Genomic DNA, 230686 nt, shown 5'->3' on the forward strand with positions numbered 1-230686 from the left:
TCCACCGCCGACACAAAGCCGATGCCGATGCCCTTGGCGATGGCATGCACGATGGCCTCGCGGCTGTTGAGTTGCATCACGCAGTTGAGGTCCACACCCAGGCGCTTGCAGCTTTCTTCCACCAACTGCCGGGTGCGTGAGCTGCGTTCGCGCATGACCCAGCGCTCCTGGCTGATCTGTGCGACGTGCACCTCTTTCTGCGCCGCCCAGGGATGGTCGTCGCGCACCACTGCGATGATCGGGTAGCGCCGGTACAGCTGCGTGTCGAAGCGTTGGTCAAATTCCGAGAGGGCCAGGATTGCCACGTCGATATCAAAATTGAACAGGCGGTCGAGGGTTTCCTTCTCCGGGGAAAACGAGGTTTCCAGCTCGATGTCCGGGTGGCGTTGCATCAACTCGTACGTCAGGTTCATGGCGATTGGCGGCGACACCGCGCCCAGGCGCAACATCCCGGTCTTGCGCTGCTTGAAGCTGTGCAGCAATTGCATGGCCTCATCCTCCTGGCCGAACAGGCCCTGGGTGATTCCGTAGAGCGCGTGGCCGGCCGCGCTCATCTCGATAAAGCGCCCACGGCGGTGGAACAACTCCACCGAGAACTGCTTTTCCAGGGCGTTCACCTGTTCGCTGACCGTTGGCTGGCCGACGCTCAAGTACTCGGCGGCGAGGGTGAAACTGCCGGTCTTCGCCACCGCATGAAACGAACGCAGCCACTTGTGGTACTGGTACATAACGGGTCCTGTTCCAGAGGGCGTCAACGGCGGATAAACAGGGCCACCACCGCGCTGCACAGGCAGGCCGAGGTGACGACGATGAAGATCAGCGACGTATTGCCGGTACTGTCGAGCATACTGCCGATCAGCGGTTCCGCCAGGCCAGCGAACAGATAAGACGAGAAGTTCATCACACCGGTTGCGGTGCCTGCGCGCTTGGCGCCTACCAAGTCCGGGCACAGAGCCCAGAAGCTGGATGCCGGGCCGTAGACAAAGAACCCGCACAGAAACAGCGCCACCAGGCCGATTGCACTATGGGGCGGCAGGCTCCACATCCACAGGCTGGTGGCGGCGCCGAGGAACATATAGAGCATGATCGCCAGGTAGCGCTTGGAGCCGAACAGCTTGTCGGACACCCAGCCATTGCTCAGGGCGCCGACGGCCATGCCGACTGGCAGGGCGACGGTGATCCACTTGGGATCGATCATGCTGTCGCCGCTTTTCCAGTTGGCGCCTAGAAAATGCACCGGTACCCACACGATCAAGCCGTAGCGCGCAGCGTTCTGGAAGCCCAGGGACACGGCGGCGATGATCAGGCGCGCGTTTTTCAGCACGGCTTTGTAGCGCTGTGCCGAGGTTTCTTCGGTGTCCTGGGCCACTTCATGGCCCTTGTCCTCGGCGTTGGCCACGCCGGTATCGGCCAGGGGCTCGAAGCCAAGATCCTGTGGGCGTTCACGGGCCACCAGGTAAAACAGGATGCCCCCGGCCAGCATCAGCAGGACTGGCAGGCGGAAGATCCAGCGCCATTCCAGGTGCAGCACCTCCAGCACCACGATGGAGGTCACATAGGACAGCACCGAGGCACAACCGGCGGCGAACACATAGAAGCCATAGACCCGGCCGCGCTCGCTGGCGCTCCACCAATTGGAGATCAAGCGGCTGCCCGGGGCCCAGCCCAGTGCCTGGAAGTACCCGTTGATGCCCCACGGCAGGATCAATCCGGCAAAGCCACTGGCAAAACTGGTGACCCAGTTGGCGCCACAGGACAGCACCGCGCCCAGGGTCATGATGCGCCGGCCGCCGAATTTGTCGGCCAGGTTGCCGTTGATCGCCTGGCCAATGGCATAGGCCCAGAGCATGGCGGCCGAGATCCAGCCCAGCACCTCCTTGGTCAGGCCGAACTCGGCCTGTATCCCCGGGATGGCGAAGCCGAAGGTCTGGCGCCCGGTGTAGAAAAACAGGTAACAGAACATCGCCGCCAGCAGCATGCGCCACTGGGCAACACGGAACGACGCCGAGCGAACGGCAGGGACAGGCAGGGTGTGTGCACGATTCATGATGTTTTCCTTATTGTTATTCGCCCCCGAAACCGCAGCGACGGGGTGGCACGCTTTACAGGTGCAAGAGGAAAGACTGAATTGCGTTGGGCTCAGGCGGCCCTGGAACCGATAAAGTTCTTGCCGCGTGCCCCTTGCAGGGCGAAGCGGATCATCGCGTCGGCCTCGGTGGGCGTGACGCCGTAGTCGGCGAACTCGGTTTTTACGTCCAGGCTGTGCAGGAAGTTGCGCAACTGGGTCTGGGCTTTATCCAGGTCATTGCCGAACACCCGGCGCAGCGTGTGATCGCGCGCCGCGTCATGCCCCCACGCAAACCCCAACACCAGCGGCAAGGTAAAGGAGCAGGCGATGCCATGGGGCAGGCCGTGGTGCAGGGTCATTTCGTAGGAAATGGAGTGGGCCAGGGCGGTCTTGGTATTGGAAAACGCCAGGCCTGCCTTGAGTGCCGCCAAGGCCATGCGTGAGCGCAACTCTGGGTTGCCAAGGTCGCGCCGCAGTTGCGGCAGGCACTCCAGGATGTCCTCGATGGCGGACACCGCAAAAGTGTCGGAAACCGGGTTGGCGTTGATATTCCAGATCGACTCCAGTGCGTGGGATAAAGCATCGAGCCCTGTAGATACGGTGACCCCGGCTGGCACCGTGAGCATCAACTGTGGATCAACAATCGCTACCTTTGGCCAGGTGCAGTCCAGGTGCAGGGAGTACTTCTTGTGGCTGGCCGAATCCCAGATCGTCGCCCAGGGCGTCACCTCGCTGCCGGTACCCGCGGTGGTCGGCGCCGCGATCAACGTCTTGCAATGGGCCGGTACAAACGGTTGGCCGGTCGCCAACAACGCCAGCAACTCATCGAACTGCCCGGACGCGGTGCCGACGATCAATGCCTTGGCCGTATCAATTGCACTGCCACCACCGACGGCCAGCACCACATCACAACTTCCGGCCTGCTGCCAGAAACGCTCATAGGTGCCACGCAGTTGAGCGACATCGGGGTTGGGCTGCACATCCTCGACCACATACACCAGACGCTCGCCCAGCAGTGCCTGGATCCTATCCACCAAGCCCAGCGCACGGGCTTCCGGAAAGGTGACGAGCGTGACGGTCTGCTGCGCGGTGATACTGGCCAGGTCTTGCAGGCAACCCCAGCCGAAGCGAGTGTCTACCGGGTTGTGGAATCGGGCGGTCATGGCGTTTTCCTGGTTTTTGTTGTTGGAAGTGGCGCCAATAGTCGGGGAGGGTGGGGGATAGCTCAAATCGATAGATTGGGGGGATGGATTGGTTGGGCCGATAGTGGGCCTGAATGGACAAGTGCGGGGTCGGTGACTGAACTGATTTGACGGTTGGATGCTTCCAGCGCTCACTGCGCCTCGGCGCCGAAAGCTCCAACCCCTTGCATCAAGCGTCTACGGGCCAGGTGCCTCGGCGCACCATCTCCCTGACACGATCAGCGCCATTGGCCCTGACCAGCAATTCCATGCGGGCTTTTTCGATAGCTTCGGCGCTCCATTGATCGGTCGCCATGGTGGCTTTTTCATGGGACCAGCCGTTGTCGTAATGGCGCACGACAAATTGCCGCTGGTACTCCCACATCGGCGTCCCGGGGATCGGGGTGACGATAAACGGGTTGGCATAGGCCATGCCGGCGCCCATCAGGTTGACGGCGTAATCGATGGTCCGGTCGATCAACTCCAGGCTTTCTACAAAAGGCTTTTGCCCAGGCCCCGCGGGAGGGTTGACGAACCCCAGCATGAACCCGCCGGTGACTTGAATCCCGTGTTCGGTGAAAATTTCTATGAGTTCGAACGTTGATTGTTGAATGGCATTGAGTCGGGACTTGTTGGAGTTGAGCAGGGCGTCCTCGTTAGCGCTCTCCACCGCAAGGTAGATGTTGTAGCAGCCATTTTCGGCAATCGAGCGAATGAATTCCCTTGCCGTCAGTCCTCCTTTGACCGCTTCGATCACATTGCGATATTGGGGGCTCTTGCGCTCCTTTTCGTCCATCTGGGCGATAAAACGCTCACCCAGGTGCAGCAGGATCAGGTTGAAGAGGCTCAACCCGCCTTCCTCAACCCAGGGCAAGTCATGTTTTTTCAGCAGCCGACCGACCTCCATGGCATACAGCGGGTCGTGCATCAGGTGATCGTCCTCGATCAACACCTCGGTCACGCCTTGCTTGACCAAGTCGGCCAAGTGCAGGTCAAACCAGTCGAGGCCCAGGGCGCGCCAAGGGCCATTGATTTTCGGGATGTAGCAGAAGTTACAGTTCACGTTGCAGCCAATCGTGGAGAATATCTGCGCCCAGGCACCGTACTTGCGCACCCGTGCTCCGGAGGAGTGGTAGGGCTGCAGGTAATGGTTCATGTCCAGGAAGCTGAAATCCGGCAAGGGCATCAGGCCAAGCCGCTCGTCGAGGTCCTGGCGCTTGGGGACGATGCTCAGATAGCTGGACTTGTGGCTAGGGCGAACCAGTTGCCCACGGCTGTCGCGGTAGGCCACGCCAGGCACGGCATTGATGTCGGTGCCCTCGTGGGTCAAGGCATCGAGCAGCAGTGTGAAGGCGCGGTCGGCTTCGTTGATCAGTGCAAAGTCGAAGGCCGAATCCAGCAGCGCGTTTTTCCAATCGCCACTGGAATGAGCACCGCCGGTTACCAGGACCAGGTTGGGGTCGATATTCCTTACCAGTTCAGCCAGTGCACGGGCATTGCCCCATTGCACGGTGTAGTTGCATTGGATGCCGACAATATCGGGCTGCGCGGTTTCGATGATCTTGCGCATCTGCGCATCGGTCAGGCCGTAGCGGATCAGGTGGCCCTGGTCGACCTTGACCAGGCTGGACTCCTGGGACCAGCCGGCAAAGGGCGCATCGACAATCTGCACCTCATAACCCGCACGCCGGGCGACGGTGGCGATGCGCAACAGACCGATGGGGGTACCGGCACGTTTCATGACTTCAAATGTATCAATGCCGATGCGGGCGAATGCGCTGTCGTCCAGCGTGGGCTCGATCAGGCGCGTGTAAGGGGGAACAAACAACAATACGCGAGGGGCTTCGCCATTGGCACGCCGGCGGGTGCCGGTGCGGCTGCTCAGTAACGATGGCTGTCCCAGGTGACTGAGCAAGGGCCGTGTGGGCGCAACCGAAAAACCGGGGCCGCAGCTCTCGATCCTCACGGTATCTTGCGAAGCGATCAAATCCATTTGTCTATCTCCTGGGGGGCTCGATATCAGCGTGAGGTTTTGCGTGAGCGTGAAGTGGCAATGACGGCCCCTGCGATGATTAACGCGGCAGGGAGCAGCAGGATCGGCTTGGCGTCGCTTTGCCCTACGGCAATCAGCAGCAGTGTGGAGAACAGCGGCGCCAGGTAAGACAAGGCGCCAAGCATCGCCAGGTTGCCGTGCTTGGTTGCGTGATCCCATGCGAAAAAGGCCAGGCCTACCGGGCCGAGCCCCAGCGCGACGATTGCCGCCCATTGGCCCGCGCCAGGCTGCACTGTGGTTTCGAAGGCCAGGTGGCACAGCAATCCGGCGATTGCGACCAACCCGCAAATGCCGCCGATGATGCTGCTGGGGACATTGCTGAAGCGCCGGTTCACCACCGAGTAAATCGACCAGACCCAGGCACAGGCAAAGGCAGCGGCGTAACCGACAATCGGCATCGCCAGGCTTTCACCCTGGGCGCGCTGTTGCATGATGAAGGCCGTCCCTGCCAGACCGAGCAATGCCCCCAGCAGTTGGCGCTTGCGCAGCGACTCACCAGTGGAAAACCCCGACAGCAGGACGATCAGCAGCGGCCACAGGTACGCAATAAGGCTGGCTTCAGCCGCCGGCGCGGCCTTCAGGGCGAAAAAATACAGAGAGTGATAGACAAAGATGCCGGCGAAGCCCGTTGCCCACACGTACCAGGGCTGGCGCCAACTGCTGAACCCCTCAGCGCCGCGCATACCCAGCATCAACAGACTTGCCACGAATGCGACGGCGAAACTCGATGCCAGCAACTGAAAAGCCGGGATTCCTGCGGTCAATGTGGTCAACAGTGCCAGGCACGCCCACAAAAACACTGCAATGACCCCAATCAGGGTGGCACCTGCGGCGCCCTTGGCAAGGGTGAAGGATGCGTTGGAAGTGCTCATGCGGCCCCGTCTTTAGATGATCCTAATGCCGGGACAATAAAAAAGTTTCGAGGGGCGCGTATTGATCGGGCCTGCCAAAAAAATGTTCAGGCCTGCTGTTTTCAATGATCGCGTGTTTGTTTACGCACAGCCGCCGGGGTGAGGTTGCGGGCTTTCTTCAGGGCATGGCTCAACGCACTCTGATCGGCATAACCGGCGCGGTGCGCAATATCAATGATCGACAGCGAGGTCTGGCGCAACAGATCGACGGCCAGGTTCAGGCGCAAGGTCGCGATGTGGGTGAACGGGGTTCGTTTCAGGTGTTGTCCGAACAGTACATACAAGCGCCGCTCGCTGGTGCCCGCGTATCGGGCAATGTCATGCACTGTCAGGGGCATACTCAGGTGCTGCTCGATGTAGGCCAGCGCCCTGGCGAGAATGAGTTGCCCGGGGTCGTTCGGCGGGGCGTCGGGTTGCAGCAATGAGCCCAAGAGCAAATGGCTCCATGACTGGGCCATTTCTGGTGAGTTGACCAGCCATGTTCCGTTGTTGTTTGCGTAGTCGAGTAAATGCCGGATCTGGGGGCGGACCGCGAAAAAGCGTTTGTCATGGAGCGGATCCAGGAGCTGCGCGGTGCTTGGCTGCTGTTGTTCGGCAGGCGGCATCAACACGTCCAGTACCAGGAAACTGTTACGGGTATTGGCCAGGAACGTATGCCGGGCGCCGGCGGCAATCACCACGCCCTGGCTCGCATCGACTTTGCCACCCCATCCGTCGACCTCAATCTCCATCGACCCGGATTGGGGGAGGACTATTTGATGAAAATCGTGCTCGTGCAGCTCGATCTGCCCGGAATAAGAGCGCAGCGCCAGAGAGAACGATTGGGGGGGAGTGGCGCTCATCCGTGACGCTCCTTGGGCTGAAGCACTTATCCTACGTCAGCCATCGGGCTGGGAGCCAGAGCAATGAAACAGTTGGCAACCGCTGGGAGTATTGCCAGCCGATCATCCCAACAGATGTTTAGAGATCAGCCTGGAGATTTCGACAATCGAGGTCTTGCCGGTGAACTCGAACTTCACTTTGCCCAGCGATGAGAAGTAGATCTCCAGTTCCGAATCCAGGTCGAACGTACCGGAGGTTTCCACCGAGTACGCGACGATGTTTTTGTAGGGCAGTGAGGTGAAGTCTTTCTTGCTGCCGGTGATGCCTTGTACGTTCACGGCGATGATGCGTTTGGTGGTGAACACCACGCCGTCGCGCATGGCTTTATAGGCATCGACTACTTGTTCGTCATCGAGCAACAGCGAAGCAACGCGTTCGGCATACTCGTTGTTTTGCTTGAGTTTGAAGAAGCCTTTGTTGTTGAAGTCGATCATTGGAAGGTCCTTGGGGGGCTGGGAGGGTGCTACAGGATTGCCTTGAGGTAGTCCTTGAGTGCTTCGAGTGGGGGATTGAGTTCCTCTAGTGTCGAGGCTTGCTGGACGTCAGTCATAAGCTTTTGCAGCTCGCGGCCCAACACCCTGTTGGCTCCGCCCAAGGTCGCCAGGGCCTGCTTGGTGCATTCATCTACCTTGTGTTGGATGGTTGGCAGGTCGCCACTGCGCACCAACAACCCAAACACCTCCCGCTCGTAACCATCCATGACCAGATCGTCGCGCAGGATCGGGCTGCCATCTTCGGTCTCATGCACCAGTTTGAGGGCGAATAGAGCAACGGCTTCGAGCGTCAATTCCATGGTCCTGGGTCCTCTCCTATGGAGTGCGGCGGGGGTGGTCATTTTTCTGCAGGCGAAAAAAAGACCTTGAGTTTCAAGGCCTTTCTTTAAAGCATTAATGGCTTGATTTGTATAGATTAAATTGGATGTGGCGGTAGGTGGGTGGCGCGTTATTGCAGGGGTACATATATGTCGGTCTGCCATTGATCCTGCGGGGTCTCGGGATAAACGCTCAGATAATCGAAGAACAGGGGGTGGTCGCGCAGTTCCTCGCCGCTGGTGGGTAGCCAGTCGCGATAGATCGGGTAGATGGTCTCGCCGATGTGGTCCGTCGAGCCCACGTGGCGTACGACAACGCAACGCCCTCCTGGGATAACGCGCTCGGTTACGCCGAACTCATTTGCGGCCACGGCCTCGTCAATTTCACCGCAGAGTGCAAACCGGAATGCTTCGGGCGGGGTTGTATCGGGGTTGCCGAAAGGAATGCCAAAGCTGCGACTTGATTGCACGGGCGACTGTCCGCTGTGCATGCGCCACTCGGAAAACTTGCGCACACTCTCGCTAACGAGCCCGGGAGCACCACAGTGTTCGAGTGCTGCCACTCTGACGGGGTGAAACTCTACGATTCGTACGTGCATGATGATGTTCCTTGAGAAGTGAGGGATGGTGAACACCGAACTCCAGACCTGCCAACTGGGCTGCTTCCTGAACGCACTCGGTGCCATACCGAACGCTCGCCGAAATGCCCGGGAAAAAGCCTCGGGGCTTTCGAAACCTGCGCCGAAGGCTGCTTCCAGTACCGAGTAGCCCCCGGTGGAGGCCAGGCAATGCGCCGCGCGTCGTAGCCGCATCAACTGCACATAGCGCGAAACAGGTACGCCGACGAAGGCGGTGAATTGCCGATGGAAGTGAAACGCCGAAAAGTTCGCCACTTGGCTCAACGCCTTCACGGACAGGTCACCTTCGAGATTGGCTTCTATATAGGTGAGGACTGCATTGAAGCGTTGTGTGTAGGCGGCGTTGCTCGACAAGTCAGACACTGGGTGGAGGCTCCTGGGAGTTCGATAGGCCACAGAGTCAGGCATGCCGGCACGCCCGCGCCTAGCCGCGCTTGCTGAGGTAGTGATTGGGCTGTCTTGGATGTTTCATAATGGCAGCCCGGGTGCTTTGGAAAGAATTTTCAGGCGGGGGTTGACCGCGCATTTTAATCCTGTATTATTCGCCTCCCGCTGACGAGAGATCGGAAGCGCAAGTGGTTGAAGTTGTTGAGGAAATCCTCGAAAACTTCTGAAAATAACCACTTGACAGCAAATGAGGCTGCTGTAGAATGCGCGCCTCGGTTGAGGCGAAAGATCTTAACCAACCGCTCTTTAACAACTGAATCAAGCAATTCGTGTGGGTGCTTGTGGGGTCAGACTGATAGTCAACAAGATTATCAGCATCACAAGTTACTCCGCGAGAAATCAAAGATGTAACCAACGATTGCTGAGCCAAGTTTAGGGTTTCTTAAAAACCCAAAGATGTTTGAACTGAAGAGTTTGATCATGGCTCAGATTGAACGCTGGCGGCAGGCCTAACACATGCAAGTCGAGCGGTAGAGAGAAGCTTGCTTCTCTTGAGAGCGGCGGACGGGTGAGTAATGCCTAGGAATCTGCCTGGTAGTGGGGGATAACGTTCGGAAACGGACGCTAATACCGCATACGTCCTACGGGAGAAAGCAGGGGACCTTCGGGCCTTGCGCTATCAGATGAGCCTAGGTCGGATTAGCTAGTTGGTGGGGTAATGGCTCACCAAGGCGACGATCCGTAACTGGTCTGAGAGGATGATCAGTCACACTGGAACTGAGACACGGTCCAGACTCCTACGGGAGGCAGCAGTGGGGAATATTGGACAATGGGCGAAAGCCTGATCCAGCCATGCCGCGTGTGTGAAGAAGGTCTTCGGATTGTAAAGCACTTTAAGTTGGGAGGAAGGGCAGTAAATTAATACTTTGCTGTTTTGACGTTACCGACAGAATAAGCACCGGCTAACTCTGTGCCAGCAGCCGCGGTAATACAGAGGGTGCAAGCGTTAATCGGAATTACTGGGCGTAAAGCGCGCGTAGGTGGTTAGTTAAGTTGGATGTGAAATCCCCGGGCTCAACCTGGGAACTGCATTCAAAACTGACTGACTAGAGTATGGTAGAGGGTGGTGGAATTTCCTGTGTAGCGGTGAAATGCGTAGATATAGGAAGGAACACCAGTGGCGAAGGCGACCACCTGGACTGATACTGACACTGAGGTGCGAAAGCGTGGGGAGCAAACAGGATTAGATACCCTGGTAGTCCACGCCGTAAACGATGTCAACTAGCCGTTGGGAGCCTTGAGCTCTTAGTGGCGCAGCTAACGCATTAAGTTGACCGCCTGGGGAGTACGGCCGCAAGGTTAAAACTCAAATGAATTGACGGGGGCCCGCACAAGCGGTGGAGCATGTGGTTTAATTCGAAGCAACGCGAAGAACCTTACCAGGCCTTGACATCCAATGAACTTTCTAGAGATAGATTGGTGCCTTCGGGAACATTGAGACAGGTGCTGCATGGCTGTCGTCAGCTCGTGTCGTGAGATGTTGGGTTAAGTCCCGTAACGAGCGCAACCCTTGTCCTTAGTTACCAGCACGTTATGGTGGGCACTCTAAGGAGACTGCCGGTGACAAACCGGAGGAAGGTGGGGATGACGTCAAGTCATCATGGCCCTTACGGCCTGGGCTACACACGTGCTACAATGGTCGGTACAGAGGGTTGCCAAGCCGCGAGGTGGAGCTAATCCCACAAAACCGATCGTAGTCCGGATCGCAGTCTGCAACTCGACTGCGTGAAGTCGGAATCGCTAGTAATCGCGAATCAGAATGTCGCGGTGAATACGTTCCCGGGCCTTGTACACACCGCCCGTCACACCATGGGAGTGGGTTGCACCAGAAGTAGCTAGTCTAACCTTCGGGAGGACGGTTACCACGGTGTGATTCATGACTGGGGTGAAGTCGTAACAAGGTAGCCGTAGGGGAACCTGCGGCTGGATCACCTCCTTAATCGACGACATCAGCTGCTCCATAAGTTCCCACACGAATTGCTTGATTCATTGAAGAAGACGATAGAAGCAGCTTTAAGCTCCAAGCTGATAGCTCTTAGCTAATCAGTTGCGCTCGAAATTGGGTCTGTAGCTCAGTTGGTTAGAGCGCACCCCTGATAAGGGTGAGGTCGGCAGTTCGAATCTGCCCAGACCCACCAATTTTGTTATGGGGCCATAGCTCAGCTGGGAGAGCGCCTGCCTTGCACGCAGGAGGTCAGCGGTTCGATCCCGCTTGGCTCCACCATTAACTGCTTCTGCTGTTAGAGTTTAGAAATGAATATTCCGGTGTGAATATTGATTTCTAGTCTTTGATTAGATCGTTCTTTAAAAATTTGGGTATGTGATAGAAAGATAGACTGAACGTTACTTTCACTGGTAACGGATCAGGCTAAGGTAAAATTTGTGAGTTCTCTTAGTTGAGAAATTCGAATTTTCGGCGAATGTCGTCTTCACAGTATAACCAGATTGCTTGGGGTTATATGGTCAAGTGAAGAAGCGCATACGGTGGATGCCTTGGCAGTCAGAGGCGATGAAAGACGTGGTAGCCTGCGAAAAGCTTCGGGGAGTCGGCAAACAGACTTTGATCCGGAGATGTCTGAATGGGGGAACCCAGCCATCATAAGATGGTTATCTTACGCTGAATACATAGGCGTAAGAGGCGAACCAGGGGAACTGAAACATCTAAGTACCCTGAGGAAAAGAAATCAACCGAGATTCCCTTAGTAGTGGCGAGCGAACGGGGACTAGCCCTTAAGTGGCTTTGAGATTAGCGGAACGCTCTGGAAAGTGCGGCCATAGTGGGTGATAGCCCTGTACGCGAAAATCTCTTAGTCATGAAATCGAGTAGGACGGAGCACGAGAAACTTTGTCTGAATATGGGGGGACCATCCTCCAAGGCTAAATACTACTGACTGACCGATAGTGAACTAGTACCGTGAGGGAAAGGCGAAAAGAACCCCGGAGAGGGGAGTGAAATAGATCCTGAAACCGTATGCGTACAAGCAGTGGGAGCCCACTTTGTTGGGTGACTGCGTACCTTTTGTATAATGGGTCAGCGACTTATTTTCAGTGGCGAGCTTAACCGAATAGGGGAGGCGTAGCGAAAGCGAGTCTTAATAGGGCGTCTAGTCGCTGGGAATAGACCCGAAACCGGGCGATCTATCCATGGGCAGGTTGAAGGTTGGGTAACACTAACTGGAGGACCGAACCGACTACCGTTGAAAAGTTAGCGGATGACCTGTGGATCGGAGTGAAAGGCTAATCAAGCTCGGAGATAGCTGGTTCTCCTCGAAAGCTATTTAGGTAGCGCCTCATGTATCACTGTAGGGGGTAGAGCACTGTTTCGGCTAGGGGGTCATCCCGACTTACCAAACCGATGCAAACTCCGAATACCTACAAGTGCCGAGCATGGGAGACACACGGCGGGTGCTAACGTCCGTCGTGAAAAGGGAAACAACCCAGACCGTCAGCTAAGGTCCCAAAGTTATGGTTAAGTGGGAAACGATGTGGGAAGGCTTAGACAGCTAGGAGGTTGGCTTAGAAGCAGCCACCCTTTAAAGAAAGCGTAATAGCTCACTAGTCGAGTCGGCCTGCGCGGAAGATGTAACGGGGCTCAAACCATACACCGAAGCTACGGGTATCACCCTCGGGTGATGCGGTAGAGGAGCGTTCTGTAAGCCTGTGAAGGTGAGTTGAGAAGCTTGCTGGAGGTATCAGAAGTGCGAATGCTGACATGAGTAACGACAATGGGTGTGAAAAACACCCACGCCGAAAGACCAAGGTTTCCTGCGCAACGTTAATCGACGCAGGGTTAGTCGGTCCCTAAGGCGAGGCTGAAAAGCGTAGTCGATGGAAAACAGGTTAATATTCCTGTACTTCTGGTTATTGCGATGGAGGGACGGAGAAGGCTAGGCCAGCTTGGCGTTGGTTGTCCAAGTTTAAGGTGGTAGGCTGGAATCTTAGGTAAATCCGGGATTCTAAGGCCGAGAGCTGATGACGAGTTACCCTTTGGGTGACGAAGTGGTTGATGCCATGCTTCCAAGAAAAGCTTCTAAGCTTCAGGTAACCAGGAACCGTACCCCAAACCGACACAGGTGGTTGGGTAGAGAATACCAAGGCGCTTGAGAGAACTCGGGTGAAGGAACTAGGCAAAATGGCACCGTAACTTCGGGAGAAGGTGCGCCGGTGAGGGTGAAGGACTTGCTCCGTAAGCTCATGCCGGTCGAAGATACCAGGCCGCTGCGACTGTTTATTAAAAACACAGCACTCTGCAAACACGAAAGTGGACGTATAGGGTGTGACGCCTGCCCGGTGCCGGAAGGTTAATTGATGGGGTTAGCTAACGCGAAGCTCTTGATCGAAGCCCCGGTAAACGGCGGCCGTAACTATAACGGTCCTAAGGTAGCGAAATTCCTTGTCGGGTAAGTTCCGACCTGCACGAATGGCGTAACGATGGCGGCGCTGTCTCCACCCGAGACTCAGTGAAATTGAAATCGCTGTGAAGATGCAGTGTATCCGCGGCTAGACGGAAAGACCCCGTGAACCTTTACTATAGCTTTGCACTGGACTTTGAATTTGCTTGTGTAGGATAGGTGGGAGGCTTTGAAGCGTGGACGCCAGTCTGCGTGGAGCCAACCTTGAAATACCACCCTGGCAACTTTGAGGTTCTAACTCAGGTCCGTTATCCGGATCGAGGACAGTGTATGGTGGGTAGTTTGACTGGGGCGGTCTCCTCCTAAAGAGTAACGGAGGAGTACGAAGGTGCGCTCAGACCGGTCGGAAATCGGTCGTAGAGTATAAAGGCAAAAGCGCGCTTGACTGCGAGACAGACACGTCGAGCAGGTACGAAAGTAGGTCTTAGTGATCCGGTGGTTCTGTATGGAAGGGCCATCGCTCAACGGATAAAAGGTACTCCGGGGATAACAGGCTGATACCGCCCAAGAGTTCATATCGACGGCGGTGTTTGGCACCTCGATGTCGGCTCATCACATCCTGGGGCTGAAGCCGGTCCCAAGGGTATGGCTGTTCGCCATTTAAAGTGGTACGCGAGCTGGGTTTAGAACGTCGTGAGACAGTTCGGTCCCTATCTGCCGTGGACGTTTGAGATTTGAGAGGGGCTGCTCCTAGTACGAGAGGACCGGAGTGGACGAACCTCTGGTGTTCCGGTTGTCACGCCAGTGGCATTGCCGGGTAGCTATGTTCGGAATAGATAACCGCTGAAAGCATCTAAGCGGGAAACTAGCCTCAAGATGAGATCTCACTGGAACCTTGAGTTCCCTGAAGGGCCGTCGAAGACTACGACGTTGATAGGTTGGGTGTGTAAGCGCTGTGAGGCGTTGAGCTAACCAATACTAATTGCCCGTGAGGCTTGACCATATAACACCCAAGCAATTTGCGTCGAAAGGCCAGATTGCGGTGTGTGAAGACGAAACGAACCGAAAGTTCGAATCTCACAAAACACCACTTCTATTACATACCCAATTTGCTGAAGCGAGGCCAACTGGCCACGACTCAGTACCCGAATTTCTTGACGACCATAGAGCATTGGAACCACCTGATCCCATCCCGAACTCAGTAGTGAAACGATGCATCGCCGATGGTAGTGTGGGGTTTCCCCATGTGAGAGTAGGTCATCGTCAAGATTAAATTCCGAAACCCCAATTGCGAAAGCAGTTGGGGTTTTGTTTTGGGCGGTCGAAAAGGCACTGCGGCAAGTTTCCAGCAGCAAGATTCGATACCACCAACTTGTCTCGTATTGCCGCACTCGGGCAAAGGCGCCGGCAACAGCTTGGGAATTAACGTTACATCTGTACGCAAGAGTCTCGCCTGAAGTCAGTACAAGTCTGCCCCATCTGCTGTGCACTCTAGTGAAGCTCAGAACCGCCACTGTGTTCCAACTCAGTGCCGACGCGCCCTCTGTATATTCTGAAAAGCCCCAGCTCCCGCGCCACTGTAAAGATGGCACGCTTATTTCATAGCGATACCCACGAGCAAGCCTGGCCATGCCACTAAGTCTTGCCGACAGACATCGCACGCCTTGAGCGCCAGGTAATGAAGCCTGATTGACCAGTCCGCTGGTCGATCAGGTTTTTTTTTGGGGAAAATAGATGCGTCGTACCATTGAGGTTGGGCTTTTGCTCTCCACCGAGGGCACCTACAAAAGTGTTGGGCGCAATGCGTTGGCCGGGGCAACCCACGCGCTCGCGCAAATCAATGGCAACCCTGGCTATGACTTTATCCTGCAGGCCACCCACCGCGATCCACGAGGCGTTCTGCACCGGTACAGCGAAGGGGCCGTTGAGTTGATGCAGTCCGGAGTACGGCACATCTTCGGCACCACTACCTCCGCCAGTCGTAAGGAGATCATTCCGGACCTGGAGCAGAACGCCGGTCTGTTGTGGTACGCCTGCCCGTATGAGGGGTTCGAGAGCAGCGAACATGTGCTGTATCTCGGCGGTTGCCCGAACCAGACGTTGATCCCCTTGTTGCGCTACGCCCTGCAGACGTTTGGCAAGCGCGCCGTGCTGCTGGGGTCGAACTACAGCTGGGGTTGGGAAAGTAATCGGGTCGCCCGTGAAGTGCTCGAAGTGGCCGGCGTCCAAGTGTTGCTGGAGCGCTACATCCATCTGGACGCAACGCCTTTCAGTGAGTTGATCCAGACGTTGCTGGTAGAACGGCCGGCGTTCATTCTCAACAACTTGATCGGGAAATCCTCCTACGCCTTTTTGCGGCAGTTGGATGCCGCGTGCAACTCCGTCGGCTGGAGCCTGCCGGTGTTGAGCTGCAACCTGACCGAGGCCGAATTGAGTGACGTCGGCGACCTGCGCAGCCTGCGTGTGCTGTCATGCGGTCCGTTCTTTGAAGAAGTCGCCCCTGCGTTCAGTCAGCAGCAGCACATGCTGCATGGGGTGCACCCGATTTCGCACTTCTACACCGGGATGTACGTAGCCCTGCACCTGTTTGCCCGGGCGCTGGACCAGTGTGGCAGCGATGACCCCGAGGGTATTTGCCGCTACGTGTACGACCACCCGCAGGACAGCGTGTTCGGCACCCTGGCCATCGCCGAGCGCAACAACCACAGCAGCCAGCCTTGCCATATTGCTGAGCTGCGCGCGGGCCGCTTCGTCGTCCTGCACAGTGAGGCACGGCCACTGCCGGCCGACCCTTACCTGACCGCCACCGACCTGAGTGAATTTCAACGTCTGCGCGCAGTTGCACCCGCACCCCGCCTGAGGATCGTCAAATGAGCCTGTTCAAACGCCCAGACTTTGAAGCGGGCCGGTTGCTGTTGATCGACTGCGAGCCGCGTAGCCTGGCTAACCTGCACAAGAGCTTGCAGCGGCTGGGCATTACCGCGCAGGAGTTGTTTGAGGACGCGGATGATTCGCTCGATGGTTGTTTTGCTGCCATCGTCGAGTTGGAACCCTTTGCCAGCCCCACCACCCTGCAACGCCTGAGCGCTGCCGGCGTGCCCATTGTGGCGCTGACCTCCCACGAAACCCTGTCGCACATCCAGCGCGCCATTGAGTTGGGGGCGACCGCGTTGCTGAACAAGCCGATCACCCAAGGTTCGGTCTACACCACGTTGATGATGGCGATCGGTCTGCGTGAACGACTTGATAGCGACAGCCGCACCATTGAAGCGCTGCAACAGCGACTCCTGGCACGGCCGCTGCTGGCCCAGGCGTTGGCGCGGTTGATGGTCGAGCAGCAGATCGATGAGCGCGAGGCCTATGAGCGCCTGCGCAGCCTGTCCATGCACTTGAACCGTAGCCTGGATGACTTGTGTGCTGAGATGGCGGCAGATCGCCTGCAACCGAGCAGGGGCCAGCTATGAAGGTGTTGCGTGCCTTGGTTCGCCGTCCGGCGGTGGCGTTGTCGCTGTTGTACATCGTGATTGTCGTGTTACTGGCGTTGTTTGCGCCGTGGATGAGCCCATACGATCCGTCCGAGCAATTTGTCGAAGGCCTGTCGTTGGAAGGCGCGCCGCTGCCCCCCGATACGCCATACCTGCTGGGCACCGATCTACTCGGCCGTGATCTGCTGTCGCGGCTTATCTATGGCGCACGGACGTCGTTGTTCATCGGCTTGCTCGCCAATGGCCTGGCGGTGCTGATCGGCACGCTGGTGGGGCTGAGCGCGGGCTTCCTGCGTGGCTGGGTCGGCAGCACGCTGATGCGCTTCACTGACTTGATGATGGCGTTCCCGGCCTTGCTGCTGGCGATTGCGCTGTCGGCGATTTTCCAGCCCAGCGTGTGGATCGTTGCGTTGGTGATCGCCATGGTCAACTGGGTACAGATCGCCCGGGTGATCTACTCCGAAACCATCGCCCTGAGCGCCCGTGACTTCGTGGCCGTAGAGCGAACCCTGGGAGCCAGTTCGCTGCGCATTCTGTTCTCTCACCTGCTGCCTCATCTGCTACCGACCATCCTCGTCTGGGCCACCCTGGGCATCTCCACCACAGTGCTGCTGGAGGCCACCTTGTCGTACCTGGGCGTGGGAGTCCAACCGCCAACGCCGAGCTGGGGCAACATCATTTTCGAGAGCCAGACCTATTTCACCTCGGCGCCGTGGCTGGTGTTTTTCCCCGGCATTGCGATTGTCCTGCTGTCGCTGGCATTCAACCTGGTGGGCGATGCCCTGCGCGACGAACTCGATCCTACCCTGCAAGGGAGAAGCTGAATGTTGGCCTTTATCAGTCGTCGCATCGGCTACTCGCTGTTGATCCTGCTTGGCGTGACCTTCATCACGTACCTGCTGCTGTTCATGCTGCCTGCTGACCCGGCACGCCAGATTGCCGGGCGTAGCGCCACGCCCGAAGTGGTGGCCGGGATCCGCATGCAGCTAGGGCTCGACCTGCCGTTCTATCAGCAGTACGCCAATTACCTGGGCAACCTGGTGCAGGGCGACCTCGGGCGCTCCTACATCCAGCGCAGCCCGGTGACGGAGTTGATCGGCGCGCGCTTGCGTCCGTCCCTGGAGTTGATGGCCGCGGGCATCGGTTTCGAGTTGCTGATTGGTATCAGCCTGGGCGTGATCGCCGCATTGCGCCGCGACAGTTGGGCCGACAAAGCCTTGATGGCCCTTTCGTTCATCGGCGTATCGGCCCCGCAGTTCATCGCGGCGATGCTGTTCCTGTACTTCTTCGCCGTGCAGTTGGACTGGTTCCCCATGGGCGGTTATGGCGGCTTCGAACACCTGCTGTTGCCGGCCCTGACCCTGGGCATTCTCGGTAGCGGCTGGTACTCGCGCATGGTGCGCTCCTCAATGATCGAGGTGCTGCACCAAGACTTCATCCGCACCGCCCGGGCCAAGGGCTTGAGCCGCGTACGCGTGGTGCTGCGGCATGTACTGCCCAACGCCATCGTGCCGGTGATTCCGATGATCGGCATCGACATCGGGATCTTCATGGGCGGGCTGGTGGTGGTCGAGTCAGTCTTCGGCTGGCCGGGAATTGGTCAGTTGACATGGCAGGCGATCCAGCAGGTCGACATCCCGGTGATTGTCGGGGTGACCACGGTTTCAGCGGTGGCAATCGTTTTGGGCAACCTGGTCGCCGACCTGGTGATCCCTTGGGTCGACCCGCGTATCGACATCAAAAAACACTAGGAACATCACCATAGGTAAGGGGCTGAAGCATGAATCGCAAAGCATTATCCTTGGCCATCGCGGCTGCGTTGTTTGCCGGCAATCTGTTGGCCGATGACTTTGATCCAAACGCCAAAGACGGTGGCGCCGCGGTGATTACCTATCAAAACGACGTGGCCACCCTCGACCCGGCCATCGGTTATGACTGGCAGAACTGGTCGATGATCAAAAGCCTGTTCGACGGTCTGATGGACTACAAGCCAGGTACCACGGAACTGACCAAGAACCTGGCTTCGGACTACAGCATCTCCGAGGATGGCACCGTCTATACCTTCACCTTGAAGAAAGGCGTGAAGTTCCACAATGGTCGCGAACTCAAGGCCAGCGACGTGAAGTACTCCCTGGAGCGTACCGTCAACCCGAAAACCCAGAGCCCGGGTGCGGGTTTCTTCAGTTCGATCGTCGGCTATGAAGACATGGCGGCCAGCAAGGCCGAACAGTTGGCGGGCATTGAGGTCGTCGACGATTACACCGTCAAGATCACGCTCAAGTCGGCAAATGCGACGTTCCTGCAGGTGATGGCGATCAACTTCTCCTTTGTCGTACCCAAGGAGGAGGTCGAGAAGTGGGGCGCCGACTTCGGCAAACACCCGGTGGGCACCGGTGCCTACAGCCTGGCGGAGTGGAAGCTGGGGCAGCAGATTCTGTTCAAGAAGAACCCGGACTATTTCAAGGCGGGCCTGCCGCACCTCGACACGATCGCCTTTGAGGTCGGCCAGGATCCGATGGTCGCGTTGTTGCGTTTGCAAAAGGGCGAGGTCGACATCGCGGGCGACGGTGTGCCGCCGGCCAAGTTCCTCGAGTTCAAGAACGACCCCAAGTTCAAGAGCCTGGTGGTCACCGGTGATCAATTGCAAACCGGCTACCTGACCCTGAAAACCACACTGCCGCCCTTCGACAACCTCAAGGTGCGCCAGGCGGTGAACATGGCGATCAGCAAGGATCGCATCGTGCGCATCATCAACGGCCGTGCGGTCCCGGCCAACCAGCCGCTGCCGCCCGCGATGCCGGGCTACGACAAGGACTACAAAGGCTACGCCTACGATGTCGAAGGCGCGAAGAAGCTCTTGGCCGAAGCCGGTTTCGACAAGGGTTTCGACACCGAGATGTACGTGATGAACACCGACCCGCAGCCGCGTATCGCCCAGGCTATCCAGCAGGACCTGGCGAAGGTCGGGGTGCGTGTGAAGATCAAGTCCCTGGCGCAGGCCAACGTGATTGCGGCAGGCGGTTCCAAGGATCAGGCGCCGATGGTGTGGTCCGGCGGCATGGCCTGGATTGCCGACTTCCCGGACCCCTCGAACTTCTACGGGCCGATCCTGGGCTGTGACAGTGCGGTGGACGGTGGCTGGAACTGGGCGCTGTATTGCAACAAGAACCTGGACGCGCTGGCCGCCAAGGCCGACAGCATGGCCAAGCCGGAGCAACAGGCCGAGCGGACGGCGCTGTGGAAGAAGATCTTCATCGATGTGATGGCCGATGCGCCGTGGGTCCCGATCTTCAACGAACAACGCTTCACCGTGCGCTCCTCGCGCATGGGCGGCAGCGACGCACTGTATGTCGATCCGGTGCACATCCCGGTCAACTACAACTACATCTACCTGAAATAAAGCGCAGCCGGCCTGCCACCACGCCTTCCGGGCGTGGTCTTTACGCGGAGTTTTCTCCCTATGTGCCAGAACTGCCTGGTTAAGACCATTCACAGCGTCAACAGCCATTTCGGCTGGGACAACAGCATCGAACCGACCGCCCGGGTGGCGCCAGGTGCCATGCTGGAGTTCTGCTGCCGCGATTCGTCCAACGGCTTCTTCACGCCGCAATCGACGGTAGACGATGTCGGCAAGGTGCCGTTCGATACGATCAACCCTGTCACCGGGCCGATTTTTGTCGAGGGTGCCGAGCCTGGCGACGTGCTGAAAATCACCCTCGACAGCTTCAAGCCGAGCGGCTTCGGCTGGACAGCCAACATCCCGGGGTTTGGCCTGCTTGCGGACCAGTTCACGGACCCCGCCCTGGTGCTGTGGCACTACGACAAACTGGCCCTGAGCCCGGCGGCCTTCAGTGATTTCGCCAAAGTGCCGCTCAAGCCCTTTGCCGGCACCATCGGCCTTGCGCCGGCGTTGGCGGGCTTGCACTCGGTGGTGCCACCGCGCCGGGTCGGCGGCAACCTGGACATCCGCGACCTGTCGGCCGGTACCACGCTGTACCTGCCGGTGGAGGTCAGCGGCGCCTTGTTGTCGATTGGCGATACCCACGCGGCGCAAGGCGATGGTGAGGTGTGCGGCACCGCGATCGAGAGCGCAATGGATGTGGTGGTGAAGCTGGACCTGATCAAGAATACCCCCCTGGCAACGCCGCGCTTCAGCACCCCAGGCCCCGTGACCCGTCACCTGGACGGTGCGGGCTACGAAGCCTTCACCGGCATTGGCCCGGACTTGATGCAAGCCGCACGTCAGGCCGTCAGCAACACCATCGACTGGCTGTGCCGTGAGCACCACATGCCCGCGGAGCAGGCGTACATGTTGTGTTCGGTATGTGGCGATTTGCGTATCAGCGAGATCGTCGACCTGCCCAACTGGGTCGTGTCGTTCTACTTCCCGAAAATCGTATTTGCCTGATGGCTGTTCATCGCCAACGACTTGGCGTTTGTCGCTTCACGCGTGAGGAGCTTTGATGAGTAACGGGACCTCCCAGCCGATTTTGTCGGTGCAGCAGTTGTCCATCGATGTCGGCATGGGGGCCAGCTCCCGGCGCGTGGTCGATCACCTGAGCTTCGACCTGTTCGCCGGCCAGACACTGTGTATCGCCGGGGAGTCCGGCAGTGGTAAATCGCTGTCGTCGCTGGCGATCATGGGGCTGTTGCCCAAGGCGGTCCGGGTGGCCGAAGGCGCGATCAGCTTTGAAGGGCGCGACTTGATCGGCGCGCCCGAGCGCGAGTTGCAACGACTGCGCGGCAAACAGATCGGCATGATCTTCCAGGAGCCGATGACGTCGCTCAACCCGCTGATGACTGTCGGCCAGCAATTGCAGGAGACGCTACGCCGGCACGAACCCCTGGGGCGTCAGGCGCTGCGCCAGCGCGCCCGGGAGATGCTTGAATCGGTGCGCATGCCGCAGGTGGAAAAACGCCTGCAGCAGTATCCCCATGAGCTTTCCGGTGGCATGCGCCAGCGTGTGATGATCGCGATGGCCATGCTCTGTCGGCCCAAAGTGCTGATCGCCGATGAGCCGACCACCGCGCTGGACGTGACCATCCAGGCGCAGATCCTGGAACTGATGCGCGAACTGCAACAGGTCTACGGCACCAGCTTGCTGATGATCACGCACGACATGGGGGTGGTCGCTGAAATGGCCGACCAGGTGGTGGTGATGAACCATGGTCGCACCGAAGAACAAGCGCCCGTGCGCCAGCTATTCACCCAGCCTCAGGCCGACTACACCCGTAAATTGCTCGCGGCGGTGCCCGTGCTGGGCACGGCGGGCCAGCCGGGCGACGTCAGCCAGCAACCGGTGGTCTTGCAGGTGCGCGACTTGTCCGTGCGCTTTCCTGTGCGCATGGGCTGGTTCGAAGAAGACAAACAGGTGCACGCGGTAGAAGGGCTCAACTTTGAACTGCGCCAAGGCGAAACCCTGGGGCTGGTGGGGGAGAGTGGCTGTGGTAAATCCACCACCGGTAAGGCCCTGATGAATATGCTGGCCTATCAAGGCAGCGTGCAGTTGTTCGGCAAAGAGTTGAACGGCTTGCACGGCGCCGAACTGCAGGCCGTGCGCCGCGATATCCAAATGGTCTTCCAGGACCCCTACGCGGCCCTGAACCCACGCAAAAACATCCTGGAGCTGGTAGGCGAGCCGCTGCTGATCCATGACCAATTGCCACTGGCGCAACGACAGGAGCGTGTCGCCGAACTGTTACGCCAGGTCGATATGCCGGCTGACGCCATGTACCGCTACCCGCACCAGTTCTCGGGCGGGCAACGCCAGCGTATCTGCATTGCCCGCGCATTGGCGCTCAACCCCAAAGTCATCATCGCCGATGAATCCGTCTCCGCCCTCGACGTATCAGTGCAGGCCCAAGTGCTTGAGTTGTTGGAACACCTGCGCAAACAGCATCGACTCAGCTACCTGTTCATTTCCCACGACATGGCCGTGGTCGAGCGCATCTGCCATCGTGTCGCGGTGATGTATGGCGGCCAGATAGTCGAGATCGGCCGCCGTGATCACGTGCTGCACAACCCCCAGCATCCCTACACCAAACGCCTGCTCAGCGCGGTGCCGATGCCTGATGTCGACCAGAAGCGTGATTTCAAGGCGTTGCTGCAAGAGTTCGAGCAACCCAGTCCGATCAAGGGCAAGGGGTTTGAAGCGCCGCTGCAGAAGTTTCACGATGTGGGCGGGGGGCATTGGGTGGCGGTGGGGTAAGGCCTTGCCCCAGTCCATAGCGGGGTTGTACTCGGGCCTCCTGAATACGTCCAAAGACGTGGGCTGGCTGGCGAGACCCGCGCAGCGAGATCCTGAGTAGACTTTGCCCATTTGCAGCGAACAACCGATATGCACTTAGCATCCGTCTCACTCTGCGGGACTTCATCTCAGTTTAAAGAACAACATCTGACGGCTCGCAAACGTCGTTAAGATAACGATATAATGAGATACATTCTCATCAATCCCGTTTGATTCCCATGTCGAAGACGTCGCCCAATGAAGAGCTGATGACCGCGCTGACCCTTCACTACGATGCGCTGGTGGAGTACATCCGGCTTCGTTTCAACGGCAAACACTTTGCTCGTGATCTTGTTCATGACGTTTGTATCCAGATTCTCGAAAAACCGCCCAAGGAAAAAGTCGCACTGCCTTTGGCATTTCTGCGCAAGGTGAGCTTCAACCGCGCCGTTGATCGTATCCGCGCCGAGCGCACTCGTAGCCTATATGTTCAAACACACATGTCGCCCGAAGAAGGGATGGACAGTTGGGACGGTGCGCGGGCGGTAGAATTCGAACAACACGTGCGTGCCCTCTTGGCAATCATTGAGGCGCTGCCGGCGCGCCAGCGCCAGGTATTTTTGCTGCATCGTATCCATGGCATGCCGCAACGTGAAATTGCCGACGAGTTGGATATTTCCCTGAACATGGTCACCCAGCATTTTGGCCGCGCAATGGCAGCCATCATTCTGCGCTGGGAACCTGCACGTCGGCTGATGCAACGACAGGGGCAGGCGTAACCATGAGTCACCCGGACGCATTCGACAAAAAACGTCGTCCTGACGCGGCCGATCCGTTGCAGCCATTTGCCGAGGCATTACGTGAACGCGCTCCGTCCAGGGAGGCCCTGCTGGCTGAAGGCAAGGCAATGACTGAGAGTCGCCGCAAACGCAGAAATGCGGCTCGTGCAGGCACGTTAGTGCTGGCCCTGGGCAGCGCTATCTGGTTGCTTGATCCCGCGTGGAAACACGAGGATATCCATGTTGCGATAGGCCAGCGGGAACAGCTTCAACTGGTTGACGGCAGTCGCGTCGAGTTGAATTCCGGCAGTCACTTGATCATTGAAAAGCGCCTCCGCAGCCGCCAATTGGAACTGATTCACGGCGAAGCACTGTTCAGTGTCGTGCATGCCGATACGCCTTTTATCGTGCGCAGCCAAGGCGTAAGAGTTCGTGATATAGGCACTGTATTTGACGTGCGCAGTGACGTGCGCGGCGTGGACGTGGGGGTCATTGAGGGCGCTGTTGAAGTCAGCAGCAATCGCACTGCAGTTGTGAGACTAAACGCCGGCCAGCAGCTGCGGGCGTCATCCGCGCAACTGGGCGAGGTGAGGCCGGTCGACGTCGCTGCCCTCACGGCCTGGCGTCAGGACAAGTTGCGCTTCGACGGCACGCCCTTGCGCGAGGTGATCGCGGACCTTCAGCATTACCGGCAAAAACCGTTACGGTTGGCCGATGCGCAGGTCGGCGAACTGCGCCTCTCCGGTGAGTTTGACAGTGGCTCGGTCGAGGCGCTGATCGGCCTGCTGCCGTCGATCTTGCCAGTGAGCATCGTACGTGCCGCGGACGGCACCGTTAGCTTCAGTAAAATTCGCTGATTAACAATCACTCATTAATTAAATGAGAATTATATTCAGGTCAGACCTCAACATCTGACGTCGTCCATACGCCAACCCTATGAAGAACGCTTTCATCGACTGTTCGAATGGGGAAAACATGGGTAAGAACACGTCATCGCTTCGCCTGAGCCTGCTCGCGAGCGGCCTGCTATTGGCAAGCACCGTCCACGCAAAAAGCGCTGTCTATTCGCTGGATATCCCGGCCCAGGCGTTGGATAAAACACTGAATGCTTTGGCGGCACAGACCGGTAGTCGAATCCTGTTCGCAACCGATGTTGCCGAAGGACGCCAGGCAGTGGCGCTGCACGCGCAGCTCAGCGTCGAACAGGCGTTGGAGCGTATCGTCGGCAACACTGGCTTGGTGGCGCAGAAAACCGCCGATGGGAGTTATCTGATTGCCGCTCCCAATAAGAGCGACGCCCTGGAGTTGGGCGCTACCACCATTCAGGCTGCCGGGTTGGGCATAAATACTGAAGACTCTCCCTCCTACACGACGGGCGCTGTGAGTATCGGCAAAAGCGAGCGTCCCCTCAAGGATATTCCACAGAGCATTTCGGTACTCACGGCCCAGCGAATCAAGGACCAGAATATCCAGACGCTGGATGACGTCTACAACAACCTGCCCGGGGTGATCACATACGGCTACATGGTGGGCGATAACCAGCCTTATGCGCGCGGCTTTCAGATCGATAACTACCAGATCAACGGCATACCGCTGCCAAACGGCAACAGCATTACCTCGCAGAACTGGGCTGACCTGGTCCCTTATGAGCGGGTTGAATTGCTCAAGGGCTCAGCTGGCTTGTTTCAGGGGGCAGGTTCGCCCGGTGGCGCCATCAACCTGGTACGCAAGCGGGCCTCATCAGACTTCCACATCAGCACCACCACGTCCGCAGGGCGCTGGGACAACTATCGCCAGCAAATCGACGTTCAAGGTCCGCTTAACGAAGACAAAAGCGTTCGGGGTCGCTTGGTAACCTCCTACGGCGACCGTGGCTATTTTTATGACAACGCCAAGACCGAGCGGTCTTCTACTTATGGCGTCCTGGAGTTCGACCTGTCGCCACAAACCCTGATAAGCGCCGGTTTTTCCTATCAGAACGTGAACAATCGTGGGGTTATGGACTTCGGTCTTCCGGCCTACAAGACCGGCGCGAATATCGACTGGAAACGCTCGACCAACTTGAGTTCGCCATCGGACTACAACGATGTGGAAACTACTCAGGTGTTCCTCGAAGCCAAGCACCAGATCAACGATGATTGGCGGATGAGCCTGACCACCAACTACACCAAGCTGAATCTGGACACTATCTACAGCAACACCGGCGGCCTGATTGATCCGCTGACCCATGGCGGTGGCTACAACTGGGCGGAAAGCCGTTCGGAAAACAACTATCAGTACAACACCGACGCTTATCTCAATGGCCACTTCGAACTGCTCGAACGGCGTCACGAAGTCATCCTCGGTGCCAACGTCACTCACGCCAAGCGCGATTCCGGGCGTTATGAGACACAGGAGTACGAGGAAACGAAAAGCATCCCGAGCATCATCGATTTCATCCCCCCTCGATACGATCGCCTGGCCCGCTACCGTACCGTCAAGTCGACGCTCGACCAGCAAGGTGTCTACGGGTCTTTGCGGATGAACGTGCTTGAGCCGCTGGATGTGATTGTCGGTGCCCGCGTCAGTTGGTGGGACTACAGCCAAGACCAGATTGCCGAGCCGAGCGGGGTATCCAAACTCTCGGGGCAGAAAACCAATGCCAAGGTCGTGCCCTTTTATGGACTGGTGTATGCGCTGACACAGAACTGGTCGGCTTATGGCAGCTACTCCGAGATATTCTCCCCGCAAACCGACTTCATGACCTACGCTGGCGACACTTTGTCTCCACGTTCTGGAGAAACCTACGAATTGGGGCTTAAAGGCGAGCTTTACGGCGGAGCACTGAACACCTCGTTCGCGATCTACCAGACAAACTTCAATGGCCGGGCGCAGATCGACAAATCCTATGCATCTCCGTGCAACAGCCCATTCACCACGCTTTGTCACATCGCTGGAGGGAAAGTCCGTTCAGAGGGGTTTGAAGCCGAGGTCAACGGCAGGGTCATGACGGGCTTGCAACTCAGTGCCAGCTATACCTACACACGTAGTCGTTATCTGGAAAACCCGGACGATGTCAGCCTCGAAGGTCGCAGCTTCCTGACTCAGATGCCCGCCCATGCGGCGCGTGTGTGGGCCAACTACACGCTACCTGACGAATTCGCCAAGTGGCAGGTGGGAGCCGGAGCACGTATTCAGAGTGGTACCTACATGCTGGGCAGTGGTATGAAACACGAAGGTTCAGGTTATGCCCTCTACAACGCGCGCATAGCGTACGACATCACCAAAAGCGTGAGCCTTTCGATGAACGTAGAAAACATTTTTGACCGCGTCTATTACGCTCAGACCGGGCCGGTAGAGTCGCAAAACTACTATGGTGCCCCGCGAAACATGACCTTTACGCTGCGCACCAATTTCTGAAGTACCGTCTCAAGACCATCAATCTTGAACCCGTGAAGCTGTTATTTCACGGGCTCGCTGTCTCTTGCTCGAAATACCAATCGAGCAGCACCGGCCACTGCTTCGATTTCGAACAACATGCCATCCAGCGCCAGGCGCGGCACAGGTGCCAAGGTAAAGGCCAGTGTCGGCGAGCGTCGTATTCGCGAGAGGGCGGTGCTTGACATCTGCGCGCTTCATCCTTGTGTCCCAAGGTTCGGTATTTTTCTCACGATACAAGCAGGGATACAGGGATCCAGAGGTAGATACCCAGGCACAAAAAAACCGGCTCAAGTGGCCGGTTTCTCTGTTGCTGAAAGCCTGGTAGAGACTTTCAGGTATTGCTATATGGTGCCCCGAGGGAGACTCGAACTCCCACTCCTTTCGAAAACGGATTTTGAATCCGCCGCGTCTACCAATTCCGCCATCAGGGCTCAATGGCGGCGAAGTATAGAGAGGTGATTACCGTTGGTCAATCACGTTTCATGGTCTATTTTCACTATTTCCGCTAGACTTCCCGGCCCTGCTAGACGAACCCCATCATGCGCGTTGCTGACTTTACTTTTGAACTCCCGGATTCGCTGATTGCTCGCCACCCTTTGGCCGAGCGTCGCGCCAGTCGACTGTTGACCCTGGACGGGGTCAGCGGTGCCCTTGCACACCGTCAATTCACTGATTTGCTTGAGCATTTGCGCCCAGGCGACTTGATGGTCTTCAACAATACCCGGGTGATTCCGGCGCGGCTGTTTGGCCAGAAAGCTTCCGGCGGCAAGCTGGAAATTCTGGTGGAGCGGGTGCTGGACAGCCATCGTGTGCTGGCCCATGTGCGCTCCAGCAAGTCGCCCAAACCAGGGTCGAGCATCCTGATTGAAGGCGGTGGCGAAGCCCAGATGGTGGCGCGCCATGACGCGTTGTTCGAACTCAAGTTTGCCGAGGAAGTATTGCCGCTGCTGGAGCGTGTCGGCCATATGCCGTTGCCTCCTTATATAGACCGCCCCGACGAAGATTCGGACCGCGAGCGCTATCAGACGGTGTACTCCCAGCGCCTGGGCGCGGTCGCTGCGCCGACTGCCGGGTTGCATTTCGACCAGCCGCTGCTGGATGCGATTGCCGCCAAGGGCGTCGAGACTGCCTATGTGACCCTGCACGTGGGGGCCGGGACGTTTCAGCCGGTGCGTGTGGATAACATCGAAGATCACCATATGCACAGCGAATGGCTGGAAGTCAGCCAGGACGTCGTGGACGCGGTCAACGCGTGCAAGGCGCGCGGTGGGCGAGTGGTCGCAGTGGGCACCACCAGCGTGCGTTCCCTGGAGAGTGCGGCGCGCGATGGCGTGCTCAAGCCGTTCAGTGGTGACACCGATATCTTTATCTACCCAGGCCGGCCATTCCATGTGGTCGATTGCCTGGTCACCAACTTCCATTTGCCCGAATCCACGCTATTGATGCTGGTCTCGGCATTTGCCGGTTACCCCGAGACCATGGCCGCCTACCAGGCCGCCATCGATAACGGGTACCGTTTTTTCAGCTACGGTGATGCGATGTTTATCACCCGTAATCCGGCGCCGCGCGGCCCAGAGGAACAACTATGAGTCGTATGTCGTTTGAATTGTTGGCCACCGACGGCAAGGCCCGTCGCGGTCGCCTGACCTTCCCCCGTGGCACCGTGGAGACCCCGGCGTTCATGCCGGTCGGCACCTACGGCACCGTCAAGGGCATGCTGCCGCGTGACATCGTTGCCACCGGCGCCGAGATCATCCTCGGCAACACCTTCCACCTGTGGCTGCGCCCGGGCACGGAAGTGATCAAGAAGCATGGCGACCTGCACGATTTCATGAAGTGGCAAGGCCCGATCCTCACCGACTCCGGTGGCTTCCAGGTGTTCAGCCTGGGCGCCATGCGCAAGATCAAGGAGGAGGGCGTGACCTTCGCCTCGCCGGTGGACGGTTCCAAGGTGTTCATGGGCCCGGAAGAGTCGATGCAGGTCCAGCGCGACCTGGGCTCCGACATCGTGATGATTTTTGACGAGTGCACGCCGTACCCGGCCGATGAAGACGTGGCGCGCATCTCCATGGAGCTGTCGTTGCGTTGGGCCCAGCGTTCGAAGAATGCCCACGGCGACAACACTGCTGCGCTGTTCGGCATCGTCCAGGGCGGCATGCACGAAAGCCTGCGCAAGCGCTCGCTTGAAGGCCTGGACAAAATCGGTTTCGATGGCCTGGCCATTGGTGGCCTGTCGGTGGGCGAGCCCAAGCACGAGATGATCAAGGTGCTGGACTACCTTCCAGGCCTGATGCCTTCTGACAAACCTCGTTACCTTATGGGCGTTGGCAAACCAGAAGATCTCGTAGAGGGTGTGCGCCGCGGTGTGGACATGTTCGATTGCGTGATGCCAACCCGTAATGCCCGCAATGGGCATCTGTTCATTGATACAGGCGTGCTGAAGATCCGTAACGCGTTCCATCGCCATGATGATTCGCCGCTGGATCCCACCTGTGATTGCTACACCTGCCAGAACTTCTCCCGTGCTTATCTGCACCATCTGGACAAATGCGGGGAAATGCTGGGTAGCATGTTGAATACCATCCACAATTTGCGTCACTACCAAGTCCTGATGGCTGGTTTGCGCGAGGCTATTCAACAGGGTACATTGGCCGCCTTTGTCGATGCCTTCTATGCCAAGCGCGGGCTTCCCGTGCCGCCCTTGGACTGAGTTTCCCGACCCTAAGATTCACTATTTGCAACTGGAGTGCTAAATGAGCTTTTTTATCTCTAACGCTATGGCTGACGCCGCTGCACCGGCCGCTGCCGGTCCTATGGGCGGTGGTTTCGAGTGGATTTTCCTGGTCGGCTTCCTGGTCATCTTCTACCTGATGATCTGGCGTCCACAGGCCAAGCGCGCCAAAGAGCAGAAAAACCTGCTGGGCAGCTTGCAAAAAGGTGACGAAGTGGTGACCACCGGCGGTATCGCTGGCAAGATCACCAAGGTTTCCGACGCTTTCGTAGTCCTGGAAGTCTCCGACACCGTTGAAATGAAGTTCCAGAAAGGCGCCATCGCCGCCACGCTGCCTAAAGGCACGCTCAAAGCGATCTGAGTAACAACTTTTACCAATCGACGGGGCGCGCAAGGCGCCCCGCGTCATAAGCGGGCGGCGTGATGCTGAACAAATACCCTCTGTGGAAATACGTACTGATCCTGGCGGTGCTGGCGATCGGTTTTATTTATTCCGCTCCCAATCTCTATCCTGATGACCCTGCGATCCAGATCACTGGCGCCAGCACTTCGCTGCAGGTCAATCAGGCTGATCTGGACCGCGCGAGCAAAGCGCTCACTGACGCGGGAATCCAGGTCAAGGCGGCAACATTGGCAGCTGATGCGAAGGGCGGCTTGTTGCGCCTGACCAAGCAGGAAGACCAATTGCCGGCCAAGGATGTCGTGCGCAAGGTGATGGGTGATGACTACGTAGTCGCGCTTAACCTGGCACAGACCACGCCAAAATGGCTGCGGAGCATCGGCGCACACCCGATGAAACTGGGCCTGGACTTGTCCGGTGGTGTGCACTTCCTGTTGGAAGTGGACATGGACAAAGCCCTCGACGCACGCATGAAAGTCTACGAAGGCGATGTGAAGAGCCTGCTGCGCAAAGAGCGCCTGCGTTATCGCAGCCTGCCGCAACTCAACGGTGCCATCCAGCTGGGCTTTGCTGACGAGGCTATCCGTGAACAGGCGCGCGCCCTGATTCGCAAGAGCTTCAACGATTTCGACATTGTGCCCGCCGACCTCAATGGTCAGCCGGTGCTGCGTCTGGCGATGACCCCGGCCAAGCTGGCGGAAATCCGTGAATACTCCATCAAGCAGAACTTGACCACGGTCCGTAACCGCGTCAACGAGCTGGGTGTGGCCGAGCCTCTGGTTCAGCGCCAGGGTGCCAACCGCATCGTGGTCGAACTGCCGGGTGTGCAGGATACTGCTGAAGCCAAGCGGATCCTGGGCAAGACTGCCAACCTTGAATTCCGCCTGGCCGCCGAGCCGGGTGCTTCCAAGGCCACCTCCGAGACTTTCGAGTTCCGTGAAGGCAACCGTCCTCCAGCGCAGATCGAGCGTAGCCTGATCATCACGGGCGACCAGGTGACAGACGCCAAGGCCGGTTTCGGTGAGCATGGCACGCCTGAAGTGAACATCCGCCTGGATGGTCATGGTGGCGAACTGATGAGCCGCGCAACCCGCAGCAACGTCGGTCGCAGCATGGCGGTGATCTTCATTGAGCAGCGTCCGGTAACCACTTACGTCAAGCAAATGGTCAATGGCGTCGAAAAAGACGTCGCGGTGCAGACCTTCAAGGAAGAGAAGAAGATCATCAGCCTGGCGACTATCCAGTCGCCGCTGGGTGCTCAGTTCCGCATCACTGGCCTGAACGGCCAAGGCGAATCGTCCGAGTTGGCCCTGCTGCTGCGTGCTGGCGGCCTGGCTGCGCCGATGTACTTCGCTGAAGAACGCACCATCGGTCCAAGCCTGGGTGCCGACAACATCACCAAGGGTGTCGATGCGTCGTTGTGGGGCATGTTGTTCGTGTCCCTGTTCATCATCGCCATCTATCGCTTCTTTGGCGTCATCGCCACCGTCGCGCTGGCGGGCAACATGGTCATGCTGCTGGCCTTGATGTCGCTGCTGGGGGCTACACTGACCCTGCCGGGTATCGCCGGTATCGTACTCACCATGGGTATGGCGGTGGACGCCAACGTGCTGATCTTCTCGCGGATTCGTGAAGAGATCGCGGCGGGCATGAGCGTGCAACGGGCAATCAACGAAGGTTTCGGCCGGGCATTCACGGCAATTCTCGACTCCAACCTGACCACTTTGCTGGTTGGCGGGATTCTCTTTGCCATGGGCACCGGTCCGGTCAAGGGCTTTGCGGTGACCATGTCCCTCGGTATCTTTACCTCGATGTTCACGGCCATCATGGTGACCCGCGCAATGGTCAACCTGATCTTTGGCGGGCGTGACTTCAAGAAGTTGTGGATTTAAGGGGCTGCCATGTTACGTACAATCAACTTCATGGGCGTTCGCAACGTTGCGTTCGGCGTCACTGTGCTCCTTACCGTCCTGGCGTTGTTCAGCTGGTTCCATAAGGGCCTGAACTACGGTCTGGACTTCACCGGCGGTACGCTCATCGAGCTGACCTACGAGAAGCCGGCCGACGTAACCAAGGTGCGCATCCAGCTGAACGAGGCCGGTTATCACGAGGCCATCGTGCAGAGCTTTGGCGCAACCACCGACCTGCTGGTGCGTATGCCTGGCGAAGATCCGCAACTGGGGCACCAGGTGGCGGAGGCCTTGCTCAAGGTCGGCGGCGACAACCCGGCGTCGGTCAAGCGCGTCGAGTTCGTCGGCCCCCAGGTGGGTGAAGAGCTGCGCGACCAGGGCGGCCTCGGCATGCTGATGGCGCTGGCCGGCATCATGATCTACCTGGCCTTCCGCTTTCAGTGGAAGTTCGGGGTTGGTGCCATTGTCTCGCTGATCCACGACGTGATCGTGACCGTGGGTATCCTGGCGTACTTCCAGATCACCTTCGACCTGACAGTATTGGCGGCGGTGCTGGCGATCATTGGTTACTCCCTCAACGACACCATCGTGGTATTCGACCGGGTTCGCGAGAACTTCCGGGTACTGCGCAAGGCGACGTTGATCGAGAACATCAACATCTCCACCACCCAGACCCTGTTGCGCACCATGGCGACGTCGATCTCCACCTTGCTGGCGATTGCCGCATTGATGATCTTCGGTGGCGACAACCTGTGGGGCTTCTCCCTGGCGCTGTTTATCGGCGTACTGGCGGGCACCTACTCGTCGATCTACATCGCCAACGTGGTGCTGATCTGGCTGAACCTCAACAGCGAAGACCTGATTCCTCCTGTTGCGACAGACAAGGAGGTCGACGACCGCCCTTGATGGGTGTTTGTTGATCTGCTGTTACAAAGAAGGCGTGAGTATTGAACTCGCGCCTTTTTTTTTGCTCCAAGGCTGGGTATAGCGCGGACGTTTCAGTCCGCTTGTGATGGTCAGGAGGTTCACGTGAACAAGTCGTTACTGGTTGGTGCGGTATTGGGTGCTGTCGGTGTGACTGCCGGGGGTGCTGTTGCCACCTACAGCCTGGTAAAAAGCGGCCCTGAGTATGCGCAAGTGCTGGCGGTGCAGCCGGTCAAGACCCAGATCAAAACCCCTCGTGAAGTCTGCAAGGACGTCACCGTGACCCGGCAACGTCCGGTGCAGGATCAGCATCAAATCGCCGGTACCGTGGTTGGCGCCCTGGCCGGCGGCCTGCTAGGTAACCAGATTGGCGGCGGTACTGGCAAGAAGATCGCCACCGTAGCCGGCGCAGTGGGCGGCGGTTATGCCGGTAACAAGGTTCAGGAAGGCATGCAGAACCGTGATACCTACACCACCACCCAGACGCGCTGTAACACCGTCAACGACATTAGTGACAAGGTTGTCGGGTATGACGTGCGTTACAACCTGGATGGCAAGGAAGGATCGGTGCGTATGGAGCGTGATCCTGGTAGCCAGATCCCTGTGGATAAAGAGGGTCGCCTGATCCTCGGCCAGAATCAGCAGTAATACCAAGTCTGGCGAAGTTCAAAATGTGGGAGCGGGCTTGCTCGCGAAAGCGGTGGGTCTGTACCGATAAGCTAGCTGGCAGAGCGCTATCGCAGGCAAGCCAGCTCCCACATTGTGCAGTGCCCAAATCGGTAGGAGCTGGTTCCGGCCAAATCCCAGGCATAAAAAAAGCACCCCTCGAGGTGCTTTTTTGTGCTCGCTCGCTTAACGCTTCAGCGAAGCCGGCAGGTGCGGCTGGATCGCCGTCAGTACTGCCTTGAAGCATTTGGTGTTGCCTGCAACCACGTGACCCTTCTCCAGGAAGTCGTGGCCGCCGGTGAAGTCGCTCACCAGGCCGCCGGCTTCTTGAATCAGCAGGGCGCCTGCAGCCATGTCCCACTCGGACAGGCCCGACTCCCAGAACGCATCAAAACGACCAGCGGCCACATAGGCCAGGTCCAGGCTGGCTGCACCGGCGCGGCGGATGCCGGCGGTCTGGCCAACCAGGGCGCGGAACATGCCCAGGTAGTTTTCCAGGTTGTCCATCTGGTCATCACGGAACGGGAAGCCGGTGCCCAGCAGGGCGCCGTCCAGGCTGGTGCGACCGCTGACGCGCAGGCGGCGACCGTTCAGCTGGGCGCCACGGCCACGGCTGGCGGTGAATTCTTCCTGGCGAACCGGGTCAAGTACGACGGCGTGTTCCAGGCGGCCACGGTATTTGCAGGCAATGCTCACGGCAAAGTGCGGGATGCCGCGCAGGAAGTTGGTGGTGCCATCCAGTGGATCGATGATCCACAGGTAGTCTTCGCCTTCGCCGCTGCCTTTGTGCAGGCCGGTTTCTTCGCCGAGGATGCCGTGGGTAGGGTAGGCCTTGCGCAGGGCGTCGATGATTTTCTGTTCGGCGGCGCGATCCACCTCGGATACATAATCCTTGGCGTCTTTTTCGTCGACCTTGATGGTATCCAGGCGCTCGATGGAGCGGAAGATCAATTCACTGGCGCTGCGGGCGGCGCGCAGCGCGATATTCAGCATGGGCTGCATGGATGTGTCACCTAAGGTTGTTAAAGAAAGCCGAGCATTCTAGCAGAAACTTTCTTCAGGTGAAGGACGACGTTCGCTTTCATGGCATAACCTTAGGCTGTTCTGTAAGATTTGCTCCCCTTTCCCGTGTCCGAGAGCGCCTCCCTTGCTGCAAAACATTCGTGTCGTCCTCGTCAATACCAGTCACCCCGGCAATATCGGCGGGGTGGCGCGGGCTATGAAGAACATGGGGCTGACGCGCCTGGTGCTGGTGGAGCCGCGTGTGTTCCCACACCATGAGGCCGACGCTCGCGCCTCCGGCGCCAATGACATCCTGGAAAAAGCCCAGGTCGTCGCCAGCCTGGAAGATGCTCTGGTCGGTTGTAATCTGGTGCTCGGCACCAGCGCCCGCGACCGCCGCATTCCCTGGCCGCTGCTCGATCCTCGCGAATGCGGGGCCAAAGTGGTCGAAGAGGCGGCCGGCGGCGCCGAAATCGCCTTGGTATTTGGTCGTGAAGACTCCGGCCTGACCAATGACGAGCTGCAGCGATGTCATTTTCACGTGCACATCCCATCGGACCCTGAATTCAGTTCTCTGAACCTCGGGGCTGCTGTGCAAGTGTTGAGTTATGAAGTGCGCATGACCTGGTTGGCGGCACAAGGCCAGCCGAGCAAGATGGAGAAGGATGAGGTTGCATCCACCAAAAGTGGCGAGTTGGCCACCATGGATGAGCTGGAGCGGTTCTATGAGCACCTGGAGCAAACCCTGGTGGCCATCGAGTTCCTCGATCCGGAAAAACCACGGCACTTGATGGCGCGCCTGCGCAGGCTTTACGGACGCAGCTCGGTCAGCCGGGCAGAAATGAATATATTGCGTGGCATCCTCACGGAAACCCAGAAAGCGGCCCGTGGCGAGCTTCTTAAGCGGAAGGATTAAAAATGTTCGAGCGTTTGCGAGAAGATATCCAGAGTGTTTTCCACCGTGACCCGGCGGCGCGCAACGCCTTTGAAGTGCTGACCTGCTATCCCGGGATGCATGCGATCTGGATTCACCGTCTGTCCGGTGCCTTGTGGGGTATGGGCTGGAAGTGGCTGGCGCGGCTGGTGTCGAACTTCGGTCGCTGGCTGACCGGGATCGAGATTCATCCGGGGGCCAAGGTGGGTCGTCGCTTCTTTATCGACCATGGCATGGGCATCGTTATTGGTGAAACCGCCGAGATTGGTGACGATGTGACCCTGTACCAGGGCGTGACTCTGGGCGGCACCACCTGGAACAAGGGCAAGCGTCACCCGACCCTTGAAAATGGCGTGGTGGTCGGGGCGGGGGCCAAGGTCCTGGGGCCGTTTACCGTCGGTGCCGGGGCCAAGGTTGGCTCCAATGCCGTAGTCACCAAGGCGGTGCCGCCAGGCGCCACCGTGGTAGGGATTCCCGGGCGGATCATCGTCAAGCCGGAAGTCGGCGATGAGCAGGAGGCCAAGCGCAAGGCCATGGCCGAGAAAATCGGCTTCGATGCCTACGGCGTCAGCGAAGACATGCCGGACCCGGTGGCGCGCGCCATTGGCCAGTTGCTCGACCATCTGCAGGCGGTAGACGGCAAGTTGGACGGCATGTGCGGCGCGCTGAAGGATCTGGGCAGTCCCTACTGTGCGAAGGATCTGCCTGAGTTGCGCGAAGAAGACTTCGCCGAAATAAAGGACGAAGCCGCCACCAAGGCCGGCTGAGTCCTCGCGATCATCGCAAGCCCCCCCCCTGTGGGAGCGGGCTTGCCCGCGAAGGCGGTGTCTCAGTCGCCTAAACGAATGGCTGACCCACCGCCTGCGCGAACAAGCCAGCTCCCACAATTGATCTGCCGCGTGCCTGGCAATGCAGGTTGTCCGCTGCCGCTGTTCGATCCCACCCCGTCCTGCTACAATTCGCGCGCCCTTTTTACGGGTATTCCTGACTAAAGTACTAGGTCTTATAGTTGACTTAAATACTCGGGAATCGCATACTTGCTCCCATTCTGAAGCACCTTGGTACTTGTCCATGAGACTGACTACAAAAGGCCGTTACGCGGTGACCGCCATGCTTGACCTGGCCCTGCACGCGCAAAACGGGCCGGTGTCCCTGGCCGATATCTCCGAGCGCCAAGGCATTTCCCTGTCTTACCTTGAGCAACTGTTCGCCAAGTTGCGCCGCAGTAACCTGGTTTCCAGTGTGCGCGGCCCGGGCGGCGGTTATCAGTTGTCCCGCGACATGCAGGGCATCCAGGTTGCCCAGGTGATCGACGCGGTGAATGAATCCGTCGATGCCACCAAGTGCCAGGGCCTGGGTGATTGCCATGCCGGCGACACCTGCCTGACGCACCACTTGTGGTGTGACCTGAGCCTGCAGATCCATGAGTTTTTGAGTGGTATCAGCTTGGCTGATCTTGTGACTCGCCGTGAGGTGCAGGAAGTAGCCCAGCGTCAGGACCAGCGCCGATGCAACACCAAGGCGCCGCGCCTGGACAAGATTGAAGCGTCCGCCGTCGAGTGACAGCCGCAGAGCTAACGGCACGCCAGCCAGCCTGATTTAGGAGAAAGTCCATGAAATTGCCGATTTACCTTGATTACTCAGCGACCACCCCGGTTGATCCGCGTGTCGCGCAAAAGATGAGCGAGTGCCTGCTGGTTGACGGAAACTTCGGCAACCCGGCCTCTCGCTCCCACGTTTTTGGCTGGAAGGCCGAGGAAGCGGTGGAGAACGCTCGTCGCCAGGTCGCAGACCTGGTCAATGCCGACCCGCGTGAAATCGTCTGGACTTCCGGTGCCACCGAGTCCGACAACCTGGCAATCAAGGGCGCCGCGCATTTCTATGCGACCAAGGGCAAGCACCTGATCACCACCAAGATCGAGCACAAGGCCGTCCTCGACACCATGCGCCAACTGGAGCGTGAAGGTTTCGAGGTTACCTACCTTGAGCCGACCACTGACGGTATCGTCACCCCGGCCATGATCGAAGCCGCGATGCGTGAAGACACCATTCTGGTTTCCGTGATCCACGTAAACAACGAAATCGGCACCATCAACGACATCGCCGCCATTGGCGAGCTGACCCGCTCCAAGGGCGTGTTGCTGCATGTCGATGCTGCCCAGTCCACCGGCAAGGTCGACATCGACCTGTCCAAGCTGAAAGTCGACCTGATGTCGTTCTCGGCCCACAAGACCTACGGCCCCAAAGGCATTGGCGCGCTGTACGTGAGCCGCAAGCCACGTGTGCGCATCGAAGCCACCATGCACGGCGGCGGTCACGAGCGCGGCATGCGTTCGGGCACCCTGGCGACCCACCAGATCGTTGGCATGGGCGAAGCCTTCCGCGTAGCCAAGGAAGACATGGCTGCCGAGAACGTGCGCATCAAGGCCCTCAGCGATCGCTTCTACAAGCAGGTCGAGAACCTTGAAGAGCTGTACATCAACGGCAGCATGACCGCCCGCGTACCGCACAACCTGAATTTGAGCTTCAACTACGTTGAAGGCGAGTCGCTGATCATGGCGCTCAAGGACCTGGCGGTTTCGTCTGGTTCGGCCTGCACCTCGGCCTCCCTTGAGCCGTCCTATGTCCTGCGCGCCCTGGGCCGCAACGACGAGTTGGCGCACAGTTCCATCCGCTTTACGTTCGGCCGTTTCACCACCGAAGAAGAAGTTGACTACGCGGCGCAGAAAGTCTGCGAAGCGGTCACTAAGCTGCGCACCCTGTCGCCGCTGTGGGACATGTTCAAAGACGGTGTCGATATTTCCAAGATCGAGTGGGCGGCACACTAAATATAGAAGCCGCCACCCAAGCTCTGTAGGAACGTGGCGGAAAACGCAGGCGTTTCTACAGGGTTCCAGAGCGGCCCTGATGAGTGAGGATTGAGTACCATGGCTTACAGCGAAAAGGTCATCGACCACTACGAAAACCCGCGCAACGTCGGCAAGATGGACGCGGAAGATCCTGATGTCGGCACCGGCATGGTCGGCGCTCCGGCGTGCGGCGACGTCATGCGCCTGCAGATCAAGGTCAACGAGCAGGGCATCATCGAAGATGCCAAGTTCAAGACCTACGGCTGCGGTTCGGCCATCGCCTCCAGCTCCCTGGCGACCGAGTGGATGAAAGGCAAGACTCTGGATGAAGCAGAGACCATCAAGAACACTCAGCTGGCCGAAGAACTGGCCCTGCCGCCAGTGAAAATTCACTGCTCGGTACTCGCCGAAGACGCCATCAAGGCGGCCGTTCGCGACTACAAGCAGAAGAAAGGCTTGATCTAAGCATTTGGCGACGAGTAAGGAGTCAACGATGGCTATCAGCATGACAGAAGCGGCTGCGCGGCACGTGCGACGCTCCCTGGATGGGCGCGGTAAAGGTGAGGGGATTCGTCTGGGTGTGCGCACCACGGGCTGTTCCGGCCTTGCCTATGTGCTGGAGTTCGTCGACGAGGTGGTTGCGGAAGACCAGGTGTTCGAAAGTCACGGCGAGAAAGTGATCATCGACCCTAAAAGCCTGACCTACCTGGACGGCACCGAGCTCGATTTCGTCAAGGAAGGGTTGAACGAAGGCTTCAAGTTCAACAACCCCAACGTGCGCGGTGAATGTGGCTGCGGCGAAAGCTTCAACATCTGAGGCTATTTGTGGGTACTCCTTGTCATTTCGCTTTATTCGAGCTGCAGCCGAGTTTTCGCCTGGACCTCGAACAGCTTGCCACGCGCTACCGTGAATTGGCGCGTGGGGTGCATCCGGACCGCTTTGCCGACGCTTCCGAGCGTGAGCAACGCCTGGCGCTGGAGCAGTCAGCCAGCCTCAACGAAGCCTATCAGACGCTCAAAAGCCCTCCCAAGCGCGCGCGTTACCTGCTCGCCATGGGCGGTCGCGAGTTGCCGCTGGAAGTTACGGTCCATGACCCTGATTTCCTGATGCAGCAGATGCAATGGCGCGAGGAGCTCGAAGACTTGCAGGACGAGGCCGATCTGGCTGGCGTCGCGGTCTTCAAGCGCCGTCTGAAAGTGGCCCAGGATGAGCTCAACGAAAGCTTCGCAGCTTGTTGGGATGATGCAGCGCAGCGTGAACAGGCCGAACGCCTGATGCGGCGCATGCAGTTCCTCGACAAGCTCACTTACGAAGTGCGCCAGTTAGAAGAGCGCCTCGACGATTAACCCAGTGCTGCACAGATTGCACGCCTGATAGACAGATAAGACCTGATTACCATGGCTCTACTGCAGATCGCCGAACCCGGCCAAAGTCCTCAACCGCACCAGCGTCGCCTGGCGGTTGGCATCGACTTGGGTACTACCAATTCACTGGTCGCCGCACTGCGCAGCGGTCTCTCCGAGCCGCTGCCCGATGCTGATGGTCAGGTGATCCTGCCGTCCGCCGTGCGCTATCACGCTGACCGCACCGAAGTGGGCGAGTCGGCCAGGCTCGCGGCCTCTACCGATCCGTTGAACACGGTGTTGTCGGTCAAGCGCTTGATGGGTCGTGGGTTGTCCGACGTCAAGCAATTGGGCGATCAACTGCCGTACCGCTTTGTCGGCGGTGAATCCCATATGCCGTTTATCGACACCATCCAAGGCCCGAAAAGCCCGGTGGAAGTGTCGGCCGATATCCTCAAGGTCCTGCGCCAGCGCGCCGAAACCACCTTGGGCGGCGAGCTGGTAGGGGCGGTGATCACCGTTCCGGCATATTTCGATGATGCCCAGCGCCAAGCCACCAAGGATGCGGCGAAACTGGCCGGCCTCAACGTCTTGCGCCTGCTCAACGAGCCAACCGCTGCTGCCGTGGCCTATGGCCTGGACCAGCATGCCGAAGGCCTGGTCGCGATTTACGACCTGGGTGGCGGTACTTTTGATATTTCCATCCTGCGCCTGACTGGCGGTGTTTTCGAAGTCCTGGCTACCGGTGGCGACAGTGCCCTGGGGGGTGACGACTTCGACCACGCCATCGCCGGTTGGATCATCACCAGCGCCGGCTTGTCCGCCGACCTCGATCCGGGCGCCCAGCGCAATCTGCTGCAAACGGCCTGCGCGGCCAAAGAAGCCCTGACTGACGCTGCATCTGTTGAGGTTTCCTACGGCTCATGGTCGGCTCAACTGACCCGTGAAGCCTTCGATGCGCTGATCGAGCCGATGGTTGCCCGTAGTCTGAAAGCCTGCCGTCGCGCCGTGCGTGACTCCGGTATCGAGCTGGAAGAAGTTGGCGCAGTGGTCATGGTTGGCGGTTCGACCCGTGTGCCACGGGTTCGCGAAGCCGTGGCCGAAGCCTTTGGTCGTCAGCCGCTGACCGAAATCGATCCGGATCAAGTGGTGGCCATTGGTGCTGCGATCCAGGCCGATACCTTGGCTGGCAACAAGCGAGAGGGTGGCGAACTGCTTCTGCTCGACGTAATTCCGTTGTCCCTGGGCCTGGAAACCATGGGTGGCTTGATGGAGAAGGTGATTCCACGCAACACCACCATTCCTGTCGCCCGCGCCCAGGACTTCACCACGTATAAAGATGGCCAGACGGCCATGATGATTCATGTGCTGCAAGGCGAGCGTGAGCTGATCAGCGACTGCCGCTCCCTGGCACGCTTTGAATTGCGCGGCATCCCGGCGATGGTCGCGGGTGCAGCGAAGATTCGCGTGACCTTCCAGGTCGACGCCGATGGCCTGCTCAGTGTGGCCGCGCGTGAGTTGGGCTCGGGCGTTGAAGCCAGTATCCAGGTCAAGCCGTCCTACGGCCTGACCGACGGCGAAATCGCCAAGATGCTCAAGGATTCGTTCCAGTATGCCGGTGATGACAAGGTCGCCCGTGTACTGCGTGAACAGCAAGTCGATGCCCAGCGCCTTCTCGAGGCTGTGCAGGGCGCCCTTGAGGCCGACGGCGAGCGCCTTCTGGATGCTGAAGAACGCCTGGTCATCGACCTGCAGATGCAGGAACTGGCCGAATTGATGAAAGGCACCGATGGTTATGCCATCGAACAACAGACCAAGCGCCTTTCACAAGTAACCGATGCCTTTGCCGCCCGTCGTATGAACCAGACGGTGAAAGCCGCCCTGGCGGGACGCAACCTGAATGAAATTGAGGAATAACTGATGCCGCAGGTCATTTTTCTGCCACACGCCGAGCATTGCCCGGACGGTATGGTCGTGGAGGCTGAGACCGGCAAGTCCCTTCTCGAAGTCGCCCATGACAACCACATCGAGATTGAGAGTGCCTGTGGTGGCGTCAATGCCTGCACCACCTGTCACTGCATTATCCGCGAAGGTTTCAATAGCCTCGAAGAGGCCGATGAGCTGGAAGAGGACTATCTTGATAGGGCATGGGGCCTGGAACCGACTTCGCGCCTGAGCTGTCAGGCAAAGGTGGGGACTGAAGACCTCACCGTCGAAATTCCGAAGTATTCCCTCAACCATGCGGCCGAAGCGCCGCACTGACTGGTAGTGCTGTCATGAATTATGGCTGGAATGATGTACAGCGCATTGCTGAAGAGTTGGCTGAAACCAAGCCGGATATTGATCCGCTGAAGGTCAACTTTGTCGACCTGCAGCGCTGGATCATGGAGCTTCCTGATTTCGACAACACCTCCGGTCGCTGCGGCGAGAAGGTGTTGGAAGCAGTTCAGGCGCTCTGGATAGAAGAAATAGACTGATCATCCCCGCAGGTTAGGCAATACCCAAGAACCCGCGTATAATTCGCGGGTTTAATTTTTCGCAAATTACCGTTTCTGGAGTTACACCATGGCTGTTCAACGTACTTTCTCCATCATCAAGCCTGACGCTGTTGCAAAAAACGTCATCGGCGAGATCACCACTCGTTTCGAAAAAGCCGGCCTGAAGGTTGTAGCTTCGAAACTCAAGCAACTGTCCAAGGCTGAAGCTGAAGGCTTCTACGCTGAGCACAGCGCTCGTGGTTTCTTCGGCGACCTGGTTGCCTTCATGATCTCCGGTCCTGTTGTTGTACAGGTTCTGGAAGGCGAAAACGCTATCGCTCTGAACCGTGAGCTGATGGGCGCTACCAACCCTAAAGAAGCTGCTGCCGGCACCATCCGTGCTGACTTCGCTGACTCCATCGACGCCAACGCTGTACACGGTTCGGACTCCGAAGCCGCTGCTGCTCGCGAAATTTCGTACTTCTTCGCAGCTACTGAAGTAACCACTCGCTAAGCATTGGCTTAAGAGTGAAGGTGAATCCATGACTACATCGACTGTAAAAACCAACCTGCTGGGGCTGACTCAACAGGAAATGGAAAAATTCTTCGACTCAATCGGGGAGAAGCGTTTCCGTGCCGGTCAGGTAATGAAGTGGATTCACCACTTTGGCGTCGACGATTTCGACGCCATGACGAACGTCAGCAAGGCCCTGCGCGACAAGCTCAAGGCTATTGCCGAGGTCCGTGGTCCCGAGGTTGTCAGCGAGGACATCTCCAGCGACGGCACCCGTAAGTGGGTGGTGCGCGTGGCGTCCGGCAGTTGCGTCGAGACCGTCTACATTCCCCAGGGCAAGCGCGGCACTTTGTGCGTTTCGTCCCAGGCAGGCTGTGCCCTGGACTGCAGTTTCTGCTCCACCGGCAAGCAAGGCTTCAATAGCAACCTCACCGCCGCCGAAGTCATCGGCCAGGTGTGGATTGCCAACAAATCCTTTGGCAGCGTCCCGGCAACCGTCGACCGTGCCATCACCAACGTGGTGATGATGGGCATGGGTGAGCCGCTGCTGAACTTCGACAACGTGATTGCGGCCATGCATTTGATGATGGACGACCTGGGCTACGGCATCTCCAAGCGCCGTGTGACCCTGTCGACCTCCGGCGTGGTCCCGATGATCGATGAGCTGGCCAAGCACATCGACGTCTCCCTGGCGTTGTCGCTGCACGCACCCAATGACGCATTGCGTAACCAATTGGTGCCGATCAACAAGAAGTATCCGCTTAAGATGCTGCTCGAGTCTTGCCAGCGTTATATGGCGACCTTGGGTGAGAAGCGCGTGCTGACCATTGAGTACACCATGCTCAAGGACATCAACGACAAGGTCGAACACGCGGTCGAGATGATCGAGTTGCTCAAGAACACCCCGTGCAAGATCAACCTGATCCCGTTCAACCCGTTTCCCCATTCTGGCTACGAGCGGCCGAGCAACAACGCCATCCGCCGTTTCCAGGATCAACTGCACCAGGCAGGCTACAACGTGACTGTGCGCACCACCCGTGGTGAAGACATCGACGCCGCCTGTGGCCAATTGGTCGGACAGGTGCTGGACCGCACCCGTCGCAGCGAGCGTTATATCGCCGTGCGTGAACTGAACGCCGCCGACGATTTGCCGCAAATTGCTGTGAATCGAATCTGAGAGAGGATCTCTATGCCCTTGCGCCTTGCGCTGCTTTTGCTTGTTGCCAGCCTCTCGGTTGGCTGTGTTTCATCGGGCTCTGACAGCCCGTTGCAAACCGGCAAGGGCCGTGACGAAGCGCGTGCTGCCTATGTGCAGTTGGGGCTGGGTTACCTGCGCCAGGGGTTGAGCGAGCAGGCCAAGGTGCCGCTGCAAAAGGCCCTGGCCCTCGACAACCAGGATGCCGACGCCAATGCGGCGCTGGCCCTGGTATTCCAGGCCCAGGCCGAGCCCGAGTTGGCCGACCAGTATTACCAGAAGGCTCTGGCGGTTCGCCCCCATGATCCGCGCCTGCTCAATAACTACGGCAGCTTCCTGTTCCAGCAGGAACGTTATGAACAAGCATCCGGTTATTTCCAGCAGGCAGCCACTGATACCCTATATCCTGAACGTTCGCGGGTTTTCGAGAACCTTGGGGTGACGTCTGTGCGCCTTGGCCAGCGGGAAAACGCCCGCCAGCAGCTGGAAAAAGCCCTGCACCTGAACCAACGCCAGCCACGGGCCTTGCTTGAAATGGCCCAGTTGTCGTTTGAAGACAGGCATTATGTGCCGGCACGTGACTATTACGAGCGTTTTAGCCTGCTCAGTGGGCAAAATGCACGTAGTCTATTGCTCGGTGTGCGCCTGGCCACGGTTCATGAAGAACGCGACAAGGCCGCACGTTTTGGCCAGCAACTAGAACGACTCTATCCCGGTACGCCGGAATATCAGCAATACCTGTCGGAGCAATGATGAAAGCCGCGCACCCGGAAGTTGTAGCCGCTAATCGCGTTAACCCAGGCGAGACCTTGCGTCAGGCCCGCGAAAGCAATGGTTGGTCACTGGAAGAAGTGGCCCTCAAGCTCAATTTGACCACCACTTCCCTGGGCAACCTGGAAAACGGCGCGTTCGACAAACTGCCCGGGCATACCTTCGCCCGCGGTTATATCCGTGCCTACGCCAAGCTGTTGGGCACCGACCAGGCCATCCTGGTCCAGCAATTCGACCAGTTCACCGGTACCGACTCCCAGGGCAGCAACGTGCACGGTCTCGGTCGTATTGAAGAGCCGGTGCGCGTTTCCCACACTATTTTGCGAATTGTCAGCCTGTTGCTGCTGATTGCAGTGATCGGTGGTGGCTTTATCTGGTGGCAGGATCAGACCTCGCTGCGCAGCAAGGACCTGGTCAGCAACGCCCTGGAGCATGTCGAAGTCGAAAGCGCCGACGGCACCACCCAGATCCACCCCCTGGACGAGCCGGAAGACCAGGCTGTGGCCCAGGGCGAGGCCGCAGCTGGAACCAACCTTGACCTGCAAGCGGCTCAACCGCCCGTCGATGCCGGCACTGAATCGGCTCCGGCCGCCGTTGCGCCGGCTCCATCCGTGCCGGCAACCCCGGCCCCGGCCACTGCGGCCCAGGCGCCCGCCGCTCCGGCCCCGACCCCGGTCGCGCCAACGGTAGCCGCCCCTGTCGCCCAGGCGCCTGCCAGTGTGGCCGGCGATGGCCGTCTCCAGATTACCTACGTCGCTGACTGCTGGACACAAGTCACCGATGGCAATGGCAAGGTCCTGTTCAGTGCTTTGAAGCGTAAGGGAGATACGCTTGATCAGGTCGGCAAGCCTCCTTTGACGCTGCGTCTGGGCTTTGCCCGTGGTGCGCAAGTGGCCTACAACGGCCAGCCTGTGGACGTGGCGCCGTTCACCAGTGGCGAGACCGCTCGCCTGAAGTTGGGACAATAGTCATGCACGGCGAATCTCCAATCAAACGTCGCGTATCGCGCAAGATCTGGGTTGGCTCCGTGCCGGTGGGTGGCGATGCCCCCATCGCCGTACAGAGCATGACCAACAGCGACACCAATGATGTGGCGGCCACCGTGGCCCAGATCAACCGCCTGGAGGCTGCGGGCGTCGATATCGTGCGGGTTTCCGTGCCGGATATGGACGCCGCCGAAGCTTTCGGCCGCATCAAGCAACTGGTCAAGGTGCCGTTGGTCGCCGATATTCACTTCGACTACAAGATCGCTCTGCGCGTAGCCGAACTGGGCGTCGACTGTCTGCGGATCAACCCGGGCAACATCGGCCGCGAAGACCGAGTGCGTGCCGTGGTCGACGCTGCCCGCGATCGCGGGATCCCGATCCGTATCGGCGTCAACGCCGGTTCCCTGGAAAAAGACCTGCAAAAGAAATATGGCGAGCCTACTCCGGCAGCGCTGGTCGAGTCCGCACTGCGCCATGTCGAGCACCTTGAACGCCTGAATTTCCAGGACTTCAAGGTCAGCGTAAAGGCTTCCGACGTGTTCATGGCCGTAGAAGCCTACCGCCTGTTGGCCAAGGAAATCGTGCAGCCGTTGCACCTGGGCATCACTGAAGCCGGCGGTTTGCGTTCAGGCACAGTGAAATCTGCAGTAGGTCTCGGTATGCTGCTGGCCGACGGGATTGGCGATACCATTCGCATCTCCCTGGCGGCGGACCCGGTAGAGGAAGTGAAAGTCGGCTACGACATTCTCAAATCCCTGCATCTACGCTCCCGTGGCATCAATTTTATTGCCTGCCCGAGCTGCTCGCGGCAGAACTTCGACGTGGTGAAAACCATGAACGAGTTGGAAGTACGCCTGGAAGACCTGCTGGTGCCGCTGGATGTCGCGGTCATCGGTTGTGTGGTCAACGGGCCAGGTGAGGCCAAAGAGGCACATGTGGGCCTGACCGGCGGTACCCCGAACCTGATTTACATCGACGGCAAGCCGTCGCAGAAATTGACGAATGACAATCTGGTGGATCAGCTCGAAAAGCTGATCCGCGACAAAGCGGCCGAGAAGGTCGCCGCAGACGCAGCGCTGATCGCTCGCGGCTGATTGAACGAATTTAAGGATTTGATGTGAGCAAGTCTCTGCAAGCCATCCGTGGCATGAACGACATCCTGCCCGAACAGACGCCCCTGTGGCGCTATTTCGAGAGCACGGTCGCGCGCCTGCTGGATAACTACGGTTACAAGCAGATCCGCATGCCAATCGTCGAGTTCACCGAGCTGTTCAAACGCTCCATCGGTGAAGTGACCGACATCGTCGAAAAAGAGATGTACACCTTCGAAGACCGCAACGGCGACTCCCTGACCCTGCGTCCGGAAGGTACCGCTGCGTGCGTGCGCGCCGTGCTCGAACATGGCATCACCGGTGGTGGGCAGACTCAGAAGCTGTGGTACATCGGCCCGATGTTCCGGCACGAACGCCCGCAAAAAGGCCGTTATCGCCAGTTTCACCAGATCGGTTGCGAAGTCTTCAACCTCGATGGCCCGGATATCGATGCCGAGCTGATCGTGCTGACCTGGCGTCTGTGGGGCCAGTTGAGCATTCGCGACGCGGTCAAGCTCGAACTCAACAGCCTGGGCACCAGCGAATCCCGTGGCCGCTACCGCGAAGCCCTGGTCGAGTACCTGTCGGCCCACCTGGACAAGCTCGATGAAGACAGCCAGCGTCGCCTGAAGACCAACCCGTTGCGCGTCCTCGATACCAAGAACGCCGACACCCAGGCCGTGCTGGTCGACGCGCCGAAAATGGCCGACTACCTGGACGATGAATCCCGCACGCATTTCGAGGGCCTCAAGGCTCGCCTGGATGCGGCCGGTATTCCCTACGTGATCAACCCCAAGTTGGTGCGCGGCCTCGATTACTACAGCAAGACCGTGTTCGAGTGGGTCACCGACAAGCTCGGCGCCCAGGGCACCGTGTGTGCCGGTGGTCGCTACGACGGCCTGGTCGAGCAGATGGGCGGCAAGCCGACCACGGGCGTGGGCTTTGCCATGGGCATCGAGCGGCTGATCCTGCTGCTGGAAACCCTGGAGCAGATCCCCGAAGAAATTTCCCGTCAGGTGGACGTGTACCTGTGCGCCTTTGGCGAGGCGGCCGAACTGGCTGGCCTGGCCTTGAGCGAACAGTTGCGCGACCAACTGCCGAGCCTGCGCCTGCAGGTCAATGCCGGCGCTGGCAGCTTCAAGAGCCAATTCAAGAAAGCCGACAAGAGTGGCGCGTTGTACGCGCTGATCCTGGGCGACGATGAACTGGCCCAGCAAGTAGTAAGTGTCAAACCCCTGCGTGGCCAGGGCGAACAACAAAGCATTGCCTTTGATGCGCTTGCCGCGCACTTGGCCACCTGCATCGTGCAGGGTTGAAGCTGTCAAACAGCCGAATTTAGCGATTAAGGAGTATTGGGGTGTCGAGTACTGAAGATGATCAGCTGGCCGAGTTCAAAGACTGGTGGCAGCGTAACGGCAAACCCCTGGTAACTGGCGGCCTGTTGGCGCTGGTGGTGGTGTTCGGTTGGCAGGCGTTCCAGAAGTATCAGAGCAATCAGTCGCAAGGCGCCTCGATGCTCTATCAGCAACTGCTGGAAACCACGCTGACCCCTACTGGCAAGCCTGATCCTGCCCAAGTGGCGGACCTGGCCGGCAAGCTGAAAAACGAATTTGGCGGTAGCACCTACGCCCAATACGGCAGCCTGTTCGTCGCGAAAGTCGCGGTCGATACCGGCAAGCTGGATGACGCAGCCTCCGAACTCAAAGCCATCGCCGACAAGCCGAGCAACCCGACCCTGGGTGAAATCGCACGTCAGCGCCTGGCCCAGGTCCTGGCTGCACAGAACAAGGCCGACGAAGCACTGAAACTGCTCGACGGCGATGCTGACAAGGCATTTGTAGCCACTCGCGAAGAGCTCAAGGGGGACCTGCTGGTCCAATTGGGTCGTACCGACGAAGCCAATGCTGCGTACCAAAAAGCCAAGGCTGCGCTGTCTGATGAAGCAGCGGTCGGTGGCTTACAAATCAAGCTGGACGACTTGGCCAAAGGGGATGCGTGACGTGATCCGTTGGAAACATGCAGCATTGCTGGCTCTGGCCGTTTTGGCCGCGGGTTGCAGCAGCAACAGCAAAAAAGAACTGCCTCCGGCCGAGCTGACCAGCTTCAAGGAAGAAGTGGTCCTGCAAAAGCAGTGGAGCCGCTCCATCGGTGACGGCCAGGGTGATACCTACAACATGTTGGTACCGGCAATCGACGGTGACAACATTGTGGCCGCTGACGTGAATGGTGTCGTGATCTCCATGGACCGCATGAACGGCGACGTCAAGTGGAAGAAAGATCTCGAACTGCCGGTTTCCGGCGCCGTTGGCGTGGGTTACGGCATGGTGATGATCGGCACGCTGAAAGGCGAAGTCGTTGCCCTGGATTCGAGCACCGGTGAAGAGAAATGGCGCGCTCGCGTGACCAGTGAAGTGCTCGCACCGCCTGCCACCAATGGCGATATCGTCGTGGTGCAAACCCAGGATGACCGTGTCATCGGCCTTGACGCCAACACCGGTGAGCAGCGCTGGCTGTACGACAGCACCCCTGCGGTGCTGACATTGCGCGGTACCAGTGGTCCGGTTGTGACCAATAACCTGGCGCTGGCAGGTCTTTCGACCGGTAAAGTGGTCGCCCTGGATACCCAGAACGGCGTGCCGGCCTGGGAATCGCGGGTCGCCATTCCGCAAGGTCGCTCCGAGTTGGACCGTGTCGTGGACATCGACGGTGGCTTGCTGCTGTCGGGTGAAACCCTGTACGTCGCCACTTACCAGGGCCGCGTTGCGGCGCTGGACCTGCAAAGCGGCCGTGTTCTCTGGCAGCGTGATGCCTCCAGCTACGCCGGTGTCGCCCAAGGGTTTGGCAGCGTCTACGTGAGCCTGGCATCCGGTACCGTTGAAAGCGTCGACGAGCGTTCCACCACAGCCCTGTGGAGCAACGACTCGCTGGCTCGCCGTCAACTGTCGGCGCCGGAAGTGTTCTCCAGCTATGTAGCGGTAGGCGACCTGGAAGGTTACCTGCACCTGCTGAGCCAGGTGGACGGGCGCTTTGTCGGCCGTGAACGTATCGACAGCGACGGCCTGCGTGCGCGTCCGCTGGTGGTAGGCAACATGCTTTATGTGTTTGGTAACAGCGGCAAGCTGGAAGCCCTGACCATCAAGTAAGAACTATGCTTGGGGTAACCCCCAGGCGGCCCTACTTCAATACCTGTTGCTGTAGGAGCGAGCTTGCTCGCGAAGGACGTCAACGATAACGCGGGTTTTCTGGATAAACGCGTCGTCCTCGGGTTTTTCGCGAGCAAGCTCGCTCCTACAGTAGCGGGGGCAGAGCAGGGCATGTGGCATTTCAAATGCCGCCCCGAGCACCAGCCGCTGCCTTGCAGCGGCTTTTGTATTTTCTGAAATAACGCAGTGGAGAGCCGCATGGTTCCCGTAATCGCCCTGGTGGGCCGACCTAACGTCGGCAAGTCCACCTTGTTCAACCGCCTGACCAGGACTCGCGACGCCATCGTCGGCGACTTGTCCGGTCTGACCCGTGATCGCCAATACGGTGAGGCAAAGTGGCAAGGGCGCTCCTACATTATTGTCGACACCGGTGGTATCTCCGGTGACGAGCATGGCATGGACGAAAAGATGGCCGAGCAGTCGCTGCTGGCCATTGAAGAAGCCGATGTCGTGTTGTTCCTGGTGGATGCCCGTGCGGGCTACACCGCTGCCGACCAGATGATCGGCGAGCACCTGCGCAAGCGCAACAAGCGTTCCTATCTGATCGCCAACAAGATCGACAACATCGATCCTGAGGCGGCCCGCGCCGAATTCAGCCCGATGGGCCTGGGTGACGCGATCCCGGTCGCCGGTGCCCATGGTCGCGGCATCACCCAGATGCTGGAAATCGCCCTGCGCGACTTCCCCAAGGATGACGCCGACGAAGTTGAAGGCGAAGAAGAGCTCGTTGCCGAAGGTGAGGAAGCCAAGCGCATTCCTGGCCCAAGCGAAAAAGACGGCATCAAGATCGCCATCATTGGCCGTCCGAACGTCGGCAAGTCGACCCTGGTCAACCGCATGCTCGGTGAAGACCGGGTAATCGTCTATGACCAGCCCGGCACCACCCGTGACAGCATCTACATCCCGTTCGAGCGCAACGACGAGAAGTACACGCTGATCGACACCGCCGGTGTGCGCAAGCGCGGCAAGATCCACGAGGAAGTCGAAAAGTTCTCGGTGGTGAAAACCCTGCAGGCGATCAAAGACGCCAACGTGGTGATCTTCGTCATGGACGCCCGCGAAGGCGTGGTCGACCACGACCTCAACCTGCTGGGCTTTGCCCTGGAGGCCGGTCGGGCATTGGTGATCGCGATCAACAAATGGGACGGCATGACCCCGAGCGAGCGTGACTTCGTCAAGGTCGAGCTGCAACGCCGGTTGTTCTTCGTCGACTTCGCCGACATCCACTTTATCTCGGCGCTGCACGGCACCGGCGTGGGCAACCTCTACGCCTCGGTACAGAACTCGTTCAAGTCTGCGGTCACCCGCTGGCCGACCAACCGCCTGACCCAGATACTTGAGGATGCAGTTGGCGAGCACGCGCCGCCGATGGTCAACAACCGCCGGATCAAGCTGCGTTACGCCCACTTGGGTGGTGCCAACCCGCCGATTATCGTGATCCACGGTAACCAGATCGAGAAGGTGCCTAAGTCCTACGTGCGCTACCTGGAAAACACCTACCGTCGTGTCTTGAAGCTGGTCGGTACGCCGATCCGCATCGAGTTCAAAGGTGGCGAGAACCCGTACGAAGGCAACAAGAACAGCCTGACTGACCGCCAAGTGAACAAGAAACGTCGCTTGATGAGCCACAACAAGAAGGCTGACAAAAAGCGTAAAGACCGCCGCTGACTGTGGGGCTGGCTTGTGTGTGCGGGCTTGCCCGCGATAGCGATAGATCAGACACCAACTTGCTGACTGACCCACCGCTACCCAGGCAAGCCAGTACCTATACCAGTTAGGCGTTACCCAAAAAGGGCTCTGAACGAGCCCTTTTTTGTGCCCCACGATTGACCCCTCGGCGCTTGCAGCTTACAACTTGTAACTCACCGTCAGGGGCCCACCGAATGATCACCAGCAAGCTGCCAAACGTCGGCACCACCATCTTCACCACCATGTCGCAACTCGCTGCGCAAACCGGCGCGCTGAACCTGTCCCAGGGCTTCCCCGATTTCAACGGCCCCCAGGCCTTGCTCGACGCGGTGGGCAAACATGTTGCCAACGGTCATAACCAATACGCGCCAATGACCGGTCTACCGGCCCTGCGCCAGCAAGTGGCGGCCAAGGTCGCCCGCAGCTACGGCGTGCAGGTTGATCCCGACAGCGAGGTGACCATCACCCCCGGCGCCACCCAGGCGATCTTCTGTGCGATCCAGGCGGTGATCCGCAGCGGTGATGAAGTCATCGTCTTCGCCCCGTGCTACGACAGCTACGAGCCCTCTGTGGAGTTGGCCGGCGGTCGTTGTGTGCATGTGCCATTGGGGCTGGCGGACTTCAGCCTGGATTTCGAGCAGATCAAGGCCGCGCTATCACCGCGCACGCGCATGATCATCCTCAACACCCCGCACAACCCCAGCGGTGCCCTGATCAGCCGTGCCGAGCTGGACCAGTTGGCCGAGCTGATCCGTGACCGCGATATCTATCTGGTCAGCGATGAGGTCTACGAACACCTGGTATTCGATGGCGTGCCCCACGTCAGCGTCCTGGCCCACGAGGAGCTGTATCAGCGTGCGTTCGTGGTCAGCTCTTTTGGCAAGACCTACCACGTCACCGGCTGGAAAACCGGTTACGTGGTTGCGCCTGCGGCCTTGAGCGCCGAACTGCGCAAGGTGCATCAATACGTCAGCTTCTGCGGCGTGACGCCGTTGCAGTTCGCCCTGGCCGACTTTATGGCCGAGCACCCTGAACACGTCGAGGAGCTACCGGCTTTTTACCAGGCCAAGCGTGACCTGTTCTGCGATCTGCTGGCCCCCTCGCGTTTCAGTTTCACGCGGGTGGCCGGTACTTACTTTCAACTGGTGGATTACTCACAGATTCGCCCGGACCTGGATGACGTGGCCATGTCGCTGTGGATGACCCGCGAACATGGCGTGGCGACGATTCCGGTCTCGGTGTTCTACCAGACCCCACCCCAAGGCCAGCGCCTGGTGCGCCTGTGCTTTGCCAAACGCGAGGAGACGCTGCGCCAAGCAGCCGAGAAACTATGCGTGATCTGAGTGCGTTACCCGATCTGAACATCGCCCTGGTTCAGACCACCCTGGCCTGGCATGACCGCCAGGCCAACCTGGAGCATTTCGAGTTGCTGCTGGAGCAAGCCAGGGGCGCCGACTTGATCGTGCTGCCGGAAATGTTCACCACCGGTTTTTCCATGGAGTCCGAAGCCCTGGCCGAAGCCGAAAACGGCCCGACCCATGAGTGGCTCAAGGTCCAGGCGCAGCAGTACAACTCGGTCATTACCGGCAGCGTGATTATCCAGGCCGCCGATGGCAGTCACCGCAACCGCCTGTTATGGGCGCGACCCGATGGCGAGGTGTTGCACTACGACAAGCGGCACCTGTTTCGCATGGCGGGTGAGCACAATCACTACACCCCGGGCGAGCGCCAGGTGCAGTTCGAGCTCAAGGGCTGGCGGATTCGCCCGCTGATCTGCTACGACCTGCGCTTCCCGGTGTGGAGTCGTGATGCCCAGGATACGGACCTGTTGTTGTACACCGCCAATTGGCCGGGGGCACGGCGCCAGCACTGGAACCGCCTGTTGCCGGCGCGGGCCATCGAGAACTTGTGCTATGTGGCGGCGGTAAACCGGGTGGGGACGGACGGCAAGGGGTTTGCTTACACGGGGGACAGCCAAGTCCTCGACTTCCAGGGCGAAAGCCTGTTGAGCGCAGGGGAGGCGGACGGGGTGTTCCAGGTCTGCCTGGAGGCGGCGCAATTGGCTGAATATCGCCAGAGGTTTCCGGCGAACCTGGATGCCGATAGCTTTCAGTTTGTCTGATAAATCTTTGGTGTCTGGGGGATAGCTATCGCGGGCAAGCCCGCTCCCACAGGGAAATGCATTCCAAATGTGGGAGCGGGCTTGCCCGCGATAGGGCCATCAGCACCACGCCAGCCCCCAAAGTAAAAAGGCCCCTGGATTCGCATCCAGGGGCCTTTGGCTTTTCAGCGGTCAGTTACGCCGCTTTCGCTTCCAGCTGGCTCAACGAGCGGTTCAGCGCGCTGAACACCGCCTTGAAGCTGGCCGTAGTGATGTTTTCATCAATCCCCACGCCATGCACCGGACGCTCGCCGTTCACGCGCAGTTCGATGTAAGCCGCAGCCTTGGCGTTAGTACCTGCGCCGATCGCGTGCTCGTTGTAGTCCATGATCTCGACACCAATCGGCAGGCCGGCCACCAACGCTTCCAGCGCGCCGTTGCCTTTGCCGTGCCAGCGCAGGTTGGTTTCACCCTGGCCCTTGCCGGAGACTTCAACTTCTACCGAGCTGTTGCCGTTTTCTTCCTGCAAGCGGTGGCTGACCAGCGCGTACGGGGTGTTGGCTTGCAGGTATTCACGCTGCAGCAACGCATGGATCTGCGAGGCGGTCATCTCCAGGCCCACGCGGTCGGTTTCGGCCTGGACTACCTGGCTGAACTCGATCTGCATGCGGCGTGGCAAGCTGATGCCGTATTCCTGTTCCAGCAGGTAAGCGATACCGCCCTTGCCCGACTGGCTGTTGACGCGGATCACCGCTTCGTAGCTGCGGCCAATATCGGCCGGGTCGATTGGCAAGTACGGCACTTCCCACAAGGCATCCGGTTTCTGCTGGGCGAAGCCTTTGCGGATTGCATCCTGGTGCGAGCCGGAGAACGCGGTGTGGACCAGATCGCCCACATACGGGTGACGTGGGTGCACCGGGATCTGGTTGCACTCCTCGACCACTTTGCGCACGCCGTCGATATCGGAGAAGTCCAACTCAGGGTTTACGCCCTGGGTGTAGAGGTTCAAGGCGACGGTGACGAGGTCGACGTTACCAGTACGCTCGCCGTTGCCGAACAGGCAACCTTCGACACGGTCGGCACCCGCCATCAGGCCCAGCTCGGTGGCGGCGACGCCAGTGCCACGGTCGTTGTGGGTGTGCAGGCTGATGATCACGCTGTCACGACGGTTGATATGGCGACCGAACCACTCGATCTGGTCGGCATAGATGTTCGGCGTGGCGCATTCCACGGTGGCCGGCAGGTTGAGGATCATCTTGTGCTCGGGCGTCGGGTTCCACACCTCGATCACTGCGTCACATACTTCCTTGGCGAACTCCAGCTCAGTGGCGCTGAAGGTCTCTGGCGAGTACTCGAAAGTCCACTGGGTTTCCGGCTGCTGGGCGGCGTACTTGACGAAGAGCTTGGCGGCGTCGACCGCGATGGCCTTGATCCCGTCCTTGTCCTGATTGAACACGATACGGCGGAAGGACGGCGAGGTGGCGTTGTACAAGTGCACGATGGCTTTCTTGGCGCCGCGCAAGGATTCGAAAGTACGCGCGATCAAGTCTTCACGGCCCTGGGTCAGCACCTGGATGGTGGTGTCCTCGGGGATATGGTTGTCTTCGATCAGGGTGCGTACGAAGTCGAAGTCAGTCTGCGAAGCGGCCGGGAACGAGGCTTCGATCTCTTTCACGCCCACCGAGACCAGGGTTTTCCAGAAACGCAGTTTCTTCACGGCGTCCATCGGTTCGATCAACGACTGGTTGCCGTCGCGCAAGTCGGAACTGCACCAGATCGGCGCGGTGGTGATGGTCTTCGACGGCCAGGTACGATCCGGGATATCAATGGTCGGGAACGCGCGGTATTTCGAAGACGGGTCTTTGAGCATGCTCATCAGAAGAATCCTTGTTGTAGGGCCGAGAAGAGGCGGCCTGCCAGAAAGCGTTTATTAGGGATGCAAACCGGGGACGAGGCAGATCGATTCAGCCTGGCAGTCGTGCGCTGACGAGGCAAAGGCTGCGGTGCTGGCGGAGCTGAATGAGGGTGTGAGAGGTTTTCATAAGCTCAACCCTAACCGGCGAGGTGAAAGATGGCAAGCAGTCGGAAAAAATTGAGAGAAGTTCTGCTATTGCTCTGGTAAACGAGATTTTATGGTGAGTAAAGTCTGGAAGCTTTGTTTTATTTGCGTGAGGGTTTGCAGATGCGCAATCAGTGCAGACTGATTTGGCGCCATCGCGTGCAAGCCTGCGATGACGCCAGTCTGCCCCGCGATCAGATCAAGGCTGGAACGCCCCTATAAAGATCGCCGGGTCCACCCGCGCATCATTCAAGCTGATATTCCAATGCATATGCGGCCCGGTCGCCCGGCCAGTCGAACCGACCTTGCCAACCACCGCCCCGCGCACCAGTTGCTGGCCCACCTGCACATCAATCTTCGACATATGGCAGAACATGCTGATAAAGCCCTGGCCATGGTCGACGAACACCGTGTTGCCGTTAAAGAAGTAGTTCCCCACCAGAATCACCTTGCCATTGGCCGGGGTCTTGATCGGCGTGCCAGCGGGCACCGCGAAGTCCAGGCCCGAGTGCGGGTTGCGTTCTTCACCGTTGAAGAAGCGGCGCACGCCGAACTTGCTGGACAGCGGGCCGTTCACTGGCTTGTCCAGCACCAGGTTGCTCGGCAGGTTCGGGCTGAAGCTGCGGTAAGCCTTGAGCTGCACGGCCAGCTCGCCCTCGATGCGCTTGAGTTGCGCAGGCTCGGGGTTGACCTGGCTTTTGTTCTTCAGGGTGATGCGCTGTTCTGGATACTTCTTGAAACCGACGATAAACGGCAGGTTGCGCCCACCACTGCTAATGCGCTCGTTACCGGGCTTGACCGTCAGCGGGATGCCGACAATCGCCAGCCAGTTGTCCTGTTCCTTGACCACTAGCACCGGTTTGCCCTGATAAGTGGCTTTTGGCGCGACGGCCCCAGGGCCCAGGTCGACCACGGCCACGCCACCGGGCACCGGCTTGTTCAGGGTGCGGGTGATGTAGCTGTCGGCGTGGGCGTTAAAAGCGAGGCACAGCAGCAGCAACAGGCTAAATAGACGAGGCATCAATCAATCCAGTAATGAAAGGGTGACGGGTGTCAGGTGGTTATCTTCCACCCGCACTTGCAGTTGGCCCTCACCGAGACGCGCGGTCAGGCGCTGGCCGGTGTGGGTTTGCGCAGCATTGCGAATGGCCTGGCCGCGCTCGTCCAGCAGGATGCTGTAGCCACGGCCCAGGGTCGCCAGCGGGCTGACCACCTGCAACGTCTGCACCTGGCTTTGCAGTTGCAGGCGGCGCGCCTTGAGACCTTCGCGCATGGCCCGGGGCAGGCGCTCGGCGAGGCTGTCCAGGCGCTGGCGCAGCAGGGCCAGTTGGCGCCCCGGGTGCTGGCCGGCCAGGCGGGTTTCGAGGCGGATCAGGCGTTCGCGACGGGTATTGAGGCTGCGCTCGAACGCCCTGCGCAGGCGCATATCCAGGTCATCCAGGCGCTGGGCCTGCTGGCGCAGACGCTCACCGGGGTGACGCAGGCGCCGGGCCATGCCTTCCAGGCGCAGGCGGTCGTGGGTCAGGCGATTGCGCATCAACATCACCAGGCGCCGGTGCAGGCTTTCGACCTGGCGTACCAGGTTGCTGGCATCCGGCGCCAGCAACTCAGCGGCAGCCGAGGGCGTGGGGGCGCGCACATCGGCCACGAAGTCACTGATGGATACATCGGTTTCATGGCCAACCGCACTGACGATAGGCGTGACACACGCATCGATGGCACGGGCCACGGCTTCTTCGTTGAAACACCAGAGGTCTTCCAGCGAGCCGCCGCCACGGGCGAGGATCAGCGCATCAAAGCCCCGGGCATCCGCCAGCTTGAGGGCGCGGACAATCTGCGCCACGGCCTCGCGGCCCTGCACGGCGGTGGGGATCAGGGTCAGCTGCACGTTTGGTGCACGGCGGGCGAATACACTGATGATGTCGCGAATCACCGCGCCGGTGGGTGAACTGATAATGCCGATGCGGCGCGGATGGGCCGGCAGCGGCACCTTGCGCTCGGCACTGAACAGCCCTTCGGCGCTGAGCTTTTCCTTCAAGGCATCGAAGGCCAGGCGCAGCGCACCATCGCCGGCTGGCTCTACAGTGTCGAGGATCAACTGGTAGTCGCCACGCCCCTCGAACAGCGAGACCTTGCCCCGCACCTTGACCGCCAGGCCATCCTTCAATGCCTGGCGCACGCGCGCGGCGTTGTTGCGAAACAGCGCGCACCGTACCTGCGCGCCGCTGTCCTTGAGGGTGAAATACACATGCCCAGAGGCCGGGCGGGCGAGGTTGGAGATCTCGCCTTCGACCCAGATATTGGTGAACACGTCCTCGAGCAACACCCGAGCGCGGCCGTTGAGTTGGCTGACAGTCAGGACCTCGCGGTCCAGGCCCAGGCGGGCAAACGGGTCTTTCATCATGGCAAGAGATCTTTAGTCATGGGCGGCAGTTTATAGGCATTCGGCCAGTGTTTGACAGAACTGCGCAACCAACGCGCTCGGCGCCTGCGCACAGGCCAGGGCCACTGTGCTGTGGCAATCAGGGTCGGCCAGGGGCAGGAAGTGAATGTTGGCCGGGGCGATATCACGCATCGACTCGGGCAGCAGCGCAATACCAAATCCAGCCTGGATCAACTGCAGTTGGGTGGTCTTGCGCGACATCACCCGCGCGGCCTTGGGGAAAAATCCGGCACGCATGCACAACTCGGCCGACAGGTAACTCAGGCCGCCGCGTTGTGGATGGGGGATCGAAATAAAGGCTTGGTCTTTCAATTGCGCCAGTTCAATGGCCGAGGAATGCCGGGCCAAAGGGTGGGTAGGAGGTACAGCCAGCAGCAGTGGCTCTTTATACAGAGGCACGATGCGCACCCCTTCGCGCTGGCGCAGCACCGGCAGGCGCAGCAGGCCGACCTCCAGCCGACCGTCGGCAATGTCCTCCAACTGCGCTTCTGAGGACAGTTTGACGATATCCATCGACACCCCGGGACACTGCTCCAGCCAGGCGCTGATCCCGCGCAGGACGCGCCCGCTCATCGGCACCGTGCTGGAGTGGCTCAGGCGCAGCGTGCCGAGTTGGCCGTGGCCGACCTGGGTCGCCAATTCACTGGCCTTGTGCAACTCGCCCAGCAGGTTGCGCGCCCGTGGATAAAACGCCTCGCCGGCGGCCGTCAGGCGCGGGAGGCGGGCGGTGCGCTCGAACAGTGGGGTTTGCAGGAGGGTTTCCAACTCCTTGATCTGCCGGCTGAGGGCCGATTGCGCGACAAACAGGCGTTCGGCGGCGGCGCTGAAGCTGCCGCTCTCGGCTATTTCGACGAAGTAACGCAGTTGTCGGGTAGAAATCACCAGTCATGCCTTTTTGAGATAGATGGATGGCTTTGAAGATATTAGTCGCAACACATCAGCTTGGCTAAAGTGAGGGCCATCGCTAACAAGGAATATTTCATGAGCCTGGTTGAATTGATGGCGCAGTGGTCGTTTGGTCCGGTGGATTGGCTGGTGATTGGCCTGGGGATCACCCTGGCCTATATCGTGTTTGGCATCGCCGGCTTCGGCACGGCACTGGTGGCCGGGCCGATCCTGATTATGTTCATGCCGCTGTCGAAGATCATTCCGTTGCTGGTGCTGCTGGATTTCGTCGCGGCCTTTGGCAACCTGCTGCAATCGCGGCGGGATGTGGTCAAGCCGGAGCTATTGCGGTTACTGCCGTGCATGGCCATCGGCTGCACCCTTGGTGTGATCTTCTTGCTTAACCTGCATTCGGACCTGCTCCTGCTGTTGATGGGCCTGTTTATCAGCGCCTATGCCATTTACAGCCTGGCGGTAAAGGCCAAGCCCACAGCTTTGGCTGCCGGATGGTCGGTGCCCATGGGCGTAGTGGGCGGGTTGTTTGGGGCCTTGTTTGGCAGTGGCGGCTTTTTGTATGCGATTTATCTGAACAGCCGCCTGCCCAAGGACGGCGCGCGAGCCACCCAAAGTGCGTTGATCAGCGCGAGCACGGTGGTACGCCTGAGTTTGTTTTTGATCGCCGGGGTGTATGCCCAATTGCCCTTGCTGCTGCTGGCGGTGTGCCTGCTGCCGGCGATGGCCCTGGGGCTGTGGGCGGGGCGCAGGTTGACCCTGCGCATGTCCCGCGAGGCGTTTGTGCGGTTGGTGACGTGGCTGGTGCTGGCCAGTGGCATAGCGTTGATTGGGCGGTATTTGAGTACTTGACCTGTGGGTGGCAGGGATTAAGCTGCCGGGCTCTAGGGCCTTATCGCGGGCAAGCCCGGCTCCCACATTGGTATGCGATCAACTGTGGGAGCCGGGCTTGCCCGCGATGAGGCCAGCAGCCACACCGCAGGACTCCCATGAATTCCCAAAGCATCCTTGTCCCGAAAATCTCCACCTTGCCCGTCCACGAACCCCGCGCCCGGGCCATCGTGCGCTGGCTGGTGCGCAAGAACATCATCAAGGAAGAACTGACCACCTGTGGCCGCACCGGCAACCGCATGGGCTATGCCCTGGCCGACGGCGCCCGCGCCGTGGTGTTGCACCCCGAGGCGTTGCCATTCAACGAGCCGGTCAATGGCCTGGAAATCATCTACAAGCGTTGCATCTATACCCCGGCCAAGGGGTTTCTCGAAGAAGCCGGCTGCCCGCAATGCCTTAAAGAAGTCGGCGAGGCGCTGTTCGAGAGCCTGGAAGACTGGATGCCCGGCCATACCGACAACTTCACCTGCCCGCTGTGTGGGCATGAAGATGACATCAACGGGTTTCTATTCTTGCAGGAGTGCGGCTTTTCCAACCTGGGCTTCATCTTCAACAACTGGGCCGAAGCGGGCTTCAAGCAGAGCTTTATCGACGAATTTGCCGACTGGCTCGACCAGAAAATCAGCTGGGTCAAAGTTGAATTGTAGGCGCGAGCTTGCTCGCGAAAATCGTCAACGATAATGCTGGCTGGCTGGTTTTGCGCGGTGCATTCACGATCTTCGCGAGCAAGCTCGCTCCTACCGAAAGGCGGCGTGTTTTACCCATCTATCAGTATTACCAAGTTTGTCAGAGTTTTACATTGAGCCCGGCAGGGCGCATGTATATAATGGCGCGCTTCCATTTTCCCGCTCGGGAGCCCCCGCGATGCTGCGTATCAGCCAAGAAGCTCTGACATTCGACGACATTCTCCTAGTGCCCGGTTACTCCGAGGTGCTTCCTAACGAAGTCAGTCTCAAGACCCGCCTAACCCGTGGCATCGAGCTGAATATTCCCCTGGTTTCCGCTGCCATGGACACCGTCACCGAAGCCCGTTTGGCAATCGCCATGGCTCAGGAAGGCGGCATCGGCATCATCCACAAGAACATGACCATCGACCAGCAAGCTGCCGAAGTGCGCAAGGTCAAGCGTTATGAAGCCGGTGTGGTGAAAGATCCGATCACCATCGAAGCCGACGCCACCGTACGCGACCTGTTCGACCTGACCCGCCTGCACAACATCTCCGGTGTTCCAGTGCTGCACGATGGCGACCTGGTCGGCATCGTCACCTCCCGTGACGTGCGCTTCGAAAACCGTCTTGAAGTCACCGTCCGTGAAGTGATGACGCCTAAAGAGCGCCTGGTCACTGTCAAGGAAGGCGCCGACAAGAACGATGTGCGTGAACTGCTGCACAAGCACCGCATCGAGCGCGTGCTGATCGTCGACGACAAATTCGCCCTCAAGGGCATGATGACCGTCAACGACATCGAAAAAGCCAAGGCCTACCCGCTTGCCAGCAAGGATGACCAAGGTCGTCTGCGCGTTGGCGCCGCCGTTGGTACCGGTAAAGACACCGGCGACCGCGTTTCGGCCCTGGTCGCTGCCGGTGTTGACGTGGTGGTGGTCGACACTGCCCACGGTCACTCCAAAGGCGTGATCGACCGCGTACGCTGGGTCAAGCAGAACTTCCCTGACGTGCAGGTGATCGGCGGCAACATCGCCACCGGCGCTGCCGCCAAGGCCCTGGCCGAAGCCGGCGCTGACGCAGTCAAGGTCGGTATCGGCCCAGGCTCGATCTGCACCACGCGTATCGTCGCCGGTGTGGGCGTGCCGCAAATCAGCGCCATCGCCAATGTTGCCGCTGCCCTTGAAGGCACTGGCGTACCATTGATCGCCGACGGCGGCATCCGTTTCTCCGGTGACCTGTCCAAGGCCATCGTAGCCGGTGCTTCCTGCGTGATGATGGGCTCGATGTTCGCAGGTACCGAAGAAGCGCCAGGCGAGATCGAACTGTTCCAGGGCCGTTCCTACAAGGCTTACCGCGGCATGGGTTCGCTGGGCGCCATGTCCCAGGCGCAAGGATCTTCCGATCGCTACTTCCAGGACTCCTCGGCAGGCGCCGAGAAGCTCGTCCCGGAAGGCATCGAAGGCCGTGTGCCGTACAAGGGCACCCTGAGCGCCATCATCCATCAACTGATGGGCGGCCTGCGTTCCTCGATGGGCTACACCGGCAGCGCCGACATCGAAGAAATGCGCACCAAGCCAGAGTTCGTACGGATCACCGGCGCCGGCATGGCTGAATCCCATGTCCACGACGTGCAGATCACCAAGGAAGCGCCAAACTACCGCGTAGGTTGAGGCTTCCAGCAAAACGTTAAGTAACCGGGGCTGTTCTTTCAGCCCCGAGTTGTTTCTGATTCATTAGACGAGACTGACTTCATGGCCCTCGACATTCACGCCCACCGTATCCTGATCCTCGACTTCGGTTCCCAGTACACCCAACTGATCGCCCGCCGCGTGCGTGAAATCGGCGTGTACTGCGAGCTGCATCCGTTCGATATGGATGACGAAGCGATCCGCGAATTCGCCCCTAAAGGCGTCATCCTCGCCGGTGGCCCCGAGTCCGTGCACGAAGCTAACAGCCCGCGCTGCCCGCAAGCGGTGTTTGACCTGGGCGTGCCGGTCTTCGGTATCTGCTACGGCATGCAGACCATGGCCGAGCAACTGGGCGGCAAGGTCGAAGGCTCCGAGCTGCGTGAATTCGGTTATGCCCGTGTGGACGTGGTCGGCAAGAGCCGCCTGCTGGACGGCATCGAAGACCACGTCGACGCCGACGGCCTGTTCGGCCTCGACGTCTGGATGAGCCACGGTGACAAGGTCACCAGGATGCCGGAAGACTTCCACATCCTGGCCAGCACCCCGAGCTGCCCGATTGCCGGCATGTTCAGCGACGAGCGTCGTTACTACGGCGTGCAGTTCCACCCGGAAGTGACCCACACCAAGCAAGGCGGGCGCATCCTGTCGCGCTTCATCCTCGACATCTGCGAGTGTGAAGCCCTGTGGACCCCGTCGAAAATCGCTGAAGACGCCATCGCCAACGTGCGCGCCCAGGTCGGTACCGACAACGTGTTGCTGGGCCTGTCCGGCGGCGTTGACTCCTCCGTGGTTGCCGCGCTGCTGCACAAGGCGATTGGCGACCAACTGACCTGCGTCTTCGTCGACAACGGTCTGCTGCGCCTGCACGAAGGTGAACAAGTGATGGCCATGTTTGCCGAGAACATGGGCGTCAAGGTGATCCGCGCCAACGCCGAGGACCAGTTCCTCAACAACCTGGCCGGTGAGTCGGACCCGGAGAAGAAGCGCAAGATCATCGGTCGCACCTTCATCGACGTCTTCGATGCCCAGTCCAACAAACTGGATAACATCAAGTACCTCGCCCAGGGCACCATCTACCCCGACGTGATCGAGTCGGCTGGCGCCAAGAGCGGCAAGGCCCACGTGATCAAGTCCCACCACAACGTGGGTGGCCTGCCTGAGGAAATGAACCTCAAGCTGGTAGAACCGCTGCGCGAACTGTTCAAGGACGAAGTCCGCCGTCTGGGCCTGGAACTGGGCCTGCCGTACGACATGGTCTACCGCCACCCATTCCCGGGCCCGGGCCTGGGCGTGCGCATCCTCGGTGAAGTGAAGAAGGAATACGCCGACCTGCTGCGTCGTGCCGACCACATCTTCATCGAAGAACTGCGCAAGGCCGACTGGTACCACAAGGTCAGCCAGGCCTTCGTGGTGTTCCAGCCAGTGAAGTCGGTTGGTGTTGTAGGCGATGGCCGTCGTTACGCGTGGGTCGTGGCCCTGCGTGCGGTAGAAACCATCGACTTCATGACCGCCCGCTGGGCGCACCTGCCGTACGAACTGCTGGAGACTGTCAGCGGCCGTATCATCAATGAGATCGAAGGTATTTCGCGCGTGACGTATGACGTGTCGAGCAAGCCGCCGGCGACGATTGAGTGGGAATGATTGCGTTGCCGGGATTTGCCGGTACTTGCTAGCGAAAATCCCCTGAAGCCCGCGTGATTGCGGGCTTTTGGCTTTTTGGGGCTGGCAAATAAAGGCAGCTTCGTGCATCGCCAAGCACCGTGCTTATGTGGCATGGTACGGGGCATTGACTGAGCCAAATGCCATGCTTGGTGCTCGATACCATGTCGCCCTAGTAGAGGTGGGCATGGTATCAAATCTCACCATCAGCCCGGTTTCATTGGGTTTTATCGTGGTGCATGAGTACTTTTCTGAGCATGGTATTTTTTCCATGGAATCCGTAACTGCCATGCTGACCGATACCAAGCTGCGTAACCTCAAACCGCAAGAAAATCTCTACAAGGTGAACGACCGCGACGGGCTGTACGTGGCCGTCACTGCTGCCGGTTACATCTCATTTCGTTACAACTACTCAATCAATGGCCGTCAGGAGACCATCACCTTCGGTCGTTATGGCGTGGGTGGCATCACACTTGCGGAAGCCAGAGAGCGCCTGGGCGAGGCTAAAAAGATGGTTTCGGCGGGTAAGTCACCTGCCAAAGAGAAAGCCCGTGCCAAGGCACGCACCAAAGGGGCAGAGACGTTTGATGCGTGGGCTGAGAAATGGCTGCGTGGGTATCAGATGGCTGACTCAACCCGGGACATGCGCCGATCGGTTTACGAGCGCGAGCTAAAGCCGCACTTCGGTAATCAGAAACTGGTGGAAATCAATCATGAGGATCTGCGGACGCTGACAGATGCAATTGTGGTGCGTGGAGCTCCAGCTACGGCCGTGCACTCCCGCGAGATTGTGATGCAGGTGTTCCGATGGGCGATAGAGCGTGGCCAGAAGGTTGAGAATCCGGCTGATCTGGTGCGTCCTGCAAGCATCGCTAAATTCGAGCCACGTGATCGCGCTCTAGGGCCTGACGAAATCGCTTTGATGTATCAGTACCTGGACCGCATCGGCACTGCCTCATCCGTGAGAGTCGCCGCTAAGCTGCTGTTGCTGACCATGGTTCGCAAAAGTGAATTGACCAACGCTACCTGGAACGAAATCAATTTCAGCGAAGCCCTATGGACCATTCCGAAAGAGCGGATGAAGCGCCGCAACCCCCATTTGGTGTTCTTATCTCAGCAGGCTTTGGATTTCTTCATTGCATTGAAGACGTTTGCCGGTGGTTCAGATTACGTCTTCCCCTCCAGGTACGATTCTGATTTGCCGATGAGTACCGCGACGATCAATCAGGTGCTGACGCTGACCTACCGGCTTGCGCAGAAAGAAGGGCAACCGTTGAGCAAGTTCGGACCGCATGATTTGAGACGCACAGCGAGCACGCTGCTGCATGAGGCGGGTTACAACTCAGACTGGATTGAGAAGTGCCTTGCGCACGAGCAGAAGGGTGTAAGGGCCGTCTACAACAAAGCTGAATACCGTGATCAGCGTCGGGCGATGTTGCAGGATTGGGCGGATATGATTGACGAGTGGACGCGCAAAAAAACGCGTTCAGAGAGTTGAGTTCGTTTTTAATAATGGGATAAGCGGGAGCTGATCTATTTTTCTCTATCAAAAAACCACATTCGTGGTTTTTTTTCTGCCCGGAAACTACCCGTTTGTGGGACACATTTTTTTTGAGGTTTCTGACGGGAAAAACTCCTGAAAGAACAATGACATCGCGTTGTCCCTTTTGTCCGGAAATATACGTTTGTCGGACAGTAAGGTACTGATTTTGAAAGGAATAAATCGATAAATATCGCTGGAATGCTCTGGAAATATGGGGCAATAATCGAACCTCGATAAGCGGCAAACGAGGAATTCGTTGTGGAGAAAGAATCGAAGAAATCGAGCAAAGTGCTCATCAGCAAGAAGCAATTGCTGGCAATGATCCCGCTGTGCGAACGCACGATCTATAATTTTGAAAAACAGGGTAAATTCCCACGCCGAATTGCACTTAGCAGTCGGAAGGTCGTTTGGGATCTCGCAGAGGTCGAGACATGGATTGATACGTGCAGGCATTCGGGCCCGGCTCCACGTCCCGGAATGGGGGCCTGAATAGTGGCGATTGACTTGTTGAACATTGCAGCAAATATTGCGGCTTTCCCGCCTGAAGACATAACCTTTACCCATGCAGTGCTTTGCCAAGTTGGCTTGCCCCGCTCCAAGGTAGAAGGACAGGTGTTCATGCGCCAGAGCGGCGCGGCATGGGTCAACATACAGTCTGGCTACCTAGACGAGGGTAACGGTCCGATATTGCAGCCTGTCCCTTATGGCGTGATGCCCCGCCTTGCGCTAGCGTGGGTATCTACCATCGCTGTGCGCAACAAAGAGCGTGAAATCAGGATAGGCGATAGTGCGGCCGAGTTCCTGCGTCTGATGGGGATGGGCGATGACGGGCGCCGTTACTCCACTCTGCGTAAACAGATGCATGCACTAGCAGCGTGCCGCTTGCAACTCGGATTCAAGGGGCGTACCTACAACGGCCAGCCCATCGAGCAATTTGACGCTTGGATAGCGAACCGCAATAGTAAACAGCGGCTCCTATGGCCCGGCAAGATGGTGCTTTCAGAGGGGTATTTCAATTCCCTTATTGATAGCGCCGTACCTCTAGATAACCGAGCTCTAATTGCCCTCAAGGGCTCAGCGCTGGCCTTGGACATATATGCTTGGCTGGCTCACCGGTTGCACCGCATCGAGGGCAGGGGGACAAAGCTATACTGGAAGCCCCTACGCGAGCAGTTTGCGCAGGAATACACTGGAAAGGACCCTGATAAAGACTTTAAGAAGAAATTCGTTCCCGCGTTGCGCAAGGTGTTGGCGGTATACCCGCAAGCCAAGGTCAGTCAAATCAGGGGAGGTTTTCTTCTTGTCGGATCGCCGCCGCCGATCCCTTATAAGGGTGGCCCGCTCAAATGATGCTGCCTCTGGATATTTCCGATAATCGTCTCGCGAAATCGGACCCCCTATAATTCCCCAATTCACGCCCAAAGTTGAATTCCTTTTTTTGCTACGTATTCTGCTAGACGGATAGAAAATTATCCGTCTTGGGTTTCATATGCCTTGGCCTTTGGTGAGTTGCCCACGCGAAATCGGACCCCTTAATGAAGTGTAATCGGACCCCATGTTTTACGTGTAATCGGACCCCTTTATAACGTGAAATTGGCCCCCCCCTAAACCTGTAGGATTATCCTTTAGATAAAATCCTATAAATAGCCTGTAAGGGGGTGGGCACCAAAGGGAGTGTCATATGCAGTGCGCTTAAGAAAAGTGGATGACGAAGAACTGGTACAAATCCTTTGCGTATTGATAGTTTATAAATTTTCGTATGAGAGTGTTCAAGGTCCATGCGTATTGCAAGGGTGTCCGAATAGAAGTGAGTGAGACAAGTCCATGCGTATTACTGATGGCCAAGCCCCAAGCTGTTGACGTCGTCTCGTTCTCGTTGATTCGGAGGTCTGACCGGTTTGGTAATGGTGCTGCTGAGAGCTGTCCCATGTCCGTGCGTATTACTACAGGTGGCGTGGCGGCTCAGCCGAACCTCTCGGCGTAGGTAAGTAGCTGTTTGTTGAGGTCATCGGCGTATGGGGCATAATGCGCTTCGCGATGACAACACGGGCAGAGGGCCACACAGTTATATACTCGGTCTGACTTCTCGGCCCCTAATATGTGATGAACATCTAGGAAGCCGGGGAAGTTCCGGTGTTTGCCACAACCCTTACGTTCGCACGCAAACCCAGCCCTTTCTAATACAGCTCGGCGTACGCGCGGATCGCGGCGGACCTCCGAGCGAAGCACGGATACGTGCTCACCTTCATCCCGGCCCAGAGTCGAGTAGTCCGGAGCAGGGCAATCGTCGTAGGTATCGTCGGCCAGTACGAACTCCACTGTATGGGGAGTGAGCTTGGCTAAATCGATCACGCCGGGCCACTGCCACAGTGCATCGGCCACTTCGTGTCCGTCAGGTGTCCTGTCATCCTGTAACCACAAAGTCGGGCTGGTGCCGTTCTGAGCGTGATTTTTCTTGGCTCGTCCTTTCAGCTCACGGCGTTGCAAGTCATCGCTTACCTCGCGTTGGCGGTTCCAGATTGCATGAAGGCTTTCGATAGGAATCAGCGCTGCAAAGATGATGGCGCTTCCATCGCGCTGCACGAGTAAATTGTGAGTGAGCCCGCGTTTCGTGTCTCGCGATGTGATGTGATCCAGAGTTGCGTCCCATCCACCTTGGCGCAGGTGCGCTGCCAACTGAGCCGCTGCGTATTTTCTCTCGTTGAGATTTCGTCCATCGCGCCGCCAGCATAGCCGGACTCGCATACTCAGTACCTGGTCATCAGGAGTGCGGAGGCTGATGAACTGCTGAGTGGCCACGCCTGATTGAATTCGATTGTCGGCAATGACAACGTAACCTCGTTTATTCAAGAATGGCACTAGTGCATCCCTGGATAGTTTCTCCGCTGCATGGCTTTCTGGCCCCCGGAAAAGGCGATCTCCTTTCGACATTTTGATACCCCTGCTTTTGATCTAAGACGAAGCCATGCCGAGATAATCGGCGATGTATTGCAGTGCGTCGGCTTTGCGCTCAGCCGAGCAGTCAGCGTGCTTGATCAACGTCTCACATAAGTCATAGTCTGCCCTGACTAGAGCGCGTAGCAAGCCTGTGCACAAAAGGACTTCATCATCGTAATCGTCCTGCAACTGCTGATACTGTGCCTTCAGCTCGGTTATACGAACTTCAAGCTGTTCAGAGGCGTTCTCGATATTGGCCATGTCGGGTGGGCTCCTTTCATTACCGCACGTTGGTTGCGAATACATTGAACGATTCAGTGTAGGCCGCTGCCCGTCGGTCTGCGCGAACCATCCAGATGGAGATGGTATGCCGCACTTCACTCGGCCGACACTAGAGCCCCGCGACCTTTGCGTACGATTTTTCCACATTCTTCGGGTTCCCCTTGCAGGTTGGCCTGCGGCCGCTGGACACCAAAAGGGGATCGCCGCAGGCTGGCTTGTCATTTGAGTTTGCTTCAAGCGCCGCGGGAGCCGCCGAACCAGCTTTTCAGGGAAGGTGTAATGCTGGAGAGGCCTAAGGTGTCAAAAGCGCTCTGAGCGCAGCACAGAGGCCTTCCTGATGTGCGACATGCAAACAAAACCCCGCACTCGGGCGGGGTTGTCTGTAGGGCAGGGTAGTGATTAACGATTGTCAGGATTATTCTGCAGCTGTGCTTGCCGCGCGGCTTCGATGGCCGTCAAAACCTGCTGGTTCAAGTTAGCGTTAGTCTTGCTACCCAGCAAAGGCATACGATTCAGAGCCTGTGCCCCGGCAAGCATGCGATATGAAGCGGACATGGCGAGCGGGCTAACGCGAAGCTGCAACGCCGTGTACTGCCGATCCAGCTTATCTAGCTGCGGCCCGTAACCTTTGCTTCGCAGCCACCGGCCGAATGCCCACATGCCGACGGCGAAAGTAAAAGCGAATACTACGAACCCAGCGAACATCAGAAAGCCCATCATGATTATTTCTCCGTTTTTTCGTTGTTGGAGGCCGTACCTGGCACACTCAGCGAGGCTAGGCGACCATTAGTAGGGCTTGCATCTGAGGCTGGACGGATCACGTTGGAATCCCCCTGCTCGGAATCAGCGGCTAAATCTACACCGCTGTTTATCGGGGCCGAATTGACCTCGCTATTTGAAGGTGGGGTTGATTCAGCACCAAGGGACAGGCCATGTGCATTCTCCATGCCCGGTACCGCCATTGAAGCCATCACCCCAAGCACCTTTGCACCTCCATTCGCCGCTTGAGAAAGGGCGTTTCCCGAGCCTTCAGTACCCCTTTTGGGTGTCTCTTGCTGTTTGTCTTTGTCGTCGTCTTGCATTGCCTTTCCAGCCTGCTTGGCGGCCTGCTGTACGCCGCTGTTAGATTGCTGGGCAGGGCTAGGCCTCGCATTAGCCGTACTGCCCCCTACGCTCGATCCCGCTGATGTATAGCCCTTGAGGGCTGCGCCGCCACCAGTGCTAGCACCCACTCCAGAGGATGCGGCATTGCCCGTTGACGCTACTGCACCGGTGCCGGAGTTTGCCGCACCGGCAAAGCTGGAGTTGATAGCGCCAGCCAATCCTCCGCTACCGGCAGCCCCTGCAGCACTTGCACCACTACCAGCAGCGCCAAGCACACCAGCGGCGGCGGGCGCAGCGGCTCCGGCCGTGGCGATGGTGGCGACTGCGGCAGCCGCACCGGCCGCACCGGCCGCAGCCATTCCGCCGAGGGCCGAACCGCCGCCCATAGATGTGCCGCTTATCATCCCGCCAATCAGTTCGGGAATAGTCTTGGTCAGATAGGCGCATAACAGAGCCAAACCTGCCAATGTCATCAGAGATGCTTCGTCATTGGTATAAGCCGCTAACCAGGACTTCGCCGATGTGACAATAATTCCTACGATCAATGTTAAGACGAACAGCTTGGCACCTACGGCAACAACGAAGCGGAGTGGTGCAATTGCAAAATCGCGTGTCCATTGCGAACCACCAAAACCGAAGAAAAGCACGGAGGCATTGATGATGACGTACGACTCTACAAGCGTCACAAACATGAATGCCGCAATAAATGCGAAGCACAGTAAAACCAAGCAACCAACAAGCGCGATAAGGACTGCTTTACCCGGAGAAAAAAGTGATATTCCCTCCACGATGGTGCGTGAGAAGTTGACAGCCACCGCGAACATATCTCCCGGCTGAAGCGCACGGCCCAGACCGCTAGCCGTGCCCGCTGCTTCTCGGAAGCTGTCCACTACGGCTGTCGCCCATGGAACGGAATGCTCAATGACTGCGTAGAAAAAGCCAATGACCATGAAGAAACGGATCAGCTCGCCGACAACTTCGCCTAGGTCAGCTTGTTTCATCACTAAAGGCATGAACGTCCATACCAATTGGATGAGAGCGAGAGACGCCAGCAATTTGAGTGCATACCCTTGTAGCCGTGGTGACCATTCACTTGCGGCTTGATAAAGCATCCGCAAAAGCCCGTTCATTTCATTGCTTTGAGTTACATCTCCTGCCGCCATCACGCTACCGGCCGAAAGCAAGAGTGTCACACTGACAAGTGCTAGAAATGTTGAGCGTTGCATAGTTAGAAATCCTCAGACGGGCCCCAGTTGTTTTTCCGGGCTTCAAACTTTTTATCCGTGTCTGATTGCATCGAACGCTCAGTAGCCACGCAATCGGTGCGGATAGAAACAATGAATCCGGACAGAACAGCACCACTAAGAGCAGAGACGATGCATAACCCAGCGATCAGATTTTTAGATATGAACATAGTTAGAAATCCTCGGAGGGCCCCCAGTTGTTTCTACGGGCCTCGAACTTTTGCTCGGCGGCTTCGCTAGCAGCCTTTCGGTCGCCCTGCTGAGCCATATAGTTACCTTGCATGTTTATTTGCGTAGCCAGTAGATCGCGCAGTTTTTGCAACTGCTGCACGTTCTGAGAGGCTATCTCGTTGCCTGCCTGAATGGCTTGCATCCGGCCCACGGCCGACTGTGAGCGAGCCACCATGTGATCAAGCTGGGTATCCTCAGACTCGAAGGTGCTGGTATTGAGATTGGCAGCTTCAAGGGCCGCTTTTACGCTGTCGCGGTTTTGCTCTGACCACTTCTGATAGCGCTCACGCGCTGGTACTTCCGCCGAGTTTGCAGCTTGATTTAGGTAGGACTGAAAGCCAGGAAAAGCGGTGTTGAACTGCGAGTCCATATTCTGGATCTGGCGGCCTAGGGACATAGAGCGGGTGTAAATGTTGGCCACGTTTTTAAGGTCCGCCGCAATGCTGCCAAACATGGTGCTTGGCAAGCCCGTGCCCTGGGTGACCATATTCTGGTACTGCTGAATCTGCGTCTGTAGCTGCTCGGCAGTGTTCAGCGCCGTGTTGACTGCCTCGGCGTACTCGAACATCTGTTGATAGAACGTCGAGCAGTTTGAGCAGTAGATGGCATATGCATCGGGTGATGCCAAGTAGAGACCCATACCGAGGCTTGTGCTTTTCATTGCTAAAACAAGGGCATTACGTATTCTCGATTTTCGAGCTGAAGAAATCGGCGATTTCAGCAATTCCGTTTTCATGCCGAACACCTCGTTTTGTCATGGTTCGAAGTTTGATTATTGACCGATATGGTGTGGTTTGGAATATGCGGATAAGTATCTATCCGCATAGAAATCAATGGTTTGCGGGCGTTGCCTGAGCGAGATTGACACGCATCAACCTGATTTTGCTGGTACTTTCTTCATGCATGGACCTGCCTGTCTTTCCAGCGTGATGTGTTTTTACGGCCAAAAAAAAGCCCACCGAAGTGGGCTTTTGATGAAATGGCGTAGCGCCTTAGTGGGCTGAGTAATAGGGGTTCTGAGTCCGATAGTGACTGCGCTCCGGTTCAGGGATGTGTAGTGTCTCTAGGTGCCAGTTTTCGAGCGAGGAAGCCAACTCTGCCGCAATGCGTTGGGCTTCTCTAACGGCTTTACTAGGTCGCCCGCTGGCTTGACCGAGGTAGGCTTGCAGTTCGTTGAGTTGGTTGGCCAATGCGCTGATGCGGTGAGCGGTTTTCATGATCAATCCCCCTTTCTGATCCTTTCCACAATATTGTCGAATTCTTCCCGAATCCGATCATCTGTAATTTCAAGATTAACCAATCCTGATTTGATTGCAATTTTCCCAATTCTTTCAGCCGCCTCATTATCCAATTTCGCCAATCTTGCTTTAGCTGTTTCCAGCTCTGAAAGGGCGTCAGAACGGCGTTCTGCGAGAGTTTTTCGAGCCATGGGTTCTCCGTTTTTTTAATGAGGAAAATTAGACAGACTGAAAAGTTCTACCTCATTTTCTCGCCCAAATTAAAGGGGCTAAACAACCTCGCTGTTTCGTGGGGCGTCAGATTAGGTCGTCGCGGTTTCCGCTATTTGGGTTGTGCTCGAATCCTGGGCGTTTTGCGCCGGGTTTTTGGGCCGAGGCTGGGGTAGCCTTGGTTTGTCCTCCTGGGCCTCCTGTAGAGGGAGGGGAGGGGCTTGGTTGGGCGATTTGCTCGCCGCCGTTCCTTTGGTGCCCATCGTCTTTTTCCTCTCGTACATACCTGCCGACATATTTGGTGAACTGCGGGTAGCCAATGCCAAGCTGTTCGGCGTAATCGTCATAGATCGCACGTAGCGGGTGCCCTGCATCTATCAGCTTACGAAAGTCATCAAGCCTGGCCAGGAAGGCAACTCGCCCTGCACCGCGATACACCTTTTTCGGCCCGTTTGTCATTTGGCGTCTCCCGTTTATGTGATCGCGCTAGTGGTCAGCACCTGCTATAGGCAACTCAAGGAAATTTTAGAAAATTAAAGGAAATTTTTATATTGGCAGCGCAATTTAACGCAACTCAGAGAAATTTTGGGAAATTATAGGTCAGAAATAGCCGGATACGGCAGTAAGGCGAACCTAAGGTGGGCAAGTTGCCTAGAATTGCAGAAGATCAGACGGCAAGATGTGTGTTGTGGGCCTACGCTGCTTCGCAGCTACGACCCCCACCAACACCGGCCCTTACTCGCCTGCGGCTCGACGGATCTAGCTCTGCGAGGCCCACAGTCGCTCCCGCAACTAAAAACCTCGGAAAGGAAAAGTATGATCTGTTAAATCAAGAGAGAGCGCAGTTGAACAAGTGCTATTTTGAAAAAAGGTGGTTCTAAAAGAGCAGCGCTAATAGCGCTGCCAGGGTTAACTTTAAACAACGCTGCTCCACCAGTCTCTAAATTTAGGTGGCATTTGCTTGTCGATGAACTCATCTTGTAGTGATTCTAAGTTCATCAAAAAAATCAGGTTTGAAATGCTGATAGGTATATATGGTCTTGCTGAAAGGCGTTCCAAAATACGTATCCTGTCGAACCTGTAAATGCGCTTTATGAGTTCGGGTGTGTCTTCGATGTACTTTATTAGAGGCCCGTCTAGGGTGGATTCTTTTAGTCTCATTCTAAACTTATTATTTAACATAGCAGCTACGTTTCTTTTTTTGTAATGAGTATACGCAAGCTCCTCGAAAAGTTTTAGTAGTGTCCATTCACTAGTTTCAAGAGTGGCGTAAACCCCGTTCAATGCACGATTTTCTTGATTTAGCCCAATCCAATCGTCCTTTCGTTTGTACCGAAGGTCGTGGTCAATTTCGTGCCACCCTTCCGACAATATAGTTCTGAGTTGGACCTCGAAAGTGTTGTCTACTATTTCAGCGTGATCTTCATCTAGAGTATTCGAGAAGTCGAAGTGGTCAGGAAGTCTAAATATCAAGTTGCAGCGGACTGCTTTAAATACTTCGCTATCAGGCTCGTCAACTTGCGAATCAACTTCTACATAGTCAAATTTTTCTTCTAGTGCTTTTCGTGCTACAGCTATATCATCTACAAAGTAGAGTGCGATTCTGATCCCGATAAGATCTTGAATTTTTTTCTCGGCACAGTATTTTCCAGGCTCTTTATCAATTTTTTTCAGAAGCGAATGTTTGGTTTTTTCTCGATAGAAAATCCGGAACATTACTCCAAGCTTTGATATGCATCCTTCAACCTCTTTAATGAGATTAGTAGTTTGACTGCCTTCCATGTCAACGCCCCAGTATTTCCTTGATAGTCATGAAGTTATGAGCTGTCAGGTCCAGACCAACCCAGTTTTTGCGTTTTGCCGACACGATAAGTCCATCTCGACGAAGTTCTTCGAGCGCGTTGGTTATAACTGCGGTCGGATGAGCGCCGCCCCTATAGAATATGAACATCGGACGATGGGCAAATGCCACGGTATCTTTGCCCACTGGCCAGAATTTTTCTAGAATATAAGCTTTAATTTCATTTTCTTCTGCTATCTGATCGAGCGCAGTAGTCGGGGTTAGAGCTATTAAGAAAGATTCGCTAGATGCATCATCCATGTGGGGAGAAATAAACTCGTTGTTGCCAACGCTGTTTGTGGATGTGCAGCTGTAAAACAGGCATGATATAAAAGTGCAGTTTGAGATTCGCGAAAAATCAAAGTTGCAGTCTTTGAAGGTGCACTCATTGAAATAGCAGGAGTTTAGTTCGCCCGTGTCGAAGAATGAACTGGTATCAAAAACGATTTCATTGAACTGTTTGTTGTTATAGGTCCCGCTCACCCGATCGAGTAGGCTTAGCTCAAGCCGCAAACGTTCATCATCTGATGCGTATTCGAGGGATTCGCTGAGACGTCCCCAAGCTGCAAGCCGTTGATCGTAAGTTCGAGATGAGTAAGCGTTAACAGCTGCTTCCAGAAATATACTGTCGGCCAGCCATTCCCCCTCTGTATCCATAAGGTCCATTGCAACGAAATGACCTAAAACAAAGTTGTTAACGAAGCCAATTTTTTCGTCAATACTTGATCGATCTAGTAGCGCGTGGTTAGACAGTTTTTCTAGCATCTCTTCAAATGTTGGACGGTCTTCTGCACTGTAACGAGAACGACTGAGCTCTATTAGGCTGACTTCACATTCAGAGAAGTATTTTACAATGCTTTCTTTCGTGTCCCGAGTGAAGTTGCTCTTGATCATGTGTTGCGCGAGCCGTCTCATAAAGTCTGACTGCTCGGGTACGGTAAGTTCTAGGGTCTGACGTTCAATCTCTCGTCGTAGCAATAGTACAAAATATTTATCTACGATGGCGTTAGGGTTTGATAGAACATCATCAAATTCAGTATCGCTGATGAATCTCAGGAAGGTTAATAAGACCGGGTTTGAGAGATTCTTTATATTGATGCGGGAATTTTCTAACTTTTCATGTCTTTCGTAGCTCAGCCAGCTTCGAATAGAAGGTGACTTTAAGCTGTAGCGAGTAAACGAAAAGCTATCAGCATGACTACTGATCCATTCGTCGAAGTCATCGCCTTGCAAAATGGCAGTTTTTCGAGTTGTTAGAATTACTTTCGCATCAAGCTCTAAGATTTTTCCGATGGTTTCAAGCATTGCCTGAGATTTTTCGAATTGAAATCTTTCATCTTCTCGCTCATTTAGAAGTTCGTCAAAACCATCCAAAATTACAATTATCTTGCCCTTTTTAATTTCGCGAATTACTAGGTCTGGAGAGACTGCCGGGAAGGATCTAGCGACCTCCTTATATAGCACGTGGTTAAATATTTTTGCTTGACGATCACGAGACAGTTCAGCAAACAGAACGATGTGGTCGTCATCCTGTTCGGAGATGATTTTGCCCACCTCATACGCTGTGCAAGTCTTACCAAATCCTGCAGCAGCCTCGATCAATACTAGCCGGGGCCCGTCACCTACTACCTCTGCATAAATATCCTCCAGAATATCTTTATCATCTGCGAAGGAATATGAATTTTTGACAAATGGAGACTTTATATAGCTATATGAGGCGCCGTCGGCGGGAAAAGACTGAATGATATTGTTTATATGGGAGTTGTAGTCTCGACGAAATCCAGCCTTGGTTTTTTTTACAGAGAAAAATCCCGAGAAAAGAGAGTCCTCGGTTTGTTTCAATGATACAAAATAGTCAGCTTTTACCTGGAATCCTAAATCTTTTAATTCTGACTCTAAGTTTTCTGTTGAGGCTTCTTTTATCATACTTAGTATGATTGCGTTGTCGAATACACCTAAAGTTATGGTGAAGACTAATAAATTCGGCTCAGATAAGTCCTTGCGGTACTCAAATCCGTAACTGTTGTATATGTCTGTAATTTCTAACAATTGGCTCATAGTAAACTCCATTTATATTTGGAAGTCTTGCTTCCCCATAGACCCTGACGGATAGGTCTCCTGACCTGCAGCGTAGCTGCCCCTACCTTATGACGAGCACCTTACGTAGAGCATTAGCACACCTGATGACCGCGCTCACTTCTCCTGAAGCTATTCATCCGTGCAGCACCATGGTGCATCAAGATCTATCTTCGCAGATTACGCTATCGATTAATTCTTCACACCCCCGCCATAGTGGTTTTTGGCCACTATCTCCAGGATATCTTTTCTCGCGACCTTTGTAAGCGCGGGATTATTTGCGGTTGACCCAAGTGACCAAGATTACTTTCCATCTGGCAGTCCTCTTGGCCGTAACCAAGAGCTCTTAATGAAAGCGATCTTGACGTATGGTTACTGCCGTGTATTCTGGAACACACTTAGTGTGTTTTATAGTGAGTGGAGAGATGAGCGTGGCCAAATATCCCGAGTTAGCGGTGCTGCTCGTCTCTCTTCGGAAGGCGAAAGGATGGAAGCAGAAAGACTTTGCTACACGCGTGGGCTCTACTCAGCAAACGATAAGTCGTTGGGAGCAAGGGCGATCGCGTCCGAGGGCTAAGGAGCTGTCGAATCTAGCTACCATCCTCGACGCAGATTTGACCACTTTGACGGTTGCGGCTGAGTACGCGACTTCGGAATCTAGCAGCAGCCAGCCTGAAGGCGCACCGACATACGACGTTCCTCTCCCACTGCACTCCCTGCGTCCGGACAGCTTTGAGAATTTCAGCGCTGACTTCTTGGTTCGGTATTACCGTAATCGTGGTGGGGTGGTAAACCGCTTCGGCGGTACTGGCAGCAAACAGCACGGCATTGACATCGAGGTGCGTGGAAAGACCTTCGGGGTACATACATTCCAGTGCAAACGTGTTGAGGAGTTCGGGGAGCAGAAGGTCCACCGCGCGGTGGCTGAGCAAACATATGTTTCAGATCTCAAGATTCTGCTGCTCTCAAATATTGCTAGTCCAAAAGCGCGTGTTGCAATTGCGCAGTACCAGGACTGGCAGATGTGGGATCGGATAGATATATCTGCAAAATTTCGTGAGCTATCAATGGTTGACCGGAAGGATTTGGTCGATATTTATTTCCGCGGCCAGCGTCAAGCTCTCCTAGGGGAGACTGAGTCAGGGCCGTTTCAAAAGCCGGAAGATTTTTTTAAGGGCTTTACTGATCGAAATCGTTTCTTCAACCACGCTTGGTCGCTGGTTGGTAGAGAGGAGGAGCTCGACAAGTTGATCGAATGCGTTAGCGATGACAACTTGCTAGTCACGATGCTTTTGGGCGCACCCGGCAACGGGAAGACTCGAATACTGCGAGAAGTCGTTGAGAGGGTGCGCGAAAATCGAGCCGATCTTGCGATTCTTTTCGTGTCTCCAACGGAGGACGTCAAGGCTCAGCATTTAGCGGAACTGGGCAGGGGTAAGAAGCTGCTGATTATTGATGATGCTCATGATCGCGACGATCTCTCTCAGTTGATGCGGTTTGCGACAGTGACGGAGAATGAAACCAAGCTGCTGATATCTCTGCGATCATATGGGCGGGCGATGGTACGCAGCCAAGCGTCGCTGGTTGCGATGGATAGTCCGCAGGTAGCGACCGTTGAAATGAGGGCGCGAACCAAGCAGGATGCCACTGTGCTTGCCACCCAAGTACTTAATGCCTGCGATGGACCGCTAGAGACGGCGGAGCTTATCGCGGAGTTGACCTACGCTACGCCACTCGTAACGGTATTAGCTGCTCAAATTGTCGCCAAGGAGAACGTGCCACCTGCTTTGATTGGCAACAGCGAAGATTTCCAAGAACACGTACTTTCCAGGCTTGAAGATATTATTGCTGGCAGGATCGTGACGGGACAGGATGTGCCCAAACTTCAAGCTGTTTTACGTATGGTGGCATTGCTGCAACCTGTAGTTTTTGATGACCCAGCTTTCCTCAGAATCCTAAGGGAGGTCGAGGGCCTAGAGCATGAGGATGCGCAGCGCCTTCTTCGTCTTCTAAGTGAGGGAGGTGTCCTCTTCAAGCGTGGTCTTCGGCACCGTTTGGCCCCCGACCTGATGGCTGATTCAATTATCCAGCGCAATTTTATAGGTGTCTGCGGGGCAGTAACTCCAAAAGTTGAGCACGCCTTCAAGCTAGCCGACGCGGAATATCTGAAACATCTCCTCGTCAATCTCGGCCGCCTCGACTGGCGCTTGCGCAATGGGGATACCGAGGGCAGCACATTGCTTTCCAGTATTGTGCGTAAGCTTCAATGGCACGCGGAGTATCACAATCCGCATATCCAAGCCGTCGAGGCGGTAGCTTACTATCAGCCACGTTTGGCATTGAACTTCGCTGAGAGACTTATTGAAGAAGGTCATGGTGACCACGGCGGCGTATGCGGAATGATTCGGAATGCAGTTTTTAACCCAGAGGTTCTGGAGGATGGATGCATGCTGCTGTGGCGAGCGGGACGTGATGATTCTCGTGCGCTGAACTCCCAACCGAATCACGGAATTCGAATTCTCAGAGAACTAGCTGAGTTTGAACCAAATAAGCCTGTCGCCTATGTGAAGCAAGTAGTGGATTTTGCCATCGAACTCCTGAATCGCCCTGTATCTTTGACTGGCTTTCACACGCCGTTCACCATATTGGAGGGCGCTTTAAAGACAGAAATGCAGGAGGTAACCTCGAGCAACCGCAATTTAACTATTACTCGATATCGGCTTGATTTTGAGCTCGCTAAGGCGGTTAGGGCGCGAGTAGTCGATGTGATAGTGAACTCCATCAAGACCGGCTCACCGCGTAAAGCATTCCTTGCGGCGTGTTTACTTGCTGAAGCGCTTCGCGGTCCTATGCATGATGGCGAAGATCATGAGGCATGGGATATCGCTCACGCTGAATTGCTCGAACTAGCGCATCGTGCGCTGGATAATACCGAGGTTCATCCTGTAGCTGTGGTTCAGGCAGGCATATCGGTAAGCTGGCATGCTTTTTATAGCAACAGGTCAGAGTGCCGCTCCAAGGCGCGAGACATAATCAAATTATCGGCTCGTGACCTCCCTACCCGTTTGGTCAGGCTGGTTGGAGACGCCTGGGGGCATCAAACGTGGGATAGTGACGAGTCGTTTGAGCGTAAGGATTACGAGGCTGAAATTCGCAATCTGATTGTGGACCTCGCAACTGAGTTTCCTAAAGGACTGGATTTATACAGATTTTTGAATCATTGGCTCTGCGAGATAGACCGAGTTACCAATGGAGGGTGGGGAAGCCCGCACGTTTTAGTTAGTCGTTTGCTAAAAGACCGGCCAGATGTGTCCACAGTAGTTCTGGCCATGCAGTCAGAGGGCGATTCGCCTTTGAACAATTTTTCAGGGGCTGCGTTAGCAGTTCTCATGGCGGAACAGAATCGCTATACGCTAATGAGTGAAATATTGGAGGCTGACTCTGCGCGCGCGTGGGAGATGGTTTCCGAAGCGTATGCCCTTCAGGCCGAGAATTTCTACGCTGATGCCGATCTGCCAATCCTACGGCGTATTTTTTGTTCGAATGAGCCTTCAGTTTTACGCAACGCTGCAGCAATTGCGCGCCAGGTTGCTCGACGTAACCCTGCACTAGCCGTGGAGCTAATCTGCACCACCAACTTGGTTGCCTGCCCTCCTGCTACGCATGAATTCTTCATGTTACTAGCTCATCGCGGCACCCTTGCTGCAGGTAGCATAAGCTCTGATCAATTCCGGATTTTGCTGGTGGCTCTGGGGCAACTGCCAGAACTGGATGATCACTGGGTAGTAAGATTCCTCAAGCAAGCTGTTGAGACAGTCCCCGCCGACGTAGTGGAGATGCTGAAGGGTAGATTGCAATTAGCAGGCCGTAGTCTGGGGTACAGATCAATGCGCATGGGCCGCAGTGGCTCCGGGCTTGGGTTACTTTCTCATCCAGACGGGCAGAGATTGCTGCAGGAACTTCTGGCATGGGCTGTTGATTGCCAGAACGATGGGAAGTTGGGCATGGATATAGGAACCTGCATTACGGGGCTCTGCGGTAAGTATGGTCCTCAAGTGCTGGGTTCACTGCTGGACGTTTTAAAGGGTGGGGGCCAAGCTCACGTGAACGTTGTAGCGAGCACGTTGCGATGTGCCCATCAGTCGTTTGTGATTGATGAGACTCCGTATATTCGAGAGCTATTGAGTCAGGCTGAACTCGTCAGCGATAAGGCAGTAAAGGACATTTCTTCAGCGTTATGGGCGTCCGCCGTCTCCGGTGGGCGAAGTGGGCTAGCTGGTGAGCCTTTCAAGGAAGATGTGGTATTAAAGGACTATGCAGAGACGATTCTGAAAGGGATGAGCAGAATGGATCCTGCTTATAAGCTTTACAACTGGTTGTTCCAACACTCCAAGGAAAACATTGAGAGGCAGGCAGACGAGAATAGGGCTATGGAGCTAGATGATGAGTAGCATCCTCGGGTATATGGGCATCTACAAAACAGGGGCGATGGTGAAGGACCGTGGTCACGATGAGGCAATGGCAGAGCTTTTCCGGGCTAATCCGGCGTACGCGGCTGAGCTGCTGGCCGAGGTTGTTTGTGATGATGATGCGGAAGAGTTAGCCATCCTAGAGCGGCAGCTATCGGCAGCCGTTGCCACGAGAGAGGCTAATCCCGCTTTTTGAATGTTTTACTTAGCATGGCATTTTTCATGGCTGTTAAATTAAAGTATTCATTAACTGTCTGATTTGTATAGATTTATTTTGATAATTGATAATAGAGTGGGAATGATTGGACGTCCGGGACTGACCGGCACCCAATAGCAAAAAGTACCCAGAAGCCCGCGTAATTGCGGGCTTTTGGCTTTTTGGCTCCCCAGGCTCGCCGATGATGGCGGTCGAGGAGGCGCAACTGCCCTGCTGCGATGCCGTACTGGATTACCGGCGGCCTTCGCACACCGGCGATTCACCGATGCGACCTTCCTTGCACAGGTCAATGTTATCGGTGCGCTTGAAACCTGCGTCTTTCATGCAATAAAACCGCGTGAGCACCTGGTCAATCGGCGTCGTGTCTCCCGTCCCTACCAGGTTGGTATAGCCGCATGCGGTCATAGCGTTTTTGACGCCCTTTTCAGACACCCCGACCTTTTTCCAATTGGTAAATTCTGGCGGCGGCGGTTGAAAGCCTCTGCCCGTGCAGCCAACCAATGTCACGGCGCAAACACTCAGTAACAGGCTCCTCGTGAGCATGGTGTTTTCCCTTATGGTTTGACGTGGATAAAGTGTGAGACACCGTTCGACAACAAACAGCCGGTTGCTCAGCAAAAAAACCTGGCCTCGGCCAGGTTTTTTACTCCGTTGAACGACTCAGCGTGGCAGCCTGCTTTGCAAGCTCAACCCGGTGTTGGTGATCGCGGCGGATAGTTGGTCTAGCGTGGGGAAATGCACCTGGTGCACCAGCGGCCAGGTAGGGCGCTCGATTACGAAGCCGCCGTCGGCCAGTCGGGTGATGGGCGTGATGACGATGCCTAGATCCCGACTACGGTGAAACAGCCTGTACGAACCTTGCGTCTCATCGATCAGGTACATGCCTTTGCGAAACAGCAATTGCCGGTTTTGCAGCTCCGTGCGCTGCACGGGCGGTGCCTCGACCTGTACCCGCAGGTCGGCATGCAGGGTATTGAAGGGGACGCTCATGTGTTCGTCCGGTTCCATCGTGTCGTGATCCACCGGCGTGCCTGGATCTACCCGTATATCGTGGCCTTCCCCTGGGTACACCTCCTCAATACGCACTCCCATCCCGCCCTCCAGCTCACTGATGCCGGCCAGCTCCCTGAACGTGTTGGTGCTGGTCGGCGCGGTCATCACCAGCCATTTGCCGCCACCGTTCAAGGCTTTGTCGGCGTTGATAATCCGGTGGGCCAGGTAGTTGCGCGCCATTTGCGCCGAGCGGTCGACCAGCGGGTCTGTGTATTTGTAGTGCGCGGCGCAGTCGATGGCCTGCAAGCGAATGCCGTTGCTCCTGGCTGCCTTGATCAGTTGCAGTTCGTTGAATTGTCCTGCGGGGTCGGTGCTCATCGCCTCCAGGCTGTCTTGCAGGTCTTGTGACATTGACCCGCTCTGGAAGTAGCGATTGAGGTCGTCCTGGGCAAAGTCGTTGAGCAGACGCCGCATGTACAGGGTCCTGACGCCCTTGCGCGCGAGCAGGGGGATGTTCTCGATGATCAGGCGCGTACTGGTGATGCGGTCCAGGGTTTCGCCGATAACCAGCCCGGGCAGGTCGTGCGGCAGTTGTTCTATCAGTTCGCTGAATGAGGTTTGCGGGGGCACGATGGGAACGCTCGGGCGCGGCGGCAAGCGACTCCAGGAGAGTTCGCGGTAGAAGGCTTTGGCCGAGTCCAGCAGCCTGGTGTGGGTGTGGCCGAAGTAGAAATTGTAGCGATCGAGGTTCAGGAAGCGGCTGTCGATATGGATTTCAAGGATCCCCAGCGCCCATTCCTTCAAGTCGTGGCGGATCGATGGGCGCGCGTCGAACTCGGTGGTTACCCTGCCAATCGCACTCGATGTTCCAGGCTCGGGGGCACTGGCATCGGCCACCGGTTTGACCTTGACCTTGACCTTGACCTTGACCTTGGCCGCCTTGCTGGAGTTGCCGCCTCCGCCCTTCAAGCCGCGGCTGCCAGATACGGGCTCCCACTCATCCAGTGCGTTCAAGCGCACCGGTACCGTTGCGGTGAATCCATGCGGGTTGGCCGGGTCGACAATGACCCAGTAACCCGGGCCATTCAGGTCACTTTCGTAGCGCACGTAGTAGGCCATGTCGTTCATCAGGATGGCGTGTTGAGGCATGCCATTTGAGGTTTTCAGGGTGTAGACCTGAAAGAACTTGCCCGGCGTGGTGTTAGGGGGCGCGCCTTCGAGAATCAGGTTGGCCTCGTAATGGGCCGGCACCATCAGCTTGGGTTCCACTACCTCCAGGACCGTAGCGGGCGGTGGGGCGAGTGGCTCCACCGGTGCTGGGGCAAAACGCTCCGGGGTCTCGACGATTTCCGGCAGTACCCCGTCGGCTTTCAACAGGCTCAGGTTGAACAGGGTGTCGATGGCACTGAAAACCGCTCCTTGTTGGCCTGCGCGGCGCTCGGCCAGGGTTTTGCCATTGATCGCCTGGTCGATATTAAGCCCCAGGTTGGCCGTGCTGGCGCCGAGTACCACCAGGGCCACCGGCCCGCCGACCACAGCCATCGGGCCGAAGACTTTACTGAAGGCGTTCAGGTAGCCGATCCACAGTTTCTTGCGCAGGTCGCCGTTGCTGTGCAGGCAGAAGTCGGCGTCATTTTGCATGCGCGCCTTGCTGGCCTGGGCGAGCCAAGTGAACGCATCGCCGTCGATGGTCGTGTCCGCCTGGTTGATCAGGTGGTGATTCCACTGGCCCCAGGTCACGAACAGCTGATCGATGTTCGCATTGAGCCCCTTGTCCACCCAGTCGGCTGGCAGTGTGCCGGTCAGGGCCTGGGCGGTGCGATAGATCAGGATCGGCGTCAGCAGCATCTGTTTCCAGGTCACCGCATCGGTGTCGTCTTGTTGGATCTGCGCCGAGAGCGGGAAGTGGGTCATGAACTGTGCGCGGTTATCCGGATGATTGGTTTGGCACAACAACCAGAAATGCAGGTCAGCCGGTGTGCTGAAGCAATGAAAGGCTTGGGCTTGGCCGGGCACATAGAGGATTTGCCGACCATCGTGGTCGATGATGCGCAGGATATCGCTGGCAACATGCCCGCCAATGTCCAGCGCCGCCAACCTAAGGCCTGGCATGGCAGGGGCGCTGGCTTGCAGGTTGGATAAGGTCGGGGGCCAGTCCAGGCCGTTGGCGACGGCCTTGATCACGTTCTGGAACTGCACCTCGGTCAACTGGTCGGCCTGCCGGGCTTGCAGGGCGCTGGCGAGGAAATTGACCTTGCACAGGGTCCGGAAGTCGTCTTGATGTGTGTGCCAGAAGCTGTCCGTGCGGGTGCTGTAGCGGTCGCTGAAGTTGATGTCCCAGAAGTCGTTGAGCACGGCTCTGGCAGACAGGCGCACCTCGTTGCGGTGATCAAAAACCCGTGCTTCGGGGCCCACGCTGTAGAAGCCGCCGTCACCGTCGAGCAGGTCCGCGTTGTCCTGATCGTGAAGGCTGAAACGGTGAATCACCAGTTGCGGCAGGGTCATGGACTCCAAGGGTTTCTCGTTGTGGATCCAGCCGGTAAATGCCTGGCCGTCACCAATGCCGCCTTTGAATCGATGCCAGTACACGTGGTCGGGGTCCAGGCCCGCGAGGTCGTGCCTGGCGAGAATCTCGCGGGCTGTGTCGGTTGCCATCGCCTGCATGTTCGGGCACGCGTCGAGCACTATAGGTGCCAGGGCCTTGAGCTGGCGCTGGGCGGCGGGGGATGTATCGATCATCGGCATGTCGTTCTCCTGGGGCTAGAGAGAAAAAGCATGCCGGGGTTGTTGTGGGGGGCAGGGGTAGATAGTTAGCGCCGCGCAATATCCGAAAAGTAAAACTTATCCAATGTATGCCGCGACTCGGTGTACTCGAACTGCCGCCCATCCTGCAAAAACGTCTGGTTACTCACCACAATCACATGGCTCTGGCCGTCGAGGTCCAGGTGCGCCTGGTCGTCCTTGCTGCGGGGCAGGGCTTCGATGGTGCGCTGGGCGTAGCTGATCTGCAGTTGCAGCGTCTGCTCGATAAACGCGTAGATCGACTGTTCGGCAATCGTCTGGTCCAGGCCCGGGATCAGGTCTGCGACGAAGTGGTTGATGTCGAGGATCACCCGTTTGCCGCCGATGCGCCGCACTCGCTTGATGCGCGTGATCAGGGTGCCGGGCTCGGCCTCGATATGCTGCTGCAGGGAGCCTTCCAGGGGCAATTGAGTGAATTCGACCACTTCGGTGCGTACGTCATCGCCCAGGTCGGCGTGGGTTTCGTGGAAGCTGACGATACCGCCCAGTTGGAACTCAATCGGGTTGGGCGACAGCACGAAGGTGCCCTTGCCATGGATCTTTTGCGCGAACCCACGCTCCTGCAATTGCTCGATGGCCCGACGCACGGTGCCACGGCTGGCCTGGTAGGCGTCCATCAATTCGGTTTCAGAGGGAAGGCGCGTGCCGCGTTGCAGGCGTTCGGTGGTGATGCTGGCAAGCAGATCCGTATAGATCTGGTTGTATTTGCTCATGGGGATGGCTCTGTGCCCGACTTGATCATTCAAGGCAGGAACCTTAGAGGCAGAGGTGGAGTTTGTCCATTGGACCCTCGGATATCGCCAATCCCTGTAGGAGCGAGCTCGCTCGCGAAAAACGTCAACGATAACGCGAAAAACCAGACACCCCGCGCTGCCCTCAGGTTCTTCGCGAGCAAGCTCGCTCCTACAAAAGAGGTCATCGGATATTTTTGTAACTCGTACAGACGAGTTGTTGCTTTAACTCGTCTGTACGAGTACTTTTGCCCTCGGCGTGCTGCCAATAACAAAAATCTAAAGTGGAAGAACAAGCATGAGCCACGACTATTCCAACATTGCCCGCGAGATCCTCGAACATCTGGGGGGCAGCGACAACCTTGAGCAAGCGGCCCACTGCGTGACGCGCCTGCGCCTGGCGCTCAAGGACCCAAGCCTGGTCAACGCCAGTGCATTGAACCAGGTCGATCTGGTCAAAGGCTCGTTCTTCACCGGCGGCCTGTTCCAGGTCGTCATCGGCCCTGGCGAAGTAGAAAAGGTCTACGCCGCCCTGCGCGAACAGACCGGCCTTGCCGCCGCCACCATCGCCGATGTGAAGAAGAAGGGCGCCGACAAGACCAACGCCCTGCAGCGCCTGGTTCGTGTGTTCTCCGACGTGTTCATGCCGATCCTGCCGGCGCTGATCATTGCCGGCCTGCTGATGGGCATCAACAACCTGATGGGCGCCAAAGGCATGTTCATCGAGGGCCAGACTTTGCTGGAGGCCTATCCGAACCTGGATGGCCTGTGGAGCCTGATCAACCTGATGGCCAACACCTCGTTCGTGTTCCTGCCGGCGTTGGTGGGCTGGTCGGCGGCCAAGCGCTTTGGCGGCAGTGAAATCCTCGGCATCGTACTCGGCCTGATGCTGGTGCACCCGGACCTGCTCAACGCCTGGAACTACGGCAAGGCAGTGGCCGGGCTCGACGGCCAGAGCCTGCCGTACTTCGATATTTTTGGCTGGTTCCAGATCGAGAAAGTGGGCTATCAGGGCCAGATCCTGCCGATCCTCATGGCCGCCTATGTCATGAGCGTGATTGAGAAGTGGCTGCGGGCGCGCGTGCCCAATGCCATCCAATTGCTCGTGGTGCCGATCACCACCATCGTCGTCACCGGCGTGCTGGCCCTGGCGATCATCGGCCCGGTCACCCGTCACCTCGGCATCCTGATCACCGAAGGCGTCGTCACGTTATTCGACCTGGCGCCGATGGTCGGCGGGGCGATTTTCGGCCTGCTGTATGCGCCGCTCGTGATCACCGGCATGCACCACATGTTCCTCGCCGTGGACCTGCAACTGATCTCGACCCAGGGCGGCACATTTATCTGGCCGATGATCGTCATGTCTAACCTGGCCCAGGGCAGTGCCGCGCTCGGAGTGTTCTATATGAGCCGCAATGCACGGGACAAAAGCATGGCCTCGACCTCGGCGATTTCTGCCTACTTCGGCATCACTGAACCGGCGATGTTCGGGGTGAACCTGCGCTTCAAGTTCCCGTTCTATGCCGCGTTGCTCGGCTCGGCGCTGGGCAGCATTTTCCTCTCGCTGAACAAGGTCCAGGCCTCGGCCATCGGCGTCGGTGGTTTGCCTGGGTTTATCTCGATCATCCCGCAGTACATCCCAAGCTTCGTCATCGGGATGGTCATCGCGATTGTGGTGCCGTTTGTTTTGACCTGTGGGTTGAGCATGAAGATCGTGCGGCCTGGATACCGGGTCGCCTGAACTACCGCCTTCGCGAGCAAGCCCGCTCCCACATTTGAAATGCGTTCCCCCTTGTGGGAGCGGGCTTGCCCGCGATGAGGCCCGCAAGGCCAGCACATAACTCTACTGAAGGAACCCACCATGCAAGACTGGCAACACTCGGTGATCTACCAGATCTACCCAAAAAGCTTCCACAGCCATGCGGGTAACGCCACCGGTGACCTGCTGGGCATCGTGGACAAACTCGATTACCTCCAATGGCTGGGTGTCGATTGCCTGTGGATCACCCCGTTCCTGCGCTCACCCCAGCGCGACAACGGCTACGACATCAGCGACTACTACGCCATCGATCCCAGCTACGGGACCATGGCCGACTGCGACCTGCTGATCGGCGAAGCCGCCAAGCGCGGGATCAAGCTGATGCTCGACATCGTAGTCAACCACACCTCCATCGAGCACGAATGGTTCCAGCAGGCACGCAGCAGCCTCGACAACCCGTACCGCGACTTCTACATCTGGCGCGACCAGCCGAACAACTGGGAGTCCAAGTTCGGCGGCTCGGCCTGGGAATACGAGGCGCAGACCGGCCAGTACTTCCTGCACCTGTTCGACCACACCCAGGCCGACCTCAATTGGGACAACCCCAAGGTGCGCGCCGAAGTCTACAAACTCATGTGCTTCTGGCGTGACAAAGGCGTGGGCGGTTTCCGCCTGGATGTAATCAACCTGATTTCCAAGCCGGCGGACTTTCCCGAAGACAACAGCGATGGCCGGCGCTTCTACACCGATGGTCCGCACGTGCATGAGTACTTGCAGGAAATGCACCGCGAAGTGTTCGAAGGCCACGACCTGATCAACGTTGGCGAGATGTCATCCACCAGCCTTGAGCACTGCATTCGCTACTCGCGCCCGGAGTCGAAAGAGCTGTCGATGACCTTCAACTTTCATCATCTGAAAGTGGATTACCCCAACCTGCAAAAATGGGTGCGCGCCGACTTCGACTTCCTGCAACTCAAGCAGATTCTCTCTGACTGGCAACTGGGCATGCAGGCCGGTGGCGGGTGGAATGCGCTGTTCTGGTGTAACCATGACCAGCCGCGGGTGGTCTCGCGATTTGGTGATGACGGCGAGTACCGCGTGGTCTCGGCCAAGATGCTCGCCACCGCCTTGCACTTTCTGCAGGGCACGCCGTTTGTGTACCAGGGCGAAGAGCTGGGCATGACCAATCCGGGGTTCGACCAGATCGGGCAGTACCGCGATGTCGAGACCCTGAACATCTACCGCCTCAAGCGCGAAGCGGGCGAGTCGCAAGCGTCAAGCATGGCCGCCATCATGCAAAAGTCCCGGGATAACGGGCGTACGCCGATGCAATGGAACGGCCAGGCAAATGCCGGCTTCAGCAGCGGTGAACCGTGGATTGGCATCCCGGCCAATGCGGCGCAGATCAATGTGCAGAGCCAGTTGGATGACCTGGATTCGGTGCTGCATCACTACCGGGCGCTGATCGCCTTGCGTCGCCTTGAGCCGCTGATCCAGCAGGGCGTGTACCGCCAACTGCTGTGCGATCACGCCAAAGTCTGGGCGTATCTGCGTGAAGGCCATGGCGAGCGCCTGCTGGTGCTGAACAACTTCTACGGCCAGCCCTGCGAGATACAACTGCCTGGCCAAGTGATCAGCGCGGCGAGCGCGCAACGGCTGCTGATCAGCAACTACCCCGACTGCCCGGTGCGCACCGACAGCATCACCTTGCGCCCATACGAGTCTTTTGTGCTGCACCTGACCGACTGACATTCCCCTTTTTGTAGGCGCGAGCTTGCTCGCGAAAAACTTCAAAGCGCCGCGTGCATCCGCAATGCCCACGTCACCGTTGACGATTTTCGCGAGCAAGCTCGCTCCTACAGAATCGCGTTACACACAATAAGAAAAAAGGAGCGCTTCATGAAAACAACAATAAAGCTGGGCCTCGCTGCATCCTGTCTGACGTTGCCCCTGGCGGCCCACGCCCTGGAATTCGCCGGCTATCTGCGCAGTGGTGCCGGCACCTCGACCGGCAGCGGCCCGCAGCAGTGTTTCCAACTGCCGGGCGCCCAATCCAAATACCGCCTGGGCAACGAATGCGAACAATACGCCGAGTTGGAGTTACGCCAGGACCTGTTCACTCTCGACGACGGCTCGGTGCTGAGCGTCGATGCCATGGCCTCGCTGTACAACAAGTACGACCGCGAACTGAAGTTCCAGGGCGAAAACAATGGTTCGGCCCGCATGCCGCAGATGTATGCGCAGTGGTCGAACATGCCCAGCCTCAACGGCGGTTCACTGTGGGCCGGCCGGCGCTACTACAAACGAAATGACATCCATATTTCCGACTTCTACTACTGGAACCAGAGCGCCACCGGCGGCGGTATCGAGGACGTGCTGATTGGCGATCTGAAATACAGCTACGCCCTGTCGCGCAAGGACAACCTGTACCAGAAGGAATACGCCACCCGTCACGACTTCAACGTGGCAGGCTTCAAGACCAACCCCGGCGGGGAGCTGGAGTTGGGCCTGAGCTACATCGAACAGGCTGGCGGGCGCGATACCCACAGCGGCTGGGCCCTGACTGCCCAGCATGTGCAGGCGGCCTTCCTCGGCGGCAAGAACAAGTTTGCCCTGCAGTACGGTGAAGGGCCGGGCACGGGCCTTGGCTACACCGGGAATACGGCACTGGAACGCAGCAGCAAAAGCTACCGCGCGGTGGAGTTTTTTGACTGGCAAGTGACCCCGCGTTTCGGTGGCCAGGTCGAGGCGGTGTACCAGAAAGATGTGCGCCCAGGCAGCCAGGACCAGACCTGGATGTCCATTGGTGTGCGCCCGGCGTATGCCATCAGCGAACAGTTCAAGCTGGTCACCGAGCTAGGCCATGACCAAGTGGATGCCAGCGGCGGCACGCGCAAACTCAGCAAGTTCACGTTCGCCCCGACCTGGTCGCCCAAAGGCCCGGATTTCTGGGCGCGGCCGGAAGTGCGCTTGTACTACACCTATGCCACCTGGAACCAGGCGGCCAAGCGTGCGGCCAATGAACTGGCGGCGGGTTCGGCGTTGTCCGACAGCGGCTCCTACGGCAGTGCGCGGCACGGTTCCAACTTCGGTGTGCAGGTCGAATACTGGTGGAAATAAATACGGCCGATGTAGTGACCCCTTATGTGGGAGCTGGCTTGCCAGCGATGGCGGCCCCTCGGTCTTTGGCAGAGACCGAGTCGTCAGCATCGCCGGCAAGCCGGCCCCTACGGGGATTTGCATTCACCCATGATTTTTACAGAACCAAACAGCAGGTGATGTCATGACCACAACTCAACCCCTGGAACTGCTGGCGCCCCTGGCCGGGGTGCTGTTGCCCCTGGACCAGGTGCCGGATCCGGTGTTCTCCAGCCGCCTGATTGGCGACGGCGTGTGTATCGATCCCACCTCGCAGACCCTCTGCGCGCCGCTGGCCGGGGTGATCAGCAATATCCAGGACAGTGGTCATGCGGTCAGCGTCACTGACGACCACGGCGTGCAGGTGTTGATGCATATCGGCCTGGATACCGTGAACCTGGCGGGCAAGGGGTTCACTCGGCTGGTCGAGGAAGGCCAGCGGGTGGTGGCCGGGCAACCGCTGATCGAGTTTGATGCCGACTACATCGCCCTCAATGCCCGCAGTTTGCTGACCCTGATGCTGGTGGTCAGCGGCGAGCCATTTGCGCTGCTGGCGGCGGCTACGGGGCTGGTTGAAGCCGGGCAACCGTTGCTGCGCGTGACGCCTGCAATAGGTGCTGCCAATGACGCGGAGGAAGAGGGCGACGCCCTGTTTTCCAAACCCCTGACGCTGCCCAATGCCAACGGCCTGCATGCCCGTCCGGCGGCCGTGCTGGCCCAGGCCGCAAAGGGGTTCAAGGCGAGCATCTGCCTGCACAAGCAAACCCAGAGCGCCAACGCCAAGTCATTGGTGGCGATCATGGGCCTGCAAACAGTGCGCGGCGATACCCTGCAAGTGAGTGCGGCGGGGGCGGATGCGGCTGCGGCGATCGAGGCGTTGGTCGCGTTGTTGGCCCAAGGGTGCGGCGAAGCGGTGGCCGTGGTGGCCGAGGCCATCGCACCGCTGTCATCGGCAACGGTGTTGCGGGGCGTATGCGCATCGCCAGGCTCGGCGTTTGGCCACGTGGTTCAGGTCACCGAGCCTGAGCTGAACGTGACTGAAAAGAGTACTGGCGAGACCCCAGAACGTGCCGCGCTGACGCGCGCTCTACAGGCTGCAGCCCAAGCACTGCAGGCGCTACAGGACAAGGCCTCGGGGAGCGCCCAGGCGCAGATTTTTGGTGCCCATCAGGAATTGCTCGAAGACCCGACCCTGCTGGAACACGCCCACGGTCTGCTGGCCCAAGGCAAGAGCGCGGCCTTCGCCTGGAACAGCGCCACTCTCGCCACCGCTGCACTGTTCGAGCAGTCCGGCAGCCCACTGCTGGCCGAGCGTGCCGCCGATATGGCGGATGTTGGCCAGCGGGTCCTCAAGCTGATCCTCGGGGTCCAGGACGGCGCCTGGGATTTGCCGGAGCAGGCCATCCTGATTGCCGAGCAATTGACCCCCTCGCAAACCGCCAGCCTCGACCCGGCCAAGGTGTTGGGGTTTATCACCGTGGCCGGAGGGGCCACCAGCCACGTCGCCATACTTGCTCGCGCTCTTGGCTTGCCGGCGATTTGCGGTGTGCCGGTCCAGGTCCTGGCGATACCCGATGGCTCGCCAGTGTTGCTGGACGCCGATAAAGGCGAACTGCACCTCGAGCCGGCCCCGGGGGTGATCGAGACGCTGCGGGCCGCGCGCGAGCAGCAGGTTGTGCGCCATCAACGCGATGTGCAGCAGGCTGCCTTGGCCGCCACCACTCGCGACGGTCATCATATTGAAGTGACGGCCAACGTCGCTTCGCTGCAAGAGGTACAGCAAGCCCTGGCGCTGGGAGCCGAGGGGGTGGGGCTGTTGCGCTCGGAGTTTCTCTATCTGGACCGCAACCGCGCGCCGAGCCCGCAGGAACAGGCCCAGACCTACAGCGCCATTGCCGGTGTGCTGGGCCCCGAGCGCAATCTGGTGGTGCGCACCCTTGATGTGGGCGGTGACAAACCCTTGGCCTATGTGCCGATGGACAGCGAGACCAATCCATTTCTAGGCCTGCGCGGGATTCGCTTGTGCCTGGAACGTCCAGAGTTGTTGCGCGAGCAGTTCCGGGCAATCCTGGCCAGCGCAGGCTTGGCGCGGTTGCACATCATGTTGCCGATGGTCAGCCTGCTGTCGGAGCTGCGCCAGGCCCGCGAGATCCTGGAAGAACAAGCGCTGGCCCTGGGGCTTAGCGAATTGCCGAAACTGGGGATCATGATCGAGGTGCCGTCGGCCGCGTTGATGGCGGATGTGTTCGCGCCCCATGTGGATTTTTTCTCCATTGGTACCAATGACCTGACCCAATACACCCTGGCCATGGACCGCGACCATCCACGCCTGGCCAGCCAGGCCGACAGTTTCCACCCGGCGGTGCTGCGCCTGATCGACACCACGGTCAAGGCCGCCCACGCCCATGGCAAGTGGGTGGGCGTATGTGGCGCGCTGGCGTCCGAGGCGCTGGCGGTGCCGATGCTGATCGGGCTGGGGGTGGACGAACTGTCCGTCAGCGTGCCGCTGATCCCCAGTATTAAGGCCACCGTGCGCGAGCTGGACCTGGCGGATTGCCAGATCATCGCCCGCCAGGTCCTGGGCCTTGAAGAAGCCGGCCAAGTGCGCGAGGCCTTGCGCCTTTACCACACGGCGACTGTAGAAACTTTACCTGTCGTGGAGCATTGAGCATGTTCGAGAAATTACAGCGGGCGTTCTGGAAGGCCCTGACACCGGACCTGGTGGCCGAAACACCGAGCACCGAGCCTGCGGCTGACGCGATGTTGGCGCCGGCGGTGTTGAGTGCGCTGGGTGGGGCGGCGAATCTCAAGACGCAACAGCGGGTGGCGTTGACGCGGATCCGTGTGCAGCTACAAGACCCGACCCAGGTCGATGAAATTGGGCTCAAAGCCGCGGGCGTTACGGCGGTGATGGTATTGGCGGGCGGGGTAGTGCACCTGATCACTGGCCTGAGCTGACCGTACTCGATCAATGTGAGCCAGCCTGCGCGGCAAACGGCCTCCTGTGGCGAGCGGGCTTGCCCCGCGTTGGGCTGCGCAGCAGCCCCAAAACCTGCAATCGGGGTTTTTCAGGCAGAAATTCAGTGGGCCTTATTGGGGCTGCTTCGCAGCCCAGCGCGGGGCAAGCCCGCTCGCCACAGTAAGAGTGGTTTTCACAGTAAGCCGGTGGTCTTCAGGGTGTTGGGGTGTGGTACCAGAGCTTCGGTACATGCCGCTCGCCACAACCTGAGCCACAGCAAGCCCGTGGTCTAGAGTGCTGGGCTGTCTTGCGGGGGCTTGGTTTTGTCCACGCCCGGGACGTGCAGGTTGCCTTCCACCATCTGGTTGCCTTCCAGCTGCGGCTGGGTCACCCAGGTCAGGATGTCGTAGTAACGACGGATGTTGGCCACGAAATGTACTGGCTCGCCGCCACGGGCGTAGCCGTAGCGGGTCTTGCTGTACCACTGCTTCTGCGACAGGCGCGGCAGCATTTTCTTCACGTCCAGCCATTTGTTCGGGTTCAGGCCTTCTTTTTGCGCCAGTTTGCGTGCGTCATCGAGGTGGCCGCCGCCTACGTTGTAGGCCGCCAGCGCAAACCAGGTGCGATCAGGTTCAAGGATCTTGTCGTCCAGTTCGCTCTTGATCATCGCCAGGTACTTGGCCCCGCCCTTGATGCTTTGCCGGGCGTCGAGGCGGTTGGACACGCCCATCGCCTGGGCGGTGTTCTGGGTCAGCATCATCAGGCCGCGCACGCCGGTCTTGGAGGTGACAGCCGGTTGCCACAGCGATTCCTGATAGCCAATGGCTGCCAATAGCCGCCAATCGACCTTTTCTTCCTTGGCCGACGTCTTGAAGAACTTTTCGTACTTGGGCAGGCGCTGCTGCAAATGCTGGGCAAAGGTGTAGGCGCCCACATAGCCCAGCACATCGACATGCCCGTAGTAACGATCCTTGAGGCGCTGCAAGGTGCCGTTCTTCTCGACCTTGTCGAGGTAGCTGTTGACCTCGTTGAGCAGGCTGTTGTCTTCACCTGCAGCCACCGCCCAGCTCTGGTTGCTGGCATCGCCCAGGTCAAAGGCCACCCGTACGTTGGGGAAGTACACCTGGTTCATCGCCACTTCATTGGAGTCGACCAGGGTCAGGTCGATCTGCCCTTCGTCGACCATGCGCAGCAGGTCGACCACTTCAACGGCGTCGGACTCTTCGTATTCAATCGCAGGGTTCTGCTTTTTCAGCTCGGCCAGTTGCTCGGCGTGGGTGCTGCCCTTGAGCACCATGATCTTCTTGCCCACCAGGTCGGCCGCGTTGGTGGGGCGGGACTGGCCGTTGCGGTAGATGATCTGCGGGGTCACTTCCAGGTATGCATGGGAAAAGCGCACCTGTTGCTTGCGCTGTTCGCTGCTGACCAGACCGGCGGCGGCCAAGACCGGGCCGTTGGGCTTGCCCAACTGGCCGAACAGGTCGTCGAGATTGTCGGCCGTCTCGATTTCAAGCTTCACCCCCAGGTCGTCGGCAAAGCGCTTGACCAGTTCGTATTCGAAACCGGTTTCGCCGTTGCGGTCCTGGAAATAGGTGGCCGGGCTGTTTCGGGTAACCACCCGCAATACGCCATCCTCCTTGATTCGCTCGAGCGTGCTGGGCTTATCAACACAGGCGCTGAGCATCAGGAAGAGTCCGGTGGCGAGGAGCCATTTGGCACATCGCGGGCGCAAAGCAGTTGGGGAGAACATCTGCGCAGTATACGCAAACGGCCCACGGCGCCATATCTCGACAGCATGGGCGTTGTCTGCTAGCACCCGCAAAACTGTGCTGCAGCCCGCAGAAACGTGGCCTGGCGCATGATTGTGACGGTGAAAATAACTGCACCAGCAGCCCCGGAAAACCCCTCGATACCGTGCAATCGAGGCCAACTGACGTTCGGCAGCGGCCAGCAGTGCCGTTTCGGGTGCCGTTGGCGCAGGTTTACGCTAGAATGCACGGCCTCAAAGCACACCCCCTTCCCGAGGCTGTCCCGAAGATGTTGATCCTGCGCGGCGCTCCTGCCCTTTCTGCCTTTCGCCACAGCAAACTCCTTGAGCAACTGAGCCAGAAGGTTCCAGCTGTCACTGGCTTGTATGCTGAATTTGCTCACTTCGCCGACGTTAACGGCGTTTTGACCGCCGACGAACAGCAAGTGCTGGCACGCCTTCTGAAGTACGGCCCCAGCGTTCCCGTTCAAGAGCCGACCGGCCGCTTGTTCCTGGTTCTGCCGCGGTTCGGCACCATCTCGCCCTGGTCGAGCAAGGCCAGCGATATCGCCCGCAACTGCGGCCTGGAAAAAATCCAGCGCCTGGAACGCGGGATCGCCTTCTACGTGGCTGGCCAGTTCAGCGATGCCGAAGCCGAGCTGATCGCCAGCAGCCTGCACGACCGCATGACCCAGATCATCGTCAGCCAGCTGGAACAGGCCGCCGGCCTGTTCAGCCACGCCGAGCCCAAGCCGCTTACTGCGATTGACGTGCTCGGCGGTGGCCGCGCCGCCCTCGAGAAGGCCAACACCGAGCTGGGCCTGGCCCTGGCTGAAGACGAAATTGACTACCTGGTCAACGCCTTCAACGGTTTGCAACGCAACCCCCACGACATCGAACTGATGATGTTCGCCCAGGCCAACTCCGAGCACTGCCGGCACAAGATCTTCAACGCCAGTTGGGACATCGACGGCCAGAGCCAGGAAAAAAGCCTGTTCGGCATGATCAAGAACACCTACGTGATGCACAGCGAAGGCGTTCTGTCGGCTTATAAAGACAACGCCTCGGTGATCGTCGGTAGCGTTGCCGGCCGTTTCTTCCCGGACCCTGAAACCCGCCAGTACGGCGCGGTGCAGGAGCCGGTGCATATCCTGATGAAGGTCGAGACCCACAACCACCCGACCGCAATTGCCCCGTTCCCGGGCGCAGCCACCGGCTCGGGTGGCGAGATCCGCGACGAAGGTGCAACCGGCCGTGGCGCCAAGCCCAAGGCCGGCCTGACCGGGTTCACCGTGTCCAACCTGCAGATCCCAGGCTTCGAACAGCCATGGGAAGTGCCGTACGGCAAGCCTGAGCGCATCGTTACTGCGCTGGACATCATGATCGAAGGCCCGCTGGGCGGCGCCGCGTTCAACAACGAATTCGGGCGCCCGGCGCTGACCGGTTACTTCCGTACCTTCGAACAATCCATCACCACCCCCCGTGGCGATGAAGTGCGCGGTTACCACAAGCCGATCATGTTGGCCGGCGGCATGGGCAACATCCGTGAAGACCACGTGCAGAAGGGCGAGATCCTGGTCGGCTCCAAGCTGATCGTGCTTGGCGGCCCGGCGATGCTGATCGGCCTGGGCGGCGGTGCCGCTTCCTCGATGGCCACCGGCACCAGCTCGGCAGACCTGGATTTTGCTTCCGTACAGCGCGAAAACCCCGAGATGGAGCGTCGCTGCCAGGAAGTCATCGATCGTTGCTGGCAGTTGGGTGACAAGAACCCCATCAGCTTTATCCACGACGTCGGCGCCGGTGGTTTGTCCAACGCCTTCCCTGAGCTGGTCAACGATGGCGACCGTGGTGGCCGTTTCGAACTGCGCAACATTCCAAATGACGAGCCGGGCATGGCCCCGCACGAAATCTGGAGCAACGAATCCCAGGAACGTTATGTACTGGCCGTTGGCCCGGCGGACTTCGAACGCTTCCAGGCCATCTGCGAGCGCGAGCGCTGCCCGTTTGCGGTGGTCGGCGAAGCCACTGCCGAGCCGCAACTGACGGTCACCGACAGCCACTTCGGCAACAGCCCGGTAGACATGCCCCTCGAAGTGCTGCTGGGCAAAGCCCCACGCATGCACCGCTCGGCGGTACGTGAAGCCGAGTTGGGCGATGATTTCGACCCAAGCACACTGGAACTGGCCGACAGCATCGAACGCGTGCTGCACCACCCGGCCGTGGCGAGCAAAAGCTTCCTGATCACCATCGGCGACCGCACCATCACCGGCCTGGTTGCCCGTGACCAAATGGTCGGCCCATGGCAGGTTCCAGTGGCTGACGTTGCCGTCACTGCCACCAGCTTCGACGTGTATACCGGTGAAGCCATGGCCATGGGCGAGCGCACGCCGCTGGCCCTGCTGGACGCCCCGGCGTCGGGCCGCATGGCCATTGGTGAAACCCTCACCAACATCGCGGCTTCCCGTATTGGCAAGCTGTCCGACATCAAACTGTCGGCCAACTGGATGTCGGCCGCCGGTCATCCGGGCGAAGATGCGCGCCTGTACGACACCGTAAAAGCGGTCGGCATGGAGCTGTGCCCCGAGTTGGGCATCACCATCCCGGTGGGCAAGGACTCCATGTCCATGGCCACCCGCTGGAACGAAGATGGCAGCGACAAGAGCGTCACTTCGCCGCTGTCGTTGATCGTTACCGGCTTCGCCCCGGTCACCGATATCCGCCAGACCCTGACCCCGCAACTGCGCATGGACAAGGGCACCACCGATCTGATCCTGATCGACCTGGGCCGTGGCCAGAACCGCATGGGCGCCTCGATCCTGGCGCAGACCCACGGCAAACTCGGCAAACACGCGCCGGACGTGGATGATGCGGAAGACCTCAAAGCCTTCTTCGCCGTGATCCAGGGCCTGAATGCCGACGGCCACCTGCTGGCTTACCACGACCGTTCCGACGGCGGCTTGCTGACCAGCGTTGTAGAGATGGCGTTCGCCGGTCACTGCGGCCTGAACATCGTGCTCGACAGCGTTGCCGAGGATGCTGCCGAGATCAACGGCATCCTGTTCAACGAAGAGTTGGGCGCGGTGATCCAGGTGCGCCAGGACGCCACCCCGGATGTACTCGCACAATTCAGCGCCGCTGGCCTGGACGATTGCGTGGCCGTGATCGGCCAGCCGATCAACAACGGTGAGATCAATATCTCGTTCAACGGTGACACCGTGTTCGCCGGCCAGCGCCGCCTGCTGCAACGCCAGTGGGCCGAGACCAGCTACCAGATCCAGCGCCTGCGTGACAACGTCGACTGCGCCGAGCAGGAATTCGAGGTGATCCTGGAAGAAGACAACCCGGGCCTGAGCGCCAAGCTCAGCTTCGACGTCAACCAGGACATTGCCGCGCCTTACATCAAGAAAGGCATTCGCCCTCAAGTTGCCGTACTGCGTGAGCAGGGCGTCAATGGCCAGGTGGAAATGGCGGCGGCGTTCGACCGTGCCGGCTTCAATGCGATCGACGTGCACATGAGCGACATTCTCGCCGGTCGCGTTGACCTCAATGAGTTCAAAGGCCTGGTGGCCTGCGGTGGTTTCTCCTACGGCGACGTGCTGGGTGCCGGTGAAGGCTGGGCCAAGTCGGCCCTGTTCAACAGCCGTGCCCGCGATGCGTTCCAGGGGTTCTTCGAGCGTAACGACAGCTTCACCCTGGGTGTGTGCAACGGTTGCCAGATGATGTCCAACCTCAGCGAACTGATCCCGGGCAGCGAGTTCTGGCCGCACTTTGTGCGCAACCGTTCCGAGCAGTTCGAAGCCCGCGTGGCCATGGTGCAGGTGCAGGAGTCCAACTCGATCTTCCTGCAGGGCATGGCCGGTTCGCGCATGCCGATCGCCATCGCCCACGGTGAAGGCCATGCCGAGTTCGAAAGCGAAGAAGCCCTGTTGGAAGCCGATCTGTCCGGCACCGTGGCCCTGCGTTTTGTCGACAACCACGGCAAGGTCACTGAAAGCTACCCGGCCAACCCGAACGGCTCGCCGCGCGGGATCACCGGCCTTACCAGCCGCGACGGTCGCGTCACCATCATGATGCCGCACCCGGAGCGTGTGTTCCGCGCCGTGCAGAACTCGTGGCGCCCTGAAGAGTGGAACGAAGACGGTGCGTGGATGCGCATGTTCCGTAACGCTCGTGTGTGGGTGAACTAAGGCCATGTACAAGCTCAGCTTCTTTGTGCCCGACAGCCATGTGGAGGCGGTGAAAACCGCCCTCTTCGCCGCAGGTGGCGGGCGCATCGGCAACTACGACAGCTGCGCCTGGCAAGTGCTGGGCCAGGGCCAATTCCGCGCGTTGGATGGCAGCCAGCCGTTTATCGGGCAGGTCGGCCAGGTTGAAGTGGTTGAGGAGTGGAAGGTTGAGCTGGTGGTGGCTGATGAGCTGATCGTGGCGGTTGTGGCTGCGTTGAAGCTCAGCCACCCCTACGAGACACCGGCGTATGAGGTGTGGCAGTTGGCGGATTTCTGATTCGCAGGCTGCATAAACAAGAAACCCGCTGGGCCAGTTTGGTCAGCGGGTTTTTTGTTGCCTGTGATAGCCATCGATACCTACACAATTTTGCCGCAACGCATAAACCCAAGCAGATAGGGCTTCTGTGGCGAGCGGGCTTGCCCCGCGTTGGGCTGCGAAGCAGCCCCAGTAAGCCAAATGCGGTGTATCAGATACACCGTAGCGGCTGGTTTTGGGGCTGCTTCGCAGCCCAGCGCAGGCAAGCCCGCTCGCCACGGGGAAGGTTGTTAGTTATTGGAAGTTGTGTGGATAGCTATGCTGCGATAGCGCCCGTCCAAACAACCCGCCCTCCCTACCGGGAAGGCGGATTTTTGCCCGGCTTATGGCGCGGGCGTGAGTTTTACCTCGGCACGAATGGCGTCGATCAAGGTGGTCTGGTAGACAAAGCGCTGCTCGGTCATGCCCCAGCGATCGATGAAGAACATGCCCTGATCGTCCACCTGGATCGGGGTCGAGACGATTTCCCCGGTTCTGGATTTATGCAGCAGGTTGGTTTCTGCCGTGGACGGGCGTTCGACCAGAAAGTGCCCGGACACTTTCAGCCGCGTGCGGTCCAGCGGTACGAAGGCCGTCGGTTCGCGGATGTCGGCGATGCCGACCTGCAAGGTGAAGTCGCTGCGCAGGGCGGTCCAGCGGGTTTCCAGGTTCGTATCCCAGCGGCCGGGCTGGATGGGGAGTGAGCGGCTGGGCGCTGCGTCGCGGATGTGCAGGCTGGCGGCGCCTTGCAGCTCGGCCAGGCCAGGCACTTGCAGGTGGGTGTTGGTGTGGGCGCTGCCGATGAACGCCACCCATTTGTGCGCGCCGTGTGCCGCCTGGTCGGCGTCGATCACCCGGGAGGCGAAGTAGCTGAACATCTGGTTGCGCGCTTCGGGGTTGGCGCCCTTGACGTAATAACTGGCGGTGCAATCGAGCGCTCGCACGCGCAGCCCGTGTTTGTTGGCTTGCTGGATCACTTCTAAATAGCTGTTGGCGCCGCTGTAGAGCGGCATATGCCCGGCGTTCTGGCGTTTGAGGTAGTCCTTGAGCGCGGGCGACAGGCGTTTTGACTGGCGCAAGGCATCCAACTCCGCTTGGTGCAAGTCGGTGAGTAAATGTTCGACGTACAGCGTGTCGAACTTCAGCGCCTTGAGTTGCTTCATGTGTTTGATCAGGAACGCTTTGCTCGCCTGCGCGCTGTGCGCCTCGCCGATGACCAGCCCCGCCAGTTGGCTTTCACTCACCGCACGCAAAAACGGCTCCGGCAGCGTTTGGCCGTGGAGCCGCGACAATTCCGGGCGGGCCGGCAGGGTGTGCTGGCTGAAATACTGCTGGGCATCCAGGGTCAGACGGTCTCGTGTGCTTTTGAAGGCCGAAAACGCCTTGCGATGCGCGGGCCCCGGCAGGTAACGGGTGTCCAGCCCGCGATATTGGTTGGACTGGGCCAGGATGCTTTCGCGCAGGTCGGCAGCCAGATCGTAGTCGCTGAAATGCGTGACCGTTGCCTCAGCCATCGACGGGCCTGGCGATATTACGGGGCGTTCAGGCGCACGCACGGCCAGGGTGTAATCGGCTGTGGTGTCGCCCGCATCAATGCGCAAACCCACGGCCTGATCAGCGCCGACATCCTCCACGCGTACGGCAATTGCTTTGTGCAGGTCGGCCAGGCCCGGCGCCTGATCGGTTGTGGTCATGCGTGCCGGGTCCATCAGGGCGATCCAGCGTTCATCGGGCACGGCTTCGCTGTCGGCCAGCAGGACTTTGTGCGAGTAGAAGTTGCGCAAGGCGGTGCCGCGCGTGGTGGTGGGCGGGGTGTCGCCGAGGTGGAGGGCGTCATCCAGGTCGTAGCAGGTCGAGGCGTCCAGCGCTTTGATCTTGATGCCTTTGGCTGAAGCCTTGCGCACCAGCGCCAGGTAGGAAAATTCGGCGTTGTCGGCAAACCCGAGGTCCTTGTCCACAAGCATCAGATGCCGCTCGATGTGCTTCCAGGATTGGCCGCTGTTGAGCTTGTCCAGTTTCGGGCGGAATACATCACCGGGCAGGTATTCGATGTACAGACGCTTGAAGCCTTTGTCGAACAGCGCCTCGAGGTTGTCGATCAGCACCTGTTGGCCGACGCCGCTATCGGGGATGGCGCCGATGATCAGGTTCGGTGCGCGGGTAAACGCAGCGTTGTCGGTGAGTGCGGCCAGCGAGTTCTCCAACGCGACGGCCGGCACCTGCGCACGGGGCGCCACGGGTGGCTGCTGGCGGAAGAAGTCCTCGGCATCGCGGGTCAGTTGGCTGACCTGTTGCTGGTACACCTCACGCAGCGGTCGCAGGTCCCGGGCCGCTGCGGCCAAGGTGATGTGGGGGTTTTCGTACACCCAGTCGCCCTGTTGGTGCAGTTGCGCCTTGAGGTTGGGGTTGAGCACGTGCTCCAGCTTGTCTGCGTACTTGGCCGGCATCTCATAACGCTTCAGTGCGTCGGGTGTCTGTGGCAGTTTTTCATACTTCGGCGCGCCGCCGATCACGCCAGTGCGTCGCCAAATGCCCAGGTCATCCGGGGCAGCGAGGCGGGTGGTGGACACCAGTTTGCCGGTGACCGGGTCCAGGCGATAGAGCAGATAGCGCCCGATCGGGTCCGGTGTTTTGTGCGCCCAGAGAAATTCGCCCTGGAACAACACCGATTGCATCCCCGCAGGCTTGAGCGGCGGCGGTTCCAGTGGGCTGATCAGTCTTAGCGCAGGGCTCTGCACGATTCGCCTGGGGGCCTGGCGCACGGCAAACTGTTGCAGGGTGCCGAGGGCCGGGCGCAGATCGGTGAACAAGCCGCCGGCGCTGTTGAGCAGGTAACCGATCAAGTGTTCCAGGGCCTGGGCGTTGTCGCCTTGATGGTAGGCGTGCAGAGCGAGCATGCCGTCCTTGAACGCCAGCGCCAGGCCGACGCTCAGGCTCAGCACCGGGAAGGGTGCGGTGGCGATGGCGGCGACCCATTCCACGCACGTCCAGGCGATGCCGCTGATCATCTGGGTGCGATTGACGGTGGTGGCTTTCACGTCATCCATCGTGCGTTGCAGCTTGAGGTCATACACCTCGCGTCGCAGGTCCTGGATCTGGGTTTGTGCGCGGATCGGGTCATGGCGCGGCGGGCTGACACTGGTTTTATCCAGCCCCTGCGGCAACTGCCGCCGGGCGTCCTCAAGGAAAGTGCGCACCCGCCCCTGGGACTGCACCGCGACGCGCTGCACCAGGTAACCGAGCATGCCGGGGAGTTTTTTCAACAGGTAGTTGAACTGCCGGGCTTCACGCACGCTGATGCCGTCCGGGGCGTTGGGGGTGTAGAGCAGCGTCGGGGCGTCGGCATGGGTGAAGAGGTAGCAGCCGATCACCCATTCGCCGTCGATGCTCAAGCGGTGGATCGCGTGATCGCGGCGGATCGCCGGCGAGGTCTGGTCCATGCTGGCGATGCTGCGCTCCAGCCAAGCGCCGTCGAGCGCGGCGATATGCCCTTGCAGGCGGCATTCAAGGGCGGCGCTGCGCAGTTGCCCTTGGGTCAGGGCCAGGGTGGCGTTGCGCCGCAGCGCGTAGTCCGGGCTGTCGACGTTGAGCAGGCGGGTCTTGATCTCATTGATATACCGCTCGCCGATCCAGACCCCGGTGACCGAGCGCGCGACTTTCTCGGCAGTCAACGTGCTCAGGTCCACGCCGTCGGGGCCTTTGAAGCGAGCCGAGCGGGAGAATTTTTCGTCGAGAAAACCGATGCCGTCGGCGTAGCCATCGCGGTACAGCTGGGTGTAGCTGATTGGCGCAGCCTTGGCGAGCGTGGGTGCGTAGGCCCAGACGCTGTCGGGGTCGACGTCGGGGCGCGGGCGCCCAAGCAGCGTGCCCAGGCGCTGGCGCGCCTGCTCATGCAGGTACGTGCTGAAGCTCGGTACCTGCGCCTCGGACAAGGGGTAATCGTTGTAGGCACGCAGACCGCCTTCGGTGTCGTCCGCCAGCTTCATCAGGGTGCGCCGCGTGGTCAGCGGCGCCGCGCGGAACCAGGCGGGGGTGCTGAACTCATCGTCATCCAGGCGCGTGGCCAACACATGGGTGGCCATTGCCTTGAGGCAATCGGCATGGCTGACGGTGGGGCCGAAGCTGATTTCGCGGTGCTCCTGGGCGTGAAACTTGTAGCTCAGGCCGCTGAGCACCTGTTTCATCTTGGCGCGAAAGCGCAGGGCGACGCGGGTGACCAGGTAATCGGTGAGGGTGCCGGGCGGTGACTTGACGCCATTGTCCAGGGTCCAGCCGAGGATGTGATTCTGGCAGGCAACTTCACTGTCGAACGCCTGGAATTGCTGCGCGCGCGGTGCTTGCGGCGTACACAGCAACACGCGGTCGACGGCGCCGCTGGCGTTGCGCCGGCGCAGCACCCACAGGTCTTGCAACTGAGCCTCGTGCAACGCCAGGGTTGAGGCGCTCAGCAACGGGTCGCTGCCTTGGCGCACGCGCTGGATCAGCTCGACATCGTCAGCGCTGAGATGCCCCTGCAGCAGCGCGGTGCAGGCCAGGGCAATGATTCTGTGATCAAGCATGGCCTCGATGGCCTGGCACAGTTCGGTCTTCGCGTGGAGTTGCTTTTGCAAGGTACTGAAGTCGATACGCGGTTGTAGCGTACCCAGTTGCTCCGCGAGCCAGCCTGGTGTCAGCTCGGCGTAGGCGGCGGGCAGTGGCGCGCCGTCGTAGCTGAGGCTGGTTTTTTTCAGGAAGTCGGAGCCGGTGTTGTCATCGTCGGGATGTGGGCCGCGCAAGGCCAGCTCGACCAGGTCGCGCTCGTGGTTGTATTCGCCGATCGGGTTGAGCAAGCGCCGCGTGGTTACCAGCAGGCGTTGCGGTTCGAGGTCGTGGATATCCAGCTCATCGCTCAGGCGCTCCAGCCATTGGTGACGCGCCAGCGCGTAAGGCGTGGCGAGGGCGCCGAACAGTTGCTCCAGATGTTGCCGGGCCTGGTTGTAATGGTGCAGATGTTCGGCGAGTTGAGCGCATTGGGGGGCGGTGGCGCTGCGGTACCAGTCCGGCGCGCTGTACCGCAGCCAGCGGTCGAGCAGCAGTTGGGCACGCCATTGCAGGCGCGCGCTGACGTCGGGAACGGCAGCTGCGATGGCCTGCTCCAGCGCGTTGATCAGCGCTTGCGCGTCGCTGTGCGGGTTGTCCACCAGGCTGAGGGCGCGGGTGATGTCATCGCTGCGCTTGGCGATCAGTTGGTTGTCGAGGTGTTCGAACAGCGGCCGCTCACTGATCGGGTTCAACCCCAGCGGCCAGATGGCGTGTGGCGTCAACGCGTGGTAGTCGGTGGGCAGCAGGCCCATGAAGTGCGTGCGCTCGGCGGCGGCGTCCAGGCGCTGGAACAGCGCGGTGTCGAGGTCGATGAGGGTGGCAAAAAACTCGATCCCGCGTGAGGGGGTAAACAGCGCCACACGGCCGACCGGTGTGCTCGATTGAAGCTCGCTCACCTGCGGGCTTGAATGTTCGGTCAGCACAAAAGCTGCGGCCAGTTCGACGGTTTGCTCCTGGTATTCAAAGGTCAGTGCATACAGGCCTGGGCGTTGTGTGACGCCAAGCGGTATGCGGTCCAGGATCGCCAACTCCTGCGGGTGCAGCAGGCGGTCGGCGCCCGCGAGTGCGGCTTCGTGAGTCAGGGCTGTGTAGCCGGCCTCAAAGGTCATGAAGGATTTACGTGCCTTGCCGTCGATCTGCTCGCGGCGGTCCATGTCCTGCAGTTGTGTGTTCAGCGTGGTTCTGAGGGTGGCCAGCAGGGTCTGGCCTTCAGCGCTTTGCAGATCACGTTCGGCCAAGTCCTGGTACAGCGCACGGCTCTTGTCGAGGAACTGTTGCCGGTACTGTTTGAGAAGCGTGTTCAAGCGTTCCAGATAAGCCAGGTCTGCCGACTGGGTTTGCGCAGGCAGCAACGGCCCATCGACATCGAGCAGGTGGTGGCCGATCAGGTTGAGTGAGCCTTTGATCTCGTCAAAGCTCAAGGGGGGATTGGAAGTGCTCACAGGCACGGGCTCCATGCTGAGGGTTAGAGCCGTCAGCATGGGCAGGGCCGCCCCGGGCGGGGCGGTAGATAGGTAGGTCAGGCGCCCGCGCGCACCGGGTTGCGTTGTGCCAGGGCCTTGAGGGCGTCGCTCAAGCCCTGGGCCTGGTCGCCGACCAGCAAATGCCACACGCCGTCTTCAAGCCGGCTGACACCCTGGCAGCCGAGGCTGTTGAGTTGCGCCTGCGACAGGCCTTTTTCATCGGCCAGTTGCAGGCGGATACGGGTCATGGCGATGCAGTCCAGTTGCACCACATTGTCCTGCCCGCCCAATGCATCCAGCCATTGCTGTGCCTGCGCCGTGGCGACTGTAGCGGCGCAGGCCGCTGGCGCTGGCATGGCGGCGCCGGCCACCGGCACGTGATTGGATGAGGGCATCGCCAGACGGATTTCATCGGCAATGCTATCGGCCAGCGGCCCGACGACGACCTGCAGGCTGCCGCCGTTGCCGGGACGGACCACCGCCATGGCGCCAAGGGCTTTCAACTCGGCATCCAGCGCCTTGTTGCGGTCCACCATGTCCAGGCGCAAGCGCGTGGTGCAGGCGCCGACGCTCAACAGGTTCGCGGCACCGCCCAATGCGCGCAGGTACGCATGGGCGCGCTGGTTATCCGTCATGACCTCGGCCTGGGCCACCTGGATGTCTTCGCGCCCGGGTGTTTTCAGGTTGAAGCGGCGGATGCAGTAGCTGAACACGCTGTAGTAGATCAGCGCATACGCCAGGCCCACGGGCACCACCAGCCAGCCATTGGTGGATTTGCCCCAGCCCAGGACCATGTCGATGAAACCGCCGGAAAAGGTGAAGCCCAGGTGAATGTCCAGCAGGTTGGTGACGGCCATCGACAGGCCTGTCAGCAGCGCATGCAGCAGATACAGGAACGGCGCGAGGAACATGAACGCAAACTCGATCGGCTCGGTCACCCCGGTGAGGAACGAGGTCAGGGCCATCGACAGGAATATCCCGCCCATGATCTTGCGCCGCTCCGGCAGGGCATTGCGGTACATCGCCAGGCACGCCGCCGGCAGGCCGAACAGCATCACCGGGAACATGCCGGTCATGAACTGGCCGCCGTTGGGGTCGCCGGCAAAGTAGCGGGTCAGGTCGCCCGTCACCACCGCGCCGGTGGCCGGGTCGGTGAAGCTGCCGAACACGAACCAGGCCATATTGTTGAGGATATGGTGCAGGCCGGTGACGATCAGCAGGCGGTTGAATACGCCAAACACAAACGCCCCCAGGCTGCCGCTTTCCATCAGCAAGACGCCGAAGCCGTTGATGGCGTGCTGCACCGGCGGCCAGATCAGGCCGAACACCACGCCCAGGCCCACTGCCGAGAACCCGGTGACAATCGGCACGAAGCGTCGCCCGCCGAAAAAGGCCAGGTACTCCGGCAGCTTGATGTCCTTGAAGCGGTTGTACAGGGCGCCGGCCATCAAGCCGCTGACGATCCCGGCCAGCATGCCCATGTTAATGGTCGAGTCCAGCACCTTGAGGGTCGAGATCATCACCAGGTAACCGATGGCGCCCGCCAGCCCGGCCGTGCCGTTGTTGTCCCGGGCAAAGCCGACGGCGATACCGATGGCGAAAATCAGGGCCAGGTTGGCAAAGATCGCTTGCCCGGCGTCGTGCATCACCGCGATGTTCAGCAGGTCGGTATCACCCAGGCGCAGCAACAGGCCGGCAATCGGCAGGATGGCGATGGGTAGCATCAATGCGCGGCCCAGGCGTTGCAGGCCTTCGATGAACAATTGGTACATGGCGAGTCTCCTTTTTCTTGTTGTTGTCAGCTCAACGGCCAGTGCTGGTGACAGGCTTGGCGTACGGCCCCGGCGCTGCTCAGGTTGAGCAGGCCCTGGCTCAGTTGCCGGCATTGCGTGGCGTCGAGGTGGCGCACACGGTCTTTGATTTCAGCAATCTGCGGCGGGCTCACGGACAGCTCGCGCACGCCCAGGCCCACCAGCACCGGCGTGGCCAGCGGGTCGGAGGCCAGGGCGCCACACACGCCGACCCAACGGCCATGTTTCGCGGCGCCGGCGCAGGTCTGGGCGATCAGGCGCAACAGCGCCGGGTGCAGTGCATCGACCCGGGCAGCCAGGCCGGCATGGTCGCGGTCCATGGCCAGGGTGTACTGGGACAGGTCATTGGTGCCGATCGACAAAAAGTCTGCATGCTCGGCCAGTTGCTCGGCCATCAGCGCGGCGGCCGGCACTTCGATCATCACCCCCAGGTCCGGGCGCTGGGTCAACCCCAGTTCGGCGCACAGGTCGTCGAGGCGCTGGCGAATGTGCAGCAACTCGTCCACTTCACTGACCATTGGCAACAGGATCCGGCAGCGCTGCAGCGGGCTGACCTGCAGCAGGGCACGCAATTGCTGGTCGAGCAGTTCCGGGCGCACCTGGGCCATGCGAATGCCGCGCAGGCCCAACACCGGATTGGCTTCGGCGGGCAGTGGCAGATAGTCGAGCTGTTTGTCGCCGCCCACATCAATGGTGCGAATGATCACTGGTTTGTCGCCCATTGCGTCCAGCACCGCCTGGTAGGCCTGGCGCTGCTCTTGTTCATCGGGCGCGGTGCGGCGCTCGACAAACAGAAATTCGGTGCGCAACAGGCCAACGCCATCGGCGCCGTTTTCGTAGGCTATCTGTGCCTCGCTGCTGGAGGCCACATTGGCCGCCACCTCAACGCTTACGCCATCAAGGGTGCTGGCCGCTGTCTGGGCCTGGGCCTGTTGCTGCTGGCGCTGCAGTTTTTGCGCATCGCGGATCTGGTGCACCTCGGCGTGGCGTGCATCATCGGGCATCAGTTCCAGGCGGCCGTTGGCGGCGTCCAGCACCACACGCTGGCCTTGGGGCACATCGAGCACTTCACTGCCCAGGGCGACCACACAGGGCAAGCCTTTGCCCCGGGCCAGGATCGCCACATGGGAGGTGGCGCCCCCTTCGGCCATGCACAGGCCCGCAGCGTTCTGCTCGCTCAACTGCAGCAGGTCCGAGGGGGTCAATTCATGGGCGGCGACAATGGCGCCGGCCGGCAACTCGAACTGCCAGGCTTCGCCCAGCAGCGCCCGCAGGACCCGTTGCTGCAAGTCCCGCAGGTCGTTGGCGCGCTCGGCGAACAACGGCTTGCCCAACCCCAGCAGCACGGCGCATTGGGCCTGGATTGCATCGCGCCAGGCGTGGGTGGCGGCGCTGCCTTGCTCGATGGCAGCGGTGGCGGCCTCCAGCAGGGCGGGGTCTTCCAGCAGGGCCAGGTGGGCGGCGAAGATCTCCTCTTCGTCCACGTCCTTGCGCCGGCGGGCGTGCTCCAGGGTACGGCGGATTTCCCCGCGCACCTGCTCCAGGGCGGCGTCCAGTTGCTGCAACTGCTCATCGGCGACGTGGGTTCGCGGGTCTGCTGGCAACTCGATGCTGCTCATGCGCCACAAAGGTCCGCAGACCAGGCCGGGCGCGGCGCAGACACCTTGCAACACACCGGCTTCGGTGGGGGCGCGATGTGCAGGGGCGGCGGCCGGGACCGGGGCGGTGTGGGGAACCTCCAGCGACAGCGCCGCGAGCAGGGCTTGCAAGGCGGCTTCGCTGTCTTCGCCCTGGCAACTGACGCGCACTTCGTCCTGCTCGCCAATCCCCAGGCCCAGCAGGCCGATCAGGCTGTCGCACGGCGCAGACTTGCCGGCGAAATGCAGGTGCGACTGGCTGCTGAAACCTTGCGCGGTCTTGCGGACCAGCGCAGCGGGGCGTGCATGCAGGCCCCCCTTGTGGGTGATGCGAATGCTGGCGCTGGCGGCGTTGCCGGTGTGCGCGCCAGGCGCTATGCGGGTGGCCGAGGTGTGGCGCGGGCAGACCTGCATCAGCGGTTGGCCCACGGTCGCCATTTGCATGCTGAACGGTCGCAGCTCGAACTGATCGCTGTTGGTGAGGATGATCAGGCTGATCAGGCTTTTGCACTGGCGGGCGATGCGGTCTAGGTCCAGGCGCACCAGGGCCTGGCCGCTGCTCACCCGGGCGCCTTCCTTGACCAGCAGGGCAAAGCCCTCGCCCTTGAGCTCGACGGTGTCGATGCCCACGTGCAACAGGATCTCTGCACCGTTGTCGGCGCGCAGGGTCAGCGCATGCCCGGTGCGGGCAAGGTGAATCACCACGCCATCGCATGGCGCATACAGGCAATCGTTGAGCGGGTCGATGGCCAGGCCATCGCCCATGGCGCCGCTGGCGAACACCTCGTCTGGCACGTTGCCCAGGGTCCGCACCGGCCCGGTCAGGGGCGCGTTGAGGGTCAGGTCATTGTTATTGTTGGTCATGGGCACGGTACTCATCAGGAAAACGCTGCACATCACTTCAGTGGGTGCGGGTGACTTTGCTCAGGTGGCGCGGCTGGTCGGGGTCCATGCCCCGGGCCTGGGCCAGGCCGGCGGCCATTACGTAAAAGCTCTGGATCGCCAGGATCGGGTCCAGGGCCGGGTGTTCGGCGCGGCTGAGGGTCAGGTCACGCTCGGCGATATCGTCGGGTGCGGCCAGCAGTACGCGGGCGCCGCGTTGGCGCATTTCCGTGGCCAGGGTCAGCAAGCCCGGCTGTTCGGCGCCGCGTGGGGCGAACACCAGCAACGGGTAGTTGGCGTCGATCAAGGCCATCGGCCCGTGGCGCACTTCGGCGCTGCTGAAGGCTTCGGCCTGGATCGCCGAGGTTTCCTTGAGTTTGAGCGCGGCTTCCTGGGCGATGGCAAACCCGGCGCCACGGCCGATAACCATCAGGCGCTGGCAATCGCGCAGGGCGTCGATGGCCAGGCTCCAGTCCTGGGTCGCCGCTTCGCGCAGGCCGGCAGGCAAGGCGTGGCAGGCTTCGAGCAGGCCGTCTTCCTGGTTCCAGTGGCCGACCAACTGGGCACTGGCGCTCAAGGTGGCGATGAAGCTCTTGGTCGCGGCCACACTGCGTTCGGGGCCGGCGCACAGGGGCACATGGAATTCACACGCGGCCTCCAAAGGCGAGTCTTCGGCGTTGACCATCGATACGCTCAACGCCCCGCGCTTGCGCAGCAGGCGCAGGCTGTTGACCAGGTCCGGGCTTTGCCCCGACTGGGAAAACCCGAAGGCGGCCTGACCGCTGACTTTCAGCGGCGCCTGCGCCAGTGTCACCACCGACATCGGCAGCGACGCCACCGGCACGCCCACGTGTTGCATGGTCAGGTAGGCGAAGTAGCTGGCGGCGTGGTCCGAACTGCCACGGGCGACGGTCATCGCCACTTGCGGCGGCTGGCGGCGCAGGCGGCCCGCGACTTCGGCCAGCAGCGGGTCGAGGCATTGCAATTGGGCCGCGACGGCCTCACAGGAGGCCAGGGCCTCTTCAAGCATTTTTGAAGTCAATGGTTTCTCCTTCGACCATTACGTCGGTGAGGTGCAGGGAGCGGTCCAGGCGCACGCAGTCGGCAAAACTGCCGGGTTGCAGGCGGCCGCGTTGTTCCAGGCCCAGATAGTCCGCAGGAAATTGCGACAGGCGCTGTGAGGCTTCGTTGATCGGCAGGCCGATCTTCACCAGGTTGCGCAGCGCCTGATCCATGGTCAGGGTGCTGCCGGCCAGGGTGCCGTCGGCCAGGCGCACGCCGCCCAGGCATTTGGTCACGGTATGGCTGCCCAGCTTGTATTCACCGTCGGGCATGCCGGCGGCGGCTGTGGAGTCGGTGACGCAGTACAGGCAGGGGATCGAGCGCAGGGCCACGCGCATGGCGCCGGGGTGCACGTGCAGCAGGTCCGGGATCAACTCTGCGTATTTGGCATGGGCCAGGGCGGCGCCGACGATGCCCGGCTCGCGGTGATGCAGCGGGCTCATGGCGTTGTACAAGTGGGTGAAGCTGGTCGCGCCGGCGGCCAGGGCGGCGACGCCTTCTTCATAGCTGCCCAGGGTATGGCCGATCTGCATGCGCACCCCGCGTTGGCTGAGCGCGCGGATCAGGCCGTCATGGCCGGCGATTTCCGGGGCAATGGTGATCACCCGGATCGGCGCCAGGCGCAGGTACTCCTCAACCTCGGCCATCAGCGCTGTGTGGGCGAAGTTCGGTTGGGCGCCGAGTTTGCCCGGGTTGATGTAGGGGCCTTCCAGATGCACCCCCAGCACTCGGGCGCTGCCGGCCGGGCGCTGTTCGCAGAACTGGCCGAGTTCGCCGAGCACCCGGGAGATTTCCTCGACCGGCGCAGTCATGGTGGTGGCCAACAACGAGGTGGTGCCGAAACGCACATGGGTGCGAGTGATGGTCTCGAAGGCGCTGCGGCCTTCCATGATGTCCTTGCCGCCGCCGCCGTGCACATGCAGGTCGATAAAACCCGGCAGCAAGTAGGGCAGGTCGTTGTCGGCCGGATCGCAAGGCACGCCTTCGACGGCGCTGACCTTGCCTTCGTGGTGCACCAGGCGGCCGCGAATCCAGCCGTGGGGCGTGAGGATATTGTCTTCGGACATGGCAGTTCTCTAAGGCCGCAACTCGGCGGCAAAGTCATAGCGACGCAGCTCTGCGACAAAGTCGTAGTAGTCGTTGCGGCAGTAGGTGTCGGTGATCTCGATGGGCGTGTTGTCGGCGGTGTAGCCGACCCGGGTCATCAGCAGCATGGCGGTGCCGGGGGCGATGCCCACCAGGGCCGCGAACTCGTCCGAGGCGTTGATTGCCTGGATGTGTTGCAGGGCCCGCACCACCGGTTTGCCGATGCCTTCCAGGTATTCGTAGAGCGAGCTGCCGATGGCCTGGGGGTTGGGAATGATCGAAGCGGGCAGGGCGCTCATCTCGATGGCCATCACGGTGTCGTCCGCTTTGCGCAGGCGCTTGAGCCGCGCCACTTTGTCGGTGGGCGACAGGCCCAGGCGGATCAGTTCTTCATGGGTCGGGGGGGTGATCTCGCGCACCAGCCATTGCGAACTGGGGGCAAACCCCTTGAGCCGCAGCATTTCGCTGAACCCCGAAAGGCGCGACAGCGGTTGTTCCAGGCGCGGCGTAATAAAAGTCCCGGAGCCTTGGCTGCGGCGGATCAGGCCTTGGGCGAACAACACTTCCAGGGCTTTGCGGGCGGTGACCCGGGAAATGCTCAACTGCTCGCTGAGCACGCGCTCCGAGGGCAAGGCCTGCTCGGATTTCCACTGGCCGGCATGGATCGCGGCTTCCAGGTTGCGGGCCAGTTGCAGGTACAGCGGCGTGGATTGTCGGTCGTCAGGACGCAGGGTCTGGATGGGATTCATCTGTAGGGTTTCCGATGCGTTATTGGAGTGTTGTCGCCCGGTAATGGCCGGAAATTAATACCACTTAAATACCATGTCAATGCCGCCAAAAGCGTGCACACGGCTGTTTGCAGGCACCTTAAAGGTGCCTGGTATCAAGTGGTATTAGAGAGGTCTTTATCGCGCGCAGAAAGACGCAGCCCCTGGCAGTGAAATGGTATTCACCGGCAGGGGCTGTGGGGGAGGCAGGTTTTTTTTGAATTATTTTACGAACGGTGCCGGTTACGGGCGGATCTCGATCATCGTGCCGTCCTTGACCAGGTTCCACACTTCGCGCATGTCGACATTGCGCATGCCGATGCAGCCGTCGGTCCAGTCCAGGGTGTGGAACCACTGTTCGGGGTATTCCTCACTGTCTGGCGTGCCGTGGATCATGATCATGCTGCCGGGCTTGACCCCTTCGCGGCGCGCGCGGGCGGCATCGCTGATATTGGGGTAGGAGATGTGCATGGACAGGTTGAAGCGGTCGCTGGTCTTGCGCCAGTCGATCCAGTAGAAGCCTTCCGGGGTGCGGCGGTCGCCTTCGATCAGCTTGTGGCCCTTGGGGTTCTTGCCCAGGGAAATACGGTAGGTCTTGAGCGGCTTGCCGTCGTTGATCAGTTGCAACTGATGGGCGGACTTGAGCACCAGGATCTTCTCGACGGGTTTGCCGCCCAGGGTTTGCAGGGTGGTGGCGCACGACAGGCTGGCGAACGACAGGCAGAGCAGGGCAAGCAACCAACGCATTGAAACGATATCCGTATAAAGGCTTATTGCGCCGGTTGAGTCGCAGGCGGCACCGATTCGCTGCGCACGGGGAACACCTGTTGCCGACGGTCAGCGAAAAAGCATTCTAAGGTACGCCTGACCGTGCGGAAAGCCAGCTCGGACCAAGGGATATCGGCTTCATCGAACAGCCTGACTTCCAGGCTCTCGGGGCCGGCGGCAAAGTCCAGGTCGATCAGTTCGGCGCGGTAGAAAATATGCACCTGGCTGATGTGCGGTACATCGATCAACGTGTAGATGCTCAGGTTGCGCACCCTGGCGCAGGCTTCCTCAAGGGTTTCGCGCATGGCGCCCTGTTCGACGGTCTCGCCGTTTTCCATAAAGCCTGCAGGCAGGGTCCAGAAGCCCAGGCGCGGTTCGATGGCCCGTCGGCACAGCAGCACCTGGTTGCCCCAGACGGGCAGGGTACCGGCGACGATATTGGGATTCTGGTAGTGAATGGTCTGACAGTGGTCACACACATAACGCAGGCGTGCATCGCCTTCGGGAATGCGCTGGATGACCGGTTTACCGCACTGGCTGCAGAAGTTCATGCTTGGGTTCCTGGGGACTGCGCCTATCTTGGCGTGCAGGGCAGTGGCCTGCAAGTTGTCGTTTAGCGACACCGCCGGGGTTTTGGGGTTGGGCGCCCGTACGCTTTGGTGCATGATGCAAGGTAGCCAACAGATCGAGATGACTCATGCTGGACGAGCTACTTCGCCGGGTAAGCAATCACACGCCACGCACGCTGGAAACTGACGGACGTTTCCCCGAGGCCGCCGTGCTGGTGCCGATTACCCGTAGTGACGAACCCGAGCTGATCCTGACCCTGCGTGCCAGCGGGCTGTCGACCCACGGTGGCGAAGTGGCCTTTCCGGGAGGGCGGCGCGACCCGGAAGACCCGGACCTGGTGTTCACTGCCCTGCGCGAGGCCGAAGAAGAAATCGGCCTGCCGCCGGGCCTGGTGGAAGTGATCGGCCCCTTGAGCCCGCTGATCTCCCTGCACGGCATCCGTGTGACCCCGTATGTGGGGGTGATTCCCGATTATGTCGAGTACCTGGCCAACGACGCCGAGATTGCTGCGGTATTCAGCGTGCCCCTGGAGTTTTTCCGCCAGGACCCGCGCGAGCACACCCATCGCATCGATTACCAGGGCCGCAGTTGGTACGTGCCCAGCTATCGGTTCGGTGAATACAAGATCTGGGGCCTGACGGCGATCATGATCGTAGAGTTGATCAACCTGCTCTATGACGATGCCGACATCAGCCTGCATCGACCGCCGAAAAGCTTTATCAATACCTAAGCCATCGTTTGAATGGCAAGCCGTGAGGGAAGACCATGAAATACCGCCTGGGCGATGCCCGCGTCGAGACCCATCCACACAGCTGGGTGGCGCCCAATGCCACGCTGGTGGGCAAGGTCAAGCTGGAAGAGGGGGCCAACGTCTGGTTCAACGCGGTGTTGCGTGGCGATAACGAACTGATCCTGATCGGCAAGAACAGCAACGTGCAGGACGGCAGCGTGATGCACACCGACATGGGCTACCCGCTGACCCTGGGCACTGGTGTGACGGTGGGGCATAACGCCATGCTGCATGGCTGCACCGTCGGCGACTACAGCCTGATCGGCATCAATGCGGTGATCCTCAACGGTGCCAAGATCGGCCGGCACTGCATCATCGGCGCCAACTCGTTGATCGGCGAAGGCAAGGAAATCCCCGATGGCTCGCTGGTGATGGGCTCGCCCGGCAAGGTCGTACGGGAATTGACCGAGCAGCAGAAAAGAATGCTGGAGGCCAGTGCTGCGCACTACGTGCATAACTCGCAGCGCTATGCCCGTGATCTGGTCGAGCAGCCAGAATGAACCCGGTAGAACGCCCCGTTGCCTCGCCCTGCGTGAGTATCTGTGCGCTGGATGATGACGATATCTGCACCGGTTGCCAGCGCAATGTCGACGAAATCACCCGTTGGAGTCGCATGGACAACGCCGAGCGCCGGGTAGTGCTGGGGTTGTGCCATGAACGGGCGAAGGCCAGTGGAATATTGTGGATGATCCCCGGAAAATCCGACGCCTGATATTTTTGAATGGCGAGCGAGCCTGTTGTGGCGAGCGGGCTTGCCCCGCGCTGGGCTGCGCAGCAGCCCCAATAAAACCTCCGCGGACGTTCAGGTAAACCGCAGCGCCTGTCTTTAGGGCTGCTACGCAGCCCAGCGCGGGGCAAGCCCGCTCGCCACATTAGGTCCAGTGGTCACAACAAGTCCGTTGGCCACAAAAATAGCTGATGAGCTGTCGCCGGCTGGCGCGGTGTGTCTGGAGTACCTAGGGCGCTTGGAGAGGGCCTCTGTGGCGAGCGGGCTTGTCGGAACGCCGCATCGCCCGCGCTGGGCTGCGCAGCAGCCCCAATAAAACCTCCGCGGACGTTCAGGTAAACCGCAGCGCCTGTCTTTAGGGCTGCTACGCAGCCCAGCGCGGGGCAAGCCCGCTCGCCACATTAGGTCCAGTGGTCACAACAAGTCCGTTGGCCACAAAAATAGCTGATGAGCTGTCGCCGGCTGGCGCGGTGTGTCTGGAGTACCTAGGGCGCTTGGAGAGGGCCTCTGTGGCGAGCGGGCTTGTCGGAACGCCGCATCGCCCGCGCTGGGCTGCGCAGCAGCCCCAATAAAACCTCCGCGGACGTTCAGGTAAACCGCAGCGCCTGTCTTTAGGGCTGCTACGCAGCCCAGCGCGGGGCAAGCCCGCTCGCCACATTAGGTCCAGTGGTCACAACAAGTCCGTTGGCCACAAAAATAGCTGATGAGCTGTCGCCGGCTGGCGCGGTGTGTCTGGAGTACCTAGGGCGCTTGGAGAGGGCCTCTGTGGCGAGCGGGCTTGCCCCGCGCTGGGCTGCGCAGCAGCCCCAATAAAACCTCCGCGCACGTTCAGGTACACCGCAGCGCCTGTCTTTAGGGCTGCTACGCAGCCCAGCGCGGGGCAAGCCCGCTCGCCACAATAGGTTCAGTGGCCACAACAGGCCCGCTCGCCACAGGGTTTCTTGTGCAGTACCCTGTGGCCCTTGCCCACAGGTCCATCGCCCCATGCTCTTCCTGATCACCTATATCAGCAGCGTTGTGCTGATCAACTTCGCCTTTTCCACTGCCCCGCATCTGGATGTCATCTGGTCCGCCTGGGGTGGCCTGGTGTTTATCCTGCGTGACATGGTGCAAACCCGCTTCGGCCACGGGGCGATCATCGCCATGCTCGCGGCGCTGGTGCTGTCCTATATCACCTCCGATCCGTCTATCGCCTTGGCCAGTGCCACGGCGTTCGCGGTGTCCGAGTGTATCGACTGGCTGGTTTTCAGCATCACCAAGCGCCCGTTGCATGACCGGCTGTGGATCAGTTCGGCGCTGAGTATTCCCCTCGATACCTTTATCTTTTTTGGCCTGATCGGCGCGTTGACGCCCGCTGTGGTCGGCACCGCCCTGGCCTCGAAATTTGCCGGGGTCACCGTGGTGTGGCTGGCCATGGCCTGGCGTTTGCGTCGCCAGCGTGTCGCCAACTGAGGCCAACGCCTGCGGTTCATGTAAAATGCCGGCCTTTCTCCCCCTGATCCGCTCCCCTGAGGACCTGAGATGACCCGAATCGGAACTCCATTGTCGCCAACCGCGACCCGCGTATTGATGTGTGGCTGCGGTGAGCTGGGCAAGGAAGTGGTAATCGAGCTGCAACGCCTGGGCGTTGAAGTGATTGCCGTGGATCGCTACGCCAACGCGCCGGCCATGCAGGTGGCGCATCGCAGCCATGTGATCAACATGCTCGATGGCGCGGCCCTGCGTGCGGTGATCGAAGCGGAAAAACCGCATTTCATCGTCCCGGAAATCGAAGCCATCGCCACCGGCACCCTGGTGGAGCTGGAGGCCGAAGGCTTTACCGTGATCCCCACCGCCCGCGCGGCGCTGTTGACCATGAACCGCGAGGGCATCCGCCGCCTGGCCGCTGAAGAGCTGGACCTGCCGACCTCGCCGTACCACTTTGCCGACACCGTCGAAGACTACCGCAAGGCCGTCGAAGACCTGGGTTTCCCATGTGTGGTCAAGCCGGTGATGAGTTCGTCGGGCAAGGGCCAGAGCCTGTTGCGCAGTGCCGATGATGTGCAGAAAGCCTGGGACTACGCCCAAGAAGGCGGCCGCGCCGGTAAGGGCCGGGTGATCATCGAAGGGTTTATCGATTTCGACTACGAAATCACCCTGCTGACCGTGCGTCACGTGGGCGGCACCACCTTCTGCGCGCCAGTGGGTCACCGCCAGGAGAAGGGCGACTACCAGGAGTCCTGGCAGCCCCAGGCCATGAGCCCGGCGGCCCTGGCTGAATCCGAGCGCGTCGCCAAAGCCGTGACCGAGGCCCTGGGTGGTCGTGGCCTGTTTGGTGTCGAGCTGTTCATCAAGGGCGATCAGGTGTGGTTCAGCGAAGTCTCGCCGCGCCCCCACGACACTGGCCTGGTGACCTTGATCTCCCAGGACTTGTCGCAGTTTGCCCTGCATGCACGGGCGATTCTGGGCTTGCCGATTCCGTTGATCCGTCAGTTCGGGCCTTCGGCATCGTCGGTGATCCTGGTGGAAGGGCAGTCGACCCAAACCGCTTTCGCCAACCTCGGCGCAGCCCTCAGCGAGCCAGATACCGCGCTGCGTCTGTTCGGCAAGCCAGAAGTGAATGGCCAGCGCCGCATGGGCGTGGCGTTGGCGCGGGATGAGTCGATCGAGGCTGCCCGGGCCAAGGCGACCCGTGCCTCGCAGGCAGTGGTTGTAGAGCTCTAAAAGCATCGCGGGCAAGCCCGCTCCCACATTTGGAATACATTCCCAGTGTGGGAGCGGGCTTGCCCGCGATAGCGGTCTATCAGGCGACCTTGTTCAAATCATTATCCCGCGTCTCTTTCAGGCACAGCACCGCAATCAAGCTCAGCAACGCTGCCGCCGACACATACCCGCCGACATAACTCAGCCCACCCATTGCCACTAGCTTGGTCGCAAAGAACGGTGCGGCCGAAGCCCCAACGATCCCGCCCAGGTTATACGCCGCCGAAGCCCCGGTATAACGCACGCGTGTCGGAAACAATTCCGGCAACAATGCCCCCATCGGTGCAAATGTCACGCCCATCAGGAACAGTTCCAGGCACAGGAACAACGCCACCGCCCAGGTCGAGCCATGGGTCAGCAACGGTTCCATGGTGAAGCCCGAGAGAATTGCCAGCACCGCACCGACGATCAGCACCGGCTTGCGCCCGTAACGGTCACTGGCCAGGGCCGCCAGCGGCGTGGCGGCGCCCATGAACAGCACGGCAAAGCACAGCAGGGCGAGGAAGGTTTCGCGGCTGTAGCCCAGGGTGCTCACACCGTAACTCAGGGAAAATGCCGTGGTGATATAGAACAGCGCATAACACACCACCATCGCCGCGGCGCCCAGCAGCACCTGCAGCCAATGCTGGCTGAACAGCTCCACCAACGGCACTTTCACCGGTTTTTCCTTGGCCACGGCGTTGGCGAATACCGGGGTTTCGTGCAGTTTCAGGCGTGCATACAGGCCCACCATCACCAGCGCGGCGCTGAGCAGGAACGGAATGCGCCAGCCCCAGCTGCGGAATTGCTCATCATCCAGGTTCATCGCCAGGATCAGAAACAGCCCATTGGCCGCCAGGAAACCAATGGAAGGCCCCAACTGCGGGAACATGCCGAACCAGGCGCGCTTGCCCTTGGGTGCGTTCTCGGTGGCCAGCAGGGCGGCGCCGCCCCATTCCCCGCCCAGGCCCAGGCCCTGGCCGAAACGCAGCACACACAACAGGATCGGTGCCCAGGCGCCAATGGTGTCGTAGCCCGGCAGCAAGCCGATCAAGGTGGTGCACACGCCCATCAGCAGCAACGAGGCCACCAGCGTCGATTTGCGCCCGATGCGGTCACCGAAATGGCCGAACAGCGCCGAGCCCAATGGCCGGGCGATAAACGCGATACCGAAGGTCAGGAACGCCGCCAGCATCTGCGCGGTGCCGGAACTCTGCGGGAAGAACACCGGGCCGATCACCAGCGCAGCGGCCGTGGCGTAGATATAGAAGTCGTAGAACTCGATGGCCGTGCCGATGATGCTCGCGGTCGCGACGCGGCTGGTCGAGTTGGTCGGGGCGGCGGGAGCGGCCTCGTTATAGGTGGTGCTCATTGAGGTATCCCTGATGGTCATTGCGCCTTTGGCGCGGATTATTATTGGTCTTGCACCCATGGATCAGGGCATTGCGCGGCATCGGCTCGGGATGGGAGCGAGTACCGGTCAGACACGATAAAGCGGTGCCTGGACACGCTCAGTGCGGATAGCACGCGGTCGGGCGGGGCTTGGGTAAGCGGGATCGATTATAGGAAGGCGCGCGCGGATACAACAAGAGGTGCGAACGCAGGAGATCAAATGCGGGCTTGCCCGCGATGCAGGCGCCTCGGTGTATCAGTGATACCGAGGTGATGCTATCGCGGGCAAGCCCGCTCCCACACAAGCCCAGCCGCGGTGAGTCAGGTGGCTATCGGTGCCGAGCCTATATGCCAGATCAGTACCTTGCTCACCCGGTTGTCCTCGGTCTCGAGGATTTCCAGGCGATAGCGGCCGATTTTCAGGCACACCGCGCAATCGGGAATGGTTTCCAGCGCTTCGGTCACCAGGCCGTTGAGGGTCTTGGGGCCGTCGCTGGGCAGGTGCCAGCCCAGGCACTTGTTGAGTTCGCGGATCGACACCGCGCCATCAATCACGTAGCGACCGTCTGGCTGGGGCTGGATCAGCGGGTTATCCAGGCTCTGTTCGCTTTCGAATTCGCCGACGATTTCTTCCAGGATGTCTTCCAGGGTGACGATGCCCAGCACTTCGCCATATTCGTCCACCACCATGCCCAGGCGGCGTTGTTGTTTGTGGAAGTTCAGCAATTGCAGCTGCAGCGGCGTGCTCTCCGGCACGAAGTACGGCTCGTGGCAAGCCGCGAGCAGGGCGTCCTTGGTCAGGCTGGCGTCGGGCAGCAAGTGCTGGATCTGGCGGGTGTTGAGCACCGCCTCGACCTGGTTGATATCGCTGTGGAACACCGGCAGGCGTGTGCGCTGGGAGGTGCGCAGCTGTTCGATGATGTCTTCGATAGGGTCATCGAGGTTGATGCCGTCGACTTCACTGCGCGGCACCAGGATGTCATTGACGGTGATGTTGTCCAGGGCGTGGATGCCGGGCATGCCCGGGGCGCGGTCTTCGCTGTCGTCCGTGGCCTGCTCGTCGGAGCGGTCGGGCTGAGGCTCGTCGCTATTCTTGACGATCCCCGACTTGCGGGCGAAAGGGCGCAGCAGCAGCAGGCTGATGCCATTGAGCACCCAGGCCAGGGGGTAGAGGATCTTCAGCGGGATGCCCAGCAGTGTATTGCCAAACCCCAGCACCGCGTGCGGATAGCGGGTGGCCAGGGTGCGGGGCAGGTAGTCGGCCAGTACCAGCAACAGCCCGCTGGAGATCAGCCAGCCGAGCCAGGGACCGTTTTCGGCCCAGGCTCGGATCGCCAGCAGGGTGCAGAGAATCACCACCACCGCGCGGCACAGGGTGTTGCACAGGATCAGGCTGTTGCGCGGGAAGCTGAGGCGGGCAGCGGCCTTGTCGCCCTGGCGTGTACCAGGGCGCAGGGCCAGCAAATGGTGCTGGGCGGCTTCGATGGCGGTAAACAGCGCCGACCACAACACCAGCAGCGCGACTACCGCGAGCATTGGCTCAAGGGGCAAGTTGTCCATGATCGTTGCCCGTCAGATATGCAGGATGAATTCGCGAACCAGCTTGCTGCCGAAATACGCCAGCATCAGCAGGCAGAAACCGGCCAGGGTCCAGCGGATCGCTTTGTGCCCACGCCAGCCCAGGCGATTGCGGCCCCACAGCAGCACGCTGAACACCACCCAGGCCAGGCACGCCAGCAGGGTCTTGTGGACCAGATGCTGGGCGAACAGGTTCTCGACGAACAGCCAGCCGGAAATCAGCGACAGCGACAGCAGCGTCCAGCCGGCCCAGAGGAAGCCGAACAGCAGGCTTTCCATGGTCTGCAGCGGCGGGAAGTTCTTGATCAGCCCCGAAGGATGCTTGTGCTTGAGCTGGTGGTCCTGCAAAAGCAGCAGCAAAGCCTGGAACACGGCGATGGTGAACATGCCGTAGGCGAGGATCGACAACAGGATATGGGCGAGGATGCCCGGCTCTTCATCGATCACCTGCACGGTGCCGGTGGGGGCGAATTGCGCCAGCAGCACCGTCAGCATCCCCAGGGGGAAGAGCAGCAACAGCAGGTTCTCCACCGGGATCCGCGCGCAGGCCAGCAGCGTCAAGGCGATGACCGCAGCGGCAATCAGGCTGGCGGCGCTGAAAAAGTCCAGGCCCAGGCCCACCGGCGTCATCAGGTGGGTGAACAGGCTGGCGGCGTGGGCCAGCAAGGCGAGCACGCCAAGCCCGGCCAGCAGGCGTTTGTCCGCCCTGGCGCGTTGAGCCAGGCGGGTGCCCTGATAGAGGGTCGCAGCGGCATACAAGAGTGCGGCGGCGAGACTGGGTAGCAAACTGGGTGACAAAGGGAGCATAAATCCTGTTAGGCAAGCCCGAAAGCCGATGAGTTTGGCACACACCTGCGTTCCACGAAAGACCACCGGGCCAGACAGCGGGTGTGCATGGCGGCAGTCTTCGCTATAATCCGCGACCTGCCCACGCCGCAGGCTCGCCGAGCGCTGTTTTTAATAGCGATTTATCACAGCCTGGGCCGCCATTACCTCGGTCTACCAATGCATTTCGATGAATAGGGCCTGAAAGGATCGCGCATGTTTGAAAATCTGACTGACCGTCTCTCGCAGACGCTGCGCCATGTCACCGGCAAGGCCAAGCTGACCGAGGACAATATTAAAGACACCCTGCGCGAAGTGCGCATGGCATTGCTGGAAGCCGACGTTGCCTTGCCTGTGGTCAAGGATTTCGTCAACTCGGTCAAGGAACGTGCGGTCGGCACTGAAGTGTCCCGCAGCCTGACGCCGGGCCAGGCCTTTGTGAAGGTCGTCCAGGCCGAACTCGAAAGCCTGATGGGCGCGGCCAACGAAGACCTGAACCTCAGCGCCGTGCCGCCGGCCGTTGTGCTGATGGCCGGTTTGCAGGGTGCGGGTAAGACCACCACCGCTGCCAAGCTGGCGCGCTTCCTCAAAGAGCGCAAGAAAAAGTCCGTGATGGTGGTCTCGGCCGACGTATACCGTCCGGCCGCGATCAAGCAGCTGGAAATGCTCGCCGGTGAAATCGGCGTGACATTCTTCCCGTCCGACCTGAGCCAGAAGCCGGTCGACATTGCCAACGCGGCTATTAAAGAAGCCAAGCTCAAGTTCATCGACGTGGTGATCGTCGATACCGCCGGTCGCCTGCACATCGATGAAGAGATGATGGGCGAGATCAAGGCGCTGCATGCCGCGATCAACCCGGTAGAAACGCTGTTCGTGGTCGACGCCATGACCGGCCAGGATGCGGCCAACACCGCCAAGGCCTTTGGTGATGCACTGCCGCTGACCGGCGTGATCCTGACCAAGGTCGACGGTGATGCCCGTGGCGGTGCCGCACTGTCGGTGCGCGCAATCACCGGCAAGCCGATCAAGTTCATCGGTATGGGCGAGAAGACCGAAGCGCTCGAGCCGTTCCACCCTGAGCGTATCGCCTCGCGTATCCTCGGCATGGGCGACGTGCTCAGCCTGATCGAGCAGGCCGAACAGACCCTCGACAAGGACAAGGCCGACAAACTGGCCAAGAAGCTGAAGAAGGGCAAGGGCTTCGACCTCGAAGACTTCCGTGATCAGCTGCAACAGATGAAGAACATGGGCGGCCTCGGCGGCCTGATGGACAAACTGCCGAACATCGGCGGTGTGAACCTGGCGCAAATGGGCAATGCCCAGGGTGCGGCAGAGAAGCAGTTCAAGCAGATGGAAGCCATCATCAACTCCATGACCCCGGCCGAGCGCCGCGACCCTGAGCTGATCAGCGGTTCGCGCAAGCGTCGGATCGCCATGGGTTCCGGCACCCAGGTGCAGGACATTGGTCGCTTGATCAAGCAGCACAAGCAGATGCAAAAGATGATGAAGAAATTCTCGGCCAAAGGCGGCATGGCCAAAATGATGCGCGGTATGGGCGGTATGATGCCCGGTCGTGGCATGCCGAAGATGTAAAGAATTCGCGCAAGAGTTCGCTCTTGTGCAGACCCACAGGGACGTGGGATCTCCAGCAAACCCGCCGTTGGCGGGAGCTGACTCGCCGTTTTAACCGACGGCTCTATAGCAAATCTGAATGGCACGCGGTCAGGCGCCGGAAAAAGACATTTGCAAAAGTCCGGATATTCCTTAGAATATGCGGCCTTTCGGGCACCCATGCCCGCTGTGCATTTAGATTTGCAGCACCGACTACAGGAACGATGTTCACATGCTAACAATCCGTCTTGCCCTTGGCGGCTCCAAAAAGCGCCCGTTTTACCACTTGACCGTAACCGACAGCCGCAACCCGCGTGACGGTTCGCACAAGGAACAGGTTGGTTTCTTCAACCCTGTTGCTCGTGGTCAAGAAGTTCGTCTGTCCGTGAACCAAGAGCGCGTAGCCTACTGGCTGAGCGTTGGTGCACAGCCTTCCGAGCGTGTTGCCAAGTTGTTGAAGGACTCGGCTAAGGCCGCAGCCTGAGCAATATGAACGCGACGCCAGCTGTTGCTGATGATTTGATCGTTATCGGCAAGATTTACTCTGTTCATGGCGTTCGCGGCGAAGTGAAGGTGTATTCCTTTACTGATCCGACTGAAAACCTGTTGCAGTACAAGACCTGGACGCTCAAGCGCGAAGGTAGTGTGAAACAGGTCGAGCTGGTCAGTGGACGTGGGAACGACAAGTTCCTGGTCGCAAAGCTCAAGGGTCTCGATGATCGTGAAGAAGCACGTCTTCTGGCCGGTTATGAGATCTGCGTGCCGCGCAACTTGTTCCCTGAATTGACCGACGGCGAGTACTACTGGTACCAGCTGGAAGGTCTGAAGGTTATTGATCAACTCGGGCAATTGCTTGGGAAAATCGATCATCTTCTGGAAACCGGCGCCAATGATGTAATGGTGGTCAAGCCTTGCGCTGGCAGCCTGGATGATCGCGAACGCCTGTTGCCCTATACCGAGCAATGTGTGTTGGCCGTCGACCTGGCAGCGGGCGAAATGAAGGTGGAATGGGATGCGGACTTCTAAGCGTGGCTAATTTGCGCATTGAAGTGATCAGTTTGTTTCCCGAGATGTTTTCCGCCATCAGCGAGTACGGCATCACCAGTCGGGCGGTGAAACAAGGGCTCTTGCAGCTCACTTGTTGGAACCCGCGAGACTACACGACGGATCGACATCACACTGTGGACGATCGCCCATTTGGCGGTGGCCCGGGCATGGTGATGAAGATCAAGCCCCTGGAAGACGCCCTGGTTCAGGCCAAGGCAGCAGCAGGGGAGAAGGCGAAGGTAATTTACCTGTCCCCTCAAGGCCGCCAGCTGAAACAGGCTGCGGTACGCGAACTGGCGAATGAGGAAGCACTGATCCTGATTGCCGGTCGCTATGAAGGCATTGACGAGCGTTTTATTGACGCTCATGTCGATGAAGAGTGGTCGATTGGGGACTATGTCCTGTCTGGCGGTGAGCTGCCGGCGATGGTCCTGATAGATGCGGTTACACGACTGCTGCCTGGAGCTTTAGGGCATGCGGACTCCGCGGAGGAAGATTCCTTCACGGATGGTTTGCTGGATTGCCCGCACTACACCCGACCGGAGGTGTATGCGGATCAGCGTGTTCCCGACGTATTGCTAAGTGGCAATCACGCACACATCCGGCGTTGGCGTTTACAGCAGTCCCTTGGTCGGACCTATGAACGACGCGCCGATCTTCTGGAAAGCCGCTCGCTTTCTGGAGAAGAGAAGAAGCTGCTCGAGGAATACATCCTCGGGCGGGACGATAGTTAACAACGTATCGATGGTAGATCCGACGATTTACCTTAGGAGCACAGCATGACTAACAAAATCATCCTTGCACTCGAAGCAGAGCAGATGACCAAAGAGATCCCTACCTTTGCCCCGGGCGACACCATTGTCGTTCAGGTGAAAGTGAAGGAAGGCGACCGTTCGCGTCTGCAAGCGTTCGAAGGCGTAGTTATCGCCAAGCGTAACCGTGGTGTGAACAGTGCTTTCACTGTTCGTAAAATCTCCAACGGTGTTGGCGTAGAGCGTACTTTCCAGACCTACAGCCCGCAAATCGACAGCATGGCCGTTAAACGTCGCGGTGACGTACGTAAAGCCAAGCTGTACTACCTGCGTGACCTGTCCGGTAAAGCAGCTCGCATCAAGGAAAAACTGGCTTAAGTCCAGCTTCCCGATGCAGAAAAAAGCAGCCTACGGGCTGCTTTTTTGTGCCTGAAATTTGCCACTTGCCCGGAACCCGTTCATGACCACCCGTCTCGAAGAAATCCAGCGTCGCACCGACCTGTCTGTGACCCATGTAACCAAGGCCGTATTCCCGCCGACCACCAACCACCACAACACGCTGTTTGGCGGCACTGCATTGGCGTGGATGGATGAAGTGTCATTCATTACCGCCACACGTTTCTGCCGCTTGCCGCTGGTGACGGTTTCCACCGATCGTATCGACTTCAACCACGCGATCCCGGCCGGTTCCATCGTCGAACTGATTGGCCGGGTGATCAAGGTCGGTAACACCAGCCTCAAGGTAGAAGTGCAAGTGTTTGTCGAGAGCATGAGTGCCGATGGCCGCGAGAAGGCGATCCAGGGTGTGTTCAGCTTTGTGGCAATCGATGCCGACAAGCGTCCGGTGCCGGTGCTGCCAGGGTTTGTAGACTGACCTGAGACCGCGTCGCTGCTCTTGCAGGCAAGGCATGTATTTCCCTGTGGGAGCTGGCTTGCCTGCGATAGGATCTACCAGACACTGAAGTAATCAACCTGAGCCCCCATGCCCGCCATTGACCACCCCCTGATCGACCGCTTCCTTGATGCCCTCTGGCTGGAAAAAGGCCTGTCGGACAACACTCGCCAGTCCTACCGCAGCGACCTGGCTCTGTTCAATGGCTGGCTATTGGAGAGAAACCTCGAGCTGAGCCAAGCCGGGCGCGAGTTGATCCTCGATCACCTGGCCTGGCGCCTTGAACAAAACTACAAACCGCGCTCCACCGCAAGATTTCTCTCGGGAGTACGTGGGTTTTATCGCTACTTGCTCCGGGAAAAGCTGATTGCGGTCGACCCGACCCTGCAAGTCGATATGCCGCAACTCGGCAGGCCATTGCCCAAATCCCTGTCGGAAGCCGACGTTGAAGCCCTGCTGGCCGCGCCCGACCTGAGCGAGGCCATCGGCCAGCGTGACCGCGCCATGCTGGAGGTGTTGTATGCCTGCGGCCTGCGCGTCACCGAGCTGATCAGCCTGACCCTGGAGCAGGTCAACCTGCGCCAGGGCGTGTTACGGGTGATGGGCAAGGGCAGCAAGGAACGCCTGGTGCCCATGGGTGAAGAGGCGATCGTGTGGGTCGAGCGCTATATGCGCGATGCCCGCAGCGAACTGCTCGGCGGGCGCCCCAGTGACGTGCTGTTTCCCAGCCTGCGCGGCGAGCAGATGACCCGCCAGACCTTCTGGCATCGCATCAAGCACCAGGCCAAGGTGGCCGGGATCGGCAAGTCGCTGTCCCCCCACACCCTGCGCCATGCGTTCGCCACCCATTTGCTCAACCACGGCGCGGACTTGCGGGTGGTGCAGATGTTGCTGGGTCATAGCGATCTGTCGACCACGCAGATTTACACCCACGTGGCGCGCGCAAGGTTGCAGGAGCTGCACGCCAAACATCACCCAAGGGGCTGACAGGCCCCAATTTGGCCGCCGGCGTCTGCCCTGGCGCCCAATTGTGGTAGGCTTTGCCGGTTTGCAAAGGGGACGGCCCCGAGCCGTGTTTCCAGATCGGCGTCCTGGCCTTCGTCCCTGCATCTGCCTTCAGGAGTTCCCATGCGCTTGACCCAGATTTTCGCCGCCGCAGCTATTGCGTTGGTCTCAACCTTTGCCGTCGCCGATGACGCCGCCGAGAAGACAATCCGTAAGAGTCTGGAAAGCCTCCAACTCGAAACCCCGGTCGAAAGCATCAGCGCCAGCCCCATGGCCGGCCTGTATGAAGTCAAACTCAAGGGCAGCCGCGTGCTGTACGCCAGTGCCGACGGCCAGTACATCGTCCAGGGCTACCTGTTCCAGTTGAAAGACGGCAAGCCGGTCAACCTCACCGAGAAGGCCGAGCGCCTGGGCGTGTCCAAGTTGATCAACGGTATTCCGGTTGCCGAAACCGTGGTGTACCCGGCCATTGGCGAGACCAAGACCCACATCACCGTATTCACCGACACCACCTGCCCGTACTGCCACAAATTGCACGCCGAAGTGCCTGAGCTGAACAAGATGGGCGTCGAAGTGCGCTACGTCGCGTTCCCGCGCCAGGGCCTGGGTTCGCCGGGCGACAAGCAGTTGCAAGCGGTCTGGTGTTCGGCTGACAAGAAAGCCGCCATGGACAAGATGGTCGACGGCAAGGACATCAAGGCTGCTGCCTGTGCCAACCCGGTGTCCAAGCAGTTCAACCTGGGCCAGTCGATCGGCGTGAACGGTACGCCGGCCATCGTTTTGGCAGACGGCCAGGTCATTCCGGGCTACCAGCCTGCACCACAAATCGCCAAACTGGCGTTGGGTGCCAAATAAGCAGTATCGTCGAGCCTTTGACGGTCAGACCCGCCGAGCTGTCGACGGGTCATTAATAGCGAGCCGCAGTTGTGCGGCTGTTTTTCACGGCCGACCTTGAGTCGGCCGTTTCATGGGGAGTTCTTCAGTGAAACCGGTCAAAGTAGGCATCTGTGGGTTAGGGACCGTCGGTGGCGGCACCTTGAACGTACTTCAGCGTAATGCTGAGGAAATTTCCCGCCGTGCAGGGCGTGGGATTGAAGTGGCACAAATTGCCATGCGTACGCCAAAGCCTCAGTACCAAACGACCGGTATTGCGATTACCAACGACGTCTTCGACGTGGCCACCAACCCTGAAATCGATATCGTCATCGAGCTGGTGGGCGGCTACACCGTCGCCCGTGAGCTGGTGCTCAAGGCCATCGAAAACGGCAAGCATGTGGTCACGGCCAACAAGGCGCTGATTGCCGTGCACGGCAATGAGATCTTCGCCAAGGCCCGCGAGAAGGGAGTGATCGTTGCGTTCGAAGCAGCGGTGGCCGGCGGTATCCCGGTGATCAAGGCGATCCGTGAAGGCCTGTCGGCCAACCGCATCAACTGGGTAGCCGGCATCATCAACGGCACCGGTAACTTCATCCTGACCGAAATGCGCGAGAAGGGCCGTACCTTCGAAGACGTGCTGGCCGAAGCCCAGGCCCTGGGTTACGCCGAAGCCGACCCGACATTTGACGTCGAGGGCATCGACGCAGCGCATAAGCTGACTATCCTGGCGTCCATCGCCTTTGGCATTCCGCTGCAGTTCGACAAGGCCTACACCGAAGGCATCACCAAGCTGACCACCGCCGACGTGAACTACGCCGAAGCCCTGGGCTACCGCATCAAGCACCTGGGCGTGGCGCGCAGCACCGCGGCCGGTATCGAATTGCGCGTACACCCGACCCTGATCCCGGCCGATCGCCTGATCGCCAACGTCAATGGCGTGATGAACGCGGTGATGGTCAATGGCGACGCCGCCGGTTCGACCCTGTTCTACGGCGCTGGCGCCGGCATGGAGCCGACCGCTTCCTCGGTGATTGCCGACCTGGTGGACGTGGTTCGCGCCATGACCAGCGACCCGGAAAACCGCGTGCCGCACCTGGCCTTCCAACCGGACTCGCTGTCGGCGCACCCGATCCTGCCGATCGAAGCCTGCGAAAGCTCCTACTACCTGCGCATCCAGGCCAAGGATCATCCGGGCGTGTTGGCCCAGGTGGCCAGCATCCTATCGGAGCGCGGTATCAACATTGAGTCGATCATGCAGAAGGAGGTCGAAGAACACGACGGCCTGGTACCCATGATCCTGCTGACGCACCGTGTGCTGGAACAGCACATGAACGATGCCATCGCCGCCCTGGAAGCCTTGCAAGGCGTGGTCGGGCCGGTGGTACGGATCCGCGTCGAACACCTTAACTAACGATAGGTTGCAGAGGCCCCGCAGGTTCGGCGGCCTCTGTTCAAGAATGTTGTAGAGGAGCCAGTCATGCGTTACATCAGCACCCGCGGCCAGGCACCGGCCCTGAATTTCGAAGACGTCCTGCTCGCAGGCCTCGCCACCGACGGCGGTCTGTACGTGCCGGAAAACCTGCCACGTTTCACCCAGGAAGAAATCGCCTCCTGGGCCGGCCTGCCGTACCACGAGCTGGCGTTCCGGGTCATGCGCCCGTTCGTCACCGGCAGCATCCCCGATGCCGATTTCAAAAAGATCCTCGAAGAAACCTACGGCGTGTTCTCCCACAACGCCATCGCTCCGTTGCGCCAACTGAACGGCAACGAATGGGTGCTGGAGCTGTTCCACGGCCCGACCCTGGCGTTCAAGGATTTCGCCCTGCAACTGCTCGGTCGCCTGCTGGACTACGTGCTGGAGAAACGCGGCGAACGCGTGGTGATCATCGGTGCCACCTCCGGTGATACCGGCTCGGCGGCCATCGAAGGCTGCAAGCACTGCGAAAACGTCGACATTTTCATCCTGCACCCGCACAACCGTGTCTCGGACGTGCAGCGCCGGCAGATGACCACTATCTTTGGCGAGAACATCCACAACATCGCCGTCGAAGGCAACTTCGATGACTGCCAGGAAATGGTCAAGGCCAGCTTTGCCGACCAGAGCTTCCTCAAGGGCACGCGCCTGGTAGCGGTGAACTCGATCAACTGGGCGCGGATCATGGCCCAGATCGTTTACTACTTCCACGCCTCGCTGCAGCTGGGCGGGCCGGCGCGTTCGGTGTCGTTCTCGGTGCCGACCGGCAACTTCGGCGATATCTTCGCCGGCTACCTGGCGCGCAACATGGGCCTGCCGATCAACCAATTGATCGTCGCCACCAACCGCAACGACATCCTGCACCGCTTCATGAGTGGCAACCAGTACGTCAAGGAAACCCTGCACGCGACCCTGTCGCCGTCGATGGACATCATGGTCTCGTCGAACTTCGAGCGTTTGCTGTTCGACATGCACGGTCGCAACGGCGCAGCCCTGGCCGGCCTGATGGACAGCTTCAAGCAAGGTGGCGGTTTCAGCGTCGACCAGGAGCGCTGGACCGAAACCCGCAAGCTGTTCGACTCCCTGGCGGTGGACGATGCCCAGACCTGCGAGACCATCGCCGAAGTCTATGCCCAGACCGGCGAGCTGCTGGACCCGCACACCGCCATTGGCGTCAAGGCCGCGCGCGAATGCCGCCGTAGCCTGGATATTCCGATGGTCATCCTCGGCACGGCCCATCCGGTGAAATTCCCCGAGGCGGTGCAGAAGGCCGGTGTCGGCAAAGCCCTGGAACTGCCGCCGCACCTGGCTGACCTGTTCGAGCGTGAAGAGCGTTGCACCGTGCTGCCTAACGACCTCAAAGCCATCCAGGCGTTTGTCAGCCAGCATGGCAATCGTGGGAAGCCGCTCTGAGTCCAGGAGTGCTGCTCGCGTAATGAAAACGGCGCTTGTCCAGAAATGGGCCAGCGCCGTTTTTCTTGGTCACCTGTGGCGAGGGGGCTTGTCCCCCGCTGGGCTGCGTAGCAGCCCCAACACCCCCACCTCGGTATATCTGATTAAACTGAGTAGGTCTTAATGGGGCTGCTGCGCAGCCCAGCGGAGGGCAAGCCTCCTCGCCACAGGTGGGAGTTGATCCTTAAGCGCGGTTACCGCAGCACACCCGATAACAACCAACAAGGAAGCCCACAAGGTGCCGTTCACGACCCGATGGCGCCAGTGCCTACTGAGCCTGCTCCTGCTCGGCCAACTGCCCGTCAGCCTGGCCGCCGTCAGCCTGCCGTTCAATCTGGTGCCGGCGTTTATCACCCTGCCGCCCATGACCCTGGCGCCCGCCGAACGGCAGTGGCTGGCACAGCATCGCACCTTGAAAGTGGGGATCTCTATCGATGATTACCAACCCATCGATATCACCCGTGATCACAATCGCTACCAGGGTATCAGCGCCGATTACTTGAGCCTGGTGGGCGCGCGGCTCGGCGTGCCGATGCAGGTGATGGGTTTTGCAGAGCGGGCCCAGGCGGTGGAGGCGTTGCGCAGCGGCGCTATTGATATCCTCACCAGTGCCAACGGCTACGAGCGGGATGTGCCCGGCCTGGCCTTTACCCCGGACTATATGCCGGATCGTTCAGTGGTCGTGGTGCGTACTGATGACGTCCTGCAAGACGATCTCAAGGATAAGAAAGTCGTGTTGCTTGATGGCTACGCCAACGTCAAGAACGTGCATGCGGCGTACCCGCAAAGCCACATCATGCTCGCGCCCAACCTCTACAGCGGCCTGGAAGCCCTGGCCCAGGGCGATGTGGATGCGTTTATCGGCAATGAAGTGATCGTGCGTGCCTACAAGTCCCTGCGACCTTACCTGGGGATGCAGATCAAGGAGCAGAGCCGCCTGGCGCCGATTGGCTTTGCCTTCGCCACGCGCCAGGCCGACCCCTTGTTGGGCCGGATGATGGACCGCGCGCTGCACAGCATCGATGACTCGGTACGCCGCGAAATTCTCGCTCGCTGGACCACCGGCCTGGGGGTGGACGTTGACGGTGAGCGTATCCCCCTGACCGCCGCCGAGCAGGCCTGGATGCTGCGCCATCCCCAGGTAGTGGTGGCGGCCCAGCAATACTCGCCGTATGTATTCAAGGACAAGGACGGCCGTTGGGTAGGGATGAATATCGACCTGCTTAATCGCCTGTCACGCATGACCGGTGTGCAGTTTGTCCTCGAGGAAGTGTTTTCTACCGCGCAAACCCTGGAACTCCTGGAAACCCACGGTGCGGACATGAGTACCACCCTGGTGGAAAATACCGAGCGCCGGCGCTTTCTCGATTTCAGCCATGGTTTTGGCGGCGCCGGCTGGGTGTTTGTCGAACGGGTCGATGCGCCGCCGGTGATCAACCTGAGCCACCTCTCGGGCAAGGTCTTGGCGTTGCCCGCGCGGCATGTGCTGGAGGCCTATATCCGTCGCGAATACCCAGAGATCCGCCTGCGCCTGGTGCCCAACTACATCGAGGCCCGCGCTTTGGTCGCCCGGGGAGACGCCGACGCGACCATCCAGAGTGAAGTGGAGGTACAGAGTTACCCGACCGATGAGTTGCGGGTCGGTCGCAGCGTCGATGGCAAGTGGTCCAGCGACAGCCTGGCCGTACGCAAGGACCATCCCGAGTTGCTGAGTATTTTGAACAAGGCCCTGGAGGCCTTGCCGGTGGCTGAACTGAGCGCCCTGCGCTTGCGTTGGATGGGCGCGGTGGCAGTCCCGGTGCCCGCCTGGCAGCGGGTGCCGTCGTGGGCCTACTGGACGGTCGCCACGGCGCTGCTGTTGGTGCTGATGTCGCTCGTCTGGAACAGCCGGCTCAAGCGCCAGATCCGCCAGCGGGTCGAGGCCGAGCGGCGGCTCAATGACCAGTTGGCCTTCAAGCGGGCCTTGCTCGACGGTATTCCCAACCCCGTATTTGTGCGCGATCTTGCTGGCCGCCTGGTCACCTGCAACAAAAGCTATGAGCAACAGATGTCCACCCGGCTGGAGCTGATTCGCGGCCTGACCCTGCCACAGAGCGCAGTGCTGCCTGACACCACGGCCTGGCGCCTGCATATCGGGCATATGGAGCAACTGGCCACACAGCAGTCGTTGTTTGTCGACCGCCAGTTGGAGTTCAACGGCGGCATTGCCCACGTTTATCAATGGACCGTGCCGTTTTATGACGCCAAGGGTCAGTTGCAGGGCTTGCTTGGCGGTTGGGTGGATATCAACGAGCGCAAGGTCCTGGAAACCCAACTGATGGACGCACGGCGCGCCGCTGATGCCGCGAACTACGCCAAGAGCGCCTTTGTGTCGAACCTCAGCCATGAGATCCGTACACCGATGACGGCGATTATCGGCCTGCTCGAACTGGAGCAGGAACGCGCCCTGGCCTCGGGGGCGCCTGTCTCCGAGGCGCTGCAGGTGGCCCATCGTTCGGCACGGGAACTGATCGCCTTGATGGGCGATAGCCTGGACCTGGCGAAGATCGAAGCCGGCCACCTGCAACTGGCGCCACAGACCACCGACCTGAAAGGTTTCTTTGAAGGCATCCAGCGACTGTTTGAAGCCACCGCGCAGAAAAAGGGCCTGCACCTGACCCTGGCGTTTGATCCCCAGGCGCAAGGCTTCTATTGGTTCGACCCGCTACGCCTGCGCCAGGTCATGCATAACCTGCTGGGCAATGCGCTGAAATTCACGCAGCACGGAGAAGTGCGCCTGCGTGTGGCCTGCCAGGTGGATGGTGACGGTCATGAATACCTGCACCTGTGCGTCGAAGACACCGGGCCCGGTATCAGCGTTGAACAGCAGGCCCGGGTGTTCAAGCCGTTTATCCAGGGCAGCCCGCTGACAGCGGCCGAGCATGGCGGCACCGGGTTGGGCTTGAGCATCTGCCAGCAGTTGGTGGATTTGATGGGTGGGGAGATCACCCTGCACAGTGCCTTGGGCGAAGGCACCACCGTGTGCATCGACCTGCGCCTGGACCGGGTCGGCAGTGACGACCTGCCCGCGCCAGCCGCCGCCGTGCCTGTGCAGGCACCGGGCCGGGCATTGTCGGTGCTGATTGTCGACGACCTGCCGGCCAACCGCCTGGTGCTGGCCCAGCAGTTGCAATTCCTCGGGCATCAGGTGGTGGCCCTCAATAGTGCCGAGGCGGCATTGCAACGTTGGCGCAGCGAGGCGTTCGACGTGCTGGTGACCGATTGTCATATGCCGGGTATGTCGGGTTATGCCCTGGCCGAGGCCATTCGCCAGATAGAAGCCCAGGAGCAGCGCCCGCGTTGCGCGTTGGTTGGTTGCACTGCCGATGCCCAGGAAGACGAAGGGCAACGCGGCCGGCAGGCGGGTATGGATGTGCTGCTGGTCAAGCCGGTGACCCTGGAGCAATGGACCCAGGTATTGGCCCGGGTCACGGCCGTACCTGCCTTCGACCTGCAGGCTCTGCGCAAGATGACCCAGGCCGACGGGCCGATCCTGCAAAGCATGTTGCAGGAGCTGGCGAACAACCTTGAACACGAGCACCGCTTGTTGGGCAGCGCCATGGCCGAGCGCGACCTGGCGCAGTTGCGGGCCAGCCTGCATCGTCTCAAGGGTATTTGTTGCCTGGTGGATGCGCTGCCATTGGCCAAGGCCTGCATCGCCCTCGAAACCAGTGCCCGGGAGCACCGTGACGATGAACTGGCGCAGCATTGGCAAACCTTGTCCGCGACCATGGGGGTGTTGCAGCAAGAAATCCGGCCTTATCTACAGGCGCAAGAACAATAGGTGCAAGAATAGGACGCGTCCTATGGGGGCTTGCGCGGGTTTTGGCTAATGTGAACGATCTTGCACGTAGCCCCAGAGTTTCCCATGCGCTCACTCAAAGTCCTGATTCTCGAAGATCATCCGTTCCAGCTCATGGCCCTGCACCAGATGCTCAATGCCAACGGCGTGTTCAACGTACTCACGGCCGACAGCGTTGAGGTCGCCCGCCAGTCGCTGGCGAGCAAGGGCCCGGTGGATATCGCCATCTGCGATTTGTATCTGGAGCATGGCGACTCACTGGGGCTGATCCGCGAAATGGCTGAACACGGCCAGGCCCAGGTGCTGGTCCTGTTGAGCGACGCCGATCCCGATGTACTGGATGGCGTGGCCAACATGGCGCGCCAAGCGGGGCTCAATGTGCTGGGGTGCATGCCCAAGCCGGCTTCCGCCACTGCCATCGGGCAAATGCTCGAGGCGTGCCGGCAGCGCTTGCGACCTAGCCCGCAGGCGTTGTCCTGGGATCGCGTACGCCAGATGCTGGGGGTGAGTGAGTTCGCAACCGAGCAACTGTGCGCCGAAGTCGGCGAGGCGGCCATCGAGCGCTACGCCAGTGTCTGCTACCAGCCCATCGTCAGCCAGGCCGGTGACCTGCAAGGCGTGGAGGCGTTGGCACGCTGGCAAGACCCGGAGCATGGCCAGTTGATGCCCAGTGAGTTTCTGCCGCTGCTGGAGTTGGCGGGGCTGGAGCAGGCGTTTACCTGGTACGTGCTGGAGCAGGTGTTGCAGCTTTGCGCCCAGGTGACCCGGGACACGGGTCGGGAGCTGCCAGTATCGGTCAACATTCCCGGGCGGCTGCTGGAGCAGGAGCACTTCGCGCTGACCCTGCAAGGGCTGCTGCAACGCTATGCGGTACCCGCGCGCAACCTGACCCTGGAACTGGTGGAAACCTCGCGCCTGAAGACCGACAGCGCCCATGTCACTGGGTTGCTGCGCTTGCGGATGATCGGCTGCAAGCTGTCCATTGGCGATTTCGGCATCGGCGGTACCAGCCTGCAGCGTTTGCTGGAGTTGCCCTTCACCGAGTTGAAGATTCCCCCGGCGTTTGCCAGCGGGATGGCGGGCGACGAGCGCAAATGCGCGGTGGTTGCCGGCGCCATGAGCATGGCCGGGCACCTGGGGGTCGGCGTGGTGGTGACCGGGATTGAAACCCCCGCCGACCGCGACGCGGTGCGCGCGCTGGGGTCGGCATGGCTACAGGGTTGCCTGATTGCCCATCCGATGAGCGCCCAGGTGCTGCAACACTGGCTGGCGCAATCTACCGCGATTGCCCTGTAGGCGCCGGCTTGCCGGCGATAGCGGTCGAAAATCCTGCGCAGGACTTCAGGTGGCAAACCTAAGCCAACCCGTGTTCCTGCACGTAGATGAACAACGCGGCATCACTGATCAGCCCCAGCTTGCGCATGGCACTGACTTTCTGTGCGCTGACGGTCTGCTTGCTGCGATTGAGGTGGGCGGCAATCTCGCCCACGGTCTTGCCGCCTGCCAGCAAGCGGATCACTTCCAGTTCCCTGGGTGACAGCTGATGCTGCGAGTGCAGGCGATCAGCCCCCACTGCGCCTGCCAGGGCCAAGGCCTGTTGGATAGTGCGAGCCACATAGGGCCGCCGCTGGCGCACCTGGGCGATGGCCTCGGGGAGTTCGTCGGCCAGGCTGGCCTTGCTCAACAGGCCCATGACCCCAAGCTCCAGGATCGAATTGAACAGGCCGGCATTGTTGAGCATGGTCACCACCACCAGGGGCAGGTCGGGGTAATGCCGGCGCAGGTGCTCGATCAGGCGCAGGCCGTCGGCCTGGGGTTCGGCGGGCATCATGAAATCGGTGACCAGTACATCGCAGGGGCAGCGTTGCAGCAGGGCCGCGAGGGCCTGGGGCGAGTTGGCCTCACCGACGATGCGCACCTGCTCATCGCGCTCCAGCACTGCCCGCAAACCGATCAGGAAAATCGGATGATCGTCGGCGATGACAATACGCAAGGGCTGTTCAGACGCGTCTCTCACGGTGGACTCCGGCAATAATCAGGAGATTCTAGCCTGTCAGCGGCTGTTTTCTCTCTGTCATATTTGCCATGCATGCTCGATTGACTCAGCCCAAAGGCGAACTTTGTGCTTTGGACGACGGTCATTTACCTGTAGGAGCGAGCTTGTTTCCGGGCGGCGTTCCTACAGTGGTTATTTCTTTTTCTCATGATTGAGTGGTGATCGAGATGGAAAGTATCAGCCTATTGCTCGGTGAAGCGCTGAGCCCTTATCAGGTCACGCTGACCACCTCGTGTGTACACGGCGAGTGCCTGGTGACGGTGAAGAGCCCGACGGGCGCTATCGTGGTTGAACGCGAGGTGGATCGCGGGCAATTGACCGACAAGCGCGCCCTGGTGGACGTGGTGGATTGCCTGCACCGCGACCTGAAAATCGCCGAAGGGCGCCTGGAACCCTCGGTGATCGCAGCCTTGCGCAACGCCGCCCAGACACGCATCACCGTCCAGGCATGAACAAAGTTTTATCTTTGGAAACTTCCTACAGGAAGGCGAGTCAGACGTTGTAACAGCAGGATCAAGCATTGTGCTCCGGTGCTTGTAGCTTGTTGTACTGGTCTTTGTAGGCCACGTTTAACCCCGAGTTGTCTCCCCACTGCTCGGGGTTTCTTTTTGCCAAAAATTTATCAAGGCGGCGGTGTTTCACTGAAAAACCGCGGGTTGTCCCTGAGGTATTGCTCGCGCATCAGCGGGTCCAGCCTGTTGGCGTAGGACTCAAGCAGCGCTGCCTGGGGAATATTCTGCAACTCGCGGTTGATATGGCTGATGGCCTGGCGTCCCAGCGGGGTGTTCGAGCAACCGATATGGATCCGCTGATAACGCGGCATGCCCTTGATCGGATAGAACACCAGGTCCTGGGAATCCATGCCTTGTTGCGTGGCCTGGTAGCGGATTTCCGTCCAGTAGCCTAACACCGCTTCCAGCCGCCCCAGGCGCTGCATCTGCAGCAAACTGCCCAGTGCATCGTTGCCGTAGTGGGGGGTCAGCTCCAGTGGATCAGCGTGGATCAACTGTTCGTCAATCCCGGGTCCATAGCTACGCTCGGCGACAATCCCAAGACGTGTCTGCTGCGCACCAAGAAACCGCGCCAGATCGAATTTGCCGTCAACCACATAGCTTGCCAGGGCGTCCTGTCGGTTACGGCGAATCGCGATGCCATTGCTCAACACGGCAAATGCCGGTGTGGAAAAGACAATGTTCTTGGCCCGCGCGGGTGTCCATACCAGCGAGGGATCGCAGGTGAAGGAGGGCGCATTGAGCATTTGGATGCCACGGGCGCGATTGACGTGCAGGATCTGGTGGCGATATTGCGGCAGGCGCTCGATCAATAACGGCAGCATTTTATCAATGCTGCCCTGATCCTTTTGCGGGCCGTCGAAGATAGTCATCGGCGGCAGGTCACGCACCAGCCAGGTCAACGTTTCCTGTGCCTGGCTCGATAGCGGCAGCGCCACGAGCAGCGGGGCGGTGAGCCATAGGCGCCGTAGCGCCCTGATGAAACGGGCGGCCATTATCTTGAACGTGCTCCGAGCTGCATCAGATCGCGCCCTCCTTGCGCAAATGGGCCACGGCGTTGCTGTCGTAACCCAGGGCTTGCAGAATCACGGCATTGTGCTCACCCAGCTGTGGCCCGACCCACTCACAACTGCCAGGGGTGTCCGACAGCTTGGGCACGATGCCGGGCATCTTGAAATCCTTGCCGTCGGGCAGTTGGGCCTTGAGGAACATTTCCCGGGCCAGGTATTGCGGGTCGCCCAGCATATCTTCGGCGCTGTAGATCCGACTGGCCGGCACTTCGGCCAGGTTCAACTGCTCCACGACCTGCTCCAGTGACAAGCTGTTGACCCAGCGGTCGATCACGCCGTACAGCTCGTCGCGCCGGCTATCGCGGCCATCGTTGCTGGCCAGTTGTGGGTCATTGGCCAGGTCCTCACGACCGACCGCCAGCATGAAGCGCTTGAAGATCGCATCGCCATTGGCGCCAATTTGCACGTGCTTGCCATCGGCGGTGGTATGGATCGATGACGGGGTAATGCCTGGCATGATGTTGCCGGTGCGCTCGCGGATAAACCCGAACACATCGAACTCCGGGATCATGCTTTCCATCATCGCGAAGATGGCTTCATACAACGCCACATCCACCACTTGGCCCAGGCCGCCGTTGATCTCGCGATGCCGCAAGGCCATCAGTGCGCCAATCACCGCCCACAGCGCGGCGATGGAGTCGCCGATGGAAATCCCGGTGCGTACCGGCGGGCGGTCCTCGAAACCGGTGATGTAGCGCAGGCCACCCATGGACTCACCGACTGCGCCGAAGCCCGGTTGATCCTTCATCGGCCCGGTCTGGCCAAAACCCGAGAGCCGGACCATCACCAGCTTGGGGTTCAGGGCGTGCAGGGTGTCCCAGTCCAGGCCGAGTTTTTCGAGGACGCCGGGGCGGAAGTTCTCGATCAGGATGTCGGCGTCTGCCAGCAGTTGCTTGAGGATCGCCAGGCCGTCGGGATGCTTGAGGTTCAGGGTCAGGGACTTTTTATTGCGTGCCTGCACGAACCACCACAGCGAGGTGCCTTCATACAGCTTGCGCCATTTGCGCAGCGGGTCGCCGCCGTCAGGGGATTCGACCTTGATCACGTCGGCCCCGAACTCGGCGCAGATGCGCGAGGCGAACGGGCCGGCGATCAGTGTGCCCAGTTCGATGACTTTCAGGCCGGCAAGCGGTTTGGCGGTAAACGACATGAGGTTCCTTACAAGCGCAGGCAGGTGTGTATTGCCTTTTAACATAGGCGAGCGCCCCAGGGATAAGGATGATGCAGCGCAGGATTCGTTGAATGACCCCGCCATCGGTTAGACTGGCCGCCTTTTCCTGTCTCTAGAAGTCCGTTCATGGCCCAGCCGTCCACGACCTACAAGTTTGAACTCAACCTGACCGACCTCGATCGTTCGGTGTACGAGAGCGTCAAGCAAACCATCGCCCGTCATCCGTCGGAAACCGAAGAACGCATGACCGTACGGTTGCTGGCCTACGCCCTTTGGTACAACGAGCAGTTGTCGTTTGGTCGCGGACTATCAGATGTAGACGAACCAGCCCTGTGGGAAAAAAGCCTGGATGATCGGGTCCTGCACTGGATCGAAGTCGGCCAGCCCGATGCCGACCGTCTGACCTGGTGTTCGCGCCGTACCGAGCGTACCAGCCTGCTGGCCTACGGCAGCCTGCGGGTGTGGGAAGGCAAGGTGGTGCCGGTGGCCAACAACCTGAAAAACGTACATATCGCCGCCGTGCCCCAGGAAATCCTGGAAATCCTGGCCAAGGACATGCCACGGGTGATCAAGTGGGATGTGATGATCAGCGAAGGCACGATCTTCGTCACCGATGACCGCGGCCAGCACGAAGTGCAACTGCAGTGGCTGGTCGGCGAACGCGGCTAGAACCCAACACCGCCCTCTGTAGGAGCGAGCTTGCTCGCGAAGGGCGTCCACGATAACGCGGGCATTCAGAATTATTGCGGTGCCCATGCGTTTTTCGCGAGCAAGCTCGCTCCTACAGGGTGAGCATTTTTATCTATAGCTAGAGAAGCCCCCATCACCCCATGCGTATCGATCCCCGCCCATTGCCCGCTGTCCTGCCGTTCCTCGGTGAATTGCCACCGTTGCTGACCCGTCTCTACGCCGCCCGTGGCGTGACCTCGCAGGATGAGCTGGATAAGAGCCTGGCGCGGTTGATTCCGTATCAGCAGCTCAAAGGGATCGATGCCGCCGTGGACTTGCTGGTGACGGCCCTGGAACAACGCCAGCGGATCCTGATCGTCGGCGACTTCGATGCCGATGGCGCCACAGCCAGTACCGTGGGCACCCTCGGCCTGCGCTTGCTCGGGGCCGCCCATGTCGATTACCTGGTGCCCAACCGCTTCGAATATGGCTATGGCCTGACCCCGGAAATCGTCGCCGTGGCCTTGCAGCGCGAGCCGCAGTTGCTGATCACCGTGGACAACGGCATCTCCAGTGTCGAAGGCGTGGCGGCGGCGAAGGCGGCGGGGCTCAAGGTGCTGGTCACCGACCACCACTTGCCCGGCGATGAACTGCCGGCGGCCGATGCCATCGTCAACCCGAACCAACCCGGCTGCACATTCCCCAGCAAGGCCCTGGCCGGCGTGGGGGTGATTTTCTACGTGTTGATGGCCTTGCGCGCGCGTTTGCGCAGCCTTGGTTGGTACGACAAACAGCCACAGCCCAATATCGGCGAGTTGCTCGACCTGGTCGCCCTGGGCAGTGTGGCCGACGTGGTACCGCTGGATGCCAACAACCGCATCCTGGTCTACCAGGGCCTGGAACGGATCCGCGCCGGGCGTGCGCGGCCGGGCATCAAGGCGATCCTCGAAGTGGCCAAGCGCGACGCTGCGCGTATCACCTCCACCGACCTGGGCTTTATCCTCGGCCCGCGGCTCAACGCGGCCGGGCGCCTGGATGACATGAGCCTGGGGATCGAATGCCTGCTCACCAGCGACTTCGCCCAGGCCCGGGAAATGGCCGCGCAACTGGATGGCATGAACCAGGACCGCAAGGCCATCGAGCAGGGCATGCAGCGCGAAGCCCTGGCCCAGCTCAAGGACTTGCCGGTGGAGTCGATGCCATTCGGCCTGTGCCTGTTCGACCCGGAGTGGCACCAGGGGGTCATCGGGATCCTCGCCTCGCGTATGAAAGAACGCTATTTCCGCCCGACCATTGCCTTTGCCGATGCCGGTGATGGCCTGCTCAAGGGCTCTGGGCGTTCGGTGCCGGGGTTCCACATCCGCGACGCGCTGGCGGTGGTGGCCAGCCAGCATCCGAACCTGATCGCCAAATACGGCGGCCACGCCATGGCGGCGGGCCTGACCTTGCCTGAAGCGAACTTCCCGCTGTTCGCCGAAGCCTTCGACGCCGAAGTGCGCCGGCAACTGCGTGAAGAAGACCTCACCGGGCGCCTGTTGTCCGATGGCACCCTGGCCGTGGAGGAATTCCACCTGGAACTGGCCCGCGCCCTGCGCAATGCCGGGCCCTGGGGCCAGCATTTTCCCGAGCCGTTGTTTCACGGGGTATTTCAACTGGTGGAGCAACGGGTGGTGGGCGAGCGTCACCTCAAGGTGGTGCTCAAGAGTGAGTGTGGCGTGGTGAAACTCGATGGCATCGCCTTTGGCATTGACCGCGAAGTGTGGCCCAACCCGACCATTCGCTGGGTGGAGCTGGCCTACAAGCTGGACGTCAACGAATTCCGTGGCCAGGAAACCGTGCAATTGATGATTGCCCACATCGAACCGCGCTGAACCCTGTGCAATCCCCGGTTGTCGACTAGTCTCTAAGCACTGTGTGATTGGTCTTGTGACCTTGTCTGTTTTTTAGCCCGAAGGGGACGGGCCTTTCATCTTTTCGTCACGCGCACCGGTCAGACAGAACCCTGGAGCCAATGCCCACCGGATACGAGAAGAGGTGCCCCATGAGTCTGTTGCTTGAACCCTATACCCTGCGCCAATTGACCCTGCTCAACCGCATTGCCGTCTCGCCGATGTGCCAGTACTCCGCCGTCGATGGCCTGGCCAATGACTGGCACCTGGTGCACCTGGGCAGCCGCGCTGTAGGCGGCGCTGGTCTGATTTTCAGCGAAGCCACCGCCGTGACCGCTGATGGCCGCATCACCGCCCAGGACCTGGGCCTGTGGAATGATGCCCAGATTGAACCGTTGCAGCGCATCACCCGCTTTATCAGCGCCCAAGGGGCGGTGGCAGGCATTCAACTGGCCCACGCCGGGCGCAAGGCCAGCACCCATCGGCCGTGGATCGGCAAGCATGGCAGCGTCAAGCCCGAAGATGGCGGCTGGGTGCCGGTAGGCCCGTCGCCCATCGCCTTCGACCCACAGCACACTGCGCCACGGCAATTGGATGAAGGGCAAATCCGGCAGGTGATTGGCGATTTTGTGGCCGCCGCCAAGCGCGCCCTGACCGCCGGTTTCAAAGTGGTGGAAATCCACGCCGCCCATGGATATCTGCTGCATCAGTTTCTGTCGCCCCTGAGCAATCAGCGCCAGGATCAATATGGCGGCTCCTTTGAAAACCGTATTCGCCTGGTGTTGCAAGTCACCGAAGCGGTGCGTGAGGTGTGGCCGCAAGAGCTGCCGTTGTTTGTGCGCGTTTCAGCCACCGACTGGGTGGAAGACGGCTGGAACCCGGATGAAACCGTGGAACTGGCCCGTCGCCTGAAAGACCTGGGCGTGGACCTGATCGACGTATCCTCCGGTGGCACTGCGGCCAACGCAGAAATCCCTACGGGGCCCGGTTATCAAACGCGCTTTGCCGAGCGTGTGCGCAAGGAGTCCGGCATGGCCACGGGCACGGTGGGCATGATTACCGAGCCGGCCCAGGCCGAACATATTCTGCGCACCTGCCAGGCCGATATCATCTTCCTTGCCCGTGAACTGCTGCGTGATCCGTATTGGCCGCTGCACGCCGATGACGACCTGGGCGGGCGCAAGGCGATCTGGCCGGCGCAATACCAGCGGGCGACCCACCGCGACCAGCCGATTCATGAGTCTGACTTGCGCGACTGATTGTTTACATTTGGCACCCAGACCCACCGCTGATCACGGTGGGTTTGTGCCTGTCGCCGGGGAGTGACGATCCTGGTGTTTATTGGCTGCGCCGCCAGTTCGGCCAGGCCAGTAGCGTCGCGGCGCGCAACAACCACTCGAACGGCCCATAGGGGTGGCGGCGTAGCCAGTGCGCGCTCAGCCACATTTGCAGGATAAAAATCGCCGCCGCCATGGGCAACAGCAACCAGGGTTCGACCTGGTTGATCCAGCCAGCGCCGTAGCCGGTGAACAACAGCCCGAGCAGCATCGATTGCATGAGGTAATTGCTCAAGGCCATCTTGCCCAGCGGCGCCAGGCGCGCGCACAGCCTGGCGCCGGCGGTGGTGTTGAACAGCGCCAGCATCAATAGGCAATAGGCAGTTGTCAGCAGCGGTGCCGTCAGTTGGCCGAGGCCGAAGGCAAAGGTTTCCAGGCCGCCGCCCGGTTTGTAAGCGGCGGTCAGGGCGTAGACCAGCGCTCCGAGCAGGCCCAGCGGGGCAGTGATTAACAGCAGGCGCCGGGCACGGGGATCCCAGGCCTGTGGCGACGCCAGCCACTGCTGTCGCCCGGCGGCGTAGCCGAACAGGAACATCGCCAGCGCGCTGGGGCCCTGCAATAGCCATAACGCAGGCACCGTGGCCCACACCTCCCGGCTATGAAATTGCAAGGTCTGCAGGGCACCGGCGGAAAACGCCGCGAGTTTTGCCTGGCCTTCGCCATGAGCCGTGCCGACCCATTCACCTCCCAGCCCCTGCAACAGACCCAGCACCATCCACAGTGCACAGGCGACCACCACCAGGCCGATTGCCCACCGCCGGGCGCGGGCCGCTGACAGGTTGCGGGCGGCCAGCAGCACCAGGCCCAGCAGGGCATAAGTCGAGAGAATCTCCCCGTAGTACAACAGGGCTCCATGGACCAGGCCCAATGCCAGCAGTGCCAGTTGCCGGCGCAGCATGCGCGGGACGAAGGCGGCCTCGGCGCGCTCGGCGGCAGCCATTTGCAGGGTGAAGCTGTAGCCGAACAGGAAGGAAAACAGCAGGTAGAACTTGGTCTCGAACAACAATGCCACCAGCAACCGCACCCCGTGATCGAGCACGCTGGCGTAGGCCGGATTGCTGGCCGTCGAGGCGTAGAAGGGATCGGCAAAGGCCCAGATATTGACGCTGAGGATGCCGAACAAGGCAAACCCGCGCAGCGCATCGACCTGGACCAGGCGCGCATTGGCTGTTGCTGGCATGTTCAACGCCCCTGCAGCAGGTGAACCACCAGGCCCTGCAGGACCGTGGTCTGCTGTTCGGGGTGAAAGTCCGGGTCGGCGGCCACGCGGGCGAACATGCCATCGATCAAGGCGGCCAGCCAGTTGGCCGCGTCGGGCACGCTCAATGCGGTGTGCAATTGCCCGGCCCGGTCGGCGGCCCTTACCAGTGCTTCCAGGCCGTCACGCAAGGAACGGTCATTGGCCTTTACCAACCGCGCCACGGCTTCGTCGCGATGACCCAGGGCCGAGATCTCCAGCGCCAGGCCAGCATAGTGGCGGTCGCAGGCCAATTGGCAGACCTGATCGAGGAAATCCAGCAACTGCGCCATTGGATCAGCCGCCTTGGCCAGCGGCGCCATGGCCTGTTGGATCTCGGCACCTTCGCGGGCCACCAGCGCCAGCAACACCTCGTGCTTGCTGGCGAAATAGTGGAACAGATTGCCCGCGCTCATACCGGCCCGGGCGCAGATATCAGCGGTGCGCGTGGCGACAAAACCGGCCTCGGCAAAGCACTGGGACGCCGCATCCAACAGGGCCATGCGTTTGCTTTCGCGTTGTTGGGGATCACTGGTGCGCATGCCGGCCTCATTGATTAATTGAGTAGTCAGTCAATTTATGAGGCGTAAGAATTTTCCGCAAGCTTTTTGCTTCAATCGAATTATTTAAGTGAATACTCTAAAAAAATCTCACAGGCGCCAGGATAGTTTCTACGCTTGAAGTAAGGCGGCTTCTGGCCCAGGAAGTCAGTCTGTTTGCTCGCTGAGGCATTGCACTTCGCGGACAGGGTTATGGGCATTTGGAGTTGTTGTTTATTACACGGAGAAACATTCCATGGCCAAGTCCATTGGTGTAACAGGGGTTCTGGTGCTTTTTTTCAGCCGCAGGCTGTCGTTGCATGGCCGTCGGTTGAGCTCGGATGAGGCACAACTGCTGGAGCAATACCGCGCGTTGACCGAAAACGATCAAGTTGCAATGCGCTACTTGATTGGCGCGATGAAAAGCATTTCACGCTTTTGACCCGGCCACGGCGTTCCCACGCACTCAGTGCGTGGGAACGTTTGGCATCAGCTGTACTTGCGTTTGTCCGGTGCGGGTGGGAAGTACTGGTACAACCAGGTTTCACTCAAGGTCCGGTCATTGGTGCGAATGAACAGGCGCATTTCCACCGGCTCCACGCTGTCGCTGGTCGGGTACCAGTCGAAGAGGATGCGGTAGCCCTTGATGTCATCGAGCACCAGCACACTGAAATCTTTCACTTCGCCATGGGAGCAGGTCACCACTGGCTCGATGCCGGTGCCTGCGGGCAGACGGTCCAGGCCACCACCCTTGAAATCCACGGCAAAACGGCGGGCCCAGACCGGCGGGTAGTGCTCGCCCGGTGCCCAGCCTTCGGTGAAACCGCCCATGCCGGAACGGGTGGCATTGACCTGCGCCAGCGGCGTGCTGACCGGGGGCAGGGCGCTCCAGTAGAGCTTGTAGCCAAAGTTCAGGGAGTCGCCGGCGGCCACCGGTTTCTTTGGGGTCCAGAAGGCGACGATGTTGTCCATGGTCTCGCCGGTGGTAGGGATTTCCAGCAGGTCGACAGAGCCTTCGCCCCACGCAGTGGTCGGTTCTACCCACAGGCTCGGGCGCTTGCTGTACCAGTCGACAGTGTCCTGGTAGCTGGCAAATTCATGGTCGGTCTGTACCAGGCCAAAACCTTTCGGGTCTTTATCGGCGAAGGCATTGAATTGCAGCTTGGCCGGGTTGTTCAGCGGGCGGCAGATCCACTCGCCGTTGCCGCGCCACATCGCCAAGCGGTCGGAATCGTGGATCTGCGGGTGAATGGTGTCGCACATGCGCCGCTCATGGGTGCCGCAGCTGAACATGCTGGTCATGGGCGCGATGCCCATCTGCTGGATCGCAGTCCGCGCGTTGATATGGGCGTCGATGGCCATCACCACCTGGGTGGCCTGGCAATCGATGTCGAAGCGGTAGGCGCCAGTGGCGCTCGGCGAGTCGAGCAGGGCGTAGACCACGAAACGGGTGCTGTCCTTGTCCGGCGTCTCGAACCAGAACTGGGTGAAGTCGGGGAACTCTTCGCGTTTGCTGGCGTAGGTATCGATGGCCAGGCCGCGTGCCGAAAGACCGTACTGGCCTGTGTTATCCACCGCACGGAAATAGCTGGCGCCGAGGAAAGACACTACATCGTGGCGGTCCAGCTCCGGGGCCTTGAACAGCTTGAAACCGGAAAAGCCCAGGTCGCCCTTGAGCTGCTGGGTATCGACCGTGGTTTTTTCATAGTTGAACAGCGATGGACGGAAATGCACCTCCCGCGCCTGACGGGTCTTGGGGTCGACACTGTGCATGCGCACCGGGGTCTTGAAGCCCATGCCGACGTGGAAAAACTGCACGTCCAGCTGGCCTTTGAGGTCTTTCCACAACGAATGATTGGCGTCGTAGCCAATGGCATTGAAATTCTGCGGGGTCATCGTCGCCAAGGTCGGCGGCAGCACCTGGCGCGTGTCCTGATACTGTTTGCCAGCCAGTTGCTTGGCTTGCAGCTTGAGCCAATCGAAGTCGAACGCCTTGGCGTCGCCATCGGCTGCACGATTCCCGGCCCAGGCCTGAGCGGCGAGCAGGCCACTGGCCGACAGTCCGGTGTAGGCCGCGATGGCCATGGACGCTTTGAGCAAATTCCTGCGGTGCATAAATACAACCTGTGGTGAGCAATCCCGTGCCGTTCCTGGCGCGTGCTGGATCAGAAATAACGGTTCGGACATGCCTTCGGCCAAACGCAACGGACAGTAAACAGATGCCAGATAGCTTAAGGGGTTCGGTGGGGAAGGAAAATTGATTGATAGCGGGATGATGGCGTTGCATGTGAAACAAGACGTGTCAGCAGGGGGGGGGCCTGTAGAGGAGTACATATCCGTTGCTGCGGTCATGGCGGCTTAGGGTTCCGCCCTTACGGCGGGTCACTTTGGAAAAGCCCCAAAGTAACCAAAGGGCTCTTGCCCCACCACTCGGTGCCTCGCCTAGGCTCGGCATGCCCGCAGTCAGGCATTGCTCCGTGGGCCCGCCGCGATCGGCCATCCATGGCCGTGTCGCGGCTACCCCGGCATCCTGCCGGGGTGCCCACTGCGCAATACCTGCCTGCGGCCATCGTGGTTTGACGGGGCGCCTAAGATCAAAAGCCAGATCAAAAGCAGAGCAACAGCAGAGCAACAGCAACAGCAGCGCCAGAGCGCGGAGCTGTATTCTCCTGTGGGAGCAGGCAAGCCAGCTCCCACAAGGGGTACGCGCACGCTTCAACGATCAGGTCGGCTGTCAGGCCGCCTCGCTCTGCTTGTGATTTTGATCTTAGGCGCCCCGTTAAACCACGCTGGCCGCAATCCGATATTGATTTGGGGGTAAACCGGCAGGACGCCGGTTTAGCCGCGCTGGGCCATGGATGGCCCATCGCGGCGGCCCCCAAATCAATGTCGGATTACGGGCATGCCGAGCCTAGGCGAGGCACCGAGTGGTGGGGCAAGAGCCCTTTGGTTACTTTGGGGCTTTTCCAAAGTGACCCGCCGTAAGGGCGGAACCCTAAGTGGCCGTAACCGCAGCAACGGATATGTACCCAACCCCAACCCCAACCCCACCCCCAGTTGAGTTACATCTGGAAGCACTCTATATCCAGGAATATTGGCACTTAGTTTTACGCTGACAGCCTATTAAACCTATGAACCCAAGTTTCTGGAGGCTATGAATGAATACCCGTGGATTGCTTGATCAGTTGCTCAAGTCCGGCCAGGACATGCTGCAAAAAAAGGCGGGCGGTCAACGTAAAGGCGATGACAAAGGCGCACTGGGCGGCCTGCTCGGCGGTGGTGGGCTCGGCAGTCTGTTGGGCGGCGCGGGTGGCGGGGCGTTGGCCGCCGGGGCCATGGGCCTGCTGCTGGGCAACAAAAAAGCCCGCAATTTTGGCGGTAAAGCCCTCACCTATGGCGGTCTCGCAGCACTAGGCGTAATTGCCTACAAGGCCTACGGCAACTGGCAGGCACAACAGGCCGGCGCACCTAAAGGCGAACCACAGACCCTCGACCGCTTGCCACCGGCCCAGGTCGAGCTGCACAGCCAGGCAATTCTCAAGGCCCTGGTGGCCGCGGCCAAGGCCGATGGCCATGTGGACGAGCGCGAGCGCACCTTGATCGAAGGTGAGTTCGTCAAGCTCGACAACGACCAGGAGCTGCAACACTGGCTGCATGCCGAGCTCAACAAACCCCTGGACCCTGCCGATGTAGCCCGCGCCGCCAGCACCCCGGAAATGGCCGCCGAAATGTACATCGCCAGCGTCATGCTGGTGGACGAGGAAAACTTCATGGAGAAGTCCTACCTCGACGAACTGGCCCGCCAGCTCAAGTTGGAACCGGGGCTTAAGACGGAACTGGAAAAACAGGTACGCCAAGCCACGCTCTGACCCGCCCCGCACAAAAACACACCCCGCAGCCGGACAGGTTGCGGGGTGTTTTTGTATTCCTTGAGACTTGGGCCACAACCCATTGATAAATGATGGCACGGCCTCAGCTATACTCCCCGGCATTTGATCGGCCCTCGAGGAAATACTGTGAAGAACTGGACCTTGCGCCAACGCATATTGGCGAGCTTTGCGGTCATTATCGCCATCATGCTGCTGATGGTTGTGGTCTCGTATTCACGGTTGCTGAAGATCGAAACGAGTGAAAACTCGGTGCGCGACGACGCCGTGCCGGGGGTGTTTTTCAGCTCGATGATCCGCAGCGCCTGGGTCGACAGCTACCTGCAGACCCAGGAATTGATCGGTTTGCGCGAGCACCAGGGCATTTCCGATGCTGACCGGCAGGATTACAAGACGTTCGAGGCGCGCCTGGAGCAGCATATGGCCAGTTACGTCAAGACCATCAATATCGACCAGGATCGTACCGAGTTCGACACCTTCGAAACCCTGCACCAGAAGTACAACCAGGTGCTGGCCCAGGTGCTGGAACTGCACCAGGCCAACAAGGAGGCCGAGGCCGTCAAGATGTTCGACGAGCAACTGACCCCGGCCTGGACCGCAGGCCGTATGAAGCTCAACGACATCATCAACGAGAACAAAAAAGTCGCGGATGACGCCACCGCCGCCATCGATGACGCCGTGGCCGCGGCGAAAATCAGCATGGGCGTTTCGCTGCTCCTCGCGATCCTCGCCGCCGCCCTGTGCGGGCTGCTGCTGATGCGCGCGATCATGGCGCCGATGAAACGCATCGTCGATATCCTCGAAACCATGCGTACCGGCGATCTGAGCAAGCGCCTGAACCTGGACCGCAAGGACGAGTTCGGTGCCGTCGAGACCGGCTTCAACGACATGATGACCGAACTCACCGCCCTGGTCTCCCAGGCCCAGCGGTCGTCGGTACAGGTCACCACGTCGGTGACCGAGATTGCCGCCACCTCCAAGCAGCAACAGGCCACCGCCACTGAAACCGCCGCCACCACCACCGAAATCGGTGCCACTTCGCGGGAAATCGCGGCCACGTCCAAGGACCTGGTGCGCACCATGACCGAAGTGTCCACCGCTGCCGACCAGGCCTCGGTGGCCGCCGGTTCCGGCCAGCAAGGCCTGGCCCGCATGGAAGAAACCATGCACTCGGTGATGGGCGCCGCCGATCTGGTGAACGCCAAGTTGGCGATCCTCAATGAGAAGGCCGGCAACATCAACCAGGTGGTGGTGACGATCGTCAAGGTGGCCGACCAGACCAACCTGCTGTCCCTCAATGCCGCCATCGAGGCCGAGAAAGCCGGTGAGTACGGACGCGGCTTTGCCGTGGTGGCCACCGAAGTACGGCGCCTGGCAGACCAGACCGCCGTGGCCACCTACGATATCGAGCAGATGGTGCGCGAGATCCAGTCCGCCGTATCGGCTGGGGTAATGGGCATGGATAAGTTCTCCGAAGAAGTGCGTCGCGGCATGTTCGAAGTGCAGCAAGTGGGCGAGCAACTGTCGCAGATCATCCACCAGGTCCAGGCCTTGGCGCCGCGGGTGCTGATGGTCAACGAGGGCATGCAGGCCCAGGCCACGGGTGCCGAGCAGATCAACCATGCGCTGGTGCAGTTGGGCGACGCCAGCAGCCAGACCGTGGAGTCGCTGCGCCAGGCCAGCTTTGCCATTGATGAATTGAGCCAGGTTGCGGTGGGTTTGCGCAGCGGCGTGTCGCGTTTCAAAGTCTGATGAGTGATCCAGCGGCGAAACGCGGCGTGGCGGCGGCAGCCAAAAAAGCCTTGTTCCTGGTGTTTCATATCGGCAGCGAGCGCTACGCCCTCAAGGCCACGGAAGTGGCCGAGGTGTTGCCGCGCCTGCCGCTCAAGCCCATCGCCCATGCGCCGGTGTGGGTCGCCGGGATCTTTGCCCATCGCGGCAATATGGTGCCGGTGATCGACCTCAGCGCCCTGACCTTTGGTACGCCGGCCCAGGCCCGCACCAGCACACGGCTGGTACTGGTCAACTATCGTCCAGAGGCTTGGCTGGAGTCGCGCTGGCTGGGGCTGATCCTCGAACAGGCGACTGACACCCTGCGCTGCGATCCGGCGGATTTCCAACCCTATGGCCTGGACAATCGCCAAGCGCGGTACCTGGGGCCGGTGCGCGAAGACGAGCAGGGCCTGACACAGTGGATCGGCGTCGCCGACCTGCTCACCGCCGAGGTCCGCGCCCTGCTGTTTGCCCCCGACCTGACTGCTGGGGAGGTGTAATGAGCAATGACCAACGCTTTTTCGACTTCCTCAAGGAGCGAATCGGCCTGGATGTCGCCTCGGTGGGCGAGGCGATTATCGAGCGCGCCGTGCGCCAGCGCAGCCAGGCGTTGCAGGGGCTGAGTGCCGATCAGTACTGGCAGCGCCTGCAAACCAGTGGCGATGAACAACAGGCGCTAATCGAAGCGGTCATCGTCCCCGAGACCTGGTTTTTTCGTTATCCCGAATCCTTTGCCACCCTGGCGCGGCTAGCGGTGGCGCGGCTGGGCGAGATCAAGCACATGCGCGCCCTGCGCATCCTCAGCCTGCCGTGCTCCACCGGTGAAGAGCCTTATTCCATCGCCATGGCCCTGCTCGATGCGGGCCTTTCGCCTCACCAGTTCAAGGTGCAAGGCATGGACGTCAGCCCACTGTCGGTGGAGCGGGCGCGACGTGGGGTGTATGGCAAGAATTCTTTCCGTGGCCAGGACATCGAGTTTCGTGAGCGGCATTTCAGCGCCGAAGAGGATGGCTACCGTGTCTGCGACCGGGTGCGTGAACAGGTGCGTCTGCAGGTGGGCAACCTGCTCGATCCGCAGCTGTTGGCCAACGAGCCCACCTATGATTTTGTGTTCTGCCGCAACCTGCTGATCTACTTCGACCAGCCGACCCAGAAGCAGGTATTTGAAGTGCTCAAGGGCCTGACCCATGTCGACGGCGTGCTGTTTATCGGCCCGGCCGAAGGCAGCCTGCTGGGACGCCTGGGCATGCGCTCGATTGGTGTGCCGCAGTCATTTGCCTTCAGCCGTCATGCCGAAGCCGTACCCGATCCGGTCTACATCCCCGTAGCGCCTCCGGCGCCCCAGCGCAGCGCCGCGCCGATTCCGAGCAAGCCCCGACCCTTCAGTGCATTCGCGGCGCCGGTGGTGCCGATCAAGCCTGCGCCCGTGCACTCGGATGCGGCGCAGCTGCTCGGTCAGATCGCGACCTTGGCCAATGAAGGCAAAAGCCTTGAGGCCCGCGCTGCCTGCGAGCGTTACCTGCAAAACCATCCACCGGCGGCCCAGGTCTTCTACTGGCTGGGCCTGCTCAGTGACGTGGCGGGTAGCGCCCTCGAAGCCCAGGGGTATTATCGAAAAGCCTTGTACCTGGAACCCCAGCATCCGCAGGCCTTGATGCACCTGGCCGCGCTGCTCGAATCCCAGGGCGATACGGCGGGGGCGCGGCGCTTGCAAGCCCGTGCTGCCCGCAGCGAGCGAGCCGCTGACAGTGAGCGTAAACGATGAGTAGCTCTGCATCCCCGGATACCGACCTGGACCTGACGGTTGCCGATACCCAGGCTATCGATGATTGCTGGAACCGCATTGGGATCCACGGCGACAAGTCCTGCCCGTTGCTGGCCGAGCATATCCACTGCCGCAATTGCGCGGTGTATTCCGCAGCCGCCACCCGCCTGCTGGATCGTTATGCCTTGGCGCAGCAAGACCATCGTCATGCCGTCGCCGCGCAGGCCGATGATGAGGTCGCCACCCGTTCATTGCTGATGTTCCGCTTGGGCGAGGAGTGGCTGGGCATCGCCACCCGTTGCCTGGTGGAAGTAGCGCCCCTGCAGCCGATCCATTCCTTGCCCCACCAGCGCTCCCGGGCGCTGCTCGGGGTCGCCAATGTGCGCGGTGCGCTGGTGGCCTGCCTGTCCCTGGTGGAGCTGTTGGGGCTCGACAGCACCGCCGGCGGCCCCAGCGGTGGACGGATCATGCCGCGCATGTTGATCATTGCCGCGCACGATGGCCCGGTGGTGGTGCCGGTGGACGAAGTGGATGGCATCCACGCCATTGATGAGCGCACCCTCAAAGCGGCATCTGCGTCCGGCACCCAGGCCAGTGCGCGCTATACCCAGGGTGTGTTGCAGTTCAAAGGCCGCAGCCTGCGCTGGCTGGACGAGGCGCAACTGCTGTCTGCCGTGACCCGGAGCCTGTCATGACCCCCGACCAGATGCGCGACGCCTCGCTGCTGGAACTGTTCAGCCTGGAAGCCGATGCCCAGACCCAGGTGCTCAGCGCCGGCTTGCTGGCCCTGGAGCGCAACCCGACCCAGGCCGACCAGCTTGAAGCCTGCATGCGCGCGGCGCATTCGCTCAAGGGCGCGGCGCGGATTGTCGGGGTCGACGCCGGCGTCAGCGTTGCCCACGTGATGGAAGATTGCCTGGTCAGCGCCCAGGAAAGCCGCTTGTACCTGCAACCCGAACATATCGACGCGTTGTTGCAGGGCACTGACCTGCTGATGCGCATTGCCACACCGGGCAATACCGTGGGCCCGGCCGATATCGAGGGGTATGTGGCGCTGATGGAGCGCTTGCTGGACCCCTCGCAACCCACGGCCAAAGTGGTTGCACCGCCGCCTGTGCCGGAGCTGCTTGCGCCGCCGCTGCCGTCCCTTGAAGAATCGCTGCTGTTGCCCCCGGAACCAGAGGCCGCGCCGCCCCTGGGCAGTGAAGCGCCGCGCCAGAACAAGCGCATGACCGAAGGCGGCGAACGGGTCTTGCGGGTCACGGCCGAGCGCTTGAACAGCCTGTTGGACCTGTCCAGCAAGTCCCTGGTGGAAACCCAGCGACTCAAGCCGTACCTGTCCAGCCTGCAACGCCTCAAACGCATTCAAAGCAACGGCGCCCGGGCCCTGGACAACCTCGATGGCCAACTCAAGACCCTCGACCTGAGCCTCGAAGCCCAGGAAGCCCTGGGCGATGCCCGCCGCCTGCTGGGCGAAGCGCAGTTGCTGCTGGCAGAAAAGACCGCCGAGCTCGATGAGTTCGGCTGGCAGGCCGGCCAGCGTGCCCAGGTGCTGTATGACACGGCGCTGGCGTGTCGCATGCGGCCGTTTGCCGATGTACTGGCGGGGCAGGTGCGCATGGTGCGTGACCTGGGCCGCAGCCTGGGCAAGCAGGTGCGTCTGGAAATCGAAGGCGAAAAGACCCAGGTGGACCGCGATGTCCTGGAAAAACTTGAAGCGCCGCTGACCCATTTGCTGCGCAATGCCGTCGATCACGGCATCGAAATGCCCGAGCAGCGCCTGCTGGCGGGCAAGCCGGCCGAGGGCCTGATCCGCCTGCGCGCCTCGCACCAGGCTGGCCTGCTGGTGCTGGAACTGAGCGATGACGGTAACGGCGTCGATCTGGAGCGCCTGCGCGCCAGTATTGTCGAGCGTAATCTGTCGCCGCTGGAAACGGCCTTGCGCCTGAGCGAAGAGGAATTGCTGACCTTCCTGTTCTTGCCGGGCTTCAGCCTGCGCGACAAGGTCACTGAGGTCTCCGGGCGCGGCGTTGGCCTGGATGCGGTGCAGCACATGGTCCGCCAATTGCGCGGCGCGGTGGTGCTGGAGCAGACGGCGGGGCAGGGCAGCCGCTTTCATCTGGAAGTGCCGTTGACCCTGTCGGTGGTGCGCAGCCTGGTGGTGGAAGTCGGCGAAGAAGCCTACGCCTTCCCCCTGGCCCATATCGAACGCATGTGCGACCTGGAGCCCGACGAAATCGTGCAACTGGAAGGCCGCCAGCATTTCTGGCACGAGGGCCGGCATGTCGGCCTGGTCGCGGCCAGCCAGCTGTTGCAGCGCCCGCCCGGGCAGACCAGCCAGGACACCCTCAAGGTTGTGGTGATCCGCGAGCGCGAAGCGGTGTACGGGATTGCCGTGGAACGCTTTATCGGCGAGCGCACCCTGGTGGTGTTGCCGCTGGATGATCGCCTGGGCAAGGTGCAGGACATTTCTGCCGGCGCGCTGCTCGATGACGGTTCAGTGGTGTTGATCGTCGATGTCGAGGACATGCTGCGCTCGGTGGACAAGTTGCTCAACACCGGCCGCCTGGAGCGCATTGCCCGACGCGCCCAGCAAACCGTCGAGGCTGCGCGCAAGCGCATCCTGGTGGTGGATGACTCACTCACCGTGCGCGAACTGCAGCGCAAGCTATTACTTAACCGTGGATATGACGTGGCGGTCGCCGTCGATGGTATGGATGGCTGGAATGCTCTGCGCTCCGAAGACTTCGACCTGCTGATCACTGACATTGATATGCCCCGCATGGACGGTATTGAATTGGTCACACTGTTGCGCCGTGACACTCGCCTGCAGTCGCTGCCGGTGATGGTGGTGTCTTACAAGGATCGCGAAGAAGACCGGCGTCGTGGCCTGGATGCCGGCGCCGACTATTACCTGGCCAAGGCCAGCTTCCATGATGACGCCCTGCTTGATGCGGTGGTGGAACTGATTGGAGGGGCACGCGTATGAAGATCGCCATCGTCAATGACATGCCCCTGGCGGTCGAGGCATTGCGCCGGGCCTTGAGCCTCGAACCGGCCCATGAGGTGGTGTGGGTCGCCACTAACGGCCTGGAAGCCGTGCAGCGCTGCGCCGAGTTGACCCCGGACCTGATCCTGATGGACCTGATCATGCCGGTGATGGATGGGGTCGAGGCGACCCGGCAAATCATGGCCGAGACGCCATGCGCTATCGTTATCGTTACGGTGGATCGCCAGCAGAATGTCAGCCGCGTCTTCGAAGCCATGGGCCATGGCGCCCTGGATGTGGTGGACACCCCGGCGCTGGGGGTTGGCGATGCCAAGGAGGCGGCCGCGCCCTTGTTGCGCAAGATCCTCAATATTGGCTGGCTGATCGGCCAGCGCGGCAGCCGGGTGCGGGCGGAACCGGTGCCCGCACGGGGGACCGGCAAGCGCCAGAGCCTGGTGGCGATCGGCTCTTCGGCAGGCGGTCCGGCGGCGCTGGAAATCCTGCTCAAGGGCTTGCCTCGGGACTTTGCGGCGGCCATTGTGCTGGTGCAGCATGTGGACCAGGTATTCGCCGCGGGCATGGCCGAGTGGCTGAGCAGTGCCTCGGGCCTGCCGGTGCGCCTGGCGCGTGAGGGGGAGCCCCCGCAGAGTGGCGTGGTGTTGCTGGCCGGCACCAATCATCATATCCGGCTGCTGAAAAACGGCACGCTGGCCTACACGGCGGAGCCCGTAAACGAAATTTATCGGCCGTCCATCGACGTGTTTTTCGAGAGCGTCGCCAGCCATTGGAACGGCGATGCCGTCGGCGTCTTGCTGACCGGCATGGGACGCGACGGAGCCCAGGGACTCAAATTGATGCGTCAGCAGGGCTATCTGACTATCGCTCAGGATCAGCAGAGCTGTGCAGTTTACGGCATGCCCAAAGCGGCAGCGGCGATTGATGCCGCTGTTGAGATTCGCCCATTGGACAGAATTGCGCCACGATTGCTGGAGGTATTCGCAAAATGACCGATATAACTCGCTGTCCTGGCCTGCACGTAGTAACTCAGGTGACCGCAAATGAATGATTTACAGCTCGACGACTTCAAGACCGACGAAAACGCCGCCATGGTGTTGCTGGTGGACGACCAGGCGATGATCGGCGAAGCCGTGCGGCGCGGTCTGGCCCATGAGGACAATATCGACTTCCACTTTTGTGCCGACCCCCACCAGGCGATCTCCCAGGCGATCCGCATCAAGCCGACAGTGATCCTCCAGGACCTGGTCATGCCCGGGCTGGACGGCCTGACCCTGGTGCGCGAATACCGCAACCACCCGGCGACCCAGAACATTCCGATCATCGTGCTCTCCACCAAGGAAGACCCGCTGATCAAGAGCGCCGCATTTGCTGCAGGGGCCAATGATTACCTGGTGAAACTGCCGGACAACATCGAGCTGGTGGCGCGTATCCGCTACCACTCGCGCTCCTACATGACCCTGCTGCAGCGGGACGCGGCCTATCGCGCGCTGCGGGTCAGCCAGCAACAGTTGCTGGACACCAACCTGGTCCTGCAACGCTTGATGAACTCCGATGGCTTGACCGGGCTGTCCAACCGCCGGCATTTCGACGAGTACCTGGAACTGGAATGGCGGCGTGCCATGCGTGACCAGACCCAGCTGTCGTTGCTGATGATCGACGTGGATTTCTTCAAGACCTACAACGACAGCTTCGGGCATCTGGAAGGTGATGAAGCGTTGCGCAAGGTGGCAGCGACTATCCGCGATGCCAGCAGCCGCCCTTCGGACCTGCCGGCGCGCTACGGGGGCGAGGAGTTTGCCCTGGTGCTGCCCAATACTTCGCCGGGTGGTGCGCGGTTGGTGGCCGAGAAACTGCGCCAGGCCGTTGCCGCGCTGAAGATCCCGCACATCGCACCTTCTGACGGGGCAAGCCTGACCATCAGCATTGGCCTGGCGACCATGACGCCGCTGCTGGGCACCGATTGCCGGCAGTTGATCTCGGCGGCGGACAAGGGGTTGTACCTGGCCAAGCATAACGGGCGCAACCAGGTGGGGATCGAATAACCCGCAGAACACCGCCAACCCAATGCAGGAGCTGGCTTGCCTGCGATGGCGTCGCCTCGGTCTACTTGATACACCGAGGCGTCTGCATCGCAGGCAAGCCAGCTCCCACATTTGCTCTTTATCGGTCTGTGGATATCACACAAACCCCGCCTTTTCGGCCAAGCGGACTGCCGTTTCCGGCCTTTTGCCGTTATACTCGCCGGCTTTCAAAAGTTCGCCAACGAGTGCTGCCCGCCATGGAAATCAACCCGATCCTTAACACCATCAAGGACCTGTCCGAGCGCTCCGAAACTATTCGGGGGTATCTTTGACTACGATCAAAAGCATGAGCGTCTGACCGAAGTCAATCGCGAGCTTGAAGATCCGGCTGTCTGGAACAAACCTGAATACGCCCAGGAACTGGGCCGCGAGCGCGCTGCGCTGGCGCAGATCGTCGACACCCTCGACGAATTGAACACCGGTCTGGGCGACTGCCGCGACCTGCTGGACATGGCCGTCGAAGAAAACGACGAAGGCGCAGTGGGCGATGTCGTCGCCGAGCTGGCCCGTCTCGAGGACAACCTCGCCAAACTCGAATTCCGCCGCATGTTCAGCCACGAAATGGACCCGAACAACGCCTACCTGGATATCCAGGCCGGTTCCGGCGGCACCGAAGCCCAGGACTGGGCCAACATCCTGCTGCGCATGTACCTGCGCTGGGCTGACAAACGCGGTTTCGAAGCAACCATCATGGAACTGTCCGCCGGTGAAGTCGCCGGTATCAAGGGCGCGACCGTGCATATCAAGGGTGAATACGCCTTTGGCTGGCTGCGGACCGAGATCGGCGTTCACCGCCTGGTGCGCAAGAGCCCGTTCGACTCCGGCAACCGTCGCCACACCTCGTTCTCTGCAGTGTTCGTCTCGCCAGAGATCGACGACAAAGTCGAAATCGAGATCAACCCGGCCGACCTGCGCATCGACACCTACCGCTCCTCCGGTGCCGGTGGTCAGCACGTAAACACCACCGACTCGGCCGTACGTATCACCCACGTACCGACCAACACCGTGGTCAGCTGCCAGAACGAACGTTCCCAGCACGCCAACAAGGACACCGCCATGAAAATGCTGCGGGCCAAGTTGTACGAGCAGGAGATGCAGAAGCGCAACGCTGCTTCCCAGGCGCTGGAAGACACCAAATCGGATATCGGCTGGGGTCACCAGATCCGTTCGTATGTGCTCGATGCGTCGCGGATCAAGGATCTGCGCACTAACATCGAACGCAGCGATTGCGACAAGGTGCTCGACGGCGATATCGACGAATACCTGGAAGCCAGCCTGAAGTCAGGCCTGTAATACGCTGACAAACCGCGATCCCTGTAGGAGCGGGCTTGCCCGCGATCCCCGGCCGCAGGCCTGGGACAACGAACCAGATGGAATATTTAAAGACATGAGCGACCAACAACTCGATCCGCAGGCCCTGCAACAGGAAGAAAACTCTCTGATCGCCCTGCGCAAGGAAAAGCTTGCTGCCGAGCGCGCCAAGGGTAACGCCTTCCCCAACGACTTCCGCCGCGAAAACTACTGCGATGCCTTGCAGAAGCAGTACGCGGACAAGACCAAGGAAGAGCTGGCAGAAGCTGCGATTCCGGTCAAGGTTGCAGGTCGCATCATGCTCAACCGTGGCTCGTTCATGGTGATCCAGGACATGACCGGGCGCATCCAGGTCTACGTCAACCGCAAGACGCTCTCGGAAGAAACCCTGGCCTCGGTGAAAACCTGGGACATGGGCGACATCATTGCCGCCGAAGGCACCCTGGCCCGTTCGGGCAAGGGCGACCTCTACGTGGAAATGACCAACGTGCGCCTGCTGACCAAGTCGCTGCGCCCGCTGCCAGACAAGCACCACGGCCTGACCGACACCGAGCAGCGTTATCGCCAGCGCTACGTCGACCTGATCGTCAACGAAGAAGTGCGCCAGACTTTCCGTGTGCGTTCGCAAGTGATCGCACACATCCGCAGCTTCCTGATGGCACGTGACTTCCTCGAAGTCGAGACGCCGATGCTGCAGACCATTCCGGGCGGCGCGGCAGCCAAGCCGTTCGAAACCCACCACAATGCCCTGGACATGGAAATGTTCCTGCGCATCGCCCCGGAGCTGTACCTCAAGCGCCTGGTGGTCGGTGGCTTTGAGAAAGTGTTCGAGATCAACCGCAACTTCCGCAACGAAGGTGTCTCGACCCGTCACAACCCAGAATTCACCATGTTGGAGTTCTACCAGGCGTACGCCGACTACGAAGACAACATGGACCTGACCGAAGAACTGTTCCGCGAGCTGGCGCAGCTTGTTCTCGGGACTACCGACGTGCCGTACGGCGACAAGGTATTCCACTTCGGCGAGCCGTTCGTGCGCCTGTCGGTGTTCGATTCGATCCTCAAGTACAACCCTGAGCTGACCGCTGACGACCTCAACGACATCGACAAGGCCCGTGCCATCGCCAAGAAAGCCGGGGCCAAGGTCCTGGGCTTCGAAGGCCTGGGCAAGCTGCAGGTGATGATTTTCGAAGAACTGGTGGAGCACAAGCTGGAACAGCCGCACTTCATTACCCAGTACCCGTTCGAAGTGTCGCCGCTGGCCCGTCGCAACGATGACAACCCGAACGTCACCGACCGTTTCGAGCTGTTCATCGGTGGTCGCGAAATCGCCAACGCCTACTCCGAGTTGAATGACGCCGAAGACCAGGCTGAGCGCTTCATGGCTCAGGTGGCTGACAAGGACGCCGGTGACGACGAAGCCATGCACTACGACGCCGACTTTGTTCGCGCGCTGGAGTACGGCATGCCGCCAACGGCTGGTGAAGGTATTGGTATCGACCGTCTGGTGATGCTGTTGACCAACTCACCGTCGATCCGCGATGTGATCTTGTTCCCGCATATGCGGCCACAAGCGTAGTCTTAGCGAATGCCGAAGCCGCCTTTTATAAGGCGGCTTTTTTGTGTGGCCTGTACTAACGTCAAGCGTACGGCGCCAGACTTTTGTTGAGTGAGAGGACGATCTTTCGTGAAGCGCGTAATGGCTCAAGAAGGCGCCGCTGGCATCGCTGCCGCCGTGGCAGAGAGTGTTCAGTACCAGGGCCGCAAGGCCAGCCGCCAGGGCAGCGAGCAGCGTCGCCAGGATATTCTCGACGCGGCCATGCGTATTGTCGTGCGCGATGGCGTGCGGGCCGTGCGCCATCGGGCGGTGGCGGCAGAGGCCGGTGTGCCGCTGTCGGCCACCACCTACTACTTCAAGGATATCGACGACCTGCTCACCGACACCTTTGCCCAGTATGTGGAGCGCAGTGCCGCGTTCATGGGCAAGTTGTGGGTGCGCAACGAAGGCTTGTTGCGAGAAATGGTGGCCTACGGAGATGGCAGTGCCGAGTCGCGCTCGCAACTGGCCGATGATATTGCGCGGCTGACCGCCGATTACGTCCTGCGCCAACTGCTTAACCGTCGCGAATACTTGATGGCCGAGCAGGCGTTTCGCCAGGAGGCCTTGTTGAACCCGCGCCTGGGCGAGCTGGTCCGTTCTCACCAGCAGATTTTGTTGCAGGGCACTTGCCAGTTTTTCCAGGTGCTGGGTTCCCGTGAGCCGCAACAGGATGCCAAAGTGTTGACGGCGATTATCAGTCGGATGGAATATCAGGGCCTGCTGTTCGAGCCCGAGGCGCTGACCGGTGAAGAAATGCTCGAGATTCTCAAACGTTACATGCACCTGGTCCTGGCCTCGGTCTGAGGTTTTAGCAGCACTATGGACCTGCCCATGTAGGAGCGAGCTTGCTCGCGAAGGGCGTTAACGATGACGCGGGGAATCTGACTCCCCGCGTTGCCCTCAGGCTTTTCGCGAGCAAGCTCGCGCCTACAGAAGATCGCTCATTGCTGGAGTGTCCGATGAAAGCTTGGCGTGTACTGGTAGTCGCAATGTCGTTCCTGTTGCTCAGTGGTTGCTTGGTGACTTTCAAGGAGCCCTTGCCGGCCAGCGAGGCTGCGCCTGAGGCGCTGTTGGGCAAGTGGGCCAGCAAGAACGCTTGGGGCGAACCGCTCAACCTGCAGATCAGCCGCGCGGGCGAGCGTCGCTACAAGGCGGTGAGCACCTCGCAGATTGAACCGGTCAAACGCGACGAATACCTGTTCAGCGTGTCCCGCCACGGCAACCGCTGGTACCTGTCGGCGCCGCTGCCGGACAAGCTCGGCGGGCACTTTATCCTGGCCGGCTTCGAATTCAATGATGCCCGCGAACTGCTGGTCTATAACCTCGATCCCGAGGCGATCAACCAGGCCATCGCGCAGAAAATCCTGGCGGGCAGCAGCGTAGAGACGGTCGAGGGCGACGGGACATTGGTCGACAGCCCCATGAATCAGGTCCTGGCTTACCTGGATGATCCGGCCAACGCCGATGTGTTTGTCGAAGCCGTGCGCTATCAGCGCGTGGGCAAATAACGTTTAAAGAGGAAGCACCGGGTGGACGATTACCAGCAGACGATACGCACCTTGTCCGATCGCATTGTGCTGGCGCAAACACCGATTCGCGTCCTCGACGCTGTGAAGTGGGACGACAACATTCGCAAGGGCTTCCTCCAGGGCAAGGGCAAGCACATGCCGGCGGTGGACCGCGATTATTACCTGAACCGGCCACTGTCGTTCGATTCGAGCAAGGTGAAGCTGGAGTTCCAGAACATCGAGCGCGATATCACCCGCCAGTTGGGCCAGTTCAATCCGGTCGGGCAGATCATGCGGCGCATGTGCAAGGAATACCGCATGGTGGTGCGCATGCTCGAAGCCCGTGGTACCGAGGACTTCGGCCTGATTTCCCAGGAGCTGTACGGCGCCGCGTCCGATGCATTCCATGCCGGCGACCCGACCCTGGCCGACCTGGGCCTGATGCTTTCCGACTACCTGAACAACATCGACGGGCGTGGCGACCTCAAGGACGAAGCCAAGACCTTGACCGCCAAGGACGCCGTGAGCCTGCTGCAAAGCCGCCTGAACAAGGTGTTTGGCGAGGCCGAGGAAACCATCCGCGTATTTGAGTCCGACGGCATCGTGGCCGACGCAGCGGCGGGGGCCGACTACATCAAGATCCGCGCCGATGCGATGTTCAACGAGCGCGATGTGCGGGCCCTGGAAGTCCACGAGGGGCTGGTCCACGTGGGTACCACCCTCAATGGCCAGAACCAGCCGATCTGCACCTTTCTGTCCAAGGGGCCACCGTCGTCGACCGTGACCCAGGAAGGCCTGGCGATCCTGATGGAGATCATCACCTTCGCCTCCTACCCCAGCCGCCTGCGCAAGCTGACCAACCGCACCCGTGCGATCCATATGGTGGAAGAGGGCGCCGATTTCCTGCAGGTGTTCGAGTTCTTCCGCGAGCAGGGCTTTGAAATGGCCGAGAGTTACGGTAATGCCAGCCGGGTATTCCGCGGCTCGACCCCGACGGGCCTGCCGTTTACCAAGGATTTGTCCTATCTCAAGGGCTTTATCATGGTCTACAACTACATCCAGCTGGCCGTGCGCAAAGGCAAGTTGGAGCAGGTACCGCTGTTGTTCTGCGGCAAGACCACCCTGGAAGACATGCGCACCTTGCGCCAGTTGGTGGACGAAGGCCTGGTGGTGCCGCCTAAATACCTGCCGGACCAGTTCCGCGACATGAACGCGTTGTCGGCGTGGATGTGCTTCTCAAACTTCCTCAACCACCTGAGCCTGGATCGGATCGAGGCGGATTACTCCAACATCCTCTGACCCACCCCATCAACTGTAGGAGCCGGCTTGCCGGCGATAGCGATCCGCCAGACAAGGCTGTATCACGGGTAGACTGCGATCGCCGGCAAGCCGGCTCCTACAGTGTCCTCACCCACTTACGAGGTTTCAACGGATGAGACTGCTCGCCATTCTATGCCTGCTTCTGACCCTCAATGGCTGCAGCTCGCTGTTGTTCTACCCCGAGCCCGGCCTGCCCTTTACCCCGCAACAGGCGCGCCTGGAATACCGTGACGTCACCCTGACCACCGCCGACGGCGTGCAACTGCGGGCCTGGTGGCTACCGGCCAAGCCCGGCGTGCCGCTCAAGGGCACGGTGCTGCACCTGCACGGCAACGGTGGCAACCTGTCCGGGCACCTGGGGGGCAGTTGGTGGTTGCCGGCCCAGGGCTATCAAGTGCTGATGCTGGACTACCGCGGCTATGGCGTATCGCAAGGCAAACCTTCGTTGCCGGCCATCTACCAGGACCTGGATGCCGCTTTCCAGTGGCTCGACCAGGCGCCCGAAGCCCAGGGCCAGCCGCTGGTCGTCCTGGGCCAGAGCCTGGGCGGGGCGTTGGCGGTGCATTACCTGGCGGCTCACCCTGCGCGCCAACCCCGGCTCAAGGCGCTGGTGCTGGACGGGGTGCCTGCCAGTTATCGTGATGTAGGGCAATTCGCCCTGAGTACTTCCTGGCTAACATGGCCGTTTCAGGTGCCGTTGTCATGGCTGGTGCCGGACGCCGACAGCGCGATCCACGGCATGCCACAGCTGACCGACGTGCCGAAACTGCTGTTCCACAGTCTGGATGATCCGATCGTGCCGCTTTCCAACGGCATCCGTCTGTATCAAGCTGCGCCGCCGCCCAGGGTGCTGCAACTGACCCGGGGTGGGCATGTGCAGACCTTTGCCGACAAGACCTGGCAAACCGTGATGCTGCGCTACCTTGACGACCCGCAGCATTTCAATGGCCTGCGCCGCCTGGGGGAGATCCCCAATTACCCGGCGGCCGCCAATCCTCAAGTTGAACCATCAGAGAGCCCGCAATGAGCGAAGAACGCAACATGATCCCCCTGATCCTCACCGGCATCGGCACCATCATCGGCACCGTGGGTTGCCTGTGGTACTACGGTTACCTGCACTTCGCCAAGCCCGAGGATGCGTTGCTGCTCAGCGACTACACCATGCTCAAGACCGTGCCCGGCGAAGACTATAAAGTCTCCCTGACCCCGGCACCCCAGGTGGCGCAATGCGTTGATGGCGTGCTGGTGTTGTTCGACACCGAGCAAAAGGGGCTGACGGGTGTGCTGGTAAACAGCAAGAAGCAGGCAGTGCGCTGCATGGGCCAGGAAACCCCGCAGTTGGAGCAGTAAGCAAACCGGTAATTTTTGGAACCACATCCTGTATGAAGCCACTGATTGGGGGGTCAGCACTGCTGACAAGCAACCCTTAAATTATGTGGAGTATCGCGATGAGTATTGGTGGAATAGGCGGTTCAAGCGGCTTTGGTAACTTTGGCGGCGGCGGTCTTGGTGATTCCGGCAACATGGTCGGCAAGGACGTGGGCGGCGCTCAGCAGCAGGGCAAAACGGATCCTGAAGCCTTGAGAAAGCTCCTGGAGATGCTGTTGGCCAGTGCCGGTGGTGCAGGCGGCTCTCAGGGCGCCGGCGAAGGGGATGAGCAAGACTCGCCACGCAAACAGATGAATGGCGAAAAACAGCAGGGTATGCAGAACATGATGCCGCAGGAGAACAACAATCCGGTCAACTTCGGCTAACCGCAAGCAACCGGTCGGCAGGTGTTTTTTTTGCAAAAAAAAGCCCTGCCTGGAACTCAGGCAGGGCTTTCAGACCGGTAGACGTCAGGCGGTTATTGCACCGAAGAACGTGGCTTGACCGGCTGGTTGTCGTTGGAGATGGTCACTTCAACGCGACGGTTCATGGCACGGCCCGAAACGCTGCCGTTATCGGCAATCGGGTATTCCTTGCCATAGCCTGCGGTCACGATGCGGCTTGGGTTAACGCCCATCTTGATCAGCGCAACCTGTACCGAAGTGGCACGGCGCTCAGACAGGGTCTGGTTGTAGGCCGCGCTGCCGGTGCTATCGGTGTAGCCTTCGACGATTACTTTGCGATCCGGGTTTTCCTGGAGGAATTGCGCCAGTTTGTTGATGTTCATCAGACCGCTGGATTTCAGGTCGGCCTTGTTGGTAGCGAACAGCACGTCACCGAAAGTCACCAGGGTGCCGCGTTCGGTCTGCTTGGCATTCAAGCTGTTTTGCAGTTGCTTGATCTGCGCGTCACGGGCCTCGAGCAAGGCGCGGGCACGTTCGTCACCGGCATTTTTCAGCTTGGCTTCGGACTCGCGCAGGGCGATGGTGTCCTTGGCGACTTCAACGCGCTGGTTGGTCAGGTAGGCCAGTTGGTCGACCTTCTTCTCGTCTTCCTTGTCGCGGTAGGCCTTGTCGGCCTTGTCCAGCCATTCGCTAGCGTCCTTGGTTTCCAGGGCGGCGATTTTGGTCGCTTGCGGGTTGGCTTGCAGGGCCGAGAAATTGGTCCGTGCGTTTTCCAGGTTGGCGTTAGGCGGTGTGGAGCAGGCCGCCAGTGCAACGCTCATCGCCAGCAGGGCAGGGATCATCAATTGTTTACGCATAATGGTGTCGTCCTTTCAATTCGATTTCGGGTGCGATGCAAACAAGGGCGCTGCTTACTTCTGCTGGATCACAGCAGGACGCATGCCTTCGTTACGCAGCTCCTGAACAGCCTTCTGGGAATCCTTGAGCGCCAGATCAGCCTTGGCAGCCTGGGCCTTACGCTCTGCAACGCGAGCGTCCCACTCAGCCTGTTCGGCCAGACGACGGGCTTCGTCGTACTTCTTGTCATGCATGGCCAGCTCGGCTTGCTTGAGCTTGTCCTGGGCAGCTTTCATTTCCACGGCAGCGTATTCGGTACCGCCAGCGCTGACGGCGCTGTTCACGGCCGATTGGGTCACCGCGTACTGCTCGGTCGGCGGGTTGCCGGCGCAGCCCGCGAGGACGAAGCTGGTGCCGATTGCCAACGCGGCCAATTTAAGCCCGCGCAGGTGGTTAAACGAGGATTTGGCAGTGCTGGTCTTCATCGTCTTCAACTCCATTGGATAACTCCTGAAAAACATCAAATCCATCTACGGTGTTCAGCGTCTGCGTTTTGGCGGTGAAGCTCAGTTTGCCTTTTCAAACGCCTGTTCCAAGTGATGGCTTACTGGCTGTGACCCGAGGCTTTTTTGAATAGTTCAGCCAAAGATGGCGATTTGCCCGAAAAAACATCTGAACAAATCTGACTGAAGGGTCAGCGTTTAAAAATCGGAACTTTTGCCATGCGCAGAGGTATGCCGGGCCTATAAAAGGCCCGGTAGCCGGGGGGATGGTGTTTTTCATCGGATGTTTATCAGTGTTTCTGATCGTCAGGCATGCCCGACATATCCTGCAGGTAGCGTCGTGAAAGCGACAGGAAGCGCGGGGTTGGGCCCACGTCCTCATACAAAGGATCGCCCTCTTCATCGGTGGCAATCACATGCTGGCCCCGGATATAGGGAAAGCTGGCTTCCAGCTCTTCGAGGGCGGCGCCGATCAGCTCACCGAGCAATTCCTCGGTGCTGCGCTTGGGGTACATCTCGCGGATGGCCGCCAGCCGTGCGGCGGCCTCTACATCCAGGTGGATGGCATATTCGGTCTTGGTCAGGCGACCCTTGGCGGTTTCTTCCCATTGCTGGGCCAGTTCTCGGATTTTCATGGCAACCTCAGTTATGCCCAGGGTAGCGGGCGGTGATGAGTGACCGGTCGCGGCGTGGATAACGCCATGACGTACCCTTGAGACTAGCTGCAACCCACAAAGTTGTAGGCGCGTCGCTGCCGAACATCGCTTGTAAGACCGCGCCTTGATCGGCACTCTTGCAGATCAAAGCGTCCCGGATTCCTGGCTGGAGATTGGCTGATGAGCGATATCGATGCACGTTTGCGTGAAGATGTTCACCTGCTGGGTGAGCTGCTGGGCAACACGATTCGAGAGCAGTACGGTGATGAGTTCCTCGACAAGATCGAGCAGATTCGCAAAGGCGCCAAGGCCGATCGCCGGGGTGGCGCCACGGAGGCGGCGGCCGGCGAAGAGCTCAGTGCCAGCCTCAACCAGTTGCAAGAAGACGAGTTGCTGCCGGTGGCGCGTGCGTTCAACCAGTTCCTCAACCTGGCCAATATCGCCGAGCAGTATCAACTGATTCACCGGCGCGATGAATCACAGCCGGCCCCGTTCGAATCGCGGGTACTGCCCGAGTTGCTGGCGCGCTTGCAGCGTGAAGGCCATAGCAGCGAATCCCTGGCCCGGCAGTTGGCGCGCCTGGAAATCGAACTGGTGCTCACCGCCCACCCGACCGAGGTTGCGCGCCGCACGCTGATCCAGAAATACGACGCTATCGCCGCACAATTGGCCTTGCAGGATCACCGTGACCTGACCAGCGCTGAGCGCGAGCAGATTCGCCAACGTTTGCAACGGCTGATCGCCGAAGCCTGGCACACCGAAGAAATCCGCCGCACCCGGCCCACTCCGGTGGACGAGGCCAAGTGGGGATTCGCGGTGATCGAGCATTCGCTGTGGCATGCCATCCCCAACTACCTGCGCAAAGCCGATCAAGCCTTGCACGCCGCCACCGGCCTGCGCCTGCCCTTGGAGGCGGCACCGATCCGCTTTGCCTCGTGGATGGGCGGTGACCGCGACGGCAACCCCAACGTGACGGCACCCGTGACCCGCGAAGTGCTGTTGCTGGCGCGCTGGATGGCTGCGGACCTGTACTTGCGCGATATCGATCACCTGGCATCCGAACTGTCGATGCAGCAGGCCAGCCCTGAGTTGCAGGCCAAGGTCGGTGACAGCGTCGAGCCTTACCGGGCCTTGCTCAAGCAACTGCGCGAACGCCTGCGCGCCACACGCAATTGGGCGCATGCGGCGTTGACCAGCAGCACCCCGGCGCCGGCCGATGTATTGCAAAACAACCGCGACCTGCTGGAGCCGCTGGAGTTGTGCTATCAGTCCCTGCACGCCTGTGGCATGGGGGTGATTGCCGACGGCCCGCTGCTTGATTGCCTGCGCCGTGCGGTAACGTTTGGCCTGTTCCTGGTACGCCTGGACGTGCGCCAGGACTCCAGCCGGCATTCGGCGGCGATGACCGAGATCACCGACTACCTGGGCCTGGGCCGCTATGAAGACTGGGACGAAGATGCGCGCATCACCTTCCTGATGAAGGAGCTGGCCAACCGTCGCCCCTTGTTGCCAGGCTACTTCAAGCCTTCGGCCGACACCGCCGAAGTGCTCAATACCTGTAAGGAAATTGCCGCTGCGCCGGCGGCGTCCCTCGGTTCCTACGTCATCTCCATGGCGGGCGCGGCATCCGATGTGTTGGCGGTGCAGTTGCTGCTCAAGGAGTCCGGGGTGCAACGGCCGATGCGCGTGGTGCCGTTGTTCGAGACCCTGGCCGACCTGGACAACGCCGGCCCGGTGATCGAACGCCTGTTGCTGTTGCCCGGCTACCGCGCGCGGTTGCAAGGCCCGCAGGAAGTGATGATCGGCTATTCGGACTCGGCCAAGGACGCTGGCACCACCGCTGCCGCCTGGGCCCAGTACCGGGCCCAGGAGCGCCTGGTGGATATCTGCCGCGAGCAGCAGGTGGAACTGTTGTTGTTCCATGGGCGCGGTGGCACCGTTGGCCGTGGCGGCGGCCCGGCCCACGCGGCGATTCTGTCGCAGCCGCCGGGTTCGGTCGCCGGGCGTTTTCGCACCACCGAGCAAGGCGAGATGATTCGCTTCAAGTTCGGCTTGCCGGATATCGCCGAGCAGAACCTCAATCTGTACCTGGCCGCGGTGCTGGAGGCGACCTTGCTGCCACCGCCACCACCGGAGCCGGCCTGGCGGCATTTGATGGATGAGTTGGCGGCCGATGGCGTGAGTGCCTATCGCGCGGTGGTGCGGGAAAATCCGCAGTTCGTCGAGTACTTCCGCCAATCCACGCCCGAGCAGGAACTGGGCCGCTTGCCCCTTGGCAGTCGCCCGGCCAAGCGCCGTGCGGGAGGCATCGAAAGCCTGCGGGCGATCCCGTGGATTTTCGGCTGGACCCAGACCCGCCTGATGCTGCCGGCCTGGCTGGGTTGGGAAGCGGCCTTGAGCAAGGCCCTGGAGCGTGGCGAAGGCGAGTTGCTGGGGCAGATGCGCGAGCAGTGGCCGTTTTTCCGCACTCGTATCGACATGCTGGAAATGGTCCTGGCCAAGGCCGACGCCGATATCGCCCGCCTGTATGACGAGCGTCTGGTGCAGCCTGACCTGCTGCCACTGGGGGCACATTTACGCGACCTATTGTCGCAGGCGTGCGCGGTGGTGCTTGGCCTGACCGGGCAATCGCAGTTGCTGGCCCACAGTCCCGACACCCTGGAGTTCATCCGCCTGCGCAACACCTACCTCGACCCGTTGCACCTGTTGCAGGCCGAACTGCTGGCCCGGTCCCGCCAGCAGGAAGCGACACAGGACAGCCCTCTGGAACAGGCGCTGCTGGTGTCCGTGGCCGGTATTGCCGCCGGGCTGCGTAATACCGGCTGACATTTCTGACGTGTTCTCAAGGGCTTGCATACAAAACCGCCGGTTGACCCGAAAGGGCTCTGCCGGCGGTTTTGTGTCGGGGTTGCACCAAGGGATACCGCGACCAAAAGGCTTGTGTGGTGCGGGTTCTTCCGACTTTTGGCGGCTTGTGTGGTTAGGGCTCGCTGTGTATCTTGATCAGCCTTTGGCCGTTTGGGCGGCCTGGATTCGTATTTTTACGAGCATATTCTACGAGATTGGCCCCACGCGGCGAATCCGAGCGTCATCTCTATAAAAAATTGAGGAGCACATCGATGCGCGTCATTCTGCTGGGAGCTCCCGGGGCCGGTAAAGGTACTCAGGCAAAGTTCATCACTGAAAAGTTCGGCATTCCACAAATCTCCACTGGCGACATGCTGCGCGCTGCCGTCAAGGCCGGCACCGAGCTGGGCCTGATCGCCAAGAGCGTGATGGACAGCGGTGGCCTGGTCTCCGATGACCTGATCATCAACCTGGTCAAGGAACGCATCAGCCAGGACGACTGCAAGAACGGTTTCCTGTTCGACGGTTTCCCACGCACCATTCCCCAGGCCGAAGCCCTGGTGAAGGCGGGCGTTGAACTGGACGCCGTGGTCGAAATCGCCGTTGAAGATGAAGAGATCGTCCAGCGTATTGCCGGTCGCCGCGTTCACGAAGCGTCGGGCCGCGTCTACCACATCGTCTACAACCCGCCAAAAGTGGCTGGCAAGGATGATGTAACCGGTGACGACCTGGTACAGCGCAAAGACGATACCGAAGAAACCGTGCGTCATCGCCTGTCGGTCTACCACTCCCAGACCAAGCCGCTGGTGGAGTTCTACCAGAAGCTGTCGGCTGCCCAGGGCAAGCCGAAATACAGCCACATCCCAGGCGTTGGTTCGGTTGAAGCCATCACCGCCAAGGTGCTGCAAGCGCTGAACTGATCTGACGATCGGCTTGATGTTCAACGGCCCGCTTGCGGGCCGTTGTTGTTTATACTGGCGCACTTTTTTTCGATTTGGACACCCACACCGATGAGCACCCTGCTGGCCCTGGACACCGCGACTGAAGCTTGCTCCGTTGCCCTGCTGCATGACGGCAAGGTCACGAGCCACTATGAGGTGATCCCCCGCTTGCACGCGCAAAAGCTGCTGCCGATGATCAAGCAGTTATTGCTCGATGCCGGCACCACCTTGTCGGCGGTGGACGCCATCGCTTTTGGCCGTGGCCCGGGTGCGTTCACCGGTGTGCGTATCGCCATTGGTGTGGTGCAGGGCCTGGCGTTCGCCCTGGAGCGGCCGGTGTTGCCGGTGTCCAACCTGGCAGTGCTGGCACAGCGTGCCCTGCGTGAGCATGGCGCGTCGCAGGTCGCGGCAGCCATTGATGCGCGGATGGATGAAGTCTATTGGGGCTGCTACCGCGAAACCGGTGGTGAGATGCGCCTGGTCGGTGTCGAGGCCGTGCAGCCGCCCGAGGCCGCTGCCTTGCCGGCGGATGCCAGCGGTGACTGGTTTGGCGCCGGTACGGGGTGGGGGTATGGCGAGCGTATCGCCGTGCCCACGGTCGGCCAGGATGCCGCGATGCTGCCCCATGCCGAAGACCTGCTGACCCTGGCGCGTTTTGCCTGGGAGCGCGGCGAGGCAGTCCCCGCCGATCAAGCCGCGCCGGTTTACCTGCGCGATAAAGTGGCGCAGACCAAGGCCGAACGCCAACAATCCTGACCCCATGTAGGAGCGAGCTTGCTCGCGAAGGTCGTTAACGATAACGCTGTGAACCTGACTCCCCGCATTGCCCTGAGGCTTTTCGCGAGCAAGCTCGCTCCTACAGTGGGCGGGGTTGGACGCCTGCGGGTATTTTGTAGGAGCGAGCTTGCTCGCGAAGGTCGCTAACGATAACGCTGTGAACCTGACTCCCCGCATTGCCCTGAGGCTTTTCGCGAGCAAGCTCGCTCCTACAGTGGGCGGGGTTGGACGCCTGCCGGTATTTTGTAGGAGCGAGCTTGCTCGCGAATGTCGTTAACGATAACCCGGGGAACCTGACTCCCCGCATTGCCCTGAGGTTTTTCGCGAACAAGCTCGCTCCTACAGGGGAGTACATCGCCAATCGTCAGAATTTGCCCCGGGGTTTAAACCTTTACCCGTTTATGTGTTCTAGTTATCACCAGAGCATTTGCGCGCCAAGGAAAGTGCCGCTAAATTGCCATCATTGATCACGGATCTGCATGCATGCGTATAGACGGTTTCTCCTCCCAGTCCTACCCCCTCAAGCGCAAGCCTCGCAAGGCGAACGTGAAGGTAGACGAGTCCGTCGAAGAATCCCCCGATTTTATTGAAGTCCAGCCCGAAACATCCCAGGGTGCGGCGGTTTCGGCCCGCTCCCAAGGTGCCAGTGGCGCGCGGATCGGCGGCGTTCCGGCCCGCCAGCAAGACATGATCTTCCCGCGATCCATGAGCAAGAACGTCGCCACGGCCCTGGCCAGCTACCTGACCACTGCCGGCTTTGTCGAATGGGATATGGAAGTGCTGGGTCTCGATATCCACATCTGATGCTGTTGCCTTATTTTCTCGGTTGCCCGTCCTGGAGCGAAAACGCCTGGCGCGAGTACCTGTACCCGCAAGACGCCCGCGCCACGGATTTTCTTGGGCTGTATTGCCAGGTGTTCAACGCCTGCGAGGGCAACACCACGTTCTACGCGCGGCCCTCAGTCGCTACAGTGCAACGCTGGGCCGAGATCATGCCCGCGCACTTTCGCTTTACCGCCAAATTCCCCGGGGATATCAGCCACAGCGCTGACCTGCGCGAACAGTTGCCCGCCGCCGAAAGCTTCCTCGGCTTGATGAGCCCGCTGGGTGAGCGGGTTTCGCCACTGTGGTTGCAACTGCCCGCCAGCTTCACCCCGCAGCGCCTGGGTGAACTGGCAGGCTTTATCGACGGCCTGGAGCGCCCGTTGGCGGTCGAAGTGCGGCACCGTGAGTTCTTCGCCAAGGGCGACGCCGAGCGCAGCCTCAACCGCCTGCTGCGTGACCGTGGTGTCGAGCGCATCTGCCTCGACCCGCGGGCTCTGTTCAGTTGCACGTCAACCTCGGCGGCGGTGCTCCACGCCCAATCGAAAAAGCCCAAGGTCCCACCCCGGCCCGCGGCGTTGACTCAGTTTCCCCAGGTGCGTTTTATCGGCCACCCGGAGCTGGAAGCCAACGACCCATTCCTGGTGCCGTGGGTGGAAAAAGTCGCTGGCTGGATTGAAGAAGGGCGCACGCCCTACGTGTTCTTGCACACGTCGGACAACCGCCTGGCGGCCCAACTGGCCATGCGCTTTCATCAACAATTGATGGCGCGCTTGCCGGGGTTGCCTGCATTGGCGCAGTTGCATCGGGAACCCGCGGTGGAGCAACTGGGGTTACTCTAGGGTTCTTTTGTGCCTGGAGTCAGTCATGGATGCCCAAACCCTTCGCGCCGAATCCTTTAAAGCCCTGCACGAGCGTGATCGTGCATTCGTCATGCCCAATCCGTGGGACGCCGGCTCCGCCAAGATGCTCGCCAGCCTTGGCTTTGAAGCCTTGGCCACCACCAGCGCGGGGTTTGCCTTCAGTCTTGGGCGGCCTGATGCCGAAGGTGCGCTGTCGCTGGAAGATACCTTGGGCAACGCTGGGATGATCGTCCAGGCCACCGCGCTGCCGGTGGCGGCGGACCTGGAAAACGGCTTCAGCGATACGCCTCAAGGTTGTGCCCAGAGCCTATTGCGCGCTGCCGCTACCGGCATCGTCGGCGGTTCTATCGAAGACGCGACCGGGATTGCGGTCGACCCGATCTACCCCTTTGATCTGTCTGTTGAACGCATCGAGGCTGCCGTCGCTGCGGCACGCAGCTTGCCATTCCCCTTCATGCTGACGGCCCGTGCGGAAAACCTCCTACATGGTCGCCTGGATCTGCCCGACACTATTCGCCGTTTGCAGGCCTACGCCGAAGCGGGCGCCGACGTGTTGTATGCGCCGGGCCTGCGCAGTGCTGAGGAAGTACTGGCGGTGGTGCGGGCGGTGGCGCCAAAGCCGGTGAATGTGTTGATGTCAGGTGGCCTCAAGCTCTCGGTGGCGCAACTGAGCGAGATGGGCGTCAGGCGCATTAGCGTCGGCTCGGCCATGGCTCTGGCGGCCTATGGGGAGTTCTTCAGGGCCGCGCGGGAGGTTCAGGAACTGGGAACCTTCACTTTTACCGAGCGCTCGATGCCGTTCAGCCAGGCCAATCAGTTGTTCAAGGGTTGAGTCGTGGCTTTTTTCAAAGTGTTGGGGGTGTTGCTGCTACTCGCCGGCGGCCTACTCGTGGGCATCTGGCGCGGCTGGGTGCCGGTGCCGGCCGAGTGGAACCCCTGGGCGCCGCTGGACGTGCAGGCGGCTCCCAACGTGCTGACGCGGTTCAAGCTCGGGCGTTTGCAGGATGATCCCGCGCTGTGCGACCTGGTGCTGAAAACCTCCGGGCTGCGGGTCAGCCATCAAGCGGACAGCCCGGTGGATGCGGCGTGCCCATTGCGCAACGTCCTGCGGGTACAGGGTGCGGAGGTGGGGTTGAGTAGCAGTTTCCTCGCCAGTTGCCCGTTGGCGGTGGCGTTTGCCCTGTTCGAGCGCCACAGCTTGCAGCCGGCCGCCCAGGCAGTGTTTGGCCAGGCGGTGACGCGGGTCGATCACTTGGGCAGTTTTGCCTGTCGCAATATGTATGGGCGTGAGCAAGGGCAACTCAGCCAGCATGCCTCGGCCAATGCCCTGGACATCGCCGGGTTCCGCCTGGCGGACGGGCGCAGTATCAATGTATTGAAGGATTGGCCAGGGGAGGGGGCCAGCGCGCGCTTTCTGCGCCAGGTGCGCGACAGTGCATGCAACGATTTCAACGTGGTCTTGAGCCCGGACTACAACGCCGCCCATCGCAACCATTTCCATCTGGATATGGGCCGTTGGTGGGTGTGCCGCTAAAGGTCAGGCCGCCAGGCGCAGGTTGTTGAGGATCAGTGGGCGCGCCCAGCCGCAATCGAAGTCCAGGGCCTTTTGCTGCTGCACCCGTTCTGCTTCGGGGTAAGGTTCGGCTGCCGGTGGCAGCAGGTCCAGTTCGAATTCGGCGATCGGCAGGAACAACGGCTTGGGTTGCGGCGCCGGGCCTGGCTCGGGCAGTGGCTGGCCGGCGGTCAGGACGATCGGCCGTACCCAGCCACTTTCGAAATTCTGCTGGCGCTGCTGGGCGACGATTTCATCCTCCGGGAACGGCACCGCCGCCGGTGGCAGCAGGTCCAGCTCGAATTCGGCAATCGGCAGGAACAGCGGCTCAGGCGGGGCGATCTCGGTGTCCTGTACATCGCAGTGACGTTGGGTAACGATTTGCGTCAGCAGGTCGCTGCCGGCGCTGGGCTCGACTGAGGCATCCACCGGCACCGGTTCTGCAGCCACCTGCGCACCTGGCTCCTGGCCAAGTTGCTCGGCCAACGCCCGGGCGAAGAAGTCCTGCCACACATGACTGACGCCGGCCAGCGCTTGGGTATTGCGCAGGCCGAAGTGGTTGTGGGTCGGCAGTACACCGGTGAATAGGGAATGAATGTCTGACATTTCTCTCGGTCGACGCTCAGGGTCTGGCAAAATGCCTGATCCTTTTTTATCGGCCGCTTTCTGCCGATCCTTAATATTTTTGAGCGTAGTAAACGATGAGCGAACAACCCGCGGCCAGCCGCATTCGGGTCGAGGCCTTGGCCGACGGTTTCCAGGCCCGCACCCAGCAATGGGCCGAGCAGCTTGGCCTGCCTTTGCAGTTGGCAGACGCCGATTTTGCCCTGCAAGTGGGTGAGCATGGCCTGCAACTGCAACAGTTGGGGCCTGATGCGCCTGGCCCGGTGCGGGTGGATTTTGTCGAGGGCGGCGCGGCCCATCGCCGGCTCTACGGCGGTGGCAGCGGGCAGATGATTGCCAAGGCGGTTGGCGTGTCCCAAGGTGTGCGGCCCCGGGTGCTGGATGCCACGGCCGGCCTGGGCAAGGACGCGTTCGTATTGGCCAGCCTGGGCTGTGAGATGAGCCTGATCGAGCGGCAACCGTTGATTGGTGCCTTGCTCGAAGATGGCCTGGCGCGCGGTGCTGATGATTTTGAAGTAGCGCCGATTGTCGCGCGAATGACCTTGCTCAAGGGCAACTCCATTGAGGTGATGCGCAATTGGGAAGGTGAGCCGCCGCAGGTGATCTACCTGGACCCGATGTTTCCCCATCGTGAGAAAACCGCCCTGGTGAAGAAAGAAATGCGCCTGTTTCGCCCGCTGGTGGGCGACGATCCGGATGCCCCGGCGTTGCTGGCGGCGGCCTTGGCCCTGGCCAGCCACCGGGTGGTGGTCAAGCGCCCGCGCAAGGCACCGTGCATTGATGGGCCCAAGCCGAGCCACGCGCTGGACGGCAAATCCAGCCGGTACGATATTTACCCTAAAAAAGCGCTCAAGGCCTGAGGGCCTCATCGCCGGCAAGCCGGCTCCTACAATAAACGCAATCACCTTGTAGGAGCCGGCTTGCCGGCGATGGCGTCAGATCGATCAACGACTGTTCAAGGTCGATACGCCCGCATAAACAACCCCACCACTTCCTGCACATGCTCCTCGGCGGCCGCTTCGCTCAAGCGTTCACCGCAGCCATACAGCAAGCAGAAATTCGCCGTGCCCTTGAGCAGGCAAAAGAAGTGCTCGGCGGCGGTAAACGGCTTGTCGATGCTCAATGCACCACTCTGGTTGATCTTGCCCAGCAAGCGCTCCATCCCCTGCAGCATCCGCATGGGGCCGGCTTCGAAGAAGATCTGTGACAGCTTCGGATCCTGATTGCCCGACGTCATCATCAACCGGTGCAGGTTCACCGACTCCTCGCTGTTGATCAGCAGGTGAAAGCCACGGGCGATGTTCAGCAACACCTTCTCCACCGGCACGCCGTCGGGCAATTCGAAATACATCACCGGCAACTGGGCTTCGCACTTGGCTTCGACGGCGGCGGTGAACAGCGTTTCTTTGTCGGTGAAGTGGCTGTAGACCGTCAGTTTCGACACGCCAGCCTCTAGGGCTACTGCATCCATGCTGGTACTTGCGTAACCGTTGCTCAAAAACAGGACTTTTGCCGCGTCGAGGATTGCCTGGCGTTTTGCCATGTCCTTGGGACGCCCGGGGCTATTGGTGTTTACAGGATTGTCGGACATTTTCACTTTAATACTGGACTGGTGAGTTTGGTATTAATAACATACCGGCCAGTATAATTATTCCAAGCACCATTTGCGAAAGGTCCTTCAGCATGCGCAGCATTTTCCTGCCCCTCGCGTTGCCTGTCAGCCTGGCTTTCTTGTTGGCTGGCTGTGGCCATGAAGAAGCGGCCCAAACCACCGTCCGCCCGGCCATGGTGGTGCAGCCACAGCCTTCGGCGCTGGCGATGGACAGCTATCCTGGCGAGGTTCGCGCCCGTTATGAGCCTGACTTGGCCTTTCGCATTGGGGGCAAAGTCAGCCGACGGCTGGTGGAGGAGGGCGAGCGCGTCAAGGCCAACCAGCCGCTGGCAGAGCTCGACCCCCAGGATGTGCGCCTGCAACTGCAGGCCACCCGCGCCCAGGTTACGGCGGCTGAAGCCAATCTGAGCCTGGTGCGGGCCGAGCGGGATCGCTACAAGACCCTGATGGACCGTCAGATGGTCAGCCGCTCCCAGTACGACAATTCCGAAAACCTCTACCGCTCAGGTCTCGCACGCCTGCAACAGATCAAGGCCGAATTCGACGTGGCCAACAACCAGGCCGGCTATGCCGTGCTGCGCGCGCCCCAGGACGGCGTGGTGGCCAAGCGTGCGGTGGAAGTCGGGCAAGTGGTAGCTGCCGGGCAGACCGTGTTCACCTTGGCCACCGATGGCGAGCGTGAAGTGTTGATCAGCTTCCCGGAGCAAAGCTTCGGCCGCTTCAAGGTTGGCCAGCCGGTCTCCGTGGAATTGTGGAGCCAGCCCGACCAGCGTTTTGACGGGCGCATTCGCGAGCTGTCACCGGCGGCGGACCCCAAGTCGCGCACCTTCGCCGCCCGCGTGGCCTTCAACGCCGGCAAGGTGCCAGCCGAGCTGGGGCAGAGTGCACGGGTATTTATTCAGGCTGATGGCGTGATCCCGCTGTCGGTCCCGCTATCTGCCCTCAGCGCAGAGAACGGCGCGTCCTACGTCTGGTTGGTCAAGCCGGATAACACCCTCAAGCGCACAGCGGTGCGGATTGGTGCCTTTGGCGAAAAAAGCGTCCCGGTGCTCGAAGGCCTGAACCCTTCCGACTGGGTGATTGCCGCCGGTGTCCATGTGCTCCATGAGGGCCAGCAAGTACGCCCGGTGGATCGCTCCAACCGGGTGGTGAATCTGGCGGCCAACAAGGAGTAGTCCCCGATGGGTTTCAATCTTTCCGAATGGGCGTTGCGTAATCGCCAGATCGTGCTGTTCCTGATGTTGTTGCTGGCGGTTGTCGGTACGTTGTCCTACACCAAGCTAGGGCAAAGCGAAGACCCGCCGTTCACCTTCAAAGCCATGGTGATCAAGACCAACTGGCCAGGCGCCACGGCCCAGGAAGTCTCGCGCCAGGTCACCGAGCGTATTGAAAAGAAACTGATGGAGACCGGCGAGTACGAGCGCATTGTCTCGTTCTCCCGCCCCGGCGAATCCCAGGTCACGTTTATCGCGCGGGACTCGATGCACTCGGCGCAGATTCCCGACCTCTGGTACCAGGTACGCAAGAAGATCAGCGATATCCGCCAGACCCTGCCACCGGATATCCAGGGCCCGTTCTTCAACGATGAATTCGGCACCACCTTTGGCAATATCTACGCCCTGACCGGCGAGGGTTTTGACTACGCGGTGCTCAAGGACTACGCCGACCGCATCCAGATCCAGCTGCAACGGGTACCGGATGTGGGCAAGGTCGAGCTGCTGGGATTGCAGGACGAGAAGATCTGGATCGAATTGTCCAACCTCAAGCTCGCCACCCTCGGCCTGCCCCTGGCGGCAGTGCAGCAGGCGTTGCAGGAGCAGAACGCGGTGTCTACCGCCGGCTTCTTTGAAACCCCGAGTGAGCGCCTGCAACTGCGGGTGTCGGGTAACTTCAAGACAGTCGAAGAAATCCGTAATTTCCCGATCCGCGTGGGTGATCGCACCTTCCGCATCGGCGATGTGGCCGAAATTCACCGTGGCTTCAATGACCCGCCCGCGCCGCGTATGCGTTATATGGGGGACGACGCCATCGGCCTGGCCGTGGCCATGCGCGATGGCGGTGACATCCTGGTGCTGGGCAAGGCTCTGGAAGGTGAGTTCGCACGCTTGCAGAAGAACCTTCCGGCCGGCATGGAACTGCGCAAGGTGTCGGATCAACCAGCGGCAGTGAAGACCAGCGTGGGCGAATTCGTCCAGGTGCTGGCCGAAGCGTTGGCGATTGTGTTGCTGGTGAGCTTCTTCTCCCTTGGCGTGCGCACCGGCATGGTGGTGGCACTGGCGATTCCGCTGGTGTTGGCGATGACCTTTGCCTGCATGTATTACCTGGGGATCGGCCTGCACAAGATTTCTTTGGGCGCCTTGGTCCTGGCCCTGGGCTTGTTGGTGGACGACGCGATCATCGCCGTGGAAATGATGGCGATCAAAATGGAGCAGGGCTACGACCGCCTCAAAGCCGCCAGTTTCGCCTGGACCAGTACGGCGTTTCCGATGCTGACCGGTACGTTGATCACTGCGGCCGGCTTCCTGCCGATAGCCACCGCGCAATCGAGCACCGGCGAGTACACCCGGTCCATCTTCCAGGTAGTGACCATTGCGCTGCTGGCCTCGTGGGTGGCTGCCGTGGTGTTTGTGCCCTATCTGGGGGAGAAACTCCTGCCGGATCTGGCGAAGACTCATGCCGCCAAGCACGGCACCGATGGCCCGGATCCCTACGGCACGCCGTTCTATCAGCGCGTACGACGCTGGGTGGAATGGTGCGTGCGCCGCCGCAAAACCGTGATCGTGCTGACGGTTCTCCTGTTTATCGGCTCGGTGGCACTGTTCCGCTTTGTCCCACAACAGTTCTTCCCGGCGTCCGGGCGCCTGGAGCTGATGGTCGACCTGAAACTGGCGGAAGGTGCTTCCCTGAGCAACACCGCCGATCAGGTCAAGCGCCTCGAAGCTTTGCTCAAGGAACACGCAGGGATCGACAATTACGTGGCCTATGTCGGCACCGGGTCACCGCGCTTCTACCTGCCGTTGGACCAGCAACTGCCGGCGGCCAGCTTTGCCCAGTTCGTGGTGTTGGCCAAGACCATCGAGGAGCGCGAAAGCCTGCGCACCTGGTTGATCGAGACCCTCAACGAGCAATTCCCCGACCTGCGCTCGCGGGTCACGCGCCTGGAGAACGGCCCACCGGTTGGTTATCCGGTGCAGTTTCGTGTGACCGGCGAGCACATCGAAGAAGTGCGGGCCCTGGCGCGCAAGGTCGCGGCCAAGGTGCGCGAGAATACCCACGTGGTCAACGTGCACCTGGATTGGGAAGAGCCGAGCAAGATCGTCTACCTCAATGTCGACCAGGATCGCGCCCGCGCTTTGGGTGTGAGCACCGCCAACCTGTCGAAATTCCTCCAGAGTTCCCTGACCGGTTCCAGCGTCAGCCAATACCGGGAGGACAACGAGTTGATCGAGATCCTCCTGCGCGGCACCGTGCACGAGCGCACCGAGCTGTCGCTGTTGCCGAGCCTGGCAGTACCGACCGACAACGGTACCAGTGTGGCGCTGTCGCAGATCGCCACCCTGGAGTATGGCTTCGAGGAGGGCATCATCTGGCACCGCAATCGCCTGCCGACGGTGACGGTGCGCGCGGATATCTACGGCAAGGAGCAACCCGCGACCCTGGTCCAGCAGATCCTGCCGACCCTGGCCGACGTGCGCTCCGAACTGCCGGACGGTTATCTGTTGGACGTAGGCGGCACCGTCGAGGATTCCGCCCGTGGGCAGAATTCGGTGAAGGCCGGTGTGCCGCTGTTCATTGTGGTCGTGCTGACCTTGCTGATGCTGCAACTGCGCAGCTTTTCGCGCACGGCCATGGTGTTCCTGACTGCGCCGCTGGGGCTGATCGGTGTGACGCTGTTCCTGCTGGTATTCCGCCAGCCGTTCGGTTTTGTGGCCATGCTGGGGACTATCGCGCTGTCCGGGATGATCATGCGCAACTCGGTGATCCTGGTGGATCAGATCGAACAGGACATCAAGGCCGGCCTGGATCCGTGGCAGGCAATTATCGAGGCCACCGTGCGGCGTTTCCGGCCGATTGTGTTGACGGCGCTGGCGGCGGTGCTGGCGATGATCCCGCTGTCGCGCAGCGTGTTCTTCGGGCCGATGGCGGTGGCGATCATGGGTGGGCTGATTGTGGCGACGGCGTTGACCCTGTTGTTTTTGCCGGCACTGTATGCGGCGTGGTTCCGGGTCAAGCCGAAGTCGGCTTAAGTCAGGGTCAATCGGCTACAAGGTGCGGGAACTGTTTCTGGCGCACCTGCCACTCAGGGAAAACCTGGGATGCAGGTGCCTTCTCCGTGCAGCGGTTGTTTGCCGGAAAGGCTTCATTGAGCCATGAGGACTGATCTATGTTTATGCCGATCCAGATGTATCTGGGACCTTTGTCGATGCTTGGACTCAAATCGCTGATGTCCGGGGCCAATGGCCAACCCGCGTCGAAACCACCATGCCATGCCGAACCCGACCCATGCCACGCCAAGCCTTGCGGTAACACCATGAAGTTCGAAGGGAAAATAACCTACGGTAACTGAAGGGAAGGGGCCTGAGTTTCAGGCCTGTCCAGAGGCGGCCCAGTAACAAAAACGCCCCGATTATTCGGGGCGTTTTTTGTTGTACAGCGGGGTGAACGAGGTGCCCTAGAGGGCGCCGAAGACTTTCTTCGCCAGGCTGGTCGCGGCGGCTGCCGGGTTCTGGCGAATGCTTTCTTCCTGCTGGGCAATCATCTTGAACAAACCGTCCAGCGCTTGTTCAGTCACATAGTTTTCGACGCTGTCGGCCTTGCCACCCAACAAGCCCATCGGGGCCTTCTTGGCGAGCGCGTTGTACTGCTGGGCGACACCGACCTTGTCTGTGGATTGCTTGACGATCGGCAGGAACTTGGCGCGGATCTGCTCGCGGCTGCTTTTGTCCAGATACTGGGTTGCCGAATCCTGGCCGCCGCTGAGGATGCCCTTGGCATCGGTCACGCTCATGTTTTTCACGGCATTCACCAGAATCGGCTTGGCCTGGGTCACGGCGGATTCGGCGGCTTTGTTCATGCTGTCTTCAAGTTGGGTGATTTGATCGCCCATGCCGAGCATTTTCAGGGCGCCGGCGGCTTTTTCCAGCTTGCCTGGCAAGCCGATCTTGACCTCGGGGTTGTTGCTGAAACCACCGGGAGTCCCCAGTTGTTTGACGGCAATCTGCGCGCCTTGGGTCAGTGCGTCCTTGAGGCCACCCGTGGCGTCGCCCTGGGACAGGTCACCAAGGGACAGGGCCATGGCGTTGGCACCGAGCAGCAGGCCGGCGCACAGGGCGCTGAGGCGAAGAGAGTTACGGAGCATGGGCGCTTCCTTTTAATCGACTGGATCAGTGGGCAACGGCGTCAACGCGCAGGCGAAGCGGCTGGGGATCCTGGCCGTTCAACTGCACCGAATGGCGCTCGGTGGTGATAAACATTAGCTTGCCATCCAGCTCGATGCGAGCGCTGACCGAATAGCTGTGGCCAGGCTTGACCTGTGCCGGGTCGTAGCTCAGGTGGAAGGGCAGCGGTACCTGCTTGCCATTGACCGGGCCTTTTTGCTCGGCCAGGGTGACGGCGGGCGCATCGGCCAGGGACACGTCCTGCAGGCTGACGCTCAAGGTAGCGGTAGGCGGCAGGGCGATGCGTTGCAGGTAGAACACTTCGCCATCAAGGCTGGCCTTAGGGGCAGGATTCATCGAGTGGCAGGCTCCCAGCAGGGCGGTCAGGCCCAGGAGAATAATCTTTTTCATGGTGCAGCTCCTTGTCAACGGCGCCAGAAACACCCTGGCGCCTTGGTAAATCTAGCGGGTTTCGTGCGGTTCGGTGTCTGGGGCTGGCGCTTCGTCGTTGCGGTGCAACGCCACCTGGCGGATCGACAGGCGAATCTCCGCGGGCAATACCCGTTTGGCTGCGCCTTCGGCCAACTCGCCGAGCAGGTCGTGGTAACTCAACTTGCCGGCTTCATCGCGGCGCAGCACATCTTGCTCGAGCAACGTCTGAATAAAATGTCGGAAAAGGCTCTTGTCGAAGAACTCCGGGGCATTCAGGCCATGCAGGATCGACAAGCGCTGGGCCATGACCGTGCACAAGTCTTCCAGTTCTTCGGCGCTGATACTGTTCTGGCCGCTGTTGAGCAGCAGGGAAATGGCCATGTAGAAGCGTTGCAGGGTCTGGGCAATGCTCTTGGACAACAGGGTCAGCAGCACAAAGTTGCGCGAGCTGGGCGCCGGGCGCAGGTAGATGTTGTTTTCAAAGCGCAGCAGGCCTTGTTCCACCAGGGCTTCGAGCCACTGGTCGACCACCGCGTCCAGCTCGTCCAGGGACCAGCGGATAAACAACTCCGATTGCAGGTACGGGTAGAGCGCGCGGGTGTAGCGCAGGATCTGTTCGCGGCTCATGCGCGAGCTGCTCTGGAAGAAACTGGCGAGCAGCGCCGGCAGGGCGAAGATATGCAGCACGTTGTTGCGGTAATAGGTCATCAGGACGGCGTTTTGCTCGTCCAGATACAGGATCTTGCCCAGGGCATCGCTCTGTTCCGACAGCAGGTTCATGTCCTTGACGTGCTTGATCAGCGCCTGGCCGTCGCCCTCGGGCAGCGTGGTATGGGGCGAGTAGGGCACCCGGCGCAGCAGCGCCAGGTACAGGTCCAGCACCCGTGCCATGGCCTGGTCGTCCAGGGCCAGGCGGCTGGTTGAAAGCAGCGCCAGCGCCACCAGGTTCACCGGGTTGATCGCGGCGGCCTCGTTGAGGTGCTGGGCCACACGCTCGCCGAGGCGGTTGGTGGTTTCATTGAGCCAGGCCGGTTTGTAGTTCGGCCCCAGGTCCTGGGCGCGCCAGTCCGGTTGCTCCTGGTCGAGGAACTCAGCCAGCTTGATCGGCTCGCCGAAGTTGACCGCCACCTGGCCAAAACGCTGTTTCAAGGCGCCAATGACCTTGAAGATATCGAAGATCGACTCTTTCTTTTTCGTCGCGCCGCGCAGCTCACCCAGGTAGGTGCGGCCTTCCAGCACCCGTTCGTAGCCGATATACACCGGCACAAACACGATGGGCATGCGTGAGGAGCGCAGGAAACTGCGCAGGGTGATCGCCAGCATCCCGGTCTTGGGTTGCAGCATGCGCCCGGTGCGCGAGCGGCCGCCCTCGACGAAGTACTCCACCGGGAAACCCTTGGTGAACAGGGTGTGCAGGTATTCGTTGAACACCGAGGTGTACAGCGGGTTGCCCTTGAACGTGCGGCGCATGAAAAACGCCCCGCCACGGCGTAGCAGGCTGCCGATCACCGGCATATTGAGGTTGATCCCGGCGGCGATGTGCGGCGGGGTCAGGCCATTCTTGAAGAGCAGGTACGACAGCAGCAGGTAGTCGATATGGCTGCGGTGGCAGGGTACGTAGATCACCTCGTAGCCCTGAGCGACCTTTTGCACACCTTCGATGTTGTTGACCTTGATCCCATCGTAGATCTTGTTCCAGAACCAGCTCAGCACCACTTCCAGGAAGCGGATGGCGGTGTAGGTGTAGTCCGAGGCGATCTCGTTGCCATAGCGCAGGGCCTGGGCCTTGGCTTTTTCGGCCGTGATGTTCTCGCGCTCGGCTTCGTCGAGGATCGCCTGGCGTACCAGCGGCATGTTCACCAGGCCCTTGACCAGGTTGCGCCGGTGGGACAGGTCGGGGCCGATCACCGCCGTCTTCAGGTTGCGAAAGTGTACCCGCAGGATTCTTTGGGCCATGCGCACCGTACGTTCGTGACCTTTATTGTGCTCGATCAATTCACGCAGGTTGATTGGCGCAGAGAATTGCACACGGGTCTTGCGCCCCAGGATCAGGATGCTCAGCAGCCGGCGCAGGCGCCCGGTGACGGCCCAGCTGTCGGCGAACAGCAGTTTCCAGGGGCTCGACTCGCTGGCCGGTGACTGGCCCCAGAACACGCTGACCGGGATGATCTGGGCGTTTTCTTCGGCGTGCTCGGTCAGGGTATTGACCAGGCGCGTCAAGGTCGGCGGCGCGCCGCGCTTGTCCTGGCGGCCGAGCCAGTCCGGGTCGGGCGTGAGGTAGAAAAACGCCGCCGGCTCCATCAACGGGCCGACCGACACCGGCAGCACCGGGCGCGGCAAGCCAGCCTTGGTGCACTCGGCATCCACCACGGCCAGTTCGGTCAGGGAGGGCGATTGCAGGACGTAGAACACGGGCCGGCTGCGGTCCAGGTTAAGGGTGAGGGACGACTGGTTGATCGTCTCCGAGCGAACCCAGAGGTACAACAGTCGGCGCAAGGTGCCAAATACCAGACGGCGGAACGGGGAGCGGGTCATAGGTGTGCTGCTTTGAGTGGAAAAAACCGAGCAGGCGCTCGGGCGGGTAGTGTGCCGTATTCGCCGAAAATCGGCAAAAAAGCGGCGAAGTAAAGTTGAGTTGATCGTTTTTGAGCCTGTCTTATACTCGGCAGTTCAATGCGACTGACTCAACAATAAAAACCAGTGGGAGCAAATAGATGACAACGCGCGAAACCGGCAATGTGAAGTGGTTCAACGACGCCAAGGGCTATGGCTTTATCCAGCGGGAAGACGGCAAGGATGTGTTTGTGCACTACCGCGCCATCCGCGGTGAAGGCCACCGCTCCCTGGCCGAGGGCCAGCAGGTGGAATACGCCGTGGTGACCGGCGAGAAGGGCTTGCAGGCGGAGGATGTGGTGGGCCTGTAACGCGGGTTGTTGCATGGGGGAGCTGGCTTTTGTGGGAGTTGGTCAGCTCCCACACAAGTCAGCTCCCACACTGACCGGGCTGGATCAGGCGGTTTTCCAGGTGATCTGTTCTTCACCGTCGGTGCTGATCCGAATCCAGGTGTCGGCGCTTTCTTCACCTTCCTCTTCAACCCACGTCCCCGGCGCGCAGCGCACTTCAACGTTCAGCGCGGCAAAGGCGGCGCGGGCGCAGGCGATGTCGTCTTCCCATGGGGTCTGGTCGCTTTCCAGGTACAGGCTGTTCCATTTGCCCACGGCCTTGGGCAGCCAGGTCACGGGTACGTTGCCGGCCTTGCACTTGTAGGTCTGGCCCTTTTGTACCCAGTCGGTACACGGCCCCAGGGCGGCGCCGAGCCAGGCAGCGATAGCCTTGTGGTCGACGTCGGCGTCCTTGAGGTAAATCTCGATATCGGGTTGGCGCATGGATGTTCCTCGTTGCGGGATTCGAAAATCCATTCGCGGATTCAGGGTGGGCGCAAATGCCCGGAAAAGTCGGTTATTGAAGCACGAAATAGTCGTAGCGCATCGACACGGTGACCAGCAGCGTTTCGGCCTGTTCGATCACCTGGGCGCGCCGCTCGGCACTGGCACGCCAGCCGTGGGGCGTCATCGCCAGCAGGTTGGCGCGGTCCTTGGGCTCGGCCAGGCTGAGCTGGAACTCCAGGACTTCGCTGTGTTGCAGGCTCATGCCGTCCGGCACCAGGGCCAAGTGCTTGTCGTCAGTGTACTCACGCACTTCGTCGTACAAACGCTCGCGCAGCTCCATCAGGTGGCCGCGGGTCGGGCCGACCTTCATCAGGCCGCCGCCAGGGCTGAGCAGGCGCTTGGCTTCCTGCCAGTCCAGCGGGCTGAACACGCTGGCGAGGAACTGGCAACTGCCGTCGGCCAACGGTACGCGGGCCATGCTGGCGATCAGCCAAGTCAGCGTCGGGTTGCGCTTGCACGCGCGCTTGACCGCTTCCTTGGAGATATCCAGGGCATAACCATCGGCGCGCAGCAGGGCATCGGCGATTTGTGCGGTGTAATAACCTTCGCCGCAGCCGATATCCAGCCAGCGCTGGGGTTTGCGTTCCGCTGCCAGTGCCGCCAGGCGCCTGGCCACCGGCGCGTAGTGCCCGGCATTGAGGAAGTCGCGGCGCGCTTCCACCATCGCCAGGTTATCGCCCGGGTCGCGGCTGTTCTTGTGCTGCACCGGCAACAGGTTCAGATAACCCTGGCGGGCCCGGTCGAAACGGTGTCCGGCGGGGCACACCACGCCATTGTCCACCTCATTGAGTGGCGCACTGCAAATGGGGCAAGCGAGCATCAGGCGAGCAACTTGATCAGGGTCTGGTAGTAGATTTCGGTCAGCACATCGAGGTCGCTGGCCAGGATGCGTTCGTTGACCTGATGGATTGTCGCGTTGACCGGGCCCAGTTCCACCACTTGGGTACCGAGGGTCGCGATAAAGCGCCCGTCGGATGTGCCACCGCTGGTGGACGCCTGGGTCTCGCGCCCGGTGATGGCCTTGATGCTGGCAGACACCGCATCGAGCAGTGCGCCGGGCTCGGTGAGGAACGGCAGGCCCGACAGCGCCCATTCCACATGCCAGTCCAGGCCATGTTTGTCGAGAATCGCCGCGACCCGCTGCTGTAGGCCTTCGACGGTGGACTCGGTGGAGAACCGGAAGTTGAACACCGCCGTCAGGTCGCCGGGGATCACGTTGGTGGCGCCGGTGCCGGAGTTGAGGTTGGAGATCTGGAAGCTGGTCGGCGGGAAGAAGGTGTTGCCGTCATCCCAATGCTCGGCGGCCAGTTCCGCCAGCGCCGGGGCAGCCAGGTGGATCGGGTTCTTAGCCAGGTGCGGGTAGGCCACGTGGCCTTGCACACCGCGCACGGTCAAGGTCGCGCCGAGGGAGCCACGACGGCCATTCTTGACCACGTCGCCCACCAGGGTGGTGCTCGACGGCTCGCCAACGATGCACCAGTCCAGGCGCTCCTTGCGTGCCGCCAGGCGCTCGATCACCGCTTTGGTGCCGTGGTGTGCCGGGCCTTCTTCGTCGCTGGTGATCAGGAAGGCTACCGAACCCTTGTGGTCCGGGTAGTCCTTCACAAAGCGTTCGGACGCCACCAGCATGGCGGCCAGGCTGCCTTTCATGTCGGCTGCGCCACGCCCGCACAACATGCCGTGTTCGTCGATCAGCGCGTCGAACGGATCATTCTGCCAGGCCTGCACCGGGCCGGTCGGGACCACGTCAGTGTGGCCGGCGAAGCACAGTACCGGACCTTCATGCTTGCCGTGGGTGGCCCAGAAGTTATCCACATCTTCGATACGCATCGGCTCAAGCGCAAAGCCGGCGTCGCCCAGGCGTTGCATCATCAGCTTCTGGCAGTCAGCGTCGACAGGCGTTACCGACGGGCGACGGATCAGGTCGATAGCGAGTTGGAGGGTCGGCGAAAGGTCGGCGTGGGCCGTCATGGGGAAGCTCCGAAAGCGTGTTATGGGCGCAGGACGAATGTGCAACAGCAGCGCGATTCCAATGTGGGAGCGGGCTTGTCCGCGATTGCGGCGGATCAGTCAGTGCATCGGTTACTGACAGACCGCTATCGCGGGCAAGCCCGCTCCCCCATAAAGCATGGCCTGGGCCATGCTCTGCAAAAGGGCCGTTATCTTATAGCAAAACGGCGACCAGAGGCCGCCGTTTAGTGGATTGCGCAAGTTTTTACGCCGCCGGGGCGGGCTCCACCACCGCTGCCGGTTTAGGCAGTGACGAGAGGAACGCCATGATCAACGCCGCCACATACGGCAACGATTGCACCAGCAACATCACCACCCAGAAGCGCATGTCATTGCTCGGCAGGCCTTGCACCAGGTAAATCCCCAGCGCTGCGCCCCACAGCAGCAACATGATGAACATCTCCTCCCGAGCCTCGGAAATCGCTACCCAGAAGCCGTGGTTATCCGCGTTTTTCGGTGTACGAAAGAACGGAATACTGGTGGTGAAGAAACCATACAGCACCGCCTTGGCGATGGTGTGGGACAACGCCAACCCGGCCAGGGCCGCGCAGAACGCATCCTTGAGGTTCACACCCACGGCGCGACGGTAGAGGAAGATGATCTTGCCGACCTTGAACACGAACAGCGCCAACGGCGGGATTGCGAAGATCAGCAGGGGCGGATCGACCCGGGTCGGCACAATGATCATCGCCGCCGACCACAACAAGGCACCGACGGTGAAGAAGATATTCATGCCGTCCGCCACCCACGGCAGCCAGCCCGCGAGGAAGTGGTAGCGCTGGCCACGGGTCAGTTCCGTGTCCTTGCCACGCAACAGGCTGGCGGTGTGGCGCTTGATGATCTGGATCGCGCCGTAGGCCCAGCGGAAGCGCTGCTTCTTGAAGTCGATAAAGGTATCGGGCATCAAGCCCTTGCCGTAGCTGGTGTGGTAGTAGGCAGCCGACAGACCTTTCTCGAACACCCGTAGGCCCAGTTCCGCATCTTCACAGATACACCAGTCGGCCCAGCCCAGCTCTTCGAGCACCGAGCGGCGAGTCATGGTCATGGTGCCGTGCTGGATGATGGCGTCGCGGTCGTTGCGCGTGACCATGCCGATATGGAAGAAGCCTTTGTATTCGGCGTAGCAGAGCTTCTTGAAGGTGCTTTCGTTCTGGTCGCGGTAATCCTGGGGCGATTGCACCACGGCGATTTTCGGGTCGGCGAAGTGCGGCACCATGTGTTTGAGCCAGTTGGGCGACACGCAGTAGTCCGAGTCGATCACCGCGATCACTTCGGCGTCCTTGGCGGTGTGCGGGATCAGGTAGTTCAGCGCGCCGCCCTTGAAACCGGCCAGGGGCGCGACGTGGAAGAACTTGAAGCGCGGGCCCAGCGTCTCACAGTAGTCGCGCACCGGTTCCCACACGGCCGGGTCCTTGGTGTTGTTGTCGATGATCAGGACTTCGTAGTCCGGGTAGTCGAGGGCGGCCAGGGCGTCGAGGGTCTGTTTGACCATCTCCGGTGGCTCGTTGTAGCACGGCACATGGATCGACACTTTCGGGCGGTAGTCCGAATCACCTTCCACCGGTAGGAATTCGCGGCGGCGCTTGTGGGTCCAGACCGCTTCCGCCAGCTCATGGGCCTCGGTCAGCAGCACAATAAACACCCCAAGCGCGCCGAGGGCCAGCAAGAAGCCCACCGTCAGGCTGAACCACGTGCTGTATTGCTGGCTGTAGTCGTAGCCGATCCATACCAGCACCGAGCCACACAGGAACGCAATAAAGGTCAGGAAGGTACGGCCACGCTGGCGCAGGGCCGAGCCGTCGATCATCAGCAGGGTCAGCGACAGCAGCGCCAGCACCACCGAGCCGATGGCCAGCACCCGCCATTGCGGAATCGCTACCACCGGGCCTTCAAAATTGAATTTCTGCTGGCGCGCGGCGTTGAACACACCCCAATAGGCGCCCACCGAGCCTTCGTCACTGGCCTTCCAAGGTTGGTCGAAGGCTTCGATCACGAAGTAGTTGTAGCCCTGGCGGTTCAGTTTGTTGACCAGGGTACGCAGGTAAATGGCCTGGTCGGCAGGCGACGCGTCCGCGCCACCGCGCATGCGGCCATTGCTCGGCCAGCCGACTTCCGACAGCAGCAGCGGCTTTTTCGGGAAGGTCTTCTTCAGATCCTTGGCGCGGTCGAGGACGAATTGCCCGGCCTGGGCCATGGGAATATGTTCCCAATACGGCAGGACGTGCGCGGCGATCAGGTCGACATGCTTGCCCAGTTGCGGGTTGTGCTCCCAGATATGCCACTGCTCTGAAGTGGTCACTGGCACTTTGACAGCGGCGCGCACCCGGTCCAGCAGCACAATCAGCTCGTCGGCGGTGATTTCCTTGCGGAAGATCGCCTCGTTGCCGACCACCACACGTACCACGCTGCGCGAGGTGTTGGCGATCTCGATGGCACGCTGGATCTCACGCTCATTGCGCTCCAGGTCCGGGCTGATCCAGATCCCCAGGGTCACGCGCAGGCCGAATTCTTCCGCCAGCTTGGGGATGTCCCCCAGGGTGCCGTCGACCGAATAGGTACGGATGTTGTCCGTCAGCTTGCTCATGATCGCAAGGTCCTGACGCATCTGTTCGTCGGTCGGGTACTGGTCTTTCTGCGGGTACTGGCCTTGCTGGAACGGCGAGTACGAAAACCCGGAGATCTGCTGTGGCCAGTTGGGAGTAGTGACCGGGCGGTTGATCAGCGCCCAGAAACCGGTGAACAGCGCGGCAATCGCCAGCACTACCACCAGGTTGAGTCCAAATTTACGCGATGACATAGCTATTTCGGGTTCCAAAGGGTGCGGAACGAAAAGAGGTGTTGGCCTGCGCCGAACGGCGCGCATCCTACACTGGCCCTTCCATGAGCGTACAGCAAGCTGGGAAAAACCGGAGTTTAGTCAGCGAAACCTCTGCGGAGTTCTTTACTTGTAGCTGGAAGCTTCGAACTTGTCGCCGCGTAGTCCATAATGCGCGCCGGTTTTTGGGGTAATGGTCATGAGCACAGAAGATCCACGGTTTGCCGGCGTCGCCCGTTTGTATGGCATTGAAGGCCTGGAGCGTTTGAAAGCGGCCCATGTGGCCATCGTCGGCGTGGGCGGTGTCGGCTCGTGGGCGGCGGAAGCCATGGCCCGCTGCGGGGTGGGCGAGATTTCGCTGTTTGACCTGGACGACGTGTGCGTCAGCAACAGCAACCGTCAGTTGCACGCCCTGGACAGCACGGTAGGCAAGCCCAAGGTCGAAGTGATGGCCGAGCGCCTGCGTGCGATCAACCCCGATTGCACCGTGCATGCGGTGGCGGACTTCGTGACCCGCGACACCATGGCCGAGTACATCACGCCTGACATGGATTGCGTGATTGACTGCATCGATGCGGTCAACGCCAAGGCGGCGCTGATCGCCTGGTGCAAGCGGCGCAAGATCCAGATCATCACCACCGGCGGCGCCGGCGGGCAGATTGACCCGACGCTGATCCAGGTGTGCGACCTGAACCGCACCTTCAACGACCCACTGGCCTCGAAAGTGCGTTCCACCTTGCGTCGTGACTACGGTTTTTCACGCACCGTGACCCGGCACTACAGCGTGCCTTGCGTGTTCTCCACCGAACAGCTGCGTTATCCCAAGCCCGATGGCAGCATCTGCTTGCAGAAGAGTTTTGTGGGGGATGGCGTGAAGCTGGACTGCGCGGGTGGGTTTGGCGCGGTGATGATGGTGACGGCGACCTTTGGCATGGTGGCGGCGACCAAGGCCGTGGACAAGATCGTGGCCGGAGTGCGCAGGCCGTCCGAGCGGGTCAAACCCACCTGAATCTCGCTGCTGGGCATAAACAAAATGTGGGGCTTGCCCGCGATGGGGGTGTGCCAGGCAAGACATCTGGCACTGATCCACTGCTATCGCGGGCAAGCCCGCTCCTACAGTTAGTTTTGCGTATGGCTCAAGTCGCGCATGCGCTGCAGGACTGCGTTCAGGCCATTGCTGCGCGACGGCGACAGCTGGCGGGAGAGGCCCAGTTGGTTGAACCAGTCAGGCAGGTCGACCGCCTGTAACGCGTGCGCCGATAGGCCATTGACCCGCGCCAGCAACAACGCCACCAACCCGCGAATCAAGCGCGCGTCGCTGCTGGCGGCAAACTGCCAGTGGCCCTCGTGCAAGCGCCCCACCAGCCACACCAGGCTTTCACAGCCCTGTACCAGGTTGGCGTCGATCTTGTCCTCAGGCACCAATGCCGGCAGCCGCTCGCCCCATTGCATCAGCAGGCGGGCGCGTTGCTCCCAGCTGCCGACAGCCTGAAAGGCCTGCAGCGCGGCCAGCGCATCCGCTGGCAGGCTCATCGCAGCATGTCCAGCGCCTGGTCCAGCGCTTCAAAAAAGCGCTCCAGGTCATCGGAGTCGTTGTACAGCGCCAACGAAACCCGGATTGCGCCGGATAAATGCAGGCTCTTGAGCAGGGGCATTGCACAGTGATGGCCGGCGCGTACCGCGATGCCTTGCTCGGTCAGCAGGTGGGCGAGGTCGGCGCTGTGTATACCGTCTACCACGAAGCTGGCCAGGGCCACGTGTGGCGAGCCCAGCAGGCGCACGCCATTGCGTGCCCGCAAGCCGCGCAATAGATAGTCATGCAGCGCCGCTTCATGGGCGAGCACCGCCGCTTGATCCAGGGAATTGAGGTAGTCCAGGGTCGCCCCCAGGCCAATCACGCTGGCAATCGGCGGGGTGCCCGCTTCGAAACCCAGGGGCGCGGGGCGAAAGCTGGCGCTGTGGTAGTCCGCCTGTTGCACCATCTCGCCGCCAAACTGCCAGTGACGCAGCAGATGCAGGCCTTCGGTGCGGCCGTAGAGCACGCCGACGCCGTCCGGGCCGTAGAGCTTGTGGCTGGAAAACACGTAGAAGTCGCAGCCCAGGGCCTGCACGTCATGGCGCCCGTGGACGATGCCCTGTGCGCCATCCACTACGGTCAAGGCGTCGTGGGCCTTGGCCAGTGCCAGCAACTGCGCCAACGGCTGCCAGGCGCCCAGCACGTTGGATAACTGGCTCACCGCCAGCAGGCGGGTGCGTGGCCCGATCATCGTGGCGGCGGCGTGCAGGTCGATCAAGCCGGCGTCGTCGAGGGGCAACACCACAAGCGTGAGCTCGCGGCGTTTGGCCAACTGCTGCCAGGGCAAGAGGTTGGCGTGATGTTCCAGGGCGCTGATGACAATCTCATCGCCCGGGTTGAAAAGGTGCTCAAGGCCATAGGCCAGGAGGTTCAGCGCTGAAGTTGCGCCGTGGGTGAAGATGATTTGCCCGCGGTCACCGACGTTGAGCCATTGCGCCACTTTGCTGCGACTGTCCTCGAACGCCTGGGTCGCATGGGCGCCCGGCAAATGCTGGGCACGGTGCACATTGGCTGCGCCATTGGCGTAGTAATGGCTGAGGGCGTCCAACAGGGCTTGAGGTTTTTGCGTGGTAGCGGCGTTGTCCAGATAGGTCTGGTCTTGCCGTTGCAAGGTAGCGATGGCCGGGAAATCGGCGCGCCAGGGCGAAGGCACAAGCATGGGGTTCAAGACTCATATGAACCGGCCGCGCTGAATAACGCGGCCGGTTCCGGTGGCATCGAGTCGCTGCTTAGTTGTGAGCGTGCAGCGCTGCGTTCAGTTCGATCGCCGACTTGTGGGTTTTGCACTCCACGGCACCGGTTTCGGAGTTACGGCGGAACAGCAGGTCCGGCTGGCCAGCCAGTTCGCGAGCCTTGACCACCTTGACCAGTTGGTTCTGCTCATCGAGCAGTGCCACTTTGGTGCCAGCGGTCACGTACAGGCCCGATTCCACGGTGTTGCGATCACCCAACGGGATACCGATACCGGCGTTTGCGCCGATCAGGCAGCCTTCGCCCACTTTGATCACGATGTTGCCGCCGCCCGACAGGGTACCCATGGTGGAGCAACCGCCGCCCAGGTCCGAACCCTTGCCGACGAAGACACCCGCCGATACACGGCCTTCGATCATGCCAGGGCCTTCGGTGCCTGCGTTGAAGTTGATGAAGCCTTCATGCATCACCGTGGTGCCTTCGCCCACATAGGCGCCCAGGCGCAGACGCGCAGCATCGGCGATACGCACGCCGGCCGGCACCACGTAGTCGGTCATTTTCGGGAACTTGTCCACCGAGAACACTTCCAGCAGCTCGCCACGCAGGCGTGCTTCCAACTGGCGCTCGGCCAGCTCGCCGATGTCGATCGCACCCTGGCTGGTCCAGGCCACGTTCGGCAGTTGCGGGAATACACCGGCCAGGCTCAGGTCATGGGGCTTGACCAGGCGGTGGGACAGCAGATGCAGCTTGAGGTAGGCCTCTGGGGTGGAGGTCAATGCCGCGTCCTCGGCCAGCAGCGTGGCGACCAACGGCTTGTGGCTTTCGGCCAGGCGGGTCAGCAGGGCGGCTTGGGTGGCATCTACATTTTTCAGTGCATCAACCAGCTGCGAGGCTTGGGCAATGGTGAAAGTGATTGCCTGGTTGCCTTCGGTGTACCCGAGGATAGGCGCGATGGCGGCAACGATCTCGGCCGAAGGGTTGAGCAATGGCTGCGCGTAAAACACTTCCAGCCAAGCACCTTGGCGGTTCTGGGTGCCGACGCCGAAGCCCAGGCTGAACAGGGAATTGGACATGCTGTTACCTCTACAAAAATGAAGTGGCTGGCCTACTTGAGGGCCGCCGAATAACTATCTGGCTTGAAGCCAATCAGGGTTCTGTCACCGAGATCGAGCACCGGGCGCTTGATCATCGAGGGTTGTGCGAGCATCAGTTCAATCGCTTTCGCCTGGTCGAGATCGGCTTTCTGTTCGTCTTCGAGTTTGCGAAAGGTCGTGCCTGCACGGTTCAAAACCACTTGCCAACCGTGCTCGTTGCACCATTGGGTCAAGTGTTCGCGGTCGATACCGGCCGTCTTGTAGTCATGAAACGTATAGCTGATGGCATTTTCATCGAGCCAGGTACGCGCCTTTTTCATGGTGTCGCAGGCTTTGATGCCAAAAAGGTGCAAGGTTTTGCTTGAATCGGTCAAGGAACTGCCCCCTTTGGGCTGATGGAAACGTAGGATCGCGGATTATGCCATGACCGAAGGGATTCGGTGCCGCTCGTCACTCTTTACGTGATCGGGTGCGACTTATGTGCAAAAGCCAGACGGCAGCATAGGTGGCTAATATGGCACTTCAAAGGCGCGCTGCTGCCTGATATGTGTCGTAGTACGTCGATTGTCCGGGAACCCGCTTTATGCAAACCGCCTACACCGTTCTTATCCTGCTGATGCTGGTCAGCGTTTCGCGTCTGGTCGGGCGTGTCATCCCCTTGCCGTTGCCGTTGGTGCAGATTGCCGCCGGTGCCCTGCTGGCGTGGCCGACCCTGGGGTTGCACGTAGCGCTGGACCCTGAGCTGTTTCTATTTCTGTTCCTGCCGCCGCTGCTGTTCTCCGATGGCTGGCGCATGCCCAAGCGTGAGTTGTGGCGCTTGCGTGGTCCCATCCTGACATTGGCGGTAGGGCTGGTGCTGTTTACCGTGGTGGGCGCCGGTTACTTTATCCATTGGCTGCTGCCAAGCATTCCCTTGCCTGTGGCGTTCGCCCTGGCGGCTGTGTTGTCGCCGACGGATGCGGTGGCGGTGTCGGCGATTTCCCAGAACCGCTTGCCCACACCTTTGATGCATATGCTCCAGGGCGAGGCCTTGATGAACGATGCGTCGGGCCTGGTGACGTTCAAGTTTGCCCTCGCGGCGGCGTTGACCGGGGTGTTTTCCCTGGCCGATGCCAGCCTGACGTTTGTGCTGGTGGCGCTCGGTGGCCTGGCCATCGGCGTGGCGTTGAGCTGGCTGGTGGGGCGCCTGCGGGCCTGGATGATTGCCCGGGGTTGGGATGACCCGGCCACCCATGTGGTGTTTATGTTGCTGCTGCCGTTTGCCGCTTATGTGCTGGCCGAACGCCTGGGCGCGTCGGGGATTCTCTCGGCGGTGGCGGCGGGCATGATGCAAAGCTGGCTGGACCTGCTGCCGCGCCAGACCAGTACGCGGTTGCTCAATCGCAGTGTCTGGTCGCTGCTGGAGTTTGCCTTCAACGGGCTGATCTTCCTGCTGCTGGGCCTGCAATTGCCCGACATCATCAAGGCGGTGACCAGTCACGAAGCTACGCTGTGGCCGACCTTGTTCTATCGCGTCCTGGACGTGATCGCGATCTTCCTGGTGTTGCTGGTGCTGCGGTTTATCTGGGTACAGAGTATCTGGCGCCTGTCCGGCCTGCTGCGGCGCCTGCGTGGTAAAAGCGAGCTGACCCTGGTGCCAACCGCGCGGTCTTGCTGGCTTTTGACCGTCGGTGGGGTGCGCGGGGCGGTGACGCTGGCCGGTGTGATGTCAGTGCCGTTGCTGTTTGCACCGGGCCAGGCGTTTCCTGAGCGCGACTTGCTGATCTTTATCGCCGCCGGGGTGATCCTGCTGTCGTTGGTGGCCGCCTGTATTGCCTTGCCGCTGTTGCTACGGGGGATTGAGAAAAGCCCGGATGACAAGCGTCGCGGTGAGGTGCGCGATGCCTGGAAGAAAACCGCCGAGGCGGCGATTCATGCCCTGGAGGCAGAGGAGGCCGCCGACGTGGCGCCCCTGGACGCGGCGCAGGCCGCATTGGCGACGGAGCTCAAGGCGCGGATCATGTCGGAGTACCGTCACCAACTGGAGGTGTTCAATGACTCGGCCGAAGCCCAGGCGCTGGCGCTGCAGATGGATCAACTGGAGCGCAAGTTGCGGCTCAAGGCCCTGCGCGCGCAGCGCTTGGAGTTGTACAGCCTGAGCCGTCACCACCAGATTGGTGATGATGTGCTGCGCGAAGTGCTGGCGGACCTGGATATGAGTGAGGCTAACCTGGGGACCCAGAAATAGCCGCGTGGGTTAATCCACCCCTACGCAGGCCGCTCCCAGGCGGGAGCGGCCCCGGTCATCAACGACGGCGCTGGATGAAGTTGCGCATCCGTTCAGCGGCTTCAACGCATTCGGACAACGGTGCCACCAGTGCCAGGCGCACCCGCCCGGCACCTGGATTGAAACCGTCCACTTCCCGCGACAGGTACGAGCCCGGCACCACGGTCACGTGTTCTTCCACGAACAAGTCGCGGCAGAACACGGCGTCGTCGCCCTCGACGTTCGGCCACAGGTAAAAACCACCGTCAGGGTTCTGTACGTCTAATACCGGCTTGAGAATCGCCAGGACCGCGGCGAATTTTTCCCGGTACAGATCACGGTTGGCCAATACATGGGCCTCATCCTGCCAGGCGGCAATGCTCGCCAGCTGGGTTTGCACTGGCATGGCACAGCCGTGGTAGGTGCGGTACAGCAGGAAGGCCTTGAGGATCTCGGCATCGCCGGCCACAAAACCGGAACGCAGGCCCGGCAGGTTGGAGCGCTTGGACAGACTATGGAACACCACGCAGCGCTTGAAATCCTCGCGACCCAGTTCGACACAGGCGCTGAGCAGGCCAGGCGGCGGGGTTTGTTCGTCGAAGTACAGTTCGCTGTAGCACTCGTCGGCGGCGATCACGAAGTCGTACTGGTCGGCCAGGGCGATCAGTTTTTTCAGGGTGGCGACGGGGATCAGTGCGCCGGTCGGGTTGCCGGGGGAGCACAGGAACAGGATCTGGCAGCGTTGCCAGATATCTGCCGAGACGGCGTCGAAATCCGGATTGAAGCCGTTCTCATCCAGGCACGGCAGGTAATGCGGCTTGGCTCCGGCGAGGAACGCTGCGCCTTCGTAGATCTGATAGAACGGGTTCGGGCTGACCACCAGGGCATCGTCGCCACGGTTGACCACGGTCTGGGTGAACGCGAACAGCGCTTCGCGGGTGCCATTGACCGGCAGGATATTGCGCGCCGGGTCCAGCCAGCCCTTGGGCACGTTGAAGCGTCGTTCGCACCAGGCGCCAATGGCCTCGCGCAGGGCCGGGATGCCCAGGGTGGTGGGGTACACCGCCATTTGGTCGAGGTTATTGGTCAGGACCTGGGCGACGAAATCCGGGGACTTGTGCTTGGGCTCGCCGATGGACAGGGCGATCGGGCGCTTGTCCGGGTTTGGCGTGACACTGCCCAGCAGGGCGCGCAATTTCTCGAACGGGTAGGGTTGCAGCTGGTTCAGGGCGTTGTTCATTGGGGGCCTCTATCGTTGAACACGGCCCCTGTAGGCGCTGGCTTGCCTGCGATGTAGGCGCCGCGGTGTATCTGTTACACCGCGGCGATGCCATCGCAGGCAAGCCAGCTCCTACAAGGGCGCGCGGCCACAGGGAAATAAAATTCAACTCAAATGGTCAGTCGGAACCCTTCTGCCCCGGGCTCCTGGTTCACGCTCAATTGCGCGACGATAGCGTCCTGCAAGCGGCGGCACAGTTCCGGGTCGGACAGGGGGTGATTGTCGGCGTCGGTAATAAAAAACACGTCTTCGACCCGCTCGCCCAGGGTGGCAATCTTGGCGTTTTGCAGTGACAGGTCGAACTCCAGGAAGATCCCGCCGATCCGTGCCAGTAGGCCTGGCCGATCCGGTGCGCTGAGTTCCAGCACCGTTACCGGGCGCTGGGCGTCGTTGTGGATGGTCACCTGGGGCGCAAAGGCAAAATGCTTGAGCTGGCGCGGCACCCGGCGCTGGATGATGGTCGGGTAGTCGTCAGGGTTGCGCAGGGCTTCGGTCAGGCCTTCGCGGATTTTTTTCACGCGCTCGGGGTTGTCGCCGATGGACTCGCCTTCGGTGTCGAGCACGATATAGGTGTCGAGGGTGAACTGGCTGCTGGAGGTAATGACCCGCGCGTCATGGATGTTCAGGTTGAGCTGATCCATCGCGGCCACGGTCACGGCGAAGAAGTCGTGCTGGTCCGGGGCGTAGATAAAGATCTGCGTGCCGCCTTCGAATTCGCGCTGGGTCGTTTCCTTGATCAGCACCAGCGGGCCACCGTCAGCCGGCTGCTGGAGGATCGCGTCGGTGTGCCAGGCCACGTCGCCTGCGGTGTGGCGCAGGAAATAGTCATCACCCAATTGCGACCAGAGTTGCTCCACATCGTCCGGGTCGTTGCCGCCGCGCACCAGGATATCCAGGGCCGCGCTCTGGGTGCGGCGGATCTGCTCTTCGCGGTCCACCGGGTTTTCCAGGCCGCGGCGCAACGCGCGCTTGGTCTCGGTATAGAGCTGGCGCAACAGGCTGGCGCGCCACGAGTTCCAAAGGGTCGGGTTGGTGGCGTTGATGTCGGAGACGGTCAGCACGTACAGGTAGTCGAGACGGGTTTCATCGCCGACGGCCTGCGCGAAGTCATGGATTACCTGTGGGTCGGACAAATCCTTGCGCTGGGCGGTGGTGGACATGACCAGGTGGTTCTGTACCAGCCAGACAATCAGGCGGCTGTCCCACTGCGGCAACTGGTGGCGCTGGCAGAAGGCTTGCGCATCCACCGCGCCGATTTCCGAATGGTCGCCGTGTCGGCCCTTGCCGATATCGTGGTACAGGCCGGCCAGGTAGATCAGTTCAGGCTTGGGCAGCTTGGCCATCAGCTTACTGGCCAGCGGGAATTTCTCTGACACCTGGGTGTACTGCAGCTTACGCAGGTGCTTGATCAGGTTCAGGGTGTGGGCGTCGACCGTATAAATGTGGAACAGGTCGTGTTGCATCTGCCCGACGATAAAGCCGAACTCCGGCAGATAGCGCCCGAGGATGCCGTAGCGGTTCATGCGCCGCAGGTTGCGGTGGATGCCGATCTTGCACTTGAACAGTTCGATAAACAGGCTGGTATTGCGGATGTCGTTGCGGAATTCGTCGTCGATCAGGTGGCGGTTTTCCCGCAGCAAGCGGATGGTATCGGCGCGCACGCCCTTGATTTCCGGTTGCTGGGCCATCAGCACGAAGATTTCCAGCATGGCAAAGGGGGTGCGCTTGAACACGTTGTCGTGGCGCGCCTCGATATAGCCGTCGTGCAGTTGGAAGCGCGCATTGATCGGTTGCGGTGGCGCTTCGTCTTCGGGGGCCAGGATCACTTCTTCAAAATGCTGGATGATCAGGTCGCTGAGCTGGGCGATGCTCATGACCACCCGGTAGTACTGCTGCATGAAGCTTTCGATGCTGGTCTTCGCGTCTTCGCCTTCAAAGCCCAGCAAGGCGGCGATGGAGCGCTGGTGGTCAAACAGCAGGCGGTCTTCGGAGCGTCCGGCGAGCATGTGCAGGGCGTAGCGCACCTTCCACAAAAACTCCTGGGACGAGGCCAGCAGGGCGTTTTCGCTCTCTACCAAAAAGCCTTCGCCGGCCAGGGCCCGCAGGTTCAGGGTGCCGTACTGGCGCCGGGCCACCCACAAGATGGTCTGGATGTCCCGCAGCCCGCCAGGCGAGCCCTTGACGTTGGGCTCCAGGTTGTACTCGGTGTCGTTGTACTTGTGGTGCCGGGCTTTCTGCTCGGCGCGCTTGGCGAGGAAGAACTCCTTGCTCGGCCACATATGCGCGGTGCTGGTGACTTCCAGCATGCGCTGGCGCAGGCGTTCGGGGCCGCAGATGGTGCGGCTTTCCATCAGGTTGGTGACCACGGTGAGGTCGGCGCGGGCTTCTTCGGCGCATTCATCTACCGAACGCACGCTCTGACCGACTTCCAGGCCGATGTCCCACAACAGCGTCAGAAAACGCTCGATGGAATCACGAAAGATCTCGTGGTCGGCGCTGTCCAGCAGGATCAGCAGGTCGATATCGGAGTAGGGGTGCAGTTCGCCCCGGCCATAGCCGCCGACGGCCACCAGGGCGATATCGGCGTCTTCGCTCCAGTCGAACTGCTCCCAGGCCTTTTGCAGGATGTTATCGACGAACCAGGCGCGATCCTCGATCAGCCTGCGGATCTCCCGGCCGCTGCGAAAACGCCCGTCGAGCACCTCGCGGGCCTGGCGGATGGCCTTCTTGAAGGCGGCAATCGGGCTTGCCTTCAGCGCCAGTTCCGCCTGGAACTGGCCACGGTCGAAGAGTTCGGGATCCACCTGGGGCATCGATCGGCTTTCCTTTCTATCTATGTGTAGGTCGCAACGTTGCTAATCCGGAAAGCCCGCTGCAAACATCAGGCCGAAACGCGGGGGATCGTGTCGTCGGCGCGCAGGGTGAAGATCTCATAGCCGGTGTCGGTGACCAGCAGGGTGTGTTCCCACTGTGCCGAGAGCTTGCGGTCCTTGGTGATGGCGGTCCAGCCGTCGCCCAGTACCTTGGTGTCGGCCTTGCCCTGGTTGATCATCGGCTCGATGGTGAAGGTCATGCCTGCCTTGAGCTCCATACCGGTGCCGGCACGGCCGTAGTGCAGGATCTGTGGCTCTTCGTGGAACACTTTGCCGATGCCGTGGCCGCAGAATTCGCGGACCACCGAGAACCCGTTCTTTTCAGCGTGCTTCTGGATCACTTCGCCGATGTCGCCCAGGCGGCAGCCCGGCTTGACCAGTTCAATGGCCTTGTACATGCATTCCTGGGTGACCTGGGACAGGCGCTCGGCCCAGACCGGGACGTTGCCGACGTGGAACATACGGCTGGTGTCGCCGTGGTAGCCGTCCTTGATCACGGTGACGTCGATGTTCAGGGTGTCACCGTCTTTGAGCGGCTTGTCGCCCGGGATGCCGTGGCAGACCACGTGGTTGATCGAGGTGCAGATCGACTTGGGGAAGCCTTTGTAGTTCAGCGGCGCGGGGATGGCTTTCTGCACGTCGACAATATAGTCATGGCAGATGCGGTCCAGGGCTTCAGTGGTAACGCCGGGCTTGACGTGTTCGGCAATCATTTCCAGCACGTCTGCAGCCAGTTTGCCGGCAACGCGCATGCCTGCGATATCTTCGGCGGTTTTCAGGGTAACGGTCATACAGGCTCTCTCTAGCGCGACGCGCTGAAATCAATACGGTTTACGGGCGTGCGACAAAAAGGTGCAGCGTTCGCACAAGCCCAAAAAACGCGATTCTAACAGACGCAAGGTATAAACCATGAGTGTCTGGCTATCGCTTCTCTCTATAAGGTGCGGGTATTTTCACCCGATTCAATGGCTTGGGTGGCAGTGACGGCAAGCAAATGCGATTGCGGGTTTCGTTTTTGTCGTTGCTGTGGTATAAAATGCGCCGCTTTCCGGGGATACCCCGCAAAGCTTAAATCCACACACGTGTCGACACGATGACCTGGGTGCCGGAGGCCTTGAAGCCGCTGGTTGGTCATTGGGATACGTGGAGGCCAAACCCGACTTATTAAGGAACTATCATGTCCCAAGTCAACATGCGCGATATGCTGAAGGCCGGTGTGCACTTCGGTCACCAGACCCGTTACTGGAACCCGAAAATGGGTAAGTACATTTTCGGCGCGCGTAACAAGATCCACATTATCAACCTTGAAAAAACCCTGCCAATGTTCAACGAAGCTCTGACTTTCGTAGAGCGCCTGGCCCAGGGCAAAAACAAGATTCTGTTCGTCGGCACCAAGCGTTCCGCTGGCAAGATCGTTGCTGAAGAAGCAGCACGTTGCGGTTCGCCGTACGTCGATCACCGCTGGTTGGGCGGCATGCTGACCAACTTCAAAACCATCCGTGCTTCCATCAAGCGTCTGCGTGACCTTGAAGTGCAAGCCGAAGACGGTACTTTCGCCAAGCTGACCAAGAAAGAAGCGCTGATGCGCTCCCGTGACCTGGAAAAGCTCGATCGTTCCCTGGGTGGTATCAAGGACATGGGCGGTCTGCCTGACGCACTGTTCGTTATCGACGTTGATCACGAGCGCATCGCGATCACCGAAGCCAACAAGCTGGGCATCCCGGTTATCGGCGTAGTCGATACCAACAGCAGCCCGGAAGGCGTTGACTACATCATCCCAGGCAACGATGACGCAATCCGCGCTATCCAGCTGTACATGGGTTCGATGGCTGACGCTGTAATCCGTGGCCGCAACAATGTTGGCGGCGGCACCGTAGAGTTCGCTGCTGAAGAAGCACCGGTCGCTGCAGCTGAGTAATTGACGCCCTGGCGTTGACTCAGTAAGCAAAAAGGGGGCTTGGCCCCCTTTTTGCCACCTCGAAAACCATTTGTGAGCGGCACAGCTACAGCATCTGTAACGTGCAGCGGTTAACAAGGGTGGTTCGGGAAGAATTGAACGCCCGTACAAGTCGGGTGGAATGGTTGAAAACCTATCCAAGAGGAATTTGAAAATGGCAGCAATTACTGCAGCGTTGGTTAAAGAACTGCGTGAGCGTACTGGCGAAGGCATGATGGATTGCAAGAAAGCCCTGGAAAAGGCTGACGGCGACATCGAAAAAGCCATTGATGACATGCGTGCTTCGGGCGCGATCAAGGCTGCCAAGAAAGCAGGCAACGTAGCTGCTGAAGGCGCTATCGCTTTGAAAGAAGACGGCAAGTCCGCCGTTCTGCTGGAAGTGAACTCGCAGACCGACTTCCTGGCTCTGCAGGACGACTTCAAGGCATTTGTTGCTGCTAGCGTTGAAAAAGCGTTCGCCGACAAACTGACTGACGTCGCTCCGCTGATCGCCGCTCAAGAAGCCGATCGCCTGGTACTGGTCGGCAAGGTTGGCGAAAACGTCAACATCCGTCGCCTGGTACGTGTTGAAGGTGATGTTGTTGGTGGTTACCTGCACGGTAACAAGATCGGTGTTGCAGTTGTCCTCAAGGGCGGCAACGTTGAGCTGGCCAAAGACATCGCTATGCACGTAGCGGCCAGCAACCCTGAGTTCCTGCTGCCTTCGGAAGTTTCTGCCGAAGCGATCGAGCGTGAAAAAGCTGTGTTCCTGCAGCTGAACGAAGAAAAAATCAAAGGCAAGCCAGAAAACATTGTTGAGAACATGGTCAAAGGCCGTATCAGCAAGTTCCTGGCCGAAGCAAGCCTGGTTGAGCAGGCGTTCGTCAAGAACCCTGAAATCAAGGTTGGCGAACTGGCCAAGAAAGCCGGTGCTGAAATCGTTTCCTTCACCTACTTCAAAGTAGGCGACGGTATCGAGAAGCCGGTCGACAACTTCGCTGAAGAAGTTGCTGCCCAGCTGGCTGCCGCCAAGCAATAAGACAGTTTTCAACTGTCGCCCAAGAGAGGCTGCCCGCTCACGCGCGCAGCCTCTTTTCAAATGGGATGCTCAATTTTATTTGGCTTCCCTTTGGAACTGGCTTACAAAGCCGTGTTCCGATGGCGCTGTGACAGCGTCCAGCTAGAGTGAACGCAAGCCGTAAACGGCTCGCCAAGAATTTTTTAAAAATACGCCGCAGGAGAGATTCGCAATGGCTCAGCAGGGCAGTGGTTATCAGGCTCGCTATAAACGCATTCTACTCAAGCTTAGCGGCGAGGCCCTGATGGGCTCGGAAGAGTTCGGGATCGATCCCAAAGTGCTTGACCGCATGGCATTGGAAGTCGGCCAACTGGTCGGCATCGGTGTCCAGGTCGGCCTGGTGATTGGTGGTGGCAACCTGTTCCGTGGTGCAGCGCTCAGTGCGGCTGGCATGGATCGGGTCACTGGCGACCACATGGGCATGCTGGCCACTGTGATGAACGCCCTGGCCATGCGTGATGCCCTGGAGCGTGCCAATATCTCGGCCATTGTGATGTCGGCCATCTCGATGGTTGGTGTGACCGATCATTACGACCGTCGCAAAGCCATGCGTCACCTGAACGCCAAAGAGGTGGTGATCTTTGCCGCCGGTACCGGCAACCCGTTTTTCACCACCGACTCGGCGGCCTGCCTGCGCGCCATCGAAATCGATGCTGACGTGGTGCTCAAGGCCACCAAGGTTGACGGTGTCTACACTGCCGACCCATTCAAAGACCCGCATGCCGAGAAGTTCGATCATCTGACTTATGATGAAGTACTGGATCGCAAGCTGGGTGTTATGGATCTGACGGCAATCTGCCTGTGCCGCGACCACAAGATGCCGCTGCGCGTATTTAACATGAACAAGCCCGGCGCCCTGCTGAATATCGTACACGGCGGCGCAGAAGGGACTCTGATCGAGGAAGGCCAACAATGATCAACGAAATCAAGAAAGACGCCCAAGCGCGTATGCACAAATCCCTGGAGTCTCTGAGCCATGCATTCGGCCAGATTCGTACCGGCAAGGCCCACCCAAGCATCCTGGGTAGCGTGATGGTGCCTTATTACGGTTCCGACACTCCGCTGAGTGGCGTGGCCAACGTAACCGTGAAAGACTCGCGCACCCTGCAGGTCGTGGCTTTCGAGCGCAATATGCTCGCTGCCGTCGACAAGGCCATCCAGAGCGCCGGCCTGAACCTCAACCCGACCAACCTGGGCGAGCTGCTGCTGATCTCCATGCCTGCGCTGACCGAAGAAACCCGTAAGGGCTTCACCAAGCAGGCGCGTAGCGCCGCGGAAGATGCCCGTGTTGCCGTGCGAAACATTCGCCGTGACGCCTTGGGTGACCTGAAAAAGCTGGTCAAGGACAAGGAAATCAGCGAAGACGAAGAGCGTCGTGCAATCGCTGATATCGATAAGCTGACCAAGGAATCCGAGGCTCTGATCACCAAGGCCACGGAAGAGAAAGAAAAGGACCTGATGGCCGTATAAGGGGTCAGGACGCTTTCATGGAAAAGACCAAGCAGACTGTGCCCTCCGTGGTGCCGCGCCATGTCGCGATCATCATGGATGGGAATAATCGCTGGGCGAAAAAACGCTTTATGCCGGGTGTCGCCGGGCATAAAGCGGGTGTCGATGCGGTACGGGCCGTGATCGAGGTGTGTGCCGAGGCCAAGGTCGAGGTATTGACCTTGTTTGCCTTCTCCAGTGAAAACTGGCAACGGCCGGCCGACGAAGTCAGCGCCTTGATGGACCTGTTCTTCAAGGCCTTGCGTCGCGAGGCCAAGCGTCTCAACGACAACAACATCAGCCTGCGTATTATCGGCGACCGCTCGCGGTTCCACCCGGAGCTGCAGGCGGCCATGCGTGAAGCCGAGGCGATCACCGCCGGTAGCAATCGCTTTGTCCTGCAAATCGCTGCCAATTACGGCGGGCAATGGGACATCGCGCAGGCCGCACAGCGTCTGGCGCGTGAAGTGCAGGCCGGCCATCTGCGACCGGAAGACATCACGCCTGAGTTGTTGCAAACCTGCCTGGTGACGGGTGACCTGCCGTTACCGGATCTATGCATCCGTACCGGGGGTGAACACCGCATCAGCAATTTCCTGTTGTGGCAGTTGGCCTATACCGAGCTGTACTTCTCCGACCTGTTCTGGCCGGACTTCAAACACGATGCCATGCGTAATGCACTGGCCGATTTCGCTTCCCGTCAGCGTCGCTTCGGTAAAACGAGCGAGCAGATCGAAGCTGGAGCCCGGGTTTAATGCTTAAACAACGAATCATCACGGCACTGATCCTGCTGCCGATCGCCCTGTGCGGGTTTTTCCTGCTTGAAGGCGCAGGCTTTGCGCTGTTCATTGGCCTGGTCGTGACCCTGGGCGCCTGGGAATGGGCGCGCCTGGCAGGGTTTGCCGAGCAGTTGCCGCGGGTGGTGTATGCCGCCGTGGTCGCGTTGCTGCTGTTCCTGATGTACATCCTGCCGGATGTTGCACCCTGGGTACTCGGGGCGGCGGTACTGTGGTGGGCGTTGGCAACATTCCTTGTATTGACCTACCCGCGCACCAGTGGCAAGTGGTCCAGTGTCGCCTGCAAGCTGGTGATCGGCCTGCTGATCCTGCTGCCGGCCTGGCAGGGCCTGGTCTATATCAAGCATATGGCCTTGGGCAACTGGTTGATCATGGCGGTGATGGTGCTGGTCTGGGGTGCGGATATCGGTGCGTATTTCTCTGGCCGTGCCTTTGGCAAGCGCAAGCTGGCCCCGGCGGTCAGTCCCGGCAAGAGCTGGGAAGGGGTGTACGGCGGGCTGGCGTTGACGTTGTTGATTACCTTGGTGGTCGGCGTTGTGCGCGAGTGGGAAACCAAGCAAATCCTCGTGGCCCTGATCGGCGCGGCAGTGGTGGTACTGATCTCGGTGGTCGGCGACCTGACCGAAAGCATGTTCAAGCGCCAGGCTGGCATCAAGGACAGCAGTAACCTGCTGCCGGGCCATGGCGGCGTGCTGGACCGCATTGACAGCCTGACGGCGGCGATCCCGGTATTTGCCGTGCTGTTGTGGATGGCTGCTTCGTGAGCCGCCTACAGCAGGTGACGGTGCTGGGCGCAACCGGCTCGGTGGGCTTAAGCACCCTGGACGTGATTGCCCGTCACCCCGAGCGCTACCAGGTATTCGCCCTGACCGGCTTCAGCCGCTTGAGCGAGCTGCTGGCGCTGTGCGTGCGGTACGTGCCGCAGTTCGCAGTGGTACCGGATGCCGTTGCTGCCCGTGGCTTGCAGGACGACCTGCGGGCTGCCGGCCTGGGCACCCAGGTGTTGGTCGGCGAGGAGGGCTTGTGCCAGGTGTCCGCTGCGCCTGAAGTGGATACCGTGGTTGCCGCCATTGTCGGTGCCGCGGGCCTGCGGCCAACCCTGGCGGCGGTCGATGCTGGCAAGAAGATCCTGTTGGCCAATAAAGAGGCGCTGGTGATGTCCGGCGCGCTGTTTATGCAGGCGGTGCGCAAAAGTGGCGCCGTACTGTTGCCGCTGGACAGCGAGCACAATGCGATTTTCCAGTGCATGCCGGGCGACTTTGCCCGCGGCCTGAGCCAGGTGGGTGTAAGGCGCATCCTGCTGACCGCGTCCGGTGGTCCGTTCCGCCAGACACCGTTGGCCGAGCTGGAACACGTTTCTCCCGATCAGGCCTGCGCCCATCCCAACTGGTCGATGGGGCGCAAGATCTCGGTGGATTCGGCGAGCATGATGAATAAGGGCCTTGAGCTGATCGAAGCCTGCTGGCTGTTTGACGCCCGGGCCGAGCAGGTCGAGGTGGTGATTCATCCGCAAAGCGTGATTCACTCCCTGGTCGACTATGTGGATGGTTCGGTGCTGGCCCAGTTGGGCAACCCGGACATGCGTACGCCGATTGCCAATGCCCTGGCATGGCCCGAGCGCATCGACTCGGGTGTGGCACCCCTGGATCTGTTTGCCATTGCACGCCTGGATTTCGAAGCGCCGGATGATCAGCGTTTCCCTTGTCTGCGCCTGGCGCGTGAAGCGGCAGAGGCGGGCAACAGCGCTCCGGCGATGTTGAATGCGGCCAATGAGGTCGCGGTTGCCGCGTTTCTTGATCGGCGCATCCGCTTCCCACAGATCGCGAGTATCATCGAGGAAATTTTAAGTCTCGAGCCGGTGGTTGCCGTGAATGATTTGGGCGCCGTGTTCGAGGCCGATGCCAAGGCCCGGGTCTTGGCCGAGCAATGGTTGAAACGCCACGCAGGTTAGTCGGCAGGCGCGGGATTGGAATGCGGAGAAATTAGATGAGTGCGCTCTACATGATTGTCGGCACCCTGGTTGCTCTGGGTGTGCTGGTCACTTTTCACGAGTTTGGTCATTTTTGGGTGGCGCGTCGTTGTGGCGTCAAAGTCCTGCGTTTTTCCGTGGGTTTCGGCATGCCGCTGCTGCGCTGGCATGATCGGCGTGGCACCGAATTCGTGATTGCCGCGATTCCTCTGGGCGGCTACGTCAAGATGCTCGACGAGCGCGAAGGCGAAGTACCGGCCGATCAGTTGGATCAATCTTTCAATCGCAAGACCGTTCGTCAGCGTATCGCTATCGTGGCTGCCGGCCCGATCGCCAACTTCCTGCTGGCCATGGTGTTCTTCTGGGTCCTGGCAATGCTGGGCAGCCAGCAGGTACGCCCGGTCATCGGTGCGGTGGAGGCGGGCAGTATTGCCGCCAAGGCCGGCTTGAGCGCCGGCCAGGAAATCGTCGCCATTGATGGTGAGCCGACCACGGGTTGGGGCGCGGTCAATCTGCAATTGGTCCGGCGCCTGGGCGAAAGTGGCACGGTGCAGTTGGTGGTGCGCGAACAGGACTCGACAGCTGAGACGCCGCGCGAGCTGGTGTTGGACAAGTGGCTCAAGGGCGCCGACGAGCCTGATCCGATCAAGTCCCTGGGCATTCGTCCGTGGCGCCCGGCACTGCCGCCGGTATTGGCAGAACTCGATCCCAAGGGCCCGGCCCAGGCTGCCGGCCTGAAGACCGGTGACCGCTTGCTGGCCCTTGATGGCCAGGCACTGGGTGACTGGCAGCAAGTGGTCGATCTGGTTCGTGTACGTCCTGATACGAAAATTGTGCTGAAAGTAGAGCGCGACGGTGCTCAAATCGACGTCCCTGTCACCCTCGCGGTGCGCGGGGAGGCCAAAGCAGCTGGCGGGTATCTGGGGGCCGGGGTCAAAGGTGTCGAATGGCCGCCATCGATGGTGAGGGAGGTCAGTTTCGGGCCATTGGCGGCAATTGGCGAGGGTGCGCGACGCACTTGGACCATGAGCGTACTGACCCTCGATTCGCTGAAGAAAATGTTGTTCGGCGAGCTCTCGGTAAAAAACTTGAGTGGACCGATAACCATTGCTAAAGTGGCGGGCGCTTCTGCCCAGTCGGGTGTTGCTGATTTCCTGAATTTCCTGGCTTATCTGAGTATTAGCCTTGGGGTTCTGAATTTGTTGCCCATTCCAGTATTGGATGGGGGGCATCTGTTGTTTTATCTCGTCGAGTGGGTGCGTGGTCGCCCCTTGTCGGATCGGGTGCAGGGTTGGGGGATACAGATCGGTATCAGTTTGGTGGTCGGGGTGATGTTGTTAGCTCTGGTCAACGATCTGGGACGTCTGTAACGCTTCGCTGAATTGCGAATCTGCCGCATTTTGCGGCAGTTTGTTTATTGCCAGTTGGAATAAGAAAGGACTTCATGAAACGTCTGCTGCTAACTGCGGTTCTCACCGTATTGATGATCGCCGAAGTTCACGCCGAGTCCTTCACCATCTCCGATATTCGCGTCAACGGCCTCCAGCGGGTTTCCGCGGGTAGCGTGTTTGGCGCCTTGCCGTTGAACGTTGGGGAACAGGCTGACGACCGTCGCCTGGTGGAATCCACTCGTGCGCTGTTCAAAACCGGCTTCTTTCAAGATATCCAACTGGGTCGTGAAGGCAACGTCCTGGTCATCACTGTCGTCGAGCGACCGTCTGTCGCCAGTATCGAGATCGAAGGCAACAAGGCGATCTCTACTGAAGACTTGATGAAAGGTCTCAAGCAATCCGGCCTGGCCGAAGGCGAGATCTTCCAGCGAGCCACCCTCGAAGGCGTGCGTAACGAACTGCAGCGTCAGTACGTGGCCCAGGGCCGCTACTCCGCCTCCGTGGAAACCGAAGTGGTGCCGCAGCCGCGCAACCGTGTCGGCCTGAAGGTCAACATCAACGAAGGCACCGTGGCGGCGATCCAGCACATCAACGTGGTGGGCAACACCAAGTTCGCTGATGAAGACCTGATCGACCTGTTCGAACTCAAGACCACCAACTGGCTTTCGTTCTTCAAGAACGACGACAAGTACGCCCGTGAAAAGCTTTCCGGCGACCTGGAGCGTCTGCGCTCCTACTACCTGGACCGCGGCTATATCAACATGGATATCGCTTCGACCCAGGTGTCCATCACCCCGGACAAGAAACACGTGTACATCACGGTCAACGTCAACGAAGGCGAGAAGTATCGCGTTCGTGATGTGAAGCTCAGCGGCGACCTGAAAGTGCCTGAAGACCAGGTCAAGTCCCTGCTGCTGGTCCAGAAGGACCAGGTGTTCTCGCGCAAGCTGATGACCACCACTTCCGAATTGATCACCCGTCGCCTGGGTAACGAAGGCTATACCTTCGCCAACGTCAACGGCGTGCCGACCCCACATGATGATGACCACACCGTGGACATCACCTTTGTCGTCGATCCAGGCAAGCGTGCCTACGTCAACCGCATCAACTTCCGTGGCAACACCAAGTCCGAGGACGAAGTGCTGCGTCGCGAAATGCGCCAGATGGAAGGTGGCTGGGCTTCGACCTACCTGATCGACCAGTCCAAGACCCGTCTTGAGCGCCTGGGCTTCTTCAAGGAAGTGAACGTCGAGACCCCGGCCGTACCGGGTGTGGATGACCAGGTCGACGTGAACTACGCCGTCGAAGAGCAGGCATCCGGCTCGATCACCGCCAGTGTCGGCTTTGCACAGAGTGCTGGCCTGATCCTCGGTGGCTCGATCACCCAGAACAACTTCCTGGGTACCGGTAACAAGGTTTCCATTGGCCTGACTCGCAGTGAATACCAGAGCCGCTACAACTTCGGTTATGTGGACCCCTACTGGACTGCTGACGGTGTGAGCCTGGGCTACAACGCCTTCTACCGCACCACCGACTACAAAGACCTCGACGTCGACGTTGCAAGCTATGCGATCGACAGCCTGGGTGCCGGTGTCAACGTGGGCTACCCGATCAGTGAGACCTCGCGTCTGACCTTCGGCCTGACCGCGCAGCAGGATGAGATCAAGACCGGTGTCTACACCGTGGACGAGATCTTCGACTTCACCCGCCGCGAAGGTGACAAGTTCCTCAACTTCAAGGCCTCGGCCGGTTGGTCCGAGTCCACCCTGAACAAAGGCGTGCTGGCCACCCGTGGTCACTCCCAGAGCTTGACCCTGGAAGCCACCACCCCAGGTAGCGACCTGTCGTTCTTCAAACTCGACTACCGTGGTCAGTTGTTCACGCCGTTGAGCGATAACTACACCATGCGCCTGCACACGGAATTGGGCTATGGTGATGGCTACGGCTCGACCGATGGCCTGCCGTTCTACGAGAACTACTACGCCGGTGGCTTCAACTCCGTACGTGGCTTCAAGGACAGCACCCTGGGTCCTCGTGGTACGCCGAGCCGTGGTGTTGCCGAAACCGGTAACGTCGGCACTGTGCGTGACTCGGACAATGACCCGCTGCCGTTCGGTGGTAACGTGTTGATTCAAGGTGGTGCGGAAATTCTCTTCCCGCTGCCGTTCGTCAAGGACCAGCGCTCCCTGCGGACCTCGGTCTTCTGGGATGTGGGTAACGTATTCGACTCCAAGTGCGAGCAGATCCGTAACCCGAGTGGCTTGAAGTCCAACACCCAGTGCAACGACGTCAGCCTGAGCAATCTGGCCAGCTCCGTGGGTGTAGGTGTGACCTGGATTACTGCCCTGGGTCCATTGAGCTTCGCCTTGGCGATGCCAATCAAGAAACCGGATAACGCTGAAACCCAGATTTTCCAATTTTCCCTCGGCCAGACGTTCTAAGCGTCCGACCCAAGATAACGACAACGGATTCTGTAGGAGTGCATCGTGCGTAAGTTGACTCAATTGGTTCTTCTGGCAACCGTGCTGGTCGCAACCCCGGCGTTTGCCGAAATGAAAATCGCCGTCCTGAACTATCAGATGGCCCTGCTGGAATCCGATGCGGCCAAGAAGTACGCCGTGGATGCCGAGAAAAAATTCGGTCCGCAACTGACCAAACTCAAGACCCTGGAAAGCAGTGCCAAGGGCATCCAGGATCGCCTGGTCGCCGGTGGTGACAAAATGCAGCAAGGCGAGCGCGAGCGTCTGGAGCTTGAGTTCAAGCAAAAGGCCCGTGACTATCAGTTCCAGTCCAAGGAACTGAACGAGGCCAAGGCTGTTGCTGACCGTGAAATGCTCAAGCAACTGAAGCCAAAACTCGACAGCGCTGTGGAAGAAGTCATCAAGAAAGGTGCCTTTGACCTGGTCTTCGAGCGTGGCGCCGTGATCGACGTCAAGCCTCAATACGACATCACCCGCCAGGTGATCGAGCGCATGAACCAGCTGAAGTAAGCCATGACCGCGACTATCAAACTCGGCGAGTTGGCCGAGTTCCTGGGGGCCACCTTGCGTGGCTCCAAGGAGAAGGAAATCACTGGGCTAGCCACCTTGCAGGAGGCTGGCCCAGCTCAGTTGAGCTTCCTTGCAAATCCCCAATACCGTAAATACCTGGGCGACAGCCAGGCTGCAGCAGTATTGCTGAAGGCCGCTGACGCCGAGACGTTTGCCGGGGATGCGCTGGTGGTGCCCGACCCTTACGCTGCTTACGCGCGGGTTTCCCACCTGTTCGACCCCAAGCCCAAGGCCGCCCCAGGCATTCATCCGTCTGCGGTGATTGCCGACGACGCACAGGTTGATCCTGCGGCGAGCATTGGTGCATTCGCGGTGATCGAGAGCGGTGCGCGCATTGGTGCAGGCGTGACGGTTGGTGCCCATTGCTTTATCGGTGCCCGCAGCGAAATCGCCGCAGGTGGCTGGCTCGCACCACGCGTGACCCTGTACCACGATGTGCGTATCGGGCAGCGGGTGGTGATTCAGTCGGGTGCCGTGATCGGTGGCGAGGGCTTCGGCTTCGCCAACGAGAAAGGCATCTGGCAGAAGATTGCCCAGGTCGGCGGTGTGCTGATCGGTGATGATGTAGAGATTGGCGTCAACACTGCCGTTGATCGCGGGGCCCTGGCCGATACCGTGATTGGCAATGGTGTGAAGCTCGACAATCAGATCCAGATCGCCCACAACGTGCAGATTGGCGATCACACGGCCATGGCGGCGTGCGTTGGCATCTCCGGCAGCACCAAGATCGGCAAGCATTGCATGCTGGCCGGCGGTGTCGGTTTGGTGGGCCATATTGAAGTCTGCGACAACGTATTCATTACCGGCATGACCATGGTGACCCATTCGATTACCGAGCCTGGGGCCTATTCTTCCGGTACGGCGATGCAACCCGCGGCTGAGTGGCGCAAGAGCGCGGCCCGTTTAAGGCAGCTCGACGACATGGCGCGGCGCCTGAAACATCTGGAAAAGCGTGTTGGGGACGTGACCCCTGGCAGTAATGTTTCATCAGATGGCTGATACCATTTCCATATCAAGTGTGCACAGCAGCTAGACTGCCTTCTTGATTTGCTAGAGGGGCGTGCCTTAGTCCGCGCGCCCCCAATCTTTATTACAGGCTTCCCCCCGAAATGATGGACATCAACGAGATTCGCGAATACCTGCCTCACCGTTACCCGTTCCTGCTGGTGGACCGTGTAGTGGAGCTGAATGTTGAGGAAAAGCGCATTCGTGCCTACAAGAATGTCAGCATCAATGAACCATTTTTCAATGGTCACTTCCCCGCGCATCCAATCATGCCGGGCGTATTGATCATCGAGGCGATGGCGCAGGCCGCTGGCATCCTGGGTTTTAAAATGCTCGACCTGAAGCCTGCCGATGGCACGCTTTACTATTTCGTGGGCTCCGACAAGCTGCGTTTCCGCAACCCGGTCACCCCAGGCGACCAGTTGATCCTGGAAGCCAAGTTCGTGAGCTGCAAGCGCCAGATCTGGAAATTCGAATGCCAGGCCTCCGTTGACGGCAAGCCTGTGTGCTCCGCCGAAATCATCTGTGCGGAACGCAAACTATGAGTTTGATTGACCCTCGCGCAATCATCGATCCGACGGCCGTGCTGGCCGCCGACGTTGAGGTCGGCCCTTGGTCGATCATCGGCGCAGGTGTGGAAATCGGCGAGGGGACAGTCATCGGGCCACACGTGATCCTCAAGGGTCCGACCCGCATTGGCAAACACAACCGCATCTACCAGTTTTCCTCGGTAGGCGAAGACACGCCGGACATGAAGTACAAGGGTGAAGAAACCCGCCTGGTAATCGGTGATCACAACATCATTCGTGAAGGCGTGACCATTCATCGTGGCACTGTGCAGGACCGGGCAGAAACCACCCTGGGCGATCACAACCTGGTGATGGCCTACGCGCACATCGGCCACGACAGCGTGATTGGCAACCACTGCATCCTGGTCAATAACACCGCGCTGGCCGGCCATGTACATGTTGACGACTGGGCGATCCTGTCCGGTTTCACCCTGGTGCATCAGTACTGCCATATCGGCGCTCACAGCTTTTCCGGCATGGGTACTGCTATTGGCAAGGATGTCCCGGCGTTCGTCACGGTATTTGGCAACCCAGCCGAAGCCCGCAGCATGAACTTCGAAGGCATGCGCCGACGTGGTTTCAGCGAAGAAGCGATCCACGCCCTGCGTCGCGCCTACAAGGTGGTCTATCGCCAGGGGCTGACGGTTGACCAGGCCCTGGGCGAGTTGGCCGAGCCGGCGGCGCTGTTTCCCGAAGTTGCCATATTCCGTGATTCGATCCAGGCATCGACTCGCGGCATCACCCGCTGATCATGGCCACGCTGCGTATTGCATTGGTGGCCGGAGAAGCTTCCGGCGATATCCTGGGCGCGGGCCTGATGCGCGCTATCAAGGCGCAGCATCCGGCGGTGGAATTCATCGGGGTCGGTGGCCCATTGATGCAGGCTGAAGGCCTGACTTCCTACTTTCCCATGGAGCGGTTGTCGGTCATGGGGCTGGTGGAAGTATTGGGGCGCCTGCGCGAGCTACTGGCTCGGCGCAAACTGCTGATCCAGACCCTGATTGCAGAAAAACCGGACGTCTTTATCGGTATCGACGCCCCGGACTTCACCCTCAATATCGAACTCAAACTGCGTCAGGCCGGAATCAAGACCGTCCATTACGTCAGCCCCTCCGTGTGGGCATGGCGGCAGAAGCGTGTCTTGAAAATCCGCGAAGGCTGCGACCTGATGCTGACCCTGTTGCCTTTCGAGGCGCGATTCTACGAAGAGCAGGGCGTGCCGGTAAGGTTTGTCGGCCATACCCTGGCCGATACCATCCCGCTGCAGGCTGACCGTGCCGCCGCCCGCGCCGAATTGGGGCTGCCCGACGGGCCGTTGGTGGCGTTGATGCCTGGCAGTCGTGGCGGTGAAGTCGGGCGCCTGGGCGCATTGTTTTTCGATGCGGCCGAGCGCCTGCTGGCCTTGAAACCGGGTGTGCGGTTTGTGCTGCCGTGCGCCAGCCCGCAGCGGCGCGCACAGATCGAAGCCTTGCTGGTGGGGCGCGACCTGCCGTTGACGCTGCTCGACGGCGGTTCGCACCTGGCCCTGGCCGCGTGTGATGCGGTGTTGATCGCTTCCGGTACGGCCACGCTGGAAGCGTTGCTCTACAAGCGCCCAATGGTCGTTGCCTATCGATTGGCACCGCTGACCTACTGGATTCTCAAGCGCATGGTCAAAAGTCCCTACATCTCCTTGCCCAACTTGCTTGCCCAGCGTTTGTTGGTACCGGAGTTGCTGCAGGACGCTGCGACGCCCGAAGCATTGGCCCAGACCATTGCGCCGTTGATCGACGGCGGCGAAGAGCAGACCCGTGGGTTTGACGAAATTCACCGTACCTTGCGCCGTGATGCGTCGAACCAGGCAGCAGATGCTGTATTGACGTTGATCGGCCGCCAGCAGGAAACCCTATGAAGACGCAAATGGGCCTGGATTTCAGCCTGGTCGCTCAAACACACGAATTGGTCGCCGGTGTCGATGAAGTAGGGCGCGGCCCGCTGTGTGGCGCGGTGGTGACTGCGGCGGTGATTCTTGACCCGAGTCGCCCGATTCTCGGCCTCAACGATTCGAAGAAGCTCACCGAAGCCCGTCGTGAAAAGCTTTTTGACGAAATTTGCGAAAAGGCCCTTAGTTGGCATATCGCTAGGGCTGAGGTCGAGGAAATCGACGAGCTGAATATTCTCCATGCCACGATGCTGGCCATGCAACGCGCCGTCGAGGGCCTGCACATCACCCCGAAGCTGGCGATGATCGACGGTAATCGCTGCCCGAAGTTGGCGATGCCCGCCGAAGCAGTGGTCAAGGGTGATAGCAAGGTTCCGGCGATTGCCGCTGCATCGATCCTGGCCAAGGTCAGTCGCGACCGTGAAATGGCGGCGTTCGAGTTGATCTATCCGGGCTATGGCATTGGTGGCCACAAAGGCTACCCGACGCCCGTTCATCTGGAAGCCCTGGCGCGATTGGGCCCGACACCGATCCACCGCCGCTCGTTTGCCCCGGTCCGCCAGGCTTACGAGGTGCGCGAAAGCCTGGTCGAGATTTAGGCGCAGGCTGATGTTTTACTCAAGGCCCGGTACAATCCGGGCCTTGTTGTTTTCACACGTATCTAGACAGGATCACTATGCCGGCTTCATTCGTTCACCTGCGCCTGCACACTGAATACTCCCTGGTCGACGGCCTGGTACGGATCAAACCGCTGGTCAAAACCCTGGTGGGCATGAATATGCCTGCCGTTGCGGTCACTGACCAGAACAACATGTGTTCCCTGGTCAAGTTCTACAAGAATGCCATGGGCGCCGGGATCAAGCCGATCTGCGGCGCCGACTTGTGGCTGTCCAACAAAGATCCGGACAACGCCCTGAGCCGTATCAGCCTGTTGGCGATGAATGGCGTGGGCTATCGCAACCTGACTGAACTGATTTCCCGTGGTTTCATCGACGGCCAGCGCAATGGCTCGATCATCATCGAGCGCGAATGGGTCGCCGAGGCCAGCGAAGGCCTGATCATGCTATCGGCGGCTAAAGAGGGCGAGATCGGGATCGCCCTGCTCGGCGGTAATCCGCACGAGGCACAAGTGCTGGCGAGCGAATGGATGCAGGTCTTCCCTGGTCGCTTCTATCTGGAAGTGCAGCGTACCAACCGCCCCAACGACGAAGAGCACTTGCATGCCGCCGTGGCCCTGGCCGAAAAGCTGGGTGCACCGCTGGTGGCTACCAACGATGTGCGCTTTATCAAGAAGGAAGACTTCGAGGCCCACGAAACCCGCGTGTGCATCGGTGAAGGGCGGGCGCTGGACGATCCGCGTCGCTCGAAAAACTACAGCGAAGAGCAATACCTCAAGAGTGCCGAGGAAATGGCCGAGCTGTTCAGTGACCTGCCCGAGGCGCTGGAAAACTCCGTCGAAATTGCCAAGCGCTGCAACATTGAAGTGAAGCTGGGCAAGCACTTCCTGCCCAACTTCCCGATTCCCGATGGCATGACCATCGATGAGTATTTCCGCAAGGTGTCCTTTGATGGTCTGGAGGAGCGTCTATCCGTTCTGCTGCCCAAAGACACGACTGAGGATTACGAAGCCAAGCGCCAGGTGTATGTCGACCGGCTGAATTTCGAGCTGGATATCATCATCCAGATGGGGTTCCCGGGTTACTTCCTGATCGTAATGGACTTTATCCAGTGGGCCAAAAGCAACGGCGTGCCGGTGGGGCCTGGCCGGGGGTCGGGTGCCGGGTCGCTGGTGGCCTATGTGCAGAAGATCACCGACCTCGATCCGTTGGAATATGACCTGCTGTTCGAACGGTTCCTGAACCCGGAACGGGTATCGATGCCCGACTTCGACGTCGACTTCTGCATGGATGGTCGCGACCGGGTTATCGAATATGTGGCCGAAAAATACGGTCGCAACGCGGTAAGCCAGATCATTACCTTCGGTTCCATGGCCGCCAAGGCGGTAATCCGCGACGTGGCGCGGGTGCAGGGCAAGTCCTACGGCCTGGCGGATCGTCTGTCGAAGATGATTCCTTTCGAAGTCGGCATGACCCTGGAAAAGGCCTACGAACAGGAAGAAATCCTGCGTGACTTCATCAAGGTCGATGAAGAAGCCGCCGAAATCTGGGACATGGCCCGCAAGCTTGAAGGCGTGGTGCGTAACGTCGGCAAGCACGCCGGTGGTGTGGTAATCGCGCCGACCAAACTCACAGACTTTTCGCCGATCTATTGCGACGAAGAAGGCGGTGGCCTGGTAACCCAGTTCGACAAGGATGACGTGGAGGCCGCCGGCCTGGTGAAGTTCGACTTCCTCGGCCTGCGAACCCTGACGATCATCGACTGGGCGCTCAAGACCATCAACCGCGAGCGGGCCAAGGTCGATGAGGCACCGCTGGATATCGCCTTTATCCCGCTGGACGACAAGCCGACCTACGCCCTGCTGCAAAAGGCCGAGACCACCGCGGTGTTCCAGCTTGAGTCCCGCGGCATGAAGGAGCTGATCAAAAAGCTCAAGCCCGACTGCCTGGAAGACTTGATCGCACTGGTGGCCCTGTTCCGTCCGGGCCCGCTGCAATCGGGCATGGTTGACGACTTTATCAACCGTAAGCACGGGCGCGCCGAACTAGCCTACCCGCACTCCGATTACCAGTACGAGGGCCTCAAGCCAGTACTGGCACCGACCTACGGCATCATCCTGTATCAGGAACAGGTGATGCAGATCGCCCAGGTCATGGCCGGCTACACCCTCGGTGGTGCAGACATGCTGCGTCGCGCCATGGGTAAGAAAAAGCCCGAGGAAATGGCCAAGCAGCGCGGCGGTTTCATTGAAGGTTGCGCCACCAACAATATCGACGCTGACCTTGCCGGTAACATCTTTGACCTGGTGGAAAAATTCGCCGGTTATGGCTTCAACAAATCCCACTCCGCCGCCTACGGCCTGGTGTCATACCAGACTGCCTGGCTGAAAGCCCACTACCCGGCGCCGTTCATGGCGGCGGTGCTTTCAGCGGATATGCACAACACCGACAAGGTCGTGACCCTGATCGAAGAAGTGCGGACCATGAAGCTGCGTCTCGACGCGCCGGACGTGAACGCCTCGGAGTTCAAGTTCACCGTGAACGACGAAGGCCGCATCATCTACGGCCTGGGCGCGATCAAAGGCGTGGGCGAGGGCCCGGTCGAGGCGATCACCGAGGCGCGCCAGGACGGTCCTTTCAAGGATCTGTTCGACTTCTGCGCTCGGGTCGACCTCAAGCGCATCAACAAACGTACCCTCGATGGCCTGATCCGCAGCGGTGCACTTGACCGCCTCGGGCCGTATTTCCATGACGAGCCGAAGGCCTACCAGGCCAATATCGACCGTAATCGCGCGGTACTGCTGACCGCCATGGAAGAAGCGATCAAGGCTGCCGAACAAACTGCCCGGACCCACGACAGTGGGCATGCCGACCTGTTTGGCGGGCTGTTCGTCGAAGAAGACGCCGATGTGTATGCCAACCACCGCAAGGCCAAGGAGCTGACCCTCAAGGAGCGGCTCAAGGGTGAAAAAGACACCCTGGGCCTGTACCTCACCGGTCACCCGATTGATGAATATGAAGGCGAGATCCGCCGATTTGCCCGCCAGCGCATCATCGACCTGAAGCCGGCGCGCGATACCCAGACTGTCGCCGGGATGATCATTGCCTTGCGAGTGATGAAGAACAAAAAGGGCGACAAGATGGGGTTCATCACCCTCGACGATCGCTCCGGGCGTATCGAAGCGTCGCTGTTTGCCGACGCCTTCCACTCCGCGCAGTCGCTGTTGCAGACCGACGCGATGGTGGTGGTGGAAGGGGAGGTCAGCAACGATGACTTCTCCGGCGGCCTGCGCCTGCGGATCAAGCGGGTGATGAGCATGGAAGATGCCCGTACCAACCTGGCCGAAAGCCTGCGCCTGAAGGTCAAGACCGAGGCGCTCAAGGGCGATCAGCTACGCTGGCTGGGGGATCTGCTCAAGCGTCACCGTGGCGCGTGCCCGGTGACCATGGAGTACACCGGCAACGACGCCAAGGCGATGTTGCAGTTCGGCGAGACGTGGCGAATTGACCCGGCTGATGGCTTGATTCAAGCATTGCGTGACCAGTTCGGGCGTGACAACGTCTTCCTCCAATACCGTTGACGGTCAGGGCTGCCCTTGTACCCCTGACCTCGACTCAACATTTAATCTCGACCTTGACGCGCCTCTCCCTTAAGGTAGGGCGCGAATAGACAACCGGCTGGCCAGGCACTCCCTGGCCGTCGACCCAAGACGGACGCTTATGAACCCGAATTTTCTTGATTTCGAACAGCCGATCGCTGACCTGCAAGCCAAGATCGAAGAGCTGCGCCTGGTCGGCAATGACAATTCGCTGAATATCGGCGATGAAATCTCCCGCCTGCAAGACAAGAGCAAGACGCTCACCGAAGACATCTTCGGCAAGCTGACCAGCTGGCAGATCGCGCGCCTGGCCCGCCACCCACGCCGTCCGTATACCCTGGACTACATCGATCACATCTTCACCGAGTTTGACGAGTTGCACGGCGACCGTCACTTCTCCGATGACGCGGCGATTGTCGGCGGTATTGCCCGCCTCGACGACCAGCCCGTGATGGTGATCGGTCACCAGAAAGGCCGCGAAGTGCGCGAGAAAGTGCGTCGCAACTTCGGTATGCCGCGTCCAGAAGGCTACCGCAAGGCTTGCCGCCTGATGGAGATGGCTGAACGCTTCAAGATGCCGATCCTGACCTTTATCGACACCCCGGGTGCCTACCCAGGTATCGACGCTGAAGAGCGCAACCAGAGCGAAGCGATTGCCTGGAACCTGCGGGTGATGGCGCGCCTGAAAACCCCGATCATCGCGACCGTGATTGGTGAAGGCGGTTCCGGCGGTGCGTTGGCCATTGGCGTCTGCGACCAATTGAACATGCTGCAGTATTCCACCTACGCGGTGATCTCGCCGGAAGGTTGCGCCTCGATCCTGTGGAAAACCGCAGAAAAGGCTCCGGATGCTGCCGAAGCCATGGGTATCACCGCTGATCGCCTCAAAGGCCTGGGCATTGTCGACAAAGTAATCGCCGAGCCCCTGGGCGGCGCCCATCGCGACCCGGCTGCTGCGTCGGCCACCATCCGCGCTGAGCTCTGTGCGCAGCTGGACATGCTCAAGAAGTTCGACAACGAGGCACTGCTGGCCCGTCGTTACGAGCGCCTGATGAGCTACGGTCTCTAAGCCACTGCGTTACCCATGTGGGAGCGGGCTTGCCCGCGATAGCAATGTGTCAGTGCCAGATTGGTTGACTGGTACACCGCTATCGCGGGCAAGCCCGCTCCCACATTTGCTTTGTATATGCTTGGTTAACGTATTCCAGTTTTGTGGCGGTAACGTGCGATGAAACCAACTCTAACCGCCAAACTTCTGCAAACCCTCGCCCCGTGGCGCAACGCCTCGGCCTGGCATATCGCTTTTTCCGGCGGGCTCGACTCTACGGTCCTGCTGCACCTTCTCGCCGATCTGGCAAAACACCAGTCCTTGCCGCCACTGCAGGCGATCCATGTTCACCACGGCCTCCAGGCTGCGGCTGATGCGTGGCCCGCGCATTGTCAGGCGGTCTGTGATGCCGCAGGTGTGTCGCTGCGGATCATGCCTGTGCAAGTGCCGGCAGGTGCAAGCCTCGAGCGTGCGGCCCGTGATGCGCGCTACCAGGCGTTTGCCGAAGCGATCGCTCCAGGGGAATTGCTGCTCACAGGCCAGCATCGTGACGATCAGGCCGAAACCCTGTTGTTCCGCCTGCTGCGGGGCGCCGGGGTGCGGGGCCTCACTGGCATGCCAGTACAGCGTCCCTTGGGCGAAGGCTGGCTGGCGCGGCCGCTGTTGGACGTGTCGCGGGCCGAGCTGGAAACCTATGCTCGCGAACAGCAACTGAGCTGGATCGAAGACCCGTCCAACGGTGACTCACGTTTCTCCCGCAATTATCTGCGTCATCAAGTGTTCCCGCAGCTCACTGCGCGCTGGCCCCAAGCGGTAAATACCCTGGCGCGCACCGCAGGGCATCTGGCGCAGGCCCAAGAGCTGCTTGATGAACTGGCGCAATTGGATGTGCAGGCCGCCCAGTTGCCATCGGCATTTCCCTGGCTGGCGTTGCCCTCGTTGGCGCTTGCGCCGTTGCGTGATCTTTCCGACGCCCGGCAGCGCAATGCCCTGCGTTACTGGCTGGCGCCGCTGACGCCCTTGCCCGACAGCGAGCACTGGGTCGGCTGGAATACCCTGCGTGATGCCAAGGCTGACGCACAGCCAGTGTGGCGTTTGGCCGACGGCCAATTGCACCGTTGCAACGATCGCATCTGGTGGGTGCCTGCCGCTTGGTCGGAATTTTCCGACACTGCGCTAAGCTGGCCACACCCGCAAAACCCACTACAGTTACCTGGCAACGGTCAGCTGTATTTCAGCGCAAATGCCCCTGAAGGCCCTTTGAGCATCGGCTACCGCCAGGGCGGTGAAGTCATGGAAGTGTCAGGTCGTGGGCGGCGTGACCTCAAGCGTTTGCTCAACGAAAGTGCGGTGCCGGGTTTTATCCGTGGCAGATTGCCGCTGCTGTACCAGGGCTCCCGGCTACTGGCCGTGGCCAACCTGGCGAGGGCCTCGACAGGGCAGGGGGATGACTGGCAATTACATTGGGCGCCACCAACCTGCGATCAAGGTTTGAGCTGATAGCGCCTTTCCGGTAGACTACGCTCCCTTCTTGATACAACTTCTGTGGATTCTCCTGAAACACAGTCGTTGCCGATTACCAAGCAGTCTTTGCTGGGCGATTCCAAAAAATGTGTAGCGATCAACGTACCGGTGTTCCATTGCTGGTCTGTCACAACGCGGCGGTTTTTTTGAAAGGTGCACTGTGATTAATGCAGGTGATCGGGGGCTTCGGCCTTCCTTCGCTTTCCCCGGCGGCTCCGACCGCTTTAACGCAGACTTCTAGGGTTTTTCATGACGCGCTACATATTCGTCACGGGCGGTGTTGTTTCTTCATTGGGGAAAGGCATTGCCTCCGCTTCGTTGGCGGCCATCCTGGAGGCGCGGGGACTTAAGGTCACCATGCTCAAGCTGGACCCGTACATCAACGTCGACCCGGGCACCATGAGCCCGTTCCAGCACGGTGAAGTGTTCGTCACCCATGACGGCGCCGAGACCGACCTGGACCTGGGCCACTACGAGCGGTTCATCCGCACGACCATGACCCAGAACAACAACTTCACCACTGGCCGTGTCTACGAGCACGTGCTGCGCAAAGAGCGCCGTGGTGACTACCTGGGTGCAACCATCCAGGTGATCCCGCACATCACCGACGAAATCAAGCGCCGCATCATCAAGGGTGCAGGCGATGCCGACGTGGCGATGGTCGAGATCGGTGGCACCGTGGGTGACATCGAATCCCAGCCGTTCCTCGAAGCCATCCGCCAATTGCGTTTCGAAGTCGGCGCCAAGCGCGCGATGCTGATGCACCTGACGCTGGTGCCGTACATCGCCACTGCCGGCGAAACCAAAACCAAGCCAACCCAGCATTCGGTCAAGGAACTGCGTTCCATCGGCCTGCAGCCGGACGTGCTGGTGTGCCGCTCCGATCACCCGATCGACATTTCCTCGCGTCGCAAGATCGCCCAGTTCACCAACGTTGAAGAACGTGCGGTGATTGCCCTGGAAGACGCCGATACCATCTACAAGATCCCGGGCATTCTGCATTCCCAAGGCCTGGATGATTTTGTGGTCGAGCGTTTCGGTCTGCAATGCGGCGGCGCGGACCTGTCCGAGTGGGAAGCGGTGGTCGACGCCAAGCTCAACCCTGAGCACGAAGTGACCATCGCCATGGTCGGCAAGTACATGGAACTGCTGGACGCGTACAAGTCGCTGATCGAAGCGATGAGCCACGCGGGTATCAGCAACCGGACCAAGGTCAACCTGCGCTACATCGATTCTGAAGATATCGAGAACCAGGGCACCGCCCTGCTCGAAGGTGTTGACGCGATCCTCGTACCAGGCGGTTTCGGCCTGCGTGGCGTGGAAGGCAAGATCACTGCCGTGCAGTACGCTCGCGAGAACAAGGTGCCGTACCTGGGTATCTGCCTGGGCATGCAAGTGGCCGTCATCGAGTTCGCCCGTAACGTGCTGGGCTGGAAAGACGCCAACTCCACCGAGTTCGATCACACCAGCGGCCACCCGGTCGTGGGCCTGATCACCGAGTGGGAAGATGCCACCGGCGCTGTCGAAACCCGCACCGAAACCTCCGACCTGGGCGGCACCATGCGTCTGGGCGCACAGGATTGCCTGCTGGAGTCCGGTTCGCTGGTGCACGACTGCTATGGCAAGGATGTGATTGTCGAGCGTCACCGTCATCGTTATGAGGTGAACAACAACCTGCTGCCGCAGATCAAGGAAGCCGGCCTGAAAATCTCCGGTCGCTCCGGTGACGGCAAGCTGGTTGAAGTGGTCGAAGCCCCGGATCATCCATGGTTCGTCGCTTGCCAGTTCCACCCTGAGTTCACGTCGACCCCGCGCGACGGTCACCCGTTGTTCAGCGGTTTCGTCAAGGCTGCACTGACGCAACATCAGAAGAAGGCGTAAACCTGATGGCCCAGAAGATCATTCGCGTAGGCGACATCGAGATTGCCAACGACAAGCCCATGGTGCTGTTTGGCGGCATGAACGTGCTGGAAAGCCGCGACATGGCGATGCAGGTCTGTGAAGAGTACGTAAAGGTTACCGAGAAACTGGGTATCCCTTATGTATTCAAGGCCAGCTTCGACAAGGCCAACCGTTCGTCCGTGACCTCCTATCGCGGCCCGGGCCTTGAAGAAGGCATGCGGATCTTCCAGGACATCAAGCAAGCCTTCGGCGTGCCGATCATCACCGACGTCCACGAGCCTGAGCAGGCGGCCGTGGTCGCCGAGGTGTGCGACATCATCCAGTTGCCGGCCTTCCTGTCGCGCCAGACCGACCTGGTGGTCGCGATGGCCAAGACCGGCGCTGTGATCAATATCAAGAAAGCCCAGTTCCTCGCGCCCCAGGAAATGAAACACATCCTGAACAAGTGCGTGGAAGCGGGTAACGACCAGTTGATCCTCTGCGAGCGTGGTTCGAGCTTCGGCTACAACAACCTCGTGGTGGACATGCTCGGTTTCGGCATCATGAAACAGTTCGAATACCCGGTATTCTTCGACGTGACCCACGCGCTGCAAATGCCCGGTGGTCGCGCAGATTCTGCCGGTGGGCGACGTGCCCAGGTGCTGGACCTGGCCAAGGCCGGTATCAGCCAGTCCCTGGCTGGCCTGTTCCTGGAAGCCCACCCGGACCCGGACAACGCCAAGTGCGACGGTCCTTGTGCCCTGCGCCTGGACAAGTTGGAGCCATTCCTGGCCCAGCTCAAGCAATTGGACGAACTGGTCAAGAGTTTTCCGACAGTAGAGACCGCGTAACCCGCGTTTCTCCGGTAAACTTTCCGCGCTTTATGCTCAGGTCCCAGGGCCTGGGCCTTGTCGCCTGCAAGCCTGCCCCGTTGTTCCACCCTTGCGGTCGGTCAAAAGATTTCCTTCAGCTGCGTCGTTTTCGTCAACTTTGGAGTGTTTACAACAATGGCAAAAATCGTCGACATCAAAGGTCGTGAAGTTCTCGACTCCCGTGGCAACCCCACCGTCGAAGCCGACGTGCTTCTCGATAACGGTATCATCGGCAGCGCCTGCGCGCCGTCCGGTGCTTCCACCGGTTCGCGCGAAGCGCTGGAACTGCGTGATGGCGACAAGAGCCGTTACCTGGGCAAGGGTGTCCTCAAGGCGGTAGCCAACATCAACGGTCCGATCCGCGACCTGTTGCTGGGCAAGGACCCGCTGGACCAGAAAGCCCTGGACCACGCGATGATCAAGCTCGACGGCACTGAAAACAAAGGCAGCCTCGGCGCCAATGCGATCCTCGCCGTATCCCTGGCGGCTGCCAAGGCCGCTGCACAGGATCAAGACCTGCCGCTGTACGCGCACATTGCCAACCTGAACGGCACTCCGGGCGTGTACTCCATGCCGGTGCCGATGATGAACATCATCAACGGTGGCGAACACGCGGACAACAACGTCGATATCCAGGAATTCATGGTGCAGCCAGTCGGCGCCAAGACCTTCTCCGAAGGCCTGCGCATGGGCACCGAGATCTTCCATCACCTCAAAGCTGTGCTGAAGGCCCGTGGCCTGAGCACTGCTGTGGGCGACGAAGGTGGTTTCGCACCGAACCTGGCGTCCAACGAAGATGCACTGAAAGTGATCTCCGAAGCGGTGGCCAACGCTGGCTACAAGCTGGGCACCGACGTGACCCTGGCCCTGGACTGCGCGGCCAGCGAGTTTTATGAAGATGGCAAGTACAACCTGTCTGGCGAAGGCCAGGTGTTCAACTCCGAAGGTTTCGCTGAATACCTGAAGGGCCTGACCCAACGCTACCCGATCATTTCGATCGAAGACGGCTTGGACGAGTCCGACTGGGACGGTTGGAAAATCCTCACCGACAAGATCGGCGAGAAGATCCAGCTGGTTGGCGACGACCTGTTCGTGACCAACACCAAGATCCTGAAAGAAGGCATCGACAAGAAGATCGCCAACTCGATCCTGATCAAGTTCAACCAGATCGGCACCCTGACCGAAACCCTGGAAGCTATCCAGATGGCCAAGGCCGCGGGCTACACCGCCGTGATCTCGCACCGCTCCGGCGAAACCGAAGACTCGACCATTGCCGACCTGGCCGTGGGTACCTCGGCGGGCCAGATCAAAACCGGTTCCCTGTGCCGTTCCGACCGCGTTTCCAAGTACAACCAACTGCTGCGTATCGAAGAGCAATTGGGCGGTAAAGCCAAATACAACGGTCGCGGTGAGTTTCGCGGCTGAGTAGTTGATGGTAAAAAGACAACGGATTGTGTCGGAAAACTCGCTGAAGAGTGAATTTGCGCACTAATCTGATGCCTATCAAGCACAAGCCTGGTTCTTCCAGGCTTCGTGCTATCAGTTGCTTCAAAAGTTTTGCATGGCTGTCTTTTTTCACTGGATACCCGATATTCGATGCGCAGTCCCAATTGGTTGTTCCTCGTCTTGCTCTTGCTGCTGGCTGGCCTGCAGTACCGCCTTTGGGTGGGCAATGGCAGCCTGGCGCAGGTAACCGACCTGACCCAGCAAATTGCCGCGCAGCACGCCGAGAACGAGGTGTTGCTGGAGCGCAACCGTGTACTCGATGCCGAAGTGCTTGAGTTGAAAAAAGGCATGGAGACCGTCGAAGAGCGGGCTCGTCATGAATTGGGCATGGTCAAGGAGGGCGAAACCCTCTACCAGTTGGCCCAATGAGTTCCTGTTTGCCGGCCTTCTGGGCCGTGATTCCTGCCGCGGGCGTCGGTGCCCGTATGGCCGCAGACCGTCCCAAGCAGTATCTGCAGTTGGGCGGGCGCACTATTCTTGAACACAGCCTGGGCTGTTTCCTCGACCATCCGAGCCTCAAGGGGCTGGTGGTCAGTCTGGCTGTGGATGATCCTTATTGGCCAAGCCTGGCGTGTGCTGGCGACCCGCGCATCCAGCGCGCGGACGGTGGTTCGCAGCGTTCAGGCTCGGTACTCAATGCGTTGCTGCAACTCAATGCCTTGGGCGCCAGCGATGACGACTGGGTGCTGGTGCACGATGCCGCACGGCCGAACCTGAGCCGCGAGGACCTCGACACGTTGTTGGCGGAGCTGGCGCACGACCCTGTAGGCGGCTTGCTGGCTGTGCCGGCCCGCGACACCCTCAAGCGTGTCGACAAGCACGGGCGGGTCGTGGAAACCATTGACCGCAGCCTGATCTGGCAAGCCTACACGCCGCAAATGTTTCGCCTGGGTGCGCTGCATCGTGCCTTGGCCGATAGCCTGGTGGCCGACGCAGTTATCACCGACGAAGCCTCGGCCATGGAATGGTCCGGCCAGGCGCCGCGTCTGGTGGAAGGGCGCGCGGACAATATCAAGGTGACCCGGCCAGAGGACCTGGAGTGGCTCAGGTTGCGATGGGCCAATCGTAGCTAATCAGTTACACCGAGTTGACTCTATCGCAGGCAAGCCAGCTCCCACACTTGACCGCATTCCAGCAGGTATATGCGGCCAAGTGTGGGAGCTGGCTTGCCTGCGATGAGCATAGGTATCTACACAACTTTGCCGCAACGCCTAAATCCAGGCAGATAGCGCAGTTGTGGCGAGCGGGCTTGCCCCGCGCTGGGCTGCGAAGCAGCCCCAGTAAGCCGTATGCGGTGTATCAGATACTCCGTAGCGGCTGGTTTTAGGGCTGCTTCGCAGCCCAGCGCGGGGCAAGCCCGCTCGCCACGGGGGAGTTCGTCAGTTTCTGAAAGTTGTGTAGATACCTATGCTGCGATGAGGCCGGGTTTGACACTCCAGATCACCCGCCATACTCCGGCCGCCCAGCCAGCCCTTCCTTCAGGTAATCCACCAACTTGCGCACCTTCGGCGACAAATGCCGCTGCTGCGGATACAGCGCCCACACTGCGGTATTCGGCGGTT

Annotated in this window: 193 protein-coding genes, 3 tRNA genes and 3 rRNA genes (2 of these 199 only partly in view); 133 read left to right on the forward strand and 66 right to left on the reverse strand. The window is 60.0% G+C overall.

Features of this window, described 5'->3' with window-relative positions; all coding sequences use genetic code 11:
• From GDV60_RS05795 to GDV60_RS05835, 9 genes are all read right to left on the reverse strand, one after another.
• Window positions 1-728, reverse strand: partial view of a LysR substrate-binding domain-containing protein gene (locus tag GDV60_RS05795; protein ID WP_092233755.1) — the 5' portion only. Its footprint begins 145 nt before the window's first position; only the first 728 of its 873 coding nucleotides appear in the window; the start codon lies at window positions 726-728; the stop codon falls past the left edge of the window.
• 23 nt (window positions 729-751) lie between these two features.
• The gene (locus tag GDV60_RS05800; RefSeq protein ID WP_029300259.1) at window positions 752-2047 is read right to left on the reverse strand and encodes an MFS transporter; all 1296 of its coding nucleotides are present in this window, start codon (window positions 2045-2047) and stop codon (window positions 752-754) included.
• Window positions 2048-2139: 92 nt separating this feature from the next.
• The gene (psrA, locus tag GDV60_RS05805; RefSeq protein WP_104911656.1) at window positions 2140-3231 is read right to left on the reverse strand and encodes an iron-containing alcohol dehydrogenase PsrA; all 1092 of its coding nucleotides are present in this window, start codon (window positions 3229-3231) and stop codon (window positions 2140-2142) included.
• Window positions 3232-3439: 208 nt separating this feature from the next.
• Entirely contained in the window at window positions 3440-5242 is a 1803-nt protein-coding gene (locus tag GDV60_RS05810) for a B12-binding domain-containing radical SAM protein (RefSeq protein ID WP_159906579.1), read from the reverse strand.
• Window positions 5243-5268: 26 nt separating this feature from the next.
• The gene (locus GDV60_RS05815; protein WP_070996891.1) at window positions 5269-6174 is read right to left on the reverse strand and encodes a DMT family transporter; all 906 of its coding nucleotides are present in this window, start codon (window positions 6172-6174) and stop codon (window positions 5269-5271) included.
• Between the two features lie 101 nt (window positions 6175-6275).
• On the reverse strand, window positions 6276-7055 hold the full coding sequence (locus GDV60_RS05820; RefSeq protein ID WP_159906581.1) for a helix-turn-helix domain-containing protein: 780 nt from the start codon (window positions 7053-7055) through the stop codon (window positions 6276-6278).
• Between the two features lie 102 nt (window positions 7056-7157).
• Window positions 7158-7529, reverse strand: a complete 372-nt coding sequence (locus tag GDV60_RS05825) for a PH domain-containing protein (protein ID WP_029300265.1) — start codon at window positions 7527-7529, stop codon at window positions 7158-7160.
• A gap of 29 nt (window positions 7530-7558) precedes the next feature.
• Window positions 7559-7888 carry a hypothetical protein gene (locus tag GDV60_RS05830; RefSeq protein WP_104911659.1) on the reverse strand — a complete coding sequence of 110 codons (330 nt, stop codon included), beginning with the start codon at window positions 7886-7888 and terminating at the stop codon, window positions 7559-7561.
• 149 nt (window positions 7889-8037) lie between these two features.
• A complete protein-coding gene (locus tag GDV60_RS05835; protein ID WP_092233766.1) occupies window positions 8038-8907 on the reverse strand; it encodes a GyrI-like domain-containing protein in 870 nt (289 codons plus the stop codon).
• A gap of 486 nt (window positions 8908-9393) precedes the next feature.
• Here GDV60_RS05835 and GDV60_RS05840 point away from each other — a divergent pair.
• The 15 genes from GDV60_RS05840 (at window position 9394) to GDV60_RS05910 (ending at window position 27233) form a co-directional block, all read left to right on the forward strand.
• A 16S ribosomal RNA gene (locus GDV60_RS05840) occupies window positions 9394-10930 on the forward strand.
• Between the two features lie 122 nt (window positions 10931-11052).
• Window positions 11053-11129: transfer RNA gene (locus GDV60_RS05845), tRNA-Ile, on the forward strand.
• Window positions 11130-11139: 10 nt separating this feature from the next.
• A tRNA-Ala gene (locus GDV60_RS05850) sits at window positions 11140-11215 on the forward strand.
• Between the two features lie 237 nt (window positions 11216-11452).
• Window positions 11453-14346, forward strand: a 23S ribosomal RNA gene (locus GDV60_RS05855).
• Between the two features lie 150 nt (window positions 14347-14496).
• Window positions 14497-14612: ribosomal RNA gene (rrf, locus tag GDV60_RS05860) — 5S ribosomal RNA — on the forward strand.
• Together the 16S, 23S and 5S rRNA genes with 2 tRNA genes alongside form the textbook arrangement of a ribosomal RNA operon.
• A 465-nt stretch (window positions 14613-15077) precedes the next feature.
• Complete coding sequence (locus GDV60_RS05865; RefSeq protein WP_104911661.1) at window positions 15078-16217, forward strand: transporter substrate-binding protein; 1140 nt, start codon at window positions 15078-15080, stop codon at window positions 16215-16217.
• Window positions 16214-16807 (forward strand): ANTAR domain-containing response regulator, encoded by a 594-nt coding sequence (locus GDV60_RS05870; RefSeq protein WP_104911662.1) that lies wholly within the window; start codon window positions 16214-16216, stop codon window positions 16805-16807. Before GDV60_RS05865 ends, GDV60_RS05870 begins: the two co-directional genes overlap by 4 nt.
• Window positions 16804-17652, forward strand: coding sequence for an ABC transporter permease (locus GDV60_RS05875; RefSeq protein WP_092233774.1), 849 nt, complete (start codon window positions 16804-16806; stop codon window positions 17650-17652). Before GDV60_RS05870 ends, GDV60_RS05875 begins: the two co-directional genes overlap by 4 nt.
• The gene (locus tag GDV60_RS05880) at window positions 17653-18579 is read left to right on the forward strand and encodes an ABC transporter permease (RefSeq protein ID WP_032867356.1); all 927 of its coding nucleotides are present in this window, start codon (window positions 17653-17655) and stop codon (window positions 18577-18579) included. It begins immediately after the preceding gene.
• 29 nt (window positions 18580-18608) lie between these two features.
• Complete coding sequence (locus GDV60_RS05885) at window positions 18609-20228, forward strand: ABC transporter substrate-binding protein (protein WP_159906583.1); 1620 nt, start codon at window positions 18609-18611, stop codon at window positions 20226-20228.
• 60 nt (window positions 20229-20288) lie between these two features.
• On the forward strand, window positions 20289-21236 hold the full coding sequence (locus GDV60_RS05890) for an acetamidase/formamidase family protein (protein WP_104911664.1): 948 nt from the start codon (window positions 20289-20291) through the stop codon (window positions 21234-21236).
• Between the two features lie 55 nt (window positions 21237-21291).
• On the forward strand, window positions 21292-23037 hold the full coding sequence (locus tag GDV60_RS05895; protein ID WP_104911665.1) for an ABC transporter ATP-binding protein: 1746 nt from the start codon (window positions 21292-21294) through the stop codon (window positions 23035-23037).
• Window positions 23038-23324: 287 nt separating this feature from the next.
• Entirely contained in the window at window positions 23325-23834 is a 510-nt protein-coding gene (locus GDV60_RS05900) for an RNA polymerase sigma factor (RefSeq protein ID WP_092237308.1), read from the forward strand.
• Window positions 23835-23836: 2 nt separating this feature from the next.
• Window positions 23837-24691 (forward strand): FecR family protein, encoded by an 855-nt coding sequence (locus GDV60_RS05905; protein WP_169870569.1) that lies wholly within the window; start codon window positions 23837-23839, stop codon window positions 24689-24691.
• A 118-nt stretch (window positions 24692-24809) separates the two neighbouring features.
• Window positions 24810-27233: a TonB-dependent receptor gene (locus GDV60_RS05910; RefSeq protein ID WP_158682865.1), complete on the forward strand. Its 2424-nt coding sequence runs from the start codon at window positions 24810-24812 to the stop codon at window positions 27231-27233.
• 367 nt (window positions 27234-27600) lie between these two features.
• Here the strand turns inward: GDV60_RS05910 and GDV60_RS05920 are convergent.
• A tRNA-Leu gene (locus GDV60_RS05920) sits at window positions 27601-27685 on the reverse strand.
• Between the two features lie 108 nt (window positions 27686-27793).
• On the opposite strand from GDV60_RS05920, the gene queA reads away from it, so the two are divergent.
• From queA to GDV60_RS05950, 6 genes are all read left to right on the forward strand, one after another.
• Complete coding sequence (queA, locus tag GDV60_RS05925) at window positions 27794-28843, forward strand: tRNA preQ1(34) S-adenosylmethionine ribosyltransferase-isomerase QueA (protein ID WP_159906587.1); 1050 nt, start codon at window positions 27794-27796, stop codon at window positions 28841-28843.
• 5 nt (window positions 28844-28848) lie between these two features.
• Window positions 28849-29964 (forward strand): tRNA guanosine(34) transglycosylase Tgt, encoded by a 1116-nt coding sequence (gene tgt, locus GDV60_RS05930; RefSeq protein WP_032858353.1) that lies wholly within the window; start codon window positions 28849-28851, stop codon window positions 29962-29964.
• Window positions 29965-30007: 43 nt separating this feature from the next.
• Entirely contained in the window at window positions 30008-30346 is a 339-nt protein-coding gene (gene yajC, locus GDV60_RS05935) for a preprotein translocase subunit YajC (protein ID WP_003175975.1), read from the forward strand.
• Between the two features lie 62 nt (window positions 30347-30408).
• Window positions 30409-32277 carry a protein translocase subunit SecD gene (secD, locus tag GDV60_RS05940; RefSeq protein ID WP_029298580.1) on the forward strand — a complete coding sequence of 623 codons (1869 nt, stop codon included), beginning with the start codon at window positions 30409-30411 and terminating at the stop codon, window positions 32275-32277.
• Window positions 32278-32286: 9 nt separating this feature from the next.
• Window positions 32287-33201, forward strand: coding sequence for a protein translocase subunit SecF (secF, locus tag GDV60_RS05945; protein WP_159906589.1), 915 nt, complete (start codon window positions 32287-32289; stop codon window positions 33199-33201).
• 123 nt (window positions 33202-33324) lie between these two features.
• Window positions 33325-33867 carry a glycine zipper 2TM domain-containing protein gene (locus tag GDV60_RS05950; RefSeq protein WP_029298576.1) on the forward strand — a complete coding sequence of 181 codons (543 nt, stop codon included), beginning with the start codon at window positions 33325-33327 and terminating at the stop codon, window positions 33865-33867.
• Window positions 33868-34071: 204 nt separating this feature from the next.
• Here the strand turns inward: GDV60_RS05950 and suhB are convergent, their stop codons facing one another.
• Window positions 34072-34887, reverse strand: a complete 816-nt coding sequence (gene suhB, locus GDV60_RS05955; protein ID WP_003175971.1) for an inositol-phosphate phosphatase — start codon at window positions 34885-34887, stop codon at window positions 34072-34074.
• 145 nt (window positions 34888-35032) lie between these two features.
• Between suhB and trmJ the strand changes: the two genes are divergently transcribed.
• The 22 genes from trmJ to GDV60_RS06065 all read left to right on the forward strand — a co-directional run bounded on the left by trmJ (window position 35033) and on the right by GDV60_RS06065 (window position 54062).
• Complete coding sequence (trmJ, locus tag GDV60_RS05960; RefSeq protein WP_133715844.1) at window positions 35033-35803, forward strand: tRNA (cytosine(32)/uridine(32)-2'-O)-methyltransferase TrmJ; 771 nt, start codon at window positions 35033-35035, stop codon at window positions 35801-35803.
• 2 nt (window positions 35804-35805) lie between these two features.
• Window positions 35806-36588 carry a serine O-acetyltransferase gene (gene cysE / locus GDV60_RS05965; protein ID WP_029298570.1) on the forward strand — a complete coding sequence of 261 codons (783 nt, stop codon included), beginning with the start codon at window positions 35806-35808 and terminating at the stop codon, window positions 36586-36588.
• A 304-nt stretch (window positions 36589-36892) separates the two neighbouring features.
• Complete coding sequence (gene iscR, locus GDV60_RS05970) at window positions 36893-37384, forward strand: Fe-S cluster assembly transcriptional regulator IscR (protein WP_003210305.1); 492 nt, start codon at window positions 36893-36895, stop codon at window positions 37382-37384.
• 50 nt (window positions 37385-37434) lie between these two features.
• Entirely contained in the window at window positions 37435-38649 is a 1215-nt protein-coding gene (locus GDV60_RS05975) for an IscS subfamily cysteine desulfurase (RefSeq protein ID WP_070994737.1), read from the forward strand.
• 99 nt (window positions 38650-38748) lie between these two features.
• On the forward strand, window positions 38749-39135 hold the full coding sequence (gene iscU / locus GDV60_RS05980) for a Fe-S cluster assembly scaffold IscU (protein ID WP_003443374.1): 387 nt from the start codon (window positions 38749-38751) through the stop codon (window positions 39133-39135).
• Window positions 39136-39163: 28 nt separating this feature from the next.
• The gene (gene iscA, locus GDV60_RS05985) at window positions 39164-39487 is read left to right on the forward strand and encodes an iron-sulfur cluster assembly protein IscA (RefSeq protein WP_010565230.1); all 324 of its coding nucleotides are present in this window, start codon (window positions 39164-39166) and stop codon (window positions 39485-39487) included.
• An 8-nt stretch (window positions 39488-39495) separates the two neighbouring features.
• A complete protein-coding gene (hscB, locus tag GDV60_RS05990; protein WP_038446309.1) occupies window positions 39496-40017 on the forward strand; it encodes a co-chaperone HscB in 522 nt (173 codons plus the stop codon).
• 51 nt (window positions 40018-40068) lie between these two features.
• Complete coding sequence (hscA, locus tag GDV60_RS05995) at window positions 40069-41931, forward strand: Fe-S protein assembly chaperone HscA (protein ID WP_029298553.1); 1863 nt, start codon at window positions 40069-40071, stop codon at window positions 41929-41931.
• A 3-nt stretch (window positions 41932-41934) separates the two neighbouring features.
• Window positions 41935-42276 (forward strand): ISC system 2Fe-2S type ferredoxin, encoded by a 342-nt coding sequence (gene fdx / locus GDV60_RS06000; protein ID WP_029298551.1) that lies wholly within the window; start codon window positions 41935-41937, stop codon window positions 42274-42276.
• A 14-nt stretch (window positions 42277-42290) separates the two neighbouring features.
• The gene (iscX, locus tag GDV60_RS06005) at window positions 42291-42491 is read left to right on the forward strand and encodes a Fe-S cluster assembly protein IscX (protein ID WP_092233830.1); all 201 of its coding nucleotides are present in this window, start codon (window positions 42291-42293) and stop codon (window positions 42489-42491) included.
• Between the two features lie 88 nt (window positions 42492-42579).
• Entirely contained in the window at window positions 42580-43005 is a 426-nt protein-coding gene (gene ndk, locus GDV60_RS06010; protein WP_017846179.1) for a nucleoside-diphosphate kinase, read from the forward strand.
• A 28-nt stretch (window positions 43006-43033) separates the two neighbouring features.
• Complete coding sequence (gene rlmN, locus GDV60_RS06015; RefSeq protein ID WP_029298546.1) at window positions 43034-44182, forward strand: 23S rRNA (adenine(2503)-C(2))-methyltransferase RlmN; 1149 nt, start codon at window positions 43034-43036, stop codon at window positions 44180-44182.
• 12 nt (window positions 44183-44194) lie between these two features.
• Complete coding sequence (gene pilW / locus GDV60_RS06020) at window positions 44195-44953, forward strand: type IV pilus biogenesis/stability protein PilW (RefSeq protein ID WP_029298544.1); 759 nt, start codon at window positions 44195-44197, stop codon at window positions 44951-44953.
• Window positions 44953-45939: a RodZ family helix-turn-helix domain-containing protein gene (locus GDV60_RS06025; RefSeq protein ID WP_159906591.1), complete on the forward strand. Its 987-nt coding sequence runs from the start codon at window positions 44953-44955 to the stop codon at window positions 45937-45939. Before pilW ends, GDV60_RS06025 begins: the two co-directional genes overlap by 1 nt.
• Before the next feature lie 2 nt (window positions 45940-45941).
• Window positions 45942-47051, forward strand: a complete 1110-nt coding sequence (gene ispG, locus GDV60_RS06030) for a flavodoxin-dependent (E)-4-hydroxy-3-methylbut-2-enyl-diphosphate synthase (protein ID WP_029298540.1) — start codon at window positions 45942-45944, stop codon at window positions 47049-47051.
• Between the two features lie 23 nt (window positions 47052-47074).
• On the forward strand, window positions 47075-48364 hold the full coding sequence (gene hisS / locus GDV60_RS06035; protein WP_159906593.1) for a histidine--tRNA ligase: 1290 nt from the start codon (window positions 47075-47077) through the stop codon (window positions 48362-48364).
• 41 nt (window positions 48365-48405) lie between these two features.
• Window positions 48406-49047: a tetratricopeptide repeat protein gene (locus GDV60_RS06040; RefSeq protein ID WP_029298536.1), complete on the forward strand. Its 642-nt coding sequence runs from the start codon at window positions 48406-48408 to the stop codon at window positions 49045-49047.
• The gene (gene bamB / locus GDV60_RS06045; protein ID WP_029298534.1) at window positions 49040-50191 is read left to right on the forward strand and encodes an outer membrane protein assembly factor BamB; all 1152 of its coding nucleotides are present in this window, start codon (window positions 49040-49042) and stop codon (window positions 50189-50191) included. The genes GDV60_RS06040 and bamB overlap by 8 nt, the downstream gene beginning before the upstream one ends.
• Before the next feature lie 63 nt (window positions 50192-50254).
• Window positions 50255-50428, forward strand: coding sequence for a hypothetical protein (locus GDV60_RS06050; RefSeq protein ID WP_158682871.1), 174 nt, complete (start codon window positions 50255-50257; stop codon window positions 50426-50428).
• A 21-nt stretch (window positions 50429-50449) separates the two neighbouring features.
• On the forward strand, window positions 50450-51919 hold the full coding sequence (der, locus tag GDV60_RS06055; protein WP_029298532.1) for a ribosome biogenesis GTPase Der: 1470 nt from the start codon (window positions 50450-50452) through the stop codon (window positions 51917-51919).
• Between the two features lie 215 nt (window positions 51920-52134).
• The gene (locus GDV60_RS06060; RefSeq protein WP_159906595.1) at window positions 52135-53283 is read left to right on the forward strand and encodes a pyridoxal phosphate-dependent aminotransferase; all 1149 of its coding nucleotides are present in this window, start codon (window positions 52135-52137) and stop codon (window positions 53281-53283) included.
• Complete coding sequence (locus GDV60_RS06065) at window positions 53271-54062, forward strand: amidohydrolase (protein ID WP_092237314.1); 792 nt, start codon at window positions 53271-53273, stop codon at window positions 54060-54062. Before GDV60_RS06060 ends, GDV60_RS06065 begins: the two co-directional genes overlap by 13 nt.
• 175 nt (window positions 54063-54237) lie before the next feature.
• Here GDV60_RS06065 and leuA read toward each other — a convergent pair whose 3' ends face one another.
• The 4 genes from leuA to GDV60_RS06085 all read right to left on the reverse strand — a co-directional run bounded on the left by leuA (window position 54238) and on the right by GDV60_RS06085 (window position 59425).
• The gene (gene leuA, locus GDV60_RS06070) at window positions 54238-55917 is read right to left on the reverse strand and encodes a 2-isopropylmalate synthase (protein WP_029298525.1); all 1680 of its coding nucleotides are present in this window, start codon (window positions 55915-55917) and stop codon (window positions 54238-54240) included.
• A 382-nt stretch (window positions 55918-56299) separates the two neighbouring features.
• Window positions 56300-57121 (reverse strand): M23 family metallopeptidase, encoded by an 822-nt coding sequence (locus GDV60_RS06075; protein ID WP_159906597.1) that lies wholly within the window; start codon window positions 57119-57121, stop codon window positions 56300-56302.
• A 3-nt stretch (window positions 57122-57124) separates the two neighbouring features.
• Complete coding sequence (gene xseA / locus GDV60_RS06080; RefSeq protein WP_070994742.1) at window positions 57125-58504, reverse strand: exodeoxyribonuclease VII large subunit; 1380 nt, start codon at window positions 58502-58504, stop codon at window positions 57125-57127.
• Window positions 58505-58534: 30 nt separating this feature from the next.
• Window positions 58535-59425, reverse strand: coding sequence for a LysR family transcriptional regulator (locus GDV60_RS06085; RefSeq protein WP_070994743.1), 891 nt, complete (start codon window positions 59423-59425; stop codon window positions 58535-58537).
• Between the two features lie 99 nt (window positions 59426-59524).
• Here GDV60_RS06085 and GDV60_RS06090 point away from each other — a divergent pair, with 99 nt between their 5' ends.
• From GDV60_RS06090 to GDV60_RS06120, 7 genes are all read left to right on the forward strand, one after another.
• Window positions 59525-60292, forward strand: coding sequence for a sulfite exporter TauE/SafE family protein (locus tag GDV60_RS06090; RefSeq protein WP_070994744.1), 768 nt, complete (start codon window positions 59525-59527; stop codon window positions 60290-60292).
• A 137-nt stretch (window positions 60293-60429) separates the two neighbouring features.
• Complete coding sequence (locus GDV60_RS06095; RefSeq protein WP_070994745.1) at window positions 60430-60978, forward strand: sugar ABC transporter ATPase; 549 nt, start codon at window positions 60430-60432, stop codon at window positions 60976-60978.
• A gap of 217 nt (window positions 60979-61195) precedes the next feature.
• The gene (gene guaB, locus GDV60_RS06100; protein ID WP_070994746.1) at window positions 61196-62665 is read left to right on the forward strand and encodes an IMP dehydrogenase; all 1470 of its coding nucleotides are present in this window, start codon (window positions 61196-61198) and stop codon (window positions 62663-62665) included.
• An 81-nt stretch (window positions 62666-62746) separates the two neighbouring features.
• Entirely contained in the window at window positions 62747-64324 is a 1578-nt protein-coding gene (gene guaA, locus GDV60_RS06105; RefSeq protein WP_029298509.1) for a glutamine-hydrolyzing GMP synthase, read from the forward strand.
• Window positions 64325-64631: 307 nt separating this feature from the next.
• Window positions 64632-65840: a site-specific integrase gene (locus tag GDV60_RS06110; RefSeq protein WP_159909187.1), complete on the forward strand. Its 1209-nt coding sequence runs from the start codon at window positions 64632-64634 to the stop codon at window positions 65838-65840.
• A gap of 303 nt (window positions 65841-66143) precedes the next feature.
• Window positions 66144-66374 (forward strand): AlpA family transcriptional regulator, encoded by a 231-nt coding sequence (locus GDV60_RS06115; protein ID WP_159906599.1) that lies wholly within the window; start codon window positions 66144-66146, stop codon window positions 66372-66374.
• Window positions 66375-66377: 3 nt separating this feature from the next.
• Entirely contained in the window at window positions 66378-67235 is an 858-nt protein-coding gene (locus GDV60_RS06120) for a replication protein RepA (RefSeq protein WP_256679361.1), read from the forward strand.
• Between the two features lie 612 nt (window positions 67236-67847).
• Here GDV60_RS06120 and GDV60_RS06125 read toward each other — a convergent pair.
• From GDV60_RS06125 to GDV60_RS06170, 10 genes are all read right to left on the reverse strand, one after another.
• Window positions 67848-68744 (reverse strand): HNH endonuclease signature motif containing protein, encoded by an 897-nt coding sequence (locus tag GDV60_RS06125; protein WP_256679362.1) that lies wholly within the window; start codon window positions 68742-68744, stop codon window positions 67848-67850.
• Window positions 68745-68837: 93 nt separating this feature from the next.
• Window positions 68838-69083, reverse strand: a complete 246-nt coding sequence (locus GDV60_RS06130) for a hypothetical protein (protein WP_159906603.1) — start codon at window positions 69081-69083, stop codon at window positions 68838-68840.
• 420 nt (window positions 69084-69503) lie between these two features.
• A complete protein-coding gene (locus GDV60_RS06135) occupies window positions 69504-69824 on the reverse strand; it encodes a hypothetical protein (protein ID WP_159906605.1) in 321 nt (106 codons plus the stop codon).
• Window positions 69825-69826: 2 nt separating this feature from the next.
• Window positions 69827-71434, reverse strand: coding sequence for a P-type conjugative transfer protein TrbL (trbL, locus tag GDV60_RS06140; RefSeq protein WP_159906607.1), 1608 nt, complete (start codon window positions 71432-71434; stop codon window positions 69827-69829).
• 190 nt (window positions 71435-71624) lie between these two features.
• On the reverse strand, window positions 71625-72419 hold the full coding sequence (trbJ, locus tag GDV60_RS06145) for a P-type conjugative transfer protein TrbJ (protein ID WP_159906609.1): 795 nt from the start codon (window positions 72417-72419) through the stop codon (window positions 71625-71627).
• Window positions 72420-72675: 256 nt separating this feature from the next.
• Complete coding sequence (locus GDV60_RS06150) at window positions 72676-72900, reverse strand: hypothetical protein (protein ID WP_159906611.1); 225 nt, start codon at window positions 72898-72900, stop codon at window positions 72676-72678.
• Between the two features lie 2 nt (window positions 72901-72902).
• The gene (locus GDV60_RS06155) at window positions 72903-73112 is read right to left on the reverse strand and encodes a TraC family protein (RefSeq protein WP_159906613.1); all 210 of its coding nucleotides are present in this window, start codon (window positions 73110-73112) and stop codon (window positions 72903-72905) included.
• Between the two features lie 106 nt (window positions 73113-73218).
• Window positions 73219-73590 carry a TraK family protein gene (locus tag GDV60_RS06160; protein WP_159906615.1) on the reverse strand — a complete coding sequence of 124 codons (372 nt, stop codon included), beginning with the start codon at window positions 73588-73590 and terminating at the stop codon, window positions 73219-73221.
• Window positions 73591-74046: 456 nt separating this feature from the next.
• Window positions 74047-74913, reverse strand: coding sequence for a hypothetical protein (locus GDV60_RS06165; protein WP_159906617.1), 867 nt, complete (start codon window positions 74911-74913; stop codon window positions 74047-74049).
• Between the two features lies 1 nt (window position 74914).
• Window positions 74915-77029 carry a hypothetical protein gene (locus GDV60_RS06170; RefSeq protein ID WP_159906619.1) on the reverse strand — a complete coding sequence of 705 codons (2115 nt, stop codon included), beginning with the start codon at window positions 77027-77029 and terminating at the stop codon, window positions 74915-74917.
• Window positions 77030-77472: 443 nt separating this feature from the next.
• Here GDV60_RS06170 and GDV60_RS06175 point away from each other — a divergent pair, with 443 nt between their 5' ends.
• A complete protein-coding gene (locus tag GDV60_RS06175; RefSeq protein ID WP_159906621.1) occupies window positions 77473-81498 on the forward strand; it encodes a helix-turn-helix domain-containing protein in 4026 nt (1341 codons plus the stop codon).
• Window positions 81491-81712: a hypothetical protein gene (locus GDV60_RS06180; protein WP_159906623.1), complete on the forward strand. Its 222-nt coding sequence runs from the start codon at window positions 81491-81493 to the stop codon at window positions 81710-81712. Before GDV60_RS06175 ends, GDV60_RS06180 begins: the two co-directional genes overlap by 8 nt.
• A 252-nt stretch (window positions 81713-81964) precedes the next feature.
• On the opposite strand, the gene GDV60_RS06185 is transcribed toward GDV60_RS06180, so the two are convergent.
• From GDV60_RS06185 to treR, 3 genes are all read right to left on the reverse strand, one after another.
• Window positions 81965-82276, reverse strand: a complete 312-nt coding sequence (locus GDV60_RS06185) for a hypothetical protein (protein WP_092233844.1) — start codon at window positions 82274-82276, stop codon at window positions 81965-81967.
• A 117-nt stretch (window positions 82277-82393) separates the two neighbouring features.
• Window positions 82394-85471 (reverse strand): membrane-targeted effector domain-containing toxin, encoded by a 3078-nt coding sequence (locus GDV60_RS06190; protein WP_159906625.1) that lies wholly within the window; start codon window positions 85469-85471, stop codon window positions 82394-82396.
• A 65-nt stretch (window positions 85472-85536) separates the two neighbouring features.
• On the reverse strand, window positions 85537-86241 hold the full coding sequence (gene treR / locus GDV60_RS06195) for a trehalose operon repressor (RefSeq protein WP_029298502.1): 705 nt from the start codon (window positions 86239-86241) through the stop codon (window positions 85537-85539).
• Window positions 86242-86557: 316 nt separating this feature from the next.
• Between treR and treP the strand changes: the two genes are divergently transcribed.
• The 5 genes from treP to GDV60_RS06220 all read left to right on the forward strand — a co-directional run bounded on the left by treP (window position 86558) and on the right by GDV60_RS06220 (window position 94114).
• Entirely contained in the window at window positions 86558-88000 is a 1443-nt protein-coding gene (gene treP / locus GDV60_RS06200) for a PTS system trehalose-specific EIIBC component (protein WP_029298500.1), read from the forward strand.
• 120 nt (window positions 88001-88120) lie between these two features.
• Window positions 88121-89767, forward strand: a complete 1647-nt coding sequence (treC, locus tag GDV60_RS06205) for an alpha,alpha-phosphotrehalase (RefSeq protein ID WP_159906627.1) — start codon at window positions 88121-88123, stop codon at window positions 89765-89767.
• Between the two features lie 150 nt (window positions 89768-89917).
• Window positions 89918-91138 (forward strand): carbohydrate porin, encoded by a 1221-nt coding sequence (locus GDV60_RS06210; protein WP_029298493.1) that lies wholly within the window; start codon window positions 89918-89920, stop codon window positions 91136-91138.
• A 163-nt stretch (window positions 91139-91301) separates the two neighbouring features.
• A complete protein-coding gene (gene ptsP / locus GDV60_RS06215) occupies window positions 91302-93824 on the forward strand; it encodes a phosphoenolpyruvate--protein phosphotransferase (RefSeq protein ID WP_159906629.1) in 2523 nt (840 codons plus the stop codon).
• A 2-nt stretch (window positions 93825-93826) separates the two neighbouring features.
• Window positions 93827-94114 (forward strand): PTS transporter subunit EIIB, encoded by a 288-nt coding sequence (locus tag GDV60_RS06220; RefSeq protein ID WP_159906631.1) that lies wholly within the window; start codon window positions 93827-93829, stop codon window positions 94112-94114.
• Window positions 94115-94404: 290 nt separating this feature from the next.
• Here the strand turns inward: GDV60_RS06220 and mltF are convergent, their stop codons facing one another.
• Window positions 94405-95865, reverse strand: a complete 1461-nt coding sequence (gene mltF / locus GDV60_RS06225; protein WP_159906633.1) for a membrane-bound lytic murein transglycosylase MltF — start codon at window positions 95863-95865, stop codon at window positions 94405-94407.
• Between the two features lie 287 nt (window positions 95866-96152).
• On the opposite strand from mltF, the gene purL reads away from it, so the two are divergent.
• Together purL and GDV60_RS06235 are read left to right on the forward strand one after the other, a co-directional pair.
• On the forward strand, window positions 96153-100049 hold the full coding sequence (gene purL, locus GDV60_RS06230) for a phosphoribosylformylglycinamidine synthase (RefSeq protein WP_133715846.1): 3897 nt from the start codon (window positions 96153-96155) through the stop codon (window positions 100047-100049).
• A 4-nt stretch (window positions 100050-100053) separates the two neighbouring features.
• Window positions 100054-100365: an NGG1p interacting factor NIF3 gene (locus tag GDV60_RS06235; RefSeq protein WP_092233865.1), complete on the forward strand. Its 312-nt coding sequence runs from the start codon at window positions 100054-100056 to the stop codon at window positions 100363-100365.
• A gap of 362 nt (window positions 100366-100727) precedes the next feature.
• Here GDV60_RS06235 and GDV60_RS06240 read toward each other — a convergent pair whose 3' ends face one another.
• From GDV60_RS06240 to GDV60_RS06275, 8 genes are all read right to left on the reverse strand, one after another.
• Window positions 100728-106406 (reverse strand): membrane-targeted effector domain-containing toxin, encoded by a 5679-nt coding sequence (locus GDV60_RS06240; protein ID WP_159906635.1) that lies wholly within the window; start codon window positions 106404-106406, stop codon window positions 100728-100730.
• A gap of 77 nt (window positions 106407-106483) precedes the next feature.
• The gene (gene nagE, locus GDV60_RS06245) at window positions 106484-108199 is read right to left on the reverse strand and encodes an N-acetylglucosamine-specific PTS transporter subunit IIBC (RefSeq protein ID WP_159906637.1); all 1716 of its coding nucleotides are present in this window, start codon (window positions 108197-108199) and stop codon (window positions 106484-106486) included.
• A gap of 26 nt (window positions 108200-108225) precedes the next feature.
• Complete coding sequence (gene ptsP / locus GDV60_RS06250; protein WP_159906639.1) at window positions 108226-110739, reverse strand: phosphoenolpyruvate--protein phosphotransferase; 2514 nt, start codon at window positions 110737-110739, stop codon at window positions 108226-108228.
• Window positions 110740-110776: 37 nt separating this feature from the next.
• A complete protein-coding gene (locus GDV60_RS06255; RefSeq protein ID WP_029296152.1) occupies window positions 110777-111799 on the reverse strand; it encodes an SIS domain-containing protein in 1023 nt (340 codons plus the stop codon).
• Window positions 111780-112886 (reverse strand): N-acetylglucosamine-6-phosphate deacetylase, encoded by a 1107-nt coding sequence (nagA, locus tag GDV60_RS06260; RefSeq protein WP_104911691.1) that lies wholly within the window; start codon window positions 112884-112886, stop codon window positions 111780-111782. The genes GDV60_RS06255 and nagA overlap by 20 nt, the downstream gene beginning before the upstream one ends.
• Before the next feature lie 9 nt (window positions 112887-112895).
• The gene (locus GDV60_RS06265) at window positions 112896-113654 is read right to left on the reverse strand and encodes a GntR family transcriptional regulator (protein WP_029296156.1); all 759 of its coding nucleotides are present in this window, start codon (window positions 113652-113654) and stop codon (window positions 112896-112898) included.
• Window positions 113655-113915: 261 nt separating this feature from the next.
• Window positions 113916-114419 carry a murein L,D-transpeptidase family protein gene (locus tag GDV60_RS06270; RefSeq protein WP_029296160.1) on the reverse strand — a complete coding sequence of 168 codons (504 nt, stop codon included), beginning with the start codon at window positions 114417-114419 and terminating at the stop codon, window positions 113916-113918.
• Between the two features lie 23 nt (window positions 114420-114442).
• Window positions 114443-114991: an NUDIX hydrolase gene (locus GDV60_RS06275; RefSeq protein WP_070994758.1), complete on the reverse strand. Its 549-nt coding sequence runs from the start codon at window positions 114989-114991 to the stop codon at window positions 114443-114445.
• Window positions 114992-115137: 146 nt separating this feature from the next.
• On the opposite strand from GDV60_RS06275, the gene GDV60_RS06280 reads away from it, so the two are divergent.
• From GDV60_RS06280 to purT, 5 genes are all read left to right on the forward strand, one after another.
• Window positions 115138-115740 carry a CoA pyrophosphatase gene (locus tag GDV60_RS06280; protein WP_029296164.1) on the forward strand — a complete coding sequence of 201 codons (603 nt, stop codon included), beginning with the start codon at window positions 115138-115140 and terminating at the stop codon, window positions 115738-115740.
• Between the two features lie 35 nt (window positions 115741-115775).
• Complete coding sequence (locus GDV60_RS06285; protein ID WP_070994759.1) at window positions 115776-116300, forward strand: gamma carbonic anhydrase family protein; 525 nt, start codon at window positions 115776-115778, stop codon at window positions 116298-116300.
• The gene (locus tag GDV60_RS06290; RefSeq protein ID WP_071610014.1) at window positions 116297-116512 is read left to right on the forward strand and encodes a DUF1289 domain-containing protein; all 216 of its coding nucleotides are present in this window, start codon (window positions 116297-116299) and stop codon (window positions 116510-116512) included. Before GDV60_RS06285 ends, GDV60_RS06290 begins: the two co-directional genes overlap by 4 nt.
• A gap of 999 nt (window positions 116513-117511) precedes the next feature.
• Window positions 117512-117979: a VUT family protein gene (locus tag GDV60_RS06295; protein WP_159906641.1), complete on the forward strand. Its 468-nt coding sequence runs from the start codon at window positions 117512-117514 to the stop codon at window positions 117977-117979.
• 69 nt (window positions 117980-118048) lie between these two features.
• Entirely contained in the window at window positions 118049-119230 is a 1182-nt protein-coding gene (gene purT / locus GDV60_RS06300; protein WP_029296172.1) for a formate-dependent phosphoribosylglycinamide formyltransferase, read from the forward strand.
• 79 nt (window positions 119231-119309) lie between these two features.
• Here the strand turns inward: purT and GDV60_RS06305 are convergent, their stop codons facing one another.
• From GDV60_RS06305 to GDV60_RS06315, 3 genes are all read right to left on the reverse strand, one after another.
• Entirely contained in the window at window positions 119310-120620 is a 1311-nt protein-coding gene (locus GDV60_RS06305) for an MFS transporter (protein WP_029296174.1), read from the reverse strand.
• Window positions 120621-120961: 341 nt separating this feature from the next.
• Complete coding sequence (locus tag GDV60_RS06310) at window positions 120962-122200, reverse strand: HlyC/CorC family transporter (RefSeq protein ID WP_159906643.1); 1239 nt, start codon at window positions 122198-122200, stop codon at window positions 120962-120964.
• Window positions 122201-122212: 12 nt separating this feature from the next.
• Window positions 122213-123025: an inner membrane protein YpjD gene (locus GDV60_RS06315; RefSeq protein WP_029296177.1), complete on the reverse strand. Its 813-nt coding sequence runs from the start codon at window positions 123023-123025 to the stop codon at window positions 122213-122215.
• A gap of 234 nt (window positions 123026-123259) precedes the next feature.
• On the opposite strand from GDV60_RS06315, the gene ffh reads away from it, so the two are divergent.
• From ffh to GDV60_RS06375, 12 genes are all read left to right on the forward strand, one after another.
• Window positions 123260-124636: a signal recognition particle protein gene (gene ffh, locus GDV60_RS06320; RefSeq protein ID WP_029296179.1), complete on the forward strand. Its 1377-nt coding sequence runs from the start codon at window positions 123260-123262 to the stop codon at window positions 124634-124636.
• 250 nt (window positions 124637-124886) lie between these two features.
• Window positions 124887-125138 carry a 30S ribosomal protein S16 gene (gene rpsP / locus GDV60_RS06325; protein ID WP_003175899.1) on the forward strand — a complete coding sequence of 84 codons (252 nt, stop codon included), beginning with the start codon at window positions 124887-124889 and terminating at the stop codon, window positions 125136-125138.
• A 5-nt stretch (window positions 125139-125143) separates the two neighbouring features.
• Window positions 125144-125680: a ribosome maturation factor RimM gene (rimM, locus tag GDV60_RS06330; protein ID WP_010565276.1), complete on the forward strand. Its 537-nt coding sequence runs from the start codon at window positions 125144-125146 to the stop codon at window positions 125678-125680.
• Window positions 125662-126435, forward strand: a complete 774-nt coding sequence (gene trmD, locus GDV60_RS06335) for a tRNA (guanosine(37)-N1)-methyltransferase TrmD (RefSeq protein WP_169852258.1) — start codon at window positions 125662-125664, stop codon at window positions 126433-126435. The genes rimM and trmD overlap by 19 nt, the downstream gene beginning before the upstream one ends.
• A 45-nt stretch (window positions 126436-126480) precedes the next feature.
• Window positions 126481-126831, forward strand: coding sequence for a 50S ribosomal protein L19 (gene rplS, locus GDV60_RS06340; RefSeq protein ID WP_003175895.1), 351 nt, complete (start codon window positions 126481-126483; stop codon window positions 126829-126831).
• 82 nt (window positions 126832-126913) lie between these two features.
• The gene (locus GDV60_RS06345; protein WP_070994760.1) at window positions 126914-127327 is read left to right on the forward strand and encodes an acyl-CoA thioesterase; all 414 of its coding nucleotides are present in this window, start codon (window positions 126914-126916) and stop codon (window positions 127325-127327) included.
• 108 nt (window positions 127328-127435) lie between these two features.
• Window positions 127436-128332, forward strand: a complete 897-nt coding sequence (gene xerD, locus GDV60_RS06350; RefSeq protein ID WP_092233889.1) for a site-specific tyrosine recombinase XerD — start codon at window positions 127436-127438, stop codon at window positions 128330-128332.
• Between the two features lie 141 nt (window positions 128333-128473).
• Window positions 128474-129205, forward strand: a complete 732-nt coding sequence (locus GDV60_RS06355) for a thioredoxin fold domain-containing protein (protein WP_029296279.1) — start codon at window positions 128474-128476, stop codon at window positions 129203-129205.
• A gap of 127 nt (window positions 129206-129332) precedes the next feature.
• Entirely contained in the window at window positions 129333-130637 is a 1305-nt protein-coding gene (locus tag GDV60_RS06360; RefSeq protein ID WP_029296281.1) for a homoserine dehydrogenase, read from the forward strand.
• 66 nt (window positions 130638-130703) lie between these two features.
• Complete coding sequence (gene thrC, locus GDV60_RS06365; protein WP_029296283.1) at window positions 130704-132113, forward strand: threonine synthase; 1410 nt, start codon at window positions 130704-130706, stop codon at window positions 132111-132113.
• Between the two features lie 277 nt (window positions 132114-132390).
• Window positions 132391-135975 carry an ATP-binding protein gene (locus tag GDV60_RS06370; RefSeq protein WP_256587912.1) on the forward strand — a complete coding sequence of 1195 codons (3585 nt, stop codon included), beginning with the start codon at window positions 132391-132393 and terminating at the stop codon, window positions 135973-135975.
• Between the two features lie 84 nt (window positions 135976-136059).
• A complete protein-coding gene (locus tag GDV60_RS06375) occupies window positions 136060-137289 on the forward strand; it encodes an EAL domain-containing protein (RefSeq protein ID WP_104911697.1) in 1230 nt (409 codons plus the stop codon).
• 58 nt (window positions 137290-137347) lie between these two features.
• Here GDV60_RS06375 and GDV60_RS06380 read toward each other — a convergent pair whose 3' ends face one another.
• Window positions 137348-138010, reverse strand: a complete 663-nt coding sequence (locus GDV60_RS06380) for a response regulator transcription factor (RefSeq protein ID WP_029296289.1) — start codon at window positions 138008-138010, stop codon at window positions 137348-137350.
• Between the two features lie 206 nt (window positions 138011-138216).
• On the opposite strand from GDV60_RS06380, the gene GDV60_RS06385 reads away from it, so the two are divergent.
• On the forward strand, window positions 138217-138501 hold the full coding sequence (locus GDV60_RS06385) for a DUF3509 domain-containing protein (RefSeq protein ID WP_159906645.1): 285 nt from the start codon (window positions 138217-138219) through the stop codon (window positions 138499-138501).
• Window positions 138502-138671: 170 nt separating this feature from the next.
• On the opposite strand, the gene GDV60_RS06390 is transcribed toward GDV60_RS06385, so the two are convergent.
• The gene (locus GDV60_RS06390) at window positions 138672-139556 is read right to left on the reverse strand and encodes a TIGR02285 family protein (RefSeq protein WP_070994762.1); all 885 of its coding nucleotides are present in this window, start codon (window positions 139554-139556) and stop codon (window positions 138672-138674) included.
• 25 nt (window positions 139557-139581) lie between these two features.
• Complete coding sequence (locus GDV60_RS06395) at window positions 139582-140781, reverse strand: CaiB/BaiF CoA-transferase family protein (protein WP_070994763.1); 1200 nt, start codon at window positions 140779-140781, stop codon at window positions 139582-139584.
• A 147-nt stretch (window positions 140782-140928) separates the two neighbouring features.
• Between GDV60_RS06395 and GDV60_RS06400 the strand changes: the two genes are divergently transcribed.
• The 3 genes from GDV60_RS06400 (at window position 140929) to GDV60_RS06410 (ending at window position 144619) form a co-directional block, all read left to right on the forward strand.
• Window positions 140929-141471: a YaeQ family protein gene (locus GDV60_RS06400; protein ID WP_029296298.1), complete on the forward strand. Its 543-nt coding sequence runs from the start codon at window positions 140929-140931 to the stop codon at window positions 141469-141471.
• 161 nt (window positions 141472-141632) lie between these two features.
• Window positions 141633-143342, forward strand: a complete 1710-nt coding sequence (recJ, locus tag GDV60_RS06405; RefSeq protein WP_159906647.1) for a single-stranded-DNA-specific exonuclease RecJ — start codon at window positions 141633-141635, stop codon at window positions 143340-143342.
• Window positions 143343-143512: 170 nt separating this feature from the next.
• The gene (locus GDV60_RS06410; RefSeq protein ID WP_029296302.1) at window positions 143513-144619 is read left to right on the forward strand and encodes an NADH:flavin oxidoreductase/NADH oxidase; all 1107 of its coding nucleotides are present in this window, start codon (window positions 143513-143515) and stop codon (window positions 144617-144619) included.
• A 79-nt stretch (window positions 144620-144698) separates the two neighbouring features.
• Here the strand turns inward: GDV60_RS06410 and GDV60_RS06415 are convergent, their stop codons facing one another.
• Entirely contained in the window at window positions 144699-145877 is a 1179-nt protein-coding gene (locus GDV60_RS06415; protein WP_159906649.1) for a DUF418 domain-containing protein, read from the reverse strand.
• A 2-nt stretch (window positions 145878-145879) separates the two neighbouring features.
• Window positions 145880-146476 (reverse strand): TetR/AcrR family transcriptional regulator, encoded by a 597-nt coding sequence (locus GDV60_RS06420; RefSeq protein WP_159906651.1) that lies wholly within the window; start codon window positions 146474-146476, stop codon window positions 145880-145882.
• 253 nt (window positions 146477-146729) lie between these two features.
• On the opposite strand from GDV60_RS06420, the gene GDV60_RS06425 reads away from it, so the two are divergent.
• Window positions 146730-146915 carry a hypothetical protein gene (locus GDV60_RS06425; protein ID WP_029296308.1) on the forward strand — a complete coding sequence of 62 codons (186 nt, stop codon included), beginning with the start codon at window positions 146730-146732 and terminating at the stop codon, window positions 146913-146915.
• A 47-nt stretch (window positions 146916-146962) separates the two neighbouring features.
• Here GDV60_RS06425 and GDV60_RS06430 read toward each other — a convergent pair whose 3' ends face one another.
• Window positions 146963-148588 (reverse strand): glucan biosynthesis protein D, encoded by a 1626-nt coding sequence (locus tag GDV60_RS06430; RefSeq protein WP_070994766.1) that lies wholly within the window; start codon window positions 148586-148588, stop codon window positions 146963-146965.
• Between the two features lie 1043 nt (window positions 148589-149631).
• Here GDV60_RS06430 and GDV60_RS06435 point away from each other — a divergent pair.
• The 16 genes from GDV60_RS06435 to GDV60_RS06510 all read left to right on the forward strand — a co-directional run bounded on the left by GDV60_RS06435 (window position 149632) and on the right by GDV60_RS06510 (window position 166479).
• The gene (locus tag GDV60_RS06435; RefSeq protein WP_029300194.1) at window positions 149632-150342 is read left to right on the forward strand and encodes a tellurite resistance TerB family protein; all 711 of its coding nucleotides are present in this window, start codon (window positions 149632-149634) and stop codon (window positions 150340-150342) included.
• Between the two features lie 147 nt (window positions 150343-150489).
• On the forward strand, window positions 150490-152112 hold the full coding sequence (locus tag GDV60_RS06440) for a methyl-accepting chemotaxis protein (protein ID WP_092233910.1): 1623 nt from the start codon (window positions 150490-150492) through the stop codon (window positions 152110-152112).
• Entirely contained in the window at window positions 152112-152633 is a 522-nt protein-coding gene (locus GDV60_RS06445) for a chemotaxis protein CheW (RefSeq protein WP_159906652.1), read from the forward strand. The genes GDV60_RS06440 and GDV60_RS06445 overlap by 1 nt, the downstream gene beginning before the upstream one ends.
• Window positions 152633-153898, forward strand: a complete 1266-nt coding sequence (locus GDV60_RS06450; protein ID WP_070996170.1) for a CheR family methyltransferase — start codon at window positions 152633-152635, stop codon at window positions 153896-153898. The genes GDV60_RS06445 and GDV60_RS06450 overlap by 1 nt, the downstream gene beginning before the upstream one ends.
• Window positions 153895-154593: a chemotaxis protein CheW gene (locus tag GDV60_RS06455; protein ID WP_159906653.1), complete on the forward strand. Its 699-nt coding sequence runs from the start codon at window positions 153895-153897 to the stop codon at window positions 154591-154593. Before GDV60_RS06450 ends, GDV60_RS06455 begins: the two co-directional genes overlap by 4 nt.
• Complete coding sequence (locus tag GDV60_RS06460; protein ID WP_159906654.1) at window positions 154590-156887, forward strand: hybrid sensor histidine kinase/response regulator; 2298 nt, start codon at window positions 154590-154592, stop codon at window positions 156885-156887. Before GDV60_RS06455 ends, GDV60_RS06460 begins: the two co-directional genes overlap by 4 nt.
• Window positions 156884-157894 (forward strand): chemotaxis response regulator protein-glutamate methylesterase, encoded by a 1011-nt coding sequence (locus tag GDV60_RS06465; RefSeq protein ID WP_029300181.1) that lies wholly within the window; start codon window positions 156884-156886, stop codon window positions 157892-157894. Before GDV60_RS06460 ends, GDV60_RS06465 begins: the two co-directional genes overlap by 4 nt.
• Before the next feature lie 51 nt (window positions 157895-157945).
• On the forward strand, window positions 157946-158947 hold the full coding sequence (locus tag GDV60_RS06470) for a diguanylate cyclase domain-containing protein (RefSeq protein ID WP_029300179.1): 1002 nt from the start codon (window positions 157946-157948) through the stop codon (window positions 158945-158947).
• Between the two features lie 236 nt (window positions 158948-159183).
• Window positions 159184-160279, forward strand: a protein-coding gene (gene prfB / locus GDV60_RS06475; protein ID WP_104911704.1) for a peptide chain release factor 2 whose coding sequence is annotated in 2 segments (ribosomal slippage) — window positions 159184-159255 and window positions 159257-160279 — 1095 coding nt in all. Because the reading frame shifts where the segments join, the coding sequence is not laid out codon by codon here.
• Between the two features lie 94 nt (window positions 160280-160373).
• Window positions 160374-161876: a lysine--tRNA ligase gene (lysS, locus tag GDV60_RS06480; RefSeq protein WP_029300176.1), complete on the forward strand. Its 1503-nt coding sequence runs from the start codon at window positions 160374-160376 to the stop codon at window positions 161874-161876.
• Between the two features lie 108 nt (window positions 161877-161984).
• Window positions 161985-162701, forward strand: coding sequence for a TetR/AcrR family transcriptional regulator (locus GDV60_RS06485; RefSeq protein WP_029300174.1), 717 nt, complete (start codon window positions 161985-161987; stop codon window positions 162699-162701).
• A gap of 155 nt (window positions 162702-162856) precedes the next feature.
• Complete coding sequence (locus tag GDV60_RS06490; RefSeq protein WP_159906655.1) at window positions 162857-163405, forward strand: hypothetical protein; 549 nt, start codon at window positions 162857-162859, stop codon at window positions 163403-163405.
• A 21-nt stretch (window positions 163406-163426) separates the two neighbouring features.
• Window positions 163427-164704 (forward strand): flavohemoglobin expression-modulating QEGLA motif protein, encoded by a 1278-nt coding sequence (locus GDV60_RS06495; protein WP_029300170.1) that lies wholly within the window; start codon window positions 163427-163429, stop codon window positions 164702-164704.
• 133 nt (window positions 164705-164837) lie between these two features.
• Window positions 164838-165752 carry an alpha/beta hydrolase gene (locus GDV60_RS06500; RefSeq protein ID WP_159906656.1) on the forward strand — a complete coding sequence of 305 codons (915 nt, stop codon included), beginning with the start codon at window positions 164838-164840 and terminating at the stop codon, window positions 165750-165752.
• On the forward strand, window positions 165749-166075 hold the full coding sequence (locus GDV60_RS06505; protein ID WP_029300165.1) for a hypothetical protein: 327 nt from the start codon (window positions 165749-165751) through the stop codon (window positions 166073-166075). Before GDV60_RS06500 ends, GDV60_RS06505 begins: the two co-directional genes overlap by 4 nt.
• Before the next feature lie 98 nt (window positions 166076-166173).
• Window positions 166174-166479, forward strand: coding sequence for a hypothetical protein (locus GDV60_RS06510; protein WP_159906657.1), 306 nt, complete (start codon window positions 166174-166176; stop codon window positions 166477-166479).
• 92 nt (window positions 166480-166571) lie between these two features.
• Here the strand turns inward: GDV60_RS06510 and GDV60_RS06515 are convergent, their stop codons facing one another.
• From GDV60_RS06515 to GDV60_RS06525, 3 genes are all read right to left on the reverse strand, one after another.
• Complete coding sequence (locus tag GDV60_RS06515) at window positions 166572-167354, reverse strand: OmpA family protein (RefSeq protein WP_029300161.1); 783 nt, start codon at window positions 167352-167354, stop codon at window positions 166572-166574.
• A gap of 54 nt (window positions 167355-167408) precedes the next feature.
• Window positions 167409-167834: a DUF4398 domain-containing protein gene (locus GDV60_RS06520; protein ID WP_029300159.1), complete on the reverse strand. Its 426-nt coding sequence runs from the start codon at window positions 167832-167834 to the stop codon at window positions 167409-167411.
• Between the two features lie 293 nt (window positions 167835-168127).
• A complete protein-coding gene (locus GDV60_RS06525) occupies window positions 168128-168472 on the reverse strand; it encodes a pilin assembly protein (RefSeq protein ID WP_070996167.1) in 345 nt (114 codons plus the stop codon).
• Window positions 168473-168673: 201 nt separating this feature from the next.
• On the opposite strand from GDV60_RS06525, the gene ppc reads away from it, so the two are divergent.
• From ppc to GDV60_RS06560, 7 genes are all read left to right on the forward strand, one after another.
• Window positions 168674-171319, forward strand: coding sequence for a phosphoenolpyruvate carboxylase (gene ppc / locus GDV60_RS06530; protein WP_029300157.1), 2646 nt, complete (start codon window positions 168674-168676; stop codon window positions 171317-171319).
• Between the two features lie 293 nt (window positions 171320-171612).
• Complete coding sequence (adk, locus tag GDV60_RS06535; RefSeq protein WP_104911709.1) at window positions 171613-172260, forward strand: adenylate kinase; 648 nt, start codon at window positions 171613-171615, stop codon at window positions 172258-172260.
• 90 nt (window positions 172261-172350) lie between these two features.
• Complete coding sequence (gene tsaB / locus GDV60_RS06540) at window positions 172351-173037, forward strand: tRNA (adenosine(37)-N6)-threonylcarbamoyltransferase complex dimerization subunit type 1 TsaB (RefSeq protein WP_029300153.1); 687 nt, start codon at window positions 172351-172353, stop codon at window positions 173035-173037.
• A gap of 504 nt (window positions 173038-173541) precedes the next feature.
• On the forward strand, window positions 173542-173862 hold the full coding sequence (locus GDV60_RS06545) for a hypothetical protein (RefSeq protein ID WP_029300152.1): 321 nt from the start codon (window positions 173542-173544) through the stop codon (window positions 173860-173862).
• Window positions 173862-174722, forward strand: coding sequence for a DUF72 domain-containing protein (locus GDV60_RS06550; protein ID WP_029300151.1), 861 nt, complete (start codon window positions 173862-173864; stop codon window positions 174720-174722). Before GDV60_RS06545 ends, GDV60_RS06550 begins: the two co-directional genes overlap by 1 nt.
• Before the next feature lie 25 nt (window positions 174723-174747).
• Window positions 174748-175575 carry an oxaloacetate decarboxylase gene (locus GDV60_RS06555; RefSeq protein WP_133714101.1) on the forward strand — a complete coding sequence of 276 codons (828 nt, stop codon included), beginning with the start codon at window positions 174748-174750 and terminating at the stop codon, window positions 175573-175575.
• Window positions 175576-175578: 3 nt separating this feature from the next.
• Window positions 175579-176277 (forward strand): extensin family protein, encoded by a 699-nt coding sequence (locus GDV60_RS06560; protein ID WP_104911711.1) that lies wholly within the window; start codon window positions 175579-175581, stop codon window positions 176275-176277.
• Between the two features lie 3 nt (window positions 176278-176280).
• On the opposite strand, the gene GDV60_RS06565 is transcribed toward GDV60_RS06560, so the two are convergent.
• Window positions 176281-176901, reverse strand: coding sequence for an energy transducer TonB (locus tag GDV60_RS06565; protein ID WP_159906658.1), 621 nt, complete (start codon window positions 176899-176901; stop codon window positions 176281-176283).
• A 95-nt stretch (window positions 176902-176996) separates the two neighbouring features.
• On the opposite strand from GDV60_RS06565, the gene GDV60_RS06570 reads away from it, so the two are divergent.
• Window positions 176997-177779 carry a class I SAM-dependent methyltransferase gene (locus tag GDV60_RS06570; protein WP_159906659.1) on the forward strand — a complete coding sequence of 261 codons (783 nt, stop codon included), beginning with the start codon at window positions 176997-176999 and terminating at the stop codon, window positions 177777-177779.
• Between the two features lie 95 nt (window positions 177780-177874).
• Here the strand turns inward: GDV60_RS06570 and GDV60_RS06575 are convergent, their stop codons facing one another.
• Window positions 177875-178510, reverse strand: a complete 636-nt coding sequence (locus GDV60_RS06575; protein ID WP_029300141.1) for a TetR/AcrR family transcriptional regulator — start codon at window positions 178508-178510, stop codon at window positions 177875-177877.
• A 92-nt stretch (window positions 178511-178602) separates the two neighbouring features.
• Here GDV60_RS06575 and GDV60_RS06580 point away from each other — a divergent pair, with 92 nt between their 5' ends.
• Both GDV60_RS06580 and GDV60_RS06585 read left to right on the forward strand, forming a co-directional pair.
• A complete protein-coding gene (locus GDV60_RS06580; protein ID WP_092233966.1) occupies window positions 178603-179706 on the forward strand; it encodes an efflux RND transporter periplasmic adaptor subunit in 1104 nt (367 codons plus the stop codon).
• Between the two features lie 6 nt (window positions 179707-179712).
• Complete coding sequence (locus GDV60_RS06585) at window positions 179713-182778, forward strand: efflux RND transporter permease subunit (protein WP_159906660.1); 3066 nt, start codon at window positions 179713-179715, stop codon at window positions 182776-182778.
• Between the two features lie 425 nt (window positions 182779-183203).
• On the opposite strand, the gene GDV60_RS06590 is transcribed toward GDV60_RS06585, so the two are convergent.
• From GDV60_RS06590 to plsB, 3 genes are read right to left on the reverse strand one after another with little or no spacing between them, the layout of a single operon-like run.
• Window positions 183204-183890, reverse strand: coding sequence for a DUF4197 domain-containing protein (locus GDV60_RS06590; RefSeq protein ID WP_159906661.1), 687 nt, complete (start codon window positions 183888-183890; stop codon window positions 183204-183206).
• Window positions 183891-183915: 25 nt separating this feature from the next.
• Window positions 183916-184320: a YbaY family lipoprotein gene (locus GDV60_RS06595; protein WP_029300136.1), complete on the reverse strand. Its 405-nt coding sequence runs from the start codon at window positions 184318-184320 to the stop codon at window positions 183916-183918.
• A gap of 51 nt (window positions 184321-184371) precedes the next feature.
• Window positions 184372-186876: a glycerol-3-phosphate 1-O-acyltransferase PlsB gene (plsB, locus tag GDV60_RS06600; RefSeq protein WP_159906663.1), complete on the reverse strand. Its 2505-nt coding sequence runs from the start codon at window positions 186874-186876 to the stop codon at window positions 184372-184374.
• Between the two features lie 179 nt (window positions 186877-187055).
• Between plsB and GDV60_RS06605 the strand changes: the two genes are divergently transcribed.
• The gene (locus GDV60_RS06605) at window positions 187056-187265 is read left to right on the forward strand and encodes a cold-shock protein (RefSeq protein ID WP_003189131.1); all 210 of its coding nucleotides are present in this window, start codon (window positions 187056-187058) and stop codon (window positions 187263-187265) included.
• Window positions 187266-187349: 84 nt separating this feature from the next.
• On the opposite strand, the gene GDV60_RS06610 is transcribed toward GDV60_RS06605, so the two are convergent.
• The 4 genes from GDV60_RS06610 to GDV60_RS06625 all read right to left on the reverse strand — a co-directional run bounded on the left by GDV60_RS06610 (window position 187350) and on the right by GDV60_RS06625 (window position 192597).
• Window positions 187350-187727 carry a hypothetical protein gene (locus GDV60_RS06610; RefSeq protein WP_029300131.1) on the reverse strand — a complete coding sequence of 126 codons (378 nt, stop codon included), beginning with the start codon at window positions 187725-187727 and terminating at the stop codon, window positions 187350-187352.
• A 73-nt stretch (window positions 187728-187800) separates the two neighbouring features.
• A complete protein-coding gene (locus tag GDV60_RS06615) occupies window positions 187801-188610 on the reverse strand; it encodes a putative RNA methyltransferase (protein WP_159906665.1) in 810 nt (269 codons plus the stop codon).
• The gene (dapE, locus tag GDV60_RS06620; protein WP_133714102.1) at window positions 188610-189761 is read right to left on the reverse strand and encodes a succinyl-diaminopimelate desuccinylase; all 1152 of its coding nucleotides are present in this window, start codon (window positions 189759-189761) and stop codon (window positions 188610-188612) included. The genes GDV60_RS06615 and dapE overlap by 1 nt, the downstream gene beginning before the upstream one ends.
• Before the next feature lie 244 nt (window positions 189762-190005).
• Entirely contained in the window at window positions 190006-192597 is a 2592-nt protein-coding gene (locus GDV60_RS06625; RefSeq protein WP_092233978.1) for a glycosyltransferase, read from the reverse strand.
• 217 nt (window positions 192598-192814) lie between these two features.
• Here GDV60_RS06625 and tcdA point away from each other — a divergent pair, with 217 nt between their 5' ends.
• Window positions 192815-193624 carry a tRNA cyclic N6-threonylcarbamoyladenosine(37) synthase TcdA gene (tcdA, locus tag GDV60_RS06630; protein WP_166647831.1) on the forward strand — a complete coding sequence of 270 codons (810 nt, stop codon included), beginning with the start codon at window positions 192815-192817 and terminating at the stop codon, window positions 193622-193624.
• A 110-nt stretch (window positions 193625-193734) separates the two neighbouring features.
• On the opposite strand, the gene GDV60_RS06635 is transcribed toward tcdA, so the two are convergent.
• The 4 genes from GDV60_RS06635 to GDV60_RS06650 all read right to left on the reverse strand — a co-directional run bounded on the left by GDV60_RS06635 (window position 193735) and on the right by GDV60_RS06650 (window position 196796).
• Entirely contained in the window at window positions 193735-194148 is a 414-nt protein-coding gene (locus GDV60_RS06635) for a SufE family protein (RefSeq protein ID WP_092233981.1), read from the reverse strand.
• Window positions 194145-195350, reverse strand: a complete 1206-nt coding sequence (locus tag GDV60_RS06640) for an aminotransferase class V-fold PLP-dependent enzyme (RefSeq protein WP_104911716.1) — start codon at window positions 195348-195350, stop codon at window positions 194145-194147. The genes GDV60_RS06635 and GDV60_RS06640 overlap by 4 nt, the downstream gene beginning before the upstream one ends.
• A gap of 70 nt (window positions 195351-195420) precedes the next feature.
• The gene (gene dapD / locus GDV60_RS06645) at window positions 195421-196455 is read right to left on the reverse strand and encodes a 2,3,4,5-tetrahydropyridine-2,6-dicarboxylate N-succinyltransferase (RefSeq protein ID WP_159906667.1); all 1035 of its coding nucleotides are present in this window, start codon (window positions 196453-196455) and stop codon (window positions 195421-195423) included.
• 32 nt (window positions 196456-196487) lie between these two features.
• Window positions 196488-196796, reverse strand: a complete 309-nt coding sequence (locus GDV60_RS06650; RefSeq protein ID WP_240160304.1) for an arsenate reductase — start codon at window positions 196794-196796, stop codon at window positions 196488-196490.
• A 263-nt stretch (window positions 196797-197059) separates the two neighbouring features.
• On the opposite strand from GDV60_RS06650, the gene GDV60_RS06655 reads away from it, so the two are divergent.
• The gene (locus GDV60_RS06655; protein WP_133714105.1) at window positions 197060-198703 is read left to right on the forward strand and encodes a Na+/H+ antiporter; all 1644 of its coding nucleotides are present in this window, start codon (window positions 197060-197062) and stop codon (window positions 198701-198703) included.
• 58 nt (window positions 198704-198761) lie between these two features.
• Here GDV60_RS06655 and dapC read toward each other — a convergent pair whose 3' ends face one another.
• From dapC to map, 3 genes are all read right to left on the reverse strand, one after another.
• Entirely contained in the window at window positions 198762-199961 is a 1200-nt protein-coding gene (dapC, locus tag GDV60_RS06660; RefSeq protein WP_159906669.1) for a succinyldiaminopimelate transaminase, read from the reverse strand.
• Window positions 199962-200110: 149 nt separating this feature from the next.
• Window positions 200111-202813, reverse strand: coding sequence for a [protein-PII] uridylyltransferase (locus GDV60_RS06665; RefSeq protein WP_029297295.1), 2703 nt, complete (start codon window positions 202811-202813; stop codon window positions 200111-200113).
• A gap of 68 nt (window positions 202814-202881) precedes the next feature.
• Window positions 202882-203664 carry a type I methionyl aminopeptidase gene (gene map, locus GDV60_RS06670; RefSeq protein WP_029297294.1) on the reverse strand — a complete coding sequence of 261 codons (783 nt, stop codon included), beginning with the start codon at window positions 203662-203664 and terminating at the stop codon, window positions 202882-202884.
• Window positions 203665-204050: 386 nt separating this feature from the next.
• Between map and rpsB the strand changes: the two genes are divergently transcribed.
• The 23 genes from rpsB (at window position 204051) to ispD (ending at window position 230197) form a co-directional block, all read left to right on the forward strand.
• On the forward strand, window positions 204051-204791 hold the full coding sequence (rpsB, locus tag GDV60_RS06675) for a 30S ribosomal protein S2 (protein ID WP_029297291.1): 741 nt from the start codon (window positions 204051-204053) through the stop codon (window positions 204789-204791).
• Window positions 204792-204984: 193 nt separating this feature from the next.
• Window positions 204985-205848, forward strand: coding sequence for a translation elongation factor Ts (tsf, locus tag GDV60_RS06680; RefSeq protein WP_029297289.1), 864 nt, complete (start codon window positions 204985-204987; stop codon window positions 205846-205848).
• A 211-nt stretch (window positions 205849-206059) separates the two neighbouring features.
• Window positions 206060-206803 (forward strand): UMP kinase, encoded by a 744-nt coding sequence (gene pyrH, locus GDV60_RS06685; RefSeq protein WP_003172271.1) that lies wholly within the window; start codon window positions 206060-206062, stop codon window positions 206801-206803.
• The gene (gene frr, locus GDV60_RS06690) at window positions 206800-207357 is read left to right on the forward strand and encodes a ribosome recycling factor (protein WP_070995741.1); all 558 of its coding nucleotides are present in this window, start codon (window positions 206800-206802) and stop codon (window positions 207355-207357) included. The genes pyrH and frr overlap by 4 nt, the downstream gene beginning before the upstream one ends.
• A 17-nt stretch (window positions 207358-207374) precedes the next feature.
• Complete coding sequence (uppS, locus tag GDV60_RS06695) at window positions 207375-208130, forward strand: polyprenyl diphosphate synthase (RefSeq protein ID WP_029297283.1); 756 nt, start codon at window positions 207375-207377, stop codon at window positions 208128-208130.
• Entirely contained in the window at window positions 208130-208936 is an 807-nt protein-coding gene (locus GDV60_RS06700) for a phosphatidate cytidylyltransferase (protein WP_092234006.1), read from the forward strand. The genes uppS and GDV60_RS06700 overlap by 1 nt, the downstream gene beginning before the upstream one ends.
• Window positions 208933-210123 (forward strand): 1-deoxy-D-xylulose-5-phosphate reductoisomerase, encoded by a 1191-nt coding sequence (gene ispC / locus GDV60_RS06705; protein WP_029297278.1) that lies wholly within the window; start codon window positions 208933-208935, stop codon window positions 210121-210123. The genes GDV60_RS06700 and ispC overlap by 4 nt, the downstream gene beginning before the upstream one ends.
• A 35-nt stretch (window positions 210124-210158) precedes the next feature.
• On the forward strand, window positions 210159-211511 hold the full coding sequence (rseP, locus tag GDV60_RS06710; protein ID WP_029297276.1) for a sigma E protease regulator RseP: 1353 nt from the start codon (window positions 210159-210161) through the stop codon (window positions 211509-211511).
• Between the two features lie 74 nt (window positions 211512-211585).
• Window positions 211586-213973, forward strand: a complete 2388-nt coding sequence (gene bamA / locus GDV60_RS06715; protein WP_029297274.1) for an outer membrane protein assembly factor BamA — start codon at window positions 211586-211588, stop codon at window positions 213971-213973.
• Window positions 213974-214018: 45 nt separating this feature from the next.
• Entirely contained in the window at window positions 214019-214522 is a 504-nt protein-coding gene (locus GDV60_RS06720) for an OmpH family outer membrane protein (RefSeq protein ID WP_003219314.1), read from the forward strand.
• A gap of 3 nt (window positions 214523-214525) precedes the next feature.
• A complete protein-coding gene (lpxD, locus tag GDV60_RS06725) occupies window positions 214526-215581 on the forward strand; it encodes a UDP-3-O-(3-hydroxymyristoyl)glucosamine N-acyltransferase (RefSeq protein ID WP_070995742.1) in 1056 nt (351 codons plus the stop codon).
• A gap of 110 nt (window positions 215582-215691) precedes the next feature.
• On the forward strand, window positions 215692-216132 hold the full coding sequence (fabZ, locus tag GDV60_RS06730; RefSeq protein ID WP_029297270.1) for a 3-hydroxyacyl-ACP dehydratase FabZ: 441 nt from the start codon (window positions 215692-215694) through the stop codon (window positions 216130-216132).
• Window positions 216129-216905 (forward strand): acyl-ACP--UDP-N-acetylglucosamine O-acyltransferase, encoded by a 777-nt coding sequence (gene lpxA, locus GDV60_RS06735; RefSeq protein WP_029297268.1) that lies wholly within the window; start codon window positions 216129-216131, stop codon window positions 216903-216905. The genes fabZ and lpxA overlap by 4 nt, the downstream gene beginning before the upstream one ends.
• A gap of 2 nt (window positions 216906-216907) precedes the next feature.
• Window positions 216908-218047 (forward strand): lipid-A-disaccharide synthase, encoded by a 1140-nt coding sequence (lpxB, locus tag GDV60_RS06740; protein WP_070995743.1) that lies wholly within the window; start codon window positions 216908-216910, stop codon window positions 218045-218047.
• A complete protein-coding gene (gene rnhB / locus GDV60_RS06745; protein ID WP_029297264.1) occupies window positions 218044-218676 on the forward strand; it encodes a ribonuclease HII in 633 nt (210 codons plus the stop codon). The genes lpxB and rnhB overlap by 4 nt, the downstream gene beginning before the upstream one ends.
• 77 nt (window positions 218677-218753) lie before the next feature.
• The gene (dnaE, locus tag GDV60_RS06750) at window positions 218754-222275 is read left to right on the forward strand and encodes a DNA polymerase III subunit alpha (protein ID WP_029297262.1); all 3522 of its coding nucleotides are present in this window, start codon (window positions 218754-218756) and stop codon (window positions 222273-222275) included.
• 139 nt (window positions 222276-222414) lie between these two features.
• The gene (locus tag GDV60_RS06755) at window positions 222415-223362 is read left to right on the forward strand and encodes an acetyl-CoA carboxylase carboxyltransferase subunit alpha (protein ID WP_029297260.1); all 948 of its coding nucleotides are present in this window, start codon (window positions 222415-222417) and stop codon (window positions 223360-223362) included.
• A gap of 159 nt (window positions 223363-223521) precedes the next feature.
• Window positions 223522-224841, forward strand: a complete 1320-nt coding sequence (gene tilS, locus GDV60_RS06760) for a tRNA lysidine(34) synthetase TilS (RefSeq protein WP_159906671.1) — start codon at window positions 223522-223524, stop codon at window positions 224839-224841.
• A gap of 273 nt (window positions 224842-225114) precedes the next feature.
• Window positions 225115-226746, forward strand: a complete 1632-nt coding sequence (locus GDV60_RS06765) for a CTP synthase (protein ID WP_070995746.1) — start codon at window positions 225115-225117, stop codon at window positions 226744-226746.
• A gap of 5 nt (window positions 226747-226751) precedes the next feature.
• Complete coding sequence (gene kdsA / locus GDV60_RS06770) at window positions 226752-227597, forward strand: 3-deoxy-8-phosphooctulonate synthase (protein ID WP_010212442.1); 846 nt, start codon at window positions 226752-226754, stop codon at window positions 227595-227597.
• Between the two features lie 156 nt (window positions 227598-227753).
• Window positions 227754-229043, forward strand: coding sequence for a phosphopyruvate hydratase (gene eno / locus GDV60_RS06775; RefSeq protein WP_029297253.1), 1290 nt, complete (start codon window positions 227754-227756; stop codon window positions 229041-229043).
• Between the two features lie 171 nt (window positions 229044-229214).
• Window positions 229215-229493 (forward strand): cell division protein FtsB, encoded by a 279-nt coding sequence (gene ftsB / locus GDV60_RS06780; RefSeq protein ID WP_029297251.1) that lies wholly within the window; start codon window positions 229215-229217, stop codon window positions 229491-229493.
• Entirely contained in the window at window positions 229490-230197 is a 708-nt protein-coding gene (ispD, locus tag GDV60_RS06785) for a 2-C-methyl-D-erythritol 4-phosphate cytidylyltransferase (protein ID WP_029297249.1), read from the forward strand. The genes ftsB and ispD overlap by 4 nt, the downstream gene beginning before the upstream one ends.
• Before the next feature lie 367 nt (window positions 230198-230564).
• Here the strand turns inward: ispD and GDV60_RS06790 are convergent, their stop codons facing one another.
• Window positions 230565-230686: the 3' portion of a LysR substrate-binding domain-containing protein gene (locus GDV60_RS06790; protein WP_070995747.1), read on the reverse strand. The gene runs 775 nt beyond the window's last position; 122 of the gene's 897 nt are visible here — the last part of the coding sequence; the start codon falls outside the window, past its right edge — the gene reads right to left on this strand; the stop codon is at window positions 230565-230567.

The sequence above is a fragment of the Pseudomonas sp. DTU12.1 genome (assembly GCF_009873475.1).
GTDB lineage: Bacteria > Pseudomonadota > Gammaproteobacteria > Pseudomonadales > Pseudomonadaceae > Aquipseudomonas > Aquipseudomonas proteolytica.

Excerpts from the sequence above, each read along its gene's own strand:
- GDV60_RS05800 (WP_029300259.1), bottom strand. The coding sequence starts at position 2,047 with ATGAATCGTGCACACACCCTGCCTGTCCCTGCCGTTCGCTCGGCGTCG.
- psrA (WP_104911656.1), bottom strand. The coding sequence starts at position 3,231 with ATGACCGCCCGATTCCACAACCCGGTAGACACTCGCTTCGGCTGGGGT.
- GDV60_RS05810 (WP_159906579.1), bottom strand. The coding sequence starts at position 5,242 with ATGGATTTGATCGCTTCGCAAGATACCGTGAGGATCGAGAGCTGCGGC.
- GDV60_RS05815 (WP_070996891.1), bottom strand. The coding sequence starts at position 6,174 with ATGAGCACTTCCAACGCATCCTTCACCCTTGCCAAGGGCGCCGCAGGT.
- GDV60_RS05820 (WP_159906581.1), bottom strand. The coding sequence starts at position 7,055 with ATGAGCGCCACTCCCCCCCAATCGTTCTCTCTGGCGCTGCGCTCTTAT.
- GDV60_RS05825 (WP_029300265.1), bottom strand. The coding sequence starts at position 7,529 with ATGATCGACTTCAACAACAAAGGCTTCTTCAAACTCAAGCAAAACAAC.
- GDV60_RS05830 (WP_104911659.1), bottom strand. The coding sequence starts at position 7,888 with ATGGAATTGACGCTCGAAGCCGTTGCTCTATTCGCCCTCAAACTGGTG.
- GDV60_RS05865 (WP_104911661.1), top strand. The coding sequence starts at position 15,078 with ATGCGTCGTACCATTGAGGTTGGGCTTTTGCTCTCCACCGAGGGCACC.
- GDV60_RS05870 (WP_104911662.1), top strand. The coding sequence starts at position 16,214 with ATGAGCCTGTTCAAACGCCCAGACTTTGAAGCGGGCCGGTTGCTGTTG.
- GDV60_RS05875 (WP_092233774.1), top strand. The coding sequence starts at position 16,804 with ATGAAGGTGTTGCGTGCCTTGGTTCGCCGTCCGGCGGTGGCGTTGTCG.
- GDV60_RS05880 (WP_032867356.1), top strand. The coding sequence starts at position 17,653 with ATGTTGGCCTTTATCAGTCGTCGCATCGGCTACTCGCTGTTGATCCTG.
- GDV60_RS05885 (WP_159906583.1), top strand. The coding sequence starts at position 18,609 with ATGAATCGCAAAGCATTATCCTTGGCCATCGCGGCTGCGTTGTTTGCC.
- GDV60_RS05890 (WP_104911664.1), top strand. The coding sequence starts at position 20,289 with ATGTGCCAGAACTGCCTGGTTAAGACCATTCACAGCGTCAACAGCCAT.
- GDV60_RS05895 (WP_104911665.1), top strand. The coding sequence starts at position 21,292 with ATGAGTAACGGGACCTCCCAGCCGATTTTGTCGGTGCAGCAGTTGTCC.
- GDV60_RS05900 (WP_092237308.1), top strand. The coding sequence starts at position 23,325 with ATGACCGCGCTGACCCTTCACTACGATGCGCTGGTGGAGTACATCCGG.
- GDV60_RS05905 (WP_169870569.1), top strand. The coding sequence starts at position 23,837 with ATGAGTCACCCGGACGCATTCGACAAAAAACGTCGTCCTGACGCGGCC.
- GDV60_RS05910 (WP_158682865.1), top strand. The coding sequence starts at position 24,810 with ATGGGTAAGAACACGTCATCGCTTCGCCTGAGCCTGCTCGCGAGCGGC.
- queA (WP_159906587.1), top strand. The coding sequence starts at position 27,794 with ATGCGCGTTGCTGACTTTACTTTTGAACTCCCGGATTCGCTGATTGCT.
- tgt (WP_032858353.1), top strand. The coding sequence starts at position 28,849 with ATGTCGTTTGAATTGTTGGCCACCGACGGCAAGGCCCGTCGCGGTCGC.
- yajC (WP_003175975.1), top strand. The coding sequence starts at position 30,008 with ATGAGCTTTTTTATCTCTAACGCTATGGCTGACGCCGCTGCACCGGCC.
- secD (WP_029298580.1), top strand. The coding sequence starts at position 30,409 with ATGCTGAACAAATACCCTCTGTGGAAATACGTACTGATCCTGGCGGTG.
- secF (WP_159906589.1), top strand. The coding sequence starts at position 32,287 with ATGTTACGTACAATCAACTTCATGGGCGTTCGCAACGTTGCGTTCGGC.
- suhB (WP_003175971.1), bottom strand. The coding sequence starts at position 34,887 with ATGCAGCCCATGCTGAATATCGCGCTGCGCGCCGCCCGCAGCGCCAGT.
- cysE (WP_029298570.1), top strand. The coding sequence starts at position 35,806 with ATGTTCGAGCGTTTGCGAGAAGATATCCAGAGTGTTTTCCACCGTGAC.
- iscR (WP_003210305.1), top strand. The coding sequence starts at position 36,893 with ATGAGACTGACTACAAAAGGCCGTTACGCGGTGACCGCCATGCTTGAC.
- GDV60_RS05975 (WP_070994737.1), top strand. The coding sequence starts at position 37,435 with ATGAAATTGCCGATTTACCTTGATTACTCAGCGACCACCCCGGTTGAT.
- iscU (WP_003443374.1), top strand. The coding sequence starts at position 38,749 with ATGGCTTACAGCGAAAAGGTCATCGACCACTACGAAAACCCGCGCAAC.
- iscA (WP_010565230.1), top strand. The coding sequence starts at position 39,164 with ATGGCTATCAGCATGACAGAAGCGGCTGCGCGGCACGTGCGACGCTCC.
- hscA (WP_029298553.1), top strand. The coding sequence starts at position 40,069 with ATGGCTCTACTGCAGATCGCCGAACCCGGCCAAAGTCCTCAACCGCAC.
- fdx (WP_029298551.1), top strand. The coding sequence starts at position 41,935 with ATGCCGCAGGTCATTTTTCTGCCACACGCCGAGCATTGCCCGGACGGT.
- iscX (WP_092233830.1), top strand. The coding sequence starts at position 42,291 with ATGAATTATGGCTGGAATGATGTACAGCGCATTGCTGAAGAGTTGGCT.
- ndk (WP_017846179.1), top strand. The coding sequence starts at position 42,580 with ATGGCTGTTCAACGTACTTTCTCCATCATCAAGCCTGACGCTGTTGCA.
- rlmN (WP_029298546.1), top strand. The coding sequence starts at position 43,034 with ATGACTACATCGACTGTAAAAACCAACCTGCTGGGGCTGACTCAACAG.
- pilW (WP_029298544.1), top strand. The coding sequence starts at position 44,195 with ATGCCCTTGCGCCTTGCGCTGCTTTTGCTTGTTGCCAGCCTCTCGGTT.
- GDV60_RS06025 (WP_159906591.1), top strand. The coding sequence starts at position 44,953 with ATGAAAGCCGCGCACCCGGAAGTTGTAGCCGCTAATCGCGTTAACCCA.
- ispG (WP_029298540.1), top strand. The coding sequence starts at position 45,942 with ATGCACGGCGAATCTCCAATCAAACGTCGCGTATCGCGCAAGATCTGG.
- bamB (WP_029298534.1), top strand. The coding sequence starts at position 49,040 with ATGCGTGACGTGATCCGTTGGAAACATGCAGCATTGCTGGCTCTGGCC.
- der (WP_029298532.1), top strand. The coding sequence starts at position 50,450 with ATGGTTCCCGTAATCGCCCTGGTGGGCCGACCTAACGTCGGCAAGTCC.
- GDV60_RS06060 (WP_159906595.1), top strand. The coding sequence starts at position 52,135 with ATGATCACCAGCAAGCTGCCAAACGTCGGCACCACCATCTTCACCACC.
- GDV60_RS06065 (WP_092237314.1), top strand. The coding sequence starts at position 53,271 with ATGCGTGATCTGAGTGCGTTACCCGATCTGAACATCGCCCTGGTTCAG.
- leuA (WP_029298525.1), bottom strand. The coding sequence starts at position 55,917 with ATGAGCATGCTCAAAGACCCGTCTTCGAAATACCGCGCGTTCCCGACC.
- GDV60_RS06075 (WP_159906597.1), bottom strand. The coding sequence starts at position 57,121 with ATGCCTCGTCTATTTAGCCTGTTGCTGCTGCTGTGCCTCGCTTTTAAC.
- xseA (WP_070994742.1), bottom strand. The coding sequence starts at position 58,504 with ATGATGAAAGACCCGTTTGCCCGCCTGGGCCTGGACCGCGAGGTCCTG.
- GDV60_RS06090 (WP_070994744.1), top strand. The coding sequence starts at position 59,525 with ATGAGCCTGGTTGAATTGATGGCGCAGTGGTCGTTTGGTCCGGTGGAT.
- GDV60_RS06095 (WP_070994745.1), top strand. The coding sequence starts at position 60,430 with ATGAATTCCCAAAGCATCCTTGTCCCGAAAATCTCCACCTTGCCCGTC.
- guaB (WP_070994746.1), top strand. The coding sequence starts at position 61,196 with ATGCTGCGTATCAGCCAAGAAGCTCTGACATTCGACGACATTCTCCTA.
- guaA (WP_029298509.1), top strand. The coding sequence starts at position 62,747 with ATGGCCCTCGACATTCACGCCCACCGTATCCTGATCCTCGACTTCGGT.
- GDV60_RS06110 (WP_159909187.1), top strand. The coding sequence starts at position 64,632 with ATGCTGACCGATACCAAGCTGCGTAACCTCAAACCGCAAGAAAATCTC.
- GDV60_RS06130 (WP_159906603.1), bottom strand. The coding sequence starts at position 69,083 with ATGGCCAATATCGAGAACGCCTCTGAACAGCTTGAAGTTCGTATAACC.
- GDV60_RS06135 (WP_159906605.1), bottom strand. The coding sequence starts at position 69,824 with ATGATGGGCTTTCTGATGTTCGCTGGGTTCGTAGTATTCGCTTTTACT.
- trbL (WP_159906607.1), bottom strand. The coding sequence starts at position 71,434 with ATGCAACGCTCAACATTTCTAGCACTTGTCAGTGTGACACTCTTGCTT.
- trbJ (WP_159906609.1), bottom strand. The coding sequence starts at position 72,419 with ATGAAAACGGAATTGCTGAAATCGCCGATTTCTTCAGCTCGAAAATCG.
- GDV60_RS06150 (WP_159906611.1), bottom strand. The coding sequence starts at position 72,900 with ATGAAAACCGCTCACCGCATCAGCGCATTGGCCAACCAACTCAACGAA.
- GDV60_RS06155 (WP_159906613.1), bottom strand. The coding sequence starts at position 73,112 with ATGGCTCGAAAAACTCTCGCAGAACGCCGTTCTGACGCCCTTTCAGAG.
- GDV60_RS06160 (WP_159906615.1), bottom strand. The coding sequence starts at position 73,590 with ATGACAAACGGGCCGAAAAAGGTGTATCGCGGTGCAGGGCGAGTTGCC.
- GDV60_RS06165 (WP_159906617.1), bottom strand. The coding sequence starts at position 74,913 with ATGGAAGGCAGTCAAACTACTAATCTCATTAAAGAGGTTGAAGGATGC.
- GDV60_RS06170 (WP_159906619.1), bottom strand. The coding sequence starts at position 77,029 with ATGAGCCAATTGTTAGAAATTACAGACATATACAACAGTTACGGATTT.
- GDV60_RS06175 (WP_159906621.1), top strand. The coding sequence starts at position 77,473 with ATGAGCGTGGCCAAATATCCCGAGTTAGCGGTGCTGCTCGTCTCTCTT.
- GDV60_RS06180 (WP_159906623.1), top strand. The coding sequence starts at position 81,491 with ATGAGTAGCATCCTCGGGTATATGGGCATCTACAAAACAGGGGCGATG.
- GDV60_RS06185 (WP_092233844.1), bottom strand. The coding sequence starts at position 82,276 with ATGCTCACGAGGAGCCTGTTACTGAGTGTTTGCGCCGTGACATTGGTT.
- GDV60_RS06190 (WP_159906625.1), bottom strand. The coding sequence starts at position 85,471 with ATGCCGATGATCGATACATCCCCCGCCGCCCAGCGCCAGCTCAAGGCC.
- treR (WP_029298502.1), bottom strand. The coding sequence starts at position 86,241 with ATGAGCAAATACAACCAGATCTATACGGATCTGCTTGCCAGCATCACC.
- treP (WP_029298500.1), top strand. The coding sequence starts at position 86,558 with ATGAGCCACGACTATTCCAACATTGCCCGCGAGATCCTCGAACATCTG.
- treC (WP_159906627.1), top strand. The coding sequence starts at position 88,121 with ATGCAAGACTGGCAACACTCGGTGATCTACCAGATCTACCCAAAAAGC.
- GDV60_RS06210 (WP_029298493.1), top strand. The coding sequence starts at position 89,918 with ATGAAAACAACAATAAAGCTGGGCCTCGCTGCATCCTGTCTGACGTTG.
- ptsP (WP_159906629.1), top strand. The coding sequence starts at position 91,302 with ATGACCACAACTCAACCCCTGGAACTGCTGGCGCCCCTGGCCGGGGTG.
- GDV60_RS06220 (WP_159906631.1), top strand. The coding sequence starts at position 93,827 with ATGTTCGAGAAATTACAGCGGGCGTTCTGGAAGGCCCTGACACCGGAC.
- mltF (WP_159906633.1), bottom strand. The coding sequence starts at position 95,865 with ATGTTCTCCCCAACTGCTTTGCGCCCGCGATGTGCCAAATGGCTCCTC.
- purL (WP_133715846.1), top strand. The coding sequence starts at position 96,153 with ATGTTGATCCTGCGCGGCGCTCCTGCCCTTTCTGCCTTTCGCCACAGC.
- GDV60_RS06235 (WP_092233865.1), top strand. The coding sequence starts at position 100,054 with ATGTACAAGCTCAGCTTCTTTGTGCCCGACAGCCATGTGGAGGCGGTG.
- nagE (WP_159906637.1), bottom strand. The coding sequence starts at position 108,199 with ATGTACCAATTGTTCATCGAAGGCCTGCAACGCCTGGGCCGCGCATTG.
- ptsP (WP_159906639.1), bottom strand. The coding sequence starts at position 110,739 with ATGACCAACAATAACAATGACCTGACCCTCAACGCGCCCCTGACCGGG.
- nagA (WP_104911691.1), bottom strand. The coding sequence starts at position 112,886 with ATGTCCGAAGACAATATCCTCACGCCCCACGGCTGGATTCGCGGCCGC.
- GDV60_RS06265 (WP_029296156.1), bottom strand. The coding sequence starts at position 113,654 with ATGAATCCCATCCAGACCCTGCGTCCTGACGACCGACAATCCACGCCG.
- GDV60_RS06270 (WP_029296160.1), bottom strand. The coding sequence starts at position 114,419 with ATGCGTTGGTTGCTTGCCCTGCTCTGCCTGTCGTTCGCCAGCCTGTCG.
- GDV60_RS06275 (WP_070994758.1), bottom strand. The coding sequence starts at position 114,991 with ATGAACTTCTGCAGCCAGTGCGGTAAACCGGTCATCCAGCGCATTCCC.
- GDV60_RS06280 (WP_029296164.1), top strand. The coding sequence starts at position 115,138 with ATGCTGGACGAGCTACTTCGCCGGGTAAGCAATCACACGCCACGCACG.
- GDV60_RS06285 (WP_070994759.1), top strand. The coding sequence starts at position 115,776 with ATGAAATACCGCCTGGGCGATGCCCGCGTCGAGACCCATCCACACAGC.
- GDV60_RS06290 (WP_071610014.1), top strand. The coding sequence starts at position 116,297 with ATGAACCCGGTAGAACGCCCCGTTGCCTCGCCCTGCGTGAGTATCTGT.
- GDV60_RS06295 (WP_159906641.1), top strand. The coding sequence starts at position 117,512 with ATGCTCTTCCTGATCACCTATATCAGCAGCGTTGTGCTGATCAACTTC.
- purT (WP_029296172.1), top strand. The coding sequence starts at position 118,049 with ATGACCCGAATCGGAACTCCATTGTCGCCAACCGCGACCCGCGTATTG.
- GDV60_RS06305 (WP_029296174.1), bottom strand. The coding sequence starts at position 120,620 with ATGAGCACCACCTATAACGAGGCCGCTCCCGCCGCCCCGACCAACTCG.
- GDV60_RS06310 (WP_159906643.1), bottom strand. The coding sequence starts at position 122,200 with ATGGACAACTTGCCCCTTGAGCCAATGCTCGCGGTAGTCGCGCTGCTG.
- GDV60_RS06315 (WP_029296177.1), bottom strand. The coding sequence starts at position 123,025 with ATGCTCCCTTTGTCACCCAGTTTGCTACCCAGTCTCGCCGCCGCACTC.
- ffh (WP_029296179.1), top strand. The coding sequence starts at position 123,260 with ATGTTTGAAAATCTGACTGACCGTCTCTCGCAGACGCTGCGCCATGTC.
- rpsP (WP_003175899.1), top strand. The coding sequence starts at position 124,887 with ATGCTAACAATCCGTCTTGCCCTTGGCGGCTCCAAAAAGCGCCCGTTT.
- rimM (WP_010565276.1), top strand. The coding sequence starts at position 125,144 with ATGAACGCGACGCCAGCTGTTGCTGATGATTTGATCGTTATCGGCAAG.
- trmD (WP_169852258.1), top strand. The coding sequence starts at position 125,662 with ATGGGATGCGGACTTCTAAGCGTGGCTAATTTGCGCATTGAAGTGATC.
- rplS (WP_003175895.1), top strand. The coding sequence starts at position 126,481 with ATGACTAACAAAATCATCCTTGCACTCGAAGCAGAGCAGATGACCAAA.
- GDV60_RS06345 (WP_070994760.1), top strand. The coding sequence starts at position 126,914 with ATGACCACCCGTCTCGAAGAAATCCAGCGTCGCACCGACCTGTCTGTG.
- xerD (WP_092233889.1), top strand. The coding sequence starts at position 127,436 with ATGCCCGCCATTGACCACCCCCTGATCGACCGCTTCCTTGATGCCCTC.
- GDV60_RS06355 (WP_029296279.1), top strand. The coding sequence starts at position 128,474 with ATGCGCTTGACCCAGATTTTCGCCGCCGCAGCTATTGCGTTGGTCTCA.
- thrC (WP_029296283.1), top strand. The coding sequence starts at position 130,704 with ATGCGTTACATCAGCACCCGCGGCCAGGCACCGGCCCTGAATTTCGAA.
- GDV60_RS06375 (WP_104911697.1), top strand. The coding sequence starts at position 136,060 with ATGCGCTCACTCAAAGTCCTGATTCTCGAAGATCATCCGTTCCAGCTC.
- GDV60_RS06385 (WP_159906645.1), top strand. The coding sequence starts at position 138,217 with ATGGAAAGTATCAGCCTATTGCTCGGTGAAGCGCTGAGCCCTTATCAG.
- GDV60_RS06390 (WP_070994762.1), bottom strand. The coding sequence starts at position 139,556 with ATGGCCGCCCGTTTCATCAGGGCGCTACGGCGCCTATGGCTCACCGCC.
- GDV60_RS06395 (WP_070994763.1), bottom strand. The coding sequence starts at position 140,781 with ATGTCGTTTACCGCCAAACCGCTTGCCGGCCTGAAAGTCATCGAACTG.
- GDV60_RS06400 (WP_029296298.1), top strand. The coding sequence starts at position 140,929 with ATGGCCCAGCCGTCCACGACCTACAAGTTTGAACTCAACCTGACCGAC.
- recJ (WP_159906647.1), top strand. The coding sequence starts at position 141,633 with ATGCGTATCGATCCCCGCCCATTGCCCGCTGTCCTGCCGTTCCTCGGT.
- GDV60_RS06410 (WP_029296302.1), top strand. The coding sequence starts at position 143,513 with ATGAGTCTGTTGCTTGAACCCTATACCCTGCGCCAATTGACCCTGCTC.
- GDV60_RS06415 (WP_159906649.1), bottom strand. The coding sequence starts at position 145,877 with ATGCCAGCAACAGCCAATGCGCGCCTGGTCCAGGTCGATGCGCTGCGC.
- GDV60_RS06420 (WP_159906651.1), bottom strand. The coding sequence starts at position 146,476 with ATGCGCACCAGTGATCCCCAACAACGCGAAAGCAAACGCATGGCCCTG.
- GDV60_RS06425 (WP_029296308.1), top strand. The coding sequence starts at position 146,730 with ATGGCCAAGTCCATTGGTGTAACAGGGGTTCTGGTGCTTTTTTTCAGC.
- GDV60_RS06430 (WP_070994766.1), bottom strand. The coding sequence starts at position 148,588 with ATGCACCGCAGGAATTTGCTCAAAGCGTCCATGGCCATCGCGGCCTAC.
- GDV60_RS06435 (WP_029300194.1), top strand. The coding sequence starts at position 149,632 with ATGAATACCCGTGGATTGCTTGATCAGTTGCTCAAGTCCGGCCAGGAC.
- GDV60_RS06445 (WP_159906652.1), top strand. The coding sequence starts at position 152,112 with ATGAGTGATCCAGCGGCGAAACGCGGCGTGGCGGCGGCAGCCAAAAAA.
- GDV60_RS06450 (WP_070996170.1), top strand. The coding sequence starts at position 152,633 with ATGAGCAATGACCAACGCTTTTTCGACTTCCTCAAGGAGCGAATCGGC.
- GDV60_RS06455 (WP_159906653.1), top strand. The coding sequence starts at position 153,895 with ATGAGTAGCTCTGCATCCCCGGATACCGACCTGGACCTGACGGTTGCC.
- GDV60_RS06460 (WP_159906654.1), top strand. The coding sequence starts at position 154,590 with ATGACCCCCGACCAGATGCGCGACGCCTCGCTGCTGGAACTGTTCAGC.
- GDV60_RS06465 (WP_029300181.1), top strand. The coding sequence starts at position 156,884 with ATGAAGATCGCCATCGTCAATGACATGCCCCTGGCGGTCGAGGCATTG.
- GDV60_RS06470 (WP_029300179.1), top strand. The coding sequence starts at position 157,946 with ATGAATGATTTACAGCTCGACGACTTCAAGACCGACGAAAACGCCGCC.
- lysS (WP_029300176.1), top strand. The coding sequence starts at position 160,374 with ATGAGCGACCAACAACTCGATCCGCAGGCCCTGCAACAGGAAGAAAAC.
- GDV60_RS06490 (WP_159906655.1), top strand. The coding sequence starts at position 162,857 with ATGAAAGCTTGGCGTGTACTGGTAGTCGCAATGTCGTTCCTGTTGCTC.
- GDV60_RS06500 (WP_159906656.1), top strand. The coding sequence starts at position 164,838 with ATGAGACTGCTCGCCATTCTATGCCTGCTTCTGACCCTCAATGGCTGC.
- GDV60_RS06505 (WP_029300165.1), top strand. The coding sequence starts at position 165,749 with ATGAGCGAAGAACGCAACATGATCCCCCTGATCCTCACCGGCATCGGC.
- GDV60_RS06510 (WP_159906657.1), top strand. The coding sequence starts at position 166,174 with ATGAGTATTGGTGGAATAGGCGGTTCAAGCGGCTTTGGTAACTTTGGC.
- GDV60_RS06515 (WP_029300161.1), bottom strand. The coding sequence starts at position 167,354 with ATGCGTAAACAATTGATGATCCCTGCCCTGCTGGCGATGAGCGTTGCA.
- GDV60_RS06520 (WP_029300159.1), bottom strand. The coding sequence starts at position 167,834 with ATGGAGTTGAAGACGATGAAGACCAGCACTGCCAAATCCTCGTTTAAC.
- GDV60_RS06525 (WP_070996167.1), bottom strand. The coding sequence starts at position 168,472 with ATGAAAATCCGAGAACTGGCCCAGCAATGGGAAGAAACCGCCAAGGGT.
- ppc (WP_029300157.1), top strand. The coding sequence starts at position 168,674 with ATGAGCGATATCGATGCACGTTTGCGTGAAGATGTTCACCTGCTGGGT.
- adk (WP_104911709.1), top strand. The coding sequence starts at position 171,613 with ATGCGCGTCATTCTGCTGGGAGCTCCCGGGGCCGGTAAAGGTACTCAG.
- tsaB (WP_029300153.1), top strand. The coding sequence starts at position 172,351 with ATGAGCACCCTGCTGGCCCTGGACACCGCGACTGAAGCTTGCTCCGTT.
- GDV60_RS06545 (WP_029300152.1), top strand. The coding sequence starts at position 173,542 with ATGCGTATAGACGGTTTCTCCTCCCAGTCCTACCCCCTCAAGCGCAAG.
- GDV60_RS06550 (WP_029300151.1), top strand. The coding sequence starts at position 173,862 with ATGCTGTTGCCTTATTTTCTCGGTTGCCCGTCCTGGAGCGAAAACGCC.
- GDV60_RS06555 (WP_133714101.1), top strand. The coding sequence starts at position 174,748 with ATGGATGCCCAAACCCTTCGCGCCGAATCCTTTAAAGCCCTGCACGAG.
- GDV60_RS06565 (WP_159906658.1), bottom strand. The coding sequence starts at position 176,901 with ATGTCAGACATTCATTCCCTATTCACCGGTGTACTGCCGACCCACAAC.
- GDV60_RS06570 (WP_159906659.1), top strand. The coding sequence starts at position 176,997 with ATGAGCGAACAACCCGCGGCCAGCCGCATTCGGGTCGAGGCCTTGGCC.
- GDV60_RS06575 (WP_029300141.1), bottom strand. The coding sequence starts at position 178,510 with ATGTCCGACAATCCTGTAAACACCAATAGCCCCGGGCGTCCCAAGGAC.
- GDV60_RS06580 (WP_092233966.1), top strand. The coding sequence starts at position 178,603 with ATGCGCAGCATTTTCCTGCCCCTCGCGTTGCCTGTCAGCCTGGCTTTC.
- GDV60_RS06585 (WP_159906660.1), top strand. The coding sequence starts at position 179,713 with ATGGGTTTCAATCTTTCCGAATGGGCGTTGCGTAATCGCCAGATCGTG.
- GDV60_RS06590 (WP_159906661.1), bottom strand. The coding sequence starts at position 183,890 with ATGCTCCGTAACTCTCTTCGCCTCAGCGCCCTGTGCGCCGGCCTGCTG.
- GDV60_RS06595 (WP_029300136.1), bottom strand. The coding sequence starts at position 184,320 with ATGAAAAAGATTATTCTCCTGGGCCTGACCGCCCTGCTGGGAGCCTGC.
- plsB (WP_159906663.1), bottom strand. The coding sequence starts at position 186,876 with ATGACCCGCTCCCCGTTCCGCCGTCTGGTATTTGGCACCTTGCGCCGA.
- GDV60_RS06605 (WP_003189131.1), top strand. The coding sequence starts at position 187,056 with ATGACAACGCGCGAAACCGGCAATGTGAAGTGGTTCAACGACGCCAAG.
- GDV60_RS06610 (WP_029300131.1), bottom strand. The coding sequence starts at position 187,727 with ATGCGCCAACCCGATATCGAGATTTACCTCAAGGACGCCGACGTCGAC.
- GDV60_RS06615 (WP_159906665.1), bottom strand. The coding sequence starts at position 188,610 with ATGCTCGCTTGCCCCATTTGCAGTGCGCCACTCAATGAGGTGGACAAT.
- dapE (WP_133714102.1), bottom strand. The coding sequence starts at position 189,761 with ATGACGGCCCACGCCGACCTTTCGCCGACCCTCCAACTCGCTATCGAC.
- GDV60_RS06625 (WP_092233978.1), bottom strand. The coding sequence starts at position 192,597 with ATGTCATCGCGTAAATTTGGACTCAACCTGGTGGTAGTGCTGGCGATT.
- tcdA (WP_166647831.1), top strand. The coding sequence starts at position 192,815 with ATGAGCACAGAAGATCCACGGTTTGCCGGCGTCGCCCGTTTGTATGGC.
- GDV60_RS06635 (WP_092233981.1), bottom strand. The coding sequence starts at position 194,148 with ATGAGCCTGCCAGCGGATGCGCTGGCCGCGCTGCAGGCCTTTCAGGCT.
- GDV60_RS06640 (WP_104911716.1), bottom strand. The coding sequence starts at position 195,350 with ATGCTTGTGCCTTCGCCCTGGCGCGCCGATTTCCCGGCCATCGCTACC.
- dapD (WP_159906667.1), bottom strand. The coding sequence starts at position 196,455 with ATGTCCAATTCCCTGTTCAGCCTGGGCTTCGGCGTCGGCACCCAGAAC.
- GDV60_RS06650 (WP_240160304.1), bottom strand. The coding sequence starts at position 196,796 with ATGAAAAAGGCGCGTACCTGGCTCGATGAAAATGCCATCAGCTATACG.
- GDV60_RS06655 (WP_133714105.1), top strand. The coding sequence starts at position 197,060 with ATGCAAACCGCCTACACCGTTCTTATCCTGCTGATGCTGGTCAGCGTT.
- dapC (WP_159906669.1), bottom strand. The coding sequence starts at position 199,961 with ATGAACAACGCCCTGAACCAGCTGCAACCCTACCCGTTCGAGAAATTG.
- GDV60_RS06665 (WP_029297295.1), bottom strand. The coding sequence starts at position 202,813 with ATGCCCCAGGTGGATCCCGAACTCTTCGACCGTGGCCAGTTCCAGGCG.
- map (WP_029297294.1), bottom strand. The coding sequence starts at position 203,664 with ATGACCGTTACCCTGAAAACCGCCGAAGATATCGCAGGCATGCGCGTT.
- rpsB (WP_029297291.1), top strand. The coding sequence starts at position 204,051 with ATGTCCCAAGTCAACATGCGCGATATGCTGAAGGCCGGTGTGCACTTC.
- tsf (WP_029297289.1), top strand. The coding sequence starts at position 204,985 with ATGGCAGCAATTACTGCAGCGTTGGTTAAAGAACTGCGTGAGCGTACT.
- pyrH (WP_003172271.1), top strand. The coding sequence starts at position 206,060 with ATGGCTCAGCAGGGCAGTGGTTATCAGGCTCGCTATAAACGCATTCTA.
- frr (WP_070995741.1), top strand. The coding sequence starts at position 206,800 with ATGATCAACGAAATCAAGAAAGACGCCCAAGCGCGTATGCACAAATCC.
- uppS (WP_029297283.1), top strand. The coding sequence starts at position 207,375 with ATGGAAAAGACCAAGCAGACTGTGCCCTCCGTGGTGCCGCGCCATGTC.
- GDV60_RS06700 (WP_092234006.1), top strand. The coding sequence starts at position 208,130 with ATGCTTAAACAACGAATCATCACGGCACTGATCCTGCTGCCGATCGCC.
- rseP (WP_029297276.1), top strand. The coding sequence starts at position 210,159 with ATGAGTGCGCTCTACATGATTGTCGGCACCCTGGTTGCTCTGGGTGTG.
- bamA (WP_029297274.1), top strand. The coding sequence starts at position 211,586 with ATGAAACGTCTGCTGCTAACTGCGGTTCTCACCGTATTGATGATCGCC.
- lpxD (WP_070995742.1), top strand. The coding sequence starts at position 214,526 with ATGACCGCGACTATCAAACTCGGCGAGTTGGCCGAGTTCCTGGGGGCC.
- fabZ (WP_029297270.1), top strand. The coding sequence starts at position 215,692 with ATGATGGACATCAACGAGATTCGCGAATACCTGCCTCACCGTTACCCG.
- lpxA (WP_029297268.1), top strand. The coding sequence starts at position 216,129 with ATGAGTTTGATTGACCCTCGCGCAATCATCGATCCGACGGCCGTGCTG.
- lpxB (WP_070995743.1), top strand. The coding sequence starts at position 216,908 with ATGGCCACGCTGCGTATTGCATTGGTGGCCGGAGAAGCTTCCGGCGAT.
- rnhB (WP_029297264.1), top strand. The coding sequence starts at position 218,044 with ATGAAGACGCAAATGGGCCTGGATTTCAGCCTGGTCGCTCAAACACAC.
- dnaE (WP_029297262.1), top strand. The coding sequence starts at position 218,754 with ATGCCGGCTTCATTCGTTCACCTGCGCCTGCACACTGAATACTCCCTG.
- GDV60_RS06755 (WP_029297260.1), top strand. The coding sequence starts at position 222,415 with ATGAACCCGAATTTTCTTGATTTCGAACAGCCGATCGCTGACCTGCAA.
- tilS (WP_159906671.1), top strand. The coding sequence starts at position 223,522 with ATGAAACCAACTCTAACCGCCAAACTTCTGCAAACCCTCGCCCCGTGG.
- GDV60_RS06765 (WP_070995746.1), top strand. The coding sequence starts at position 225,115 with ATGACGCGCTACATATTCGTCACGGGCGGTGTTGTTTCTTCATTGGGG.
- kdsA (WP_010212442.1), top strand. The coding sequence starts at position 226,752 with ATGGCCCAGAAGATCATTCGCGTAGGCGACATCGAGATTGCCAACGAC.
- eno (WP_029297253.1), top strand. The coding sequence starts at position 227,754 with ATGGCAAAAATCGTCGACATCAAAGGTCGTGAAGTTCTCGACTCCCGT.
- ftsB (WP_029297251.1), top strand. The coding sequence starts at position 229,215 with ATGCGCAGTCCCAATTGGTTGTTCCTCGTCTTGCTCTTGCTGCTGGCT.
- ispD (WP_029297249.1), top strand. The coding sequence starts at position 229,490 with ATGAGTTCCTGTTTGCCGGCCTTCTGGGCCGTGATTCCTGCCGCGGGC.